Source organism: Micromonospora sp. NPDC049048, assembly GCF_043197615.1.
GTDB lineage: Bacteria > Actinomycetota > Actinomycetes > Mycobacteriales > Micromonosporaceae > Micromonospora.
Window position 1 is genome coordinate 230,687 of the sequence record NZ_JBICTM010000008.1, and the last position, 169,275, is coordinate 399,961.

Sequence of the window (169,275 nt, forward strand, 5' to 3'; positions counted from 1 at the left end):
GCCGGGGATGCAGGGGTCCCAGAGCACCAGATCCGGCTTCCAGGTCCGGGTGAACTCCACCAGGCCGTCCATCGCGGGCATCGGCTCGCCGGGGTCGCCCTTGTACGGGATGAAGTCCCACATCGCAGGCAGGTAGAACTGGGTGAGGACATCCCAGTGCTCACGGTCCGGATCGTCGGGTCCGAAGGCCATGGCCTCGGTGACGCGAGCCAGCTCCGCGCGCTCCTCCGGGTAGGGCCGTCCCGGGCCCATCGGTATCGGCATGCTGTTCGGGTCACACCACGAAACCGGAGTGAGCCCCATCGACGCCGTTGACTCCGCGATGGACGCGTGGGAGACGACACAGACCTCGTGCCCCGCGGCCTTGAGCGCCCACGCGAGTGGAACCAACGGATACAAGTGTGCGGCCGCCGGCCAAATGACGAATACCACCCGCATCAAAGACTCCTTACGGCTCGCTGAGGACTTGGGGCTCGGGCAACGGAACGACGAACTTCCCGCGGAATCCTTCTGCGCGCAGCCGGGCAGACAGTTCATCCAGGATGTGCCAGGAGAACAGGATGGCGTAGTCCGGCTGATCCGGCCCGCACAGCTCCTCCTGCGAGATGACCGGAATGTGGACGCCAGGGAAGAGCCGGCCGATCTTGAGGGGACTGATCTCCGAGACGACGCTGATGTCCGCGGGTCCCAGCGAGCAGTAGTTGAGCAGGGTCACCGCACGGGCGGGGCAGGACGAGCCGGCGATCCGCGATCCGTCGCCGGCCAACTTTCTGACCAGGTGTCGGAAGCGGTCCCGGTGGTCCTCCACGCGGGCCGCGAACTCCCGGTAGGTCGCCTCGTCGGTGAGCTTCTGCGCGTCTTCCGCGCGGCGGAGTTCGGTGACGGAATCGCGGATCTGGTGCGCGCCCTTGAAACCGGCGTAGACGCGGACGGAGCCACCGTGGGTGTCGACGAGCTCGACATGGAAGACTTCGAGACCGTGCAGTCCGAAAACGTGCTGCAACGCGGTCAAGGAGTAGTACCGCGAGTGCTCGTGGTAGGCGAAGTCGTACTGCAACGTCCGCAGCATCTCCGGCAGGTAGTGCGACTCCGACACGAACATCCCGTCGGCTTCCAGGATCGTGCACAACCCGTCCAGGAAATCGCGCAGGTTCGTGACGTGGGCGAACGTGTTGGTGGCCACCACGATGTTCGCCGGCCGGGAGCTGGACATCATCCGCTGGGCGAGCTCCGCGCTGAAGTAGTCGGTGACGACCGGCGATCCGTTCGGCGACACCGAACCGCACGGATCGACGCCGAGCACGTTGAAGCCGCGCTCGGCCAGCGCGTCCAGCAGACTTCCGTCGTTGCTGCCGATCTCGATGACCCGGCGGCGCCGCGGATCGGGGTCCTGTTGCGCGGCCAGTACGGCCGCCAGTTCCACCAGGTGCTCACGGAAGCCCTTGGTGAGTCCGGCGAGGTGGTGGTAGTCGCCGGAGAAGAGAACACGCTCACTGACCGGTTCCATCACCTGGACCAGGCTGCACCGCGGGCAGAATCCGAGATCCAGTGGCCAGGTCTGTTCGGTCCGGGCCTCCTCGTGATTTTCCGGAAATACGCAAGCGGGCTGTTCGCCGAGTGACAGGAACTTGGTAACCGGGACGTCTCGGCAGGTCTGACAAAGCGTCCTGTCATCACCCACAGATGATCTCCTAACATAGGGGCGGACCGCTGTCTCGTCAGTTGTATCGCGGGGCCGTCGGCTTCGGCATCCTCACGATTGCGGTCCATGCTGGCGCCCGCGAACGGTGCGGATGACAACGCAGCGGACATCCCCGGAAACAGGCTCATTCTGTTTCCGGAGTCGCCGCTGTCGGCGGCAGTGGTCAGATCGTCTGGGTATGGGGTGGCGCGGACGATGCGGGTTGTCTGTCCGCTGGTCGGGGAAAGCCGGTCCGTTGTCACGCGGCGTGGGCGTCGTGGCAATCGCTCGTGTCACTCGCACTACTGCCACGGATATGGACGACGTCCATGGACCTGTCCGACCACGAGGAGTTCCCTCGTGGTCGGACAGAATCCCATTTGGAGGCCATTGTCGACTCCGGAGCCGACCCGATTTCAGGACGGCGGCGAGGTGTTCGGGAAGCGTCCTGCCCGCCACCGGCGACGGATACGCCGAACACCTCGCCACACGTCGTCGGCGCTCAGGACTTCTGCTGCACCCCGTACTGCAGGAGCACGGTGTCAAAGCCGTCGAACGTGCGCACGCCCAGTCGCCGCAGCGACACCGGGTGCTCGAACAGCGGAGTGCCACCGGCGAGAGCGGCCGGGCCGAGCAGCAGGTGAAGCTCGTCGACCAGCCCCTGCTCGAGCAGCCCGTTCCACGTGGTGCGGCTGGCCCACGTGACGATCTCCTTGCCGTCCTGCTCCTTCAGCCTGGCGATCTCCTTGGGGGCGTCCGCCTGGGAGACGATCCGGGTGTTGTGCGCCCACGGGTGACCGGCCCCCGGCGGGGTGGCGTGGTCGGAGATGACCACCTTGTCGACGACGTTGTAGAGCTTGGAGAACTCCCGGTCGGCCTCGAAGGCGGAGGGGTCGTCGGCGACGCTCGGCCAGTAACCCGAGAACATGGCGTAGGAGTTGCCCCCGAGCAGCACGGTGTCGGCCGCCTGCATCCGCTCAAGGTTGTACGAACCGAAACAGTTCTCCATCGGCACGGCCATCAGGTCGTGCCCAGGGCCCTCGTAGAAGCCGTCCATCGACACAGCGCTCACCACGATGAACTTGCGCATGCGAATCCCCTCCTCGTTGATCGTTCTGTGGCCGGTCGCAGCGGCGGCCGCAGCTACACGACCTCGCCTCCGCCCAGCCGTCCTGGCTTTCGTGTGTAGGACGGAGCGGCGGAGCGGAATTCGACATCGTCGGAGTGGCCGGCGCGAGTTTGACCGCCCGGTCCCGACCTGGCCCGTCGTCGTACCGCCGCTCGGCCCCGGGCCGCCCCGCCGTCGTGGCGCCTCCCGACCGGGCAGCCCGCGTCGCCCGAGCACGCGGATCAACCACTGAGCCGGGCGGCCTGGGAGATCAGGTACTGCCGTTCGGGCAGGCTGGTGGTGCGGTCGGCGGCTGCCCGGTAGTGGGTGGCCGCGGCCTTGGTGTCGCCGAGCATCTCACGCAGATGTCCGCGTACCGCGTCGAGCCGGTACTGGTCGCCCAGTTGTTCGTCCAGGGGTTCCAGGAGCTTCAGGCCGGTCTCCGGACCGTGCACCATCGCCGCCGCGACAGCCATGTTGAGCGTCACGATCGGGTTGCCCGACAGCCGTTCCAATATCTCGTACACGGCGAGGATCTGCGGCCACGCGGTCTCCGCAGCGGTGGGGGCCTGGGCGTGCACGGCCGCGATGGCCGCCTCCAACTGGTACACGCCGATCTGCCCCCGTGACATGGCCTCCACCACCAGAGCGACGCCTTCGGTGATGAGCAGGCGGTTCCACCGGCTGCGGTCCTGCTCGTCCAGTGGGATCAGCTCGCCGTTCGCCCCGGTGCGGGCGGGCCGGCGCGCGTCGGTGAGCAGCATCAGGGCCAGCAGACCGGTGACCTCACCGTTGTCGGGCAACTGGGAGTGGAGCATCCGGGTCAGCCGGATCGCCTCGTCGGACAGGTCGGCCCGGTGCAGCTCGGTGCCGTTGCTGCTCGTGTAGCCCTCGTTGAACAGCAGGTAGAGCACTCGTAGCACCGAGTTCAGCCGCTGGGTGTAATCCTCGCCGGCCGGCATCGTGAACGACACGTTCGAGGCCTTGAGCCGTTGCTTCGCCCGGCTGATCCGCTGCCCCATCGTCTTCTCGGGCACCAGGAACGCCTTGGCGATCTCGGCGGTCGTCAGCCCGGCGATCGCCCGCAGCGTCAACGCGATCGCGGACGCCGGCGTCAGGACGGGATGGCAGCACATGAACAGCAGCGTGAGGGTGTCGTCCTGGCCGGAGATCTCCACGGCCGGTGGTTCGAGACGGGCCACGGCCTGTTCGCGGCGGCGTCTGGCCTGGGTGCTGCGGATCTGGTCGGTCATCTTGCGCATGGCCGTCTGGATCAGCCAGCTGCGCGGACTGTCGGGGAGACCGTCCTTCGGCCAGTGCAGGGCGGCCGACAGCGACGCCTCCTGCACCGCGTCCTCGGCCGTGTCGAAGTCACCGGTCCGGTGGACGAGGACGCCCAACACCTGCGGTGCGAGCTCGCGGAGCAGTTCCTCCAAGCGCCTGGCGTGACTCATAGTGCGGCGATTACGCAACCCATCACTTGGCGTACCTCGATCCGTTGCCGGATCGGCCGACCGCCCGGGCCGGGCGCCGCCGACACCTGCGCGGCGATCTCGATCGCGCGGGCTTCGGAATCGACGTCGATGATCCGGTAACCGGCGAGGAGTTCCTTGAACTCCGGAAACGGACCGTCGGTGACCACCGAGGCGCCTGTGCCGTCGGAGGTGACGAACTTGGCCATTTCCGGGCCGGTGAGGCTCTGGACATCCACCAGCTCACCAAGTTCGGTGAGACGCCGGTTCAGTTCGTTCTGGAACTTCAGATGGGCTTCGACGTCCTCGGCGGGCCAGTTCGCCATCGGCTCGACGCCCTCCGTGCCTGGATAGTTCTGCAGCAACAAGAACTTCATGTCTGCACCTCCCACGGATGATGGCCGCACCTCTGGCAAGTGTCGGTGACGCTACCACCCCGACCGGCGTCGAGCCGGGAACGCGCGCTTCGGTATTCGTCGAACGGTGGGCTCGATCTTGGAGCCGGCTACCGATTGGCGCGCCAGCGTCGCCTTTCGATCGTCCACGGGTACCGGTGGACGGTGCTGCCGACTCCAACGGCCACCGGTATTCGACCGAATACCGGTGGCCGTCCGAGTCGGGCGTCCCGCAGGACCGGCGAACCGTCTTCTCGCCTGCCGGCCGACAGGCGGCTACGGACCCTGGACGCCGGAGACGTCCCGGCGAAACTCACGCACTTCCGGAGAGTTGTGGACTCGGGGCCGTGCGGGGGCGGCTCCACCGGCGCATCATAGGCATCTCCACGAACCGGTGCAGCAACCAGCCGCCGAGGATGGACAGCGCGAGCAGACCGATTATGACCAGGACGGCGGTCGGCGTGTCGAACTTTCCGCCACCCGTCACATGGCGGATGTAGAAGACCGTCACCGTCTGGCACATGTAGAAACCAAAGGAGATGTTGCCGAGCCAGACGGCGAGCCTGCTCCGCAGTCCCGTCGGCGCGCCACGCATGTCCGCATCCGCGAACGTCGCCAGGAGCACGCCGATCGGAATGAGCGTGGTCACGTTGAAGGTGAGCTGCGCCGGAACGAAGTAGGTGGCGACGTAACCGAGCACCATGAACCCGACCGCGAGCAGCGGATTGATCCGGATCCACTTCCCGGCGAGGACGATCCTGGCCAGGATCGCGCCGAACGCGAACTCGAACATCCGCCCGGCCGGGAAGAGGTAACCCCACCAGAACTGCACGTCGCCCACCGGCGTGAAGCCGCTGCTGCGAGTCGAGAGGAAGAGCGTGGCGATCATCTGGAAGGCGACGAGCCCGGCGAACAGCGCCGCCGCGGTGATCCACATCTGGCGTACGGACATTCGCAGGATCGGACGGATGAGCAGGGGGAGGGTGACGTAGAAGAGCAACTCGCTGCAGAGCGACCAGGACGGGGTGTTGATGCTCTGGCTGATCGAGAAGTCGGGGAACCACGCGTGCACCAGGAACAGGTTGGGCAGCCACGTCTTCCAACTGGCCACCCCGCCCGCGAAGAGCAGCATCACCAGCGCCCACATCACCACGTGGGTGGGGAAGATCTTCACCAGCCTGCGCCGGATGAAGGCTCGCGCCGAGCTGTCAGGTCTCGCCGACCAGGACAGCACGAAACCGCTCAGCACGAAGAAGAAGGAGACCCCCACGAAGCCGCCGTTGCTGAAGGCGTACGCGTACGATTGCGCGATGTCGGGGTTGGCGAACGGATTGATCCCCGGACCGGTGAGGTCGACAGGGTTCACCACCACTGCGGTATGGAAAAGAAACACCAGTAGGGCGGCGAAGAACCGCAGCCCGGTCAGTGAGTCGAGTTTCCTAGGCGCCCTTACGTCCTGAGGTTCAGGGGCGACTCGCACAGCTTCGGCCATGCCGGTTTCTCTCCCTTCAATTTGTCGGGTTTCCGGGTCCGGTGGAGGCACCGGCGCCGGCCGTCACCCTCGGTGAGTCCCGCTCAACCTCGCGGCCACCACCGCGCCCGCCGTGCCGGCGGGCCGCCGTGGCGTTCTCATGCCTGGTCAGGCCCCCTTCCCGGACCTGAACACCGTGCTCACACTGTTCACTCGCCGCACCGGGGTCGCATCTTCCGATGTGCGCTGCGTTGCGCACTCTGGAAGATGCGCATCCGCACCGGGTCAGGCGACAGTTGCCTGCCAGTACGTTCGAGGTTCCATCCAGCAACCTGCGGGTTCAGCGGGCGTGGCCTCTGGATGACCGGTTGATTTTGGGCACGAGGAGGCTGAACGAATGACCGTCCCCGTTGAACTCGGCGCGATCGATCTCTCCGACAACGACTTCTGGACCGAGTCGATCGAGTACCGGCATGCCGCGTTCGAGGCGCTGCGCGCCCAGCCCGGGCTGCCGTTCTTCGCCTCCCCGGAGTTCGGCTCGGCGCCGCGCGGTCGCGGATACTACGCGCTGACCAGGATGGACGAGATTCTGTTCGTGAGCCGCAACCCTGCCACGTTCATCTCCGGCAAGGGAAACGTCGCGATGGACCTGCCGGTCGAGTTCCTCGAGCAGTCGCTGATCACGATGGACGATCCCCGGCACGCCAGACTGCGGCGCATCGTCTCCCGGGGCTTCACCACCAAGGCGATCGCGGCGCTCACCGACAACGTGACCCTGATGGCCAAGGACATCGTCGACGAGGTGGTCGAGCGGGGCGAGTGCGACGCGGTCGCCGAGATCTCGGCGAAGCTGCCGCTGCGCGTCATCTGCACCATGATGGGCATCCCGGACTCGCAGCAGCAGTTCGTGTTCGAGCAGACCAACGCCATGCTCGGCGTCCAGGACCCGGAATACGTCGGGGAACAGGACGACGCCATGCTCGCGATGAACAAGGCGAGCCAGGAACTGGCCAACCTGATGCACGAGCTGGCCGCCCACCGCGCCACGAACCCCGCCGACGACCTGATCTCCAAGCTGCTCAACGCCGAGATCAACGGCGAGGCGCTTACGCCCTCGGAGCTGACCCACTTCTTCATCCTGCTCACCGGCGCCGGGACCGAGACCACCCGCAACGCGATCACGTGGGGGATCCATCTGCTCACCAAGTTCCCCGAGCAACGCGAGGCCTGGCTCTCCGACATCGACGGGGTGACCCCGACCGCGGTCGAGGAGATAGTCCGCTGGTGCTCACCGGTGATCTCCCAGCGGCGCACCGTCGCCGAGGACGCCGAGCCGATGGAGATCGCCGGCCAACCTCTGGGCCCGGGTGACAAGGTGGTGATGTTCTACTGGGCCGCCAACCGCGACCCGCGCTACTTCGAGAAGCCCGAGTCCTTCGATGTGCGGCGCTCGCCGAACCCGCAGGTCGGCTACGGCGGGCCGGGCCCGCACTTCTGCCTTGGCGCGCACCTCGCCCGCCTGGAGATCAACGTGATGTTCCGCGAGCTGCTGACCCGCATCCCGGACATCCACGCCACGGGGGAACCGGCGCGGCTGAAGTCGCCGCTCATCAACGGGATCAAGCGCCTGCCGGTGGCGTTCACCCCCGGCGCGCGCTGACCGTCGCCTCGCTTTCGCCGTAGCCGTAGCCGTAGCCGTCGCCCTGGCCGTCGCCGGGTGGCGAGCCGCCGCAGGTCGGCCACGTCGCCGTCGCGGTCTTCACCCATCGGCGCTCCTCGTCGCGGCCGAGGAGCGCCGATGCAGGGCGATCGCGCGGAGAGCGAGCCGGATCGCGTACGGGTACGGATCGGTGGACCTCCCGGGCAGCGTCCGGTCAGCCTCTCGTGGGAGCGCGGCCCCGTGCGGCCGTGGGCGCGTGTGGCACTCCGGGCGGGGTCCGCCGGACCGGATGCCCCCGGGACACGGCACGTCCCGTCATCCGGTTCCGGATCGATGTCGAAAACCGGTTCTCGGCTCCGTCCTACCCACAAAGACCGTCACGACGGATGAGCAGAGGGTGAACAGCCCTCCGCCCCGGGCCCGCCCGAGCCCGGGAACGTGACCGTACGAGGGGTGGATGACCGATGCGCGAGCTCGTCGCCGCGAACGTCGAGTCGTTCGGCGGCGTCCACGAGGGCCGGCGAACAGCGTCCCGGCCCTGCCGATGGACGACTCCTTCGACCACCTCGAACGGATCAACGCCTGCCGTCGCCGTCTTTGGTTGGCAGCCGGCCCGCTGACTCCGCGCCCGTACGCGTGACACGGCTGGATCGGCGACCGATTAGGGAGAGGTTCCTTCATGAGTACCGTTACGTCAGCCCAGGCCCAGACCGATGACCGGGCTGGTCCCCGGCAATGGATAGCACTGGCCGTACTTGCCCTGCCGTCCTTGCTGCTGTCCCTCGATCTGAGCGTCCTGTTCCTGGCGCTGCCGCACCTGAGCGCGGACCTGGGAGCCAGCAGCTCGGAGCTGCTGTGGATCGGGGACATCTATGGCTTCATGGTCGCCGGGTTCCTCATCACGATGGGCGCCCTCGGTGACCGGATCGGCCGCCGCAAGCTGCTGCTGCTCGGCGCGGCCTCGTTCGCCGTGGCCTCGGTGGTGGCCGCGTACGCCACGAGCCCGGAGATGCTGATCGCCTCCCGGGCGCTGATGGGCATCGCCGGCGCCACCATCCAGCCCTGCACCCTCGGCCTGATCAGCAACATGTTCCGCAACGCCAAGCAGCGGACGGTCGCCATCAGCCTCTGGATGACCTGCTTCATGGTGGGTCTGGCGCTCGGCCCCTTCGTCGGCGGGGTGATGCTCCAGTTCTTCTGGTGGGGCTCGGTGTTCCTCCTGGCTGTACCGGTCATGGTCCTGCTCCTCGCGACCGCGCCGGTCCTGCTTCCCGAATTCCGCGACAGCCAGCCCGGCAGGGTCGACCTGCTCAGTGTGGCCCTCTCCCTCGGCACCATCCTGCCGGTCATCTACGGCCTCAAGCAGGTGGTCACCGACGGCCTGACCTGGCCGACCGTCCTGTCCGTCGTCGTGGGCCTCGCCATCGGCGTGGTGTTCGTCCGCCGGCAGCGCGCCCTGGCCGACCCGCTGTTCGACCTTCGCCTGCTCGGCAACCGGGCGGTCAGCGGCGCGCTCGGCACCCTGCTGTTCGCCGGGGTCGCCGTCAGCGGCATCCTCCTGTTCTTCACCCAGTACCTGCAACTGGTGAAGGGACTGCCGCCGTTTCGTACGGGCCTGCTGATCATTCCGTACACCATCGGGGTGATCGCCGGATCCCTGCTCTCCCCGGGCCTCGCGCAGCGCATTCGCCCGGGGACCGTCGTCGCGGGTGGCCTGGCGATCGGCACGCTCGGGTTCCTGCTGGTCAGCCAGGTCCAGAACCTGCCCGGACTGACCCTCACCGAGATCGGTCTCGTCATCGCCTGCGGCGGCGTGGCACCCGTGTACGTACTGGGCACGGACCTGGTCGTCGGGTCCGCTCCGCCGGAGCGGGCCGGATCCGCGGCGTCGCTGGCGATGACCGGCGGTGAGGTCGGCACGGCCCTGGGCATCGCCGTCCTCGGCAGCGTCGGGACCGCCGTCTACCGCAACGAGATCGCCGACACGATGCCCGCGGACGTTCCGTCCAGTGCCGCGCAGTCCGCCAACGACACCCTGGCAAGCGCCGTCGAGGTGGCCGCAGGGCTGCCCGGAGCACTCGGAGCGGACCTTCTCGAGGCCGCACGCGACGCCTTCACGGACGCGTTCGTCGCCGTCGCCGTCGTCAACGCCGTCATGGTCGCCCTGCTCGCCATCGTCGTCGCCGCCGTACTCCGGCACATTCCTCCGACCGGCTCGAACGCGAAGGCGACGACGCCGACCGAGCCGACCGCCGAGGAGGCCAGGAACGGCCAGCCGGCAACGGTGGCAGGCGAGGCGTCCGGCGACTGACAGCGTAACCCGGTCGAGCCCGCCAGGAGGGCCGGTTGGTGTCGGGGTGGGAGGGCGCCCACCCCGACCGTACCGGTGCTCCTGGCGGCGGCTGGTCGGGAGACGTCCAGACAGGCATCTGTCGCGTGCCACTCCGGTCGGCCGCACCTGCCGACGCCGGCGTGACGGCCCAGGGCACGCGCGGATGCCGGCACAGAGCTGGGCGGGCCGGGGACGCGCCGCGGCGCAGCGGCTCACCCGGACGGCAAGCAAGTCTTCTACGAGGGGCGGACAGCACCGCCGGCCGCCACCAGCGTGGTGACGGCCGGCTCGTGCGGCAACTGGGTGGGTCGCCCGGCTCTCCCCGGGTGCGCTGGTCACCCCGCAGCGCGGGCAGACCGACCCGGGCGCGGAGGAGCGGTGCGGGTCAGCCGTAGATGGGGCTCGACTGGTGGGACATCAGCTGCCAGTCGTCGCCCTGCCGGACGACGACCCAGACGGCGCGGATCTGCCGCTCCCGTGCGGTCTCGGTCTCGCCCGGCATGCGGATACCGCCCTCGGTGACCAGGACCGCGGCGTCGTCGCTGAGGAAGGTCACCGAGATGGGCCAGCCCTTGACCGAGGCGCCCCGCAACGGACCATCGAATCCGGCGGACATGTAGGCGTGGATCTCGTCGCGCCCCCGCAGCTGGTTGTCCTGCATCAGCAGGCTGCCGTTGGGCGCGAAGACCCGGGCGAACGCGTCGGCGTCGTTGTGCAGCCAGGCGTCCTGGATCCGCATCGGCACGGTCAGCGCCGCCTTCTCCCGTTCCTCCAGGAAGGGGCCGTAGTAGGACGTGTCCTCCTCGACCCCGGCGGCGGCCAGGATCGCGGCGGCGGTGCCGGGCATTGACGCGGTGCTGGGCACGATGGGCTCCTGTTCGTGACGGCGGATCCCGCCCTCGCGACGCGGCCGGCGGCCCGTCGCGCGGCCACCCTCGCCGGCCTGGTCCAGCGTCCGGGTGCCGGGCGCTGTGCGGCCCGGCGACGGGTGACGCGCCCGAGGCGGGCGGGCCGCCTCGGAACGCAATCGTCGGCCCGCCGGCGCGACGTCCGCACCTTCTGTATTGCCCCGCGCCGAGCGCCTGGTCGACGGTGCGGGGCGCCAGCGTCTCGGCGTCGGCCTCGCCCCGTATCGCCGCGATGCTGACGCCGGTCGCGCCGTGGCGGCCGGGGAGGGCACGGGCAGAGGTGCGGCGTTACCGGGGGCGCGGGGATGCTGCTGGAGCGCCGCCGGGGCCGGCGGTACGAGGAGGTCCACCCGGCTGCACGGGCACCGCCTGTGCCGAAGCAATCGGGCCGTCCGGATGACAGGAGACGCGTGATGACTACCGATCTGGCACGTACCGGGGCGGTGACCTTCCGGGGCCGCCCGGTCACCCTCGCCGGCAGCGAGGTGAAGGTGGGGGACCCCGCGCCCGGGTTCACCGTTCTCAACAGCGACTTCTCCCCGTTGGGGCTGGACTTCGCGCCGGGCTCGGTCCGGATCCTCTCGGCGGTGCCGTCGCTGGACACCGACGTCTGTGACCAGCAGACCCGGCGGTTCCACGAGGAGGCCACGGCCCTCGACGGGGTCGCCGCGCTGACCGTGTCGGTGGACCTGCCCTTCGCGCAGGCGCGTTGGTGCGGGGGGAGCGGCCTGGAACGGGTCCGGACCGCCTCGGATCACCGGGATCTGTCCTTCGGGCTGGCGTACGGCGTGGTGGTGGCCGAGTTCCGGCTGCTGGCCCGTGCGGTGTTCGTGGTCGACCAGGCCGATCAGCTCGTGCACGTGCAGTACGTTCCGGAGATCGGCGCGCACCCCGACTACGAGCGGGCGCTCGCCGCCGCCCGTTCGGCGCTGACCCGCTGACAAGCTCAACCGTCGAACCGCTCCCGCTGACCCGCTGACCCGCTGACCCGCTGGTCCGCTGGTCCGGCTGGCCCGCTGCGGGCCCGCTGCGGGCCTGCGCCGTTCCGACACCAGCCGACGGTCGTCTGCCGGCCACACCACCCGGTCGACGACAGGCCGGCAGCTGCCACCCGCCAAGGGGCCGCCATCACCGCGATGGCGGCCCCTGCGCGTGTTAACCAGGGCCGCCCTCGGCCGGAACGCCACCGTCCGCGGTGCCATCTCGCCCCGTGCGCTCCTGCCGCAATCGCAGAGAAGCTTCGCCGTCACGGAGAGATACATCATGGCGGAGCAAGGTCGATCGACGGAGGAGATGACCGTGTCCACAGCGACCTCGGCGCCCGGCGTGGCGAACGACAAGGCAGCCCTAGACGCCTATTACGGCGAGTTCACCGGCGAGAAGGAGAAGGAGGCGCTCAGCGTTCCGCTGCGTCTCGTCGCCGCCTGGGCCCGCAACGACGCCGACGGCGTCGCCGACGTCTTCACCGAGGACGGGATCCTCATCCTGCCCGGTGACGTGTACAAGAAGAGCCGCGAGGAGATCCGGGCCTTCATGGCCGCCGCCTACGCGGGCCCGTTCAAGAACAGCGGCGTGACCGGTCGGCCGGTGGACGTCCGCTTCATCGGTGACGACATCGCGCTGCTGCGCACCCACGGCGGCATCCTGGCCGAGGGCGAGACGGAGATCTCGCCGGAGCTGGCCGTCCGGTCCACCTGGGTCGTCGTCAAGCGCGACGGCGAGTGGAAGCTCGCCGCCTACCAGAACAGCCCTCGGGGTGCCGGCGCGACGCTGCGCTGGTGATCCCACTGCCCGACAAGCACATCCCGGAAGGAGAGACGATGGAGTCAAAATCGGCGGTGCTCGTCGATCAGGCGAAGAAGTGGGCGACCCATTACGGCGCGTTCACGAAGGGACCCGAGGGCGCCGCGCTGAGCGCTCCGCTGCGGGTGCGGGGAGCGTGGGACCGCAACGACGCGGCCGGCGTCGCGGACGCGTTCACCGCCAACGGCAGCATGCTGCTCGGTGACGAGCAGATGCGGGGCCGCGAGGCCATCCAGGCGTACCTCGGCGAGGCCTTCGCCGGGGGCCTGGCGGGCTCGCGGATCGAGGACGAGCCCGGTGACATCTTCTTCATCGACCCCGACACGGCGCTGGTGATCTCGACCGGCGGCATCGTGTCGAAGGGGGAGAGCAGCCTGTCGGCCAGCCAGCGGCAGCGCGTCTCCTGGCTGGTCGTCCGCGACAACGGCGAGTGGAGACTCTTCTCCTACCAGAGCAGCCCGATCAAGGGCTGATCCGCCACGGCGGGCCGGCCGGGACGCCGACGTGCGGACCCCGCAACGAAACGGGGGCCGGCCGGCCCGCTCCAATCATTCATCGGTGCTGTTCAGGTGAGGGAAAACGTGACCATCAACCAGTTGTTTGCCACATTGTCCAAAGCCGACGCCGACGAACTGGAGGCTCTCGACCGTCGCCACCTGATCCGCTCGATGCACCGGGGGGACATCGCCGACCGGGTGGTCATCGTCCGCGGCAAGGGGTGCACCGTCTGGGACTCGCGCGGTGAGGAACTGCTCGACGCCGCCGGCGGCGGGGTCTGGCACTCGCCGCTCGGCCACGGCCGCGAGGACCTCGCCGAGGTCGCGGCCCAGCAGATCCGGGAGCTGGAGTTCTTCACCAGCCTGCTGGAGTTCTCCAACGACAAGGCGATCCACCTCGCCGCCCGGCTGACCGAACTGGCTCCGGCCGGCATCGAGCGGGCGATGTTCTCCAGCGGCGGTTCCGAGGCGGTGGAGACCGCGATCAAGGCGGCCAGGCTCTACCACTTCCGCCGCGGCGAGCCGGACCGTACCTGGATCATCGGTCGTCACTACGCCTTCCACGGGGCCGCGTACGGCAGCGGCACGCTGACCGGTTTCCCGCCCATGCAGCACGGCGTCGGCCCGAACCTGCCCCACGTCGAGAAGGTCTCGCCGCCGTACCTGTACCGGGCGGCGCAGATGTACGGCGACACCGACCCGACCGACTGGCTGATCCAGGAGCTGGAGCAGACGATCGAGCGGATCGGCCCGGGCAACGTCGCCGCCTTCGTCGGTGAGCCGATCATGGCCGGTGGCGGCGTCCTCACCCCGCCCGAGGACTACTGGCCGCGGGTCCGGGAACTGCTCACCCGCCACGGCATCCTGCTGATCGCCGACGAGGTCGTCACCGCCTTCGGGCGTACCGGTGCGTGGTTCGACTCGCCCCAGCGGGACCTGAAGCCCGACATGATCACCATGGCGAAGGGGATGGCGGGCGGCTACGCGCCGCTCGGCGCCACGCTGATGACCGACGACATCGCCGAGACGCTCATCGGCCACGGCGGCTTCTTCCACGGCTACACCTTCCAGGGCCACCCGGTCGCCTGCGCGTTGGGCCTGGCGACGATCGACGTCATCGAGCGCGAGGGCCTGCTCAACAACGCCCTCGCCATCGGCGACTGGTTCCGTGCCGGCCTGTCGCCGGCGACCAGCCTCCCGGTGGTCGGCGACGTGCGGGTCGAGGGTTCGTTGGCCGCCGTCGAGCTGGTGGTCGACCGGCAGACCCAGCAGCCGATGGAGTGGCCCACGGTGGATCAGGTGGCCTTCGAGGTCCGCCGGGCCCACGGCGTCATCGCCCGGCCGTACGGGCACAACCTGGTGCTCGCGCCGCCGCTGGTGATGACCGAGCAGGAGGCCCGCCGGACCACCGACGCCGTCGTCGAGGTGCTCTCGCGCACCACCGCCGACGGCCGCATCGCACCGCGCTGAGTCCGGCTCTTCGACAGTCCCGCAGGGCCTTCCGCCCCGGCGTCCGATCCCGCGATCGTGGAGCGGGTCCGCCTGCACCCCAGCGGATCCGCTCCACCGCTCCGACGTGCCCGCTCCACCGCTCCGACGTGCCCGCGCTGTCGTGCGTGCGCCGTCGTCATCCGACGAGCCGGGCCTTTTCCGCCGTGCTGCCGGCTCTTCGTACCTGCCGCCGGCAGCCGGTGTCGAGCGCGACCCCGACCGCGTGGCGTCGCCGAGAGAGCACTTCCACGCGCAGCTTCGGGCCACTCCCGAGGCTGCATCCCGCTGATCCATCATCCCCTCAAGGAGATTGGCATGTACGACTACGTGATCGTCGGTGCAGGTTCTGCGGGATGCGTTCTCGCGGCCCGGCTCAGCGAAGACCCGGACGTCAAGGTCTGCCTGATCGAGGCGGGAGGGCCGGACAGCGTGCCGAACATCCAGATCCCGGCGATGTTCGGTGAGCTGATGCGCACCAAGTGCGACTGGGACTACGACTCGCACGAGGAGCCGCGACTCGGCAACCGGCGGATCTTCCTGCCGCGCGGACGCGTACTCGGCGGCACCAGTTCGATCAACGCGATGCTCTACATCCGCGGCAACAAGCTCGACTACGACGGCTGGAACCAGCCCGGCTGGAGCTACGAGGAGCTGCTGCCGTACTTCAAGCGCTCGGAGGACAATGAGCGGGGCGAGTCGCGCTACCACGGCGTCGGCGGGCCGATGAGCGTCTCGGACAGCCGCTCGAGGAACCCGATGTCCACCGCCCTCATCGAGGCCGCCCAGCAGGCCGGCCACCCCGCCAACGAGGACTTCAACGGGGCCGGCCAGGACGGCTTCGGCTACTTCCAGCTGACCCAGCGCGACGGACGACGGTGCAGCACCGCCAAGGCGTACCTGCACCCGGCGTTGAACCGGCCCAACCTCACCCTGGAGACGCACCTGGAGGTGCACCGGGTGCTCATCGAGAACGGCCGCGCCGTCGGCGTAGTCGGTGAGCGGCTGGACCAGCCGATCACCATCCGGGCCGAGCGGGAGGTCATCCTCAGCTCCGGCGCGTACAACTCGCCGAAGCTGCTGATGCACTCCGGCATCGGCAACGGCGAGATGCTCAGCCGGCTGGGCCTGCCCGTGCTCGTCGACAACCCGCAGGTCGGCCAGAACCTCCAGGACCACGCCTTCGTGCCGCTGATCTTCACCCACGACGAGCCGGTCAGCCTGATGATCGCGGAGGACCCGAAGTACCACCGGGAGTTCGAGGAGCAGGGCACCGGCCCGCTGACCTCCAACGGCCCCGAATGTGGCGGCTTCGTGCGTACCCGCTCGGGTCTGGAGGCGCCCGACGTCGTCTACTTCTCCGGTCCGCTGATCTTCCCGGACAGCGGGCTGAGCATGCCGAACGGGCACGGCATCACCTACGGCCCGGTCATGCTGACCCCGCGCAGCCGGGGCCAGATCACGCTGATCGCCAACGACCCGACCACCAAGCCGAAGATCGAGCACCGGTACTACACGGACGAGGACGACCTGGTCACGGCGGTGGAGGGGGTGCGGATCGCCATGGACATCGCCAGCCAGCAGGCGCTCAAGCTCTACACCACGACCCGCCACCAGGCGCCGGAGTCCGGCTCGGACGCCGACATCCGGGCCTTCGTCCGCCGGCGGACGCACTCGATCTTCCACGCCTCCGGCACCTGCGCCCTCGGCGAGGTCGTGGACGCCGAACTGAAGGTGCGCGGGGTGGAGGGCCTGCGGGTCGCCGACGTCTCGATCATGCCCAAGGTCGGCCGCGGCGCGCCCAACGCCTCGGCGATCATGATCGGCGAGAAGGCCGCCGCGCTCATCACCGATTCGGTGCCCGTCGCGGCGTGACGCCCCGGGCCGAGCGGCCCGCCGGGACTGCTCCCGGCGGGCCGCCGCCTGTTGCTGCCGCTCCCGGTCCGCTCGCTGGGCCCGACCGTCTCGTCGCACCCGGTGCCGGCTACGGGGAGACGCCCCGATACGCAACGGCCACGGGCCCGCCGGGAACGGCGGGCCCGTGGCCGGGGCGGGTGGTCAGGAGCGCAGCGAGGCGGCGAAGCCGCGCAGGTCCTCGACGAACGGTCCGGCCTGCTCCATCGGGCCGAAGTGGCCGCCCTTCTCGAACGTCGTCCAGCGCCGGATGGTCGACGTCTCCAGCCCGCCGAAGGCGCGGAACGGCGGGGCCGGGTCGTGCGGGAAGAAGCCCACCGCGACCGGCACCTCGATCGGCTCGCTCGGCACGCCGGGGGTGAACAGGGCGCCCAGCGCCATGCCGGACTCGTAGTAGAGCTGCAGGGCCGACCCCGCGGTGTTGGTCAGCCAGTGGATGCTGACGTTGGTCAGCAGCCGGTCCCGGTCGATGACGTCCTCCGGCGACTTGGCGGCCCGGTTCCACTCGTGGAACTTCTCGACGATCCAGCTGAGCTGGCCGACGGGCGAGTCGTTGAGGGCGTACGCCAGCGTCCAGGGCCGGGTGGTCTGGAGCCTCAGGTAGGCGGAGAGCTCGCTGTTGAACCAGGACATCGAGACCTGGTCGAGCTCGGCCAACTCCGGCTCGGACATGCCGGTCAGGCCGACGGCGTCCTGGGACGGCACGGTCGGCCAGGAGATGTGCACGCCGGCCACGTGCTCCTTGTCCACCCGGGCCAGGTCCAGCGAGATGATCGAGCCCCAGTCGCCGCCGGCGGAGAGGTACGACGAGTAGCCGAGGCGCCGCATCAGCTCCGCCCACGCGCTGGCCACCCGGGTGGTGGTCCAACCGGACTCGCGCAGCGGGCCGGAGAAGCCGTAGCCGGGGATCGACGGGATGACCAGGTGGAAGGCCTGGCCCGGGTCCCCGTCGTGCGCCCGCGGGTCACTCAGCGGGCCGATCATGTCGAGGAACTCGACGATCGAGCCGGGCCAACTGTGCGTGAGCAGCAGCGGCCGGGCGTCCGGCTCGGGGGAGGTGACGTGCAGGAAGTGCACGTTGGCGCCGTCGATCTCCGTGACGAACTGCGGGTACTGGTTGATCTCGCGTTCGGCGGCCCGCCAGTCGTAGCGGTGCTGCCAGTGCTCGGCCAGCTCGCGCAGGTAGCCGAGGGGAGTGCCGCGCTCCCACCCGGGGCTGGCGTAGGCGTCCGGCCAGCGGGTGGCCGCGATCCGGCGGCGCAGATCGTCCAGTTGGGGCTCGGGAATGTCGATCCGAGTGGGCTTCATGGGCCAACCTCTCCTCACGCAGGATGACGACCCGTCTACGGTGGGTCGAAATCAGGCTCACGCTAATGACCCCGGCGCGGCCGGTGCACCTTGCGGAATGCGGTCACGACCAGCCCCGGTGGTACGCCACCAGCACGGCGCGGGGACCGTCGGCGCAGGTCCCGGAGCCGGCTCGTCCGGCGCGACGGCAGGGCGCAAGCGAGAAGATGCGGCGCTGTCGCGCGGCGTCGCATGCTCGGTCCTGCTGGATACGAGGAACGTTTCGTACCGGGTGTGCGGTCCTGTGGTCCGGCGGCGGGCGGGCCGCGAGGTGCACCCGAGGCCGATGACCGCTGTCGAGACACGAGGAGGACGTGGTGTCGCCAGAAGCCGTATCGCGGGATGAGCTGCTCAAGCGGGCCGAGGACCTGGTTCCCCTGATCCGTTCCCGAACCGCCTGGTCGGAGGAGCACCGCCGCCCGCACGACGACGTCGTGGAGGCGCTCGCCGGGTCCGGGATGACCGACCTGCGCCGCCCCCGCCTGTACGGGGGGCTCGAGACGAGCGCCCGTACCCTGGTCGAGGTCATCTCCGTGTTGGCCCACGGTGACGGGTCGACGGCGTGGAACACCGGGGTCTGGGCCATCGGTGACTGGTTGGCGGGCAACTTCCCCGACCACGTCCAGGACGAGGTCTTCGCCATCCCGCACACCCGCATCTGCGTGGTGCTCAGCCCCACGGCGGTGGCGACCGCCGCGCCGGGCGGTCTGACCGTCAACGGCAGCTGGCACTTCATGAGCGGCGCCCACCACAGCCACTGGCAGGTGGTGATCGCGATGGCGCCGGCACCGGACGGTTCACAGTGGCCGGTGGCCGCGCTCGTGCCGATGTCGGAGCTGGAGATCGTCGACGACTGGCACACCACCGGCCTGGTCGGCACCGGCAGCGTCACCACCGTCGCCAAGGACGTCTTCATCCCGCAGGAGCGGGTGCTGCCGATGGTGGCGATCCTCCAGAGCCAGTACGCCTCCGAGCGCAACGCCACCTCGCCGGTGTACAACACCCCGATGATCCCCACCGGTGCCGCCGGGTTCATCGGGGTCGCCATCGGGCTCGCGCAGGCCGCCCGGGACGAGTTCCTGCACCGCCTTCCGGGCCGCAAGATCACCTACACCGGGTACGAGCACCAGGCCGACGCTCCCGTGACGCACTTCCAGGTGGCGGAGGCGTCGTTGCTGGTCGACGAGGCCGAGTTCCACGCGTACCGGATGGCCGACCTGCTCGACGACAAGGGCGCCAGCGGCGAGCCGTGGAAGATGGACGAGCGGATGCGCAACCGCGGCTGGCTCGGCCGGGTGGTGCACCAGTCCAAGGCCGCCGTCGACGTCCTCGCCACCGCCAGCGGCGGCTCGTCGCTGTACCGGTCGGTGCCGATCCAGCGGATCCAGCGCGACATCCAGGCGTTCAGCCTGCACGCGTTGATGCACCCGAACACCAACTTCGAGCTGTACGGCCGCGGCCTGTGCGGCCTGGAGCCCAACACCATGTACCTCTGAGCATCCGGAGCGGCCCGAGGGTGGGCCGTCGACGCGCGCCGACCGCCGAGCGTGCGTCCGCCGCGCGTCGCCGGCGTCCCCGCCCGCACCGTACCGATGACCCGGCCGACCGGCGCCCACCGCGCCGGTCGGCCTCGTCGTTCCCGGGCCGGCACGGCCCGGGTGTCCTGCGCCGTGGCCCGGGAGCCGTCGCCGGCCACCTCGGCGGCCCTCGCAGCGGGGGAACATGCCGCGAGGCGGTCCTCGCGGACCGGCCGGCGCGGGAAGCCCGTACGGAGGCGGGCGGCAGTGGACCGTTCCTTCCAGGCATCCGGCGCGCGTGATCCGCGCCGGATGTCAGCAGAGCCGGGCAGCGTTCCCGGCGGTCGCGCGGTGGCACCGCTGGCCGGTCCGCTCAGGCCGGCAACGACCCCGTCACCGGGACCACCGAGCCGTTGGGAACCCAGGCGGACCGGGCGGCGCCGTGCTGGTGGCCGCCCTGCCCCGGCACGTACAGCGCCGAGGCGGCGTAGAGGCGCAGCTCGCCGCGACGACCGCCGTCGCCCAGGTACCGGTGGTAGCCGACCGCGGTGGCGGGCGCGCCGGGAAAGAGCCGGTCGAGATCGCGCAGGTAGCGGGCGGCGTCAGCCTGGCGGGGATCGAAACGGAGGGCGAGCAGCGGTGCCGCCGGTATCTCCAGCAGCGGCCCGGTGAGCAGCCAGGGTGCCAGATAGCTGCCCTCGGCCAGCCGGCCGCCGCCGGCCACCTGCCGCAACACGGCCTCCGCGCCGGTCCAGCCGGCGACCACGAAGAGCGGGTGGCGTCCGCTGTCGGCAACCGGGAGCCCACGTGCCGCCGCCGCGGCGCGGACCTCCGCCACGGCACGGACGCCTCGGGGAGAGTCGTCGCCGACCACCGAGATCGCCGACACCCCCCGTCCGGCGACGAAGCCGACCATCGCCCGCAACGCCTCGGCGTCCTCGGCGCTGAGCCCGTCGGCCGGGCAGGACGACACCGGGCGCGCCGGCCCGGTCAGCGCCGAGCCGAGGCTGGCACTGGCACACTCCGGGCCGTCCGGTCCGGTCAGCCGGGCATCGTCGACGCGGTCGTGGCCGGTGTCCACCGGCAGCCAACCCGTGGCCGTGCCCTTCCCGATCCAGAGCCGGCTCGCCCCGGCCGGAAGGCGTACGTTGACCCAGCTTCCGGTGCTGCCCGGCCGGGTCGTGCCGGCGGTGAGCCGGGTGCGCCCGGTGCCGGCGGAGGCCTTCGCGGAACCGATCTGCACCAGGTTCCAGCCCGGCCGGTTCGGACTGACCAGGACGGGTAGCCGCTCGGTGCCGACGTTCACGGTGCGGAGCAGCGGCACCCCCGCGACGGCGGGCGGTGGCGGCGGGGGGAGCAGCGGCAGCACCGCGGCCACGACGAGGGCGAGCGCGGCCATCGCGCCGGCCACCCCGGCCGGCCGGACCGGCGCGTCGGGGTGGGCGAGCACCAGGACGGCGACCACCAGGGCCGCGACGACGACCACCACGGCGAGCACGGTCAGCCGACCGAACCAGGTCAGCGGGGCCCACCGGTCGGGGCGTACGCCAGCCGCGTAGCCGGCCAGCGCCGTGGCCGTCGCGGCGGCGAGCAGGGCCGCCACCAGGGCCGTCGCCCCGGTGCGACGCAGCGATCCGATGACGGCCACCAGGGCGGCCGCGCTGATCGCCGCGCTAAGACCCGCCACCCGGACCGCCTCGATCACCGGCTGGTCCGCACCGGCGGTGGCACCGACGCGTACCGCGAGGAGCAACCAGGTCGCGACGGCGGCGACGCGCAGCGTGCGGGGTCGACCGAGCAGCAGCGGCAGGACGAGGGTCGCCCCGGCCAGCAGCGCCACCGGCGTGACGGGCGCCGGGTCCACCTCGGTGCCGAGTACGCCGCAGAGGGCGGCGGCGACGGCCGTGAAGGTCAGCGCGGGGCGTACGCGGCGGGTGGTGTGCGGCGCGGCGAGCGCGAGGCCGACCGCGACGGGGGTGGCCAGCAGGACGACGATCCGCAGGAACAGCGCGACGGCGGGCGGCTCGGCACTCGCCGCGTTCACCCCGGCAGCCCAGGCGGGCCCGGCATCGAGCAGGAGCGTACCGGTCGCGACGGCGACGACAGGATGCGACACGCTTGATCGTCACCCGCGACCCCTGCGGACGCACCTTCCTGCGTGCGGTCCACCGCCGCCGCCGATGCGGCCGGTCGCGCCACCCGACCGGGCCGCATCCGGACGGGTGGCGCCGCCGGCGCTGCTAGGGTCGTCGTCGTGGCACGAGGTATCTGGTCGCAGAAGGTCCGCTCCGCCCGCTGACGGCGGCGCCCTCTCCTGCTGAACGCGCTCGCCGTCCCGGTTCCCGCCGGGCGGTCGCCTGACGCTGCCCGGCTCCACGACGAGCTGCGGAGCACCGTTGAACCTCATCCCGAACCCCGAAACCACGTCCCTGCCCGTCGAGGCGGGCGGTGGCGCGCACGTGCGCGCCACCGACGTCACCGTCATCCGCGGGTCCCGGCGCGTCTTGAACGACGTCTCGGTCACCGTGTCCGCCCGAGCGCGGGTCGCCGTCGTCGGCGAGAACGGCCGCGGCAAGACGACGCTGCTGCACGTCCTCGCCGGCCTGATCCCGCCCGACGAGGGCACCGTGCACCGGGCCGGCACGATCGGCCTGGCCCGGCAGGAGTTGACCGTACGAGATGGCGGGACCGTCGGCACCCTGACGTCCGAGGCGCTGGCCGCGTCGCTCGGGGCCCTCGCCGCGCTGGACGAGGCGACCAGCGCCCTGGCCGCCGGCGATCCCGCTGCCGACGACCGCTACGCCGCCGCGCTCGACGCCGCCACCCGGCTCGACGCGTGGGACGCCGAGCGCCGCGTCGATGTCGCCCTGGAGGCCCTCGCCGCCTGCACGGACCGCGACCGCCCGCTGTCGACGCTGTCGGTCGGGCAGCGTTACCGGGTGCGGCTGGCGTGCCTGCTCGGCGCGCGGCACGACGTGCTGCTGCTCGACGAGCCGACCAACCACCTCGACGCCGGCGGGCTGGACTTCCTGACCCGCCGACTGCGCGAGCACGACGGCGGCCTCGCCGTCGTCAGCCACGACCGGGCGCTGCTGCGCGACGTCGCCGACCGGTTCCTCGACCTCGACCCGACCCGTGACGGCAGGCCGCGTCTGTACGCCGGTGGCTACGACGCCTGGCAGGACGCCCGGCGCCGCGAACGTGAGCGCTGGCAGCAGGACCACGAGGAGCAGCAGATCGAGCACCGGCGACTGCAGGACGCGGTGTCCCGGGCCCGCGACCGGCTCTCCACCGGCTGGCGGCCGGACAAGGGCACCGGCAAGCACCAACGCCAGTCCCGCGCGCCGGGCGTCGTGCAGGCGCTGCACCGCCAACAGGACGCCCTGCACGCGCACCGGATCGACGTGCCGGAGCCACCGCCGACGTTGCGGTGGCCCGACCTGGGCGCACGACCGGGGGCGCCGCAGGTGCGGGCGCACGGCGTCGCAGTCGACGGGCGCCTGGCCGGTCCGGTCGACCTCACCCTCGACGGCGGCGACCGGCTGCTCGTCACCGGAGCGAACGGCGCCGGAAAATCCACGCTGCTCGCCGTGCTGGCCGGTTCGCTCCCGCCCGACGAGGGGCACGTCTGGACGGCAACGGCGGCACGGGTGGCCCTGATCAGCCAGGAGACCGCCGAGCAGGACCCGGAACGCACCGCCCGCGAGGTGCACGCCCGCCACGCGGGGCGGCTGGTGGCTCGCGGGGTGCTCCGCGACGGCGACGTCGTCGCGCTCGGGTCGCTCGGGCTGCTGGACTCCGAGGCGATGCGTACGCCGATCGGGCGGATGTCGCAGGGGCAGCGGCGGCGCGTCGACCTGGCGCTGGCGCTGGCCGGGCGGCCCAGCCTGATCCTGCTCGACGAGCCGACCAACCACCTGTCGTCGGCGCTGGTCGACGAACTGACGGGGGCGATCCGCGACACGAGCGCCGCCGTCGTCGTCGCCACGCACGACCGGCAGCTGTTACGGGATCTCGCCGACTGGCCGCGCCTGGAGATCAAGGGTCGGTAGCGTGCCCGGGGAGAGGGGCCGGTGGGCCGTGTCAGCCGCTGACGAACAGCTCACGGAGCTCGGCGAGGCCCGTACTGCCGCCGACGGCCACCAGCGAGTCGCCGGGTTCGAAGGTGAAGTCGGGATCCGGCGACGGGATCACGCGGTCGTCGCGGACCACGGCGACGATCGACGCGCCGGTGCGGGTCCGCGCGCGCGTGTCACCGAGCCGGCGGCCGAGGTACGGCGACCGGGCGGGAATCGGCAGGCGTACGGTCTCGACGCCGTCCATCGGCGGCGTCAACTCCGTCAGGTGGTCCATCACCAGGGGGAGACCGAGCAGCTCGGCGATCGTCCGCGGCTCCGCGCCCTCCAGCGCCAACGTGTACCGCACCCGCTCGGGGTCGTCGGAGTCGTAGAGCACGATGTCGCGTCGACCGTCGTCATGCACGATCACTGCGCCTCGCTGGCCCGCCCCGGTGGTGAACGTGTACGACACTCCGACACCGAAGAGCCGGGTCCTCTCCAGGTTCACGTCTCCGCCTCCCGTGGACGGGTGCGCCGCGGCCGGACGCCTCGACCTCCAGACTAGGCCACGCCGCCGCGGCGGGCGGCGTTCTCGACGGCAGCCGGCCGACGTGGGCGAGGGTCCCCTGCCAGGCGCGCTGGCAGGGGACCCTCGCTCGTACACGTGGCCGCCGGATCACCGGCCGGTCGGTGTTGCGGTGCTAGACGCGGGTGACGCGGATCGCGTCGGCGATCACGTAGCCGGTGCTACCGGACCACCGGCTGACACCCACCTTGTTGGCGTCCCCGGCGGCCAGGGTGAAGGTGCCCAGCGAGCGCCATCCACCACCGTTGGCTGACTGGTTCACGTTGACTGTCTGGTTGCCGCTGCTGGTCACCACGACGTACGGCGTGGTGGCGTTGTAACCGGCGACCGCCGGGTACCAGGCCTCCACCCGGTAGGTGGCGGTGGCCGGGATGTTCACCTTGTACCAGGCGACGTCGCTGGCCGCGACCGGGTCGGCGAACCGGTAGTCGGTGCCGTAGCGCTGCGACGAGTACGTCGAGGTGCCCCAGTTCGCGCTCGCGGTGAACCGGCCGGCGGTGGTGTTGTCCACGATGGTCGACCAGGAGGGCGGCGGCGTGGTGGTGCCGGTGACGAGCTGCATGTAGTAGGTCCAGTTCCAGTTCGGACCCGGGTCGGTGTGCGTGGCGCCCGGCACCTGGTTGTGACCGATGATGTTGTTGCGGGTCTTCGGGATGCCGTACTTGTCGCACAGGTACCGCGTCAGCGCGGCCGATGACCGGTACATCGCGTCGGTGTACCAGGAGGCGTTGTCGACGTAGCCCTCGTGCTCCAGACCGATCGACTGGGTGTTGTAGGTCCAGTTGCCGGCGTGCCAGGCGACGTCCTTGTCCCGCACCATCTGGGTCACCGCTCCGTCGGAGGAGCGGAGCAGGTAGTGCGCGCTGGTGCCGGCGGCGGCGTTCTGGAACCAGCTGATCGAGCCGGAGTAGCTGCCCTGCATGGTGTGGATGACGATGTAGTTGATCGGGTACGACGACTCGCGGCTCGACACCGTGTAGTTGGACGAGTTCGCCGGCACCCAGGCCGCCGGGCCGTAGTCGGTGCTCTGGATGCCGATGTCGGCGGCGCCCACCGGCGCCACGTCGGCGTACTCGCCCCGCTGGGGCGCGACCGAACGGCCGGCCACGGTGACCTGGCCGGTGGCCGTGGTCGCGCTGAAGCCGCTGGCGAGCAGGTCGTACACGGCGTCGGCGTAGAGCCGTGCGGTGGCCCGGTCCGACGAGCCGCCGTAGCGGGCGACGACGCCGTACCACTGGTTGACGTCGTCGCGCTGCGTCGGGGTCAGCCCGGCCTGGTCGGCGTACGAGCGGAGCACCGCCGCCGCGCCGGTGACGTTCGCCGCGTCGCGGCTGCGCAGTTCGGCACGGTCCAACCGGGTACGGCGCGCGGCCTCGTCGAGGGTCTGCACCTTCGGGTTGCTGGTCAGGTGCATCACGCCGTACCCGCCGGAGGCGCTGGGTTCGCCGTTGTGGTTGTCCAGCCGGGTCTCCGCGTACCCGAGCGCGGCGAGCAGGTCGCGCGGTACGTCGGAGCGGGCTGCCGCCTGGTCGAAGGCGACGGCGAGCGTCTTCGTGTCTTGCTGGGGCCCGGCCTGGGCCGGCTGGCCGGTCAGCCCGATCGTCAGGATCATTGCCCCGCCGAGCAGTTGGCTCACCCGGCGTGAGGGTCTCCGCACAGTCACCGTCACTCCTCATCGACTGCGAAGGGGCGACCGTGATCACGCCGCCCGGTTCGCCGTACCATATAGCTCGACGTTCGTCTATGTCGAGACCTTGCGCCGAGCTTCTTGCTGGCGAAGGATTCCTTCACCGGGTGGGCGTCGGGACGAGCGGCACCCCTAACTCCGGCGGGAAATAGCGACATTTGCATATCTGAGCGTTAACATCCAGCCGGTCGTCCGGCTGGCCGTCCACGAACCGGCCAACCGGACGCCGTCCTCGAACCAGTTGCGCGAGCGACGGCCGGGGACACCGCGCCGCACTCGCCCGTCCCCTGAATTGGCAGGCAGACACCGTGAACCTGAAAAGAATCACCGCCGTCTCGGCGGGCCTCCTGCTCGCGATCGGCATGGCCCTGGCACCCACCCCGGCGGCTCAGGCCCACGCCGTCGCGGACACGGTGAACATCTACCCGCCGATCCAGGGCGCCTCCACCTGGGACCGCTTCGGCGTGTCCGGACCGGCGAGGCACCACCGGGTCTTCTCGAACTGGGGATACCTCAACGACTGGTCGGTCGACATCTACCGCAACCCGGGCGCGACCGTGGTGTCGCCCTTCGGCACCAAGACCGCAGCCGGGCACGCCGTGACGGTCCGGGTGGTCACCGTCAGGGCCGGCTGCGCCACCGGGCAGCTGGCCGACGGCGGATACCGCATCGGGCTCGAGGCGCGTGACGCCAGCACCGGCGAGATCCTCGGCCGGGCGGACGTCATGCACGTCACCAACAAGCCCGCCGGCATCTACGTCGGCGCGACGGTCGGCCCGTGGACCAAACTCGGCGAGACGGGCCGGTTCCGCTGGTCGACCTGCTACCAGGTCAACGGCGACAGCGGCGCGCACATCCACCTGGAAGTGATCAACCAGCACCGGTACTCGTGCTACATCCACCGGGGCGCGAACACGGCGCTGACCGACCTGACCGTGGTCGGTCGGGTCGGAACGCACAAGTCGGGCCCGGTCCAGACCTGCTGATCGGCCCTCCGACCCTGCGTGTCCGGCCCGCCCCGCGCGGCGGGCCGGACCCGGGGCCTCGCGGACGCCGCCGGTGACGGCGGCGTGCCGCCTGCCGGTGCGGGAATATGGGGGCCGTTCCCCGTACCGGTCGCCGGGGCCGCGGTGACATTCTCCTTGCCGTCCGTCAGCGACGAGGAGCCAGGAGTGATGCGCATGGACGAGCAGACACGGGTGCAGGTCATCGCCGCCGATCCGGCGGTACGGGCCGGGGTCGACGACATCGTGCGGGCCTGCCCGGAGCTGACCGTGGTGGCCGACCGGCCGGACGTGGTGCTGATGGTGACCGCCGAGGTCAGCGACGCCGTGCTGGTCCTGTTGCGCTCGCTGTCCCGCGCCGGCCGGCGGGTGCTGCTGATGACCGACACGACGGGGGAGTCGGATGTGGTCGAGGCCGTGGAGGCGGGTGCCGGCGGACTGCTGCGCCGGTGCGAGGCCCGCCCGGAGCGGTTGCGCCCGGCGATCCGGGCGACGGCCGGCGGCAGCTTCACCGTACCGTCGGACCTGCTGACCCGGGCCGGCGACCGGGCGCCGCAACGGCCGGTGGCCCGGCAGCTCACCAAGCGGGAGCGGGCGGTGCTGCTCATGCTCGCCGACGGGCACGAGACCGCGGAGATCGCCCGCTCGCTGGCCTACTCGGTCCGCACCGTGACCGGCATCGTGCACACGATCACCCAGCGCTGGCAGGTGCGCAACAGGGCGCACGCCGTGGCGCGCGCCCTGCGCGAGGGGCTGATCTGAGTCGGACGCGAGGGGGCTGATCCGAGTCAGATCAGCCCCTGCCGGATGGCGTACGCGGCCGCATGGACCCGGTTGGACACCTGCAACCGGGCCATGAGGTCGTAGATGATGTTCTTCACGCTGTGCGGCGAGCAGCGCAGCTCCCGCGCGATCCCCGCGTTGTCGTAGCCCTCGGCGACGAGTTCGAGCACCCGCAGTTGCTGGGCGGTGAGTACGGGCTTCGACTCGTTTCTCATGATCGTCTCCTGGCCTGGTGGGCGTGGTGGCACCTTCCGGCCCAGGCTAGGAACGGCCCACCGGCCCGCTCATCGGGCCGCCTCACCCACATTGTCGGCCGCCGCCCCCGCATTCTCCGCGGCGGAAACCGCGACCCACTGCCGCGCCAACCTCCCGACCGCCTGGTCGGGACGGCGCACCGCCGCCGTGAGGATGCCGGTGAAGCTGTCGGCGATCGAAGCCGCGCGGTCGGCGGTGAACAGCTCGCCGTGGTACTGCAACCACCCGGTCAGCCGCGTCCCTTCCTCCCGCACGGTGAGCAGCAGGTCGAAGGGGGAGCCGCCCTGGCCGTGCCGCAACGGTTCGGCGGTGACCCCGGGGAGCCGGAGCCGACCGGTCAGGTCGCCGAGAAGTTGGAAGGCGACCTGGACCACCGGGTTGTGGCGCAGGTCGCGCTTCGGGCGCAGCGCCGTCACCAACCGGTCGAACGGGTACCCCTGGTGCCGGTACCCGGCCAGCGCCACGTCGCGTACCTGGCGCAGCAGGTCGGTGAAGGTCGCCCCGGACGGGCAGGGCAGCCGCAGGGCGAGGGTGTTGGCGTACATCCCGATGCCGTTCCCGGCCTCCTCCGTGTCGCGGTTGCCGGCGAAGGTACCGATCACCAGGTCGTCGCGGCCGGCCAGCCCTCCGATCAGCACGGTGAACGCGGTGAGCAGCACCATGTACGGGGTCGAGCCGGTGGCCCGGGCCAGGGCCCGTACCGCGGCGGTGGTCTCCGCCGGGAGACCGAACCGGAGGGTGGCCCCGGCCGGCCGCGGGCGCGCCGGTCTGGGCCGGTCGGTCGGGAGGTCCAGGGTGGACGGCGCGCCGGCGAGGTGCCGACGCCAGTAGTCGAGGTCGGCCGGGTCGGTCGGCGGGAGCGGGGCCGGCGGCAACGGGTCGACGGCCTCCGCGTGGCCCTGGCGGCGCCGCGCGTACGCCTGGCAGAGGTCGCGCCACAGTACGTCCATCGACCAGTCGTCGGCGATGATGTGGTGGACGGTGGCGGCCAGGACGTGATCCCCGGAGGCCAGCCGCAGCAGGGCGACCCGCAGCAACGGCCCCTCGGCGAGCGCGAACGGCACGGCGGCGAGCCGTTCGACGGCCACCTCCGCCTCGGCGACGTCGGCCACTGCGCGCACCTCGATCGGCACCCGGGCGTCCTGCCCGACCTGCGCGTACGGCACGCCGCGCCGGGACCCGAAGGTGGTCCGCAGGGCCGGGTGCCGGCGTACCGTGTCCGCCAGGGCGGCGCGCAGCGCGTCGACGTCGACCGGTCCGCGCAGCCGGTAGGACTCGACGATCGTGTAGGTGGTCGACCCCGGATCGAGCTGGTCGGCGAACCAGATCCGGTGCTGGGCGGCGCTGAGCGGCCCTTTGGCCGGCCGGTCGGCGTCGGCGCCCGGTGCGGCCGACGGCGGGGCCCCGCCGCCTGCGGCCCCCGCGCCGGTCGCCGGACCACCGCCGGTGCCCCGCGTGGCGAGTTCGGCCACGGTGGCGGTGAGCACGTCGGCGGGGGAGAGCGAGCAGCCCCACAGTTGGCGGACGCGGGAGCAGACCCGGGTGGCCGCCAGCGAGTCGCCGCCCAGCTCGACGAAGGTGTCGTGCACCCCGACCGGCCCGGTGCCGAGCACCTCGGCCCAGAGGTCGGCGAGCCGGCGCTCGTCGTCGGTACGCGGGGCGACCCGCTCCCCGTCGGCGAGCCGGTGCCCGTCGGGCGCGGGCAGGGCCGCCCGGTCCAGTTTGCCGCTCGGGCTGACCGGCAACGCCGGCACGGCCACGAACACCGACGGGACCAGGTACCCGGGCAGCCGTTCGGCGAGGTGGGCCCGGAGCACCCGGACGGCGGGGACGGTGCCGGCCACGACGTACCCGACGAGCTGCCCGGCGTGCACCGCCGTGGCGGCGGCGCGTACCCCCGGGACGGCACGCAGCGCGGCGTCGATCTCACCGAGTTCGACCCGGTGACCCCGGATCTTGACCTGGTGGTCGATCCGGCCCAGGTAGTCGATCGCGCCGTCGGGCCGCCGCCGGGCCAGGTCCCCGGAGCGGTACAGCCGCGAGCCGGGCGGGCCGAACGGGTCGGGAACGAACTTCTCGGCCGTCAGCCCCGGCCGGTCGAGGTAGCCGCGGGCGAGCTGCACCCCCGCCAGGCAGAGCTCGCCGACCTCCGCCGGTTCGCCGCGCTCGTCGAGGATGTGGGTGCGGGTGTTCGCCCCCGCGTGCCCGATGCTGACCGGCTCGCCCGCCCGGCAGCGCCATTCGGTGACCTCCACCGCCGCCTCGGTCGGGCCGTAGAGGTTGAGCAGCTCGCAGCCGACCAGCTCGTCGGCCTCGGTGACCAGGTCGTCGGTGAGCTCCTCGCCGCTGCAGGTGATCCGGCGCAGGCTGGGCAGGCGGGCCCCGGTGTCGCGAACCTCGGCGAGGAACACCCGCAGCATGGACGGTACGAAGTGGATGGCCGTGATCCCGTACCGGCGGATCGTGTCGACCAGGTAGGCCGGGTCGCGGTGCCCACCCGGGCGGGCCAGCACCAGCCGCGCGCCGGCGGCCAGGGTGCCGAAGACCTCCGGCACCGAGACGTCGAAGCCGTACGGGGACTTCTGGAGCACCCGGTCGTCGGGGCCCAGCGGATGCGCGTCCAGCCCCCAGCGGACCCGGTTGACGATGGCCCGGTGCGGGACCACCACGCCCTTGGGCCGGCCGGTGGAGCCGGAGGTGTAGAGGACGTACGCCGGGTGTTCCGCGTCGACGGCGACCTGCGGTGCCGGGGCCGGCCAGCCGGTGCCCTCCCGGGTGACCGACACCGTGGCGACGTTCCGGCCCGCCTCGGTGAGGGTCGGCAGGTCCGGGTCGGCCACCAGGGTGTGCAGCCCCGCGTCGGCCACCAGCAGGGCGAGCCGCCGGGGCGGGTGATCCGGGTCCAGCGGCACGTAGGCGGCGCCGGCGGTGAGGATGCCGAGCAGCGCCACCACCATGTCGCCGCCCCGGTGCAGGCACACCCCGACCCGGGACTCCGGGCCGACGCCCCGGGCGACCAACTGGTCGGCGAGCCGGTTGGCCCGCCCCACCAGTTCGGCGTAGCTGAGCTGTTCGCGCTCGGTGACCACGGCCACGGCGTCCGGCGTGCGCGCCGCCTGCCCGTGCACCAGCTCGTGCAGGGCCGGCTGTCCCGGGTACGGCGTGGCCGTGTCGTTCCAGGGTGCGACGGCGGGCTCAGTCGGCATCCGGGTCCTCCGGCGGGACGGTCAGGAAGTCCGGCAGCCGGGTGCCGGTGCCGTCGCGTTCCGCGGTGCGCCGTACCAGCTCGGCCACGGCGAGGTCGAGCACGCCCAGGCCGAACGGCGAATAGACGGTGACCCGGTGCGGATCGTGCCGCCAGGACGCCCCGTCCAGGATCTCGCCGATGCCGGCGGCGATGAAGTCGCGGTTGCCGGTCTCCTGTTCCGCCAGGTGCAGCGAGGTGGCCGCCCGGCAGACGTGGTCGGCGTCGTCGACCACGTTGACGGCGGTGATGATGTCCGCCGGGAAGATGTCGCGCAGCGACAGGTGCAGCACGAGTGCCCCCGGCCGACAGTGCGCCAGCCCCAGGTGCGGTACGCCCGCCGTCGTGGCCAGGCAGACCAGCGGGTGGGCGCCGAGGGCCTCCTCGACGTCGCCGGCGACGCGTACCTTCAGGTCCCACCGCGCGCAGCGCCGGGCGAACGCGGCGGCCCGCCCGGCGTCCAGGTCGAAGACGGTCACCTCCGTCAGGCCGGGCAGCGCCGCGCGGAGGAACCGCAGCACCTCGAAGTTGATCACGCCGCAGCCGATCAGGGAGACGCCGCCGGCCGGCGGGGCGAGGGCGCCGGCGGCCAGGGCGGCGCTGGCGGCCGTCCGCCGGGCGGAGATGGTGGCGCCCTCGATCAGCGCGACCGGGTGGCCGTCGGTCATCGAGTTCACGACGATCGCGGCGGAGGCGCGGGCCAGCCCCCGGTCGACGTTGCCGGGGAAGGACGAGATCCACTTCATGCCGGCGACCGGCGCATCGTCGCCCAGGTACGCGGGCAGCCCGATGATCCGGTTGCGCGCGTCCTCGGGGAACCGCAGGAACACCGAGTGCGGCAGCACGGTACGCCCCCGCGCGTGCAGGACGTAGGCGCGGCGGACCGCGTCCAGGACGGCGTCCTCGCGGCCGGCCAGGATCTGCCGGACCTCGGCGGCGGATGCGATCAACATGGCGGCACGCTCATGCTCCGGTCCCTCCACAGGTGGGCGACGTCGCCGAAGTGCCCGGTCACCCAGTCGTCGTCGTAGATCGTGTTCAGGTAGCGCTCGCCCCGGTCCGGGAAGATCAGCGCGCACGTCGCGCCCGCCGGGATCAGGTCGCGCAGCTGCCGCACGGCGGCCACCACCGCGCCGGACGAGCCGCCGGCGAGGATGGCCTCCCGGCGGGCCAGCCGGCGGCACCCGGCCACGCAGTCCAGGTCGTCGACGTGCACCACCTTGTCGGCCAGCCCGTCCCGGTAGAGCTTCGGCCGGATCCCCGCGCCATGGCCGGGGATGAGCCGCTTGCGCGGGGGATGGTCATCGAAGATCGCGCTGCCGGCGGCGTCCACCGCGACGATGGTCAGCGCCAGTGCGTGCCGGCGCGCGTAGTCGGCGCAGCCGCGCAGGGTGCCGCAGGAACTGGTCGCGCAGAACAGGAAGTCCAGCGGGGCGGGCACCCCCTCGACGATCTCCCGCATGGTCGTCTCGTGGGCGCGGGGGTTCAACGGGTTGGCGTACTGGTCCGGCCACCAGGCGTTCGGGATGGTCGCGACCAGCTCCTGGACCCGGCGGATGCGTTGCGGCAGGTACTCGCCGGTGGCGGGGTCGGTACGGGTCACCACCTCCACCTCGGCGTCGAACGCCCGCATGACCGCGATGTTCTGCGCGTTCGTCCGGGGATCCACCACGCAGATGAACCGGATGCCGAAGTAGCGGCACACCTGGGCCAGCCCGATGCCGAGATTGCCCGAACTGGACTCGACCACCACCGACCGGCCGGGTTGCAGCTGCCCGGCCCGGAGCCGGTCGATCAGCATGCCCAACGCCGAGCGGTCCTTGATGCTGCCGCCCGGGTTGTGCGCCTCCAGCTTCGCCCACAGGGTGAACGGGGCGTCGGGCATCAGCTTGTCCAGCCGGACCAGTGGGGAGCCGCCGATCGCGTTCAGCACCCCGCCGACGTCGGTCTCACCGGGGGGCATGTTCGCTCCCGCTACGGCGCTCCGTAGCTGCCCGCAGGGTGTGCCCGGAGACGGTCGCGGTGCCGGGGATCGCCTCGGCCGGGTCGTCGGTGGTGCCGAGCATCCGGTTGGCCTCGTCCACCATCACCACCCGGGGCGTGTACCCCTTGGCGTCCGGGTCGGCCATCGCCGCGTAGCTGATGATGATGACCAGGTCGCCGGGGTGGATCAGCCGCGCCGCGGCCCCGTTGATCCCGATGACCCCGCTGCCGCGTTCCCCGGCGATGACGTACGTCTCCAGGCGGGCACCGTTGTTGATGTCCACCACGTGCACCTGCTCGCCGGCGAGCAGGTCGGCGGCGTCCATCAGATCCTCGTCGATGGTCAGCGAGCCGACGTAGTGCAGGTCGGCCTGGGTGACCACCGCGCGGTGGATCTTCGATTTCAGTATGGTGCGCAACACCTTCAGCTCCTCCTAGGGGGCTCGATCGGCAGAAAGTCCGCTCGACGTACCGAGCGGCTCAGCGTCGCCAGTGCGGCGAGCAGGACCATCCAGACGGCCATCGACCACGCGGCGTGGGTCGGCCCGAGTGCCTCCAGCAGGTAGCCCCCGGCCAGGGAACCGGCCGCGACCGCGCCGTTGGCCAGCAGGCTGACCGCGCTGAGCACCCGGCCCTGGATGCGATCGGGGGTGCGGGCCATCTGGTAGCCCGCGACCGCCACGTTCCAGATCGGCCCCACGAACCACATCAGGGCGTACGCGGCACCGATCAGGTAGCGGTCGTCGGTGACCGCGATGACGGTGGCCATCAGCGCCCACACCCAGTTCGCGGCGATGACGATCGTGCGCATCGGGAACCGGCCGGCGCACCAGGTCGCCACCAGCGAACCGAGCACCCCGCTGGTGCCGGCCACCCCGAGCAGCAGGCCGATGGCCGCGGGCGCCGCTCCGGCGGCCTCGAACGCCACGATGACGATCAGGAACAGGACGCGGAACAGCAGGTTGCTGCCGGCGACCAGCAGGGTGGCCGTCCGCAGGAACGGCTGCCCCCACAGCCAGCGCAGCCCGTGGGTGAGTGCGACGGCCGGCGTCCCGGTGCCCGCGTCCGGGGCGGTCGCGCCGCCCGGCGCGGCCTGGAAGTCGCGGCGGATGAACAGCAGCGTCACCAGGGAGACCAGGTAGGAGACCGTGTCCAGCACGAACGGCCAGGCCCGCCCCAGCCCGAACAGCACGCCGCCGAGCGGGGTGCCGGCCATCACCGCGGCCCGCTCCCGGGCCTCGTTGCGCGACAGCGCGGTGGTCACCTGACTCGGGTGCACCACGTTCGGGATTGCGGCGCCGGCCGCCAGCTCGTACGCGACCGACAGCGTCCCCTCGACGAACCCGACGGCCAGCACGTGCCACAGGTGCAGCTCGCCGCCGGCGATCGCCGCCACGATGCTGCCCACCCCCAGCGCACGCAGCACGTCGCACCAGATCATCACCCGCCGGCGGTCCCACCGGTCCACCAGCGCTCCGGCCGGCAGCTGGAACAGCAGCGTCGGCAGCAGCGATACGAAGCCGGCCAGCCCGGCGGCGCCCGGCGAGCCGGTCAGCGCCAGCACCAGCAGCGGGTACGCCACCAGCGACGCGGTCGAGCCGAGCATGGAGACCGCCGACCCGCTCCACAGCAGCAGGAAGTCCCGGTTGCGGTGCAGCGGTGGGATCCGCTCCCCGGCGACCGGACCGTCGAGCCGGGTCACCGGGCACCCCGGCGGGCGGCGACGTCGGCCAGCCGGTTGCGGGCGGTCAGCCTCGGCAGCGCCCGCTGGTCGTCGAGCTTCGGATAGCCGGGCAGCGCTCCGGCCAGCCGGGCGACGGTCGGGTGGTCGAACAGGGCCCGGACCGGCACGTCGACGCGCAGCAGCGTACGCAGCCGGATCGCGACCCGGGTGGCCAGCAGCGAGTGCCCGCCGGCCTGGAAGAAGTTCTCGTGCACCCCCACCTCGTCGGTGCCGAGCACCTCGCCCCACACCTGCGCGACCGTCCGCTCGTCGGCGCTGCGCGGCGCCGCCCGTACGGGTTCGCGGCCCCCGTCGGCCCCCGGGCGCGGCACCGGCAGGGCGTTGCGGTCGACCTTGCCGGTCGGGGTGAGCGGCAGGGCGTCCAGCGGTACGTAGGCGGCCGGGCACATGTGGTCCGGCAGGGTGCGGAGCAGGAACTCGCGCAGCTGTGCACCGGTCGGCACCGGGTGCTCGCCGCCGACCAGGTACGCGACCAGTTCCTGCTCCCCGCCGTACCGCTGCGGGTGCACCACGGCGGCCCGGACGTGCCGGTGGGCCAGCAGCGCCGCCTCGATCTCGGCCGGTTCGATCCGGTGCCCCCGGATCTTCACCTGGTGGTCGACCCGGCCGAGGATCTCCAGGTGCCCGTCGGCGTGCCAGCGGGCCAGGTCGCCGGTGCGGTACATGCGCGCACCCGGCAACGCGGAGTGCGGGTCGGGGACGAACCTGTCCGCGGTGAGCGCGGGCCGGGCCCGGTAACCCCAGGCCACCCCGTCCCCGCCGATGTGGACCTCACCGGGGACGCCGACCGGCACCGGCTCCAGCCGCTCGTCCAGCAGGTAGAGCCCGGCGTTCGGGGCCATGCCGAAGTCGACGGGCCGGCCGTCCGGAGCCAACCGGGTCGTGGTGGACCAGACCGTGGTCTCGGTCGGCCCGTAGATGTCCCACACCGTGGCCCCCGCCGAGGCGAGCCGGACCGCCAGTTCGGTCGGCAGCTTCTCGCCGCCGCAGAGGACGACCGTGCCGGCGGGCGCGGACCAGCCGGAGTCCAGCAGCATCCGGTAGGTCACCGGGGTGGCCTGGAGCACCGCCGGCCGGGCGGTGTCGATCAGCTCGGCCATCCGCTGCGGGTCCCGGGTCTGCTCCGCGTCGGCCACCACCACCCGGCCGCCGACCAGCAGCGGCAGGTACAGCTCCAGCACCGAGGGGTCGAACGACACGGTGGTCAGCCCGACCACGGTGGCGCCGGCCGGCAGACCCGGCCGGTGCCGCATCGCGGCGAGGAAGTTGCCCAGCCCCCGGTGGCTGATCATCACCCCCTTCGGGGTGCCGGTCGATCCCGAGGTGTAGATGACGTACGCCAGGTCGTCGGCGGACGGCCGGTCGGTCAGCGGCCGCTGCGGACGGGCGGCGATCGCCGCGTGCTCGGCGTCCAGCAGCACCGTGCGGATGCCGGCGGTGTCCAGCCGCCCGGCCAGCGCGGTCCCGGTCACCATCACCTGCGCGCCGGCGTCGGCCAGCATGAAGGCCGTCCGCCGCGCCGGGTGGTCGGGATCCAGCGGCAGGTACGCGCCACCGGCGGCCAGCACCGCGAGGAACGCCACGACCAGGTCGGCGCCGCGGTACAGGTGCACCCCGACCAGCGTCCCCGGCCCGACGCCCAGCTCCCGCAGGTGGTGGGCGAGACGGTTGGCCCGGCGGTCCAGCTCGGCGTAGCTGAGCACGTCGTCGCCGAAGACCACCGCGTCCGCGTCCGGGGTGGCCGCCACCTGCCGGGCGACCAGCTCGGGCAGCGTCGCGTCCGGGACCGGCAGCGGGCCGCCGGCGCCCAGCTTGAGCAGGACGCGCCGGTCGGGCTCCGGCAGTCCGACCCGGCGCGGGTCGCCCGCCGGGTCGGCGACCATCGCCTCCAGCACCCGCCGGTAGGTCCGGGTGACCAGGTCCAGGTGGCCGTCGGAGATCCGGTCGGTGCCGGCCTCGATGATCAGCTGACCGGGCTCGCTGGACACGGAGAGGCCGAACTCGTTCGGGGTGGTGTCGGTGATCGCCGACCGGTCGATGCCGTCCAGGTCGAGCACGTGCATGTCGGTGTAGTTGAAGAAGATGTCGACCAGCGGCTGCTGGTTGCCCCACTCGCGTTGCATCGCCGGCAACGGGTAGTGCCGGTGCGGCCAGAGCGCGACCTCCTCGGCGAAGACCTCGCGGGCCTGCCCGGCCCAGCTCGATCCGGTCAGCTCCACGGCGAACGGAACGGTGTTGAGGAACATCCCCCGCGCCTGGTCACCGTCGGTCAGCTCGGGCCGTCCGTTGCAGACCAGCCCGCTGTGGAAGCGCCGCTGCCCGGTCAGGGTGCCCAGCACGGCCAGGTGCGCGGTGAACAGCAGGCTCTTCAGCGGTACGTCCGCCGTGCGGGCCAGCTCCCGCAGGCCCGGCATGAGGTCGGCGAAGGGCAACCGCACCGCCCGGTACCGGGCACCCGTACCCGCCCATGCCATCGGGACAGCGAGCCGCTCGTGGGTGCGTACCCGGGACGCCCAGAACTCCCGGTCCACTCCGGCGGCCACGGCCCGCCGCTCCAGGGCCACCGCGTCGGCGAACCGGACGGCCGGTGCCGGGGCGGGCCGCGGATCCTGCCCGTCGCGGATCCGGCGGTAGTACGACAGCAGCTCCGGGACCAGTGAGTTCTGGCTCCAGCCGTCCAGGACGGCGTGGCTGTAGCTGACCAGCAGCCGCCACCGGTCGTCGGTCAACCGGTAGGCGTGCAGCCGCAGCAGCGACGGCGTACCCAGGTCGAACCGGTCCCGCCGCTCCTCGGCGACCAGCCGGGCCACCGTGCCTTCCCGCTCGGCGACCGGCACGTCCCGCAGGTCGGTGTGGCCGACCCGGATCTCCGCGTCCGGGTGGATCAGCTGGAGCGGCTCGCGGTAGGAGGTCAGATCGATCGAGGCCCGCAGGATCTCGTGCCGGGCGGCGAGCAGCCGGGCGGCGGCGCGCAGGGCCGGCAGCGCGAACGTGTCGCCCTCGACCGGGTAGCAGAGACTGTTCAGGTAGAGCTCGCCGGTCGGATCGGCGAGCATCTCGTACGCCATGCCGGCCTGCACCATCGACAGCGGGTACGCGTCGACCACGCCCTCGGGCAGCCGGGCCCGGTCCTCCTGGTGGATCAGCGCGAACCGCTCCACCAGGCGGGTGGCCCCGGTCGGCAGTCCGCGTTCCCGGGCGTCGACGGCGTCGGCGAGCTCGGCGACCGTCCGGTACCGGAAGAGATCGGTGACGGTGACGTCGAGTCCCTGGTCGCGGAGGTTCCCGACGACCCGGATGGCGCGGATGCTGTCGCCGCCGATGTCGAAGAAGCGGTCGTGGACGCCGATCGGTCCGCTGTGCTCGGCGAGCGCCTGGGCGTAGGCGGCGACGACCAGGTGCTGGGTGGGGGTGGTCGGTGGGGTGTGGTCGCCGGTCCGCGCGGCCTGGGCGTCGGGCGGGGCGAGCGCGTTGCGGTCGATCTTGCCGCTGCTGGTCAGGGGCAGTGCGGGGAGGGTGATCCAGCGGGTGGGGACCATGTACTCCGGCAGCTGGGCGCGCAGGTGGGCGCGCAGCGTGTCGGGGTCGACGGGATGGCCGTCGGCGACGACGAGGTAGGCGACGAGTTGCCGGTCGTCGCCGGGGCCGTGCGGGTGGACGACGGCGGTGTGGACGCCGGGATGGCCGGCCAGGGTGGCTTCGATCTCGCCGAGCTCGATGCGGTTGCCGCGGATCTTGACCTGGTGGTCGAGGCGGCCGAGGTACTCGATCGTGCCGTCGGGGCGCCAGCGGGCCCGGTCGCCGGTGCGGTACGCGCGCCGACCGCCGTCGGTGGGGGTGAAGCGTTCGGCGGTGCGGGCGGGTTGACGGTGGTAGCCCCGGGCGAGTTGGACGCCCGTGAGCAGGAGTTCTCCGGGGACGCCGACGGGCACGGTGTTGCCCCAGCGGTCGTGGATGTGGGTGCCCGTGTTGGCGATCGGGGCGCCGATGGTGACGGCACGCCCGGGGTGGACCGGGGTGGCGGTGACGTCGACGGCGGCCTCGGTGGGACCGTAGAGGTTGTGCAGCTCGACGTCGAGATGGGCGTGCACGGCGGCGGCGAGGTCGTCGGGGAGGGCCTCGCCGGAGCAGATGACGCGGCGGAGGTGGGGCAGCGTGGTGCGCGTCGTGGCGAGATACGTGGTGAAGGCGCGCAGCATCGACGGGACGAAGTGGATGGTGGTGACGCGTCGCCGGTCGATGGTCTCGGCGAGGTAGGTGGGGTCGCGGTGCCCGTCGGGGCGGGCCATGACCAGGGCGGCGCCGGCCGTCAGGGGCCAGAAGAACTCCCAGACGCTGACGTCGAAGGTGTGCGGGGTCTTCTGCAGGACCCGGTCGGCGTGGTCGAGGCGGTAGGCGTCCTGCATCCAGCGGAGACGGTTGACGATGGCGCGGTGGTCGACGAGGACGCCCTTGGGGCGGCCCGTGGAGCCCGAGGTGTAGATCAGGTAGGCGGGGTTGCGGTCGTCGGCGCTGACGTGGGGACGCCCGCCGGGTTCGTCGGCGAGGGTGGCGTCGTCCAGGTGGACCCGTGGGCCGGCGTGCCAGTCGTGCTGGTCGGGGGTGTCGACGAGGGTGATCGGGTCGCCGGTGTCGGTGAGCATCCAGCGCAGCCGCTCGACGGGATGGGTCGGGTCGAGCGGGAGGTACGCGGCGCCGCTCTTGAGCACGGCGAGCAGGGCCACGGTGAGCGCGACGCGGCGTCGCGCGCTGACGGCCACGATCTGTTCGGGGCCGGCGCCGAGGGCGATCAGCCGGTGGGCGAGCTGGTTGGCGCGGGCGTCGAGCTCGGCGTACGTCAGCTCCTCGGCATCGTCGAGCACGGCGACCGCGTCGGGGGTGGCGTCCGCCTGCGCCTCGATCAGCTCGTGCAGCAGGGTGTGGCGGGGATGGTCGACGGCGGTGTCGTTCCAGGCCGCGAGCTGGGCGGTCTCGGTGCCGGTGAGCATGGGCAGCCGGGTGACCGGGGCCTGTGGGTCGGCGACGATCGCGCTCAACAGCTGCCGGTAGTGCCCGGCCAACCGCTCGGCGGTCGCGCCGTCGAACAACGCCGTCGCGTACTCGACCACCGCGGCGAAGGAGCCGTCCGCCTCCTCGGCCATCTGCATGGTCAGGTCGAACTTCGCGGTGTGCCAGAGCGTGGGGACCTGCCGCGCCCGCAACCCCGCCCCGGCGAAGTCGGCCGCCGTGGCGTTCTGCATCACGAACATGGTCTGGAACAGCGGGTTGCGGGACAGGTCCCGCTCCGGGGCCAACGCGTCGACGATCCGCTCGAACGGCACGTCCTGGTGTGACTGCGCGTCCAGCACCGTCTCGCGGACCCGGGCCAGCACCTCGACGAAGGTCGGCTCGCCGGACAGGTCGGTGCGCAGCACCAGCGTGTTGACGAAGTACCCGATCAGGTCCTGGACCTCGGGCCGGGTACGCCCGGCGACCGGGGTGCCCACCGCCACGTCGGTCTGCCCGGTGTAGCGGGCCAGCAGGACCTGGAACACGGCCAGCAGCACCATGAACGGGGTCGCCCGGTGCCGGCGACCGAGCGCGGCGAGGGCGCGCCCGAGGTCGGCCGGCACGGTGAACGGCAGCGTCGCACCCGTCGGGTCCTGCACCGGCGGGCGGGGCCGGTCGGTCGGCAGTTCCAGCGGCACGAGGCCGGCCAGCCGGTCGCGCCAGTGGTCGAGCTGACCGGTCCAACCGGCCGCCCGCTCCCGCTGCCGTAGCGCGAAGTCCGCGTACTGGATCGGCGGCGGGGCGAGCGGGGCCGGTACGCCGGCGACCAGCGCCGGGTAGAGCGCGCCGAGTTCCCGGGCCAGTACGCCGACCGACCAACCGTCGAACGCGATGTGGTGGGCGACCAGCACCAGGACGTGCTCCTGCTCGGCGAGCCGGACCAGCTGGACCCGCAGCGGCGCGTCCCGCCCCAGGTCGAACGGCACGCTCGCCTCGTCCCGGATCAGCGTCTCCAGCAGCTCCCGCCGCTGCGACCCGGCGTACCCGCTGAGGTCGACGACCGGCAGCGCGACCGGCTCGGCCGGGCCGACCACCTGGCTCGGCCGGCCGTCCACCACCTGGTAGCGGGTCCGCAGCACCTCGTGCCGCCGGACCACCTCCCGCCAGGCGTCACGGAGGGCCGCCGGGTCGAGCGGACCGGTCAACCGCCAGCTGAACGGCACGACGTACTCGGCGCCGCCGGGCCGGATCTGGTCGAGCAGCCACACCCCCTGCTGCGGATAGGACAGCGGCAGCGGACCGGCCGGCCGGCGCGGCGAGTCCGGGGTGGTCCGCGACCGGCCGCGCGCCCGCCCGGCCAGCAGGGCCGCCATCAGCGCCTGCCGGCGGTCGTCGGCCGGGGGCGGGGTGCCGGGTAGGGGAAGCGGCGGAGTGTGCGCGGGATCCGTGGCGGTGCCGGCGGGAGCCGGCTCGGGGACGGACCGGGACGGGACCTCGGGAGTCTTCACGCCTTACCCACCTGCGCCAACATCGTCTCCAGTTCGGACTCGGACATCCCCGCCACCCGTTCCTCGACGGCCCGCCGCAGCACCGTCGCCAGCTCCGCCACGGTCGGTGCCTCGAAGACCGCGCTGACCGGCAGGTCGACCGGGAAACGTTCGTGCAGCAGGGCGACGACCTGGGTGGCCAGCAGGGAGTGGCCGCCGAGGTCGAAGAAGTCGTCGTGCACCCCGCAGCCGTCGACGCCCAGCACCTCGGTCCACACCTCGGCGACGGCCTGTTCGGTGGAGTCACGCGGCGCCGTCGGTGCGCCGTCGGTCACCGACCCGGCCGGGGCGGGCGCCGGCAACCGCCGGCGGTCGACCTTCCCGCTGTCGGTCAGGGGCAGCTCGTCGAGGGCCGCCCAGCCCTGCGGGACCAGGTGCTCCGGCACCCGTTCGGCCAGGTACGCGCGGACCGCCCGGTGGTCGACCGGATCCGGTCCGGCCGGCAGCAGGTACGCGACGAGCTGCGGGCCGCCGGCCGCGCCGTGGTGCACGTCCACCACGGCGGCGCGGACGGCGGGGTGCTGGCCGAGCACCGACTCGATCTCGCCCAGCTCGATCCGGAAGCCCCTGATCTTCACCTGGTGGTCCCGCCGGCCCAGGTACTCGATGCTGCCGTCCGGCAGGTGGCGGGCCAGGTCGCCGGTGCGGTACATGCGCTGCCCGGGCCGGCCGGCGAACGGGTCGGGGACGAAGCTGGCGGCGGTCAGCCCTGGCCGGCCGAGATAACCCCGGGCGAGCTGGACCCCGGCGAGCGCCAGCTCTCCGGTCTCCCCGACCGGCACCGGTCGCAGCTCGCCGTCCACGATGTACGTGCGGGTGTTGGCCACCGGGCGGCCGATGGTCACCGCCTCGCCGGGCCGGCAGCGGGTGCTGGTCACCTCGACCGCGGCCTCGGTCGGTCCGTACAGGTTGACCACCTCGCAGTCGAGCCGGTCGTGCGCCGCGACCACCAGGTCCGCGGGGAGCGCCTCGCCGCTGCACAGCACCTGCCGGATCGACGGCAGGGCGGTCCGGCCGGCGGGCAGCACGTCCAGGAAGGCGCGCAGCATCGACGGCACGAACCGGATCGAGGTGACCCCCCGATCGGCCACCACCCGGGCCAGGTACGCCGGATCGCGGTGCCCGCCGGGACGGGCGATCACCAGGGTCGCCCCGGTGGTCAGCGGGGAGAAGATCTCGCACACCGAGACGTCGAAGCCGAACGGCGTCTTCTGGAGTACGACGCCGCCGTCGGCCCCCCGGGCGTCCGGCATCCAGCGCACCCGGTTGACGATCGACCGGTGCGCCACGACGACGCCCTTCGGGCGGCCGGTGGAGCCGGAGGTGTAGATGACGTAGGCGGCGTTGTCCGGACCGGCGAGCGGGCCGGGGTCGCCGTCCGGCAGCCCCCGGTGGTCGTCGTCGACGCGGACCGGGGCGCCGGTGGCGGCGGCCAGCGGCCCGTGGCCGACACCCGGGCCGGTGACGACGGTCGCCGCCTTCGAGTCGGTGAGCAGGTAGCGGATCCGCTCCGCCGGCTGGTCCGGGTCCACCGGCAGGTAGGCCGCGCCGGACTTGAGCACCGCCAGCAGCGCCACCACCAGGTCGACGCCCCGGTGCAGGCACACTCCCACCACCGACTCCGCACCCACCCCGGCTGCCCGCAGCCGGTGGGCGAGCCGGTTGGCCTCGCGGTTCAGCTCGGCGTAGCGGACGGTCCGCTCGTCGGCCACCACGGCGATCGCCTCCGGGGTACGCCGTACCTGCGCCTCGACCAGCTCGTGCAGGCACGGGTCGGTCGGGTACCCGACCTCGGTGTCGTTCCACGCCGTCGGGACCCGGTGCCCGTCGGTCGCGGTCAGCTTCGCCATGGCGGTCACGACTACCGGCCCGCCGCCTGCTCCATGCGCTTGCGCAGGCTCAGCGGGCGCATGTCGGTCCACACCTCGTCGATCCGCCGCAGGCACTCCTCGCGGGTGCCCTCGGTGCCCTCCGCACGCCACCCCAGCGGCAGCTCCCGGTCACCCAGCCAGATCGAGTACTGCTCCTCGTCGTTCACCACGACCCGGTAGACGCGCTCGTCGGTGTTCTCGTCGGACATGCCGGCTCCTCCTTGCGAAAGGGCAGCCGTGTCGTACGACACGACACTGGTCCCACTGCCGGTCACACCCTGCCGGGACGCCGATCACCGGGCGTAGAGAAGAACCGGCAGAAAAAGGCGTACGAGCCTTGCCGGGGATTCTCTTTCTGACCCGTTGCTCAGCGGCCAGGCTGGGCCGTGCCGCGAAACCGGCAGCCCCGCGGCCGACAGGAGAAGCGATGAGTACGTCCCGGATGACGGTGCCACCGCTGCCGTGCGGGTCGGCCGAGAAGGCGCTTCCGTACGTCCTGACCGCCGGCACGCCGGGGGAGCCGATCGGCACCCGGCTGGCCGCGAACCGGGCCGAGATCCGGACCCGGCTGCGTGAGCACGGGGCGGTGCTGCTGCGGGGGTTCGACGTCGGCGGCGTGGACGGCTTCGCGGGGGCGGTCCGGACGCTCTCCGGGGAGCCGCTGGACTACGCCGAGCGGTCGTCGCCCCGCAGCACCATCAAGGGGCAGGTCTACACCTCGACGGACTTCCCGTCGGCCGAGGAGATCTTCCTGCACAACGAGAACTCGTACCAGGCCGACTGGCCCATGACGCTGTACTTCTGCTGCCTGCGGGCCCCGGCCACCCGGGGCGCCACCCCGCTGGCCGACACCCGCCTGGTGTGCCGGTCCATCGACCCCGCGGTGCGCGACGAGTTCGTCGCCCGGGGCTGGATGGTGGTGCGCAACTTCCACGAGGGCTTCGGCGTGCCCTGGCAGCGGGCGTTCAACACCGACGACCGGGACGAGGTGTCGCGCTACTGCGCCGGCAGCGGCATCGAGGTGGAGTGGACCGGCCCGAGGCTGCGCACCCGCGCCCGCCGCGACGCCGTGCACCGGCACCCGGGGACCGGTGAGCTGCTCTGGTTCAACCACGTGACCTTCTTCCACGTCACCACGCTGGCCGAGGAGGTCTGCGCCGGGCTGCGGGAACTGTTCGACGAGACCGAGCTGCCCACGAACACCTACTACGGCGACGGCGGGCGGATCCCGGACGACGTGGTCGCCCACCTGCGGGACTGCTACCGGGCGGCACAGCGGCGCTTCGACTGGCAGCGCGACGACGTCCTGGTGGTGGACAACATGCTCGCCGCGCACGCCCGGGAACCGTTCACCGGCGACCGGAGGATCGCCGTGGCGATGGCGGAGCCGTACCGCGCGGCGCTCGCGGCGGCCGGCGCCGACCCGGGCTGACCGTCGCCGGTGCGCCGAAGCCCCTTCCGCACCGAGACGACGCGCGGCAGCACCCCGGCGCGGCGGCAGCGCCGCCCACCCGGCAACGGCAACTCTCCACGGCATCGCAGCGATGCCCGGGCCCGGACACGGAGGCGAAGACCCATGGCAGACGGCGACAGCCGGTACCTCGACACCGGCGGGGCGGCACCACCCGATCACGAGGGCGGGCACGCCATGTCGTCGGCGCAGGAGCAGCTCTGGTTCGTCGACCAGCTGCGCTCCGGTGCCAGCGAGTATCTGCTGCACCAGGCGGTCCGGGTGCGCGGCCCGCTCGACACCACGGCCCTCGGGGCCGCGTTGACCGAGATCTGCGCCCGGCACGAGATCCTGCGGACCCGGTACGACACGGTGGACGGACGTGCCGTGCAGGTGATCGACCCGCCCGACCCGGTCGGGATCGACCTCGTCGACCTGGGTGGGACGCCGGACGGCGACCGGGACCGCCGCCTCGACGAGGTGGTGGACGCGGCCCTCGACCTCCCGCTCGACCTGCGCAAGGACCCGCCCCTGCGGATCCGGCTGATCCGCTGCGCGGCGGACGAGCACGTCCTGCTGTTCGTGGTGCACCACATCGCCTTCGACGGCTGGTCCTGGGGCGTGCTCGCCCGGGAACTGCACACCCTCTACGAGGCGTTCGCCGCCGGCCGGCCCAGCCCGCTGCGGCCGCTGCCCGTCCAGTACGCGGACTTCGCCGCCTGGCAGCGGGAGAACTGGCTGTCGGGGCCGCACGTCGACGCCCAGATCGGCTACTGGCGGGAGCGGCTGGCCGGGCTCGGCCCGCTGGAGCTGCCGACCGACCGGCCCCGGCCCGCGCACTGGCAGGCCGCCGGCGACGGCCTCACCTTCACCGTGCCGGCGGACCTGGCCGCCGCCCTGACCCGACTCGGCGCGGACCGGGGCGCCACCCCGTTCATGGTCTTCCTCGCCGCGTTCCAACTCCTGCTCGGCCGGTACGCCGGTCAGCGCGACGTGGCGGTCGGGGTGTCGGTGGCCGGGCGGCACGAGGTGGAGCTGGAGGGCATGATCGGTCTCTTCGTCAACACCGTCGTGCTCCGGGCCGACCTGGCGGGCCCGGCGTCCTTCCCCGACCTGCTCGACCAGGTGCGGGCGACCACCCTGGACGCGTACGACAACCAGGAGGTGCCGTTCGACCGGATCGTCGCCGAGCTGGCCCCGCAGCGGGACCTGTCCCGCAACCCGCTGTTCCAGGTGGGGTTCGGCCTGCACAACGCCGACCGGGCGCCCTTCGCCCTGCCCGGCCTGACCGTCACCGAGCAGCCCACCTGGTGGACCTCGTCGGCGTTCGACCTGTCCCTGCAGCTGGTGGGGCAACCGGACGGCTCGTACCACGGGGAGGTCGTCTTCCCGACCGCGCTGTTCGACGCCGCCCGGGTGCACCGGATGGTCGCCAACTACCTGCACCTGCTGACCGTCGTCGTCGACCGCCGGGACCGCCTGGACGAGTTGGACCTGCTGGCTGCCCGCGAACGCCGGGAGGTGCTCGGCGGGTGGAGTCGTGGCGCCGAGCGCGCCGCCGGCCCGGGGCTGCCGGAGCTCTTCCTCGCCCAGGCGGCGGCGACCCCCGACGCGATCGCGCTGGTCGCCGACGACGGCACCGAGGTCGGCTACGCGGAGCTGGCCGGACGCGCCCGGAGTCTCGCCGCGCGCCTGCGCACCGGCGGGGTGGCCGTCGGCACCCCGGTCGGGGTCGCGGTGCACCGTGGACCGGACCTGGTGACCGCGCTGCTCGGGGTGCTGCTCGCCGGCGGCGTCTACGTGCCCCTTCCCCCCGACCAGCCGGTCGGCCGGCTGGAGTTCATGGCGGCCGACGCCGGGGTGTCGGTGCTGGTCACCGAGTCGGCCCTGCGGGGCCTGCTGCCGGCCGGTGACGCCCCGGTGGTGCTCGTCGACGCCGGCTCCGACACCGATCGCGTGGCCGGCCCCGGCATCGATGGCGTGGCCGGTCGCGGCACCGAGGCCGACGCCGGGCCGGCCGCACTGCCGGCCACCGATCCCGACGCCGCCGCCTACGCCATGTACACCTCCGGGTCGACCGGCCGGCCCAAGGGCGTCGTGGTCACCCACGCCGGCCTCCGCAACCGGGTGCTGTGGTCCGTCGAGCAGTACCGGCTCACCGCCGCCGACCGGGTGCTCCAGAAGACCGCCCTCGGCTTCGACGCCTCCATGTGGGAGTTCCTCGCCCCACTGGTCAGCGGCGGCGCGGTCGTGCTGGCCGCCCCGGACGCCCACCGCGACCCCGGCGCGATGCTGCGGGCGCTGCGGGCGCACGACGTCACGGTGCTGCAACTGGTGCCGTCCGTGCTGCGGGTGCTGCTGCACGAGACCGACCTGTCCGGCTGCGCCGCGCTGCGGCTGGTCTGCTCGGCGGGCGAGCCGTTGCCGGTGGCGCTCTGCGAGCAGCTCCGCGCCCTGCTGCCCGTGGAGATCTGGAACACCTACGGTCCCACCGAGTGCGCGATCGACGCCACCGCCTGGCGGTACCGCGGTGACGAGCAGGCCGGGACCGTACCGATCGGCCGGCCGTTGCCCGGCTGCACCGTCCGGGTCCTCGACCCCGGCGACCGGCCGGTGCCGGTCGGGGTGGCCGGCCAGCTCTGCCTCGGCGGCGTCGGCCTGGCGCGCGGCTACCTGGGGCGACCCGCCCTCACCGGGGAGAAGTTCACCCCCGACCCGTACGCCGGCACGCCGGGGGAGCGCCTGTACCGCACCGGTGACCTGGCCCGGTGGCGCGACGACGGCAGCCTGGAGTACCTGGGCCGCCTCGACGACCAGATCAAACTGCACGGGGTACGCATCGAGCCGGGCGAGGTCGAGGCGGCCCTGCGGCGGCAGCCGGGCGTCGACGCGGCGGCGGTCACCCTGTACCGGCCGCCGGCGGGCGACGCCGAGCTGGTCGCGTACGTGGTGCCCGCCGCCGGCGCCCGGATCGACGCGGACGGACTGCGCGACGCGCTCGCCGACGGGCTGCCCACCGCGCTGGTCCCGTCCACCGTGATCCGCCTGGACACCCTTCCGCTGACCGCGAACGGCAAGCTGGACCGGGCGGCCCTGCCGGCGCCCGACGGCCCCCGCCCCGGCGCCGACCGGGGCCACCTGCCGCCGGTCACCGACACCGAGCGGACGATCGCCGGGATCTGGGGCGACCTGCTCGGCGTCGAGCGGATCGCCCGGGACGACAACTTCTTCACCCGCGGCGGTCACTCCCTGCTCGCCATCCGGGGCGTGCTGCGGCTGCGCCGGGCACTCGACGTGGAACTGACCATCGGGCAGCTCTTCGCCGCCCCCACCGTCGCCGAGCTCGCCGCCCTGCTCGACGGGGCCCGCACCGGTTCCGGCGGCCCCGCCGACGAGCCGGCCGGCGCGGCGATCCGGCCGGTGCCGCGGGACGGGGACCTCCCGCTCTCCCTCGGCCAGCGCCGGCTGTGGTTCCTGGACCAGCTCGAACCGGGCAGCCTCGAATACCTGATCCCGATCTCGATGCGGCTGACCGGCCCGTTGGACGTGGTGGTGTTCCGGCGCGCACTGGACGAGGTGGTCAACCGGCACGAGATCCTGCGCACCCGCTACCGGTCGGTCGACGGCGAGCCGGTGCAGGTGGTCGACCCGCCAGGACCGGTCGGGTGGGAGCTGATCGACCTCAGCGGCGCCCCGGACGTCGTCGAGGGTGCCGAGGCGCTGCTGCGGGTCGCGGCCAGCCGGCCCTTCGACCTGGCCACCGAACGCCCGGTCCGGGCCCAGGTGATCCGGGTCGCCGCCGACGAGCACCTGGTCGCGCTGACCCTGCACCACATCGCGTTCGACGTGTGGTCGATGGAGATCCTCCTGCGCGAGCTCGACACCCTCTACCGCAGGTACGCGCGGGGCGGGGCCGCCGCCGTCCTTCCCGACCTGCCCGTGCAGTACGCGGACTTCGCGGTCTGGGAGACGGCCCGCCAGGACAGCCCCGAACTGGACGCCCAGCTCGCCTACTGGGTCCGGCAACTGGCCGGGGCGACCCCGCTGGAGCTGCCCACCGACCGGCCCCGCCCGGCGCTGCGGGACCCGGCGGGCGACAACGTCATCGTCGACGTGCCGACCGACGTCGGGCGGGCGTTGGCCGAGCTGGGCAACCGGGAGGGCGCCACCCTGTTCATGGTGCTGCTGGCGGCCTTCCAGGTCATGCTCGGCCGGTACGCCCGACAGCGCGACGTGGCCGTCGGCACCCCCGTCGCCGGCCGGACCCGACCGGAGACCGAGGACCTGCTCGGCTTCTTCGTCAACAACCTGGTGCTGCGCGCCGAACTGGTCGACGACCAGCCCTTCCCGGTGCTGCTCGACCAGGTCCGCCGCACCGTGACGGACGCGTTCGGCAACCAGGACGTCGCCTTCGAGCGGCTGGTCGACACGCTGCGGCCCGATCGGGACCTGTCCCGCAACCCGCTGTTCCAGGTGATGTTCGAGCTGCAACACCTGGACCGGATGACCGCGACCCTCGGCCCGGCCGCCATCGAGCACGTCGACAGCGCGCACCCGGTGGCCAAGTTCGACCTCACTCTCTCCGTGGAGCGGCACCCGGACGGCCGGTTGCGCTGCTGGTTCGAGTACGCCACCGCGCTCTGGGACCGCGGCAGCATCGAACGGATGGCCGGGCACTACCTGCACCTGCTCGCCCAGTTGGCGGCCACGCCGGGAGCCGCCCTGCGGGACCTGACCCTGACCACCGACGCGGAGCGGGCGTACCTGACCGGCCCGTTGGCCGGGGAGCCGGCCGGAGCGCTGGATGCCGCCGCAGCGGCGGGCGCCGGCGTGGTGGAGCTGTTCGCCCGGCGGGTCCGGCGGCACCCGGACGTCGTGGCGGTGGAGTTCGACGGCCGGCGGCTGACCTTCGCCGAGCTGGACACCCGGGCCAACCGGCTCGCCCACCACCTGCGCGCGCTCGGCGTACGCCCGGAGGTCCCGGTCGCGGTCTGCCTGGAACGCGGCCTGGAGGTGGTGGTCACGCTGCTCGCGGTGCTCAAGGCGGGTGGGGTGTACCTGCCGGTCGACCCCGAGCACCCCACCGAGCGGCTGCGTTTCCTGCTCGCCGACGCCGGGGCGGCGGTGGCGGTCACCACCGAGCGCCTCGCCGACCGGGTCGCCGCCGACGGGGTGGCCGTGGTGGCCCTGGACGCCGACCGGGCCCTGGTCGCCGGCCGGGACGGTACCGCGCCGGACCCGTCGACCGGGCCGGACGATCTCGCCTACGTCATCTACACGTCGGGCTCGACCGGACGGCCCAAGGGCGTGATGATCCCGCACGGCGCGTACGCCCACCACTGCGGCGTCATCGCCCGCGCGTACGACATCAACCCGGGCGACCGGGTGGTGCTGCTCTCCGCGCTCACCTTCGACGTGGCGATGGACGGCATGATGGCCACCCTGCTGGCCGGGGCGACGCTGGTGGTCAGCGACCCGCTCTTCTGGAGCCCGGCCGAGCTGCCGGACCGGCTCGCGCGGCACCGGGTCACCCACATGGAGATCACCCCCGCCTACTACCGGCAGGTGATGGACGCCCTGCCGGCCGGTGACGACCGGCTGCGGCACCTGAAGCTGATGAACGTCGGCAGCGACGTCGTCACCGTCGCCGACGCCCGCCGCTGGGCGGCCACCGGACTGCCCGGCCGGTTCCTGGTCAACTACGGCCCGACCGAGGCGACCGTCACCTGCCTGCTGCACCCGGTCACCGGCGACCCGCCCGGCGAGCGGAACGAGGCCCTGCCGATCGGCCGTCCGGTCCCCGGCACCCGGGCCTACGTGGTCGACGGGCAGCTGGACCCGGTGCCGGTGGGGGTGCCCGGTGAACTCCTGCTCGGCGGGGAACGCCTGGCCCGCGGCTACCTGAACCGGCCCGGCCTGACCGCCGACCGGTTCGTGCCCGACCCGTTCGGGGACGGACCCGGCGGCCGGCTCTACCGCAGCGGCGACCTGGTCCGGCACCGGCCGGACGGGACGATCGAGTTCCTCGGCCGGATCGACCAGCAGGTCAAGATCCGGGGTTTCCGGATCGAACTCGGCGAGATCGAGTCGGCCCTGGCCGAGCACCCGGCGATCCGCGCGGTCGCGGTCGTCGCCCGGGAGACCCAGCCGGGGGAGAAGGGGCTGGTCGCCTACCTGGTCTGCCGGGACGGCACCGCGCCGGCCGTCGGCGAACTCCGCGCCCATCTGCGCGACCGGCTGCCGGAGTACATGGTGCCGGTCCAGTGGATGGTGCTGGACGCCCTGCCGTTGACCGCCAGCAAGAAGGTCGACCGCCGGGCACTGCCCGCCCCGACACCCGTCCGCGCCGGCAGCCGGGCGTACGCGGCACCCCGTACGCCGGTCGAGGAGGCCGTGGCCGACATCTGGGCCACCGTGCTGGAGGTCGACCGGGTGGGCGTCCAGGACGACTTCTTCGACCTCGGCGGCCACTCGCTGCTCGCCACCCGCGTGCTCGCGCACCTGCGGCAGAGCTTCGACATCGAGCTGCCGCTGCGTCTGCTGTTCGAGCGGACCACCGTGGCCGGGCTCGCCGACGCGGTGCACACGGCCATCGAGAACGAGATCGCACGGCTTTCCGACGCCGAGGTGGCGGAACTGCTCAAGGAGGCAAACCTGTGACCGCCAGCCACACCCCGAGCGCGTCCCTGCGACAGGAACTGCTGCGGCGGCGCCTGCGTGGCGCCGGTCAGTCCCGCCGCGCCGACGCCATCGCCCCGGCACCCCGTACGGGTCCGCTGCCGCTCTCCTTCGCCCAGCACCGGCTCTGGGTGCTCGACCAGTTGCAGCCCGGCGGCACCGGGTACCTGATGTCCGTCGGCCTGCGGCTGCGCGGCCCGCTGCACTCCGACGCGCTGCGCCGGGCGTTGACCGAACTGGTCGCCCGGCACGAGATCCTGCGGACCCGCTACGTCGTGGTCGACGGCGAGCCGGCACAGGTCGTCGACCCGCCCGCCCCGGTCGAGGTGGCGGTGACCGACCTCGGCCACACCGACCAGGACACGGCCCGGCAGCGCCTCACCGAGCTGCTCGGTACACCGGACCCGGTCGACCTGGCCGCCGGCCCGGCGCTGCGGGCCCGGCTGGTCCGGCTCGCCGGGGACGACCACGCCCTGGTGCTCGCCCTGCACCACATCTCCTCCGACGGCTGGTCGGAGGGGATCATCCTGCGCGAACTGGCGGCCCTGTACGGGGCGTTCGTCGCCGACCGGCCCTCCCCACTCGCCCCGCTGCCGATCCAGTACGCGGACTTCGCGCTCTGGCAGCGGACCCGGCTCGCCGGGGACCGCCTGGACCGGCAGGTCGCGCACTGGCGGGACCGGCTGGCCGGGCTGACGCCGTTGGAGCTGCCCACCGACCGGCCCCGGCCGCCGGTGTGGAACCCGGACGGCGGGCTGGTGACCTTCACGGTGCCGGCGGCCGTCGCCGGGCGGCTGCGCGAGCTGGGCCGGGCGTCGAACGCCACCCCGTTCATGGTGCTGCTGGCCGCGTTCCAGGTCCTGCTGGCCCGCTACACCGGGCAGACCGACCTGGCGGTGGGCACCCCGGCCGCCAGCCGGGACCGGTTGGAGACACACGACCTGGTCGGCCTCTTCCTCAACACGCTGGTGCTGCGCACCGACCTGTCCGGCGAGCCGACCTTCGTCGAGGTGCTGGCCCGGGTCCGCGAGACGGTGCTGAACGCGCAGTCACACCAGGACGTGCCGTTCGAGCGGATCGTCGACGCGTTGGCCCCGGAGCGGGACCTGTCCCGCAACCCGCTGTTCCAGACCATGTTCCTCTTCCAGGAGGGGCAGTCGGCCGGCTTCGACGCGGGCGGCGTGGTGGGGGAGGAGCTGTCGGCCGGCCCCGCGACGGCCAAGTTCGACCTGACGCTCGGGCTGGCCGAGGAGGCCGACGGTTCCCTCTCCGGCGGGGTGGACTTCCCGACGTCGTTGTTCGACACGGCGACCGTGCGGCGGCTGGCCGGGCACTACCGGCAGTTGCTGACCGCCGTCGCCGCCGACCCGCAGGCCCCGGTCACCCGGTTGCCCATGCTCACCGACACCGAGACCGCCCAGCTCGCGGCCTGGAACGACACCGCCGTCGACCACCCTCTGCCGGGCGTGACCCTGACCGGACTGCTGGACGCGCAGGCGGCCCGTACGCCCGACGCGGTGGCGCTGCGTTTCGCCGGCGAGGAGCTGACGTACCGCCGGTTGCACGCCGACGCCGACGTCCTCGCGCGGCGCCTACGCCGGGCCGGGGTCGGGCCGGAGTCGGTGGTGGCCGTCTGCCTGCCGCGCGGCCTGGACCTGATGCGGGCGTTGGTGGCGGTCCTGAAGGCCGGCGCGGCCTACCTGCCGCTGGACCCGGACCTCCCGGCGCGGCGCCGCGCCTTCATGGTGCGCGACTCCGGCGCCCAGCTCGTGATCGACGAGGGCTTCCTCGCCGCCGGGGACCACGCCGCTCCCGCCGGCGAGCCGTCCGCCGCCGGTGACCTGCCATCCCCGGCCGAGATCACGCCCGGGCACGCCGCCTATCTCATCTACACGTCCGGATCGACCGGCCGGCCCAAGGGCGCCCTGATCGAGCACCGCGCGATCGTCAACCGCCTGCTGTGGATGCAGGACGCCTACCGTCTCGACGCCGCCGACCGGGTGTTGCAGAAGACGCCGATCGGGTTCGACGTGTCGGTGTGGGAACTCTTCTGGCCGCTGGTCACCGGCGCGACGCTGGTCCTCGCCCGCCCCGGCGGGCACCGCGACCCCGCGTACCTGGCCGAGGTGATCCGGGCGGAGGCGATCACCACCATCCACTTCGTACCGTCGATGTTGAAGGCCTTCCTGGCCGAGCCCGTCGGGGCGCTGCCGTCCCTGCGGCGGCTGATCTGCAGCGGCGAGGCGCTGCCGCCCGAGCTGGCCGCCCGCGTGCACGAGCGGATCGGCTGCGAGCTGCACAACCTGTACGGCCCCACGGAGACCGCCGTCGACGTGACCGCGACGCGGTGCGAGCCCGGCGAGCCCGTGACCATCGGCCGTCCCATCGCCAACACCACCGCCCACATCGTCGACGCCACCGGGCAGCCCGTCCCCGTCGGGGTGCCCGGCGAGCTGCTGATCGGTGGCGTGCAGCTCGCCCGGGGCTACCTCGGCCGGGCCGCGCTGACCGCCGAACGGTTCGTCCCCGACCCGTTCGCGGCCGCGCCGGGACGGCGCCTGTACCGCACCGGGGACCTGGCCCGCTACCGCCCCTGCGGCAGCATCGAGTACCTCGGCCGCATCGACGACCAGGTGAAGATCCGGGGCCAGCGCATCGAGTTCGGCGAGGTCGAGGCCGTGCTGTACGAGGCTCCCGGCGTCACCGCCGCCGCGGTGGCCGTCCACGACGGGCAACTCGTCGGCTACCTCGTCGGGCCGGAGACCGCCGACCGGGTGCGCGCGTACCTGCTCGAACGCCTGCCGGACGCGATGGTCCCGGCACGCTGGGCGATCCTGCCCGCCCTGCCGCTGACCGCCAGCGGCAAGGTGGACCGCCGCGCCCTGCCGGCGCCCGGGTCGGCTCCGGGCCCGGTGGGCGGCGGCCACGTCGCCCCGCGCGACGAACTCGAGGCGCGGATCGCCGACGCGTTCTGCGCGGCGCTCGGCATCGACACGGTCGGCGTCACGGAGAGCTTCTTCCTGCTCGGCGGCGACTCGATGCGGGCGATCCGGATGGTGGGGCTGCTGCGCGCGGCCGGCCTCGCGGTGTCGGTCCAGGACCTGTTCACGCACCAGAGCGTGGCCGACCTGGCGGGCGTGGCCGTGCCGACCGGTCCGGACGGGGAGGCGGAGTCGACCGTCGGCCGGTTCGCGCTGGTGAGCGACGCGGACCGCAGCCGGCTGCCGGACGGGCTCGTCGACGCCTACCCGATCACCGAGAACCAGGCCGGCATGCTGTTCGAGATGCTGGCCGGCGGGGACCGCCCGGTCTACCGCAACGTCTCCTGCTACCGGATCGACGACCCGCTGCCCTTCTCGCTCGACGCGCTGCGGGAGGCCGGCCGGCTGCTCACCGACCGGCACGAGATCCTGCGTACGTCGTTCGACCTGTCCAGCTACTCCGAGCTGATGCAGCTCGTCCACGCGTCGGTCGACCTGCCGATCGGCTACGACGACCTGCGCGGCCTGCCGTCCGACGAGCAGGAGGAGGCGGTACGGGCGCACCTGCGCGCCGAGCGTGTCCGGCCGTTCGACATCACCACGGCGCCGCTGCTGCGCTACCACGTGCACCAGGTCGGCGACTCCGAGTGGCGGCTGACCCACTCGGAGAGCCACGCGATCCTCGACGGCTGGAGCCACACCTCCACCGTGGCGATGCTGATCTCGCTGTACCGGACGCTGCGCCGGGGCGAGCGGCCCGCCCTGCCACCACCGCCGGCGGTGCGGTTCGCCGACTTCGTCGCCCGGGAACGCGAGTCCCTCGCCTCGGCGACGGACCGTGGCTTCTGGGCGGCGACCGTCGCCGGCTCCGACCGGATCGAACTCCCGCCCGAGTGGGGCACCGGATCGGACGCGCCGGCGAACATCGTCGAGGTGCCGTGGGCCGACCTGCGCCCCGGACTGCGCCGGCTCTCCGCCGCCGCCGGCACCTCGCTGAAGAGCGTGCTGCACGCCGCGCACCTCAAGGTGCTGAGCATCGTCACCGGCCGGCAGCGGTTCTTCACCGGCCTGCTGTGCAACGGCCGGCCCGAGCGGCTGCGCGGCGACGAGGTGTTCGGCATGTACCTGAACACCGTCCCGTTCGCCGCCGACACCTCCGCCCGGACGTGGCGCGCCCTGGTCCAGGCCGTCTTCGCCGGCGAGGCGCGTCTCTGGCCGCACCGCCGCTACCCGCTGCCGTCCATGCAGCGCCAGTGGGGCAACGGCACGCCACTGCTGCGCGTCGGCTTCTCGTACCTGGACTTCCACGTGCTCGACGGCCCGGCCGAGTCGGTCGGGATGGTCGACGACTTCAGCCCGAGCAGCGTCGGGTTGGACGTGTGGACCTTCCCGGGGGTCCTGCGCCTGGGCGCCCGGCCCGCCGACATCGACCGGCCGTACCTCGAACTGCTGGCCCGGACCTACCGGCACGTGCTGGAGGCGATGGCCGCCGGGCCGGACGGCGACACGGACGTCGGCCTGAGCGCCGCCGACCGGGCCTGGGCGGTCGAGGCGTACCAGCCCGTCGAGCGGTTCCCGGCGGCGCCGTTCGTCCACGACCTCGTCGCCGAGCGCGCGGCCGCGGCGCCCACCGCGGTGGCGGTACGGCACGGCGACGCCACCCTCACGTACGGGCAACTGGACAACCGCTCCGACCGGCTCGCCGCGCGCCTGGGCGAACTGGGCGTACGGGCGGACACCATCGTCGGCATCCACCTGCCCCGCGGGATCGACCTCGTCGTGGCGATGCTGGCCGTCCTCAAGGCCGGCGGAGCGTACCTGCCCATCGATCCCGCCTATCCCGCCGAGCGGATCGGCGACATGATCCGCGACGCGACGCCCGTGGTCGTGCTGACCGACGCCGACCTGGCGCCGAGGCTGCCGTGCACGGCCGCGACGGTGCTGATCGCCGACCTCGCCGACGGCCGGCCCCGGGCGGCCTACCCGCCGGCGGCGCGGCTCAGCGGGGACAACCTCGCCTACGTCATCTACACGTCGGGCTCCACCGGGCGGCCCAAGGGGGTCGCGGTCACCCACCGCAGCGTGCTCAACTTCTGCCACGCCCAGCGGCGGATCCTGGACGCGCACGCCGGGGACGAGGTGTTGCAGTTCGCCTCGCCCAGCTTCGACGCGTCGGTCTGGGAGATCCTCCTGGCCCTCGCCAACGGCGCGGCGCTGGTGCTGCCCCCGCCGGACGCCGACCCCGGTGACCTGCGCCGGCACGCGGCCGAGCTCACCCACATGACCCTGCCGCCGCCGCTGCTGGACCGCCTCGACCCGGCCGCCTTCCCGCGCCTGCGGGTGCTGACCACCGGCGGCGAGGCGTGCACGGCCGAGCAGGCGGCGCGGTGGGCCGGCCGGGTGCGCGTCCTGCACGCCTACGGCCCCACCGAGACCACCGTCGTCGCCACCATCGCGCAGCTGCGGGCCGGCGACACGGCGCCGCCGCCGATCGGGCTGCCGCTGGCCAACGTGCGCGCCTACGTCGTCGACGACGAGTTGCGCCTGCTGCCCCCCGGCGTACGCGGGGAACTGGTGCTCGGCGGGGCGGGCGTGGTGCGCGGGTACCTCAACCGGCCGCGCCTCACCGCCGAGCGGTTCGTGCCGGACCCGTACGCCCCCCGGCCGGGGCAGCGCATGTACCGCACCGGCGACGTGGTCTCCCGGGACCCCGACGGCACCCTGCACTTCCACGGGCGCCGCGATCACCAGGTGAAGGTGCGCGGGTTCCGCATCGAACTCGGCGAGATCGAGCACGCCCTCGCCGCCCACCCGGCGGTCGCCGCCGCGGTGGTCACCGTGCACCGGGCCGGCACGCCGGACGCCTCGCTGGTCGCCTACACCCGCCCCGCGAACGGGGCCCCGGCGTCGGCGACCGCGCTGCGTGACCACCTGCGCGAGCGGTTGCCGCAGCACCTCGTCCCGCACCACTACCTGTCCGTGGACGACTTCTCGTACACCCGCAACGGCAAGGTCGACCGGAACGCCCTTCCGGCGCCGGACGGCTCGCGGCCGGCGACCGACGTCGACTACGTCGCTCCGCGCTCGGACGTCGAGAAGCACCTCGCCTCCGCCTGGAGCGAGGCGCTCGGCATCGAGCGGATCGGCGTGCACGACGACTTCTTCGCCCTCGGCGGCCACTCGCTGGCGATGATGCGGCTGACCGCGACACTGCGCAGCCGGCACGGCTACGAGCTGACGTTCGGCTCGTTCGTCGAACACCGCACCGTCGCCGGGCTGGCCGCGACGCTCCAACAGCCAGCGGGACCGGTTGGCGCGATGATGTGGCTGCGGCGCGACGGCGACGGCCGGCCCCCGCTGTTCTGCGTGCACCCCGGCGGCGGCAGCGCCCACTGGTACCTGCGCCTGGCCCCGCACCTGCACCCCGGTCAGCCGGTGGCGGCGTTCGAATGGCCCGGCCCGCACCCGGAGGGCACGCCCACCACGGCGGAGATCGCGCGCCGCTACGGCGACGAACTCCGCCGGGCCCAGCCGCACGGGCCGTACCGGCTGTTCAGCTGGTGCGGCGGCAGCGGCATCGCCAGCGAGATGGCCCACCGGCTGGTCGAGGACGGGCACGAGGTGACGCTGATCCTGCTCGATCCCGGTCTGGACATCCACAGCCGGGCCGACGCCTGGCGCGAGCTCGACCTGATCCGCCGCCTGGAGTCGCTGCTGCACGAGGCGGAGATCGGCGGCGACGAGGCCGACACGCCGGAGCGCCGCCGGGAGATCCTCGACCTGCTCGACCACCTCGTCGACGACATCGACGAGGAGACCGGCATCGCGCTGCCCGAGCGCGGCGTGGGGGACGAGTGGCCCCGGCAGGTCCGGATCTGGCGCGAGGTCATGGAGGTCGACGTCGAGTACCGGCACCGCCCCTGGCCGGGGCGGCTGGAACTCGTCGTCAGCGACGAACTCGCCGACGGCCAGCACGAGGTCACCTCCGGCCAGAGCTACCCGGACTACCTGGCGCGCTGGGAGGAGCTCTGCACCGGCGGCGTACGGGTGCACCGGGTGCCCGGTGACCACTTCAGCGTCATCAAGCCGCCGCTCGTCGACACTCTCGCCCGCGTCATCACCGACGTGCTCGATGCGGCCTGACCGCTGTCACGGATGCCGGCCGCGCCTGCCCGGGCGCGGCCGGACGAAAGGAGGAACTGGATGAGTAACCGCACGAGCCCCGCACCGCTCAAGGTGGCGATCGTGGGCACGGGCAACATCGGGACGGACCTGCTGTTGAAGGTCGAGGCGTCCCCCCTGCTGGAGTGCGTCCTGTTCGCCGGGCGCCGCGCCGGATCCCCCGGCATCCAGCTGGCCGAGCGCCACGGGGTGCCCACCAGCGTGGACGGGATCGACGCGGTCACCGCCCGCGCCGAGCACATCGACCTGGTCTTCGACGCGACCTCGGCCGAGGACGCCACCCGCCACTGGGCGACCGTCGCGCCCACCGGGCTGCCCTTCGTTGACCTCACCCCGGCGCACCTCGGGACGTTCTGCGTACCGGCCCTCAACCTCGACGACTGCCTCGACGAGCAGTACCTCAGCATGGTCACCTGCGGGGGACAGGCGGCGGTTCCGATGGCCCACTGCATGGCGGAGGCCGCGGCGGGGATCGACTACCTGGAGATCGTCTCGGCCAGCGCCTCGGCGACCGTCGGCCCCGCGTCCCGGGCCAACCTGGACGAGTACGTGCACACCACCGAGCAGGCGACCATCGAGTTCTGCGGCGTGCGGCGCACCAAGACCGTGCTGGTCATCAACCCCGCCGACCCCGGCATCGTCATGCGCAACTCCATCGCGGTGACGTCCGCCGAGCGGCTCGACATGGACGCCCTGCGCGCCTCCGTCGCCATGATGGAGAAGCTGATCAGGTCGTACGTCCCCGGCTACCGGGTCGTCGTGCCGCCGGTGGCCGTCGGGGACCGCATCACCATCGTCGTGGAGGTCGAGGGCCGGGGCGACTGGTTCCCGCGCTACGCCGGCAACCTCGACATCATCACCTGCGCCGCCCTCGCGGTCGGCGAGGCCCGGGCGGAACGGGGTCGGTCATGAGCGGCGCGCCGAAACTCAGCATCTGCGACACGACCCTGCGCGACGGCAACCACGCCGTCGGCCACCAGCTCGGCCGCGCCGACATCAGCGCGTACGCGCGGGCGGCCGAGGCGGCCGGTGTGGACGTCGTGGAGGTCGGCCACGGCAACGGCCTCGGCGCCTCGTCCATCCAGGTCGGCATGGCCGCGCTCAGCGACGCGGAGATGCTGCGGGCCGCCAAGGCCGAGCTGCGGAACGCCCGCCTCGGCGTGCTGTCGATCCCCGGGTTCGCCAGTGTCGAGCGCGACCTCAAGCCGGCCCTGGACTGCGGCGTGGACGAGGTCCGGGTCGGCGCGCACTGCACCGAGGCGGACGTCACCCGGCAGCAGGTCACGATGCTGCGGGCGATGGGCGTCACCGTCAAGGGGATGCTGCTGATGAGCCACATGGCCTCCGCGGCGAAGCTGGTGGAGCAGGCCCGGCTCATGCAGAGCTACGGCGCCGAGGCGGTCGTGCTGATGGACTCCGCCGGCGCGTACACGCCGGAGAAGGTCCGCGAGAAGGTCGGCGAACTCGTCGAGCACCTCGACATCGCCGTGGGCTTCCACGCGCACAACAACCTCGGCATGTCGGTCGTGAACAGCATGGCGGCGATCGGGGCCGGGGCCACCATCGTCGACGTCACGGCGCGCGGCTTCGGCGCGGGCGCGGGCAACGCGCCGATCGAACTCGTGGCGGCCAACCTGCACGTCGAGCAGGTCGAGACCGGCGTCGAGCTCTTCGGCGCCCTCGACGCGGCCGACGTGGCGCAGGAACGGTTCATCAAGCACGTACCCACCAACGACAGCGTCACCATCGCCAGCGGGATCGCCGGGGTGTTCTCCGGCTTCGCCGCGCCGGTGCGGCGGGCGAGCGCCCGCTTCGGCGTCGACCCCCGCAGGATCCTGCTCGAGCTGGGCAACCGGCGGGTGGTGGCCGGCCAGGAGGACACGATCATCGAGGTCGCCATGTCGCTGGCCGCCGAGCAGTCGGCATCGAGCCAGGTGTGAGCGCTCGTCCGGGGTTCGCACCAAACGACGTAGGAGGAGCAATGCGACACCATTCCCCGCTCGACGCCGCCGCCGACCTGGCCGGGGTCGCCGCGCTGCTGCAGATCGGCGCGGAGATCGGAGTGGACCGGCTGCTGGACTCGGGCGACACGTTCGGCGCCGCCGAGCTGGCCGGGGTCGCCGACCTGCCGCAGGCCGGCGTGGACGACTACCTCGCCGCGCTGGTCGCCGCCGGACTCGTGGTCGGCACGGACGCCCCGGACCGGTTCCGGGCCGCCGAGGACTACCCGGACCGGCGGTACGCGGCCGGATACCTGTCCTGGGCCATGAGCGCGAACGGCCCGTTCCTCGCCAACGCCCGGGAGTTCCTGACCGACCGCGACGCGGCGGCCCGGCTTTACCGGCGCGACGGGCGTCAGGTGGCGGTCAGCTCGCGGTGGATCGGCGAGCGGGCGTTCTATCCGCCGATCATCGACCGGGTGGTCTCGGCCGGCGCGCTGCGCGTGGCCGACCTCGGCGCCGGCGCCGGCGGGCTGCTCATCCGGCTGCTGGGTCAGGATCCCGCGCGTACCGGCGTGGCACTCGACAGCAGCGGCGCCGCGTGTGCCGCGGCGCGGGAGGCCGCCGCCGCAGCGGGGGTGGCCGACCGGCTCCGGGTCGTCGAGCGTACGGTGCAGTCCCTCGCCGACGACCCCGGACCGGTCGAGGGCGCGGACGCCGTGCTGGCGTGCTTCGTCATGCACGACATCGTGGCGGACGAGGCGGTGGCCAAGGCGGTCCTGGGCGCCTGCCGCGACGCGCTCGCCCCCGGCGGGTTCATGGCGGTCGCCGACGCGATCTCCTATGCGCCCGACCCCGCGGAGCGGCGGTTCAGCGCGCTCTTCACCTACCTGCACGCCAGCTTCATGAGCGTCACCCTGCCGAGCCAGCGGCGGTGGCTGGACACGTTCCAGGCCGCGGGCTTCTCCGAGACCGGGTGCGTGCCGCTCGGCGTGCCCGGCGGCCGGCTCTTCGTGGCGGTCAAGTAGTGGCCGCCACGCCGCCCCTGCACCGCGAGCTGGCCGGGGAGCTGTGGACGGCGGCGCGGACCCTCCGTGCCGTGCCGCCGATCTCGGCCCGGCATCCACAGCTCGACCTGGCGGACGCGTACGCCATCCAGAGCGAGGTACGCGAGCTGGACCTGGCGGCCGGCGCGGTCCTGGCCGGGCTCAAGATCGGTGCGACGAGCGAGGCGATCCAGTCGATGTTCGGCATCGACCATCCCGACTTCGGTTACCTGACCGACCGGATGGTGCTCGCCGACGGCGCCGAAGTCGACCTGAGCCGCTTCATCGCGCCGAAGGTCGAGGGCGAGGTCGCGTTCCGGTTCGCGGAGGGCATCAGCGGCCCGGCGGTGACCGCCCACGACGTGCTGGCCGCGACCGCCGAGGTCCTGCCGGCGCTGGAGGTGCTGGACAGCCGGATCCGGGACTGGCGGATCGGCCTCGTGGACACCGTCGCGGACAACGCCTCGTCGGCGGCGGCCGTCCTCGGCGCGGGCGTGCCGCCCCACACGACGGACCTGGCCGACGCGCGCATGCGGCTGCGCAGCCGGCACGGGGTGCAGGAGGGGCGGGGTGCGGCCGTGATGGGGCATCCGGCCGAGTCCGTGGCGTGTCTGGTCCGCATCCTGTCCCGGTTCGGCACCGGGATCGAGGCCGGGCAGCTCGTGCTCTCCGGATCCTGGGCGGCGGCCGTGGACCTCGTGCCGGGGGACACCGTACGGGCCTCCTTCGGCGCCCTGGGCTCGGTCGCGCTGACCACCCGTCCCGGCACCCCGCCCGCCCGACAGGGCTGATCGACCGGCTGTCGCCCGGGGACCCGCACCCGACGGTCCGTTCGCGACAGACACGACTACCACCGAGGAGACCCCGCACCGATGACCATGCTGGTGGACGAGACGGTACCGCCGTACAAGGCGGCCTACGACTTCTCCCTCTTCGAGGCGATGGAGTCGGAGGTGCGCTACTACTGCCGCAAGTTCCCGGTGGTGTTCGACCGGGCCCGGGGCGCCGAGCTCTACGCCGAGGACGGCCGGATGTTCACCGACTTCTTCTGCGGCGCCGGCACCCTGAACTACGGCCACAACCATCCGCACCTCAAGCGCCGCATCACCGAGTACCTCGCCAGGGACGGCGTGATGCACGGCCTGGACATGTACACCGTGGCGAAGCGGACCTTCCTGGGCCGGCTCCGGGAGCAGGTGCTGGCCCCGCGCGGGCTGGACCACAAGGTGCAGTTCTGCGGGCCGACCGGCACCGACGCGGTGGAGGCGGCGCTGAAGGTGGCCCGCCGGGCCACGGGGCGGCGTGGCATCGTCTCCTTCACCGGGGCCTACCACGGCATGTCGCGCGGGTCGCTGGCGGTCAGCGGTGGCCGCCGGGCCCGCGCCGCCGGACAGGTGGGCGCGGCGGCGGAGGTGACGTTCGTGCCGTACGAGGACGGCCCGGCGGGACCGTTCGACTCGATCGGCTACCTGGAGCGGATGCTGTCCGACCCGTCGTCGGGGCTGGACGTCCCGGCCGCGGTGATCGTCGAACCGTTGCAGATGGAGGGCGGGGTGTATCCGGCCTCGGCCGACTGGCTGCGCCGGCTGCGCGACCTGACCACCCGCTACGGGATCCTGCTCATCTTCGACGAGATCCAGTCGGGCTGCGGACGGACCGGCACGTTCTTCTGCTTCGAACACGCCGACGTGGTGCCCGACATCATCACCGTCTCCAAGGCGATCGGCGGGTACGGGCTGCCCCTGTCGATGGTGCTGATCCGGCCGGCGCTCGACGTCTGGTCGCCGGGCGAGCACACCGGCACCTTCCGGGGCAACCAGCTCGCCTTCGTCGCCGGCGCCGCCGCCTGCGAACTCTGGGGCGAGGACGGTTTCCGGACCACCGCCGCGGTCGGCGCCCGGCGGCTGGAGCGCTTCGGCGCCGAGCTGCGCGACAGCGATCCGGCGCTGACCGTACGGGGCCTGGGCATGGTCCTCGGCATCGACCTGCGGGCGGCCGGCGGCGCCGGGCGGGCCGATCGGATCCAGCGGCGCTGCTTCGACGACGGGCTGATCGTCGAGCTCTGCGGACGCGACGACGAGGTGGTCAAGGTGATGCCGCCGCTCACCATCGACCTCGCCCGGCTGGAGCGGGGCCTCACCGTCCTGCACCGGGCCATCCGATCGAGCTGACCCCGCGACCGTTCGAGGAGGATTTCGATGGACCGTCGTCCCCGCCGCCACCTGTTGTCGATCCGGGACCTGAGCGACGCCGAGCTGCGGCAACTGGTGACCCGCAGCGCCGCGCACGCCGCCGGCCGGGTCCGCCCCGCCGGGCGGTTGCGCGGCCTGGTCACCGCGGTCTACTTCCGCCGTACCTCGACGCGGACCCGCACCGCCTTCTCCAGCGGGGCGCTGCGGCTCGGCTCGCACCTGATCAGCTACGGCCCGGGCGACCTGCAACTGAACACCGGCGAGACGGTCGAGGACACCGCCCGGGTGCTGTCCGGGATGGTCGACCTGTTCGTCGCCCGCACCGCCGACCCGGTCGCCGAGCTGCGGGCCTTCGCCGGGCAGGACCGGATGGGCGTGATCAACGCGATGAGCGCCGAGGAGCATCCCACGCAGGCGCTGGCCGACCTGAGCACCATGACCGAGCGGTTCGGTCGGGTCGACGGGCTGCGGGTGCTCTACGTGGGCGAGGGCAACAACACCGCCGCCGCGCTCGCGCTCGCCCTCAGCCGGTTCACCGGAACCCGGCTGCACCTGCGCACGCCACCCGGGTACGGGCTGGCCCCCGGCATCCTCGCCGCCGCCCGGGTGGCCGCCGAGCGGACCGGCTCGGCGGTGGCCGAGGCGCACCACATGGACGACCTGCCGGAGGTCGACGTCGTCTACACCACCCGCTGGCAGACCACCGGCACGGCCAAGCCGGATCCGGACTGGCGGCGCGTCTTCGAGCCGTTCCGGGTCGACGGGGCGGTCCTGGCGGCGAGCCCGGAGGCGGTGTTCATGCACGACCTGCCGGCGCACCGGGGTGAGGAGGTCACCGCCGACGTGCTGGACGGTCCCCGCAGCATCGCCTTCGACCAGGCCAGGCACAAGATGTCCAGCGCCCAGGCCGTGCTGGAGTGGTGCGCCGGGTGACCCGGCCGCCGGTCACCGCCGGCGGGCGTCCCGGGTCGCGCGGGCGCCGTCGAGAATCTGGGTACCGGTTACCCATGTGAGCCCCGGCGGGGCGCCGGCACGATACCGGCGTGGAGAGAGCGCGGACGCGGGATGCGGTAGCGGTGAGCGGTGCGGGCGGCGCCTGGTGGGCGGCCGGCCTCACGCTCGCCGAACGGGTACGGGCAGCCGACCACGGCGGGCCCGTCGCCGCCGACCCCGTGTCCCCGCACGCCGTGCAGCGGTTGCAGGACTGGCGCTCGGCGTACGAGCTGGGCACGACGGGGCAGTTCGCGCACCGCCTGGCGGCCCTGCGGATCACCGAGCGGCAGTTCCTGGCCCTGCTCGACCAGCCGCCGGCGGCGCTGGCGGCCGGGTCGGGCGTGCCCGCCTGGGCCGAGTTCACCGAGCGGGCGCTGGGCCTCGCCCCTGAGGGAGCGACCCACCTGCCCGTGCACACCCCGTGGTCCGACGCGTTCGGCGACGTGCTGGCACCGTTCGTCACGGCTGCCTGCGCCGACCTGCGCCAGCGGGTGCGGGCCCCCGGGACGGCCACGGTGGTCGACCTCGCCACGGTGTACGCCGGGTTCGCCGACACGCTGCGCGGCAGGCTGGTCGCGATGGCCTCGCGTACCTTCGTCCTGGAACTCAACCGCGCCCGCGTCGCGGGCCGACTGGTGGGTCCCACGCCCGAACACCGGTTCGCCGCCTTCGTGGCCGACCTCGCCCACCGCGAGCGGCTGACCCGGGTGCTGACGGACCATCCCGTCCTGGCGCGGCTGCTGGCGACCGCCTGCCGGCACGCCGTCGAGGCGACGGCCGAGCTGCTCGACCGGTTCGTCGCGGACCGCGCGGAGATCCTCAGCCGGTTGCTCGGCGGCCGCGATCCGGGGCCGCTGGCCGGGCTCGACGCGGCGGGGGACTCGCACGGGCACGGGCGGGCGGTGGCGCTGCTGCGCTTCGCCTCCGGCGCCCGCGTGGTCTACCGGCCGCGCCCGGTCGCTGTCCACGTGCACTTCAACGAGGTCCTGGACTGGCTGAACGCGGTGCTGCCCGACCTGGAGTTGCGCACGCTGACCGTGCTGGCCCGCGACCGTTACGGGTGGATCGAGGTCGTCGACCGTGCCGACTGCTCGGAAGCCGCCCAGGTCGGGGCGTTCTACCACCGGCAGGGGGCGCTGCTCGCGCTGCTGTACCTGCTCGGTATGACGGACATCCACCACGAGAACCTGATCGCCTGCGCCGACCAGCCCGTACTCGTCGATGTCGAGACGCTGCTGCACCCCGACCTGCCCGTGCCGTCCGCCGCGCCCGACCCCGCCGCCCGGGCGCTGCGGACGTCGGTGTACCGCACCGCCCTGCTGCCCCAGCCGCTCATCGGCGATCACGGCCTGCTCGACATCTCCGGCCTGGGCGGCGACCCCGGCGCGCAACAGCTCCGGGAGGCCGTCGGCTGGGCGGCGGCCGGCACCGACACGATGCACCTGGTACGTCGTCCCGCGCCCGTGCGGGCGGCCGAGAACCGTCCGACGCTCAACGGCGTCCCGGCCGACGCCGCCGAGCACACGGCCGAGCTGCTCGCCGGCTTCCGCGCCGCGTACCGGGCCATCGGCCGGCGGACCGAGGACCTGACCGGCCCGGACGGCCTGCTACGGCGGTTCGCCGACGACGAGCTGCGGGTCATCGTCCGGTCGACGCGGACCTACACCGTGCTGCTGAGCGAGTCCACCCACCCCGACGTGCTGCGCGACGCGCTCGACCGGGACCAGATCTTCGACCTGCTCTGGGCAGCCTCGGTGGACGACCCCATGCGCGAGCGACTGGTGTCCCGGGAGATCGAACAGCTCTGGGACGGCGACGTCCCCCTGTTCACCTGCCGTCCCGACGACACCGACCTGACCGGTGGTGACGGCGTCCCGTTCGTCGACGTGCTCGACGAGCCGGTACTGGCGGCCACCCTGCGCAAGATCGCCGGCATGGGTGTGATCGACCGACGCGACCAGGAGTGGATCGTCCAGGCCGCGCTCGCCGGCCGGCTCGGCGGGGCGCGCCACGAGTGCGCCGGGGCCGCGTCGGTCCGGTGGGAGGCGACGGCACCGGACCCGGGCCGGCTGCTCACGGTCGCCTGCGGCATCGCCGACAGGATCATCGCGGACGCCTACGACGACGGCGTGTTCGCCAACTGGCTCGGGCTCGAGCCGTTGGACGGCGGGTACAGCACGGTCCTGCCGCTGGGCGCGGGGCTGGGCAGCGGATATCCGGGCACCGCACTCTTCCTGGCCGAACTGGCCCGGCTCGCGGACGTCGACCGCTACGCCGAGGCCGCCGGCCGGGCGGTGCGCCAACTGCCCCTGCTGCTCACCGCGATGGGGGACCGGCCGCACCTGGCGAGCACCGTCGGCAGCGGCGGGTTCACCGGCCTCGGGGGGATCGCGTACGCGGCGGCCCGGCTCGCCGAGCTGCTCCGGGACGACGCGCTCGGCGACTCCGTCGAGACGGCGGTACGCCTCGCGGCGATCGCCGCCAAGACGGACACCAGCCTGGGCGTGCTCGACGGGCTCGCCGGCTGCCTCGCCGCGATGCTCGCCGTCCACGAGCTGACCGGTCTGCCGCTCGCGGCCGAGACGGCCCGCGACTGCGCCGAGCGGCTGCTGGCCGCCCCCGCGCTGCCCGCGCAGGCCGGCTTCGCCACCGGTACGGCCGGGATCGGCTGGGCCCTGCTGCGATTCGCGCAGGTCGACAGCGACGAGCGGTACGCCGAGGCCGGCAGGGCGTTGGTGGCCCGCGCCGCCACCGGCCCGGTGCCGCAGCCGTCGACGCACTCGTGGTGCCACGGCGTCCCGGGGATCGCGGTCGCCATCGCCGACCAGGGCCGGTTGCTGGCGGATCCCGCGCTGGCCGCCTTCGTGGACGGCGCGGCGAGCGCTGTGTCGAAGTCCGGGCTGGTCAGCGACCACAGCCTCTGCCACGGGGAGTTGGGCCGGCAGGAGATGCTGTCGGTGGCCGCCGCGCACGGTCGCCAGGCCGCCGTCAGGGTCCGCTTCGCGCAGGCCGGACAACTGGTCGCGGCGCTGGACCAGGCCGGCCCGATATGCGGTGCGGCCGGCGGCGTGAGCGTCCCCGGCCTGCTGGACGGCCTGGCCGGGATCGGCCACGGACTGCTCCGTATCGGCTTCGCCGATCATGTGCCCTCGGCACTGCTGCTGCATGCCGAGCCGACGACATCCGGACGCGGTGTCGAGAACTAGAAGGGGGACAACATGCGGGACGACGTGACCGCTCCTCATCCGGCGGGACCGGTGGCGGAGCACGAGTCAGCCGACACGAACCCGGCGGGCGAGATCAAGCTCAGCTTCCTGGGGCACATCGGAAGGCGGTCGGGCATCCTCACCGGACTGATGGTGGCCGCGCCCGCCATCGCGGCCATCATCGACACCGGGGGCACCGGGGGACACTCGTCGTCGTAGCCGCCGGCCGGCGAGCGGCACCCGCTCGTGTCGTTTCATCGACAGCGGGTGCCCCGCGTTGGACGCGGCAATGCGGGTGCCGCTCACGTTAGCCTGCGGCATGCGCTTCTCCTCGCCGGTGATGATCGGACGTGACCCCGAGCTCAGCGCCGTCGACGCTCGACTGACGGCCACTCGGGACTCGTCCGGCGGCACGATCTTCGTGATCGGCGAGGCGGGGATCGGCAAGACCCGGCTGGCGGAGCACTGCGCGCACGCGGCGGCGGAGGCCGGCATGGAGCTGCTACGGGGCCGTAGCAGCTCCACCGGCCCCATCGTCCCGTTCCGCCCGCTGACCGAGGCGATCTTCTCGCTGTCGCGTACGGGCCGGCTGCCCGACAACACGGAGCTGGCGCCCTACCGGCCGGCCCTGGCCCGGCTCGTCCCGGAGTGGCGGGATCCCACGGTGCCGGAACGGGTGGCCTCGATCGTCGAACTGGCCGAGGCCGTACTGCGGCTCGTCGCCGCCGTGGCTGGCCGCCGGGGCTGCGTGCTCATCCTCGAGGACATCCACGACGCCGACGCCGAGACCCACGCCGTCGTGGAGTACCTGGTCGACAACCTCGCCGACCTGCCCATCCTGATGGTGGCCACCATGCGGCCGGGCAGCGGCCCCGCGACCGAGCTGGCCTGGGCCGCGGCGGTGCGCCGGTCCGCGACCGTCGTCGAACTGCGCCCCCTGTCCGGGCCGGAGGTACGCGAACTCGCCTGCGCCTGTCTCGGCACCGATGCCCTGCCCGCCGAACTCACCGACCGGCTGGTGCACGACAGCGAAGGCAACCCGTTCGTCGCCGAGGAGCTGCTCAACAGCATGATCGGCGCGCGCGCACTGGTCCGCGACGACGACGGCTGGCGGTTCACCGACGACTCGGCCATCGCGTTGCCGAACACCGTCACGCTCAGCGTGACACGCCGGTTGGCCAGCCTCGACCCGCAGGCGCGGACGCTGCTGCACACCGCCGCGGTGCTGGGCCGTCGTTTCCCCGTGGCCGCGGTCCGGGCGGCGACCGGCCTCGAGGAACGGGCCATGCTGGGCCACCTGCGGTCCGGGGTGGATGTCGAGGTGATCATGCCCGACCGGTCCACACCCGACTGGTACTCCTTCCGCCACGCGCTGACCGCCGACGCGATCCTGGCCACGCTCACCCCGGCCGAACGGTCCGCGCTGGCGAAACGCGCCGCCGACGCGTTGGAGTCGGCGTACGCCGGGCTGCCCGGACACTGGTGTCAGCTCGCGGCCGAGCTCAGGCAGACCGCCGGCGACCACCACGCCGCGGGTCTGTTGTTCGCGGAGGCGGGTCGACGGGCACTGGGCGACGGCGCCACCACGTCGGCCGTCACCCTGCTCGACCGCGCGTACGAGCTGATGTCCGACCCGCCCGACCCCGACGCCCGCGCCCGCATTCTCGAGTCGCTGCTCAACGCCCTGGCCGAGGCCGGTCACGCGAACCGGGCGTTCGCCCTGGTCAACGACGCGACCTGGGTGAACGCCGTGACCCTCGGCGTCGAGCAGCACGTCAGCATCCGGACCCGCCTCGCCTGGGTGGCGGTCATGACCGGCCGGTGGTCCGACGGCGCGTCCCAGGTACGCATCGCCCGGGCGGTCCTCGGCAGCGATCCGCCGCCGGGGCCGGCCGCCCAGGTGGACGTGGTCGAGGCACACCTGATCTTCGGCGACGGCGACGGCGGCGGCCGGACCAGGCAGGCCGAGCAACTCGTGCTCCAGGCCCTGGCGGTGGCCGAACAGGTGCCGATGGCGGAGACGGCGTGTCAGGCACTGCAACTCCTGGCCGTGATCGCCCGGGGCCGCAGCTTCGACGAGGCGGAGTCCTACCTGACCAGGATGCTGACGACGGCGGAGGAGCACCGGCTGCCCCTGTGGCGCATCAACGCGCTGTTCCGGCTCGGGGTCAACCAGAGCATGCGTACCGGTGAGCAGACGCTGCTGCGCCAGGCGGAGCAGGCCGCGCAGCTGTCCGGCGCCATCATGCTCCGGCACAGCATCGAGGGCGTGTACGCGATCCGTGCCGTGATGCAGGGCGACTACCCGACAGGCGACGAACTCGCCGCCCGGTGCGCCTCGGCCACCGCCCGGCTGCGCAACATCGACGACCAGCAGTTCGCGCTGGTCACGGCCGCCGCCTCCGCCGCCCACCGCGGCCAGCGGCGACTGATGGAGCGCCGCCTCGAGGAGTTCCGGGCGGCCGGTGGGGGAGAGTCCGGACACGTCCCCCTCGCCTACGGCTTCTGCGAGGCCGTCTGCGCGCTGCTGGAGGAGGACCGGCCGGCGGCGATCCGGGCCCTCGACCTGGCCCGGGCGTGGGAGGACGACCATCCGAACACGTACTACATGACGGGCCGTTTCGGCCTGCGGCCGCTCCTCGACGCGCTGGCCGGGTCACTGGACCGCACGGGCATGGACGCGGTGGCGCTGGCCCCGGGCGCCGCCCTGCGCTGGAACCGGCAGTTCCTGCACCTGGCGAAGGCGGTGGTGCTCGGGCGCGCGGGGCAGAGCGAGCGGGCCGCCACGGAGGTCGCACTGGCCCTCGACGCCGCCGCGCCGTACCGCATGACCTACCACCTGGGACTGCGCCTCGTCGCCGAGGCGGCGCTCGCCGACGGGTGGGGCGAGCCGGTCGCCTGGCTGCGGGCGGCGGAGGACTACTTCCACAACGTCGACGCGCCGGTCGTCGCCGGGGCGTGCCGGGGTCTGCTCCGCCAGGCCGGTGCCTCGCTCGGGCAACGGCGCTCGGGCCATGACCGCATCCCGGCCCCGTTGCGGGCCGTCGGGGTGACCGTACGCGAGCACGAGGTGCTCGTGCTGCTCGCGAAGGGCCACGACAACCAGGACCTCGCCACGCTCCTGCATCTCTCGCCGCGTACGGTCGAGAAGCACGTCGCCAGCCTGCTGCTGAAGACCGGGCACGCGAACCGCAGGGCCCTGCGCGACAGCGTGGACGACCTGCTGCGGGCTCCGCCGCGCCCGTAGCCGGGCGACGTCGGCCGGCACCGGTCGCCGAGGCCCTGCGACCGGGCGGTGGCCCGCCCGACCCGGCGGTCCCCGCCCCCGTGGGGACCGCCGGGCCCTGCCGGGTGCCGGTGGTGCGTGCGACACCCGGCAGGGGTCGCGGGGTCAGGCTCCCTTCACCCAGTCGAGAGTGAACCGGGCGAAGTGGATGCCGCCGGTGTCGCCGACCTCGTACAGGTCGCCGACCGTTCCGTCGGCAAGCACGGCCATCGTGGAGTAACCCGCGCCGCCCGGCTTGAGCAGCGCCCGGGCCGGCCAGCTGGCGCCGTCGTCCGTGGAGAGTCGTACGGTGAGGTCGTTGCGCGCGCTCGGGTGCGCGTTGTTGCTGAACAGCGCCGTACGGGTGCGCACCGGCGCCCCGTTCGCGCCCACGTCCGACGGGCGCAGGTAGGACAGCTCGTCGGCGTTGCACAGCGGATCGGTCAGCACGGCACTGGCCGTGGCCGGGCCGAAGGTCGCGCCGCCGTCGATGGAGGTGGCGTAGAACCGGCTGCGGGTCGAGTTGTGGCGCATGTTCTGCACGACGGCCCCGGTGCCGCGCTCGATCGCCTTGCTCTCGTTGATGTTTCCGCCGGCGGATCCGCCCCGTCGCCACGTCACGCCGTGGTCGTCGCTGTAGATGTTGCCGGCGTGACTGGTGCCCGCCGCGTCCCGGTAGGCGATCGGCTGGACCAGGCGGCCGGTGCTGGTCTGGATGCCGTGGCCGGAGGAGAAGAACACCTGCCGCCAGGCCGGGTCCTTGATCGCCGGGTTCAGCTCCACCGGAGCGCTCCAGGTGGCGCCGTCGTCCCGGCTCGTGATGTAGCGCAGGTGCATGCTGTTCGGGTCGTCCGCGGTGTTGAGGCCGGAGCTGCCCGACCAGAAGCTGACGCCCGGCCGGGGGGAGTAGGTGAAGAAGCAGTAGACGGTGCCGGTGGCACGGTCGACCAGCAGGCTGGGATCACCCGCCCCCTCGCTGGTGGTGGCGGGGGCGTGGATGACGCGTGGCTGTTCGAAGGTGCGGCCGCCGTCGGTGCTGCGGATCATGGCGATCTGGATGTTGTTGGTGCCGCCGCCGAGGTCGTACGAACCGTTGATCCGCGCGTCGGCGACGGCGATGACGGTGCCGTTGTTGGTGACGGCCAGGCCCGGGATCCGGACCGAGGCCGCGGTGCCGTCGTAGCGACCGCCCGCGCCGTTGAGGTTGCGGATGACCGATCGCGTGGTGAGCAGCGTCGTCGTGTTCATCTGCGGGGTGCCGGCGGCCATGCCGCAGGCGGCGGTGCCCCGCAGCGTCGTGTCGAAGCCGGCAGCGGTGACCCGCAGGGTGTACGGGGTCCCGGCGGGGACCGTCCAGTAGTGCAGGTGGTTGCCGCCGGCGGCCACCGTCGTGGTCCACGGCGAGCCGGCGCGTCCGGGCCACGTGGGGACGAAGGTGCGGGCGGTCGTGGTGCGGTTCTCCAGCGCGAGTTGCAGCCGGCTCGCCGTGCAGTCGAAGCTGGCCAGCGCGGACATGCCGGTGCCGCAGTGGAAGATGCCGGCGGAGGTGTCGTCCAGTCCGGTCGGGGTGGTCGTGCGCAGCGTGTAGGCGGTGCCGGCGGCCAGGGTCCAGTACAGCTGGGTGCTGCTGCCGGCGGCGACCGTCCGGGTCCAGGGGGAGTTGAGCCGCCCCGGCCAGGTGACGGTGAAGGTCTGTGCGGTGGTGCTGCGGTTGTCGAGCAGCAGGTTGAGTCGGCTGGTCGTGCAGTCGGCGCTGGCCGTCGCGGTCACGCCGGCGGGTGCGGCGTGCGCCGGCGTGGCGGGCAGTACGGCCGCCAGGCCGAGGACGGCGGCCACGGCCGCCACCAGTCGGCGCGGTGTTGCTCGGACTCGGGACACGGGGATTCCTTCCGGGACGGGGGTGGGGCGGAAGTCGAATCAGCCATAAGACGTCGGATGTCCGACGTCCGTGACGCTAAGGGGCGCCGACGGCGATCGTCAAGGGATCGACGGACGGCAGCCGTCCATCAGGGACGGACCGGGGCGCTACCGCGAGTATTCGGCGTGCAGTTGCGCGGACGGTCGACGTCGGTCCGACTGGCGCCAGGTCCGTCCCATGCCGATCTCGGCGCAGCAGTGCGTCTCCGGTACGCGGGCCCGATGGGCCGGACACTCCTCGGCCAGGATGCGGATCTGGTCGGCCTCCAGCTCGAACGCCCTGCGGCTGCCGGTGAGGATCAGCGTGTCGGCGGCGACGTCCCACCGGAGATGATCGCGAAACTCCCGATGCCGGGTGCGTTCGTGCTCGGCGGTCGAGGGCACCGGCCACGCGTCGCCGGGTAGGACGACACGATGCGGCCTGCCGGCCCCCAGCCGGGAGCGGACCTGCTTCCACCGGGACGGCGGGAACGCGAGGCGGTGGTGCAGCAGCACCAGGTCGAGTGGGCGTCCCCAGGCGTGGTGGGTGGGCAACTTCGCGCGGCGCAGTGGGAGGTGGACGATCGTGTGCGGCGACCGGGCGGCCAGGCCCCATGCCTGGGCGAGCATCACCGCTGTCTCCTGGTCGAGGCAGAACTGGGCGCCGAGCCGGCCCTCGTAGAGGCTGGCGAACGCCGGCGCCTGCGCCGGCCGCACGACTCGGTACCGGTGAGGGCCGAGCCGGACCGTGCTGACCACGACCGGCCAGCTGCTTCCGCCCAGCCGTCGACCCACGCGGCAGCACCTCCGAGCACCCGTCGCCTCGCCGTCCGGCGAGCATTGTCACCGGATCCGACGCGAGACGGCGAGCGGGTTTCCCGGCGGCGGGGTCCGGCGGTCGGGCCGCGCCTCAGGGCTGTACGGCGCGCGCGATGCTCGCCCTGATGGGCGCGTAGTGCTCGGCGATGGCGGAACGCAGGCGCTGCGCGTCGCCGGCCGCGACCGCGTCCACGATCGCGCGGTGCCGCTGGGCGGTGATCACGCGGTCTTCCGGCTCGATGCACAGGGTGGGTGCCACGATGGCCTGCACCTGCCAGAACGCCTCGGTGAGTTGGAGCAGCAGGTCGTTGCCCAGGGGCTCCATCAACTTGAGGTGGAATGCCCGGTCGACCTCGAGGAAGTCCTTCCCCTGGGCGGCGAGCCCTTCCATCTCGTCGGCGAGCGCGGCGAGCGCCGCGCGGTGCTCGTCGTCGAGGACGCCGATGGTCTCGGCCGCCAGCCCCTGCTCGAGGGTCTGCCGGACGTCCACGACCTGCCCGAGCACGTGGTGGTCCTCCTCGCCGCTGAGCAGGCCGCGAAACGCCAGACTCTCCACCAGGGCGTTGAGGGACATGCGGCCGACGAAGGTGCCGTGACCGTGCCGCACCTCGACGATGTCGAGGGCGGAGAGGATCTTGACCGCCTCCCGGACGCTCGAGCGGCTGGCGCCGACCGCCTCGCACAGCTCCACCTCGGTGGGCAGGAGATTGCCCGGCTTGAGGCGGTTGCGCAGGATGTACTCCTTGATCCTGGTCGCCACCTCCTGCCGGCGGGGACCCGGGCGCTCCGCGCCGCGTAGCGGACTCGCGTCGATGGTCGTCATCTGCCCCTTGCCCTTCGTTCACGGATCTGAGACGCTCACCCTATCGGCATCAGACGTCAGACGTCATACCCATACCTTGGATTCCCCCGGCGCGAGCAATCCTGCGAGCGCATAGAGCCTATGGAGGCATCTCCGTGAGCACCACTGGTAAGCCGTCCCGGAGTCGGCGCGTCCCTCCGCGCCGGGCTCGCTCTCTGGCCGTCGTCTCCGCCGCCGTGAGCCTGACGCTCGGGCTGGCGGCCTGTAGCGGCGGCCCCGCCTCGACCAACGCCGTCGGCGACGGCAAGGGAGGGGCGTCGATCGAGACCACGTTGGCGTTCACCCTCTCCAGCGGGTTCGATCCCGCGAACGCCTCCTCGGCGGTCGCGACGGCGGTCAACCAGCACATCTTCGAGGGCCTTGTGGATCTTGACCCGGTCACCCGGGAACCCTACCGGGCGTTGGCCAAGGACGACCCGGCGACCAGCGCCGACGGGCTCACGTACACCGTGGCGCTGCGGGACGGCGCGAAGTTCTCCGACGGCACCCCCGTCACGGCCGAGGACGTCGCCTGGTCCTTCACCAGGGTGCTCAAGCCGGCGGACCCCAAGTCGCCACCGCTGATGCAGGGGTTCGTGTCGTTCATCGACTCGGTCAGCGCCAAGGACGCGACGACCGCCGAGTTCAAGCTCAAGTACCCGTTCGCCCTGTTCGCCGAGCGGATCTCCGTCATCAAGATCGTCCCCAAGGCGAAGACCGCGGACGCGGCCGCCTCGAAGGCCTTCGACACGGCACCGATCGGCTCCGGCCCCTTCAAGATGGACAGCGCGTCCAAGGAGTCGGGCATCAAGCTGAGCAGGAACCCGACCTACGACGGACCCCGTCCCGCCAAGGTCGAGACGATGACGTGGAACACCACCACCGAGGCCTCGGCCCGCGTGGCCGACCTGCAGGGCGGCCGGGTCCAGGCCATCGAGTCGGTGCCGTACCTGAACGTCGACTCGCTCAAGGGCAAGTACACCGTCGAGGCGAAGCAGGCCTTCAACCAGGTCTTCCTTATGTTCAACTCGGCGGCGGCGCCGTTCAGTGACAAGCGGGTGCGGCAGGCCCTGCACTACGCGATCGACACGGACGCGGTCATCAAGACCGCGCTCAACGGCTACGGCACCGCGGCGAGCAGCTACCTGGACGAGGGCAACAAGGACTACCAGAAGGCCGCCACGGTCTACGACCACAACATCGAGAAGGCCAAGGCCCTGCTCGCCGAGGCCGGCGTCACGAACCTCTCCTTCCAGCTCGACACCACGGACAACTCCGTCGTCAAGGACGTCGCCCCGCTGGTCATCGAGCAGTGGAAGAAGATCGGCGTCAACGCCAGCCTCAACACGGTGCCCTCCTCGGCCATCTACGGCGACATCGTGCCGAAGGACACCTTCCGGGTGCTGATGGCCTCCGGGGACCCCAGCGTCTTCGGCGTCGACACCGACCTGCTGATGCGGTGGTTCTACTACGGCGAGACCTGGCCGGGACAGCGCTACCGCTGGAGCGACGCGAACCGCAAGGCCATGGCCGACCTGCTCGACAAGGCGGCGCAGACCTCCGACGAGGCGGCGCGCAAGGCGATCTGGAAGCAGGCGCTCGACATGGTGGCCGAGGAGGCCGCGCTGTACCCCATCCTGCACACCAAGGTCGTCACCGCGTACGACCCCGCCAAGCTCTCCGGCTTCGCGGGTGCCGCGACCACCGGCCTGTACTTCCTGGGCGCCAGCCGGACCGGCTGAGCCCGCCCCGGAGGGGGCCGGCCCCCGGCCCCTCCGAAGTCCCGCCCGGCCCGTACACCCCCGGACCGGGCGGGACGTCTCGGCGGCCCTCGACGAGAGAAAGACACCATGCTGAGCGTTCTGAGCCTGGTCGCGCGACGACTCCTGACCCTGATCCCCCTGGTCCTGGGCATCACGCTGTTCGTCTTCGTGATCATGCAGTTCTCCCCGATCGATCCCGCGCTGTCCGTTCTCGGTGACCAGGCGACCCCGGCGCAGGTCGCGGCGTTCAAGGCCGCCAACGGCCTCGACGACCCGCTGCCACTGCGCTACCTGCACTTCCTGGGCGACCTGGTCCGGGGCGATCTGGGCATGACCTTCCCGCCGTCGGTTCCGGTCGCTGACAAGATCGCCACCGCGCTGCCGCTGACGATCCAACTGACGGCCCTGGGCGTCGTCGGCGCCCTGGTCATCGCGCTGGCCCTCGGCATCCCCGCAGCGCTGTACCGGGACCGCTGGCCCGACCAGGTCATCCGGTTCGTCTCCATGGCCGGCATCGCCATGCCGTCGTTCTGGCTGGCTCTCCTGCTCATCCAGGAGTTGTCGGTGCGGCGCCCGGTCTTCCCGACGGGCGGGTACGTCAACCCCACCGACTCGGTCACCCTCTGGTTGCAGTCCCTCGCCATGCCCGCGCTGGCGCTCGCCGTGCCGGTCGGCTGCGCGCTCGCCAGGATCGTGCGTACGTCGATGGTCGAGGAACTCGACAAGGACTACGTCCGTACGGCCATCGGCGCCGGGCTGCCGCCCCGCGTCGTGATCGGCCGCAACGTGCTGCGCAACGCGCTCGTCAACCCGCTCACCGTGCTGGGCCTGCGGATCGGCTACCTCATCGGCGGCACGGTCGTCATCGAGGCCATCTTCTCGCTGCCCGGCATGGGCACCCAGATCATGAGCGCGGTGCAGCAGAACGACACGGCCCTCGCGCAGGGGACCGTCCTGACGATCGCCGTCGGTTTCGTCGTCGTGAACCTGGTCGTCGACATCCTCTACCTCTTCGCCAACCCTCGACTGCGCGGAGCCCACTGATGCGTCGCACCTTCACGGCCCGGCTGTCGCGCCCCGGCATCGCCTTCAGGAGACTCAGCGTCACCTCCCGGATCGCGCTCGGCTTCGTCCTGCTCATCGTCCTGGTGGGCGTCTTCGCGCCCCTGCTGATCCGGTACGACCCCGCCCAGACCGGGCTCGGCCCGGCGCTGACCGGTCCGAACGGCGACCACTGGTTCGGTCTGGACAAGCTCGGGCGTGACGTCTTCTCCCGGCTGGTGGCCGGCACCCGGCGGTCCCTGATCGTGGGCTTCGGCGGCGCCGGGATCGCGCTGCTGGTCGGCGCGATCCTCGGCGCGCTCGCGGGAACCAGCCGGCCCGCGGTCGACGAGGCGCTGATGCGCTGCCTCGACGTCGTCATGGCCTTCCCCGCCATCGTGCTCTCCGCGCTGCTGATCATCTCCTTCGGCAAGAACAGCCTGCTGGTCCTCGTGATCGCGATCGGCTTCGTCTTCACCCCGTCCGTCGCGCGGATCGTGCGCGCCAACGTGCTCTCGCAGTACCGGGAGGACTACGTTGCGGCCGAGCGGATCATCGGCGCGCGGCGGCTGCACATCCTCTGGCGGCACGTCCTGCGCAACTGCGCCGCGCCCATCCTCGTCTTCGTCACCGTCATGGTCGCCGACGCCATCGTCTTCGAGGCCTCCCTCTCCTTCATCGGCGGCGGGCTGGCACCCCAGGAGGCGGAGTCCTCGTGGGGCTCCGTCATCGCCTTCGGCAAGGAGATGGTGCAGATCGGTGGCTGGTGGGCCACCTTCTTCCCCGGCCTGCTGATCCTGCTCACCGTGCTCGCCCTGAACGTGCTCTCCGAGGGGATGTCCGACGCCTGGGCCGCCCCGGCGGCCCGGCGCGCCACCGTCTCGCCGGCCGCCGATCCGCTGGTGCGGGCAGAGACCGGCCCGGGTGAGGTCGTCGAGCTGCCCGGCCTGCCGGAGGCGGCGCGGCGGCTGCGCGAGCGGGCCCGTCCGCTCCCGCAGGGCGAACCCGTCATCGAGGTCAGGAACCTGTCGATCGGCTTCGAGGGACGCCACCGGGGCGTCGACATCGTCGACGACCTGACCTTCGACGTCCGACCCGGCGAGGTCGTCGGCCTGGTGGGGGAGTCGGGCTCGGGCAAGTCGCTGACATCCCTCGCGGTCATGGGGCTGCTGCCCAAGGGCGCCAGGGTGCGGGGGGAGATCCGCTTCGAGGGTACGGACCTGCTGACCGTGAGCACGAAACGACGGCGGGCCCTGATGGGGCGCGAGATCGCGATGGTCTACCAGGACGCCCTCTCGGCCCTGAACCCATCGCTGCGCATCGGCCCCCAACTGGCGCAGATGATCCGCCGTGGCGGCACCCGGTCGGCCGAGGAGCTGATGGGGCTGGTGGGCCTGGACGCCGCTCGCACCCTGGCCGCGTACCCGCACGAGCTCTCCGGCGGGCAGCGGCAACGGGTGGTGATCGCGATGGCCCTCTCCCGGGACCCGCGCCTGATCATCGCCGACGAGCCGACCACCGCGCTCGACGTCACGGTCCAGGCGCAGGTGATGGAACTGCTGCTGCGGCTGCGGGACCGGCTGGGCTTCGCGCTGATCCTGGTCAGCCACGATCTCGCGCTGGTCAGCGACGTCGCCGACCGCGTCGTCGTCATGTACGGCGGGCAGATCGTCGAGAGCGGGGTCACCGCCGACGTGGTCGGGGCCCCGGCGCACCACTACGCCCGTGGGCTGCTCGGCTCCGTGCTCTCGCTGGAGGCCGGCGCGCAGCGGCTCACCCAGATCCGCGGTGTGGTGCCGTCCCCGGCCGACTTCCCGCCGGGATGCCGGTTCGCGGACCGCTGCCCCATGGCCACGCAGGTCTGCCGTGACACGGCGCCCCGCCTGGAGGGCACCGCCGCCCACGGGTACGCCTGCCACCACCCGGCCGTCACCGTCAGCGAAGAGGAACTGGCCCGATGAGCGCGACAGTCCCCGGTCAGCCGATCGTCGAGCTGCGCGACGTGCACGTGGTGCACCGCACCCGCGGCGGCGGCATGTTCAACCGCGAGCGGGTGTACGCCCTCACCGGCGCGGACCTGACCGTACGCGCCGGGGAGACCATCGGCGTCGTCGGTGAGTCGGGCTGCGGCAAGTCCACGATGGCCAAGGTGCTGGTGGGTCTCCAGCGACCGACGAGCGGCACGGTCAGCTTCGCCGGCACCGACGTGTGGTCGATGAGCGCGGCGCAACGACGCGAACGCATCGGTTCCGGCGTCGGCATGGTCTTCCAGGACCCGGCCACGTCGCTGAACCGTCGGATGCCGGTACGCGACATCCTGCGGGACCCGCTCGACGTGCACCGCCGCGGCACCCGCACGCAGCGGGAGGAGCGGGTCGACGAGCTGATGGCCCTGGTGGGGCTGCCCCGCTCGGTCGCCGACGTCCTGCCGAGCCAGCTCTCCGGAGGGCAACGCCAGCGGGTGTCCATCGCGCGCGCCCTGGCGCTGGAGCCGGGCCTGGTCATCGCCGACGAGCCCACCAGCGCCCTCGACGTCTCGGTGCGGGCGCAGATCCTCAACCTGCTCCTGGACCTCAAGGACCGCCTCGGGCTGGCCATGGTCTTCGTCTCGCACGACATCCAGACCGTCAAGCGGATCAGCGACCGCGTGGTCACCATGTACCTCGGCCGGATCGTGGAGCAGGCGCCCGCGGCCCTGCTGCCCGAGGGCGCCCGACACCCGTACACGCGCGCGCTCTTCTCCGCCACGCCGGGTCTGCTCTCGCCCATCGACCCCATCCCGCTCGTCGGCCCCGTCCCACTCGCCACCCGACCGCCCAGCGGATGCCCGTTCCGCACCCGCTGCTGGAAGGCCACGGACGTGTGCGCCACCGAGCTGCCGCCGCCCGAGCGGGACGCCGACAGCGCCGGGGACCACGAGTTCCGGTGCCACCACCCCGTACCCGCTGGATCCAGCAACGCCGAGCTGGTGGAACTCGCCAGAGCCGCCACCGGCCGCACCACCCCCCTACACGTCGAGGAGACAGCGTGACCACGCCAGCCCCGCGGATCGCCGGCGTCGTGCCGCCGGTCGTCACCCCCCTGACCGAGGAGGGCACGGTCGACGTCCTCTCCCTGGAGCGACTCGTCGAGCGGCTGCTCACCGCCGGAGTCGACGGCATCTTCGCGCTCGGCAGCTCCGGCGAGACCGTCTTCCTCACCGACAGCCAGCGCGACCAGGTCCTCGAGACCGTCGTGAAGACCGTCGGCGGCAGCGTGCCCGTCATCGCCGGCTGCATCGAACCGACCACGCGCCGGGTCCTCGACCGCGCCGAGGCGTCGACGCGCCTGGGCGCGGACGGCCTGGTGGCGACGGCCCCCTTCTACGCCATCGTCGGTCCCCACGAGATCGAGCGGCACTTCCGCGCGATCGCCTCGTCGGTCGAGCTTCCCCTGTTCGCGTACGACATTCCCGTCTGCGTGCACACCAAGCTCGCCACCCAGCTGTTGACCCGGCTGGCGGCGGACGGGGTCATCGCCGGCGTCAAGGACTCCAGCGGCGACGACGTCGCCTTCCGCCAGCTGGTGCTGGCGATCGCCGAGCGGGCGCCGGACAGCGGGTTCAGCCTGCTGACCGGGCACGAGGTGGTCGTCGACGCGATGATGCTCGCCGGTGCCTCCGGCTCCGTGCCCGGGCTGGGCAACGTGGACCCGGCCGGTTACGTGCGACTGCACCGGGCCTGCGTCAGCGGCGACTGGGAGGCCGCCCGGCACGAGCAGGACCGGCTGACCCGCCTGTTCCGGATCGTCGACGCGGCCGACCCGGCGACCTCGGCCGGGGCGACCCGGGGCGTGGGCGCGTTCAAGACCGCCCTGGCCCTGCTCGGTGTGATCGACAGCAACGCCGTGTCCCTTCCCCTGCGGCCACTCGACGCGGACGAGACGACCCGGGTGCGTACGCAGCTGGAACTGGCGGGGCTGCTCTGAACATGTCCGAGGCACACACGCCCCGAACCGTCGCCGACGAGGCGGTCGCCGCGCTCGACATCGGCGGCACCAAGACGGCGGCCGCCATCGTCACGGGGCAGGGTGAGGTCGTCGACCGCGTCACCGCCGCCACCCCCGGCAGAGCCGGCGCGACCGCCATCCTCGACACCGCCGCCGACCTCGTCCGCCACCTGCGGACGCGGGCACCGGGGACCGGCATCCGTGCCCTCGGCGTCGGCAGCGCCGGCGTGGTCGACAGCGCGACAGGCCGGGTGCTCTCGGCCACCGACGTCCTGACCGGCTGGGCCGGCACCGACCTGGCCGGGCGGCTGCGGGAGCTGCTCGCCCTGCCCGTCGCCGTCATCAACGACGTGCACGCGCACGCCCTCGGCGAGGCGCGCCACGGCGTCGCGGCCGGACGCGAGACGGTGCTCCTCGTCGCCGTCGGCACCGGCATCGGCGCCTCGTTCGTCGCCGGCGGCAGCGTGCTCGCCGGCGCCCACAGCGCGGCCGGCCACGCCGGTCACCAGCCCTCCCCGTACGCCGGGTCGCTGCCCTGCACCTGCGGGGGACGGGGACACCTCGAAGCGCTCGCCTCCGGGCCCGGCCTCGCCGCCGAGTACGCGCGGCGTACCGGCCGGCCGGTCGACGACCTGCGGGCCGTGGCCGCGCGTGCCGAGGACGGCGACGAGACGGCCGCGGCGGTCGTCCGGCTGGGCGGGACGGCCGTCGGCGCGGCGGTCGGCGGGCTGGTCAACATGCTCGACCCCGACGTCGTCGTGGTCGGCGGCGGCGTCACCGGCCTCGGCGAGCCCTGGTGGCGGGCGCTGCGTGACGCCGTGCGGCGGGAGACGTTGCCCAGCCTGGCCGGCGTGCCCGTCCTGGCCTCGGCACTCGGTTCGGACGCCCCCCTGCTCGGCGCCGCCTCGCTCGCCTGGGCGGCGGCGCGGGGCGACCATGGGCAGGGCCGGCTCCACCACGACATCCGGACAGCGTCGTGAACCCGCTGATCGCGCAGCTCCGCCACCGCCTGGTGGTCTCCTGCCAGGCGTACCCCGGTGAGCCGATGCGGGACACCGACACGATGCGCCGGGTCGCCCTCGCCGCCGCCGAGGGCGGGGCGGCCGGCATCCGCGCCCAGGGGCTGGCCGACATCGCGGCCATCCGGGACGCGGTCGACCTGCCGCTGATCGGGCTCTGGAAGGACGGCGACGACGACGTCTTCATCACCCCCACGCTCGAGCACGCGCTGGCCGTCGCCCGGGCCGGCGCGCACGTCGTCGCGCTCGACGGCACGTGCCGACCACGGCCCGACGGCCGGACCGTCGCCGAGACCGTCGCCGCCGTCCACGAGCGGACCGGCGCCCTGGTGATGGCCGACTGCTCCACCCTCGAGGAGGGGATCGCCGCCGCGGCGGCGGGAGCCGACCTGGTCGGCACGACCCTGGCCGGCTACACATCGTACACCAGCAAGGGGCCGGGCCCGGACCTGGACCTGGTGGCGCAGCTCGCTGGCGCGATCGACGTGCCGGTGGTCGCGGAGGGCCGGATCCACACCCCGGCGCAGGCGGCGCAGGCGCTGCGGGCCGGCGCGTGGACGGTGGTGGTGGGCACCGCCATCACCCACCCCACCACCATCACCGGCTGGTTCGCCTCCGCCGTGGCACACGCCGGCTGACGGGCGGGGCGCGTCCGGCGGTCCTGTCCCCGGCAGGCGTCGCCGGCGCGGCACACAGGTCAACGACGAATCGACGATCCTGCTGGCACGGAGGTCATGACTGTGGCTCTGAGCGATCTCACCCTCGCCGACTGCTGGGCGTACCGGCCCGACCTGGCCGTCCCGGCGGACCTGGGTGCCTTCTGGGAACGGACGCTCAGCGCGGACGCACCGGGCCCGGCGACGTACGAGCCCGTCGACACCGGGCTCACCCAGGTCCGTACCTTCTCGGTCGTCGTGCCCGGGTACGACGGCGACCCCGTGTACGGCTGGCTGCACCTTCCCGCGCAGGCCAGCGGGCCGCTGCCGTGCGTGGTCGAGTACCTCGGCTACGGTCGTGGCCGTGGCCTGCCCCACGAGAAGCTGTTCTGGGCCGCCGCCGGCTTCGCCCACCTGATCATGGACACCCGTGGCCAGGGCTGGAGCGCCTCGTCCGGCAGTACGGCCGACCCGCACGGCTACCCGGCGGGCACCGTTCCCGGCTTCCTCACCCGCGGCGTCACCGACCCGGACGACTTCTACTACCGCAGGCTCGTCACCGACGCCGTGCGGTTCGCCCGCGCCGCACAGCGGCATCCCGCCGTCGACGCCGACCGTGTCGTCGTCACCGGCGTCAGCCAGGGCGGCGGCCTCGCCCTGGCGGTGGCGGCGCTGTTCCCGGGCGTGGCCGCCGTCATGCCCGACGTGCCCTTCCTGTGCGACTTCCGGCGAGGTGTGCAGGTCGCCGCCCGTGGCCCCTACGGTGAGATCGCCGAATACCTCAAGCTGCACCGCGACCGGAGCGGCCAGGTGTTCGGCACGTTGGCGTACTTCGACGCCGCCGTGCTCGCGCCCCGCGCGACCGCGCCCGCGCTGTTCTCCATCGCGATGATGGACCAGGTCTGCCCGCCCTCGACCTGTTTCGCCGCCTACCACCGTCACGGCGGCCAGAAGGAGCTGCGCGTCTACGAGTTCAACGACCACGAGGGTGGCGGGGCGGAGCACCAGCTCGAACAACTCGCCTGGCTGCACAAGGTGCTCGGCCGGGGATGAGCCCGGCCGCCAGGCCCCCGGGATGAAAACCGGCCGCCAGGCCCCGAGCCGTCGCGGCGGGGCCTGGCGGCCGGTTCGTCACGAGTGGGCGATCCGCAGCTGCGACCAGTCGATGACGCGGTCTCCCAGCTCCGCGACGGAGGCGAGGAGGCCGAGTCGGGCGGCCCGCACGTCGGGCTCCTCGGCCATCACGAACACCTCGTCGAAGAAGGTGTTCACCGGTGCGGTGATCCGTACCGTGGTCTGCGTGAACTCGTCGAGGTCGGGGCGGGCGGCGAGGTCGGCGCTGACCTGCTTGAAGGTCTCGTGCAGGCGGATCTCGGCAGGCTCGTGGAGGTGGGCGGGGTCGTAGCCGGCGGGGGTGCCGGCGGGGACGATCCGGCGGCTGCGTTGCAGTGCCTCGGCGAGCGCCCGGAACGACTCGTCGGTCAGAAGCCGATCGATCTGCCCGAGGAGCCGGTCGGCGAACTGCGGACGGTCGGCGTGCAGCAGGACCGCGCGGATCCGGTCGACGGGCTGGTTCTCCTCGCTGAGGAGCTGTTCGAGGCGGCGGGTGAGGAACTCCGCGATGCCGGCCAACACCTTCTCGTCGACGGGCACCGGCTGGTGACGCGCCGCCCGGGCGAGCGCGTCGGTCAGGGAGACGCCGGCGAGGGCGGGCTGCGAGCGGTGGACGGCCAGGAGGCCGAGGACGGCTCGGCGGACGGCGAACGGGTCGCTGCTGCCGGTGGGGAGCCCGACGGTGGCGGCGAGTCCGACGACGAGGTCGAGACGGTCGGCCAGCGAGAGCAGCGCACCCGGCAGGGTGGCGGGGAGCTGGTCCCCGGCGGCCCGGGGGAGTTCCGCGTCGAACAGCGCCTGGGCGACGGGCTGCGGCTCGCCGGCGTGGGTCGCGTACTCGCGGGCCATCACTCCGGCGAGGCTGGTCATCTCGGTGACCATCTGCGAGCCCAGGTCGAACTTGACCAGCTCGGCGGCGCGTTCGAGCGTCCGCTGGTCCTCGGCGGACAGGCTCAGCCCGGCGGCGAGCTCACGGGCCAGGGCGGCGATGCGCTCGGCGCGGTCGGCCATCGACCCGAGCTTGTCGGTGAAGGTCAACCCCGTCAGGCGGGCGCGCAGCTCGGCCAGGGGAGTGTCCCGGTCGGCGCGGTAGAAGAACAGCGCGTCCTCGTAGCGGGCGCGGAGCACCGCCTCGTTGCCGGCGCGTACGAGGTCGACGTCGATGTCGCCGTTGCCCACCGCGACGAAGGAGGGCAGCAGGGCACCCTGCGCGTCGCGTACCGGGAGGTAACGCTGGTGCTTGCGCATGACGGTGGTGAGCACCGCCTCGGGCAGCCGCAGGTAGCTGTCGTCGAACCGGCCGAGTAGCGGGGTGGGCTGCTCCACCAGGTAGACGACCTGGTCGACGAGCCTCGCCTCGGCGGCGAGGTCGACGCGTCCACCCACGTCGGCGGCGAGCCGTTCGGCGGCGGCCGTGATGGTGGCCAGCCGCTCGTCCGGGTCGACCACGATGCCGGCCTTCCGGACGGTGTCGAGGTATTCCTCGGCGGAGGCGACCGGCAGCACCGGACGGTCGGCGGTGCGGTGGACCCGGGTGAGCCGGTCGGCGGCGAGGATGCCGGCGGTCACCGGCACCACCTCGTCGCCCCAGAGGGCGAGCAGCCAGCGGATCGGCCGGGTGAACGCCAGCTCCGGATCGCGCCACCGCATGTTCTTCGCCGAACGCAGCGAGCCGACCGCCCCCGCCAGCACGGTGCGCAGCACCTCCTGGGCGGTGCGGCCCGGCTCGTGGCGGCGTACCACCAGGTGGGGCACGCCGTTGACGTCGGCCTGCGTCAACTCCTCGACCGCGACGCCCTGGGAGCGGGCGAAACCCACCGCGGCCGGGGTCGGCTGCCCGTCCGGACGGAACCCGGCGCTGACCTTCGGGCCCTTGACCGTACGCGTGTGGTCCGCCTCCACGGCGGCGACGTTCTCCACGATCGCGACCAGCCGCCGCGGGGTGGCGTGCAGCCGGACCGACCCGTGATCCAGCCGGGTCGCCCCCAGCCGCTCGGTCAACTCGCGGGCCAGCTGCTCCCGCGCGGCGCGCGCCTCCGCCGGGGGCATCTCCTCCACCCCGATCTCGAAGACCACCTGCCGTGGCCCGGACGCGGCGCCGGTGCCGGCCGGCTCGGCGACCCGCGCGGCCACCGCGGCCGGCGTCACACCCAGCGGGTGCTGCAACGACTCCCGCTCGGAGATCCACAGCTTGGCCACGTCGGCGGCGAGACGCCGCATCCGCGCGAACTCCGCCGCGCGTTCCGCGGTCGACACCGCGCCCCGCGCGTCGAGCACGTTGAAGGTGTGCGAGCACTTCAGCACGTAGCTGTAGGCCGGCACCGGCAGACCGATGTCGATCAGCCGCTGGGCCTCGCTCGCGTACCGGTCCAGCAGCGTCCGGTTCGTGGCCACGTCCGCGTCGTCGAGGTAGTAGCGGGACATCTCGTACTCGGCCTGGCCGAACACCTCGCCGTAGCTGACCCCGTCGGCGTAGGCGATCTCCTTGAAGTGCCGGACCCCCTGGAGCGCCATCATGATCCGCTCGATGCCGTACGTGATCTCCACGGACGGCGGATCGAGGCTGATCCCGCCAGCCTGCTGGAAGTAGGTGAACTGGGTGATCTCCAGCCCGTCGAGCCACACCTCCCACCCCAACCCCCAGGCGCCCAGCGCGGGGGAGGCCCAGTTGTCCTCGACGAAGCGCACGTCGTGCGCGGTCACGTCGATCCCCAACGCGGCCAGGCTGCCGAGGTAGAGCTCCTGCGCGTTCTCGGGCTCGGGCTTGATGACCACCTGGAACTGGGTGTGGCACTGGATCCGGTTCGGGTTCTCCCCGTACCGGGCGTCATCCGGACGTACCGACGGCTCGACGTAGGCCACCCGCCACGGCTCGGGACCCAGCACCCGCAGGAACGTCGCCGGGTTGAGCGTGCCGGCACCGACCTCGGTGTTCATCGGCTGGACCGTCAAACAGCCCTGCTCCGTCCAGTACGCGTTCAGGCGTGCCAGAGCGTCCTGCATTGTCAGCACGTCGTGCTCCATCTCGATGACAACCGACCAGGGCACGAGGCCGCCGCTGGTCGCTGTGGAAGTGTCCCGCCAGACTATCGCTCGCGTGCGTGGGCGTATCGCGCGCGTAGTCGGTAACACACCGTTTTGGTCCGTCCCTTGCGCATTGATTGGCAGTTCAACGGTGCCCCTACCAGGGGTGGAGCGACCCTTAGTGGCCGTTGCCGGGCATCCGGCTTGGGTATAGCCTCCTGCGTCAGGAAAGTCTGAAGATCCTCTCGTGAGACCCCTCACGACCGGTGAATCGCGTCCCGGTGCGCTGGTCCGACGCTGGACAGACCGTGCCGTCCGCCAGTCTCGACGAGGGAGAGACGGGGCAACAAATGCCAACCATTCCGGAATTCTCCGATCAGTCATCGCCCCGTGCGGACGCAGGGTCGGCCGCGCACTGGAATCCGCAACGACCCAGCCCCATGCGGTACGCCCGGTACCGGCCGGCGGAGGAGCGGATCGAGATTCCGCTGCGCGGGCGCACCTGGCCGGACCGGCGGCTGGTGCGGGCTCCGCTCTGGGCCTCGGTGGACCTGCGCGACGGCAACCAGGCGCTGGCCGAGCCGATGGACCCCGCGCGCAAGCGGCGCATGTTCGACACGCTGCTCCGGATCGGCTTCAAGGAGATCGAGGTCGGCTACCCGTCGGCCAGCCTGGCCGACTTCGAGTTCGCCCGCCACCTCGCCGACGAGGACGCCATCCCCGACGACGTCACCCCGGTCGTCTTCACTCCGGGCCGCCGTGACCTGGTCGAACGTACCTTCGAGGCCGTCGCGGGCTACCCGCGGGCGGTGATCCACCTCTGCGTGGCGACCGCGCCGGCCTGGCGGGAGGTCGTCCTGGGCGGGACCCGCGCCGAGGTGCTGAAGCTGATCCTCACGGCGGGCGAGGACGTGCTGCGCCTCGCCGAGCGGTATCCCGGGGTGGACCTGCACTTCCAGTTCTCGCCGGAGGTCTTCAACCTCACCGAGCCGGACTACGTGCTGGAGGTCTGCGACACGCTGACCGCGCTCTGGGACGCGTGCCCGCAACGCCCCGTCCGGCTGAACCTGCCGACGACCGTGGAGACGACCACCCCCAACCTGTTCGCCGACCAGATCGAGTACATGTCGCGGCAGTTGGCCCGCCGCGACGGCGTCATCCTCTCCGTGCACCCGCACAACGACCGGGGCACCGGTGTCGCCTCCGCGGAGCTGGCGCTGCTCGCCGGCGCCGAGCGGGTGGAGGGCTGCCTGTTCGGCAACGGGGAGCGGACCGGCAACGTCGACCTGGTCACGCTGGCGCTCAACCTGCACTCGCAGGGCGTCGATCCGATGCTGGACCTGACCGACATCGACGAGGTCCGCCGCACCGTCGAGTACTGCAATCGGATGGTGGTGCCGGAGCGGCACCCCTACGGTGGCGACCTCGTCTACACGGCGTTCTCCGGCACCCACCAGGACGCGATCAGCAAGGGGCTGGCGCACCACCGCAAGCGGGCCGCGCAGCTCGGGGTGCCGGTGGAGGAGGCGCCCTGGGAGGTGCCGTACCTGCCGATCGACCCGTCGGACGTCGGTCGTGACTACGCGGCGGTGGTACGCATCAACAGCCAGTCCGGCAAGGGGGGCATCGCCCACCTGCTGCACCAGACGCAGGGGCTGCAACTGCCCCGGCGGCTCCAGATCGAGTTCTCCCGGTTCGTGCAGAGCGTCAGTGACGCCAGCGGGGCCGAGGTCACGGCGAAGCACCTGTGGGACCTCTTCCGGGGCCGGTACCTGGACCCCGACGGCCCGGTCACGGTCGACGACTGGCGCATCGCCGGCGCGGCGGCGGAGGGCTACCGCTTCGCCGGGACCCTGAAGACCGCCGGCGGCAGCGGCGAACGGGTGGGCGCGGGGCCGACGCCCTCGGCGGCACTCGTCGCCGCGCTGGGCGACGAGGGGATCGACGTCGAACTGCTCGAACAGCAGGAGCAGCCGCTCACCGACGGGCAGGGCGGCGTCGCGGTCTACGTCGAGTGCCGCATCCGGGACCGTACCCTGTGGGGTGTCGGGTTGGCCGACTCCCCGGCGGACGCCCAGGTGCGGGCCGTGCTCTCGGCCTGCAACCGGGCCCTGGCCGACTGACCGGCCGCCGGGACCGGGCCACGACCGGACGGACCGGAGCGCACCCGGAAGGACCCACGCAGGTCCTCCGGCGCGCCCCGGTCCGTCCGTCGCGTCAGCCGCCGTGGCCGGTGACCGGGCAGCCCGGGCCGTTCGCCCCGCCGGCCTCGCGCGGTTCGTGCGGGAAGAAGTTCGGCAGCCGTACGGTCTCCGGATACCGCCGGGAGAACGTCGCCGTGGTGGACGCCCCCGTCGGCGCCACCAGGCTGCGCCAGCAGGCGTCGACGGTGCGGCCGGCGGCCTGTTCCCGCCGTTCGTGCCGGACGAACGCCTCGGCCACGAAGTGATGGTCGACGATCGTGACGCCGTGCAGTTCGAACGAGTGCATGACGGCGGTCAGCAGCTCCAGCATCGCCCGGTCCTGCCACAACGTGCGGCTGGAGCGGCGGTCCAGCCCCATCCGGTCCGCGATGACCGGGAGCATGTCGTACCGGTTGCTGTCGGACAGGTTGCGGGCGCCGATCTCGGTGCTGGTGTACCAGCCGGAGAAGGGCACGGCCGGGTAGGTCAGCCCGCCCATGCGCAGCTTCTGGTCGCTGATCGCCGGGTGGGCGTACCAGCGCAGGCCGAGGTCGGCGAACCAGGGCAGCGTCGGATGGCTCAGCGGCACCTCCAGCACCGCGTCGGCCGGCAACGGATACCAGCGGGGCGGCGCCGTACCGGCACTGATCACCAGCGGCAGGATGTCGAACGGCCCACCGGCACCGCCGGGCCAGCCCAGGGACCGGGCCCACTCGGTGAAGGCGACCGTCTCCGGATCGCCGACGACCGTACCGTCCGGCTGGCGGTAGCCGGCGTAGCGCACGAGCTGCGAGTTCCAGATCCGTGGACCGGGACCGTCGGGTGGCTGCGCGCCGAGCACGGTGATCGTGGCCCGGATCCGGCCGCCGTTGGTGGCCCGGCGCAGGTGCTCCACGCATGCCTCGTAGATGTCGTCCGGTTCGGTCGCCTGCCGGGCATCGCGTACGTCGAGCACCCGCCAGTTGGCCTTGCCGACGCAGTGCACGCTGTTGCGCCACGCGATCTTACAGCCAGTGACGAGTTCGTCCTCAGTGTGCCGGTATCCGGAGGTCCTGGCGAACTCGGTGAGCACCGCTTCCGGCCGGGCGGCGTCCACCGTGCCGGCGGCGGTCTCCGCGCAGTCCCGGAGGAAGTCCCGGATCTCGGCGACCTGGTGGTCGGGTAGGTCCCAACCGACGGGAGGGTCTGTCACTGTCACTGTCCAAGCCTCCCCATGCTTCCCTCGGTACGGCTCCCCACCTCCGCTTTTTAGGGGTACGGGAAGGGGTGCGGACGCCGGTGGGCGCGACGGCCGGTGGCTATCTTCACCCGGTATGGTCTGCGCACCCACACGTACCCCAGAGGGTGAGACGAGAGAGGGAGACCGCATGCCGGAGCCGGTGCAGTCCGGAGCGTCGCCGTCGCCGTCCGATCGCCGCGAGCTGTTGCGGCAGCGGATCGTTCGCTCACTCTCCGTGAAGGACGAAGGTGTCCGGGAGGCGGCCGTCCTCCGCTCGGCACCCGCCGAGGAGCAACGCGAGCCGTTCCCCCTGACCGACCTGCAGGCGGCCTACTGGGTGGGTCGCCGCGAGGGGCAGCGGCTCGGCGGGACCGCCTGCCACGGCTATCTGGAACTCGACGTGCGCGAACTGGACGTCGACCGGTTGAGCCGGGCCTGCGACCGGCTGGTCCAGCGGCACCCGATGCTGCGGGCGGTCATCGACGACGACGGCAACCAGCGGGTGCTCGACGAGGTGCCGTCGTACCGGATCCCCGTCGCGGACGCGACCGGCCCGGACGGTGGCCGGCTGCTCGACGACATCCGCGACGAGATGTCCCACCAGGTCCTCCGGGCCGATCAGTGGCCGTTGTTCGACCTGCGGGCCACCCGGACCGGGGAGTCGACGTCCCGGCTGCACATCAGCTTCGACATCCTGATCGCCGACGCGCTGAGCTTCCGCATCCTCGCCGTCGAACTGGCCGACCTGTACGAGGACGCCGACCGCGAACTGCCGGCGATCGGGGTCACCTTCCGCGACTACGTGACGCACCTGAACCGGGCGGACGACGGGGCCCGCGAGGCCGACTGGGCGTACTGGCGGGAGCGGATCGAGGCGCTGCCGCCGGCGCCTGACCTGCCCGTACGGCCCGCCGCCGAGCAGCCGGAGATCCCGCGCTTCTCCCGGCTGGAGACCCGGCTGTCCGCCGAGACCTGGGCGGCGGTGCGCAAGCTGGCGGGGGCGGCGGGGGTGGCGCCGGCGGGCACCGTGCTGGGGGCCTTCGCCGAGGCGTTGGGGGTCTGGACCGCCGCGCCGCGCTTCACGCTCAACCTGACCCTGTTCGACCGTCGACCGGTGCACCCGGACATCGACCGGGTGGTCGGGCCGTTCACCAACATCAGCCTGCTGGGGGCGGACCTGGCCGCCGCCGGATCGTTCACCGAGCTGGCCGCGAGCCTGCAACGGCAGATGTGGAGCGACCTGGAGCACCGGCAGGTCAGCGGCGTCGAGGTGCTGCGGGAACTCGCCCGCAGGCGCGGGGGCGAGTCCGCGATGCCGGTGGTCTTCACCTACGTCCAGGACCCCGGCAACGACGACTTCCGTACCGACCTGAGCCGGCTGGGCACGATCCACTACGCGCTCTCCCAGACGCCGCAGGTGCTGATCGACTGCCAGGTGTCGGAATCCGCCGGGGAGGTCTGGGTCTGGTGGGACGTCGTCGCCGACGCCTTTCCGGACGGCCTGCTGGCGGAGATGTTCGCCGCCTTCACCGACCTGTTGGGGGAACTCGCCGAGCCGGCCGCCTGGGCGGCGGCCCGGCCGGCCCGGCCGCCGGCTGCGGTGGCGGCGCTGCGGGAGAGCACCGAACCGGTGGCGGAGCTGCCGGTACGACCGCTGCACGAGCTGGTGACCGAGGCCGCCGACCGGTGGCCGGACCGCACGGCGCTGGTCGACCCGGACGCGAGGCTCGACTACGCGGGCCTGCGGGACGCCGCGACGGCGCTCGCCGTCCGCCTGACCGACGCCGGGGTGACGGCGGGCGAGCTGGTCGGTGTGCACGCGCGCGACGGCATCGACCGGGCGGTCGGCGTGCTCGGCGTCCAACTCGCCGGCGGGGCGTACCTGCCGCTGGACGCGAACCTGCCGGCCGGGCGCCTCACCGAACTCGCCCGGCGGGGCGGCATCCGGACGCTTGTGGTCGGTGCGCACGACCTCCGTCCGGAGTGGGCGTCGGAGCAGCTCGTGGTGCTGACCGCGCGCTCGGGCGCGGGCGGACCGGTCGACGTGCCGGCGCCGGGCCGGCTGCCGGAGGTGCCGTTGGACCAGAGCGCCTACGTGGTGTTCACCTCCGGCTCGACGGGAGCGCCGAAGGGCGTGCAGGTCTCCCACCGGGCGGCGGCGAACACCGTGCTCGACGTGAACCAGCGGTACGGCGTCGACGAGCGGGACCGCGTCTTCGCGGTGTCGTCGATCGGTTTCGACCTGTCGGTCTGGGACATCTTCGGCACCCTGGCCGCCGGCGCCACGGTGGTCAGCGCCGAGCCGGGGCAGGCCGGCAAGGACCCGGCACGGTGGCTGGCCCGGATGCAGGCCGAGCGCGTCACCGTCTGGAACTCGGCGCCCGCGTTGATGAACCTCTTCGTGGACGTCTGCGAGCTGCGCTCGGCGGTCCTGCCGGACCTGCGGCTGGTGCTGCTCAGCGGGGACTGGATCCCGTTGAACCTGCCCGCGCGCATCCGCCGGGTGGCCCCGAACGCGCGGGTGGTCAGTCTCGGCGGAGCCACGGAGGCGGCCATCTGGTCGGTCGCCTACGACGTGCGCGACGGCGACCGTGGCTGGTCCAGCGTGCCGTACGGCTTCCCCCTGACCAACCAGCGGCTGTACGTGCTCGACGAGGCGGGGCGCGAGCGTCCGGTCGGCGTCGCCGGCGACCTCTACATCGGTGGGGTCGGGCTGGCACAGGGCTACTGGGACGCCCCGGAGCTCACCGCCGCGGCGTTCGTCGAGCACGAGCGGCTCGGCCGGCTCTACCGCACCGGCGACCTCGCCCGGCGGCACCCCGACGGCTGCCTGGAGTTCCTCGGCCGGCGGGACGGGCAGGTGAAGATCCAGGGCCACCGGGTCGAACTGGCCGAGGTGGAGGCCGCCCTGGTCCGGCTCCCCGACGTGCAGTCGGCGGCCGTCGCGGCGGTCGGCCCCCGGGACGGCCAGCGGCAGTTGGTGGCCTACCTGGTGCCCGCCGACGAGCGGCTCGACGTCTCCGCGCTGCGTACGGCGCTCGGCGCGAGCCTGCCGGAGTACCTGGTGCCGAGCAGGTTCCTGGTCGTGGAGTCGCTGCCGGTCAGCGCCAACGGCAAGCTCGACCGCGCCCGGCTGCTGGAGCTGTCGCCACCGGTCCCGGCGGAGCCGGAGCCGGCCGCCACGGCGCCGCTCCCGGTCGAGACGGCGCCGCGGACCCCGCGCCCGTTCGCCGAGTACCTGCTCGGTCTCGCCCGGCAGGCGACCGGGAACGACCAGCTGGGCCTCGACGACGACCTGATGCTGGCCGGGCTCGACTCGGTGGACCTGGTCCGGCTCTGCAACGTGCTGGAGCGGGAGCTGGACTTCCGCCCGCCGTACGAGGAACTGGTGCGCAACCCGCGCGTCGCGGCGATCGAGCGGATGCTGGAGTCCGACCTGCTGGACCGGCTACGGGCCGGCGGCCGGATCGGCTCGGGCTCCGGCGACGGGGACGAGCAGGCGCCGTCGGCGGAGCTGGTCCAGCGGGCCGTGCTGCGCCACCGTACGCTGCACAGCCTGGCGGGTCGGTCGATGCCGGCACCGGACGCGGCCACGGACCTCGACCTGTACCGCGACAGCGCCTCGTGGCGGGGCGGGGACGGGGCGGGGGCGGTCACCGGCGAGCAGCTCGGCAGCCTGCTCTCGGTGTTGCGGGCCGTCGAACTCGACGGCCGGTCGAAGTTCCGCTACCCCTCCGCCGGTGGCCTGTACGCGGTGCGCACCTTCGTGCACGTGCGGCCGTCCCGGGTCGACGGGCTCGCCCCCGGGGTCTACTTCTACAACCCGGTGGCGCACCGGTTGGCGATGTTCGCCTCGGCGGTCGGCTTCGACCCCGAGTGGTTCGGCGGCGTCAACCGGCCGGTGGCCGGCGCGGCGGCCTTCGCCGTCTACCTCGCGGCGGACTCGGCGGCGATCAGCCAGAAGTACGGCGCGCGCACCGCACGGTTCGCCGCGTTGGAGGCGGGCTCGATGGCCATGCTGCTGCGGCAGGACGCGGCCCGGCACGGGCTGGGGCTGTGCCAGATCGGGGGCTTCGCGGACGATGCGGTCATCCAGTGCCTCGGCCTGGACCAGCGGGAGGACCTGCTGACCACGGTGCTCGGCGGACCGGTCGGCGGGGGTGCGGCGCTGGACTACGAGGAGGGCTTCGTGTGAGCGCCCCCGACGCCGCGACGGGGCCAGGGCCGGGCGGGCCCGGCGCACAGGAGCCCGCCGAGCTGCTCGCCGAGCTCCGGGGGCTGGGCGTGGAGCTGACCGTCACCGACGGCCGGCTCGCCTTCCGGGCACCCACCGGGGTGCTGACCGACCCGCTGCGGCAGCGGCTGCGTACCCACCGTGACGCCCTGCTCGCGTTGCTGACCGGCGGGCAGTCGGTCCGCCGGGCGCTCACCGACCGGCAGCTGCGCATCTGGCTGCTGCACCAGCGCTACGGCGGCAGCGTCGGCTACCAGCTCGGCGGCGCGTTCCGCCTGCACGGGCCGCTGCGTACCGACCTGTTCCGGGACGCGGTGCGGGCGGCGGTCAGCCAGCATGCCGCGCTGCGTACGGTGGTGGCGATCGAGCAGGGTCTGCCGGTCCTGGTGGTGCGCGAGCGGATGCCCCTCGACGTCGCGCTGCTGGACGTGCCGGGCGGCACCGACGACCTGGTGCACCAGTTGGTGGCCGAGGTGATCAGCCAGCCGATGGACCTGGTCGACGGCCCGCTCGTACGGGTGGCGCTGCTGCGGTCGGGGGCCGGGCAGCACGTCGTGGCGCTGGCGATCCACCACCTGGTCGCCGACGACCACGCGGTGCGGCTGTTCGGCGAGCAGGTGATGACCAACTACCGGGCGCTGGCCGTCGAGGCCGTGCCGGTCGACCTGCTGGTGGCGCGGGAACGGAGCGACGCGGCCGAGCCTCCCGCGGTCGACTGGCGGGCGGACCCGGCGCTTCTCGAGCGGGTCGCCCGGCGACGGGCCGCGCTGTCCGGGGTGCCGGCACCGGTCCTGCCCGCACCGGGACCGGCGGTGTCGGCCGCTTCGCCGTGGGCGGCGCGGTCGCTGGCGGTCCGGCTCGACGGCGAGGCCCAGCAGGCGTGGGACCGGGGCCGCCGGGCGGCCGGCCGTACCTCGCTCGCGGTGCGCCTCGCCGTGATCGGACTGGCGGTCGCCGCGGCGGGCGGGCCGGACGAGCTGCTCGTCGGCACGCCCGGGTTCGGGCGCGAGAACGCGGCGCAGTGGCGCACGATCGGCTACTTCGCGACCACGGCCGTGGTGCGGGTCGCGCTGGCCGGCTGCCGGACGTTCGGTGACCTGCTCGCCCAGGTCGCCGATGACCTGAACGAGGCGTGGTCGTTGCAGCGCGTGCCGTACGAGGAATTGGTGGGTAACCGGTCGCACGCCGTCTCCGGTGGACATGTCCTATGGCTTGTGGCCTATCTGGACGCGCCATTTCCCGAGGTGCCCGGGCTCGATGTCCAGCCGGTGTCGATACAGGCGCAGCAGGCCCGCCACGATCTGCGTATTGGGATCGCCCAGCGACCGGACGGTACGGATCTCGGCATAACATATCGGCAAGCTGCGGTATCCGATGACTTTGTCACCGAGTTCGCGGCCGCGCTTCGCAATTTTTCGGCGCGACTGCCCGATCCGGACGCGTTGCTCGCCGAGCTGACCACCCCACCGCCGAAGGGCGGTGAACAGGGGATGCTAGGGGTTGCCGACAGCTCTGCGGCACGCCTTCTGCGGGTGGCGGGACGCCGTAGAGGCGGGTCGAGATCGGGGCAGGAAACTAGTAGTTGACATCGGTAAACTGTTGGTGCATGCTCGCGATGCGAATCGGGGAGGGGTGCGAAAGTGCTCCATTCCGGAGCGTCGCGAGCAGGTTACGAATTGTTTCTGGCAGGCGCGCCCGGTTAATTGGAAACTCGTTGATGGATGTCGGCACCCGCTACCTGTCGTGGTGGGCGGGCTACCTCCTGCCATCGACGCGACCAATCAGTGGACCGAGCGTGGTGCTGCCGTGGCGGGACTGTCGAGCGGGAGGCGCGGAGACGTGTTCAACGATGATGACGACCGGCGTGTGTACCTAGTCGTGATCAACGAGGAGGAGCAGTACTCCGTGTGGCTCGCCGACCGGGAGCCGCCGACGGGCTGGCGCGCGGTCGGCTTCAGCGGTTCCCGCGACGAGTGCCTCGACCACATCGAGCAGGTGTGGACGGACATGCGGCCGCTGTCCCTGCGTACCGCCCTCGCCGAGGCCGCGGGGCGAGTGACCGACTGATGGCGGCACCGGGCCTCTTCCGCGCAGCGCCGTGGCAGCGATGGCTGGTCAGCCACCTGCCCGACCCGGCGTCCTGGCACGGCACCGCCGAGGTTCGGCTGCCCGTCGCCGTGGCCCGGGCGGAGGAGGTCGTCCACGCGCTGCGGGAACGACACCCGCTGGCGCGTACCCGTCTCGTCGGCGACGACCGGCACGGCGCGGCGCTGCAGATCCTCGACGGCCCGGCGGACCCCGCCGCGTCGGTGTGCTTCGAGGTGCACGCCGAGCCCGACGGTGGCAGCCGGGTGCTGATCCGGGTCCCCGGCACCCTCGCCGACGCCGGCACCCTCCGGATGCTCCAGTCCGCCCTGGTCGACGAGGTGGCAGGCCGGCCGGCCGACCCGGCGGGCCTGGACTCCCTGCTGCGGTACGCCCAGTGGCAGCACAACCTGCAACGGCAGGCCCCGGAGCCGCTACCGGCGCGGGGCCCGGTCAACGCGGTGCCGTTCGAACGTCCCGTGACCGGCACCGCGTCGGCCGAGGGTCTGCTGGGTCACGTCGCGACCGGGGCCGCGCGCGACGGTCTGCGGGAGGCCGCCGAGCTGCTCGACGTCACGGCCGAGGCGGTCCTGCTCGGCTGCTGGTGGCTGCTCCTGCGCGCGATCGCCGACGGCGAACCGGACCAGCTCTGGGTCGGGGTCGACGAGCGCCGGGCACCCGTCCCCGACACCGTCGTCGGCCCGCTGACCGGGTACCGGCCGTGGCCGGTCGGCCTGGCCGGTGACGCCGCCGTCCGAGACGTGCTGCTCGCCGCCGACAGGTGGCTCGCCGGTCCGGCCCTGCGGCGGCCGGTCTGGCACGAGGCGAGCGAGCCGGACGCACTGCCGGCGTACGCGTTCACCACGGCTCCGGCCCACGCCGCCGTCACGGTGCCGGGCGGTGAGGCCGTGCTGTCGCCGCCCGCGCCACCGCCGTTCGCGCGTACCCTGATGCTCGCTCCGGCCGTCGGCGCGCAGCGCGGGGACCTGCTGCTGCGCCACGCCCCCGACCGGATCCACCGCGACGACGCCGCCCAACTGCTGGACACCCTGGACGGCCTGCTCGCCGATCTCCCCACGCTGGTGCGGGCCGGCCGGGCCTGGCGGGGCGCCGCACCGGTCGGCACCGACGCCGCCGCGACGCCGGTGGACCCGCCGTCGTTCTGGCGGCGCATCCAGCAGCAGGCGGCCCGGACGCCGCAGGCACCGGCCGTGGGCACGGGCGACGAGTGGCTGACCTACGCCGAACTGGTGCACGCGGCCCGCCGCCTGGCCGGCGAGCTGCGCCGGCGCGGCGCCCGGCCCGACGAGTGCGTCGGTGTGCTGGCGGCCGACGGTCCCGACCTGGTGGTCTCCCTGCTCGGCGTGCACGCCGCCGGCCTGGCCTACGTGCCGCTGCACCACCGGCTGCCCGCGGGCCGCATCGCGCACATGCTGGCGACCGCCGGAGCGCGCCTGGTCGTGCACGACGGCTCCGCGCCGCAGCTGCTGCCGGCCGACGTGCAGGTGGTCGACCCGACCGCCGGAGCGGACCCGACACCGACCGGGCCGGCCGATCCGCCCGGTGGCGGCCCGGAGTCCTTGGCCTACGTCATGTTCACCTCGGGCAGCACCGGCACCCCGAAGGGCGTCATGGTGACCCGCCGGGGCCTGGACAACTACCTCGACGTGGCCGCGCGGGAGTACCCGCTGGCCGCCGGCGCCGGGGTCGTCTCGCACACGGCCGTGATCTTCGACCTCTCGGTGACCTCCCTGCTCGCGCCGCTGCTGGTCGGCCAACGGGTGGTCGTCACCGACGCCGACGAGGGCATCGACGGGCTGCTCGCGGCGATCCGCGCCGTCGGTGACGTGAGCCTGCTCAAGCTCACGCCGGCCCATCTGGCGCTGCTGTCCCGGCTCGACCTGGCCGGCTACGGCCGGGTGCGCGCGGTCGTGCTCGGCGGCGAGGACCTGCCAACCGACGTGGTCGCCCGCTGGCGCGCCAACCACCCGGACTGCCTGGTCTTCAACGAGTACGGCCCCACCGAGACCGTCGTGGGCTGCACCGTGTGGTCCCCGGACCCCGTGGACGCCGGCTACCGCAGCGTCCCGATCGGACGGCCCATCCAGGGGGCCCGGGTCCTGGTCTGCGGGCCCGACCACCGGCCGCTCGTGGCCGGGGTGCCCGGGGAGATCTGTGTGGCCGGCGCCGGCGTGGCCCGCGGGTACCTCGGCGACCCCCGGCGCACGGCGGCGCAGTTCGTGCCGGACCCGACCGGGGAACCGGGTGCCCGCATGTACCGCACCGGCGACCTGGGCACCGCCACCGCCGCCTGCGGCCTGCTGTTCCACGGCCGCATCGACCGGCAGGTCAAGCTGCACGGCTTCCGGGTCGAGCCCGCCGAGATCGAGCTCAGGCTGCGTGAACTGCCCGGGGTGACCGACGCGGTGGCACACGTCGGCACGCTGCCGGGCGGCGAGCGGGTACTCGTCGGCTACCTGGTCGCGGACCGGGAGGTCGGCACCGGGGCGGACACCGCGCTGCTGCACGCGGCGCTTCCGTGGTACATGGTGCCGACCATGCTGCGCCGACTGCCCGCGCTGCCCACCGCCGCCAACGGCAAGGTCGACCTCAGGCAGCTCCCGCCCCCGGTGGCCGCCCCCACGACCGGGGGCGGTGCCGTCACCGAGATGCAGCGGCTCGTCCGCGAGGCGTGGAGCGAGGTCACCGGGGTCGCCGAGCCGGACCTGGACACCCGCTTCTTCGAGGTCGGCGGGACCTCGTACTCACTGGTGAAGGTCAACGCCAGGCTCCGCGAACGGTTGCGCCGCGAGATCTCCATCGCGGACATGTTCGAGCGTCCCACCATCCGCCAGCTGGCGGCCTTCCTGGAGGAGGAACCGCCAGCGGCCCCCGACACGCCGGAGCACCCGACCGGGAACGTGTCGCCGGAACCCACGGCCGACCGGCGCCAGGAGGCGTTGCGGCGGCTGCGCGCACGACGAGGCGAGGGCTGACCATGGAAGACGAACTCGCCGTCGCGGTGGTGGGCATGGCGCTGCGGTGCCCGGGTGCCGAGACCCCCGAGGAGTTCTGGCAGAACCTCGTCGACGGGGTCGAGAGCATCGAGCGGTTCGCACCCGAGGAGGTGGAACTGCCCGCCCGCCTCCGTGATCTGGACTCCGGCGCGGTGCACGTACCGGCCGGCGGCCTCCTCGACGAGCCCGCCCGCTTCGACGCCGAGTTCTTCCGCATGTCACCGCGCGAGGCCCAGCTGATCGACCCGCAGCACCGGCTGCTGCTGGAGGTCGCGCACGAGGCCTTCGAGAACGCCGGAGTGGTGCCCGGCGCCGGGACCACCGCCGTGTACGCCGGTGCGGGTTTCCCCAGCTATCTGTGGTCGCGGCTGCTGGACAGCCCGACCACCGAGGGGGCGGGGCAGTACTGGCTCACGGTCGGCAACGACAAGGACCACGTCGCCACCCGGATCGCGTACACGCTCAACCTCCAGGGTCCGGTCGCCACCGTGCAGTCGGCCTGCTCGACCTCGCTCGTCTGCGTGCACTTCGCCTGCCAGAGCCTGCTGGCCGGCGAATGCGACGTGGCGCTCGCCGGGGCCGCCTCGGTCGGCTTCCCGCAGCGGCGCGGCTACCACTACACGGAGGGCGGGATCCTCTCGCCCGACGGGCACTGCCGCCCCTTCGACGCGCAGGCGCAGGGCGCGGTGCCGGGCAGCGGCGTCGGTGCCGTGGTGCTCAAGCGACTGGCCGACGCCCGCCGGGACGGCGACCCCATCCGGATGGTGATCCTCGGCAGTGCCATCGGCAACGACGGCGCGGCCCGGATGAGCTACGCCGCGCCGGCGGTCGCGGGCCAGGCCGCCGTGATCAGCGGCGCGCTGCGGGTCGCCGGAGTGAAGCCCGACGAGGTCTCCTACGTCGAGGCGCACGGCACCGGCACCCCCCTCGGCGACCCGATCGAGGTGGCCGCCCTGACCCGGGCGATGCCCGGTGAGCCGGGAAGCGCGCCGACGTGCTGGCTCGGTTCCGTCAAGGCCAACATCGGCCACCTCGACGTGGCCGCCGGGATGGCCGGGCTGGTCAAGACGGCCCTCGCGCTGGAGCACGAGACGATCCCGCCGACCCTGCACTTCACCGAGCCGAACCCCCGGCTGGAACTCGACCGGACCCGCTTCCAGGTCGCCGGCCGCGCGGTGCCGTGGCCCCGGACCGGTCCGGTCCGGGTGGCCGGGATCAGCTCCTTCGGCCTGGGCGGCACCAACGGGCACCTGGTGGTGACCGAGCCGCCCCGCGACCGTGGCGGCGAGGAGCCGGTGCGCGCCGTTGCGCCGCCCACGCAGCCCGTCGCGCTGCCGCTGTCCGCGGACAGCCCGGCCGCACTCGACCGGCTGGCCGACCGGCTCGCCCCGGCGCTCGGCCCGGACCTGCCCGCCGCCGCCCGTACGCTGGCCGCGCGGCGACCGCGCGGGGTGCGCCGGGTGCTGCTCGCCACGGATCCGGCGCACGCCGCCGAGCTGCTGCACAGCCAGCGCCAGAGCCAGCACGCCGGGCCCGGGCGGGTGGCGTTCGTCTTCTCCGGCGCCGGCAAGCACGCCGTCGCGGAGGCCGCCGAGCTGCTCGCGTACGACGCGTTCGCCGAGGCGTACGGGCAGGCGCGCGCCGTCTTCGCCGACCTGGGCAGCACGCTGCTGGAGCCCGACGTCACCGACCCGGAACTGCTGCGCCGGCCGACGCTGTCGCTGCCGTCCCTCTTCGCCGTGCAGGTGGCGCTGGCGCGGCTCTGGATGGCCCGCGGGGTACGCCCCACCGCCGTCGCCGGGCACAGCGCCGGGGAGTGCGCCGCCGCGCACATCGCCGGGTCGCTGCCGCTGGAGGACGCGGCCGCCCTGGTCGTGATGCGGGCCCGCCTGCTGGAGGAGTCCGCCCCGGGACGGATGGCCGTGGTGCCCCTGCCCGCCGCCGAGGCGGAACGACTCGGCGCCACCTTCGGACTGACGCTCGCCGCGGTCAACACCGCCCACAGTTGCGTTCTGGCCGGCGAGGTCGCGGCGTACCAGCGGTTCGCCGAGCACGCCGAGGCCACCGGCCTGGACATCCAGCCGGTCGGCATCGCCACGGTCCCGCACTCGCCGCTGCTGGCCGACGGCGCCCGGCAGCTCACCGCCTTCGCCGAGGGCCTCGACCTGCGACCGCCCACCATCGCGTACGTCTCGGCCCTGACCGGGGCGCGGGTCGACGCGGCCGAGCTGGCCCGCCCCGGCTACTGGGGCGAGCACCTCTGCCGACCGGTGCGCTTCGCCGACGCCGTCGCGGCGCTCACCGCCGAGGCCGACCTCTTCGTGGAGATCGGCCCGGCGGGCACGGTCGAGCCGCTCGTCGCGGCCGATCCCCAGGTCGAGCGCGAGACCGTGGTGGGGTCGCTGCCGCACCCGAAGGAGGGCGTCCGGCCGCAACAGCGCCTGATCGAGTCGCTGGGCCGGCTGTGGGCGCAGGGCGCCGAGGTGGACTGGTCCACGGTGCTCGGTGCCGGCCCGCGTGCGGCCGTACCGACCGCGCCCTTCGTCGGTGTCACCCACCTGGCCAGGGCCGGCACGGACGCCGCGGTCGACGCGCCCAGAGCGCCCACCGCCACGGGCACCGGGCCCCGGGTGTTCGCGCCGACCTGGCACCGGGTCGTCCGGCCCCCGGCCGCCGTGCCCGCCGGGAACTGGCTGGTGCTGGGCGCCGACTCGCCGCTCGCCGGTGAGCTGGTCGCCCGGATCACCGCGGCGGGCGGCGGCGCCCGCCGCGTCGACGCGCCGGTGGCCGACTTCCCCGCCGGTACGTCCGGACTGGCGGAGACCTTCGACCGGGTGGTGGCGGAGTTCGAGGCGCTGCTCGACGACCCCGAACTGGTCGGGGTGCTGGACCTCACCGGTCACGACGCGAGCCCGACGGCAGCCGGGCAGCCGGTCGACGCGAGCGCGTTCCACCGGCGGCTGGCGCTGATCCGCGCGGTCGACCACCGCCCCGAGTCGCCGCTGCGACTGGTCTGCGTGGTCTCCGGCACCTGCGCGGTGCTCGGCGACGAACCGGCCGATCCGGCCGCCGCGCTCGCCTACGGGCCGGTGCTCGTCGCGGACCGGGAGTACCCGCACCTGAGCACGAGGATCGTCGACGTCGACCGCGCCGGCGACCCGGCGGTCACCGCCGCCGTCCTCACCGGCGAACTGGGCGACGACGAGGGCCCCGAGCTGTACGCGGTGCGCGGTCGGCACCGCTGGCAGCGGTCCTTCTCGCCGGTGCCGGCCCCGCAACCGCCGAGCGAGGGGACGGACCTCGGCCCGGTGCTCGTCACCGGCGGCCTCGGCGGGATCGGCCGCTCCGTGGCGGTGGAACTGGCCCGGACCGGCACCACCGCGATCGCCCTGGTCGGCCGCGCCGCCGCGCCGCCCCGGTCGCAGTGGGAGGCGCTGCTGGCCGCCGACCCCGGCTCGCCCGTCGCCGCCCTGGTACGGGACCTGCGGGCGATCGAGGCGAGCGGCGCCCGGCTGCTGACCGTCGCCGCCGACTGCACCGACCCGGCGGCGATGCGTGCCGCGGTGGACCGGATCGCCACCGAACTGGGCCCGGTCAGCACCCTCGTGCACGCCGCCGGTGTGCCCGGCGGCGGGCTGATCCGGCTGCGTTCCGTCGACGAGTGCGCGACGGTGCTCGCGCCCAAGGTGCGCGGCGTACGGGTGCTCGCGGACGTGCTGGCGGACCAGCCGCTGCGGCGGGTGCTGCTCTGCTCGGCGCTGGACGCGGTGCTGGGCACCGTCGGGCAGGTCGACCACGTGGCCGCCAACGCCTTCCTCGACGCGGTGCCCGGCGCCGGCTGGTTCGGCGACGCGGTGGTGACCAGCGTCGGCTGGGGCGCCTGGCAGGAGGTCGGCCAGGCGGCCGACGTCTCCAAGGTCGGCGGGCTCGCCAACTGGCGTAACCGCGCGCTGGCCGACGCGCTGACCCCCCAGGAGGGGGCCCGGTTGGCCCACGCGCTGGCGTTCGGCGCCGGCGGCACCGTGGTGGCCGGAACCGTCGATCCCGAGCTGCTGCTCGAACAGGCCCGCCAGGCCGACGTGGTCAGCCTCTTCGAGGACGAGCAGCCCGACGGTACGAGGCAACTGCTGCCCCGCCCGGCGCTGTCGGTGCCGTACCGGGAGCCGGAGGGGCCGATCGCGCTGGCCGTGGCCGGCATCTGGTCGGAGGTACTGGGCATCAGCCCGATCGGCATGGACGACAACTACTTCGCCCTGGGCGGTCACTCGCTGGCGGCGGTGGCGCTGGTCGCCCGGCTGCGCCGGATCTTCGCCTTCCCGATCGGGCTGACCGACACGATCGCGCGGCCCACCGTCGCGGCTCAGGTGCAGTGGTTGGAAGCCGAGTTGGACCGCTTCCTCGATTCGATCTCCGACGAGGAGGTCGAGCGACAGCTTGCCGCACTCGAAGCGGGTGGGCAGGAGATCCGGCCGGACGGGAGTCCCGGCTGACCCGCCGGTTCCCGATCCGTGTCCACCCTCCGATGGGAGTCAGATGCAGAGCCCTTCCGAGACCGACCGGCTCGCGGCGGTCCTCGACCGTCGGCGGTCGAGGCGCCCGGAGCAGAACTCCGGCAGCGAACTGGTCCGGGTGAGCCCCGGCGTCCGGAGACCCTGGCAACCCGCGCTCGCCGAGGCCACCGTGCCCGGCGTCGACCTGTGCGACTGGGTGACGTCGCACCTGCACCCGGTACGGGAACTGATCACCGCGCACGGTGCGCTGGTGCTGCGCGGCATGGTGTGCGACGTGGAGTCGTTCGGGCGGACGGTGGCTGAGGTCGCCGGCGACCAGTTGGCCGAGTACACCAACCGCTCCACCCCCCGCAGCAGGGTGGCCGGCAGGGTGTTCACCTCCACCGAGTACAGCGCCGACCACGCCATCCCGATGCACAGCGAGCAGTCGTACACCAGCCGCTGGCCGCTGCTGCTCGGGTTCTACGGCGAGCTGCCGGCCGAGACCGGTGGGGAGACCCCGCTGGCGCCGACCGACCAGGTGCTCGACCTGCTGCCCGCCGACCTCGTCGACCGCTTCGTGGAGCGCGGGGTCTGCTACGAGCGGTGGTACCACCCGAACGTCGGTCTGCCGTGGACGGAGGTCTTCCAGACCGAGGACCCGGCCGAGATGCAGCGCATCTGCGCCGACTCCGGCATCGAGGTCAGCTGGCACGAGGACGGTCTGCTGCGTACGAGGCAGCCGGCCCAGGTCGTCACCCGCCACCCGGTCAGCGGCGCGACCGTCTGGTTCAACCAGGCCAACCTGTTCCACCCGGCGGCGCTGCCGGAGTCGGTGTCCGGCCCGCTGCGCCGGACCTACGGCGAGCGGCTGCCCCGCAGCGTGTCCTTCGGCGACGGCTCACCGATCCCCGACGAGTACGTGCGCCTCATCGAGGAGGCGTTCACCACGGCGAGCTGGCGGGCGCCCTGGACGGCCGGCGACGTCGTGCTCGTCGACAACGTGGCGGTGGCCCACGGGCGGCGCCCGTACACCGGTGCGCGGCGGGTCCTGGTCGCGATGGCCGGCACCGGCCAGGCGGACGACGGGGGGAACGGGGAGTGACGGGGTACGACGACACGCGGGAGACCATCGGGCTCGGGCCCGCCCAGTGGCCGCTCTACGTCGCGGCGGGCGCCGCCCTCGGCCAGCGGCGTACCGTGCTGTCGGTGCCGTGGGGCCCGGCGGCGCCGGAAATGGACAGGGTGCGTGACCTGCTCGCCCAGTACGACGCGTGCTGCCTCGCGCTGCTGTCGATGCCCGGCCTCACGGTGCCGGTGCAGCGCCGGGAGCCGGGCCCGCTCGGGCCGGCCGACACGCCGGCGCAGAGCGCGCTCCGGCTGGTCGACGCTGCGCAGGGCCGCCGGCTGGAGATCTCCCTGCCCGCCGTGATGGTGGACGCGGTGTCGCTGCGCCTGCTCTGGGACCAGCTCGCGGCGCTGCTGTCCGGCCGGCCGTTGGACCGGCCCGAACTGGACTACCTGGACGTCGCGGAGTGGCAGCGCGAGGAGGCGGAGGAGAGCTCCCCCGGCGCGGTCAGCGCGGCGTTCCGCGCGGTTCTCGCCGCCCGGGACGCGAGCGCCCAGCGGCCCGCGCCGGAGCACGTCGAGCACCGGTGCGGCCCCGAGCTGCTGGCGGCTGCCCGGGCCGTCCCCGGCGACCTGTCGGACGTGCTCTCCGCCGCGCTGCTGCTCGCTCTGCCGGCTCCGCACGCCGACGGCCGGCGGCACGTCGCCAACCTCGTGCCCGGCCGGGGCATCGAGGCGCTGCGCCAGGTCGTCGGTCGGCTGGACCTGCTGGCGCCGGTGCCCGTCGAGGTGCCGGCGGACGCGACCGTACGCGACCTGCTGGCGGCGGTCGCCGACGCGCGACGCGCGGCGCAGCAGGAGTACACCCGGCAGACCGTGCCGGCGCTGCTCTCCGCGCTGACCGCCTGGCAACAGCTGGCCGGGTCCGGCGAACCGCTGGCCGGGGTGCTGGTCGAGCCGCCCTTCACCCCGCTGGAGCAGCCGTCGGCGGCACCCCTGACGCCCGAGGTGTCCGGCTTCGACGCCGGCCCGGCCGACCTGCTGGTGCGGGTCGTCGAGGGCACGGCCGACGGCGCGGTGTTCATCAGGCACGACCGGACCCGGCCCGTCCTCGCGCCGGAACTGCTCGAAGAGCGGCTGACGGTGATCCTGGCGCAGTTCGCCGGGGCCGACCGTCCGGTGCGCGGGCTGACCCGTACCGGCGCCCAGGAGCGCGCCCGACTGCGAGCCGTGCTGCGCGGTGCCGACGGCACCGGTCCCGGGGCCGGCGACGCCACCCCCGTGGAGCGGCTGATCCTGGACCGGGCCGACGCCGGACCGCAGCGGATCGCGCTGTCCGCCGCCGACGGTGAGCTCACCTACGGCGAGCTGCGGGACCGGGCGTACCGGGGCGCGCAGTCGCTGGCCGCCGCGGGGATCGGGCCGGGCAGCGTGGTCGCGGTCGCCTCCGGGCGGCTCGTCCCGTACGTGGTGGGTTGCCTCGCGACCCGGCTCGTCGGCGCGGCGTTCCTGCCGATCGACCCGACCATGCCCAGCGGGCACCGGCAGCGGCTGCTCGAGCGCGCCGGGGCGGCCGCCGTGCTGGGCGGCCCCGATCTCGCCGTCGACGCGCCGGAACGCACCGGGACCGGCCGGCCCCACGTCGACATCCCGACCGGGCCGGCGGACGCCCCGACGCCGGCGCCGGACCAGGTTCCGGTGCCGCTCTCGGCCCCGGCGTACGTGCTGTTCACCTCCGGTTCCACCGGCGTGCCGAACCCGGTGGCGGTGCCCGGCGCCGCGCTGGCCGGCTACGTCCGGTCGATCACGCGGCGGCTGTCGCTGACCGCGGATACCGTCGCCGCCAGCCCGGCGGCCTTCACGGCGGATCTCGGCGTCACCGCGCTCTGGCCGGTGCTGGCGGCCGGCGGTCGGGTGGTGGAGATCCCGCTGGCGGCGCGGCTGGACGCCGACCGGTTCGCCGGCCTGGTCGCCGGGCACGGGGTGACCCTGCTGAAGATCACCCCGTCGCACCTGCGGGCCCTGCTGTCGGCTGCCCCGGCGGCCGACTGCCTGCCCCGAGACGTCCTGGTGCTCGGCGGTGAACGGCTCGACGAATCCCTGGTGGCGCAGGCCCGGCAGCTGCGTCCGGAACTCACCGTGATCAACCACTACGGTCCCACCGAGACCACCGTCGGCGTGCTGACGGCGCCGGTGACGGGCACGGACCCGTGTCCCGTCGGCACCCCGCTGCCGCACGTCACCGTGGCGGTGCTCGACGACGCGGGCGAGCCGGTGCCGTTCGGGCACCGCGGCGAACTCGTCGTCGGGGGAGCCGCACTGGCCCTCGGCTACCCGGGCGACCCACGGCTGACCGCGTGGCGGTTCCGGCCGGACCCCCAGGCGACGCACGGTGAGCGGGTCTACCGCACCGGCGACGTGGCCAGCGTCGACGAGGCCGGGCAGGTGTGGCTGCACGGCCGGCTGGACGACCAGATCAAGATCCGCGGCTGGCGGGTCGAGCCGGCGCAGAGCGCGTCCGTCCTGCGCGAGCACCCCGCCGTCCGGGACGCCGCGGTGGTGGCGGTGGAGACCGCCGGCCAGGTCGCCCTGGCGGGGTTCGTGGTGGCCGAGGCGGGCAGCACCGAGACGCAGCTGCTCCGGTACGCGGCCGAACACCTGCCGGAACAGCTGGTGCCGACCCGGCTGCACCTGCTGGACCGGCTGCCGCTGCTGCCGAACGGCAAGGTGGACCGCGCCGAGCTGGTGCGCCACGCCGCCACGCGGGCCACCGCGATCGTCGGCCCCCGTACCGACCTGGAGTTCGTGCTCGCCGACGTCTGGTCGGAGCTCATGAACGGCGCCGAGATCGACGTGACGGTGAACCTGTTCCAGGCCGGCGCGCACTCGCTGATGGCGACCCAGGCGCTCAGCCGCCTGCGCGAGCTACTCGACGTGGATCTCAGGATCGACGACCTGTTCAGCCATCCGAGCGTCGAGGCGCTCGCGGGACGGCTGGCCGGCGGCGAACGGTCCGCCGACACCCAGCGCCGGGCGGCACTCGCCGCGCGCGTGCTGCGGATGACCGACGAGCAAGTGGACGAGTACCTGCGGAACGGCGCGGAGGCCGGACGATGACGAGCACGACCCCCAACGCGGTCGACGTGGTGACCCGATTCGTGACGTACGCCCGTCAGCAGCCCGACCAGCCCGCGTTGAGTTTCGGCGCCAAGCAGGTCACCTACCGGGAGCTGGACCGGTGGTCGGCGGCGGTGGCCCGGGACCTGGCGGCGGCCGGGGTGCGGCCGGGCGACCCGGTCGCGATCTTCTCGCCGGACCGGCTGGAGACGGTCGTCGCCGAGCTGGCCATCCTACGGGCGGGCGGCTGGTACGTGGTGGTCGACCCGCACCAGTCCGCGCACCGCCGGGACCTGCTCCTGCGTCGTACGCGCAGCCGGACCGTGCTGGTCTCCGACAGCGTCGCCGGGCAGTTGCCGGGCAACCTGACCGTGGTGCCACTCGACCGCCGGGAGGCGGAACCGTGGATGCGCGAGCCGGACCACCGGCTGCCCGCGTACGCCTGCTTCACCTCCGGGACCACCGGCGTGCCCAAGGGCGTCCAGGTCAGCCGGGACTCGCTCAGCTACTTCTGCGAGGTGATCACGAACCGGTTGGGGATGCGGGCGGGCTGGCGGGTGGCCGGATTCTGCCCGACCGACTGGGACGGCGTGGTCGTCGACCTGTGGATGCCCCTGACGGCGGGCGGGTGCGCGGTGAGCCTGGAGGCCGCGGACCGCGCCAACCCGGAGTTGATCGCCCGACTGGTCGCCGAGACGGGGGTCGAGCTCGCCATGCTCCCGACCGCCCTCGGGGAACTGGTGCTGGACACGCCCCAGATCGCCAAGGCGGACCAGCTCAAGGTGTTCGTCGTCGGTGGCGACCGCCTGATGCGCCGGGTGCCGCAGGGGGCGGCCTTCTCCCTCTGGAACATCTACGGCCCGACCGAGACGACCGTCGTGGTCACCGCCGGCGAGGTCGAGCCGACCGGTCCGCTCGACCTCATCCCGATCGGCCACCCGTTCCGGGCCGGCACGATCTCGATCGTCGACGAGTTCCTGCGCCCGGTGCCCGACGGCACCGTGGGCGAGATCCTGATCGGTGGCCCGCAGGTCGCCTTCGGCTACCTCGGCGAGCCGCGGACCACGGCCGACGCGTTCCGTCCCGCCCCCGACGGCGGCCGCTGGTACCGCACCGGTGACCGGGGCCGATTCCTGCCGGACGGCCAGATCGAGTTCCTGGGCCGGGGGGACAGCCAGGTCAGCGTGAACGGCCGCCGGATCGAGATGGACGGCGTCCTCACGCTGCTGCGCAGCCTGCCGGCCGTCGCCGACGCCGCCGTGGGCCTCACCGGCACCGGGCGCGCCATGGTCCTGCTCGCGGCCATCGTCGTACGGGATCCCGACACCACCGTCGCGGAGATCCGCGCCGGACTGTCGGACTGGCTCGCGCCCCACCAGATGCCGGACCGGATCGTGATGGTCGACGCGATTCCCCGCGACGACGCCGGCCAGCTGGCGGTCGACCGGCTGGTGGCCGCGCCGGACGCCCCGGCGGAGCAGACGGCCGACGCCGACGAGGAACTGGACCGGGTCGAGGAAGACGAACTGGACGAGTGGGTGCTCGACCTCTGGGCAGAGGTGCTCGGGCGACCGGCTGCCGACCGCACCGAGAACTTCTTCCAGGCGGGCGGCAACTCGCTCGCGGCGGTCCAGTTCGTCCAGCAGTTGCAGAGCGCGTTCGACGTGAGCCTGCCGGTGCTGCGCTTCTTCGACCGGCCGACCCCGGCCCGGCTCGCCGGCCTGCTGCGCGCCGCGCTGCGTGAGCAGTTGGCGCAGATGTCGGACGAGCAGGTGGCGCAGCTGTTGACGGAGCCGTCGTGACCGAGCAGTCCGCCGCGCTGCGGGAGCTGATCCGCCGCCGGGCCGTCCTGGCGGAGGCGCGGAAGAAGTCCGCGGACTCCGCCACCCGCCCCGTCGGCCGGTCCGCCGACGGGGCGACGGGCCGCGCTGCCGCCCGACCACTGACCGGCCGCCTGCAACTGCCCGGCTTCGCGGCCCCGGTGGAGATCAGCACCGACGCCGCCGGGGTTCCGCACGTGAGTGCCGCCTCCCGCGCCGACCTCTACCGGGCGCAGGGGTTCCTGCACCACACCGAACGGCGTTGGCAGATCGACGTCAACGGCCGGGTGGCGGCCGGCGAGCTGGCCGCGCTGCTGGGCCCCGCCGGCATCGCCTCCGATCTCCTGGCCCACCGGCTCGGCCTGCCCGACCTGCTCGACGCCGCGACCGCCCGGGCACCCGAGGACGTCCGCCAGGTGTTCGCCTGGTACGCGGAGGGCGCCCGCTGCGCGGCGTCGGCCGTGCCGGACACCGACGAACACCGGGCGTTGGGCCGGCAGCCGGCACCGCCGGACGGGCCCGCCGCGCTGCGTACCGCCACGGCGCTCTTCCTCCTGTTCGGCCTCGGCCTGCAACAGGACTGGCTGTTCGACCTGCTGCGCGCCACCCTCAACGGCGCGGCGGGGCCACTCTGGTCGGCGCCGCCCGGCGCGGCGGACGAGCCGCCCCCGGCCCCCGGTGACCTGCTCACCGCCGCCGTCGAGCGGTTCGGGGCGCTGCTGTCGACCGGCGGCGCAGGCTCGAACGCCTGGGCCGTCGGGACCCCACGTGGTGCCGCCGCGGGCCCGGTGCTCGCGGCCGATCCGCATCTGGCGCAGTACGCCCCCGGCCACTGGATGCCGATGCACCTGACCTGCCCCGACGTGGACGTCATCGGCGCGTCGCTGCCCGGCGTGCCGGACCTGGTGTTCGGCTACAACGGCAACGTGGCCTGGGCCACCACGTTCGCGCCCGTACGGACCAGCACGCTCACCCTGGAGCGGCTGGTCGACGGGGCGGCGCTGCGGCCCGACGGGACCGAGCCCGTCCGCTGGACGGAGCACACCGTCGAGGTGGCCGGCGCCGAGGCGGTGACGATCCGCACCGGCGCGACCTCCCGGGGCCGGCTGCTCGGGTTGGACCTCGGCGTCGGAGCGGGCCGGTACGACCTCGCGCTCGACTGTCCGGCGTGGGCGGACCCGTACGACCAGCGGGCGCTCGCCGGGGCGAACACCGCGGTCTCCGGGGCCGCGTTGGCCGCGGCGCTGACCGGGTGGCACGGGGTGCCGCAGTCGATCGTCTACGCGGACCGTGGCGGCCGGATCGGCACCGTCCAGGTCGGCACCCGGGCCGGGGACACCGGGGCGGGGCCCCACGGCGGCTGGGCGACGGCCGGGGCGCCGCAGGGCGTGCACCGGCACCGCGTCGACTCCGGAGAGGACCTGGTGGTGGCCGCGAACCACGCGCCGCCGGGCGGGGACGAGGCCGGCCACTGGGAGGCGCCGGTGCGGGCCGACCGCATCGGGCAGCTGCTCCGGGCGGGCCGTGGCACGTCGGTGCCCGAGTCGGCCCGGGCACAGCTGGACGTGCTGTCGCCGTTGGCGCGGGAACTGCTGCCGGAACTGGTGCGTACGGCCGCCCCGCTGGTGCCCGCCGAGCAGCAGCCGCTGCTGACGGGGCTGGCCGGCTGGTCCGGCCAGATGTACCGCGACCTGGTGGAGCCGACCCTCTTCGTGGCGTGGCTCCGCCAGCTCACCCTGGACATGGCGGCCGGGGCCGGCGCCGTGGCGGCCGGCCTGTTCGTCGAGCGCAAGGCGTGGATGACCGAGTGGGGGCTGGGCCTGCTGCGCGACCGGCTCGCGGCGCTGCCACGGCAGCAGGACGGCCCGACCCTGGTGGCCGCCGCCTTCGACCGGGCGCTGACCGACCTGCGGACCCGCTTCGGACCGGATCCGGCGCGCTGGACCTGGGGGCGGCAGCACACCGTCGTCTTCTCCCACCACCTCAGCGGATTCCCCGGCTGGACCGACGAGCCGATCGCCCTGGCGCTGCCCGGCTCCGACGACACGGTCTGCCGGGGTGACGGCGGCACCGTCCCCCGGGGCGGTCCCACCTTCCGCATGATCGTCGACCTGGCGCGTCCGGACGACTCCGTCTGGGCGTTCCCGGTCGGCGTCAGCGGCGTGCCCGCCTCGCCGCACCACCGCGACCTCTGCTCCGCGTGGTCGGTCGGCCGGTACCACCGGATGCTCTACCGGCGCGGCGCGCTCCAGGCCACCCGCCCGGACACCCTCACCCTGCTGCCGGTCGGCGCGGACGCCGCCACCGGCGGCGCCGCCACGACCGACTCCTCCTCATCCCACAAGGGCGACTGATCATGACCGAGACCGAACTCATCAACCTGTACTCCGCCTGCCCCGAGCGGGTGCTCGACCCGGTCAGCCGGGAGCCGATCACCGCCGCCCGCCTCGCCGAGGTGCTGCCGGAGTCGCTGGCCGAGATGGAGCTCTCCGACCGGCTGACCATTCCCGTGCCGGAGCCGCTGCGCGAGATCTACGCCGAGTTCCGGCCGACGCCGATCCTGCGCGCCACCCGCTTCGCCGAGGCGATCGGCACGGACTGCTCGATCCTCGTCAAGGACGAGGGGAGCACCCCGTCGGGCAACCACAAGATGAACAGCGCCTACTGGATCGCGTACCACTGCGCGCGGGACGGCATCACCACCATCACCACGGAGACCACCGGCAACTGGGGGACCGCCCTGGCGATGGCCGGCCAGCGGTTCGGGCTGCGGGTGGTGTGCTTCCTCGACGAGGCGAGCGCGCTGGCCCGCCCCGACCGCGAGCAGGCGATGCGTGCGGCCGGCGCCGAGGTCATCGTGGTCGCGCCGGACGACGACGAGCACTACGACCCGCTGGTGCTCTCGGCGAGCCGGGCCGTGAGCTACACCCGGGAGATCAGCTCGGCACGGTACATCTTCGGCAGCGTCTACAACTACTTCATCCTGCCGCAGACGATGACCGGGGCGGAGGTCCGCCGCGACCTGGTCGACGAGCAGCCCGACGTGGTGGTGGGCAGCTGCGGCGGCGGCGCCAACCTGCTGGGCATCGCCGGCGCGTACCTCGCCGACGCGCTGCACGGCGGTCCCGCGCCGGAGGTGCTCTGCGCGGAGTCCGACCAGTGCCCGATCGTCAGCAAGGGCGTGCTGGGCGAGTACTCCATCGACGACCAGGACTACTACCCCCGACTCCGGACGTACGGGCTGGACCGGCTGCTCGGCGACGAGTACATCGGTGGTCTCGGCTCCACCATCGTCGCGGCCCCGGTGGCCCACTTCCACGAGCAGGGACTGCTGCGTACCGCGACCTTCACGACCGAGCAGGCGGCCGAGGCGGCGGAGCTGTTCCGGCGTACGGAGGGCCGGCGGGTGGCCCTGGAGACCGGCTACCAGCTCGCCGCGGTCGTGGCCGAGGCACGCCAGTCGCCCGGCCGCCGGATCCTTGTCAACGTCAGTTCGGTCAGCGACCGTTCGTACGCCTGAGCTGCCGCCAGCGCCGGAAGGAAACCCCGTGCACAACTCGTCCCGTCGCAGGCGGCTGCTGCAGGAGCTGCTCAACGCCGAGGGGCTCACCTCGCCGGACCGGATCAGGCCCCGTGACGCGTCGGCCGGCAACGACCTGCCGCCGTCGTTCGCGCAGGAGCGGCTCTGGCTGATGGATCAGCTCACCGGTGGCTCAGCCGCCTACAACATTCCGCATGCGGTGCGTTTTCGTGGGGTGTTGCGGGTGGAGGCGTTGGAGTGGGCGTTGGCGTCGGTGGTGGAGCGGCATGAGGTGTTGCGGACGTGTTATCCGGTGGTGGATGGGCGGGTGGTGCAGCGGGTTGTGGGGGCGGGTTTTCGGTTGGGTGTGCGGGATGTGTCGGGGGAGGTGGGTGCGGGGGAGTGGTTGGCGGATTGGTTGGCGCGGGAGGCGTTGGAGCCTTTTGATTTGGCGTCGGGTCCGGTGGTGCGTGGTGAGTTGGTGCGGTTGGCGGTTGATGATCATGTGTTGTTGTTGACGGTGCATCATATTGCGTCGGATGGGTGGTCTTCTGGGGTTTTGGTGGGTGAGGTTTTGGCGTTGTATGAGGCGTTTGGTGTGGCGGGTGTGGGTGAGGTGTTGGCGCCGTTGGCGGTGCAGTATGGGGATTTTGCGGTGTGGCAGCGGGAGTGGTTGCGGGGGGATGTGGTGGCGGGGCAGTTGGCGTATTGGCGGGAGCGGTTGGCGGGTGTGTCGGTGTTGGAGTTGCCGACGGATCGGGTTCGTCCGGTGGTGTTGTCGGGGGCGGGTCAGACGCGTCGGTTTGTGGTGCCGGGGGAGTTGCGGGAGCGGTTGGTGGGTTTTGCGGCGTCGCAGGGGGTGACGTTGTTCATGGTGTTGGTGGCGGGGTTCAAGGTGGTGTTGTCCCGGTTGACGGGGCAGACCGACATCGCCATCGGCACCCAGATCGCCAACCGCAACCGGCCCGAGCTGGAACCGCTGATCGGTTTCTTCGTCAACACGTTGGTGCTGCGGACGGACCTGTCGGGTGCGGAGACGTTCCGGGCGGTGCTGGAGCGGGTGCGGCAGACGGCGCTGGGCGCGTACGCCCACCAGGACCTGCCCTTCGAACGCGTGGTCCAGGAGCTGCAACCGACCCGCGACCTCGGGCAGGCCGTGCCGCTGTTCAACGTCGACTGCATGCTGCAGAACGCGCCCTACCCGCGTCGCCAGCTCCCCGGCCTGGACGTCGAGATCCTGGACCGGCACACCTGGACCGCGAAGTCGGACCTGGGGCTGATGTTCTGGGAGACCGGCACCGAGTCGGAACCCGAACTCATCGGCTGGTACGAGTACAGCACCGAACTGTTCGACGACGCCACCGTGGGCCGCTACGTCGACCACCTGCTGCGGGTGCTCGACATCGCGATCCGCGAACCGGACCGGCCGCTGTCCACCGTGCAACTGCTCTCCCCGGAGGAGATCGCCACCCAGCTGACGCGGTGGAACTCCGAGCCGGTCGCGCCGGCCGCCGAGCGGACCGCGCTGGACCTGTTCGACCTGGCGGTGGGCCGCCGTGGTGACGAACCGGCGGTCGTGGTCGGCGAGGTCGAGCTGGGCTACCGGGAACTCGACCGGCGCGCCAACCGGTTGGCGAACGCGCTCGTCGCCGCCGGCGCCGGCCCCGAGCGGCAGGTGGCGGTCTACGCCGACCGCGGACCGGAGGCCTTCGTCGCCATCATGGGCGTGCTCAAGGCCGGCGCCGCCTTCGCGTTGCTCGACCCGCACGACCCGCCGGCACGGATCGCCACGGTGCTCGGTGAGGTACGCCCCGTCGCCGTGGTGCGGGCCACCGCGTCGCCGCTGGCCGGGCTCGTCGACGGGGTCGAGGTGCTGGACGTGCCGGGGCCGGCGGAGGGCGACGCGACGCCCCCGGCGACCCGGCCGCGCGGCGACCACCTCGCGTACGTCATGTTCACCTCGGGCTCCACGGGCGTGCCGAAGGGCGCGATGGTGCAACACTCCGGGCTGCTGAACCTGACCGAGTGGCTGAGCGGGACCGTCTACCGCAACGCGACCGGGGCGGCCCGCCGGGGCTGCTTCAACGCCGACTTCACCTCCGACGCGTTCATCGAGGACCTCTGCCTGCTGCTCATGGGCGAGACCATGTTCCTGCCAGACGCGATGACGCGGCGCGACCCGCAACTGCTGGTCGACCTGCTGCACGAGCGGCGGGTGCAGCTGTTCCAGTGCTCCCCGACGCAGGTGAACCAGCTGATGGCCAGCGGGTTGTTCGACGCCGGCTGCGCGCTGGAGACCCTCATCGTGGCCGGTGAGCAGATCGACGAGGACCTGTGGCACCGGCTGGCCGGGCAGTCCCGGGTGGCGGTCTGGAACGTCTACGGCCCCACCGAGTGCGCCGTGGACGCGACGTACGCCCGCATCCTCCCCGACGCGACGCCCTCCATCGGCCGCCCGGTGTGGAACACGACGATCCGGATCCTGGACGCGGACGGAAACCTGGTCCCGGCCGGGGTGCGCGGCGAGATCTGCATCGGCGGGGTGGCGGTGGGCCGGGGTTACCTGCGCCGACCGCGGCAGACCGCCGACGTCTTCGTCCCCGACCCGTACGCGACGACCCCGGGGGCCCGGCTCTACCGCACCGGCGACATCGGCGCGTACCGGCCGGACGGCACGATCGCGTTCCACGGCCGGCGCGACGACCAGGTGAAGATCCGGGGCTTCCGGGTCGAGCTGGGCGAGATCGAAGGGGTGCTGCGCGACCTCGCGGAGGTGGCGGACGCCCGGGTGGACCTGATCCCCGGCCCCACCGGCGAGGACCGGCTGGTGGCCTACGTGGTGCCCCGCCCGGAGGCCATCGCGCGTACCGACGCCGCGGCCGAGCTCGTCGCCCTCTGGCGGGACGTGTTCGACGTCGAGCAGGCCGCGCCGGCCCTCGACGTCACCCTCGACACCGCCGGCTGGAACGACTCGGCGTCGTTCCAGCCGATCCCCGAGGCCGAGATGCGGGAGTACCGCGACGCCACCGTACGGCGGATCCGGGACCTCGGCCCGCGCCGGATGCTGGAGGTCGGCAGCGGCACCGGCCTCATCCTGTTCGGACTGGCCGAGGTTCTGGACAGCTACGTCGGGGTGGACTTCTCCCCGGTCACCGTCGCCAAGCTCCAGGAGGTCGTGACGGCCGCGCCGCCGCCCTGCGAGGTGCGGGTGCTCCAGGCGGAGGCCCGGGACCTGGAGAAACTCGGCGCCGAGACGTACGACACCGCGGTGTTCAACTCGGTGGTGCAGTACTTCCCGCACCTGGAGTACCTGCGCGACGTCCTCGTCGACGTGCTCGACCGGCTCGACCCCACCGGCACGGTCTTCCTCGGCGACCTGCGCAGCCCGCAGCTGCTGGCGCTGACGCACATCTGGATCGAGGCCAGCCGGCTCGACGACCAGGCGAGCGTCGGCACGCTGGCCGCCCGCGTACGCGGCGCGATCGCCCGCGAGCGCGAGCTGCTCGTCCCGACGGAGTTCCTGACCGACCTGCGGGCGCAGGTGCCGACGGTCGCGTGGGTCGAGCACCGGGTGCACGGCGGCACCGGGCAGAACGAGATGGTCCGGTTCCGCCACGACGCCCTGCTGTACCGGGGCGAGCCGGACGCCCGCGTCGTACCACTGTGGCGGGACTGGACGCCCGGCGTCACGGTCGCGGACATCGCCGACCTGCTCGGGCAGGCCGCGGAGTCCGACGTGCCCGGCTGGCGCGCGGTCGGCAACGCCCGGCTGTGGCGGGAACGGGCGCTGGCCGACGCGATCGGTGCGGACGCACCGCACCGGCTGGTCACCGAGGTGCTCGCCGAGGCGGAGCGCGACGTGCTCGGGCGCGGCCTCGACCCCGAGCAGCTCGCGTCGCTCGGCCGGGAGCTGGGCCGGGAGGTCCGGATCACCTGGACGCCGGGCGAGGTGGGCGGGCAGTACGACGTGGTGTTCCTGCCCGCGGCCCTGAGCGGGCAGCGCGTCGAGGTGCGCTACGAGGCGCCGGCCGCCGTGGCGGAGCCGGAGGCCGCCTCGCCGGACTTCACCCACTCTCGCCAGCAGTTCTACCTGCGGCTGCGTGACGAGGCCGGCCGCCGGCTGCCGACCCACATGGTGCCCGGCGCGATCGTGGTGCTGGACCGGCTGCCGATCAACGCGGCGGGCAAGCTCGACCGGCGGGCGCTACCCGACCCGGACCTGGACCGGCCGGTCGCCGACCGGCACGACGAACCACCCCGCACCCCCGCCGAGCGGGCGCTGGCCGAGGTGTGGCAGCGGCTGCTCGGTGTCCCGGCGGTCGCCGCCACCGACAACTTCTTCGTCCTCGGTGGGCACTCCCTGCTCGCCACCAGCATGATCAACAGCATCAACGAGCAGTTCGGCGTGGAGCTGAGCATCCGGCACGCGTTCGAGTCCCCGGTGCTGCGGGAGCTGGCCGCGCTGGTGGACCAGGCCGCCGCCGGCGACGCCACCACGATCCCGTTGCTGCCCGTGCTGCGCGACGAGTTCCTGCCCCTCTCCTTCACCCAGGAGCGGCTCTGGCTGGCCGAGAAGCTGGGCCAGCAGGCCGGCGTCTACAACATTCCGCATGCGGTGCGTTTTCGTGGGGTGTTGCGGGTGGAGGCGTTGGAGTGGGCGTTGGCGTCGGTGGTGGAGCGGCATGAGGTGTTGCGGACGTGTTATCCGGTGGTGGATGGGCGGGTGGTGCAGCGGGTTGTGGGGGCGGGTTTTCGGTTGGGTGTGCGGGATGTGTCGGGGGAGGTGGGTGCGGGGGAGTGGTTGGCGGATTGGTTGGCGCGGGAGGCGTTGGAGCCTTTTGATTTGGCGTCGGGTCCGGTGGTGCGTGGTGAGTTGGTGCGGTTGGCGGTTGATGATCATGTGTTGTTGTTGACGGTGCATCATATTGCGTCGGATGGGTGGTCTTCTGGGGTTTTGGTGGGTGAGGTTTTGGCGTTGTATGAGGCGTTTGGTGTGGCGGGTGTGGGTGAGGTGTTGGCGCCGTTGGCGGTGCAGTATGGGGATTTTGCGGTGTGGCAGCGGGAGTGGTTGCGGGGGGATGTGGTGGCGGGGCAGTTGGCGTATTGGCGGGAGCGGTTGGCGGGTGTGTCGGTGTTGGAGTTGCCGACGGATCGGGTTCGTCCGGTGGTGTTGTCGGGGGCGGGTCAGACGCGTCGGTTTGTGGTGCCGGGGGAGTTGCGGGAGCGGTTGGTGGGTTTTGCGGCGTCGCAGGGGGTGACGTTGTTCATGGTGTTGGTGGCGGGGTTCAAGGTGGTGTTGTCCCGGTTGACGGGGCAGACCGACATCGCCATCGGCACCGCCGTCTCCGGGCGTACCCGCCCCGAGATCGAGCCGATGATCGGCTCGTTCATCAACACCCTGGTGCTGCGTACCGACCTGTCGGGCGAGTTGACCTTCCGGACGGTGCTGGAGCGGGTGCGGCAGACGGCGCTGGGCGCGTACGCCCACCAGGACCTGCCCTTCGAACGCGTGGCGCAGGAACTCCGGCAGTCGACCGACGGCCGCCACGACGGGCTGCCCTCGATCGACGTGTTCTTCCAGTTCGACGACACCGCCCCCAGGCTGCCCCAACTGCCGGGGCTGGAGGTGTCGCCGTACCCGGTGCAGAAGCGGACGGCCAAGTTCCCGCTCGCCGTCACCATCGCCTCCGAGCCCGACGGCGGCCTCAGCGGCAGCGCGGAGTACCTGGTCGACCTGCTCGACGCCGAGGACGTGGACCGCGTCGTGCGCGCGCTGCTGACCACACTCGACGCCGCGGTCCAGGCGCCGTACCAGCGCCTCGACGTCGCCGCCGGGGCGAAGGAGGAGAACCGATGAGGCGCAACCCGTACCTGCCGTGCCTGGAGATGCGCGATCCGGACGCCGCGCTGACCCTGTTCTGCCTGCCACACGGCGGCGGCTCCGCGACGGTCTACCGGGACTGGCGCGCCATCTTCCCGGCCTGGGTCGACGTGCAGCCGGTGGAACTGCCCGGCCGGGGCAGCCTGCTGTCCCGACCGGCGGTCACCGACATGGACCTGCTCGTCACGACGGTGGCGCGGGCGGTGCTGCCGGCCGTCGACCGGCCGTTCGCGGTCTTCGGCCACAGCATGGGTGCGACGGTGGCCGCCGAGCTGACGAGCTGGCTGTGCCGTTACGGGCACCCCGCACCCGGTCTGATGATCGCCTCGGGCCGGGCCGCCGTGCCGGACCTGCGGCTGGCGGCGGCGACCGCCGCGCTGCCCGACGACGAGCTGTTGACCTGGCTGCTCGGTCTGGGCGGCACCGAACCGGCGGCCTTCCTCGACCCGCAGCTCACCTCGATCGCGCTCCGCGCGTTGCGGGCCGACCTGACGGCGTGCGTCGGCTACGAGAAGACCTTCGACCGGCTGCCGGTGCCGATCCTCGCCCTCGGCGGGGACGACGACCCCGGGGTGCCGGTCGCCGAGCTGGAGCGGTGGAACGAGCAGACGTCGAAGGCGTTCCGCTCGGTGGTGCTGCCCGGCGGGCACTTCTACTACCGCGACCAGATGTCGACCGTGGCCCGGCTGATCACGGCGGAACTACGGCTGGTGCCCGGGGTGGGGACGTTGGCGGGAGAGCACCGTGGCGGGTGACCGGCGCGGCGCGGCGCGGCGGCACACCGCCGAGCTGCTGCTGTTGCTGCGGTACACGTTCGCCGTCGTGCCCGGACGGGCCGGCGCCCTCCTGGCGCTGGTCCTGCTGGCCGCCGCGATGACCACGGCCAGCATGATCGCCTCGGTGCGGCTGATCGCGGCGGCCGGTGAGACCGGCGCGCTGCTGGTCGCCGCCGTGTCGCTCGGCGTCGTGGTGGTCGTCGGCGAGGCGCTGACCGTGGCCGCGAGCTCGGTCGCCGCCGACGTGGGCGCGAACGTGGAAGCCGCCCTGCGGCACCAGATGATCCGCGCGGTGGGACCGACGCGGGAGGACGGGGACCGGCCCGGTCAGGCGGAGCTGTCGGCCTTCGTCAACGGCGGCTACTCGCCGGAGACCGTCTTCATCAGCCTCGCCTCGATCAGCGTCCGGCTGCTGTCGGCGGTGGCCGCCATGGGGCTGCTGGCGCTCTTCGCCTGGTGGGCGCCGCTGCTGATCCTGGTGACCCACCTGTGGAGCCGGCGACAGAACCGGAAGATGTTCATGATCGCGGTCAGCTCCACCATCGACGAGCGGTCGTCGCTGGCCCGGGTCGGCTACCTGGTCGACCTCGCCCTCACCCCCGGCACCGCCAAGGAGTGGCGACTGTTCGGCCTGCAGTCCTTCGTGCTCGCCGAACTGCGCCGGGAATGGCGCGTACTGCTCGGCGCGGTGCGGCCCCGACGTCGCCGGATGCTGCGCTCCGCCCTCTCGTCCACCCTTCTCGTCGCCGCTGCGGTGGCGACCGTGCTGGTCTCGTTGGCCGTCGCCGCCGGACAGGGTCAGGTGACCGTGGAGCGGTTCGTCCTGCTGGTGCAGGCGCTGCTCATGGCGCGCGGGTTCACCGGCTTCGGCGGGGCCGACTACGCCGTGATCAACGGCGTGCCCGCGCTGGTCACCGCTGCGGCCGCCGCGGCGGACCGCCCCGCCGCGCCGGCCCCGAGCACCCCGGCCGGCGGCACCGGGCCGGCCGTCCGCCCGCCCGGAGTCACGATCGACGACGTCACGTTCAGCTACCCGGGGCGGGAACAGCCGGTGCTGGACGGGCTCAGCCTCCGCATCCCCGCCGGCGAGGTGACCGCCATCGTCGGCGCCAACGGCGCCGGCAAGACGACCCTGCTGCGGCTGTTGCAGGCGTTCGAGACGCCACGGTCCGGGCGGATCCGGGTGGACGGGGTGGACCTGGCGCTGCTCGACCCGGCCGAGTGGCGTACCCGGCTGGCGGTGGTCCGGCAGGACTTCGTGCGCTACCCGTTGTCGGTGGCCGACAACGTGGCCGTGGCCGGCACCGCCGACCCCCGCGAACTGGACCGGGCGCTGCGCGCCGCGGGCGCCGCCACCCTGGTCGAAGGGCTGCCGCGGGGCACCGACACGCTGCTGGCCCCCGGGCAGGAGGGGGGCGCCGAACTCTCCGGCGGCCAGTGGCAACGCATCGCGCTGGCGCGGGCGTTGTACGCGGCCCGGGACGGCGCCCGCCTGGTCCTGCTGGACGAGCCGACGGCCAGCCTCGACCCGCGCAGCGAGATGGAGATCTTCCAGAACCTGCTGGCGGCGTTGCGTGGCTGCACCGTGGTCCTCGTCTCGCACCGCTTCGCCGCCGTCCGGCTGGCACGGCACATCGTGGTGGTGGCGGACGGCCGGGTCGTCGAGGAGGGCGACCACCACGAACTGCTCGCCGCCGACGGCTGGTACGCCTCCGCCTACCGGCTCCAGGCGCAACGGTACGAGGCCGGCGACGGGTCCGTCTCCGCCGACGAGATCACGATGGCAGGTGGGCGATGACCCGGACCGCCGGCCTGCGGTACCTGCTGGCGCTCCCGCTGCGGGCGGCGCCCGGTCTCTGCGCCGCGCTGCTCGTGGTGACCGTGCTGGACGCGATCGGCGCGGTGCTGGTCGCGCTGCTGGTGCGCGACGCGGTGGTGGCGATGGGCGCCGGCGACACCGACCGGGTGGTGTGGCGCTCGGCCGCGGCCGCCGCGGTGCTGACCGTCGCGCTGGTCGCGCACGTGTTCGCGTTCCTCTGGCAGGCCGCGATGGCGGAACGCGCGCGGCAGACCGTCGACGTCGAGACGCTGACCGCAGTGGGTGGGCGCCCGCAGATCGACCACTTCGCGTCTCCCGAGTTCCTCGACGACCTGCAGATCCTGCGCCGGGAACGGGGCCGCGTCGGCACCAGCTCGATGGTCGTGTTCCAGTGCCTGGAGAGCGGCCTGCGGCTGGTCACCCTCGTGGTCGCGTTGCTGACGGTGAATCCCGCCCTGCTCCTGCTGCCGGTCGCCGCGGTCGCCGCGGTCTGGGCCGCGTCCCGTGCCGAGGGGATCACCCAGGGCGGCGCGGAGCGGGCCGCCGCCGAGCGGCGACGTGCCGGGGCGCTGTTCGACATCCTGCTCTCCGAACGTGGCGTGCACGAGAGCGCCGTGTTCGACCCGGGGCACCGGATGGTCGGGCTGCACGACACGGCGCTGCGCGCGGCGCAGTGGGTGGAACGCAAGGCCCGGTGGCAGGCGTTCTGGCTCAACGTCGCCGGCTGGTCGATCTTCGGCGTCGGGTACGCCCTGCCGCTGGTCGCGTTGGTGGTCGGCTGGCCCGTGCCCCGCCCCGGCGCGGCGGACCTGGTGCTCGTGGTCCTGCTCGCGCTGCTGCTGATGAAGGCCATCGCCGACGTCTACGACGCGTACGGCTGGATGCTCGGCGCCGCCGCCACCGCGCAGCGGCAGCTACGGGTGCTCGCCGGGCTCGGCGCCGACGACGTGCCGGCGGCGACCGGGGAAGCGACGCCCCCGCTGCGCCGGCTGACCGACGGCATCCGGCTGACCGGCGTCTCCTTCCGGTATCCGCGCCACCCGAAGGACGCGCTCAGCCAGGCCGACCTGTTCCTGCCGGCAGGGTCGGTCGTCGTTCTGGTCGGCGAGAACGGCGCCGGCAAGTCCACCCTGCTCAACCTGCTGCTGGGCCTCTACCGGCCGACCACCGGCTCGATCCTGGTGGACGGCCACGACCTGGCACGGATGGCCCCGGGCCGGCTGCTCGGGGCGGCCACCGGCGCGTTCCAGGACTACGCGCGTTACCGCCTGTCGCTGCGGGAGAACGTGGGCGTGGGCGACCTGACGCGGATCGACGACGAGTCGGCCGTGCGGGCCGCCCTGGACAGCTGTTCGGCCGGCGGCCTGGTGGAGCGGGACCCGCGCGGGCTCGCCGCACCGCTCGGCGACACCGACGAGCCCGGGACGGTACGACTCTCCGGCGGGCAGTGGCAGCGGCTGGCCGCCGCCCGGGGGCACCTGCGGCCCGCGCCGGTGCTGCGGGTCTTCGACGAGCCGTCCGCGGCGCTCGACCCGGACGCGGAGGCGGCGCTGTTCGACCGGATCGTCGGCAACGGCGGTGACCTCGCGGCGCGGTACGGCACCGTGACGGTGATCGTCTCGCACCGACTGACCACCGCCCGCCTCGCCGACCTCGTCGTGTACCTGGAAGGCGGCCGGATCATGGCCGCCGGCACCCATGACGAGCTGGTCCGGCGCTGTCCCCCCTACGCCGAGCTGTACGCGATCCAGGCCGGAGCGTACTCATGACGAACTTCGGGAGCATTGGTATGTCTGAATCGAACGTTTCCCTCGAGGTGCTCGTCCGGCGGGCCCGCCTGCGTACGGCCCAGCGGGACGAGGCGGCCGAGGTCGTCCGACCGGCCACCGAGGTCGAGCTGACTCCCGTGCAGCAGGGGCTCTGGCTCAACGGCAAGTTGCGGGACACGGTCCAGGGGCAGTTGATCACCTGGGGCGCCCGGCTGGTCGGTCCCCTCGACGCGCGGGCGCTCGCCGCGGCGCTGCGGGAGCTGACCGTCCGGCACCCCCGGCTGCGCAGCCGGCTCCGGTCGGCCTCGACCGTCCCGACGCTGCGTGTCGTGGACGACGAGGGTGACATCCGGGTGGTGGAGCTGGCGGACGCGCCGGCGGACGACGAGTCGCCGGCCGAGCGCCTGGCGGCCATGGACGCCGCCGCCGACCGGGTGCTGGCGAAGCGGTGCACGATCGTCGACCCCGAGACCGGACCCATGTTCGTCGGTACGGTGATCACCGCCGGTCCCGACCTGGGCTACATCGGGATCGCCGTGCACCACCTCGTGTTCGACGGCCGGTCGCTCGGCGTCTTCCTGGCCGAACTCGCCGAGCGGTACCGGCTGCGGCGCGGGCACGGCGCGGCCGACCCCGCCGGACTGCCGCCGGTCGAGGTGCTGCCGCTGTCCGCGTCCGGGCCGGCTGTGTCGGCCGGCGACCTCGACTACTGGCGTGCGGACCTGGCCGCCGCCCCGGCGCCGTTGCAGCCGCGCCAGCCGGGTGACGCCGAGGCGCCGCCCCGGCACGACTTCGTGCTCACGCAGGCCGTGAGCCAGCGGATCCGCGACTGCGCCGCCCGGCACCGGGCCACCCCGTTCATGGTGCTGATGGCGGCCCTGGCGGTGACCGTCCGGCGCGAGGGCGGGCCCCGCGACGTGGTGCTCGGCGCGTTGCTGGACATCCGGGGGCCGCACGAGCAGCAGCAGGTCAGCTACCACCTGAACACGGTGCCGCTGCGGATCCGCTGGCGCGACGACGCGGGCACCACGTTCGCGGACCTGCTCGAACGGGCCCGCACCAGCAGCGTCGAGGCGATGGCCCGCCGGCACACCCCGTTGAGCACCATCGTCAGCGCCGTACGCGACGGCGGCACCCGCGCCGACGCGCTGACCCAGATCACCCTCGACTATCTCCAGCAGGACGACCGCACGCTGACCCTGGACGGGCTGCACTGCACCGTACGCGAGCAGTTCGGCAGCTCGCCCGAGTTCGGGCTGGGCGTCATGGTGCTCGACGCCGGGGACCGCTTCGAGGTGTGCCTCGAGCCGGGCCCGCACTTCCTCGGACCGGACGGGGTGCGCCGCTTCGCCGAGTCGCTCGACGCCGTACTGGACGCGGCGACGCTGTCTCCCGACGCCCCGCTGGAGTCGGTGTCGGCCCGCCGCGACGACGCGCTGTTCGTCACGGCGGCGAGCCCCGCGGCGGCGCCCACGGCCGGCGGGGCCGCCGACGGGGACTCCGAGCGGTCGGCCGAGCTGACGGAGATCGTCCGTGCCGCCTACGCCCGGACGCTGCGACTGCCGGAGCTGCCCGGCCGCGACGTGGACTTCTTCGACCTCGGCGGCCAGTCGCTGCTGGCGATCCGTACCGCCCTGGAGATCGGCCGGAAGTCCGGCATGAAGGTCACCATCCGGGACATCTTCACCACCCCGACGCCGGCGGCGCTCGGGCGTCACCTGGCCGGCAGGGAGGCCGCCGCCACGGACAGCACGGGCCAGAACCGGTGACTGCGCTGTCCGCCAGCGTGGCCGGCACCCTGCTGGCCCGCGCGGAGCAGTCCCCGGACCGGGTGATCCTGCGTTACCTGGACGGCGCCGGGCAGATCTCCGAGCAGGTCACCTACCGCCAACTGGTCGACTCCGCGCTGGCGGCGGCGCGGCTCCTGACCGACGCCGGTGCGACGGGGCAACCGGTCCTGCTGCTGGCCAGGGCGGACCGCAACTTCCTCGACTGGTTCTTCGGCTGCCTGTTCGCCGGGGCCATCGCCGTGCCGATGCCGCCGGCGACCGGGCGGCACCGCATCGACCGGCTCGTCGGGGCCGCCACCGACGCGCAGGTCCGGGTGGCGGTCGGCCGGCCGAGCGCCGCCGCGGTCAACGCCCTGCCGGACGTACGCTGGCTGGCCCCCGACAGCCACCGGGAGGCGCCGGCACTACGCGGCGACGGCGTACGGGCGGCCGGCCCGGTGGTGCTCCAGTACACCTCCGGCTCGACCAGCCGGCCACGGGGCGTGATGCTCACCGACGAGTGCCTCCTGCACAACGTCGGCCAGATGGTGGCCACCTTCGACCTGCGCGAGTCGGACGAGATCCTGATCTGGCTGCCGCCCCACCACGACATGGGGCTCATCGGCGGTCTGCTCACCCCGGTGCTCAACGGCATCCCGGTCAGCGTGCTCGACGCGGCCGACTTCGCCCGGCGTCCGCTGCTCTGGCTGGAGACGCTCGCCGCGCGGGCCGCGACCGTCAGCGGCGGCCCGAACGCCGGGTACGAGACCCTGGCCCGGACGCTGGAGCAGGCCCCGCCCGACGTGGCCGGTCTCGACCTGTCCCGGTGGCGGGTCGCCTTCGTCGGCGCGGAACCGGTACAGGCGAGCACGCTGGAGCGCTTCGCGGCCGCCGCCGCCCCGTACGGCTTCGACCGGGCGGCGTTGCGGCCCTGCTACGGCCTGGCCGAGGCCACCCTGCTGGTCACCTGCGCGGCGGGACCACCCGACGTCACCGGTGACGCCGACGCGACGACCCCACCGGTCTCCTGCGGTCCGCCGGTGCGCGACACCACGGTCCAGATCGTCGACGCCGGCGGGCTGCCGGTCGCCACCGGAACGGTGGGGGAGGTGCTGGTCGGCGGCCCCGGCGTGGCGGCCGGCTACTGGAAGGCCGACGCGGCGACCGACCGCGTCTTCGGTGCCAGGGTCCCGGGTCTGCCCGGCCGCTTCCTGCGCACCGGTGACCTCGGGTTCCTCACCGAGGACGGGGAACTCGTCCCCACCGGCAGGGTCAAGGACCTGTTGATCGTGCACGGGCGCAACGTGTACCCGGCCGATCTGGAGCTGGCCGCGCAGCGGGCCGTCACCGACCGCCCCGTCGGCATGGCGGCGGCGTTCCACCTCGAGCACCTCGACGAGATCGCCGTGCTCGTCGAGTGCGGCAGCCCGGCCGGCGACGCCGGCGAGCTGGCTGACGACGCCCTCCTGCACCGCGTACGGGCGGCGGTCGCGGCCCACGCGCAGCACCCGCCGGCGCTGGTCGGCATGGTCCGGATGGGCCTGCTGCCCCGCACCACGAGCGGCAAGATCCGCCGCGCCGACACCCGCGAGCAGTACCGCGCCGGTCGGCTCCGCCTCTCCGCCGAGCTGGCCGGGCAGGCCACCGTCGCCGATCCGGCGGCGGCCCGCGCCGTACGGGACGCCCTCGCCGAGGCCGATCCCGCGACCCGGCCCGCCATCGTCGCGGAGCACCTGCGGGACCTGCTCGGTGCCGCCGGGGAGGGCGACGACCCCGACGCCGGCGGCGTGGCCCGCTACGGGCTGGACTCCCTGGCGCAGATGTCCCTGGTCGTGCACCTGGAGACGGTGGCCGGCGGGCCGCTGTCGTACGCCACCGTGCTGCGGGCCGGATCGCTGGACGAGGTGGCCGAGACGGTCGCCGTGGCGTACCGCCCGGACGGGAGCGGTCCGGCGGGCGAACACGGGTCGCCGCAGGACGGGCCCGAACCACCCGCCGCCCCGCCGCCCGGCGTCCCGGCCCCGACGGGAAGCGCGGAGCAGGCCATGTACCTGCTGGAGCAGATGTCCCCCGGCGGCACCACGCTCGCCGCCGCCGCCGAGGTCGAGGGGGTGGACGCCGACACGATCGGGCGCTGGGTCGACGATCTCGTGGCCCGGCACGAGGCGCTGCGCACCGCCTACCGCAGCGACAGCGCCGGGCTGGTCCGGGTGGTCGTCCCCGTCGGCTCGTACGGCCCGGTGGTGCGCGTCACCGACGGCACGGGCTGGTCGTCGGCGCGGGTGGCCGACTGGCTGTCCACCGCCGACGAGGAGCCGTTCGACCTGGCCGTGGCGCCGCTGTTCCGCGTCGAGCTGCTGCGCCGGGGGCCCGACCGGCAGCTGCTGGTGCTCTGCGTACCGCACGTCGTCGCGGACTTCGCCGCGCTCACCGGGATGCTGTCGGAGCTGATGGCGGCCGGCGCCGGCCGTCCCCCGACGGCGGTGCCGCCGTCCTACCGGGAGCACCTGGCCGCGCTGGCGGACCATCAGGCGGGTCCGGCGGTGGCGGCGGCCGGCGACCACTTCGCCCGGCTGCTGCGCGGAATCCCGGCCACGCTCGCGTTGCCCGGCGCACCGGCGAGGCACCCGGTCGCCGACGCCGCCGCGGAGCTGGACTGCGACTTCGGTCCGGAGCTGACCGCACGGGTACGCGAACTGGCCAGCCAGGAACGGACCACCACCTTCGTGGTGCTGCTCGCCATCTACCAGGCGCTGCTGCACACCGCCACCGGCCAGTCCGGGATCGCCGTGGCGGTGCCGATGTCCGGCCGGACGGACCCACGGTTCGCCGACACCGTGGGCCTGTTCATGAACCAGGTGCCGGTGGTCAGCCGGCTGGGCGCCGGCACCACGCTGCGGGACCTGGTCCACGCGGCCCGCGACCAGGTGCTCACCGCGCTGGACCACCAGCGCTGCCCGCTGCCGGAGATCGCCGCCAGGGTCGGCGGCGCGGGACCGAGCACCCTCTTCGAGACCATGTTCGTCTACTACCAGGCGTCGCCCGGCCAGCGGACCGAGCTGGCCGCCTTCGCGGTCGGCGCCGACGCCGAACTGCGCGTGGGCGGGCTGACCTGGCGCTCGGTGCGGGTGCAGAAGTCCCGGGACACCCTGCCGCTGACCGTGGCAGCCGCGACCGGTCGGTCCGGGCTCCGGTTCGTCTTCCGTTACCTGGTCGAGCGCTTCGACCCGGCCGCCGTACGGCAGCTCGCCGAGGCGCTGCCGCGACTCGCCGCGCGACTGCTCGCCGATCCCGCCGCGCCGGTGGATCCCACCGTCGCGGTGGCGGCCGGGCCGCAGTCGTCGCCCGCCCCGGTCGGGATCGACCGGACCGACCCGTCGGCGCCGGAGCAGCTGGTGGAGCGGCTGTGGCACAGCGTCCGGACCCATCCCCGCCAGCTCGCCCTCGTCGACGCCCACCGGCAGCTGACCTACGAACAGCTCTGGCGACGCAGCGGCGACATGGCGTCCGCGTTGCGGACCCGCGGTGTCCTGCCCGGCGACATCGTGGCGTTGATGCACACCCGCGACGTCGACGCGATCGTCGCCACCATGGCCGTCCTGCGGGCCGGGGCGGCGTACGTGCACCTGAGCCTCGACTCGCCGCTGCCCCGGCTGCGCCGCATCGTCGCCGACTCGGCGCCCCGGCTGGTGCTGACCTGTCCGCGCCACCACGAGGACGCGAGCAGCCTCGGCGTACCGGTGGTGCCGGTCGCGGAACTCGGCACCGGGGTGCGGGCGTCCGGCGTGGGGGAGGACCCCCTGACCGGTCCCCATCCGGAGCCGCTGCCGCCTCCCGACCCGGCCGGCACCGCCTACGTCAGCTACACCTCCGGCTCGTCCGGGCAGCCCAAGGGCGTGGTCGTGTCGCACCGAGCGGTGGCCCACGCCACCGACGCGTACGCCGACCGCCTGGCCATCGGGCCCGGGGACGTGGTGGCGGGGGTGTCGTCGCTCGGCTGGGACATCGTGGTCGGCGACGTCTTCGGTGCCCTGCTGCGCGCGGCCACCCTCTGCCTGGTGCCGGACGAGGTCACCGCCGACGGCGCCGAACTCGCCGCCTTCCTGGCCGGACAGCGGGTGAGCGTGCTCGCCACCACCCCGCACCGCTGGCGGCTGCTCCTCGACGCCGGTTGGCAGCCCCCGTCGGGCTTCCGGGCGGTCTGCGGCGGGGACGCCATGACGGTCGGCGACGCGGGCCGCTTCCGCGAGCTGGGCGTACACGTCTGGAACTTCTACGGTCCGACGGAGACGGTGCTCTGGTCGTGCTGCGCCGACCTGCGGCGGTGGGACGGGCAGGGACCGGTACCCATCGGGCACGACCTGACCGGCTACCACTCGTACGTCGTCGACGACCGGCTCGCCCCGGTGCCCGCCGGTGACACGGGCGAGCTCTGCGTCGGTGGGGCCGCCGTGGCCGACGGCTACCTCGGCGATCCGCGCCTGACCGCCAGCCGCTTCGTGCCGGACCCCCACGCGGGCGTGCCGGGGGCCCGGATGTACCGCACCGGCGATCTCGTCCGGATCCACGGTCGGGCCGGGTTGACCTTCGTGGGTCGGGGCGACGACCAGGTCAAGGTGCGCGGACACCGGGTGGAGCTGGGCGAGGTCGAGGTCGCCATCGCCGGCCTGCCGGGGATCGCGGCGGCGGCCGCCGCGGCACTGCCCGCCGCCGGCGCCGGCCCCGCGGAGCTGGTCGCGTTCGTGGTGGCCGGCCCGCGTGGCCGGCCGGAACAGCGCTCCCTGCTGCGCGCCATGGCCGACGCGCTGCCCCGCTACATGCTGCCGAGCCGGGTGGTCTGGGTGCCCCGCCTGCCGGTGACGGCGAACGGCAAGCTGGACCGGGCGGCGCTGCGCGGACTGACCGGCGAGTCGGCGGTGACCGCCGGAACCTTGCCGACCACCCCGACCGAGCGGCTGGTCGCGGAGGTCTTCGGCACGGTGTTGCAGGTCGGTCCGGTCTACGCCGACGACGACTTCTTCCTCATCGGCGGGCATTCGCTGCGGGCGGTGCAGGCTGCCGCGCAGCTCGCCGCGCGGGCCGGCGTGCCGGTCTCGGTGCGGACGCTCTTCCTGCATACCACGGTCGCGGCGCTGGCCGCGCAGATCGACGGTGCGGCCGGCCAGGACCGGTCCGGCGGCGCGGCCGACGCGCCCCCGCACGTCACCGGCGGGTCCGGCGAGGTCACCCCCGGGCAGTACCGGCTCTGGTTCGACCACCTCCTGGGCGGCCGGGACGCCGGCATGGTGCTGCCCTTCCTGGTCCGGGTGGACGGCCGGATCGACGGCCCCGCGCTGCGCGACGCCTTCGACGTCCTCGTGGACCGGCACGAGTCGTTGCGCACGGTGGTACGCACGGAGGACGGCGCCCCCCGACAGGTGCCGGGCCCCCGCCCCGTCCTCCGGCTGGTGGCGGTCGGGGACCCGGACGACGGCGCCGCCGAGCGCCTCGGCCGGCGGCGGTGTGCCGAGCTGCTCGACGAGGCGTGGCAGCTGGCGGTGGGGCCGCTGGTGCGCTGCGAGGCGTTGCTCGCCGCCGACCACGCGGTGCTCGTGTTCGTGGTCCACCACGCCGTCTTCGACGGTTGGTCGGCCCGGGTGCTCTTCGAGGAGTTCGGCCGGGTCTACACCGCGTTGCTCGACGGCACCGCACCCGACCTGCCCGCGCTGCCGGTCACCGCGTACCAGGCGGCCGAGTTGTTGCGGCGGACGCGGGCGGGGGCGGCCGACCGCGAATCCCTGGACGCGCTGGTGGGACGGCTGCGCGGGGCGCCCCGGCTCCGGCTGCCAGGGCCGTCCGGTCCGAACCCGGCGCCGCCCGGCGAGCAGGCCCGCAAGCGTCGGCAGTCGATCGGCGACAGCGCGCACCGCGCCGCCCGGCGGCTGGGTGCCACCCCGTACGCCGTGGTCACGTCGGCTCTCCTGGTGGTCCTGCGGGACCGGTGCGGGCAGGACGATCTGGTTGTCGGCCTGGACCTGGCCGGCCGGGAGCGGGTCGAGCTGGAGTCCCTGGTGGGCTACTTCGGCAACCAGCTGCCGATGCGGGTGGACCTCGGTGGCCTGCGCCGCCTCGACGAGGTGGCCCGGCGTGTCGGCGCCGAGGTGCGCGACCTGCTGGGCCACCAGAGCGTCGGCTACGAACAGCTGGTCGCCGAGCTGCGCCGCACGGGGTCGGAGACCACCGGCGGCCTGTTCGACGTCAAGGTGGTCCACCAGTACGTGACGGGCCGGCTGGTCGACCCGGCCGGCCGTACGGAGTTCAACCTGCTCGACAGCGGCTGGGCCTCCCCGGCCAACCCGGTGGGGCTGTGGGTGTGGGACGACGGTGGGTCCGCGGTGCTGGAGCTGCACCACCGGTTGGACGCCTGCGCCCCGGCGTGGGCGGATGACGTGTTCGACCAGATCGTCGCGGTGCTGGGCGCCGTGGCGGACAACCCGGAGTGTGAGGTGGCGGATCTGATGGGCAGGTCATCGGCGACGGACGACACGGGGGAGGACTTCCCGTCCTTCGACGACATCGAGATCACCGAACTCGGTGGCCCGGTCGAACCGGCGGTCGAGGTGCGGCGGGCCGGCGCGACCAGCGTGCTGATGGTCAGCGGGGAGGGCTCGGCGCGGGAGTGGCTGGCCGGCCATCCCGACACCTGGCGCGACGGCCTCGACGAGCACGGCGCGGTCCTGCTGCGGGGCTTCGGGGTGGACGACCCGCAGCGCCTGGCCGAGGCGGTGGCCGAGGTGTTCGGGGAGCCGTACCAGACGACCGAGCACCCCCGCCAGGTGCTCGGCGACCGCGTGGTGATGCCGATCGACTACCCGGCGGAGCTGGAGCTGTACTGGCACAACGAGGACTCCTTCAACCGGACCTGGCCGGCCCGGATCGCCTTCGCGTGCCAGCAGCCGGCCGAGGAGGGTGGCGAGACCACCGTCGTGGACGGACTCGCGGTCCTGCAGGCGATGGACGCCGACACCCGTAAGCGGTTCACCGAGCTGGGCGTCTGCTACGTGCGCCGGTTCCTGCCGGGGCTGGGGCTGCCCTGGACGGCGGTCTTCGGCACCGACGACCGTGAAGAGGTGACCCGGCGGTGCGCGGCGGACGGCGTGAGCGCCACCTGGGACGGCGACGTGCTGACCACCCGCGCGCACCGGCCGGCGGTGCTCCCCGACCGCCAGGGCCGGCCGGTCTGGTTCGCCCAGGTGCTGCACTGGCACGAGTACTGCCTCGATCCCGAGACGCGGCTCCAGCTCGCCGCCGCGCTCGACGGGGTGATGCCCCGCTCGGTCACCTACGGCGACGGCACGCCCATCCCCGAGGAGGTCGTGGCCGAACTGATCGACATCAGCCGGGCGAACGAGTGGCCCGCCCCGTGGATCCGCGGTGACCTGCTGCTGGTGGACAACCGGCGCATGGCCCACGGTCGGCGTGCCTACCGGGGCCAGCGCAGGATCATGGTGTCGTTGGGTGACCCGCAGCGTCAGTGAGCGCCCTGCGGTTCGCCTGTCGTCTCGTCGACCTCGTCCAGCGTCCGGCCCGGATCGGCCAGGAGCCGTTGGGCGAGGTCGACGAAGCGTCGGGCGAACTCCTCGACGGTCGAACGGTGGAACAGCGCGGTGCTGTAGGTGAAGAGGCACCGTAGCCTCTCCTCGGTCACCCCCACGTAGAGTTCGAGGTCGAACCGCGCGCTGGTGGTGCCGTCCAGCCGGAACGTCCGGACGGTCACGTCGTGCCACTCGGACGTCTCGTCGTCCGTACCGTCCTGGTCGAGGTCGAAGCTGAGCTGACAGAGCGGCCGGCGGCTGTAGTCCCGGGGCACCCGTAGGTCGGTGATCAGCTGCTGGTACGACACGTTCTCGTTCTCGTGCGCCAGGAGCACCTGTTCGCGTACCTGCTCCAGCACGTCGCGGAAGGTGTCCTTGTCGCTGAGCCGCACCCGCACGGCCAGGGTGTTCACGAAACACCCGATGACGTTCTCGACGTCGGGGTCGGTCCTGCCGGACAGCGGCGTGGCCACGGCGAGGTCGTCCTGGCGCAGGTACCGCCGCAGCAGCACGAAGTAGACCGACAGCATGGCCATGTAGGGGCTGACCCGTTGCTCGCGGCACAGCTCGCGCAGGGCGGTGACCGCGGGCTCGGCGACGGTCGTCTGCACGGAGCTGCCCTCGTACGACAGTTCGGCGGGGCGGGGGTTGTCGCCGGGCAGCTCGGTGGGGGTCAGGTCGGCGAGGTTCTCGCGCCAGTACTCCAGTTCCTCGCTGTCGCCGTCGTGGTCGTCGGCGCGTTGCCAGAGCTGCGGGTACTGGCGTACCTCGGGCAGGTCGACGGCCTCACCCCGGGCCAGTGCCCGGTAGGCGGCGCCGAGCTCGTGCTCGAAGATGGGCGCCGACCACCCGTCGAACACCAGGTGGTGGACGTCGACGTACAGGACGTGGTCGTCCTCGGCCAGCCGGATCAGGGTGGCCCGGACCAGCGGGCCCTCCTCGATGTCGACGGGGACCTGGGACAGCTCGTCGATCAACGCCTTGGCCTGCTCGACCCGTCGCGACGGTGGCAGGAGGTGCGAGAGGTCGGTCTCGGCCAGCGACAGGGGCTGGGTGCGCGCCACCCGCTGCCACGGTTGGCCCTCCCAGTCCATCGGGAACGTCGCGCGCAGGCTGTCGTGCCGGTCCACCACCACCTGTAGCGCCCGGGCCAGGTGGTCGGTGCGCACCGGGCCGGTCAACCGCCAGGTCAGCGGGATCGTGTACGCGCTGGACTCCGGGGCGATCTGCATGGTGAACCACAAGCGCTCCTGCACGGCGGAGAGCGGGTAGTCGACGTGGGCGCTCATCGTTGCTCCGTTCGGTATCTGGCGGCCAGGGTCCGGTCCGCCGCCGGGACGGGCGGGTGGTCCGGACGAGGCCGGTCACCGCGGCCACCAGAGTCGGTGAAGATCCAGCGATCCCGGACGAGGTTACAAGCGTCCCCGCGCTGGTCGGCGGGCACCTCCGCCTCGTCCCGGACCGTCACCAGGCCATTTGCCCTACGTGAGGGGCGGTGGCTGGGCCGCGCCGCCCGTCCAGATGGAGGTACGCCGATTGACAAAGTTTGGAATCTAAACTTAATCTGCGGTCGCGATCGGGTGTCGGCCGCGTTCGTGGTGGCGCCTGCCGCGATCCCGTCCCAGCGGCATCCCAGGCGAGGAGCGTCATGGCCGAGACCCGAGGTACGACGAGAAGGACCCGATGGCGGCTGAGCCTGTTCACCGGCGCCCTCACCATGCTGGTGGTGAGCCTCGGCCTGACGTTCGCGGTGAGCGCCCACGCGGCCGCCGGCTGTCGGGTGGCGTACTCGGCCAACCAGTGGCCCGGGGGCTTCACCGCGAACGTGGCCGTGACCAACCTCGGTGACCCGATCGACGGGTGGCGGTTGACCTGGACGTTTCCCAGCGGGCAGCAGGTGACCTCGGCGTGGAACGCCACCGTCACCGCCACCGGCGCCGACGTCACCGCGACCAACGTCGGCTACAACGCCACCATCGGCACCAACGCCACGGTGTCGTTCGGCTTCAACGGCTCCTGGTCGGGCGCGAACACCGCCCCCACCTCGTTCGCGCTGAACGGCGTCACCTGCACCGGCGGCGTCGGCCCCACCTCCGCGCCATCCAGCACCCCGCCACCCACCACGCCGCCGCCGACCGGTGACCCGATGGCCTACGTGGCCGCGATGCAGCCCGGCTGGAACCTCGGCAACACCTTCGACGCGGTCGGCAGCGACGAGACGGCCTGGGGCAACCCACGCGTCACCGAGGCGCAGCTGGACGCCGTCCGGGCGCAGGGCTTCAACAGCATCCGGATCCCGGTCACCTGGAGCAACCACCACGGCCCCGCGCCGGCGTACACCATCGATTCGGCGTGGCTCAACCGGATCAAGGAGGTCGTCGGTTGGGCCCTCGCCGACGGCTTCTACGTGATGATCAACATTCACCACGACTCGTGGCAGTGGATCAACGCGATGCCGTCCGACCGGACCACCGTCCTCAACCGCTACAACGCGCTCTGGACCCAGATCGCGGCCGCGTTCCGGGACGCCTCACCGAGGCTGCACTTCGAGAGCGTCAACGAGCCGCAGTTCGCCGACAGCTCCGGCGACGCCCAGAACGCGCAACTGCTGCACGAGCTCAACACGTCCTTCCACCGCATCGTGCGGGCCTCCGGCGGCAACAACGCCACCCGGATGCTGGTCCTGCCGACCCTGCACACCTCGGCGGACCAGGCCCGCGTCGACGAGCTGACCAGCACCTTCACCCAGCTGGGCGACCGCAACCTGATCGCCACCGTGCACTTCTACGGCTACTGGCCGTTCAGCGTGAACGTCGCCGGGGGCACCCGCTTCGACGCCACCGCCCAGAAGGACCTGACCGACGCCTTCGACCGGGTGCACAACGCCTTCGTGGCCAAGGGCATCCCCGTGGTGATCGGCGAGTACGGCCTGCTCGGCTTCGACCGGCACACCGGCACCATCCAGCAGGGCGAGAAGCTGAAGTTCTTCGAGTTCCTCGGCTGGTACGCCAGGACGAAGAAGATCACCACGCAGCTCTGGGACAACGGGCAGCACTTCAACCGGCTCACCTTCCAGTGGAAGGACCCGGAGCTGTTCGCGCAGATCAGGTCGAGCTGGACCACGCGCTCCGGGACGGCGTCGTCCGACCAGGTGTACGTGCCGCGTACCGGCTCGATCACCGCCAGGACGCTCGCCCTGAACCTGAACGGCACCACCTTCCAGGGGCTGTACCAGGGTGGCACCGCGCTGGCGCAGGGCACCGACTACACCGTGTCGGGCAGCCAGCTCACGCTGACGGCGTCCGCGCTGACCCGGCTGGTCGGCAACCGGGCGTACGGCGTGAACGCCACCCTGCAGGCGCGGTTCTCCGCCGGGGCGCCGTGGCGGATCGACGTGCTCACGTACGACCCGCCGGTGTTGTCGAGCGCGAGCGGGAACACCACCTCGTTCGCGGTGCCCACCCAGTTCCGTGGTGACCAGCTCGCCACGATGGAGGCGAGGTACGCCGACGGCCGCAACGCCGGCCCGCACGACTGGACGCCCTTCAAGGAGTTCGACGTCGCCTTCGCCCCCGACTATCCGGGCAACCGCATCACGCTGACCGACACCTTCTTCGCCGCCGTCGACGACGGTGCCCGGGTGACCCTCACGTTCCACTTCTGGAGCGGCACGACCGTCACCTATCACGTCACGAGGTCGGGCAGCAGCGTCACCGGTGTCACCGCCGGCGCCGCCCGGGTGGGCTGACCCGGCACCGGGGTCTCCCGGCCGCGACGGGCCGTGACCGCCAGCCGGTCACGGCCCGTCGGGCGTACCCGATCGGATCATTCGGCGCGGTCCCTGCCACCCGCCGTCGCTCCGGCGGGGCGGGCGCGGGCGGGTTCGCTGAAGGTGCTGACGCCCGGGACCAGCAGCGTGAGGGCGCTGGCCGCGGCGGTCAGCGCGGCCGCGGCGACGAGGGTGGGCCGGATCCCGAACGCCGCGACCGCGGGGCCGGTCAGGGCGTAGCCGACCGGCAGCAGGGCGAAGGCGCTGAGCTGGTCGAGGGCGAGGGTCTTGCCGAGCACCGCGGCGGGGATCTCGCGTTGCAGGGCGGACAGCCAGTAGAGGAAGTAGATCTCCACGACGAATCCGCCGACGGCGAAGCAGAGCGCCGTGACCGGCAGCGGCAGGGCGAAGGCGAGGCTGGCGGGCAGGGCGGCGTAGGTGGTGAGGGCCAGCATGCTGACCGTGCCGGGTCGCCGGGGCCGCCACCGGCCGGCCAGCGCGATGGCCGGCAGGGCGCCGGCGGCGGCAGCGGCGAGGACGACCCCGTAGGCGAGTTCGCCGCCGAGGCGTTCCGCGGCGACCAGCGGCAGCAGCGTCAGGCTGGGTGCGGTGCCGGCGAAGAGCTGGACCGCCACGGCGGCCATCACGGCGGCCACCCAGGGACGGCGCCGGACGGTGGCGATGCCGGCCGCGGCGTCGGCCAGGACGCTGGTCCGGGGCCGGGTGCCGGCGGCGAGGTCGCGCACGCCCAGCACCGCGAGGGCACCGGTCGCGAAGAGGAGGGCGGCTAGGCCCAGCGCGGCGTCGATGCCGATGGCGGTGACGATCGCGGCGCCGGCGAGCGCCCCCAGCAGGGTCGCGAAGCGCTGTACGGCGGAGACCAGGGCGTTGCCGCGTACCAGCAGGTCGGCGGGGAGCAGCGCCGGGACCAGGGAACGCATGGCCGGCCGGGACAGGGACTCGGCCACGCCGGACAGCGCGGTGACGACGCCGAGCGCGGCCAGGGGCAGGCTGTCGAGGCAGAGCAGCGTGCCGAGGACGATGGTGGTGCGCATCAGGTCGGCGGTGAACAGGATCCGGGGCCGCGAGACCCGGTCGGCGAGGATGCCGCCGGCGAGCAGGCAGACCACCAGGGCGATCGCCCGGCCGGCGAGGATGACGGCGATGGTGCCGGCGCCGGCACCGCGCTGTACGGCGTACAACGCGAACGCGACGGGCAGGATCTGGTCGGCGATCGCCCCGGCGGACTGACTGGCCCACACCCGCAGGAACAGCGGGTGCTGGCTCAGCTTCTCGCCGCTGCCGGTGGCGGTGCCGGTGGGCGCGCTCATGGCGTGGGGCGCGTCCGGCGGTGGCCCGCGCCGGTGCGGCCGGCCGGGCTCATCCGGACTGCTCCGGCCGCGTCGCCTGCTCCGCCGGAGACCGGTGCGCGCTGGCGGCGAGGCGGGCCGGCGGCGGGTACTGCGAGCCGGCGGGCCGGGCGCCGTCACCGGGGGCGGGATTGCCGGCGGAGAGCAGGTACGTGGCGAACTCGTGGTCGGGATCCACCCCGAGCATCGCCTCGACACCGCTGTCGTGGAACGCGATGGTCTGGAACGGCGCCAGGCCGAGCGCGGTGCAGGTCAGCGCGAAGGTCTGGCCGTAGTGGCCGGCGTCGAACATCCACAACCGGTAGGCCCGGGGGTGCCGGTACTTCCAGGACAGGCGGGCGGCGACGGTGGTGGTGAGGCAGGTGAAGGCCCCCCGGTAGGAGGGCTCCTGCTCGTAGGTCAGGGCGGCGATGCGGTCCCGGTCGACGGTGGCGTCGAGGAGCTCCAGGCGGTGCACCTCGGGCGCGTAGTGGTAGAGGCCGGGCGGCACCCCGGTGACGTCGTAGACGGCGACGTAGCACTCGACCTCGTGCCGGCCGCCGGCGGAGGCGCTGATGCGCCCCTGCTGAGGGCCGAATGCGCCGCCGTCGAGGAAGCACTGGGGTGCGAACGTGCAGGCCAGAACGGTGGCGAGCGCGTCGATGCCGACCGGGGTGTCGGCGAACGCGCGGTGGGTGCGGCGGGCGGCGAACACCTCCTCGACCGGCGTACGCAGCGGCAGGGTGCGGCGGGGAAGGTGCACGGCCGGGGCGTCCGGGTATCGCTTGAACGGCGCCGGGGGCTCACCGTCGGCGGCGATCTGGGTGGCCGTGGCGTCCCGTCGCGGCGAGTCCACGAGGTAGTTGGCGTCCCGGGCCTCGGTGTGCATGCGCGACGCGATCGGCCCCCAGTGCTGCCAGGCGGGCGGGGTGTCGACGTCGTCGGTGTCGGCGACGAGGACGCCGGCGTCGCGGAGCTGGTGGACCGCCTTGGTGGCGGCGTCGGCGGCCTCGCTGCCGAAGTGGCCGGCGATCTCGTCGACGTCGGTGAAGTCGTCCAGGCGCTGCAACAGGGTGAACAGGTCGGGGGTGACGCGCAGCCAACGGCGTTCACCGGGCAGGGCGACCATCAGCGCATCGCTGTCCCAGCGGCAGATGAGCTGCTCGCGCCGGCGTACCCGCATTCCGGTGTCCTTTCACGACGACGCACGATGGACAGAATGGTGCCGGACCCGCGTGCGGGTCCGGCACCGGGGCGCGTCAGGCGGCGCCGTGGTTCAGAACTTCCTCGTTCGTCTCGACGATCACGATGTTGAAGGCCATGGTGTGTACCTCCTCTCGGGCGCGAAGGGCTCGTGCACCCCTGGAAACGACCGTCTCCGCCGGCTTTCGAGACTGACGCTCGGGGGGAACTGCGGTGCCGTGGAAACGCATTCGGGTTGCCGCCGTCGCCGGCGGAATCCTCATCCGTTCTCCCTTTCGGCAATAGAGAACGTAGCGAATGCGTCGGCCTCCTGCCAAGGGGTCGGCGCCCATTTGTTCGTCGCCGTACAGCGAGAATCAATGGAAATTCGAGCCGGCCTTCAGGCGTGCCTGCAGGTGCGGGACCGATCGCAGGATCCGGAGGTCAGCCGCCCTCTCCGGAGGCGCGAATTACCTGTCGATGGGCTGCGGGTGGGTCGCTCGTTCGCGCCGATAGGTATAACCACCACGCGGGCACGGGCATTGCCGTTTGTAAATGCTGTGTGGCCTCGGCTCCGGTCCGTCCGGTCTATTCCGGCGGCTCCCACTGCCGCATCGAGTCCCGGTCCCCGTGCCGAGGCCCGGGACGCGACTGAGGCCGGCTGCCCTGGTCGGTGTCCAGGTCAGCCGGCCTCAGGCCGGTACGGAGCGGGTCAGGCGGCGCCGACGGGCACCGGCTCCGGGGCGGGAGCCGCGGCGGAGACCGGGGCGGGAGCCACGGCGTTGGCCGGCGCGGGGACGGGCACGGCAGCCGGCGTCTGTGCGGGCAGGTACCTGCCGAGCTTGCGGATGCGCCGGGCGTTGTTCTCCATGACGTCGATCGACGGCAGGTCGGCGTCGGTCCGCACGACCGTCGGGCTGGCGGCGGCCGTGTGGATGTTGTTCAGCAGGGTGTGGAACGAGCGGGGGAACAGCGAACTGACGAACTTCGACTGCTGCCGGCCGCGCCGGATGCTGGCCACCGGCTTGGACCAGTCGACCTGGTCGAGCCCGAACCGGTGCTGCCGGACGAGCTCGCGGCGGAACGTCGCCCACGGCACCAGCTTCAGCGTGAACCGCTCGGCGATCTCCTCGGTGGTCACGGGGGTCACCGGGTAGCTGATCACCCGTGGCGCGGCGGACAGCGCGTTGGCCACCACGGACCGGGCCAGCACGTCGCCCGCCACGACCGGGCTGGTGACCTCGGAGTCCCAGACCATGCCGAGCTGGAGGATGTGCGAGATCATGTTCCAGAACGAGTACTCCATCCCGGGGTCCTTGAACCCGGTGCTCGGGCCGCCCAACGCGAACGGCGCCTGGTAGATGTGGATCGGCACCCCGTCGCGGTTCGCCCGCAGGCTGATGTGCTTGACGACCCACTTCATCCGGCTGTAGCCGGTGTAGAAGAAGCTGTTGCGGTAGAAGTCGCGCCACTGCTGGTAGACCTCGCTGCCCACCGAGCCGATGACGTGCAGCGTCTTGAACCGCTTCTGCAGGCAGAACTCGGCGAGCCGGAGCGTCGGCAGCACCTTCTCCTCGCGGTAGCGGGAGTAGGGGTAGTCGTGCGTCGTCGCCCCCGCGGCGTCGATGACCACGTCGACCTCGGTGAGCAGCTCGTCGTACGCGGCGGGGGAGAGCCCCATCGCCGGATCGAGGTAGCTGCCCTCCAGGACGACCAGCTTCCCGGTGTCGGGCAGCTCCATCTTGTACTTGCGCAGCTGCCGGGCGATGCGCTCCTGCCCGGACTTGTCGCCCTTGCGGCGGACCAGGGCGTGGACCGTCGCCACCCGGGGGTCGCCGAGGAGTTCGCGCAGCATGTGCATGCCGACGAAACCGTTCGCGCCCAGCAGGAGCACGTTCCTGGGCTCGTCGGCGCCGCGCCGGGGCAGCCGCGCCGCCACGGCGCGCGGATCCTCCGAGTAGCCGAGCGAGATCCGGTCGGGATTGCCCATCGAGAGCGCGATGCGGTCGCTGTGGTGTCGCAGGGAAATGTGCATGGTTCCGCCTTTGCATGGAGAGTGAGGGTCGTGGAGCCGGAACGGAACGGGCCGGGCCGTCAGGCCACGCGGCGGTCCAGGTGCTGCCAGAACCTTTCACGCAGCTCCCGCCGGAGAAGCTTGCCGCTGGGATTGCGGGGCAGTTGGTCGACGAACTCGTAGCTCGCCGGGATCTTGAAGTCGGCGATCCGCCCCCGCAGGAACGGGGTGAGATCGCGGGCGGTCGCGGGTTGGTCCGGGTGGGTCACCACGAAGCAGTGCACGACCTCGCCCCAGTGCTCGTGCGGTACGGCGACGGCGGCGGCCTCGACGACCCCCGGGTACGCGCAGACCGCGTTCTCGATCTCCGCCGGGTAGACGTTCTCGCCGGCCACGATGATCGTGTCCTTGATCCGGTCGCGGACGAACAGGAAGCCCTCGTCGTCCAGGTAGCCGGCGTCGCCGGTGTGCAGCCAGCCGTCGACCAGCGTCGCGGCGGTGGCGTCGGGCAGGCCCCGGTACTCGATCATCCGCGCCGGGGTCGACAGGCAGATCTCGCCGACCTCGTACGGCGGCAGGAGCCGACCCGTACCGTCGATGATCTTCACGGCGAAGCCGGGGTACGGCCGGCCGGCGGCCTGCATGCGCGGCCCGCCGACGACGTGCTCCGACGGCGGCAGGCAGACGGCGGTGTTGCCGCTCTCGGACAGGCCGTAGATCTGCGCGAACTCGCAGTCGAACATCTCGATGCTGCGGCCGAGCAGCGCCTCGGAGATCGGCGACCCGCCGTAGACGATCTTGCGCAGCGAGACGAAGTCCTCCCGCTTCGGCCGGGGCGGCGCCAGCATCATCTGCAACTGGGCCGGCACGACACAAGCGGTGGTGACGCCGTGGCGGCGGATGAGACGCACCGCCTCGTGCCCGGCGAACACCCGGACTGACACGTTGGTGACGCCGGCGCTGAAGCCCTGGATCGACCACCAGAGGCCACCGATGTGGAACCCGGGAATGCCGATCAGGCTCACGTCGTCGGGCCGCCAGTCGATCCAGTCCAGGTCCTCGGAGGCGAGCGCGTCACGCACCGCGAAGAAGCTGCGGTGGGCCAGCACGACGCCCTTGGGGTTGCCCGTCGTGCCGCTGGTGTACACCTGGGCCAGCGGCTGCTCCTCGGTCCAGGACGGGTCGAGGTCGCCGTCCTCGCCGCCCTGCCAGCCGGTGAAGTCGGCCAGCGACACGACCTCGCGCAGCTCGGGCAGGTCCGGTCGCAGCCCCTCGACGGTGTCCAGGAGGTCCGCGTCGCAGAAGAGGACCGTGCTGCCGGAGTCGCGCATGATGTGGCGGATCTCGCCGGCGCGCAGCCGCCAGTTGATGGGGACCAGCACCGTGCCGCTCTTGGCGCAGGCGAACAGGATGTCGTAGTAGTGCTCTGACTCCTTGCCCAGGTACGCGACGCGGTGCCCGGCCGCCGCCCCGGCGCGGCGCAGGGCGTGCGCCGTCGCGTTGCTGGACCGGTGCAGCTCGGCGTAGCTGACCGTACGGTCCTCGCAGTGCACCGCCGGGTGCTCCGGTCGCCGCGCGGCGTGGAACGCGATGACGTCGTGCACCGTGCGCAGCTGCGGGTGGTACGCCCTCATCGGCCCGTTCCCTCCGGCACCGCCAGCGTCTCCTCGAGGAACCGCACGATCGCCGGCCCGGACGCGAGGGCCGGCAGCAGGTTCGGGTCGATCTCGATGCCGAACGCGTTCTCGATCGCCATCATGAGCTGGATCTGACGCAGCGAGGTCCAGCCCTCCACGGTGTCCGGCTCCAGTCGCTCGGGCAGCTCGTCCGGTGCGACACCGAACACCGAGGCGATCACCTCGCGGACGCGGGTCTGCAACATTGCTACTCCTTGGGTGTCGCGCCGGGGCCCTGCCCCGGGGTGAAGAAACGTCGCGTGATCCGGGAGATCGTGCGGAAGTCGTCCGTGCTGACCTCGTCGAGGGAGATCTCCGTGCCCAGCTCCGCCTCGATCAGATAGAGCAGCTCGACGAAGTGCATCGAGTTCAGGACGCCGGTGTCGACGAGGTCGTCGTCGGCACCGACCGAGTCGATGTCGGGGCAGCGGGCGCGCAGGAACGCGGTGAGGAACTCGGGGACCGTCTCGGTGGTGGTCATGACCTCTCCTCGGGGCGCGGCGGTGCGGGCAGGATCTTCGTGCTGACCCGGGCGGCCGCCGGCTCGCCGGCGCACCGGTGTTCGGCCACGACCCGCCCGGTCGACAGGCCGGTCGGGATGAGCCGGTTGGTCCGCAGCGCGACGGCCGGGTCGCGCAGCAGCGGGTTGGTGTCCCGCACGGCGGCGGAGAACAGCGCGAAGACCGGATCGATGACCTTGGTCGCACCGTCGGAGTCCTCGACCTCGACCCAGGCGTGGACCAGGTCGAGCATGCCGACCACCCAGCCGATCCGGGTGACCGCCGGGATGCCGGCCCGGACGCAGAGCTGGGCCAGGTACCGGCTCGCCGAGTCGCAGCTCGCCACGCCGTACGTGGTCAACAGGTCGACGTCGTCGCGCAGGGCGGCGGGCAGCTTGACCCAGCGCAGGTCCATGGCGGCGAACTCGGCGGCGATCGCCCGCAGCTCGGGTGAGCGCAGCTCGGCCAGCTCGCCGCGGGTGTGGACGGTCGCGGTGACGGCGAGCTCCGACGCCGTACGGGTCACGGTGTCGCCGCTCGCGACGGCCGTGCCGTCGGCGGGCTCGACCGTCAGGTCGTGCACCGCGCCGCCGCAGCCTTCGGGGCGCGGCAGGGCCAGCGTGCTGGTCGGCGCCGGGCCGCACGTGCCGGCGGCGCAGGCGACCCGCAGCGCGAACCGGGAGGCGCGGGGCGCGAGCAGGTCCCCGGTCGACGAGCGCATCCACCGCAGCGAGTAGGCGAAGGCCTGCTCCGGCACGGTCGTGCCGGAGCCGGAGTGCAGCGCCAGGTTGAACAGGTCGTGCGAGTCGAAGCGCTCCGCGCCCGCGTCGCCGCTGGCCGGCAGCCCACGGTCCAGCAACGTGGACAGCGTGTGGTCGTCGCAGCCGAGGAGCTGTCGGGCCGCGGCGCGGTCCACGTCGTCGAGCCGGTGCTCGGGCGGGATCGCGAAGAGCGTGTCGAGCCCGCGGCTCAGTCCGGCCGCGGTCACGACCGCACCGCCCGGTCGCGCCACATCGTCCTGATGACGCTTCCGGTGCTCAGCACGTACTCGTCGACGGAGGCCCAGCCGAGCATCTCGTTGATCTGCACCTGCTCCGGGCCGGCCGACGTCTCCAGGTAGCCCGGCAGGTCGAGGGCCTCGGCCCGTGCCTGGCCGGCGCGCATGAGGACGTAGCCGACCCCGACCGAGTCGACGCGGCGACCGAGCACCGCGAACCACACGTGCGGGCGGTCGGGTCGCATCCGGTCCAGCGCGTTGGAGATCCGGACGGCGTGCACCACGGCCCGCGGCCCGGCCAGCAGGCACGCCACCGAACGCAGCGCCCAGCCCCACCACGGCGTGGTGCGCTCGTCGCCGTAGAGGACGAGGATCCCGTCGAGCCGCTCGGCGCGGTACGCGGCGAGGGTGATGCCCGAACTCATGAGCTGGGCGATCACCAGCTCCGCGAGGTAGAGGGCGGTCAGGGCCGACCTGCGCTGCCAGCGGGGGAGCGAGCCTGCGGCGGCCCAGATCGCGCCGTCCTCGTACGCCTCGGCGAGCAGCCGCGCGCCCGCCCACAGCTGCCGCCACCGGAGGTCCCGGACCTCGAGCCGGGGCTCCGGCCGAGCGATTCTCTGACTGTTCACATTGCACCCCACGTCCGAACGGGAGCCCCGCTGACCTGGGTGAATTTATTGGTCTTGGGTAATCGGCCAGTAATAACAAGGCCCCTCCGGCGGTTTCTGCGCCACCGGTGGCTGCCGACGGACTCCCTTCCCCGCCGGCGGGCCCGGATGGGAGACTGAGCCGTGTCGCGTGACGACGTCGGGAGCCCGCCGGAACAGCCCCGCACCGATTCGGCGCCAGCGTGATCGCCGGCCACTGGGAGGTCGTCGTGGTCGGCGGCCGGATCGCCGGCGCGTCCACCGCGTGGGCTCTCGCGCCGTACGCCGAGCGGATCCTCGTCGTGGACGCCTCGCGGCCCACCGCGTTCTGGCCGCAGCAGTCCACCTGGGACCGGGACGGCAACCTCGCCTGGGCCGAGCTCGGCCTGCTGGAGACGGTGCTGGCCTGCGGCGCCCCCCGCACGTACGGCGACACGCAGCGCATCGGCGAGGAGGTCGTCGAGCGGGTCTACCCGCGCGAGGACGACCACTCGTTCCGGATGAGCGTGCCCCGCGAGGTGCTGGACCCGGCGCTGCTGACCGCCGCGCGCAGCCGTGCCAACGTCACCGTGCTGCGCCCGGCCCGGGTGCGGGACCTCACGATCGACGCGGGGCGGGTACGCGGGGCGACCGTGCGCCACGGCGGCGTCGACAGCCAGGTCACCTGCGACCTGCTGGTGCTGGCCGACGGCCGGCTGTCGCGCAACGCCGAACGGGTGGGGGCGAGCGCCTACCGGGTCGTCGAGTCACCGTGGTTCGCGCTGCTGGCCTACTACGAGAACCTGCCGCTGCCCACCGACCGCTCGTACTTCTCGTTGCAGGACCGCAGCGTGCTCATCTCGACGCCCTGCGGCGACAAGCAGTGGTGCGTCGCGCTGGACCTGCACCAGAGCCTGATCGACGAGACCGGTCGGCACCCGGCGCACTCGTACGAGCGGATGGTGCGCGACGACCCGCGCCTCGGCCCGGCCGTCGCCGTCGGCCGCCGCAGCACCTCGATCGGCGGCGCCGGCCGGATGCGGATGCTGCGCCGGCCGATGAGCGGGTCGGGCTGGTGCCTGGTCGGCGACGCCGGCTACCACCTGGACCCGGTCACCGCGCAGGGCACCCGGGCGGCCCTGGTCACGGCCCGGATCCTGCGGGACCGGGTCGCGGGCGCCGGCCGCGTCGCGGGCGCGGACCTGACCGGCCTGACCGACGAACGCGACGCCGCCCTGGAGGCCGACTGGGCCTACACCGAGCAGATCGTGCGCGCCTGACCCGATCCCGACGCCCGATCCCCGACGCCCGATCCCCGGACGTCGCCGGCTATCCGACCGGGCGAGTGCCGTTGATGGTCACCCGCTGGCCGTAGCGGGAGTGCGGGTAGTAGTCCCACACGGCGTGGTGCTGGGTGCAGCGGTTGTCCCAGAACACCAGCGTGTTCGGCGTCCAGCGGACCCGGCAGCTCAGGATGGGCTGCTGGGCGACCCAGCCGAAGAGCATGTCCAGCACCGCACGGCTCTCCTGCCGGGAGAGCTGCACGATGTGCGAGGTGAAGCCGGCGTTGACGAAGAGCAGCCGGCGGCCGGTCTCCGGATGGCGTACCACGACCGGGTGTTCGCTCTTCGGCACGACGTACTCGGGCGGCGGGGTGTGACCCTGCCAGGGGATCAGGCCGTCGTGGACCGCGGTCAGCCCGTCGAGGAAGGCCCGCATCGGTGGGGAGAGCATCTCGTACGCCAGGTGCATGTTCGCCCAGAGCGTGTCCCCGCCGACGCCGATCTCCGGCGTTCTGGTGACGTAGAGCATCGAGCCCAGCGACGGCTCGGCCTCGGCGGTGCCGTCGGTGTGCCAGTCCTCGCCGGCCACGAACCGCGACTCCCGACCGGCGCTGATCTCGAGGATGGCGGCGTCGCCGCCGTCGAGGTCGGCGAGGGGCTGCCGGCGCAGCTCGCCGAAGTGCCCGGCGAAGCGCTTGTGGTCCTCGGCGGAGAGCACCTGGTCGCGGAAGACCAGCACGTGGTGGGCCAGGAAGGCGCGCCGGACGTCGGCCAGTTGCGCGGCCGACAGCTCGGTGGCGAGGTCGAGGCCGGAGACCTCCGCGCCGATCACCGGAGTGATCGGCCGGACGGTGATGGTGTCGTAGTGCTCCGGCGGGCGGGTCGTCGCCCGCTCGACGGCGGCAAGGACGTGTTCTTCCATGCGTTCCCTCCAGGATTCCGTGTCACAGTCCCCGGGCCAGCAGGTCGGCCACGATCAGCCGACCGAAGGCGAGGTTGCCGTGGATGGGGTCGTCCGGCTCGCAGAACGCGGCCCGCTGCCGGCCCGAGCCGTCGGTGACCCGGGCCCGCAGGTCCACGATCTCCACGCCGGTGGCGACGAGCGCGCGGCGGATCGTCTCCTGGGCCGCCATGAAGACCAGCGGGTCGGACATGCCCGGCACCCGTTGCGGCGGCAGCACCGCGAGGACGCGCAGCCCCAGGTCGACGGCGTGGCGGTAGAAGCCCAGCGCGTCGCGGGCCATGGCGCGCACGATGTCGTCGAAGAGCCCGCCCGCGAGGAAGCCCGCCGGGAAGCTCCCGTCGCCCGCCCGGTAGATCCGCCAGTTCTCGGTGGTGGCGAAGAAGTGGGCGCTGAGCCCGAACGTCGAGACCAGCGGGACGGCGAGCTGGCCGATGTCGGGCACGCCCAGCTCGCCCAGGAAGCCCCGGTAGCGTTCCTGCGCGGCGGCGTCGCGGAACACCAGGCCTTCGTCGCGTACGTCGAAGAAGCCGACGTTGAAGTCGCGCCCCGAACCGATCGGCCCGCCGACGAAGGGCAGCTTGGCCGCCGTCGCCGCGCGTGCGACGGGCCCGGCGTGCGAGTCGCCCAGCAGCAGGAACCTAGCCGGCGCGGTAGCGGTCGAGGACGGCGTCGTCACAGTAGAGGTCACCTCCGTCGTCGGCGCGAACGTCGGACGCCGTGGCGGCCGGACCCGCCGACCGGTCGCCGTCGAGGGCGTCGAAGAAGTGGCGCATGACGAAGGCGACCCCGTCCGGCGTCACGTCGCGCAGGTTCGGCGCGTAGAAGGCCCCCCGGAACGGGAAGCCGGTGATCAGCTCGTACGAGGGGAAGTAGTCGACTTGCTCGTGCTCCTGGGCCAGCTGGCCCGCCGCCGCGCGCAGCACCGCCTTGGAGTACCCGGTGGCGGTCAGCGCGTGCGCCCCCGTCGCCGTCGCGGTGAGCGGCACCGGTGACACGGTCAGCAGGACGGTCAGCCGGGGGTTGGCGGCGCGCAGCAGCCCGACGGCGGCGGCGAGGTCCCGGTGCACCTCGGCGACCGTGAAGTTGTGGAAGACGTGCCGCCCGGCGTCGAAGGTGCCCCGGACGGTGCCCGGACAGACCGGCAGGACGGTGCCGGTGACCAGGTCCCGCCAGGCCTCGGTCAGGCCGAGGGTGAAGATGAGACAGCCCGCCCCGGCGACCGCACCCCGGATCGCGGCCAGGGTCGACCGGCGGGCCGCCAGGGTCGCCTCCGGCGAGTCGTAGCCGTCCGGTTCGACCGACGGGCGGTACGGGTCGAAGTACCTGTCGCCGTCGCGCCAGACCTCGTCGGGGCCGGCGTCGCCCGCCAACGCCCAGCCCAGCCACTGCCGCAGCGTGGCGGCCGTGTAGATGGTGCCGGTGCGGAAGGAGAACGCGCCGTAGTGGCGGGCCCGGCGGTCGGCCTCGGTCAGCCCCGGCGGTGGCAGCTCCGCCTCGCACCAGTTCATGCCCTCGTCGCGCAGGGCGGGGCCGAGGTGCCGGGCGAAACAGGACCCGGCCGTGAGGATCGGGTCGTCCGGGTCGATGACGAACTTCGGCGTCCACACGTCGCCGATGGCGAGCATCTCCGGCTCGGCCACCGCGCTGCGCCAGAACGACCGCGCCGGCAACGACTGGTACGGGTTCATCGCGCCACCTCCGGGCCATCGGCCGGCTCCGCCCCGTCGATCGCCTCGGCCACCGCCCGTACGTGCGGCGCCTCGACGATGCCGTAGTGGGTGGTGTCCACGACGTGCCACGCGCACCCGGCCAGGTGCGTCCGCCACTGCCCGGCCTGCTGCCGCGGGGCGCCGAGCGCCGGCAGGCCGGCCGTCGGGCGGCCCGCCAGCCAGATCCGCCCGGGTGTCCCGGCCAACCGGGGCAGGGTGTGCTGCGCCATGCTCGCCAGGTTGGCCCGGCAGCAGCGCGCCAGCGCGTCCGCGTACGCCGCCGCCGGGGTGCCCGCGCCGGACGCGGCCCCCAACTCGTGGGCGAAGAGCGCGGCGAGGCGCTCCTCGTCGTACTGGCGGAAGGCCGGGGCGGCGTCCGGCGGCGGCGGGTCGAGCAGGTAGAGCCCGTCCGCCGGTTGACCGGCCGCCTCGGCCTCGGCCGCCATCCCGAGCGCCACCCAGGCGCCGAACGACCACCCGCCGAGCCGCCAGCGCCAGTTGTCGCGGGGGAAGCGGTCCCGCAGCGCGGCGTGGTAGCGCGCGGCCCGCTCCGCCAGCGACCAGGTCGGCGCCTCGGGGTGGGCCAGCGCCGGATCGGCGATGACGCAGACCGTCAGTTCCGGGTCGAGCGCCGACACCAGCGAGCGGTACGCCTGGACGTCGCCGCCGACCGGGTGGACCAGGCAGAGCACCGTACGCCCACGGCCCGCCTGCCACACCTGCACCGTCACGGCCGGCTCCTGCGCGCCGGTGGCACGCACCGGCTCGCCCAGGAGCCCCAGCACCTCGGTCAGGCTCACCCGGTGGCTCAGCTGGGACAGGCTGAGGCTCACGCCGAAGTGCTCCTTGACCCGGTCGATCAGGTCCAGCAGCAGCAGCGAGTCGGCCCCCAGGTCGTACAGGGACGCGGCCGGGTCGAGCGCGTCGACGCCCAGCCAGCCCCGCAGCCAACCGCCCACCTCCTCGGCGGCCGACCGGGGCCGACCCGCCGCGGGCGACCCGTCGCCGCTGAGCGGCACGGCGGGCGTCGGGGCCGGCGGCGCGTAGAACTCCCGTGCCCGGTCCAGCGCGGTGGTGCAGACGAGCAGGTGCGGCAGGCGCAGCCGCAGGGCCTGGGCGAAGATCCGGTGCCCGTCGTCCACTCCGAGGCCGACCGCCAGGTGCGCCCGGTGCCGGGCGTCGGTGGGCAGGGCGTCGCGGGCCAGGCCCACCTCGTTCCAGACGTCCCACCCGATCGAGATCCGCAACGTGGTGTCGGTCCCGCCCGCCCGGTGCCGGGCGAAGGCGTCCAGCAGGCCGTTGGTGGCGGCGTAGTCGAGCTGACCGATGCCGCCGAGCTGCGCCGACATCGACGAGCAGTAGACGACGAACGCCGGCCGGTGCCGGGCGACCAGCCGCTCCACGAGCAGCGCGCCGTGGCTCCTGGCGGCCGTGGCCCGCCGCATCGCGGCCGCGTCCCGCCGACTGGTCAGCCCGCCGGCCGCGATTCCCGCCGCGTGCACCACGCCGTCGACCCGTCCGACGTCGAGCCGGGCCAGCAACTGCTCGGCACCGGTCTCGGCCAGGTCCGCCTCGACGAGGTCGACGCGATCGGCCCACGGCGCCAGGTCGGCCGGCAGCGGCCCGCGCCGGGCCAGCAGGACCACCCGGCAGTCGCCCTGCCCCAGCAGCCAGGCCGCGATGCTGCGTCCGATGCCACCGGTGCCGCCCAGCACCACGTACACGGCCGGTCCGGCCGGCAGCGCACGCGTGGCCGGTACGGCCGGCGGGCGGACCGGCAGCAGCGCCTGCTCCCACCAGTAGTCCCCGCGCAGCGCGAGTCGCCGGGGTGGCGGTGCCGGCTCCGTCAGCAGCGCCGCGAGCGCCGGCCCCCACTCCGCCGGATCGGGGCCCGGCAGGTCCAGCCAGTGGCTCTCGACGTCGCTCTCCTGGGGAGCGACCTCGCACACCCCGGCGAGCAGTCCCAGCTCGGGCCGGCGTACGTCGCCGTCCACGGGTTGCGCCTGTCGCGACAGCCACCAGGCGCGCAGCCGGGGCCGGCGGGGCAGCGCGGCGAGGGCCGCCAGCAGCGCCGCCGGAGTGTCGACGCAGGCCCGGTACGCGTCAGCCAGCGCGTCCGCGCCGACCGGTCCGTCGACGGCCAGGGGCAGCGCGTGCAGCCACTCGACGCCGCCCTGCCCGGCGTCGCCGTGTCCCGCGTCGCCGTGTCTGGCGTCGCCCTCCCCGGCGTCGCCCTGCCCGACGCCGCACTGTCCCGCGTCGCCCTGCCGAACGTCGTCCTGTCCGACGGCGCACGGTTCCGCGCCGCTCTGTCCGGCGGCGGCCGGCGGGGTGGCGTCGGAGTCGGTCAGCGCGGCGAGCAGTTGGCGCAGCGAGTCGGGGTCGGCCGGGTCGACGGTGTAGCTGTCCGGCCCGAGCCGGGCGAAGCCATCGGCGGCGACCACGGCCACCACCCGGGCGTACGACGCCGCGAAGGCGCGCAGCGCGGCCGGTGCCGGCGGCTCCGCGACCATGATCACGAGCGTCTCCGGACGGCGGACGTCGGCCTCGCTCCCCGCGTACCGCCAGCGCACCCAGTGCGGCTGGTGCAACCACTCGGCCTCGGGCAGCCGGGCCGGCCACGGCTGACCGCCCGGCCCGGCCCCGGCCGGCGATGTATCCGGCCCGGACGATCCCGTCCCGGCGACGGATGTCGTGCCGGCTGGCAGGGGAGCACCGGGCAGCACGGTTGTCGTGGCCGGCGGGACGCCGGTCGGCACAGTCGTCCCGGCGGGCAGGCCCGTCCCGGTCAGCACCGTCGGCGCGGTCGTTCCGGTCGGCGGGGCGGCGCGGACGAACTCGTGGTCGACGAGCGCGAACGCCGGCGGGGGAAAGTCCCAGGGCGGCTGGGCCGGCCCGGCCGGCCACCGGACCGGTCGGCCGGCCAGCCAGGCGGTGGCGAGTTCGGTCGCCGACGGCGTACCGGCCGGGCCGGCGACCGCGACGGGTCCCGCCTCGGCGGATGCCACCTCGACCGGGACCGCTTCGGCGGATGCCACCTCGACCGGGACCGCCTCGACGGGGGCCGCCTCGACCGGGGCGACCTCGACGGCGGTCGCGGTGCGCAGCCAGGCCACGGCGGCGGCCACGTCGGCGCAGACGGCCGCCGCCCGCCAGCGGCCCGGCGTACGGCCGGCCTGCAGGTGGCGCAGCACCCGGTGGTAGCTGTCGGGCCGGGCCGCCAGGTAGTCGGCGATGCGTTCGGCGTCGGCACGCAGGCCGGCCGCGCTGCCGCTGGCGAGCACCACCACCGGTACGCCGGGACCCGGCGGGGCCGCCGAGCCGGTGTCGACCGGCTCGGCCGCCTCGCAGACCAGGTGGGCGTTGGTGCCGCCGATGCCGAAGCTGCTCACCGCCGCGACCCGTGGCCGATCGGCCGGCCAGGGCCCGGACTCCGTGGGGATGTGGAACGGGGTGGGATCCGGGCCCAGCCGTGGATTGAGGCGGCGGAAGTCGACGTTCGGCGGGATCCGCCCGTGGTGCACGGCCAGCACGGCGCGGACCAGGCCGACGACCCCCGCCGCCGCGCCGAGGTGACCGATCTGGCTCTTCACCGAGGCCAGCGCGGTACGACCGGACTCGCTGAGGTCGTACGCCTGGCGCAGCGCCGCCACCTCCACGGGGTCGCCCAGTTCCGTGCCGGTGCCGTGCGCCTCCACGTAGCCCAGGTCGCGGGCGACGTGCCCACTGCGGCGCAGCGCGGCGCGGATCACCTCACGCTGGCCGGCCACCGAGGGCGCGGCGAAGCCGAGCTTCTCCGCGCCGTCGTTGTTGACGGCCGAGCCGGTGACCACCGCGTAGACGGTGTCGCCGTCGCGGCGGGCCAGCCGCAGGGGCTTGAGCACCACCACGCCGACCCCGCTGGCACCCACGGTGCCGCCGGCGTCGTCGCTGAACGGCCGGCAGTGCCCGTCCGGGGAGAAGATGTGCTGCGGCTGGTAGCGGTAGCCGGCGGTGAGCAGCGGGTCCACCAGCACGCCGCCGACCAGCATCACGTCGCTGTCGCCCTGCCGCAGCAACCCGGCCGCGACGTGCACCGCCACCAGCGAGCTGGCGCAGGCGGCCTGCACGGTGAACGCCGGCCCGGTCAGGCGCAGGTGGTAGGCGACCTTCGTGGCCAGGAAGTCCTTCTCGTGGTGCAGCGCCAGCTGGAAGGGGTCCGGCAGCCGCGCCGGATCGGCGTCGCGCAGCATCGTCTGGAAGTAGGTGTTCTCACCGCAGCTGGCGAGCAGGCCCACCCGGCGTACGGCGGGATCGGCGATGCCGGCGTGCGCCAACGCCTGGACGCAGCTCATCAACAGGTGCCGCTGCTGCGGATCCATCAGCCGCGCCTCCTGCGGGCTGATGCCGAAGTGCCCCGGGTCGAAGCCGAGCGGCCCGGCGAGCTGGCTGCGGGCGCCGACCAGGCCGTCGGCCGCGTCGAAGTGCTCGATGCCCCGGCCGCCGGCTTCCACCATCGCCCAGAAGGAGGCCAGGTCGTCGGCGCCGGGCAGCCGGACGGCCATCCCCACCACGGCGACCGGCTCGTCCGCCGGGCCCGCGGCGGCCTCGTCCCGTACGGTCGCGACCACCCCGGACGCCCGGCGGGCCGGTTTCTGGGCCGGCGGCGTCGACGGGGGGTGCGACGCGGGCCCGCCGGCGTCGGCCCGCTGCGCGGTGAGGAACCGGGCGAGGCGGCGGATGGTGACGTGCTCGAAGAGGTCGGGGATGCTCAGTGGCAGCCCCTCGGCGGCACAGCGCAGGTGGAAGCGCATCAGGTCCAGGCTGCCGGCGCCCTGGTCGAAGAAGCGTCGATCGGGTTCGACCGGTCTGCCGACGACCTCGGCGAAGAGCCCGGCCAGCCGCGACTCCAGGGCCGACATGACCGGCGCGGGCGCGGCGCCTCCCGGCCGCAGCTCCTCGCCCGGCGCGGTCGACGCGCGGCGGCGGTCCAGCTTCCCGCTGGCGGTACGCGGCAGCTCCGCCAGCCGCCGGAACCGGTCCACCCGCACGTACGCGGGCAGGATCCCCGCGAGGTGGGCGTGCAGCTCCGCCGCGGCCGGCGGATCGGCCCGGAACTCAAGGCAGGCGACCAGGTGGCCGGCGTCGCGGACCACCACCGCGTTGACGACCGCCGGGTGCGTCAGCAGTGCCGCCTCGACCTGGCCCAGCTCCAGCCGGTGACCGCTGACCTTCACCTGCTGGTCGTCGCGGCCGAGGTAGTGCAGCAGCCCGTCCCGGTCGAAGCGGGTCCGGTCGCCGCTGCGGAAGAACCAGCCGAGGCCGGGCAGCTCGACGAAGCGGGCCCGGTCGAGCGCGGGATCGTCCAGGTAGCAGGGCGCCACCAGCTCGCCGCCGATCAGCAGCTGCCCGGGGCAATCCGGCGGCACCACCTCGTCGGCCGAGTCCACGACCCGCAGCCAGCTGTTGGCGACGGGCCGGCCGATGGCGGGACGGGCCGGCCAGGTGGCGGGGTCGCCGTCGAGGCAGAGGCTGCTGACCACGTGCGTCTCGGTCGGCCCGTAGTGGTTGAACAGGCGCGCGCCGGGCAGCCCGGCGAACCAGCGGCGGATGCTGTCGGTGCAGATCAGCTGCTCGCCGGCGGTGACGACCTCCCGCAGCCGCGACGGGTACCGGCCGAGGCGTACGCCGTGTTCGGCCAGGAGTTGCAGGGCGACGTACGGCAGGAAGATCCGCTCGATGCCGGCGGCGTCGAGGTGTTCCAGCAGGGCCGGCATGTCCTGCCGGAGCCCGGGGCGGGGAAGGTGCAGGGCCCCGCCGCCGCAGAGCGTGCCGAAGATCTCCTGGAAGGAGACGTCGAAGGAGAGCATGGAGAACTGCAGGGTCGCCGCCGCGCCCGCCAGGCCGCCGGCCTCGCTCTGCCAGCGCAGCAGGTTGCCCAGCAGGGCGTCGCCGACCTGGACCCCCTTGGGCGTGCCGGTCGAGCCCGACGTGAAGAGCGTGTACAGGGGGCGGCCGGCGTACGACGGTGCGACGGGCGTGCCCGCCCGGGACAGAAGCACCGGATGGCGGGGGAGCCGGCCGTCGTCGATCGCGTCGAGGGCGGGCTCGTCGCCGGGTGCCAGCAGCACGCAGAGCGGATCGACCTGGCCCAGGACCTGGCGCAGCAGCGTCGGCGGGTAGGCCCGGTCGAGCGGCACGACGGTGAGGTTGAGCCGGGCCGCCGCCAGCAGCGCCACCACGTGCTCCACCGACGGCTCGAAGAACAGGGCGACGCGGTGCCGGCCGTCGCCCGACACCGGATGCTGCCGCGAGAGCTCGCCGGCGAGCGCCGAGGCGTACGCGTCGAGGTCGCCGTAGCTGAGCCGGCGGTCGCCCGCGACCAGCGCGGTCGCGGTCGGCTGCGTCCCTGCCTGCCGGGCGAAGGCCTCGGCCATGGTGGGGCCGTCCAACGGGGTACGCGGGCCCCGGCCGGGCTCGGGCAGGCCGCTGCGGTAGGGCCGCACCAGCTCGGCCAGGGTGCTCGTGCCGGTGCCGGTCAACGCGTCCAGGCCGCGCCGGAACAGCTCGGCCGCCGCGGCCACGTCGGCGGCGTCGAAGTGCTCGTCGGCGTACTCCCAGAGGCAGTCGAAGCCCGCTTCGTGCTCGACGACCGAGAGGGTGAGCGGGCACTTGGCGTCGGTCGGTGCCAGCCAGACCGGCCGGGACGCGCAGCCGGGCAGCGTCAACGCGGAGAAGTCGGTGTTGTCGAGGACGAAGAGGAAGTCGAACAGCGGCGCGTCGGCGCCGAAGTCGTGGTCGGCGACGGCGTGTGCGAGCGCCACGTCCTGGGCGTCGAGCACCGCGCGTACGGCGGTGGCCTGCCGCCGCAACTGTGCGCGCAGTTCCTCCTCGGGGGCCAGCGCCAAAGGCAGCAGCACCGTGTTGGCGAACATGCCGACGCTGGCCTCGAAGGCGCGTACGGGCCGGTTCGCCACCGGGCTGGCGACGCGCGGATGGGTGCGGCCGGTCACCCCGTGCACCGCCCAGCCGAAGAGCGTCAGCAGCAGCGGGAAGCGGGTCAGTCCCAGCTCGGCGCCGAGCCGGTCGAGCGCGCGGCGGCGCGCCGGGTCGATCGTGGTCCGCAGCAGGTGGTCCCCACCGCCGCCGCGCTGCCGGAGCGGGCGCAACGGCGCGGCGACCTCCGCCACCGTCGCGTAGTGCGCGCACAGGGCGTCGCGCTGCGCCCGGTAGGCGGGGTGGGCGAACCAGTCGGCCTGCCAGCGGGCGTAGTCCAGCGGGGTGGGGACGTTCCCGTCCTCGTCCCCGTCGGTGGTGGTGCCGTCCAGCGCCGCCGCGTACGCGGCCGACAGGTCGCGGAACAGCACGTCGAGCGACCAGCCGTCGACGGCGATGTGGTGCAGGTGCAGCAGCAGCACCCCGCCGTCGGCACGGGCCAGCCAGTACGCCCGCAGCATGCGCGGCTGCCCGAGGTCGAAGGGGGCGGCGAAGAGGGCGCGGGCCCGCTCGCGCCACCCGGCCGCGTCACCGTCGCCGTCGCCCGGCTCGCGCCGTGCGGCAATGTCGCCGGCGCTGTCGTCCGGTTCGCGCCGTGCGGCCATACCGCCGTCGCCCGGCTCGCGCCACGGGTCGTAGGGCTCGCCCACCTCCTGCCGCAGCCCCTCGGGCGCGGCCCGGAAGGCGGTCCGCAGGGCCGGGTGACGTGCCACCACCCGGCGCAGCGCCTGCCGCAGCGCGGCGACGTCGACCCGGCCGCGCAGCTCGAAGGCGAGCCCCACGTGGTAGGCGGTGGACGCCGGCGAGCGTTGCTGCAACAGCCAGAGCCGCTGCTGCTCCGAGGTGGCCGGTGCCCACGGGGCGCCGGCCGGGGGAGCCGGCACCGGGTACGGCGAGCCGGTCGTGGTGCGGGCCGTCTCGATCGCGGCGGCCAGCTCGGCGAGGTCGCCGCCCAGCACCACGGCCTGCGGCACCTCGACGCCCCAGCGCCGCTGGATCGCGAAGCGCAGCCGCAGCGCCTTGAGTGAATCCCCGCCGCTGGCGATCCACCTGTCGTCCGGTCGCAGGTCGGGCACGCCCAGCACCTCGCCGGCCAGCGTGAGCACCGCGCGCTGCCACGCCGTGCCGGGTTCGCCGGCAGGATCGCCGTCGCGCCCGTCGCGCCCGTCGCGCCCGTCGCGCCCGTCGCGCCCGTCGCGCCAGGGCGGGGCGTCGCGCGCCAGCAGCGCGGCCGAGTCCACCTTGCCGTTCGCGGTCAACGGCAGCGCCTCGACCCGGTGGATCCGGTGCGGGCGCAGGTACGGCGGCAGGGTGGCGCCGAGGTGCCGGTCGAACTCCGCGAACGAGAGGTCGGGAACCGTCACGAGGTACGCGAGCAGTTCGTTCGTGCCGTGCGCGGGGTCCCGCCGGGTGCACACGTACGCCTGACGGACCCCCGGGTGGGCGAGGATCTGCCGCTCCACCTCGCCCGGCTCGACCCGGAAGCCCCGGACCTTGACCTGCCGGTCGACCCGGCCGACGTACTCGATGCGCCCGGCGGCATCGGCGCGCACCAGGTCGCCGGTGCGGTAGTGGCGACCGGCGGAGCCGTCCAGCCAGGGCAGCCGCACGAAGCGGGCGGCGGTCTCCTCGGGCAGGTTCCGGTAGCCGGACGCCAGCGCCTCGCCGCCGAGGTACAGCTCGGCGACCTCACCCGGTGCGGCGAGGCGGACGCCGTCGACCACCAGGTGTGCGTCGGTGCCCGGCAGCACCCGGCCGATCGGCACCACCTCCGCGTCGAAGTCACGGGGGACCGGATGGCACAGGGCGAACGTGGTCGCCTCGGTGGGCCCGTACACGTTGTGCAGCCGGGTGCGGCTGGCGGGGTTGTCGCGGTACCAGCGGCGGATCAGCCGGGCGTTGAGCTGCTCGCCGCCGACCAGCACCTGGCCCACGTCGGCGAAGCAGTGCGGCACCTCGTCGACCACCGCGTTGAACAGCGCCACCGTGATGAAGAGCGTGTCGATCCGCTCCCGGCGCAGCGCGGCGTCGAGCAGGTGCGGCGTCGCCACCGTCTCGTCGTCCAGGACGACGCAGCAGCCGCCGGTCAGCAGCGGCACCCAGACCTCGAAGCTGATCGCGTCGAACGCCGGGTTGGCGAGGCTCGCGTAGCGGGCCGCCGGGGTCAGCGTGAGGTAGCCGGGCCGGGCCAGCCGCAGGATCCCCGCGTCGTGCACCTGCACGCCCTTGGGCCGGCCGGTGGTGCCCGAGGTGTAGAAGACGAACGAGGCCGGCGCGGGCGCGGCCTCAGGCGCCGGCTGGTCGTCCCGCGCCGCCGCTTCGTCCTGCCGTCCCTGCCGCTCGTCGGCCGGTCGCCGGCGACGACTGCCGGGCGGGTCCGCCGCCAGCAGCGCCGTCGCCGCCAGCGGCCGGATCCCGTCGGGCAGGTCGTCGGGCGCGTCCGGGCCGTGGACCACCGCCACGGCGCCCGAGTCGCGCAGCATGTGGTCCCGCCGCCCGGGCGGGCTCTGCCGGTCCAGCGGCACCACCGTCGCGCCGAGCCGCAGGATGCCGAGCATGACGCAGACCAGCCGCCAGCCGCGGGGCAGGTGCACCGCGACCGCCTGCCCCGGGCGGGCTCCGGCCCGGCGCAGGGACCGGGCGACGGCGGCGCTGGCGGCGTCCAGCTCGACGTAGCTCAGGCGCCGGTCGCCCTCGGCCACCGCGACCGCGTCGGGGGTACGGCGGGCCTGCGCGAGCACCTCGGCGGCGAGGCTGGGACCGTGCGCCATCACACCTCCCGTACGGCCGGCGTCGTCGCGCGGGCGTCGCGGATGCGGTCCACCTCGCCGCGCAGCAGCGTGGCGACCCGCTGCACCACCGCGCTCTCCAGGATGTCCCAGTGGTCGCAGTGCACCTGCTCCAGCAGGAAGTCGGCGTCGCCGCGCCGACGCCAGAAGGCGCGCACCTCGTGCAGGAACGCCTCGTCCCGCCCGGCGGTGGCCTGCAACAGCACCAGTCGGGCCGGTGACGCGGGGGTCGCGTAGTCGCGCATGGTCGACCGGTTGTGGTTGTAGACACGGTGGTACTGGTCGATCTGCTCGTCGTCGATGCCGGGATACATCCCGTTGAACTTGACGAGCTTGTCGCGGAACTCGGCCATGTCCACCGGCTCGATCGCGCCCCGGTGGGCCGGGTCGTCCGTGCCCAGAGTGTCCAGCAGGACCACGCTCAGCCCGGGATGCCCGGCGAGGGCCAGCCGGCGTCCCATCTCGTACGCGACCAGACCGCCGTAGGAGAGTCCGGTCAGCACCACCGGCCCGTCCAGCAGGTGCCCGACCTGCTCCAGGTACGCCTCGGCCATCGCCTCGACCGTGGGCAGGAACTGCTCGCCCGGGTTCACCCCCGGCGACTGGATCCCGTACACGCCGAGGGACTCCGGCAGCGCCTTGGCCAGCGACAGGTAGCAGAACGCGGTCCCGCCGGCCGGATGCACGCAGATGACCCGGCCCGCGCCGTCGCCCGCCCGGAACTCGATCAGGTTGCTCGGTGGCCGGCCGGACGTGCCGCGCCGCAGCCGGCCGCCGAGCGCCTCGATCGTCGGGTGCAGCATGATCTCGTGGACCGGCAGCGGCTCGCCGAACGCCTCGCCGATGGCGTGGGCCAGCTTGATCGCCGAGATCGAGGTGCCGCCCACGTCGAAGAACCGGTCGCTGATGCCGATCTCCGGGTGCAGCAGCAGGCGCTTCCAGATCTGGTAGAGGGTCAGCTCGATCTGGTCGCGCGGGCTGGCCAGGTTGACCTGCCAGGGCGCCCCGGCCCGGGCCAGCCGCAGCACCTCGTCGCGGTCGAGCTTGCCGTTGGCGGTCAGCGGCAGCCGCGGCAGCTCCACGAAGAGCGACGGGACCATGTAGCCGGGCAGCCGCCGCGACAGCGCCTCGCGCCACTCGCTGACCAGCAACGGCGTCGCCCCGCCCCGGACGACGCCGGCCACCAGCCTCGGTTCGCCGGCGGCGTCGGAGTCGACCAGCACCGCCGCCTCGCGTACGTCGGGGCGGTCCAGCAGCGCGGCCTCGACCTCGCCCAGCTCGATGCGGAAGCCCCGGATCTTCACCTGGCCGTCGCGGCGGCCGAGGTACTCGATGTTCCCGTCGGGCAGGAGGCGGGCCAGGTCGCCGGTGCGGTAGACCCGCTGCCCGGGCACGAACGGGTCGGGAACGAACCGCTCGGCGGTCGCCGCCGCCCGGCCCAGGTAGCCGCGGGCGACACCGGCGCCACCGATGTGGATCTCGCCGGTCACCCCGACCGGCACCGGCTCCAGCCGCTCGTCGAGCAGGTAGACGCGGGTGTTGGCGATCGGCCGGCCGATCGGGCACTGCCGGGCCGTCGGCTGCGGGTCGAGGTAGGCGGTGCTGTAGACGGTGGTCTCGGTCGGCCCGTACCCGTTGAGGATCCGCAGCCCGGGCAGGGCCTCCTGGAGGCGGTGCAGGGCCTGCTCCGGCAGCGGCTCGACCCCGACCAGCAGCTGGCGCAGCGCCGACCCGGCGAGCCGGGCCGCCGGGTCCTCGTCGAGCCACCGGACGAAGGCCGGCGGCAGGTAGGCCTGCCCGACGCGGTGCTCGCGCAGCCAGCCCATCAGCGCCGCCGGGTCGCCGCGCAACTCCTCCGGCACGAGGTGCAGCGTCCCGCCGGTGGTCAGCGGCAGGAAGATCTCCTGCACCGAGACGTCGAAGCCGACGCTCGACCAGAGCGCCGCCGCCTCCCCCTCGGCGGCGCCGAGCCGCGACACCCAGTGGTCGAGCAGGTTCACGACGCCGCCGTGCGCGACCGCGACGCCCTTGGGCCGGCCGGTCGAGCCCGACGTGTAGATGACGTACGCCAGGTTGGCGGGGTGCACGACGACGCCGGGCGGGCCGTCGTGGCGCCCCTCGGCCTCGACGGCGGCCAGGTCGCCCTCGTCGAGCACCAGGGCCGGCGCGGCGTCGGCGACCATGCCGGCGAGCCGCTCCGGCGGCAGGGTCGGGTCCAGCGGCAGGTAGGCGGCCCCGGCCTTGAGCACGCCCAGGATGGCGACGACCAGCCCGGCCGAGCGCGGCGCGCGCAGGCCGACCACCTGGTCGGGGCGTACGCCCCGGGCGATCAGCGCGTGCGCCAGCCGGTTGGCCCGCCGCTCCAGCGTGGCGTAGTCCAGCCGCTCGTCGTCGTCGACCACGGCGGGTGCGTCGGGGCGCCGCCGCGCCTGCGCCGCGATCCGCGCCACCACGTCCGTCGGGCCGGCGAACGGGCGCGTCGTGTGGTTCCACTCGACCAGCAGGCGGTGCCGCTCGTCGGGGCCGAGCAGCCGCAGCGCGCCGACCGGCGTCGACGGGTCGGCCGCGACCTGGGTGAGCAGGCGGACGAAGTGCCCGGCCAGGCGGGCCACGGTCGCGGCGTCGAAGAGGTCGGTGTTGTACTCGAAGATGACGTGCAGCTCGTCGGCCTGCTCCATCACCTCGACCGACAGGTCGAACTTCGCCGCGCCGGTGTCGCTCGACAAGGGACGCAGCACCAGACCCGGCAGCTCCAGCCGGCCGCGCGGGATGTTCTGCAACACCAGCATCACCTGGAACAGCGGCGAGTAGCTGGTGTGCCGCTCCGGGTTGAGCGCGTCCACGAGCTGCTCGAACGGCAGGTCGGGATGGGCGTACGCGTCGAGCAGGTGCCGGCGGACGTCGGCCAGCAGCGCAGCGAACGACTGCTGCGGGTCCAGCCGGTTGCGGATCACCACCGTGTTCACGAAGTGCCCGATGAGGCCCTCCACGTCGCGGTGGTTGCGGTTGGCGAACGGGGTGCCGACGCAGACGTCGTCCTGCCCGCTGTGGCGCCACAGCAGCACCGACAGGGCCGCCATGAGCGTCATGAACAGCGTCGCGTCGCCGGCCCGGCCCACCTCCCGCAGGCCCCGCAGCACCGCCGCGTCCACCGTCGTGCCGTGGGTCTCGCCCCGGTAGCGCTGCACCACCGGCCGGGGCCGGTCGGTCGGCAGGGACAGCAACGCGGGCGCGCCGGCCAGCGTCCGCGTCCAGTAGCCGAGCTGACGCTCCAACTCGCCGCCGTCGAGCTGCCGGCGCTGCCACAGGACGTAGTCCGGGTACTGCACCGGCAGCTCGGCCAGCGTCGGCGCCTCGCCCCGCGCGTACGCGACGTAGAGCGCGGCGACCTCGCCGATCAGGATGCCGACGGACCAGCCGTCGGCCACCATGTGGTGCACGGTGAGCAGCCAGCGGTGCTCGTCCTCGCCGAGCCGGAGCAGGGCGCTGCGCAGCAGCGGACCGGTGGCCAGGTCGAACGGCGCGCGCGCCTCGGCCTCGGCGGCGGCGTCGGCGCGGCGGGACCGCTCCGGGCCGGGCAACGCGGTGAGGTCCGTGACCGGCAGGGCGACCGGCCCGGCCGGCCGCACCACCTGGCAGGGCTCCCCGTCGACGGGGGTGAACACGGTACGCAGCGCCTCGTGCCGGCGTACCACCTCGGTCAGGGCGCGGGCCAGCGCCGGCACGTCCAGGGCGCCCACGACGTCGAAGGCGACCGGGTTGTTGTAGAACGGGTTGCCGGGGGAGAGCTGGTCGAGGAACCAGAGCTGCCGTTGGGCGAACGCGACCGGCACCGGTGCGTCGGGTCGCGGCCGGCGGGGGATCGTGTCCGCGTCGGCGCCGGTCAGGATCGCGACCAGCTCCTCCTTGTGCCGCTTGATGTCGGCCAGCAGCTCGGCCGTGAGGACCTCGCGGGAGCCCGTGAGGCGCAGCCGGTCGCCGTCGACCCGCAGCCCGACCGCGTGCCGGTTGAGCGTGTCGAGCAGCTCGTAGGCGTTCACAGCTCCACCGTGATGGTGTCGGTGGCCGGGGCGTCGGGCGTGGGTGCGTCCGCCCCCGGCCGGCCGCCGCCGACCAGCGCGTAGACCAGCCGGTGCGAGGGTTCGAGGTCGAACAGGGCGGCCAGCGGCGCGGTCTCCATCGCGCCGATCCCGCACAGGCCGAGACCGTGCCCGGGGGCGGCCATCGTCAGCAGTTGGGCCATCGCGCCGGCCTCGATCGCGGTGAAGGTCGCACTCTGCTCCTGGTAGAGAGGCTCGATGGCCGCGCGCTGCGCCACCAGGAAGAGCGCGAACGCGGCGGCCTCGAAGACCGGGCGGTTGACGAAGTAGTCGAAGGCGTCGGGGCTCAGCTCGCGGTCGCGGCCGAGCGCCAACAGCCGGTGCGCCGCCGGGTCGTGGTAGTACGCCCCGCCCGGCACCCCGTCGACGCGTCCCGCCTTGACCAGGACGTACGTCTGCACGGCGTAGGTGCCGCCGGCCGAGCCGTACTGGAACTTGGCCCGGCCGTCGACCTCCCGCGCGGCGAGGGCGGCCAGCAGCCGGCCGAGCGCCCCGGCCGGCACCGGGTCCGCGGTGAAGCGGCGCAGCGAGCGGTAGCCGGTGTAGCGCTCCTCGTACGCCGGGTCGGCCGGCGCGGCCAGCGCGACCGCCGGGGTGCCGGGGGCGAAGTCGCGCCGGCCCCGCCCGTCCGCCGTGAACGCGGCGCGGGCGGCCGGGTCCTCGACCACGGCGGCGGCCCGCTGCGCGGTCGCCACGACGGCCCGTTCGGCGGTGTGTTCCCGGAACATCCGCAGCAGGTCGGCGAGGGTCGGCTGGCGCATCAGCCGGGCCAGCTTCGGCCGGAAGCCCAACTCGCCGGAGAGGGCGTTCGCGATCCGCACGACGTCGATCGAGGTGGCGCCGAGCATCAGCAGGTTGGCGTCGGGCGCGACGACGGGCAGGTCGAGGATCTCGGTGACGATCTCCACCAGCCGCTTCTCGGCCGGGTCGGTGAGCACCGGCACCTCGACGGGGCGCTCGGCCGACGGCTTCGGCTCGGGCAGCAGGGCCCGGTCGACCTTGCCGTTGGCCGACAGCGGCAGCGCGTCGAGGACGGTGAACGACGCCGGCACCATGTACGCCGGCAGCCGCTCCTCCAGGTATGCGACCAGGGCGGCCGGCTCGGGCGCGGGACCGTCGGGCACCACGTACGCGGCCAGCCGCTTCTCGCCCTGCGCCCGGCCGAGCAGCCGCAGCGCGGCGGCGCGTACACCCGGGTGGCCCTCCAACGCCGCCTCGATCTCGCCCAGCTCGATGCGGTAGCCGTGCACCTTGACCTGGCCGTCCTCGCGGCCGAGGAACTCGATCGTGCCGTCCGGGCGCAGCCGGCCCAGGTCGCCGGTGCGGTAGAGCCGCTCGCCGGTGACCGGGTGGACGACGAAGCTGGCCGCCGTCGCCGCCTCGTCGCGCCAGTAGCCCTGCGCCAGCCCGACGCCGCTGATGTAGAGGTCGCCGGTGGCCCAGGTCGGCCGGGGGCGCAGCGCCTCGTCCAGCACGTGGACGCCCTGGTGGGCCATGGCCCGGCCGTAGGGGATGCTGCGCCAGGCCGGGTCGACCTCGCCGACCGGGTGGTGGATGGACCAGATGGACGCCTCGGTGGCGCCGCCGAGGCTCTCGACCCGGATCCCGGGCAGCGCCCCGCGCAGCCGGTCGGGCAGGGTGAGCGGGATCCAGTCCCCGGAGAGCATGGCCAGCCGCAGCGACGCCGGCAGCGGGTGACCGGCGTCGGCGTGGTCGAGCAGCATGCCGGCCAGCGCCGGCACCGAGTTCCAGACGCTCACCCGGTGGGTGTGGGCCACCTCCGACCAGTGGGCCGGGTCGCGGGCCAGCTCCGGGTCCAGCGTCACGACCGCCCCGCCGGCCGCGAGCGTGCCGAAGATGTCGAAGACGGAGAGGTCGAAGCTGAGCGTGCTGACGGCCAGGACCCGGTCGGCCGGCCCGACCTCGAAGCGCCCGATGACGTCGAGCAGCGTGTTCACCGCGCCGCGGTGGTCGATCGCCACCCCCTTCGGCGTGCCGGTCGATCCGGACGTGTAGATGACGTACGCGAGGTCGGTCTCCGCCCGTTCGACCGGCCGCAGCGCGGGACCGCCCGCGCCGACGCTGGTCCCGTCCACCACCAGGCGCTCGACGCCCTCGGGCAGGGCCACCCGGTCCGACTCGGCCAGCACCAGCCCCGCCCCGGCCCGCTGGAGCACCCGGGCCACCCGCTCGGCCGGCCACTCGGGATCGAGCGGCAGGTACGCGCCCCCGGCGTGCAGCACGGCCAGGGTGGCGACGACCTGCTTCCAGCCCCGGTCGAGCAGTACCGCGACGAGCTGTCCGGGGCGGACGCCCCGGTCCTGGAGCCGCCCCGCCAACCGGCGCGCCTCGGCGCGTACGGTCGCGTGGTCCAGCTGCCGGTCCACGGCGAGCACGGCGGGCGCGGCGGGGGTCGCCAGCGCCTGCCGGTCGACCAGCTCGTGCAGGAGCCCTCGATCGGCCGGCGGGGTCGCCGGCACCGGCGGGGCGAGCGGCCCGTCCACCGTGCGGTGCCAGGCGTCCGGCTCCTCCAGCCGCCCGAGCAGCGTCCGGTACGCCGCGAACATCTCGGCGACGAGGCCGGCAGGGAAGAGTTCGTCGATGCTGTCCCAGTTGACGTGCAGTCGCCCGCCGGCCTCCAGGACCGTGTGGTCGATCCACACCTGCGGGGTCTGGGTGATGCCGTGCACGACCTCGCCGCCGAGCGCCGTCGCGAGGCCGCTGTCACCGACCTCGGGGGCCGATTCGGTCAGCGTGCTGTTGAAGACGACGGGCAGGGCCGCGTGGCGGGTGCCCCGGGCGCGGGCGAGTTCGCGGTTGACCCGTACGCCGCTGACCGCCGAGTGGTCGATGTCCTGCCAGAGCTGCTCCTGCACGGCACGGGCCCGGGTCGCGAAGTCGGCCCCGGCCGCCACGTCGACCTCCAGCAGCACCAGCGAGGTGAAGTCGCCGATCACCGCGTTGATCCCGGGGTGCATCGGCAGCCGGTTGAACAGTGGCAGGCTCAGCGTGAACCGCGACTGGCGGCTCCACCGGGCCAGCACCTGCGCGAACGCGGTCACCAGCAGCACCGACGGGGTGACCCCGTGGCGTCCGGCGACCGCCTTCAGCCGGCTCCAGCGCTCCGCGGGCACCACGTCGTCGTAGCGGGTGAAGCGCGGCCGTTCGACGCTCTCCGGCTGTCGTTCCAGCGGTAGCTGCGGCGCGGGGGCCAGCGTGGCGACCCGCTCCCGCCAGTAGCCGAGGGCCCGCTCGTAGCGCGGCGTGTCCCGCAGGGCCCGTTCGGCCAGGACGTAGTCGCGGAAGGTCACGGCGAGCGGCGGCAGGTCGGCGTCCGGGTCCGCGTAGAGCACCGCCAGCTCGTGTTCGAGGATCTGCCCGCTGGCCGCGTCGAGGATCAGCGCGTCGATGCTGACGTGCAGGCGCGCCTCGCCGTCGAGCAGCGTCACCGCGAACTCGAACAACGGCCAGCGGCCGGCGTCGAGCACCTGGTGGGACATCCGCTCGCGGGTCTCGGCCAGGCGGGTGGCGGCGGTCCGCGGGTCGAGCCCACGCAGGTCCTGTCGGGCCATCGCGTAGCGCGGCACATTCGGCAGGACCTGCTGTACGCCGTCGCGGAAGACCGCGCGCAGCATGTCGTGGCGGTCGATCAGCCGGTGCAGCGCGCGGGTGAACCGCTCCTCGTCGAAGTCGCGCAGCCGCAGCTCGCTGTAGCCGTGCGCGCCGACCCCGCCGAGTTCGATGGCGGACCCGCGCCCCACCCAGTAGGCCTCCTGGATGTCGGTGAGCGGGAACGGCTCGTGTCGACCGGCGGGGTCGGCGACGAGTGGCGGGAGCACGTCGACGGCGGGGGCGTCGGGCCCGGCCAGCTCGGCCGCCAGGTCGGCCAGGACCGGCTTGCGGAAGAGGGTACGCAGCGACAGCCGCGCCGACATCCGCTCGTTGATGGCGTGCACGAGGCGGGTCGCCAGGAGCGAGTGGCCGCCCAGCGCGAAGAAGTCGTCGAGCGCGCCGACCCGGTCGCGGCGCAGCACCTCGGCCCAGATGGCCGCCATCCGGGCCTCCCGCTCGTCGCGCGGCGCGACGTAGGCGGTGGCGACGTCGGCCTGCTCCGGCGCGCGCAGGGCCCGCCGGTCCAGCTTGCCGTTGGCGGTCAGCGGCAGCCGCTCCAGCACCACCCAGCGGGTCGGCACCAGGTGCTCGGGCAGCCGGCGCCGCAGTTGCTCGCGGGCCGCCTCGGCGGTGACGTCGCCGACCAGGTAGCCGACCAGGTGCGGGTCACCGGGGGTGTCCTCGCGCAGCAGGACGGCGGCCTCGCGTACGCCCGGGACGTGCCGCAGGGCGTTCTCCACCTCGCCCGGCTCGACCCGGAAGCCGCGTACCTTGACCTGGTCGTCGGCGCGTCCGGCGAACTCGATGGTCCCGTCGGCGCGGCGGCGGGCCAGGTCGCCGCTGCGGTACATCCGCTCGCCCGGCCCGGCGAACGGGTCGGGCAGGAACCGTTCGGCGGTCGCGGCCGGCCGGTGGAGGTAGCCACGGGCCAGGCCGGACCCACCGATGTAGAGCTCGCCGAGCACGCCGGCCGGCACCGGTTCGCACCGCTCGTCGAGCACGTAGAGGCGGGCGTTGGCGACCGGCCGGCCGATCGGTGGCAGCGCCGGCCAGTCGGCCGCCGCCGCGGTGGCCAGCGCGAACTGGCTGACCACGTGCGTCTCGGTCGGGCCGTACTGGTTGTAGAGGTACCGGCCGCCCAGGCCGGTCACCAGGGCGCGCAGGTCGTCGTCGACCCGCAGCGCCTCGCCGGCGGTGACGATCTCGCAGCCGGCAGCGGGCGGGGCGACAGTCCCGGTGAGGCCGGCCATCTGGTGCAGCACGGCCGCCGGCAGGAACGCCCGCCGTACCCCCTGTTCGGCGAGGAGGTGACGCAGTTGGCCCAGGTCGCGGGTGCGCTCCTCGCCGATCAGCACCAGCGTGCCGCCCTGGCAGAGGGTGCTCCAGATCTCCTGGGCGGAGACGTCGAAGCCGATGGAGGCGAACTGGAGCACCCGTTGTGGTGCCGGGCTGCCCGGCGCGGCGTAGCGCAGCTGCCAGTCGATCAGGTTGTCCAGGCACCGCCAGGTCTGCGCCACGCCCTTGGGCCGGCCGGTGGAGCCGGAGGTGTGGATGACGTAGGCGAGGTGGTCGGGTCGGGTGCCGGGGTCGGGGCTGGTGGTGGGGTGTGCGGTCAGGTCGGCGGTGTCGAGGTCGACCAGGGGTGCGGTGGTCAGGCCGTCGAGGGTGGTGCGGGTGGCGACGTGGGTGAGGACGGCGACCGGGGCGCCGTCGGCCAGCAGGTGCCCGAGGCGTTCGGCGGGGTGGGCCGGGTCCAGGGGCAGGTACGCCCCGCCGGCCCGGGCGACGGCCACCAGCGCGACGATCAGCTCGGGTGACCTGCGCAGGCAGAACGCGACGAGAGCGTCCGGCCCGACGCCGTACGTGCGCAGGTGGTGGGCGAGTTGGTTGGCGCGTGCGTCGAGGTCGCGGTAGGTGAGCGAGGTGCCCTCGAACGTGACCGCCACCGCGTCG

The 169,275-nt window shown here is 73.4% G+C and carries 92 protein-coding genes (1 of these 92 running past the window's edge); 50 read left to right on the forward strand and 42 right to left on the reverse strand.

Going from position 1 to position 169,275, the window contains the following annotated elements; translation table 11 throughout:
• The 6 genes from ACGFIG_RS24770 to ACGFIG_RS24795 all read right to left on the reverse strand — a co-directional run.
• Positions 1–438, reverse strand: the start of a protein-coding gene (locus ACGFIG_RS24770; protein ID WP_393006670.1) for a nucleotide disphospho-sugar-binding domain-containing protein. Its footprint begins 924 nt before the window's first position; the window shows 438 of its 1,362 coding nt (coding positions 1–438); its start codon is at positions 436–438; its stop codon lies beyond the left edge, outside the window.
• A gap of 10 nt (positions 439–448) precedes the next feature.
• Entirely contained in the window at positions 449–1,681 is a 1,233-nt protein-coding gene (locus tag ACGFIG_RS24775; RefSeq protein WP_393006672.1) for a class I SAM-dependent methyltransferase, read from the reverse strand.
• A 502-nt stretch (positions 1,682–2,183) separates the two neighbouring features.
• On the reverse strand, positions 2,184–2,771 hold the full coding sequence (locus tag ACGFIG_RS24780) for a dihydrofolate reductase family protein (RefSeq protein WP_393006674.1): 588 nt from the start codon (positions 2,769–2,771) through the stop codon (positions 2,184–2,186).
• 260 nt (positions 2,772–3,031) lie between these two features.
• Positions 3,032–4,243 carry an RNA polymerase sigma factor gene (locus tag ACGFIG_RS24785; RefSeq protein ID WP_393006676.1) on the reverse strand — a complete coding sequence of 404 codons (1,212 nt, stop codon included), beginning with the start codon at positions 4,241–4,243 and terminating at the stop codon, positions 3,032–3,034.
• Positions 4,240–4,638 (reverse strand): YciI family protein, encoded by a 399-nt coding sequence (locus ACGFIG_RS24790; protein WP_393006678.1) that lies wholly within the window; start codon positions 4,636–4,638, stop codon positions 4,240–4,242. The genes ACGFIG_RS24785 and ACGFIG_RS24790 overlap by 4 nt, the downstream gene beginning before the upstream one ends.
• A gap of 331 nt (positions 4,639–4,969) precedes the next feature.
• Positions 4,970–6,148 (reverse strand): acyltransferase family protein, encoded by a 1,179-nt coding sequence (locus ACGFIG_RS24795; RefSeq protein WP_393006680.1) that lies wholly within the window; start codon positions 6,146–6,148, stop codon positions 4,970–4,972.
• Between the two features lie 376 nt (positions 6,149–6,524).
• Between ACGFIG_RS24795 and ACGFIG_RS24800 the strand changes: the two genes are divergently transcribed.
• Positions 6,525–7,787 (forward strand): cytochrome P450, encoded by a 1,263-nt coding sequence (locus ACGFIG_RS24800; protein ID WP_393006682.1) that lies wholly within the window; start codon positions 6,525–6,527, stop codon positions 7,785–7,787.
• Here ACGFIG_RS24800 and ACGFIG_RS24805 read toward each other — a convergent pair.
• The gene (locus tag ACGFIG_RS24805) at positions 7,768–7,890 is read right to left on the reverse strand and encodes a hypothetical protein (protein WP_393006684.1); all 123 of its coding nucleotides are present in this window, start codon (positions 7,888–7,890) and stop codon (positions 7,768–7,770) included. The two genes, ACGFIG_RS24800 and ACGFIG_RS24805, sit on opposite strands and share 20 nt — an antisense overlap.
• A 576-nt stretch (positions 7,891–8,466) precedes the next feature.
• Here ACGFIG_RS24805 and ACGFIG_RS24810 point away from each other — a divergent pair.
• Entirely contained in the window at positions 8,467–10,098 is a 1,632-nt protein-coding gene (locus ACGFIG_RS24810; RefSeq protein ID WP_393006686.1) for an MFS transporter, read from the forward strand.
• A 406-nt stretch (positions 10,099–10,504) separates the two neighbouring features.
• Here the strand turns inward: ACGFIG_RS24810 and ACGFIG_RS24815 are convergent, their stop codons facing one another.
• Entirely contained in the window at positions 10,505–10,984 is a 480-nt protein-coding gene (locus ACGFIG_RS24815) for an SgcJ/EcaC family oxidoreductase (RefSeq protein WP_393006688.1), read from the reverse strand.
• 456 nt (positions 10,985–11,440) lie between these two features.
• Here ACGFIG_RS24815 and tpx point away from each other — a divergent pair, with 456 nt between their 5' ends.
• The 5 genes from tpx (at position 11,441) to ACGFIG_RS24840 (ending at position 16,690) form a co-directional block, all read left to right on the forward strand.
• Entirely contained in the window at positions 11,441–11,968 is a 528-nt protein-coding gene (gene tpx / locus ACGFIG_RS24820) for a thiol peroxidase (RefSeq protein WP_393006690.1), read from the forward strand.
• Positions 11,969–12,320: 352 nt separating this feature from the next.
• The gene (locus ACGFIG_RS24825) at positions 12,321–12,809 is read left to right on the forward strand and encodes an SgcJ/EcaC family oxidoreductase (RefSeq protein WP_393006692.1); all 489 of its coding nucleotides are present in this window, start codon (positions 12,321–12,323) and stop codon (positions 12,807–12,809) included.
• A gap of 38 nt (positions 12,810–12,847) precedes the next feature.
• A complete protein-coding gene (locus ACGFIG_RS24830; RefSeq protein WP_393006694.1) occupies positions 12,848–13,303 on the forward strand; it encodes an SgcJ/EcaC family oxidoreductase in 456 nt (151 codons plus the stop codon).
• A 195-nt stretch (positions 13,304–13,498) separates the two neighbouring features.
• Positions 13,499–14,797, forward strand: a complete 1,299-nt coding sequence (locus tag ACGFIG_RS24835) for an aspartate aminotransferase family protein (protein ID WP_393006847.1) — start codon at positions 13,499–13,501, stop codon at positions 14,795–14,797.
• Between the two features lie 336 nt (positions 14,798–15,133).
• The gene (locus ACGFIG_RS24840) at positions 15,134–16,690 is read left to right on the forward strand and encodes a GMC family oxidoreductase (RefSeq protein WP_393006696.1); all 1,557 of its coding nucleotides are present in this window, start codon (positions 15,134–15,136) and stop codon (positions 16,688–16,690) included.
• Between the two features lie 183 nt (positions 16,691–16,873).
• Here the strand turns inward: ACGFIG_RS24840 and ACGFIG_RS24845 are convergent, their stop codons facing one another.
• On the reverse strand, positions 16,874–18,037 hold the full coding sequence (locus ACGFIG_RS24845; RefSeq protein WP_393006698.1) for an epoxide hydrolase family protein: 1,164 nt from the start codon (positions 18,035–18,037) through the stop codon (positions 16,874–16,876).
• A 356-nt stretch (positions 18,038–18,393) separates the two neighbouring features.
• On the opposite strand from ACGFIG_RS24845, the gene ACGFIG_RS24850 reads away from it, so the two are divergent.
• On the forward strand, positions 18,394–19,572 hold the full coding sequence (locus tag ACGFIG_RS24850) for an acyl-CoA dehydrogenase (protein WP_393006700.1): 1,179 nt from the start codon (positions 18,394–18,396) through the stop codon (positions 19,570–19,572).
• 394 nt (positions 19,573–19,966) lie between these two features.
• On the opposite strand, the gene ACGFIG_RS24855 is transcribed toward ACGFIG_RS24850, so the two are convergent.
• The gene (locus tag ACGFIG_RS24855; RefSeq protein ID WP_393006702.1) at positions 19,967–21,709 is read right to left on the reverse strand and encodes a hypothetical protein; all 1,743 of its coding nucleotides are present in this window, start codon (positions 21,707–21,709) and stop codon (positions 19,967–19,969) included.
• Between the two features lie 280 nt (positions 21,710–21,989).
• Here ACGFIG_RS24855 and ACGFIG_RS24860 point away from each other — a divergent pair, with 280 nt between their 5' ends.
• Entirely contained in the window at positions 21,990–23,645 is a 1,656-nt protein-coding gene (locus tag ACGFIG_RS24860; RefSeq protein WP_393006704.1) for an ABC-F family ATP-binding cassette domain-containing protein, read from the forward strand.
• Between the two features lie 31 nt (positions 23,646–23,676).
• On the opposite strand, the gene ACGFIG_RS24865 is transcribed toward ACGFIG_RS24860, so the two are convergent.
• Positions 23,677–24,159 (reverse strand): cation:proton antiporter regulatory subunit, encoded by a 483-nt coding sequence (locus ACGFIG_RS24865; RefSeq protein ID WP_393006706.1) that lies wholly within the window; start codon positions 24,157–24,159, stop codon positions 23,677–23,679.
• Positions 24,160–24,352: 193 nt separating this feature from the next.
• On the reverse strand, positions 24,353–25,300 hold the full coding sequence (locus ACGFIG_RS24870) for an N-acetylmuramoyl-L-alanine amidase (protein WP_393006849.1): 948 nt from the start codon (positions 25,298–25,300) through the stop codon (positions 24,353–24,355).
• A 932-nt stretch (positions 25,301–26,232) separates the two neighbouring features.
• Here ACGFIG_RS24870 and ACGFIG_RS24875 point away from each other — a divergent pair.
• On the forward strand, positions 26,233–26,910 hold the full coding sequence (locus tag ACGFIG_RS24875) for a hypothetical protein (RefSeq protein WP_393006708.1): 678 nt from the start codon (positions 26,233–26,235) through the stop codon (positions 26,908–26,910).
• A 195-nt stretch (positions 26,911–27,105) separates the two neighbouring features.
• Positions 27,106–27,690, forward strand: coding sequence for a LuxR C-terminal-related transcriptional regulator (locus ACGFIG_RS24880; protein ID WP_393006710.1), 585 nt, complete (start codon positions 27,106–27,108; stop codon positions 27,688–27,690).
• Between the two features lie 26 nt (positions 27,691–27,716).
• Here the strand turns inward: ACGFIG_RS24880 and ACGFIG_RS24885 are convergent, their stop codons facing one another.
• The 9 genes from ACGFIG_RS24885 to ACGFIG_RS24925 form a co-directional block, all read right to left on the reverse strand.
• Positions 27,717–27,926, reverse strand: a complete 210-nt coding sequence (locus tag ACGFIG_RS24885) for a response regulator transcription factor (RefSeq protein ID WP_393006712.1) — start codon at positions 27,924–27,926, stop codon at positions 27,717–27,719.
• Between the two features lie 69 nt (positions 27,927–27,995).
• Positions 27,996–31,172: an amino acid adenylation domain-containing protein gene (locus ACGFIG_RS24890; protein ID WP_393006714.1), complete on the reverse strand. Its 3,177-nt coding sequence runs from the start codon at positions 31,170–31,172 to the stop codon at positions 27,996–27,998.
• Positions 31,162–32,163, reverse strand: a complete 1,002-nt coding sequence (sbnB, locus tag ACGFIG_RS24895) for a 2,3-diaminopropionate biosynthesis protein SbnB (RefSeq protein ID WP_393006716.1) — start codon at positions 32,161–32,163, stop codon at positions 31,162–31,164. Before sbnB ends, ACGFIG_RS24890 begins: the two co-directional genes overlap by 11 nt.
• The gene (gene sbnA, locus ACGFIG_RS24900; protein WP_393006718.1) at positions 32,157–33,173 is read right to left on the reverse strand and encodes a 2,3-diaminopropionate biosynthesis protein SbnA; all 1,017 of its coding nucleotides are present in this window, start codon (positions 33,171–33,173) and stop codon (positions 32,157–32,159) included. Before sbnA ends, sbnB begins: the two co-directional genes overlap by 7 nt.
• Positions 33,160–33,615, reverse strand: coding sequence for an aspartate 1-decarboxylase (gene panD / locus ACGFIG_RS24905; RefSeq protein ID WP_393006720.1), 456 nt, complete (start codon positions 33,613–33,615; stop codon positions 33,160–33,162). Before panD ends, sbnA begins: the two co-directional genes overlap by 14 nt.
• A 2-nt stretch (positions 33,616–33,617) precedes the next feature.
• On the reverse strand, positions 33,618–34,895 hold the full coding sequence (locus tag ACGFIG_RS24910) for an MFS transporter (protein ID WP_393006722.1): 1,278 nt from the start codon (positions 34,893–34,895) through the stop codon (positions 33,618–33,620).
• Positions 34,892–41,434, reverse strand: a complete 6,543-nt coding sequence (locus ACGFIG_RS24915; RefSeq protein ID WP_393006724.1) for an amino acid adenylation domain-containing protein — start codon at positions 41,432–41,434, stop codon at positions 34,892–34,894. The genes ACGFIG_RS24910 and ACGFIG_RS24915 overlap by 4 nt, the downstream gene beginning before the upstream one ends.
• A complete protein-coding gene (locus tag ACGFIG_RS24920) occupies positions 41,431–43,323 on the reverse strand; it encodes an amino acid adenylation domain-containing protein (protein ID WP_393006726.1) in 1,893 nt (630 codons plus the stop codon). The genes ACGFIG_RS24915 and ACGFIG_RS24920 overlap by 4 nt, the downstream gene beginning before the upstream one ends.
• 11 nt (positions 43,324–43,334) lie before the next feature.
• Entirely contained in the window at positions 43,335–43,553 is a 219-nt protein-coding gene (locus ACGFIG_RS24925; RefSeq protein WP_393006728.1) for an MbtH family protein, read from the reverse strand.
• Positions 43,554–43,771: 218 nt separating this feature from the next.
• Between ACGFIG_RS24925 and ACGFIG_RS24930 the strand changes: the two genes are divergently transcribed.
• The 12 genes from ACGFIG_RS24930 (at position 43,772) to ACGFIG_RS24985 (ending at position 71,259) form a co-directional block, all read left to right on the forward strand.
• A complete protein-coding gene (locus ACGFIG_RS24930) occupies positions 43,772–44,776 on the forward strand; it encodes a TauD/TfdA family dioxygenase (RefSeq protein WP_393006730.1) in 1,005 nt (334 codons plus the stop codon).
• Positions 44,777–44,920: 144 nt separating this feature from the next.
• The gene (locus tag ACGFIG_RS24935; protein WP_393006732.1) at positions 44,921–51,454 is read left to right on the forward strand and encodes an amino acid adenylation domain-containing protein; all 6,534 of its coding nucleotides are present in this window, start codon (positions 44,921–44,923) and stop codon (positions 51,452–51,454) included.
• The gene (locus tag ACGFIG_RS24940) at positions 51,451–58,596 is read left to right on the forward strand and encodes an amino acid adenylation domain-containing protein (protein WP_393006734.1); all 7,146 of its coding nucleotides are present in this window, start codon (positions 51,451–51,453) and stop codon (positions 58,594–58,596) included. The genes ACGFIG_RS24935 and ACGFIG_RS24940 overlap by 4 nt, the downstream gene beginning before the upstream one ends.
• Before the next feature lie 60 nt (positions 58,597–58,656).
• Positions 58,657–59,547: an acetaldehyde dehydrogenase (acetylating) gene (locus tag ACGFIG_RS24945; protein ID WP_393006736.1), complete on the forward strand. Its 891-nt coding sequence runs from the start codon at positions 58,657–58,659 to the stop codon at positions 59,545–59,547.
• On the forward strand, positions 59,544–60,575 hold the full coding sequence (gene dmpG / locus ACGFIG_RS24950) for a 4-hydroxy-2-oxovalerate aldolase (RefSeq protein WP_393006738.1): 1,032 nt from the start codon (positions 59,544–59,546) through the stop codon (positions 60,573–60,575). The genes ACGFIG_RS24945 and dmpG overlap by 4 nt, the downstream gene beginning before the upstream one ends.
• A gap of 41 nt (positions 60,576–60,616) precedes the next feature.
• A complete protein-coding gene (locus ACGFIG_RS24955) occupies positions 60,617–61,603 on the forward strand; it encodes a methyltransferase (RefSeq protein WP_393006740.1) in 987 nt (328 codons plus the stop codon).
• Positions 61,603–62,412: a 2-keto-4-pentenoate hydratase gene (locus ACGFIG_RS24960; protein WP_393006742.1), complete on the forward strand. Its 810-nt coding sequence runs from the start codon at positions 61,603–61,605 to the stop codon at positions 62,410–62,412. The genes ACGFIG_RS24955 and ACGFIG_RS24960 overlap by 1 nt, the downstream gene beginning before the upstream one ends.
• Positions 62,413–62,493: 81 nt before the next feature.
• Entirely contained in the window at positions 62,494–63,792 is a 1,299-nt protein-coding gene (locus ACGFIG_RS24965; protein ID WP_393006744.1) for an aspartate aminotransferase family protein, read from the forward strand.
• Between the two features lie 27 nt (positions 63,793–63,819).
• Positions 63,820–64,746: an ornithine carbamoyltransferase gene (locus ACGFIG_RS24970; protein ID WP_393006746.1), complete on the forward strand. Its 927-nt coding sequence runs from the start codon at positions 63,820–63,822 to the stop codon at positions 64,744–64,746.
• A gap of 110 nt (positions 64,747–64,856) precedes the next feature.
• Entirely contained in the window at positions 64,857–68,012 is a 3,156-nt protein-coding gene (locus ACGFIG_RS24975; RefSeq protein ID WP_393006748.1) for a type 2 lanthipeptide synthetase LanM family protein, read from the forward strand.
• A 12-nt stretch (positions 68,013–68,024) separates the two neighbouring features.
• Positions 68,025–68,231, forward strand: a complete 207-nt coding sequence (locus tag ACGFIG_RS24980) for a hypothetical protein (protein WP_393006750.1) — start codon at positions 68,025–68,027, stop codon at positions 68,229–68,231.
• Between the two features lie 121 nt (positions 68,232–68,352).
• Positions 68,353–71,259 (forward strand): ATP-binding protein, encoded by a 2,907-nt coding sequence (locus tag ACGFIG_RS24985; RefSeq protein WP_393006752.1) that lies wholly within the window; start codon positions 68,353–68,355, stop codon positions 71,257–71,259.
• 144 nt (positions 71,260–71,403) lie between these two features.
• Here the strand turns inward: ACGFIG_RS24985 and ACGFIG_RS24990 are convergent, their stop codons facing one another.
• The 3 genes from ACGFIG_RS24990 to ACGFIG_RS25000 form a co-directional block, all read right to left on the reverse strand.
• A complete protein-coding gene (locus ACGFIG_RS24990; protein ID WP_393006754.1) occupies positions 71,404–73,155 on the reverse strand; it encodes an exo-alpha-sialidase in 1,752 nt (583 codons plus the stop codon).
• A gap of 147 nt (positions 73,156–73,302) precedes the next feature.
• Positions 73,303–73,968 carry a hypothetical protein gene (locus ACGFIG_RS24995; RefSeq protein ID WP_393006756.1) on the reverse strand — a complete coding sequence of 222 codons (666 nt, stop codon included), beginning with the start codon at positions 73,966–73,968 and terminating at the stop codon, positions 73,303–73,305.
• A 115-nt stretch (positions 73,969–74,083) separates the two neighbouring features.
• A complete protein-coding gene (locus tag ACGFIG_RS25000) occupies positions 74,084–74,815 on the reverse strand; it encodes a FadR/GntR family transcriptional regulator (protein ID WP_393006757.1) in 732 nt (243 codons plus the stop codon).
• A 215-nt stretch (positions 74,816–75,030) separates the two neighbouring features.
• Between ACGFIG_RS25000 and ACGFIG_RS25005 the strand changes: the two genes are divergently transcribed.
• The 8 genes from ACGFIG_RS25005 to ACGFIG_RS25040 all read left to right on the forward strand — a co-directional run bounded on the left by ACGFIG_RS25005 (position 75,031) and on the right by ACGFIG_RS25040 (position 84,352).
• On the forward strand, positions 75,031–76,575 hold the full coding sequence (locus ACGFIG_RS25005) for an ABC transporter substrate-binding protein (RefSeq protein ID WP_393006759.1): 1,545 nt from the start codon (positions 75,031–75,033) through the stop codon (positions 76,573–76,575).
• A gap of 108 nt (positions 76,576–76,683) precedes the next feature.
• Positions 76,684–77,640: an ABC transporter permease gene (locus tag ACGFIG_RS25010; protein WP_393006761.1), complete on the forward strand. Its 957-nt coding sequence runs from the start codon at positions 76,684–76,686 to the stop codon at positions 77,638–77,640.
• Positions 77,640–79,598, forward strand: a complete 1,959-nt coding sequence (locus ACGFIG_RS25015; RefSeq protein ID WP_393006763.1) for a dipeptide/oligopeptide/nickel ABC transporter permease/ATP-binding protein — start codon at positions 77,640–77,642, stop codon at positions 79,596–79,598. Before ACGFIG_RS25010 ends, ACGFIG_RS25015 begins: the two co-directional genes overlap by 1 nt.
• A complete protein-coding gene (locus tag ACGFIG_RS25020) occupies positions 79,595–80,668 on the forward strand; it encodes an oligopeptide/dipeptide ABC transporter ATP-binding protein (RefSeq protein ID WP_393006765.1) in 1,074 nt (357 codons plus the stop codon). Before ACGFIG_RS25015 ends, ACGFIG_RS25020 begins: the two co-directional genes overlap by 4 nt.
• Positions 80,665–81,603 carry a dihydrodipicolinate synthase family protein gene (locus tag ACGFIG_RS25025; protein WP_393006767.1) on the forward strand — a complete coding sequence of 313 codons (939 nt, stop codon included), beginning with the start codon at positions 80,665–80,667 and terminating at the stop codon, positions 81,601–81,603. The genes ACGFIG_RS25020 and ACGFIG_RS25025 overlap by 4 nt, the downstream gene beginning before the upstream one ends.
• Positions 81,604–81,605: 2 nt before the next feature.
• Positions 81,606–82,604, forward strand: a complete 999-nt coding sequence (locus tag ACGFIG_RS25030; protein WP_393006769.1) for an ROK family protein — start codon at positions 81,606–81,608, stop codon at positions 82,602–82,604.
• Positions 82,601–83,281, forward strand: coding sequence for an N-acetylmannosamine-6-phosphate 2-epimerase (locus tag ACGFIG_RS25035; protein WP_393006771.1), 681 nt, complete (start codon positions 82,601–82,603; stop codon positions 83,279–83,281). The genes ACGFIG_RS25030 and ACGFIG_RS25035 overlap by 4 nt, the downstream gene beginning before the upstream one ends.
• A gap of 102 nt (positions 83,282–83,383) precedes the next feature.
• Complete coding sequence (locus ACGFIG_RS25040; RefSeq protein WP_393006851.1) at positions 83,384–84,352, forward strand: acetylxylan esterase; 969 nt, start codon at positions 83,384–83,386, stop codon at positions 84,350–84,352.
• A 78-nt stretch (positions 84,353–84,430) separates the two neighbouring features.
• On the opposite strand, the gene ACGFIG_RS25045 is transcribed toward ACGFIG_RS25040, so the two are convergent.
• Positions 84,431–87,415, reverse strand: a complete 2,985-nt coding sequence (locus tag ACGFIG_RS25045; protein WP_393006853.1) for a glycine--tRNA ligase — start codon at positions 87,413–87,415, stop codon at positions 84,431–84,433.
• A 461-nt stretch (positions 87,416–87,876) separates the two neighbouring features.
• Between ACGFIG_RS25045 and ACGFIG_RS25050 the strand changes: the two genes are divergently transcribed.
• Positions 87,877–89,559, forward strand: a complete 1,683-nt coding sequence (locus ACGFIG_RS25050) for a 2-isopropylmalate synthase (RefSeq protein ID WP_393006773.1) — start codon at positions 87,877–87,879, stop codon at positions 89,557–89,559.
• A 94-nt stretch (positions 89,560–89,653) separates the two neighbouring features.
• Here the strand turns inward: ACGFIG_RS25050 and ACGFIG_RS25055 are convergent, their stop codons facing one another.
• Positions 89,654–90,811 (reverse strand): nitric oxide synthase oxygenase, encoded by a 1,158-nt coding sequence (locus ACGFIG_RS25055; protein ID WP_393006775.1) that lies wholly within the window; start codon positions 90,809–90,811, stop codon positions 89,654–89,656.
• 175 nt (positions 90,812–90,986) lie between these two features.
• Between ACGFIG_RS25055 and ACGFIG_RS25060 the strand changes: the two genes are divergently transcribed.
• The 16 genes from ACGFIG_RS25060 to ACGFIG_RS25135 all read left to right on the forward strand — a co-directional run bounded on the left by ACGFIG_RS25060 (position 90,987) and on the right by ACGFIG_RS25135 (position 133,720).
• Positions 90,987–95,033, forward strand: a complete 4,047-nt coding sequence (locus ACGFIG_RS25060) for an amino acid adenylation domain-containing protein (protein WP_393006777.1) — start codon at positions 90,987–90,989, stop codon at positions 95,031–95,033.
• Positions 95,030–96,658 (forward strand): condensation domain-containing protein, encoded by a 1,629-nt coding sequence (locus tag ACGFIG_RS25065; protein WP_393006779.1) that lies wholly within the window; start codon positions 95,030–95,032, stop codon positions 96,656–96,658. Before ACGFIG_RS25060 ends, ACGFIG_RS25065 begins: the two co-directional genes overlap by 4 nt.
• 253 nt (positions 96,659–96,911) lie before the next feature.
• On the forward strand, positions 96,912–97,139 hold the full coding sequence (locus ACGFIG_RS25070; protein WP_393006781.1) for an MbtH family protein: 228 nt from the start codon (positions 96,912–96,914) through the stop codon (positions 97,137–97,139).
• Positions 97,139–100,153, forward strand: coding sequence for an amino acid adenylation domain-containing protein (locus ACGFIG_RS25075; protein ID WP_393006783.1), 3,015 nt, complete (start codon positions 97,139–97,141; stop codon positions 100,151–100,153). Before ACGFIG_RS25070 ends, ACGFIG_RS25075 begins: the two co-directional genes overlap by 1 nt.
• A gap of 2 nt (positions 100,154–100,155) precedes the next feature.
• On the forward strand, positions 100,156–104,664 hold the full coding sequence (locus tag ACGFIG_RS25080; protein WP_393006785.1) for an SDR family NAD(P)-dependent oxidoreductase: 4,509 nt from the start codon (positions 100,156–100,158) through the stop codon (positions 104,662–104,664).
• A gap of 43 nt (positions 104,665–104,707) precedes the next feature.
• Positions 104,708–105,769: a TauD/TfdA family dioxygenase gene (locus tag ACGFIG_RS25085; RefSeq protein ID WP_393006787.1), complete on the forward strand. Its 1,062-nt coding sequence runs from the start codon at positions 104,708–104,710 to the stop codon at positions 105,767–105,769.
• Complete coding sequence (locus ACGFIG_RS25090) at positions 105,766–108,849, forward strand: AMP-binding protein (RefSeq protein WP_393006789.1); 3,084 nt, start codon at positions 105,766–105,768, stop codon at positions 108,847–108,849. The genes ACGFIG_RS25085 and ACGFIG_RS25090 overlap by 4 nt, the downstream gene beginning before the upstream one ends.
• On the forward strand, positions 108,846–110,651 hold the full coding sequence (locus tag ACGFIG_RS25095) for an amino acid adenylation domain-containing protein (RefSeq protein ID WP_393006791.1): 1,806 nt from the start codon (positions 108,846–108,848) through the stop codon (positions 110,649–110,651). Before ACGFIG_RS25090 ends, ACGFIG_RS25095 begins: the two co-directional genes overlap by 4 nt.
• The gene (locus ACGFIG_RS25100) at positions 110,648–113,023 is read left to right on the forward strand and encodes a penicillin acylase family protein (RefSeq protein WP_393006793.1); all 2,376 of its coding nucleotides are present in this window, start codon (positions 110,648–110,650) and stop codon (positions 113,021–113,023) included. The genes ACGFIG_RS25095 and ACGFIG_RS25100 overlap by 4 nt, the downstream gene beginning before the upstream one ends.
• A 2-nt stretch (positions 113,024–113,025) precedes the next feature.
• Positions 113,026–114,189 (forward strand): pyridoxal-phosphate dependent enzyme, encoded by a 1,164-nt coding sequence (locus ACGFIG_RS25105; RefSeq protein ID WP_393006795.1) that lies wholly within the window; start codon positions 113,026–113,028, stop codon positions 114,187–114,189.
• A gap of 28 nt (positions 114,190–114,217) precedes the next feature.
• The gene (locus tag ACGFIG_RS25110) at positions 114,218–120,046 is read left to right on the forward strand and encodes an amino acid adenylation domain-containing protein (protein WP_393006797.1); all 5,829 of its coding nucleotides are present in this window, start codon (positions 114,218–114,220) and stop codon (positions 120,044–120,046) included.
• On the forward strand, positions 120,043–120,825 hold the full coding sequence (locus ACGFIG_RS25115) for a thioesterase II family protein (protein WP_393006799.1): 783 nt from the start codon (positions 120,043–120,045) through the stop codon (positions 120,823–120,825). The genes ACGFIG_RS25110 and ACGFIG_RS25115 overlap by 4 nt, the downstream gene beginning before the upstream one ends.
• Positions 120,815–122,644 carry an ATP-binding cassette domain-containing protein gene (locus ACGFIG_RS25120; protein WP_393006801.1) on the forward strand — a complete coding sequence of 610 codons (1,830 nt, stop codon included), beginning with the start codon at positions 120,815–120,817 and terminating at the stop codon, positions 122,642–122,644. The genes ACGFIG_RS25115 and ACGFIG_RS25120 overlap by 11 nt, the downstream gene beginning before the upstream one ends.
• Positions 122,641–124,434, forward strand: coding sequence for an ATP-binding cassette domain-containing protein (locus ACGFIG_RS25125; RefSeq protein ID WP_393006803.1), 1,794 nt, complete (start codon positions 122,641–122,643; stop codon positions 124,432–124,434). The genes ACGFIG_RS25120 and ACGFIG_RS25125 overlap by 4 nt, the downstream gene beginning before the upstream one ends.
• A 20-nt stretch (positions 124,435–124,454) precedes the next feature.
• Positions 124,455–126,203, forward strand: a complete 1,749-nt coding sequence (locus tag ACGFIG_RS25130) for a condensation domain-containing protein (RefSeq protein WP_393006805.1) — start codon at positions 124,455–124,457, stop codon at positions 126,201–126,203.
• Positions 126,200–133,720, forward strand: a complete 7,521-nt coding sequence (locus tag ACGFIG_RS25135; RefSeq protein WP_393006807.1) for an amino acid adenylation domain-containing protein — start codon at positions 126,200–126,202, stop codon at positions 133,718–133,720. Before ACGFIG_RS25130 ends, ACGFIG_RS25135 begins: the two co-directional genes overlap by 4 nt.
• On the opposite strand, the gene ACGFIG_RS25140 is transcribed toward ACGFIG_RS25135, so the two are convergent.
• Entirely contained in the window at positions 133,714–135,066 is a 1,353-nt protein-coding gene (locus ACGFIG_RS25140; RefSeq protein WP_393006809.1) for a condensation domain-containing protein, read from the reverse strand. The two genes, ACGFIG_RS25135 and ACGFIG_RS25140, sit on opposite strands and share 7 nt — an antisense overlap.
• A gap of 428 nt (positions 135,067–135,494) precedes the next feature.
• Between ACGFIG_RS25140 and ACGFIG_RS25145 the strand changes: the two genes are divergently transcribed.
• A complete protein-coding gene (locus ACGFIG_RS25145) occupies positions 135,495–137,525 on the forward strand; it encodes a cellulase family glycosylhydrolase (protein ID WP_393006855.1) in 2,031 nt (676 codons plus the stop codon).
• Between the two features lie 77 nt (positions 137,526–137,602).
• Here ACGFIG_RS25145 and ACGFIG_RS25150 read toward each other — a convergent pair whose 3' ends face one another.
• From ACGFIG_RS25150 to ACGFIG_RS25190, 9 genes are all read right to left on the reverse strand, one after another.
• Positions 137,603–138,877, reverse strand: a complete 1,275-nt coding sequence (locus ACGFIG_RS25150) for an MFS transporter (protein WP_393006810.1) — start codon at positions 138,875–138,877, stop codon at positions 137,603–137,605.
• 49 nt (positions 138,878–138,926) lie between these two features.
• Positions 138,927–140,078: a SagB/ThcOx family dehydrogenase gene (locus ACGFIG_RS25155; protein WP_393006812.1), complete on the reverse strand. Its 1,152-nt coding sequence runs from the start codon at positions 140,076–140,078 to the stop codon at positions 138,927–138,929.
• Between the two features lie 76 nt (positions 140,079–140,154).
• Entirely contained in the window at positions 140,155–140,361 is a 207-nt protein-coding gene (locus ACGFIG_RS25160) for a hypothetical protein (RefSeq protein ID WP_393006814.1), read from the reverse strand.
• Between the two features lie 428 nt (positions 140,362–140,789).
• Entirely contained in the window at positions 140,790–142,112 is a 1,323-nt protein-coding gene (locus ACGFIG_RS25165) for an SDR family oxidoreductase (protein WP_393006816.1), read from the reverse strand.
• Between the two features lie 59 nt (positions 142,113–142,171).
• Complete coding sequence (locus tag ACGFIG_RS25170; RefSeq protein ID WP_393006818.1) at positions 142,172–143,725, reverse strand: long-chain-fatty-acid--CoA ligase; 1,554 nt, start codon at positions 143,723–143,725, stop codon at positions 142,172–142,174.
• On the reverse strand, positions 143,722–143,973 hold the full coding sequence (locus ACGFIG_RS25175; protein WP_393006820.1) for an acyl carrier protein: 252 nt from the start codon (positions 143,971–143,973) through the stop codon (positions 143,722–143,724). Before ACGFIG_RS25175 ends, ACGFIG_RS25170 begins: the two co-directional genes overlap by 4 nt.
• A gap of 2 nt (positions 143,974–143,975) precedes the next feature.
• A complete protein-coding gene (locus ACGFIG_RS25180; protein ID WP_393006822.1) occupies positions 143,976–144,248 on the reverse strand; it encodes an acyl carrier protein in 273 nt (90 codons plus the stop codon).
• A complete protein-coding gene (locus tag ACGFIG_RS25185; RefSeq protein WP_393006823.1) occupies positions 144,245–145,255 on the reverse strand; it encodes a hypothetical protein in 1,011 nt (336 codons plus the stop codon). The genes ACGFIG_RS25180 and ACGFIG_RS25185 overlap by 4 nt, the downstream gene beginning before the upstream one ends.
• Positions 145,252–145,893 carry a hypothetical protein gene (locus ACGFIG_RS25190; RefSeq protein ID WP_393006825.1) on the reverse strand — a complete coding sequence of 214 codons (642 nt, stop codon included), beginning with the start codon at positions 145,891–145,893 and terminating at the stop codon, positions 145,252–145,254. The genes ACGFIG_RS25185 and ACGFIG_RS25190 overlap by 4 nt, the downstream gene beginning before the upstream one ends.
• A 221-nt stretch (positions 145,894–146,114) precedes the next feature.
• On the opposite strand from ACGFIG_RS25190, the gene ACGFIG_RS25195 reads away from it, so the two are divergent.
• Positions 146,115–147,170: an FAD-dependent oxidoreductase gene (locus tag ACGFIG_RS25195; RefSeq protein WP_393006827.1), complete on the forward strand. Its 1,056-nt coding sequence runs from the start codon at positions 146,115–146,117 to the stop codon at positions 147,168–147,170.
• A gap of 49 nt (positions 147,171–147,219) precedes the next feature.
• Here the strand turns inward: ACGFIG_RS25195 and ACGFIG_RS25200 are convergent, their stop codons facing one another.
• Genes ACGFIG_RS25200 through ACGFIG_RS25225 form a run of 6 tightly spaced genes read right to left on the reverse strand, consistent with a single transcriptional unit; the run spans position 147,220 to position 169,268 of the window.
• Positions 147,220–148,095 (reverse strand): TauD/TfdA dioxygenase family protein, encoded by an 876-nt coding sequence (locus tag ACGFIG_RS25200; RefSeq protein WP_393006829.1) that lies wholly within the window; start codon positions 148,093–148,095, stop codon positions 147,220–147,222.
• Positions 148,096–148,117: 22 nt separating this feature from the next.
• Complete coding sequence (locus tag ACGFIG_RS25205; protein WP_393006831.1) at positions 148,118–148,813, reverse strand: hypothetical protein; 696 nt, start codon at positions 148,811–148,813, stop codon at positions 148,118–148,120.
• Positions 148,776–149,825: a GSCFA domain-containing protein gene (locus ACGFIG_RS25210; RefSeq protein ID WP_393006833.1), complete on the reverse strand. Its 1,050-nt coding sequence runs from the start codon at positions 149,823–149,825 to the stop codon at positions 148,776–148,778. Before ACGFIG_RS25210 ends, ACGFIG_RS25205 begins: the two co-directional genes overlap by 38 nt.
• Entirely contained in the window at positions 149,822–159,592 is a 9,771-nt protein-coding gene (locus ACGFIG_RS25215) for an amino acid adenylation domain-containing protein (protein ID WP_393006835.1), read from the reverse strand. Before ACGFIG_RS25215 ends, ACGFIG_RS25210 begins: the two co-directional genes overlap by 4 nt.
• Positions 159,592–163,650: an amino acid adenylation domain-containing protein gene (locus ACGFIG_RS25220; protein WP_393006837.1), complete on the reverse strand. Its 4,059-nt coding sequence runs from the start codon at positions 163,648–163,650 to the stop codon at positions 159,592–159,594. The genes ACGFIG_RS25215 and ACGFIG_RS25220 overlap by 1 nt, the downstream gene beginning before the upstream one ends.
• A complete protein-coding gene (locus ACGFIG_RS25225; RefSeq protein ID WP_393006839.1) occupies positions 163,647–169,268 on the reverse strand; it encodes an amino acid adenylation domain-containing protein in 5,622 nt (1,873 codons plus the stop codon). Before ACGFIG_RS25225 ends, ACGFIG_RS25220 begins: the two co-directional genes overlap by 4 nt.
• Positions 169,269–169,275: the final 7 nt, after the last annotated feature.

Bases quoted from the DNA above. Each gene is read 5' to 3' on its own strand.
- ACGFIG_RS25060 (WP_393006777.1), top strand. From the start codon at position 90,987: ATGCCGGAGCCGGTGCAGTCCGGAGCGTCGCCGTCGCCGTCCGATCGC.
- ACGFIG_RS24985 (WP_393006752.1), top strand. From the start codon at position 68,353: ATGATCGGACGTGACCCCGAGCTCAGCGCCGTCGACGCTCGACTGACG.
- tpx (WP_393006690.1), top strand. From the start codon at position 11,441: ATGACTACCGATCTGGCACGTACCGGGGCGGTGACCTTCCGGGGCCGC.
- ACGFIG_RS24935 (WP_393006732.1), top strand. From the start codon at position 44,921: ATGGCAGACGGCGACAGCCGGTACCTCGACACCGGCGGGGCGGCACCA.
- ACGFIG_RS25145 (WP_393006855.1), top strand. From the start codon at position 135,495: ATGCTGGTGGTGAGCCTCGGCCTGACGTTCGCGGTGAGCGCCCACGCG.
- ACGFIG_RS24885 (WP_393006712.1), bottom strand. From the start codon at position 27,926: ATGAGAAACGAGTCGAAGCCCGTACTCACCGCCCAGCAACTGCGGGTG.
- ACGFIG_RS25000 (WP_393006757.1), bottom strand. From the start codon at position 74,815: ATGACGACCATCGACGCGAGTCCGCTACGCGGCGCGGAGCGCCCGGGT.
- ACGFIG_RS25020 (WP_393006765.1), top strand. From the start codon at position 79,595: ATGAGCGCGACAGTCCCCGGTCAGCCGATCGTCGAGCTGCGCGACGTG.
- ACGFIG_RS24970 (WP_393006746.1), top strand. From the start codon at position 63,820: ATGGACCGTCGTCCCCGCCGCCACCTGTTGTCGATCCGGGACCTGAGC.
- ACGFIG_RS24955 (WP_393006740.1), top strand. From the start codon at position 60,617: ATGCGACACCATTCCCCGCTCGACGCCGCCGCCGACCTGGCCGGGGTC.
- ACGFIG_RS25085 (WP_393006787.1), top strand. From the start codon at position 104,708: ATGCAGAGCCCTTCCGAGACCGACCGGCTCGCGGCGGTCCTCGACCGT.
- ACGFIG_RS25155 (WP_393006812.1), bottom strand. From the start codon at position 140,078: ATGCGGGTACGCCGGCGCGAGCAGCTCATCTGCCGCTGGGACAGCGAT.
- ACGFIG_RS25130 (WP_393006805.1), top strand. From the start codon at position 124,455: ATGTCTGAATCGAACGTTTCCCTCGAGGTGCTCGTCCGGCGGGCCCGC.
- ACGFIG_RS24880 (WP_393006710.1), top strand. From the start codon at position 27,106: ATGGACGAGCAGACACGGGTGCAGGTCATCGCCGCCGATCCGGCGGTA.
- dmpG (WP_393006738.1), top strand. From the start codon at position 59,544: ATGAGCGGCGCGCCGAAACTCAGCATCTGCGACACGACCCTGCGCGAC.
- ACGFIG_RS24925 (WP_393006728.1), bottom strand. From the start codon at position 43,553: ATGTCCGACGAGAACACCGACGAGCGCGTCTACCGGGTCGTGGTGAAC.
- sbnB (WP_393006716.1), bottom strand. From the start codon at position 32,163: ATGTTGATCGCATCCGCCGCCGAGGTCCGGCAGATCCTGGCCGGCCGC.
- ACGFIG_RS24795 (WP_393006680.1), bottom strand. From the start codon at position 6,148: ATGGCCGAAGCTGTGCGAGTCGCCCCTGAACCTCAGGACGTAAGGGCG.
- ACGFIG_RS25075 (WP_393006783.1), top strand. From the start codon at position 97,139: ATGGCGGCACCGGGCCTCTTCCGCGCAGCGCCGTGGCAGCGATGGCTG.
- ACGFIG_RS24920 (WP_393006726.1), bottom strand. From the start codon at position 43,323: ATGGCGAAGCTGACCGCGACCGACGGGCACCGGGTCCCGACGGCGTGG.
- ACGFIG_RS25010 (WP_393006761.1), top strand. From the start codon at position 76,684: ATGCTGAGCGTTCTGAGCCTGGTCGCGCGACGACTCCTGACCCTGATC.
- ACGFIG_RS24890 (WP_393006714.1), bottom strand. From the start codon at position 31,172: ATGCCGACTGAGCCCGCCGTCGCACCCTGGAACGACACGGCCACGCCG.
- ACGFIG_RS25095 (WP_393006791.1), top strand. From the start codon at position 108,846: ATGACGAGCACGACCCCCAACGCGGTCGACGTGGTGACCCGATTCGTG.
- ACGFIG_RS24810 (WP_393006686.1), top strand. From the start codon at position 8,467: ATGAGTACCGTTACGTCAGCCCAGGCCCAGACCGATGACCGGGCTGGT.
- ACGFIG_RS25200 (WP_393006829.1), bottom strand. From the start codon at position 148,095: ATGGAAGAACACGTCCTTGCCGCCGTCGAGCGGGCGACGACCCGCCCG.
- ACGFIG_RS24945 (WP_393006736.1), top strand. From the start codon at position 58,657: ATGAGTAACCGCACGAGCCCCGCACCGCTCAAGGTGGCGATCGTGGGC.
- ACGFIG_RS25045 (WP_393006853.1), bottom strand. From the start codon at position 87,415: ATGCAGGACGCTCTGGCACGCCTGAACGCGTACTGGACGGAGCAGGGC.
- ACGFIG_RS24965 (WP_393006744.1), top strand. From the start codon at position 62,494: ATGACCATGCTGGTGGACGAGACGGTACCGCCGTACAAGGCGGCCTAC.
- ACGFIG_RS25160 (WP_393006814.1), bottom strand. From the start codon at position 140,361: ATGAGGATTCCGCCGGCGACGGCGGCAACCCGAATGCGTTTCCACGGC.
- ACGFIG_RS25140 (WP_393006809.1), bottom strand. From the start codon at position 135,066: ATGAGCGCCCACGTCGACTACCCGCTCTCCGCCGTGCAGGAGCGCTTG.
- ACGFIG_RS25050 (WP_393006773.1), top strand. From the start codon at position 87,877: ATGCGGTACGCCCGGTACCGGCCGGCGGAGGAGCGGATCGAGATTCCG.
- ACGFIG_RS25115 (WP_393006799.1), top strand. From the start codon at position 120,043: ATGAGGCGCAACCCGTACCTGCCGTGCCTGGAGATGCGCGATCCGGAC.
- ACGFIG_RS25215 (WP_393006835.1), bottom strand. From the start codon at position 159,592: ATGGCGCACGGTCCCAGCCTCGCCGCCGAGGTGCTCGCGCAGGCCCGC.
- ACGFIG_RS25150 (WP_393006810.1), bottom strand. From the start codon at position 138,877: ATGAGCGCGCCCACCGGCACCGCCACCGGCAGCGGCGAGAAGCTGAGC.
- ACGFIG_RS24800 (WP_393006682.1), top strand. From the start codon at position 6,525: ATGACCGTCCCCGTTGAACTCGGCGCGATCGATCTCTCCGACAACGAC.
- ACGFIG_RS24830 (WP_393006694.1), top strand. From the start codon at position 12,848: ATGGAGTCAAAATCGGCGGTGCTCGTCGATCAGGCGAAGAAGTGGGCG.
- ACGFIG_RS24785 (WP_393006676.1), bottom strand. From the start codon at position 4,243: ATGAGTCACGCCAGGCGCTTGGAGGAACTGCTCCGCGAGCTCGCACCG.
- ACGFIG_RS25175 (WP_393006820.1), bottom strand. From the start codon at position 143,973: ATGTTGCAGACCCGCGTCCGCGAGGTGATCGCCTCGGTGTTCGGTGTC.
- sbnA (WP_393006718.1), bottom strand. From the start codon at position 33,173: ATGCCCCCCGGTGAGACCGACGTCGGCGGGGTGCTGAACGCGATCGGC.
- ACGFIG_RS24930 (WP_393006730.1), top strand. From the start codon at position 43,772: ATGAGTACGTCCCGGATGACGGTGCCACCGCTGCCGTGCGGGTCGGCC.
- ACGFIG_RS25125 (WP_393006803.1), top strand. From the start codon at position 122,641: ATGACCCGGACCGCCGGCCTGCGGTACCTGCTGGCGCTCCCGCTGCGG.
- ACGFIG_RS24780 (WP_393006674.1), bottom strand. From the start codon at position 2,771: ATGCGCAAGTTCATCGTGGTGAGCGCTGTGTCGATGGACGGCTTCTAC.
- ACGFIG_RS25170 (WP_393006818.1), bottom strand. From the start codon at position 143,725: ATGAGGGCGTACCACCCGCAGCTGCGCACGGTGCACGACGTCATCGCG.
- ACGFIG_RS25210 (WP_393006833.1), bottom strand. From the start codon at position 149,825: ATGAACCCGTACCAGTCGTTGCCGGCGCGGTCGTTCTGGCGCAGCGCG.
- ACGFIG_RS24790 (WP_393006678.1), bottom strand. From the start codon at position 4,638: ATGAAGTTCTTGTTGCTGCAGAACTATCCAGGCACGGAGGGCGTCGAG.
- ACGFIG_RS25015 (WP_393006763.1), top strand. From the start codon at position 77,640: ATGCGTCGCACCTTCACGGCCCGGCTGTCGCGCCCCGGCATCGCCTTC.
- ACGFIG_RS25030 (WP_393006769.1), top strand. From the start codon at position 81,606: ATGTCCGAGGCACACACGCCCCGAACCGTCGCCGACGAGGCGGTCGCC.
- ACGFIG_RS25105 (WP_393006795.1), top strand. From the start codon at position 113,026: ATGACCGAGACCGAACTCATCAACCTGTACTCCGCCTGCCCCGAGCGG.
- ACGFIG_RS24840 (WP_393006696.1), top strand. From the start codon at position 15,134: ATGTACGACTACGTGATCGTCGGTGCAGGTTCTGCGGGATGCGTTCTC.
- ACGFIG_RS25165 (WP_393006816.1), bottom strand. From the start codon at position 142,112: ATGCACATTTCCCTGCGACACCACAGCGACCGCATCGCGCTCTCGATG.
- ACGFIG_RS25180 (WP_393006822.1), bottom strand. From the start codon at position 144,248: ATGACCACCACCGAGACGGTCCCCGAGTTCCTCACCGCGTTCCTGCGC.
- ACGFIG_RS24845 (WP_393006698.1), bottom strand. From the start codon at position 18,037: ATGAAGCCCACTCGGATCGACATTCCCGAGCCCCAACTGGACGATCTG.
- ACGFIG_RS25080 (WP_393006785.1), top strand. From the start codon at position 100,156: ATGGAAGACGAACTCGCCGTCGCGGTGGTGGGCATGGCGCTGCGGTGC.
- ACGFIG_RS24980 (WP_393006750.1), top strand. From the start codon at position 68,025: ATGCGGGACGACGTGACCGCTCCTCATCCGGCGGGACCGGTGGCGGAG.
- ACGFIG_RS24835 (WP_393006847.1), top strand. From the start codon at position 13,499: ATGCACCGGGGGGACATCGCCGACCGGGTGGTCATCGTCCGCGGCAAG.
- ACGFIG_RS24825 (WP_393006692.1), top strand. From the start codon at position 12,321: ATGACCGTGTCCACAGCGACCTCGGCGCCCGGCGTGGCGAACGACAAG.